This window comes from Janthinobacterium sp. SUN118, assembly GCF_030397695.1.
Taxonomy (GTDB): Bacteria; Pseudomonadota; Gammaproteobacteria; order Burkholderiales; family Burkholderiaceae_D; genus Janthinobacterium.
Window position 1 is genome coordinate 228,309 of record NZ_JAPUBV010000005.1, and the last position, 169,558, is coordinate 397,866.

The 169,558-nt window shown below is 65.4% G+C and carries 119 protein-coding genes, 4 tRNA genes, 1 other RNA gene and 1 riboswitch (1 of these 125 running past the window's edge); of the genes, 64 read left to right on the top strand and 60 right to left on the bottom strand.

Annotation, left to right across the window (positions count from 1 at the left end):
* From O0880_RS25015 to O0880_RS25030, 4 genes are all read left to right on the top strand, one after another.
* Positions 1 to 292, top strand: the final stretch of a protein-coding gene (locus O0880_RS25015; protein ID WP_071324685.1) for a carbon starvation CstA family protein. 1,769 nt of this gene lie to the left of the window's left edge; the window shows 292 of its 2,061 coding nt (coding positions 1,770–2,061); its start codon lies beyond the left edge, outside the window; its stop codon occupies positions 290 to 292.
* Positions 292 to 492 (top strand): YbdD/YjiX family protein, encoded by a 201-nt coding sequence (locus O0880_RS25020; RefSeq protein WP_071326614.1) that lies wholly within the window; start codon positions 292 to 294, stop codon positions 490 to 492. The genes O0880_RS25015 and O0880_RS25020 overlap by 1 nt, the downstream gene beginning before the upstream one ends.
* A 302-nt stretch (positions 493 to 794) precedes the next feature.
* Positions 795 to 3,668 carry a response regulator gene (locus tag O0880_RS25025; RefSeq protein WP_289889270.1) on the top strand — a complete coding sequence of 958 codons (2,874 nt, stop codon included), beginning with the start codon at positions 795 to 797 and terminating at the stop codon, positions 3,666 to 3,668.
* 1 nt (position 3,669) lies between these two features.
* Positions 3,670 to 5,829, top strand: coding sequence for an EAL domain-containing protein (locus tag O0880_RS25030; RefSeq protein ID WP_071324687.1), 2,160 nt, complete (start codon positions 3,670 to 3,672; stop codon positions 5,827 to 5,829).
* On the opposite strand, the gene O0880_RS25035 is transcribed toward O0880_RS25030, so the two are convergent.
* The 7 genes from O0880_RS25035 to ubiD all read right to left on the bottom strand — a co-directional run bounded on the left by O0880_RS25035 (position 5,798) and on the right by ubiD (position 13,705).
* Positions 5,798 to 6,940, bottom strand: a complete 1,143-nt coding sequence (locus O0880_RS25035) for an esterase-like activity of phytase family protein (RefSeq protein WP_289889271.1) — start codon at positions 6,938 to 6,940, stop codon at positions 5,798 to 5,800. The two genes, O0880_RS25030 and O0880_RS25035, sit on opposite strands and share 32 nt — an antisense overlap.
* A 162-nt stretch (positions 6,941 to 7,102) precedes the next feature.
* Positions 7,103 to 8,323: a CaiB/BaiF CoA-transferase family protein gene (locus O0880_RS25040; RefSeq protein WP_289889272.1), complete on the bottom strand. Its 1,221-nt coding sequence runs from the start codon at positions 8,321 to 8,323 to the stop codon at positions 7,103 to 7,105.
* Positions 8,324 to 8,330: 7 nt separating this feature from the next.
* On the bottom strand, positions 8,331 to 8,921 hold the full coding sequence (recR, locus tag O0880_RS25045) for a recombination mediator RecR (RefSeq protein WP_034786598.1): 591 nt from the start codon (positions 8,919 to 8,921) through the stop codon (positions 8,331 to 8,333).
* A 47-nt stretch (positions 8,922 to 8,968) separates the two neighbouring features.
* Complete coding sequence (locus O0880_RS25050; protein WP_034759121.1) at positions 8,969 to 9,295, bottom strand: YbaB/EbfC family nucleoid-associated protein; 327 nt, start codon at positions 9,293 to 9,295, stop codon at positions 8,969 to 8,971.
* 41 nt (positions 9,296 to 9,336) lie between these two features.
* The gene (gene dnaX / locus O0880_RS25055) at positions 9,337 to 11,667 is read right to left on the bottom strand and encodes a DNA polymerase III subunit gamma/tau (protein WP_289889275.1); all 2,331 of its coding nucleotides are present in this window, start codon (positions 11,665 to 11,667) and stop codon (positions 9,337 to 9,339) included.
* Between the two features lie 238 nt (positions 11,668 to 11,905).
* An RNA gene (gene ffs, locus O0880_RS25060) (signal recognition particle sRNA small type) lies at positions 11,906 to 12,004 on the bottom strand.
* Positions 12,005 to 12,220: 216 nt separating this feature from the next.
* Entirely contained in the window at positions 12,221 to 13,705 is a 1,485-nt protein-coding gene (gene ubiD, locus O0880_RS25065; RefSeq protein ID WP_083411947.1) for a 4-hydroxy-3-polyprenylbenzoate decarboxylase, read from the bottom strand.
* 477 nt (positions 13,706 to 14,182) lie between these two features.
* Between ubiD and O0880_RS25070 the strand changes: the two genes are divergently transcribed.
* Positions 14,183 to 15,109: a lytic transglycosylase domain-containing protein gene (locus O0880_RS25070; protein ID WP_071324692.1), complete on the top strand. Its 927-nt coding sequence runs from the start codon at positions 14,183 to 14,185 to the stop codon at positions 15,107 to 15,109.
* Positions 15,110 to 15,468: 359 nt separating this feature from the next.
* On the opposite strand, the gene nusB is transcribed toward O0880_RS25070, so the two are convergent.
* The 3 genes from nusB to ribBA all read right to left on the bottom strand — a co-directional run bounded on the left by nusB (position 15,469) and on the right by ribBA (position 17,906).
* Positions 15,469 to 15,939: a transcription antitermination factor NusB gene (gene nusB, locus O0880_RS25075; protein WP_071324693.1), complete on the bottom strand. Its 471-nt coding sequence runs from the start codon at positions 15,937 to 15,939 to the stop codon at positions 15,469 to 15,471.
* 188 nt (positions 15,940 to 16,127) lie between these two features.
* Positions 16,128 to 16,610, bottom strand: coding sequence for a 6,7-dimethyl-8-ribityllumazine synthase (gene ribH, locus O0880_RS25080; RefSeq protein WP_071326615.1), 483 nt, complete (start codon positions 16,608 to 16,610; stop codon positions 16,128 to 16,130).
* Between the two features lie 177 nt (positions 16,611 to 16,787).
* The gene (gene ribBA / locus O0880_RS25085) at positions 16,788 to 17,906 is read right to left on the bottom strand and encodes a bifunctional 3,4-dihydroxy-2-butanone-4-phosphate synthase/GTP cyclohydrolase II (RefSeq protein WP_071324694.1); all 1,119 of its coding nucleotides are present in this window, start codon (positions 17,904 to 17,906) and stop codon (positions 16,788 to 16,790) included.
* A 485-nt stretch (positions 17,907 to 18,391) separates the two neighbouring features.
* Here ribBA and O0880_RS25090 point away from each other — a divergent pair, with 485 nt between their 5' ends.
* Positions 18,392 to 18,817: an OsmC family protein gene (locus tag O0880_RS25090; protein ID WP_289889276.1), complete on the top strand. Its 426-nt coding sequence runs from the start codon at positions 18,392 to 18,394 to the stop codon at positions 18,815 to 18,817.
* An 86-nt stretch (positions 18,818 to 18,903) separates the two neighbouring features.
* Here O0880_RS25090 and O0880_RS25095 read toward each other — a convergent pair whose 3' ends face one another.
* The 11 genes from O0880_RS25095 to glyA all read right to left on the bottom strand — a co-directional run bounded on the left by O0880_RS25095 (position 18,904) and on the right by glyA (position 32,527).
* Positions 18,904 to 20,442, bottom strand: a complete 1,539-nt coding sequence (locus O0880_RS25095) for a hypothetical protein (RefSeq protein ID WP_289889277.1) — start codon at positions 20,440 to 20,442, stop codon at positions 18,904 to 18,906.
* A gap of 277 nt (positions 20,443 to 20,719) precedes the next feature.
* Complete coding sequence (locus O0880_RS25100) at positions 20,720 to 21,352, bottom strand: riboflavin synthase (protein WP_289889278.1); 633 nt, start codon at positions 21,350 to 21,352, stop codon at positions 20,720 to 20,722.
* A gap of 143 nt (positions 21,353 to 21,495) precedes the next feature.
* Positions 21,496 to 22,596 (bottom strand): bifunctional diaminohydroxyphosphoribosylaminopyrimidine deaminase/5-amino-6-(5-phosphoribosylamino)uracil reductase RibD, encoded by a 1,101-nt coding sequence (ribD, locus tag O0880_RS25105; RefSeq protein ID WP_289889279.1) that lies wholly within the window; start codon positions 22,594 to 22,596, stop codon positions 21,496 to 21,498.
* A 161-nt stretch (positions 22,597 to 22,757) separates the two neighbouring features.
* Positions 22,758 to 23,366 carry a GspH/FimT family protein gene (locus tag O0880_RS25110; protein WP_354669907.1) on the bottom strand — a complete coding sequence of 203 codons (609 nt, stop codon included), beginning with the start codon at positions 23,364 to 23,366 and terminating at the stop codon, positions 22,758 to 22,760.
* A 41-nt stretch (positions 23,367 to 23,407) separates the two neighbouring features.
* Positions 23,408 to 23,860, bottom strand: a complete 453-nt coding sequence (locus tag O0880_RS25115; protein ID WP_289889281.1) for a type IV pilin protein — start codon at positions 23,858 to 23,860, stop codon at positions 23,408 to 23,410.
* 291 nt (positions 23,861 to 24,151) lie between these two features.
* Positions 24,152 to 28,081, bottom strand: coding sequence for a PilC/PilY family type IV pilus protein (locus O0880_RS25120; RefSeq protein ID WP_289889282.1), 3,930 nt, complete (start codon positions 28,079 to 28,081; stop codon positions 24,152 to 24,154).
* Complete coding sequence (locus O0880_RS25125; RefSeq protein ID WP_289889283.1) at positions 28,078 to 28,737, bottom strand: PilX N-terminal domain-containing pilus assembly protein; 660 nt, start codon at positions 28,735 to 28,737, stop codon at positions 28,078 to 28,080. The genes O0880_RS25120 and O0880_RS25125 overlap by 4 nt, the downstream gene beginning before the upstream one ends.
* 8 nt (positions 28,738 to 28,745) lie before the next feature.
* Complete coding sequence (locus tag O0880_RS25130; RefSeq protein WP_289889284.1) at positions 28,746 to 29,705, bottom strand: PilW family protein; 960 nt, start codon at positions 29,703 to 29,705, stop codon at positions 28,746 to 28,748.
* Positions 29,702 to 30,295, bottom strand: a complete 594-nt coding sequence (gene pilV / locus O0880_RS25135; protein WP_289889286.1) for a type IV pilus modification protein PilV — start codon at positions 30,293 to 30,295, stop codon at positions 29,702 to 29,704. Before pilV ends, O0880_RS25130 begins: the two co-directional genes overlap by 4 nt.
* A gap of 377 nt (positions 30,296 to 30,672) precedes the next feature.
* Positions 30,673 to 31,134: a transcriptional regulator NrdR gene (gene nrdR, locus O0880_RS25140; RefSeq protein ID WP_289889288.1), complete on the bottom strand. Its 462-nt coding sequence runs from the start codon at positions 31,132 to 31,134 to the stop codon at positions 30,673 to 30,675.
* Between the two features lie 145 nt (positions 31,135 to 31,279).
* Positions 31,280 to 32,527 carry a serine hydroxymethyltransferase gene (gene glyA / locus O0880_RS25145; protein ID WP_071324705.1) on the bottom strand — a complete coding sequence of 416 codons (1,248 nt, stop codon included), beginning with the start codon at positions 32,525 to 32,527 and terminating at the stop codon, positions 31,280 to 31,282.
* 111 nt (positions 32,528 to 32,638) lie between these two features.
* Positions 32,639 to 32,765, bottom strand: a riboswitch (ZMP/ZTP riboswitch).
* Between the two features lie 314 nt (positions 32,766 to 33,079).
* Between glyA and ybgC the strand changes: the two genes are divergently transcribed.
* The 9 genes from ybgC (at position 33,080) to O0880_RS25190 (ending at position 38,773) form a co-directional block, all read left to right on the top strand.
* Positions 33,080 to 33,481 carry a tol-pal system-associated acyl-CoA thioesterase gene (ybgC, locus tag O0880_RS25150; RefSeq protein ID WP_289889363.1) on the top strand — a complete coding sequence of 134 codons (402 nt, stop codon included), beginning with the start codon at positions 33,080 to 33,082 and terminating at the stop codon, positions 33,479 to 33,481.
* A gap of 46 nt (positions 33,482 to 33,527) precedes the next feature.
* Positions 33,528 to 34,217 (top strand): protein TolQ, encoded by a 690-nt coding sequence (gene tolQ, locus O0880_RS25155; RefSeq protein WP_071324706.1) that lies wholly within the window; start codon positions 33,528 to 33,530, stop codon positions 34,215 to 34,217.
* Between the two features lie 15 nt (positions 34,218 to 34,232).
* Positions 34,233 to 34,673: an ExbD/TolR family protein gene (locus O0880_RS25160; RefSeq protein ID WP_083411949.1), complete on the top strand. Its 441-nt coding sequence runs from the start codon at positions 34,233 to 34,235 to the stop codon at positions 34,671 to 34,673.
* 48 nt (positions 34,674 to 34,721) lie between these two features.
* The gene (tolA, locus tag O0880_RS25165) at positions 34,722 to 35,738 is read left to right on the top strand and encodes a cell envelope integrity protein TolA (protein WP_289889290.1); all 1,017 of its coding nucleotides are present in this window, start codon (positions 34,722 to 34,724) and stop codon (positions 35,736 to 35,738) included.
* Positions 35,735 to 37,012: a Tol-Pal system beta propeller repeat protein TolB gene (tolB, locus tag O0880_RS25170; protein ID WP_083411951.1), complete on the top strand. Its 1,278-nt coding sequence runs from the start codon at positions 35,735 to 35,737 to the stop codon at positions 37,010 to 37,012. The genes tolA and tolB overlap by 4 nt, the downstream gene beginning before the upstream one ends.
* A gap of 40 nt (positions 37,013 to 37,052) precedes the next feature.
* Complete coding sequence (gene pal, locus O0880_RS25175) at positions 37,053 to 37,574, top strand: peptidoglycan-associated lipoprotein Pal (protein ID WP_071324708.1); 522 nt, start codon at positions 37,053 to 37,055, stop codon at positions 37,572 to 37,574.
* 133 nt (positions 37,575 to 37,707) lie between these two features.
* Positions 37,708 to 38,466 carry a tol-pal system protein YbgF gene (ybgF, locus tag O0880_RS25180; RefSeq protein WP_071324709.1) on the top strand — a complete coding sequence of 253 codons (759 nt, stop codon included), beginning with the start codon at positions 37,708 to 37,710 and terminating at the stop codon, positions 38,464 to 38,466.
* Between the two features lie 67 nt (positions 38,467 to 38,533).
* A tRNA-Lys gene (locus O0880_RS25185) sits at positions 38,534 to 38,609 on the top strand.
* Between the two features lie 88 nt (positions 38,610 to 38,697).
* A tRNA-Lys gene (locus O0880_RS25190) sits at positions 38,698 to 38,773 on the top strand.
* 112 nt (positions 38,774 to 38,885) lie between these two features.
* Here O0880_RS25190 and O0880_RS25195 read toward each other — a convergent pair.
* On the bottom strand, positions 38,886 to 40,007 hold the full coding sequence (locus O0880_RS25195; RefSeq protein WP_289889293.1) for an acyltransferase: 1,122 nt from the start codon (positions 40,005 to 40,007) through the stop codon (positions 38,886 to 38,888).
* A 142-nt stretch (positions 40,008 to 40,149) separates the two neighbouring features.
* Positions 40,150 to 40,485 (bottom strand): helix-turn-helix domain-containing protein, encoded by a 336-nt coding sequence (locus O0880_RS25200; RefSeq protein WP_071326620.1) that lies wholly within the window; start codon positions 40,483 to 40,485, stop codon positions 40,150 to 40,152.
* A gap of 107 nt (positions 40,486 to 40,592) precedes the next feature.
* On the opposite strand from O0880_RS25200, the gene O0880_RS25205 reads away from it, so the two are divergent.
* The gene (locus tag O0880_RS25205) at positions 40,593 to 41,681 is read left to right on the top strand and encodes an NADH:flavin oxidoreductase/NADH oxidase (RefSeq protein WP_289889294.1); all 1,089 of its coding nucleotides are present in this window, start codon (positions 40,593 to 40,595) and stop codon (positions 41,679 to 41,681) included.
* Here the strand turns inward: O0880_RS25205 and O0880_RS25210 are convergent.
* Together O0880_RS25210 and O0880_RS25215 are read right to left on the bottom strand one after the other, a co-directional pair.
* Positions 41,675 to 43,168, bottom strand: coding sequence for an MDR family MFS transporter (locus O0880_RS25210; protein ID WP_289889295.1), 1,494 nt, complete (start codon positions 43,166 to 43,168; stop codon positions 41,675 to 41,677). The genes O0880_RS25205 and O0880_RS25210 overlap by 7 nt on opposite strands.
* Positions 43,165 to 43,623 carry a MarR family transcriptional regulator gene (locus tag O0880_RS25215; protein ID WP_071324712.1) on the bottom strand — a complete coding sequence of 153 codons (459 nt, stop codon included), beginning with the start codon at positions 43,621 to 43,623 and terminating at the stop codon, positions 43,165 to 43,167. Before O0880_RS25215 ends, O0880_RS25210 begins: the two co-directional genes overlap by 4 nt.
* Before the next feature lie 130 nt (positions 43,624 to 43,753).
* Between O0880_RS25215 and O0880_RS25220 the strand changes: the two genes are divergently transcribed.
* Together O0880_RS25220 and O0880_RS25225 are read left to right on the top strand one after the other, a co-directional pair.
* Positions 43,754 to 43,829, top strand: a tRNA-Lys gene (locus O0880_RS25220).
* Positions 43,830 to 43,907: 78 nt separating this feature from the next.
* A tRNA-Lys gene (locus O0880_RS25225) sits at positions 43,908 to 43,983 on the top strand.
* A gap of 91 nt (positions 43,984 to 44,074) precedes the next feature.
* On the opposite strand, the gene O0880_RS28145 is transcribed toward O0880_RS25225, so the two are convergent.
* The 4 genes from O0880_RS28145 to O0880_RS25240 form a co-directional block, all read right to left on the bottom strand.
* Positions 44,075 to 44,605, bottom strand: a complete 531-nt coding sequence (locus O0880_RS28145) for an ATP-binding protein (RefSeq protein ID WP_354669906.1) — start codon at positions 44,603 to 44,605, stop codon at positions 44,075 to 44,077.
* Positions 44,602 to 45,066, bottom strand: coding sequence for an ASCH domain-containing protein (locus O0880_RS25230; RefSeq protein ID WP_289889296.1), 465 nt, complete (start codon positions 45,064 to 45,066; stop codon positions 44,602 to 44,604). Before O0880_RS25230 ends, O0880_RS28145 begins: the two co-directional genes overlap by 4 nt.
* On the bottom strand, positions 45,026 to 46,501 hold the full coding sequence (locus tag O0880_RS25235) for a GNAT family N-acetyltransferase (protein ID WP_289889297.1): 1,476 nt from the start codon (positions 46,499 to 46,501) through the stop codon (positions 45,026 to 45,028). The genes O0880_RS25230 and O0880_RS25235 overlap by 41 nt, the downstream gene beginning before the upstream one ends.
* A 754-nt stretch (positions 46,502 to 47,255) precedes the next feature.
* Entirely contained in the window at positions 47,256 to 47,996 is a 741-nt protein-coding gene (locus tag O0880_RS25240; protein ID WP_289889364.1) for a helix-turn-helix transcriptional regulator, read from the bottom strand.
* A 105-nt stretch (positions 47,997 to 48,101) separates the two neighbouring features.
* On the opposite strand from O0880_RS25240, the gene O0880_RS25245 reads away from it, so the two are divergent.
* Together O0880_RS25245 and O0880_RS25250 are read left to right on the top strand one after the other, a co-directional pair.
* Positions 48,102 to 48,359, top strand: a complete 258-nt coding sequence (locus O0880_RS25245; protein WP_289889298.1) for a hypothetical protein — start codon at positions 48,102 to 48,104, stop codon at positions 48,357 to 48,359.
* A 67-nt stretch (positions 48,360 to 48,426) separates the two neighbouring features.
* Positions 48,427 to 49,035, top strand: a complete 609-nt coding sequence (locus O0880_RS25250; protein ID WP_289889299.1) for a YigZ family protein — start codon at positions 48,427 to 48,429, stop codon at positions 49,033 to 49,035.
* Between the two features lie 68 nt (positions 49,036 to 49,103).
* Here O0880_RS25250 and O0880_RS25255 read toward each other — a convergent pair whose 3' ends face one another.
* From O0880_RS25255 to O0880_RS25270, 4 genes are all read right to left on the bottom strand, one after another.
* Complete coding sequence (locus O0880_RS25255) at positions 49,104 to 49,697, bottom strand: hypothetical protein (protein WP_289889300.1); 594 nt, start codon at positions 49,695 to 49,697, stop codon at positions 49,104 to 49,106.
* Between the two features lie 25 nt (positions 49,698 to 49,722).
* The gene (locus O0880_RS25260; RefSeq protein ID WP_289889301.1) at positions 49,723 to 50,265 is read right to left on the bottom strand and encodes a hypothetical protein; all 543 of its coding nucleotides are present in this window, start codon (positions 50,263 to 50,265) and stop codon (positions 49,723 to 49,725) included.
* A 96-nt stretch (positions 50,266 to 50,361) separates the two neighbouring features.
* Positions 50,362 to 50,751 carry a hypothetical protein gene (locus O0880_RS25265; protein ID WP_071324718.1) on the bottom strand — a complete coding sequence of 130 codons (390 nt, stop codon included), beginning with the start codon at positions 50,749 to 50,751 and terminating at the stop codon, positions 50,362 to 50,364.
* Positions 50,752 to 50,760: 9 nt separating this feature from the next.
* A complete protein-coding gene (locus O0880_RS25270) occupies positions 50,761 to 51,138 on the bottom strand; it encodes a nuclear transport factor 2 family protein (protein WP_289889303.1) in 378 nt (125 codons plus the stop codon).
* 281 nt (positions 51,139 to 51,419) lie between these two features.
* On the opposite strand from O0880_RS25270, the gene O0880_RS25275 reads away from it, so the two are divergent.
* The 5 genes from O0880_RS25275 (at position 51,420) to O0880_RS25295 (ending at position 57,890) form a co-directional block, all read left to right on the top strand.
* Positions 51,420 to 52,820: a cation:dicarboxylase symporter family transporter gene (locus tag O0880_RS25275; RefSeq protein WP_289889305.1), complete on the top strand. Its 1,401-nt coding sequence runs from the start codon at positions 51,420 to 51,422 to the stop codon at positions 52,818 to 52,820.
* An 80-nt stretch (positions 52,821 to 52,900) separates the two neighbouring features.
* Positions 52,901 to 53,665, top strand: a complete 765-nt coding sequence (locus O0880_RS25280) for a histidine phosphatase family protein (RefSeq protein ID WP_289889306.1) — start codon at positions 52,901 to 52,903, stop codon at positions 53,663 to 53,665.
* A 145-nt stretch (positions 53,666 to 53,810) separates the two neighbouring features.
* Complete coding sequence (locus tag O0880_RS25285) at positions 53,811 to 56,333, top strand: TonB-dependent receptor (RefSeq protein WP_289889308.1); 2,523 nt, start codon at positions 53,811 to 53,813, stop codon at positions 56,331 to 56,333.
* Positions 56,334 to 56,349: 16 nt separating this feature from the next.
* A complete protein-coding gene (locus O0880_RS25290) occupies positions 56,350 to 57,270 on the top strand; it encodes an S-adenosyl-l-methionine hydroxide adenosyltransferase family protein (protein ID WP_289889310.1) in 921 nt (306 codons plus the stop codon).
* A 260-nt stretch (positions 57,271 to 57,530) separates the two neighbouring features.
* Complete coding sequence (locus O0880_RS25295; RefSeq protein WP_289889311.1) at positions 57,531 to 57,890, top strand: hypothetical protein; 360 nt, start codon at positions 57,531 to 57,533, stop codon at positions 57,888 to 57,890.
* Between the two features lie 137 nt (positions 57,891 to 58,027).
* On the opposite strand, the gene O0880_RS25300 is transcribed toward O0880_RS25295, so the two are convergent.
* The 3 genes from O0880_RS25300 to O0880_RS25310 all read right to left on the bottom strand — a co-directional run bounded on the left by O0880_RS25300 (position 58,028) and on the right by O0880_RS25310 (position 63,113).
* Positions 58,028 to 61,249 (bottom strand): efflux RND transporter permease subunit, encoded by a 3,222-nt coding sequence (locus O0880_RS25300; protein WP_071324724.1) that lies wholly within the window; start codon positions 61,247 to 61,249, stop codon positions 58,028 to 58,030.
* Between the two features lie 3 nt (positions 61,250 to 61,252).
* The gene (locus O0880_RS25305) at positions 61,253 to 62,428 is read right to left on the bottom strand and encodes an efflux RND transporter periplasmic adaptor subunit (RefSeq protein ID WP_071324725.1); all 1,176 of its coding nucleotides are present in this window, start codon (positions 62,426 to 62,428) and stop codon (positions 61,253 to 61,255) included.
* A gap of 259 nt (positions 62,429 to 62,687) precedes the next feature.
* The gene (locus O0880_RS25310) at positions 62,688 to 63,113 is read right to left on the bottom strand and encodes a divergent PAP2 family protein (RefSeq protein ID WP_071324726.1); all 426 of its coding nucleotides are present in this window, start codon (positions 63,111 to 63,113) and stop codon (positions 62,688 to 62,690) included.
* A gap of 246 nt (positions 63,114 to 63,359) precedes the next feature.
* Between O0880_RS25310 and O0880_RS25315 the strand changes: the two genes are divergently transcribed.
* The 11 genes from O0880_RS25315 (at position 63,360) to O0880_RS25365 (ending at position 74,196) form a co-directional block, all read left to right on the top strand.
* The gene (locus tag O0880_RS25315; protein ID WP_071324727.1) at positions 63,360 to 64,445 is read left to right on the top strand and encodes a DUF475 domain-containing protein; all 1,086 of its coding nucleotides are present in this window, start codon (positions 63,360 to 63,362) and stop codon (positions 64,443 to 64,445) included.
* A gap of 228 nt (positions 64,446 to 64,673) precedes the next feature.
* Positions 64,674 to 65,249, top strand: coding sequence for a TerD family protein (locus O0880_RS25320; RefSeq protein WP_070290657.1), 576 nt, complete (start codon positions 64,674 to 64,676; stop codon positions 65,247 to 65,249).
* Positions 65,250 to 65,383: 134 nt separating this feature from the next.
* The gene (locus O0880_RS25325) at positions 65,384 to 66,100 is read left to right on the top strand and encodes a TIGR00266 family protein (protein ID WP_071078756.1); all 717 of its coding nucleotides are present in this window, start codon (positions 65,384 to 65,386) and stop codon (positions 66,098 to 66,100) included.
* Positions 66,101 to 66,312: 212 nt separating this feature from the next.
* Entirely contained in the window at positions 66,313 to 67,350 is a 1,038-nt protein-coding gene (locus O0880_RS25330) for an ATP-grasp domain-containing protein (RefSeq protein WP_289889316.1), read from the top strand.
* Positions 67,347 to 68,504, top strand: a complete 1,158-nt coding sequence (locus O0880_RS25335) for a phosphoribosyltransferase domain-containing protein (protein ID WP_071324729.1) — start codon at positions 67,347 to 67,349, stop codon at positions 68,502 to 68,504. The genes O0880_RS25330 and O0880_RS25335 overlap by 4 nt, the downstream gene beginning before the upstream one ends.
* Positions 68,482 to 69,234, top strand: a complete 753-nt coding sequence (locus O0880_RS25340; RefSeq protein ID WP_071324730.1) for an HAD family hydrolase — start codon at positions 68,482 to 68,484, stop codon at positions 69,232 to 69,234. Before O0880_RS25335 ends, O0880_RS25340 begins: the two co-directional genes overlap by 23 nt.
* Positions 69,231 to 70,337 carry a cysteine protease StiP family protein gene (locus tag O0880_RS25345; RefSeq protein WP_071324731.1) on the top strand — a complete coding sequence of 369 codons (1,107 nt, stop codon included), beginning with the start codon at positions 69,231 to 69,233 and terminating at the stop codon, positions 70,335 to 70,337. The genes O0880_RS25340 and O0880_RS25345 overlap by 4 nt, the downstream gene beginning before the upstream one ends.
* Entirely contained in the window at positions 70,330 to 71,334 is a 1,005-nt protein-coding gene (locus O0880_RS25350) for an HpcH/HpaI aldolase/citrate lyase family protein (protein WP_289889317.1), read from the top strand. Before O0880_RS25345 ends, O0880_RS25350 begins: the two co-directional genes overlap by 8 nt.
* Positions 71,331 to 72,578: a TerD family protein gene (locus tag O0880_RS25355; RefSeq protein WP_071324733.1), complete on the top strand. Its 1,248-nt coding sequence runs from the start codon at positions 71,331 to 71,333 to the stop codon at positions 72,576 to 72,578. Before O0880_RS25350 ends, O0880_RS25355 begins: the two co-directional genes overlap by 4 nt.
* Before the next feature lie 24 nt (positions 72,579 to 72,602).
* Complete coding sequence (locus O0880_RS25360) at positions 72,603 to 72,977, top strand: hypothetical protein (protein ID WP_071324734.1); 375 nt, start codon at positions 72,603 to 72,605, stop codon at positions 72,975 to 72,977.
* 265 nt (positions 72,978 to 73,242) lie between these two features.
* Complete coding sequence (locus O0880_RS25365; protein ID WP_083411953.1) at positions 73,243 to 74,196, top strand: hypothetical protein; 954 nt, start codon at positions 73,243 to 73,245, stop codon at positions 74,194 to 74,196.
* Positions 74,197 to 74,236: 40 nt separating this feature from the next.
* Here the strand turns inward: O0880_RS25365 and O0880_RS25370 are convergent, their stop codons facing one another.
* Positions 74,237 to 76,660, bottom strand: a complete 2,424-nt coding sequence (locus O0880_RS25370) for a hypothetical protein (protein WP_289889320.1) — start codon at positions 76,658 to 76,660, stop codon at positions 74,237 to 74,239.
* Between the two features lie 231 nt (positions 76,661 to 76,891).
* Positions 76,892 to 77,905, bottom strand: coding sequence for a serine/threonine protein kinase (locus tag O0880_RS25375; RefSeq protein WP_071324736.1), 1,014 nt, complete (start codon positions 77,903 to 77,905; stop codon positions 76,892 to 76,894).
* A gap of 103 nt (positions 77,906 to 78,008) precedes the next feature.
* Here O0880_RS25375 and O0880_RS25380 point away from each other — a divergent pair, with 103 nt between their 5' ends.
* From O0880_RS25380 to O0880_RS25405, 6 genes are all read left to right on the top strand, one after another.
* On the top strand, positions 78,009 to 78,707 hold the full coding sequence (locus tag O0880_RS25380) for a UPF0149 family protein (RefSeq protein WP_071326624.1): 699 nt from the start codon (positions 78,009 to 78,011) through the stop codon (positions 78,705 to 78,707).
* A 95-nt stretch (positions 78,708 to 78,802) separates the two neighbouring features.
* A complete protein-coding gene (locus tag O0880_RS25385) occupies positions 78,803 to 79,711 on the top strand; it encodes a LysR family transcriptional regulator (protein WP_289889321.1) in 909 nt (302 codons plus the stop codon).
* 112 nt (positions 79,712 to 79,823) lie between these two features.
* Positions 79,824 to 81,380 carry an MFS transporter gene (locus O0880_RS25390; protein ID WP_289889323.1) on the top strand — a complete coding sequence of 519 codons (1,557 nt, stop codon included), beginning with the start codon at positions 79,824 to 79,826 and terminating at the stop codon, positions 81,378 to 81,380.
* Between the two features lie 38 nt (positions 81,381 to 81,418).
* Complete coding sequence (locus O0880_RS25395) at positions 81,419 to 82,498, top strand: HlyD family secretion protein (protein WP_289889324.1); 1,080 nt, start codon at positions 81,419 to 81,421, stop codon at positions 82,496 to 82,498.
* A complete protein-coding gene (locus O0880_RS25400) occupies positions 82,495 to 83,937 on the top strand; it encodes an efflux transporter outer membrane subunit (RefSeq protein WP_289889326.1) in 1,443 nt (480 codons plus the stop codon). Before O0880_RS25395 ends, O0880_RS25400 begins: the two co-directional genes overlap by 4 nt.
* Entirely contained in the window at positions 83,934 to 84,374 is a 441-nt protein-coding gene (locus O0880_RS25405; protein WP_289889328.1) for a hypothetical protein, read from the top strand. Before O0880_RS25400 ends, O0880_RS25405 begins: the two co-directional genes overlap by 4 nt.
* A 4-nt stretch (positions 84,375 to 84,378) precedes the next feature.
* On the opposite strand, the gene O0880_RS25410 is transcribed toward O0880_RS25405, so the two are convergent.
* The 5 genes from O0880_RS25410 to O0880_RS25430 form a co-directional block, all read right to left on the bottom strand.
* Positions 84,379 to 85,176 carry an ATP-binding cassette domain-containing protein gene (locus O0880_RS25410; protein ID WP_071324742.1) on the bottom strand — a complete coding sequence of 266 codons (798 nt, stop codon included), beginning with the start codon at positions 85,174 to 85,176 and terminating at the stop codon, positions 84,379 to 84,381.
* Positions 85,177 to 85,186: 10 nt separating this feature from the next.
* A complete protein-coding gene (locus tag O0880_RS25415) occupies positions 85,187 to 86,251 on the bottom strand; it encodes an iron ABC transporter permease (RefSeq protein WP_289889329.1) in 1,065 nt (354 codons plus the stop codon).
* Positions 86,248 to 87,174 carry a helical backbone metal receptor gene (locus tag O0880_RS25420; RefSeq protein ID WP_289889330.1) on the bottom strand — a complete coding sequence of 309 codons (927 nt, stop codon included), beginning with the start codon at positions 87,172 to 87,174 and terminating at the stop codon, positions 86,248 to 86,250. Before O0880_RS25420 ends, O0880_RS25415 begins: the two co-directional genes overlap by 4 nt.
* A complete protein-coding gene (locus tag O0880_RS25425) occupies positions 87,162 to 88,247 on the bottom strand; it encodes a ChuX/HutX family heme-like substrate-binding protein (RefSeq protein ID WP_071324745.1) in 1,086 nt (361 codons plus the stop codon). Before O0880_RS25425 ends, O0880_RS25420 begins: the two co-directional genes overlap by 13 nt.
* A 240-nt stretch (positions 88,248 to 88,487) precedes the next feature.
* Complete coding sequence (locus O0880_RS25430) at positions 88,488 to 89,387, bottom strand: DMT family transporter (RefSeq protein ID WP_071324746.1); 900 nt, start codon at positions 89,385 to 89,387, stop codon at positions 88,488 to 88,490.
* Positions 89,388 to 89,706: 319 nt separating this feature from the next.
* Here O0880_RS25430 and gcvA point away from each other — a divergent pair, with 319 nt between their 5' ends.
* Positions 89,707 to 90,651: a transcriptional regulator GcvA gene (gcvA, locus tag O0880_RS25435; protein WP_071324747.1), complete on the top strand. Its 945-nt coding sequence runs from the start codon at positions 89,707 to 89,709 to the stop codon at positions 90,649 to 90,651.
* Entirely contained in the window at positions 90,648 to 91,013 is a 366-nt protein-coding gene (locus tag O0880_RS25440; RefSeq protein WP_289889333.1) for a hypothetical protein, read from the top strand. Before gcvA ends, O0880_RS25440 begins: the two co-directional genes overlap by 4 nt.
* 81 nt (positions 91,014 to 91,094) lie before the next feature.
* On the opposite strand, the gene orn is transcribed toward O0880_RS25440, so the two are convergent.
* Positions 91,095 to 91,691: an oligoribonuclease gene (gene orn, locus O0880_RS25445; RefSeq protein ID WP_198043763.1), complete on the bottom strand. Its 597-nt coding sequence runs from the start codon at positions 91,689 to 91,691 to the stop codon at positions 91,095 to 91,097.
* A 56-nt stretch (positions 91,692 to 91,747) separates the two neighbouring features.
* On the opposite strand from orn, the gene O0880_RS25450 reads away from it, so the two are divergent.
* From O0880_RS25450 to O0880_RS25520, 15 genes are all read left to right on the top strand, one after another.
* Positions 91,748 to 93,028 carry a M48 family metallopeptidase gene (locus tag O0880_RS25450; protein WP_289889334.1) on the top strand — a complete coding sequence of 427 codons (1,281 nt, stop codon included), beginning with the start codon at positions 91,748 to 91,750 and terminating at the stop codon, positions 93,026 to 93,028.
* Positions 93,025 to 93,390: a 4a-hydroxytetrahydrobiopterin dehydratase gene (locus tag O0880_RS25455; protein WP_071324750.1), complete on the top strand. Its 366-nt coding sequence runs from the start codon at positions 93,025 to 93,027 to the stop codon at positions 93,388 to 93,390. The genes O0880_RS25450 and O0880_RS25455 overlap by 4 nt, the downstream gene beginning before the upstream one ends.
* Positions 93,387 to 94,304, top strand: a complete 918-nt coding sequence (rsgA, locus tag O0880_RS25460; RefSeq protein WP_071324751.1) for a ribosome small subunit-dependent GTPase A — start codon at positions 93,387 to 93,389, stop codon at positions 94,302 to 94,304. The genes O0880_RS25455 and rsgA overlap by 4 nt, the downstream gene beginning before the upstream one ends.
* A gap of 282 nt (positions 94,305 to 94,586) precedes the next feature.
* Complete coding sequence (locus O0880_RS25465) at positions 94,587 to 95,003, top strand: hypothetical protein (RefSeq protein WP_289889335.1); 417 nt, start codon at positions 94,587 to 94,589, stop codon at positions 95,001 to 95,003.
* 211 nt (positions 95,004 to 95,214) lie between these two features.
* Positions 95,215 to 98,070 (top strand): ATP-binding protein, encoded by a 2,856-nt coding sequence (locus O0880_RS25470; RefSeq protein ID WP_289889336.1) that lies wholly within the window; start codon positions 95,215 to 95,217, stop codon positions 98,068 to 98,070.
* A 280-nt stretch (positions 98,071 to 98,350) separates the two neighbouring features.
* Positions 98,351 to 99,271 (top strand): ornithine carbamoyltransferase, encoded by a 921-nt coding sequence (gene argF / locus O0880_RS25475; protein ID WP_071324754.1) that lies wholly within the window; start codon positions 98,351 to 98,353, stop codon positions 99,269 to 99,271.
* 70 nt (positions 99,272 to 99,341) lie between these two features.
* Complete coding sequence (locus O0880_RS25480) at positions 99,342 to 100,577, top strand: argininosuccinate synthase (RefSeq protein ID WP_034759383.1); 1,236 nt, start codon at positions 99,342 to 99,344, stop codon at positions 100,575 to 100,577.
* A gap of 187 nt (positions 100,578 to 100,764) precedes the next feature.
* The gene (locus tag O0880_RS25485) at positions 100,765 to 102,576 is read left to right on the top strand and encodes a methyl-accepting chemotaxis protein (RefSeq protein ID WP_289889337.1); all 1,812 of its coding nucleotides are present in this window, start codon (positions 100,765 to 100,767) and stop codon (positions 102,574 to 102,576) included.
* 5 nt (positions 102,577 to 102,581) lie between these two features.
* Positions 102,582 to 103,037: a chemotaxis protein CheW gene (locus O0880_RS25490; RefSeq protein ID WP_289889338.1), complete on the top strand. Its 456-nt coding sequence runs from the start codon at positions 102,582 to 102,584 to the stop codon at positions 103,035 to 103,037.
* Complete coding sequence (locus tag O0880_RS25495) at positions 103,034 to 104,278, top strand: protein-glutamate O-methyltransferase CheR (RefSeq protein ID WP_289889339.1); 1,245 nt, start codon at positions 103,034 to 103,036, stop codon at positions 104,276 to 104,278. The genes O0880_RS25490 and O0880_RS25495 overlap by 4 nt, the downstream gene beginning before the upstream one ends.
* A gap of 12 nt (positions 104,279 to 104,290) precedes the next feature.
* Positions 104,291 to 104,977 (top strand): chemotaxis protein CheW, encoded by a 687-nt coding sequence (locus tag O0880_RS25500; RefSeq protein ID WP_071324758.1) that lies wholly within the window; start codon positions 104,291 to 104,293, stop codon positions 104,975 to 104,977.
* Positions 104,974 to 107,289 carry a hybrid sensor histidine kinase/response regulator gene (locus O0880_RS25505; protein ID WP_289889340.1) on the top strand — a complete coding sequence of 772 codons (2,316 nt, stop codon included), beginning with the start codon at positions 104,974 to 104,976 and terminating at the stop codon, positions 107,287 to 107,289. The genes O0880_RS25500 and O0880_RS25505 overlap by 4 nt, the downstream gene beginning before the upstream one ends.
* A gap of 10 nt (positions 107,290 to 107,299) precedes the next feature.
* Complete coding sequence (gene cheB, locus O0880_RS25510; protein WP_071326625.1) at positions 107,300 to 108,352, top strand: chemotaxis-specific protein-glutamate methyltransferase CheB; 1,053 nt, start codon at positions 107,300 to 107,302, stop codon at positions 108,350 to 108,352.
* A 10-nt stretch (positions 108,353 to 108,362) separates the two neighbouring features.
* A complete protein-coding gene (locus O0880_RS25515; protein ID WP_071324760.1) occupies positions 108,363 to 109,388 on the top strand; it encodes a diguanylate cyclase in 1,026 nt (341 codons plus the stop codon).
* 28 nt (positions 109,389 to 109,416) lie between these two features.
* Entirely contained in the window at positions 109,417 to 109,731 is a 315-nt protein-coding gene (locus O0880_RS25520) for a pyrimidine/purine nucleoside phosphorylase (RefSeq protein WP_071324761.1), read from the top strand.
* 66 nt (positions 109,732 to 109,797) lie between these two features.
* Here the strand turns inward: O0880_RS25520 and murB are convergent, their stop codons facing one another.
* Positions 109,798 to 110,826, bottom strand: coding sequence for a UDP-N-acetylmuramate dehydrogenase (gene murB / locus O0880_RS25525; RefSeq protein WP_289889341.1), 1,029 nt, complete (start codon positions 110,824 to 110,826; stop codon positions 109,798 to 109,800).
* A 182-nt stretch (positions 110,827 to 111,008) separates the two neighbouring features.
* Here murB and O0880_RS25530 point away from each other — a divergent pair, with 182 nt between their 5' ends.
* Together O0880_RS25530 and O0880_RS25535 are read left to right on the top strand one after the other, a co-directional pair.
* Positions 111,009 to 111,494 (top strand): YajQ family cyclic di-GMP-binding protein, encoded by a 486-nt coding sequence (locus O0880_RS25530; RefSeq protein ID WP_034759416.1) that lies wholly within the window; start codon positions 111,009 to 111,011, stop codon positions 111,492 to 111,494.
* A gap of 190 nt (positions 111,495 to 111,684) precedes the next feature.
* Positions 111,685 to 112,950, top strand: a complete 1,266-nt coding sequence (locus O0880_RS25535; protein WP_071324763.1) for a nitronate monooxygenase — start codon at positions 111,685 to 111,687, stop codon at positions 112,948 to 112,950.
* Positions 112,951 to 113,034: 84 nt separating this feature from the next.
* On the opposite strand, the gene O0880_RS25540 is transcribed toward O0880_RS25535, so the two are convergent.
* From O0880_RS25540 to O0880_RS25610, 15 genes are all read right to left on the bottom strand, one after another.
* The gene (locus O0880_RS25540; protein ID WP_289889342.1) at positions 113,035 to 113,751 is read right to left on the bottom strand and encodes a 4'-phosphopantetheinyl transferase superfamily protein; all 717 of its coding nucleotides are present in this window, start codon (positions 113,749 to 113,751) and stop codon (positions 113,035 to 113,037) included.
* Positions 113,748 to 114,533 carry an alpha/beta fold hydrolase gene (locus O0880_RS25545; protein ID WP_289889343.1) on the bottom strand — a complete coding sequence of 262 codons (786 nt, stop codon included), beginning with the start codon at positions 114,531 to 114,533 and terminating at the stop codon, positions 113,748 to 113,750. Before O0880_RS25545 ends, O0880_RS25540 begins: the two co-directional genes overlap by 4 nt.
* A gap of 25 nt (positions 114,534 to 114,558) precedes the next feature.
* Positions 114,559 to 116,199, bottom strand: a complete 1,641-nt coding sequence (locus O0880_RS25550; RefSeq protein ID WP_071324766.1) for an MBL fold metallo-hydrolase — start codon at positions 116,197 to 116,199, stop codon at positions 114,559 to 114,561.
* A 78-nt stretch (positions 116,200 to 116,277) separates the two neighbouring features.
* Positions 116,278 to 118,680 (bottom strand): FtsX-like permease family protein, encoded by a 2,403-nt coding sequence (locus tag O0880_RS25555; protein WP_289889344.1) that lies wholly within the window; start codon positions 118,678 to 118,680, stop codon positions 116,278 to 116,280.
* Positions 118,677 to 119,366: an ABC transporter ATP-binding protein gene (locus O0880_RS25560; RefSeq protein ID WP_071324768.1), complete on the bottom strand. Its 690-nt coding sequence runs from the start codon at positions 119,364 to 119,366 to the stop codon at positions 118,677 to 118,679. Before O0880_RS25560 ends, O0880_RS25555 begins: the two co-directional genes overlap by 4 nt.
* A 57-nt stretch (positions 119,367 to 119,423) precedes the next feature.
* On the bottom strand, positions 119,424 to 120,728 hold the full coding sequence (locus O0880_RS25565) for an efflux RND transporter periplasmic adaptor subunit (protein WP_289889345.1): 1,305 nt from the start codon (positions 120,726 to 120,728) through the stop codon (positions 119,424 to 119,426).
* Between the two features lie 28 nt (positions 120,729 to 120,756).
* Positions 120,757 to 121,107 carry a nuclear transport factor 2 family protein gene (locus O0880_RS25570; RefSeq protein ID WP_071324769.1) on the bottom strand — a complete coding sequence of 117 codons (351 nt, stop codon included), beginning with the start codon at positions 121,105 to 121,107 and terminating at the stop codon, positions 120,757 to 120,759.
* A gap of 37 nt (positions 121,108 to 121,144) precedes the next feature.
* The gene (locus O0880_RS25575) at positions 121,145 to 122,854 is read right to left on the bottom strand and encodes a cyclic peptide export ABC transporter (RefSeq protein ID WP_071324770.1); all 1,710 of its coding nucleotides are present in this window, start codon (positions 122,852 to 122,854) and stop codon (positions 121,145 to 121,147) included.
* Positions 122,851 to 125,313, bottom strand: coding sequence for a penicillin acylase family protein (locus O0880_RS25580; protein WP_289889346.1), 2,463 nt, complete (start codon positions 125,311 to 125,313; stop codon positions 122,851 to 122,853). The genes O0880_RS25575 and O0880_RS25580 overlap by 4 nt, the downstream gene beginning before the upstream one ends.
* An 85-nt stretch (positions 125,314 to 125,398) precedes the next feature.
* The gene (locus O0880_RS25585; protein ID WP_289889347.1) at positions 125,399 to 146,344 is read right to left on the bottom strand and encodes a non-ribosomal peptide synthetase; all 20,946 of its coding nucleotides are present in this window, start codon (positions 146,342 to 146,344) and stop codon (positions 125,399 to 125,401) included.
* A gap of 64 nt (positions 146,345 to 146,408) precedes the next feature.
* On the bottom strand, positions 146,409 to 164,045 hold the full coding sequence (locus tag O0880_RS25590) for a non-ribosomal peptide synthetase (protein ID WP_289889348.1): 17,637 nt from the start codon (positions 164,043 to 164,045) through the stop codon (positions 146,409 to 146,411).
* Positions 164,042 to 164,293 carry an acyl carrier protein gene (locus tag O0880_RS25595; RefSeq protein WP_289889349.1) on the bottom strand — a complete coding sequence of 84 codons (252 nt, stop codon included), beginning with the start codon at positions 164,291 to 164,293 and terminating at the stop codon, positions 164,042 to 164,044. The genes O0880_RS25590 and O0880_RS25595 overlap by 4 nt, the downstream gene beginning before the upstream one ends.
* 66 nt (positions 164,294 to 164,359) lie before the next feature.
* Entirely contained in the window at positions 164,360 to 166,018 is a 1,659-nt protein-coding gene (locus O0880_RS25600) for a fatty acyl-AMP ligase (protein ID WP_289889350.1), read from the bottom strand.
* 404 nt (positions 166,019 to 166,422) lie between these two features.
* Positions 166,423 to 167,142, bottom strand: coding sequence for a LuxR family transcriptional regulator (locus O0880_RS25605; protein WP_289889351.1), 720 nt, complete (start codon positions 167,140 to 167,142; stop codon positions 166,423 to 166,425).
* Positions 167,143 to 167,260: 118 nt separating this feature from the next.
* The gene (locus tag O0880_RS25610) at positions 167,261 to 167,569 is read right to left on the bottom strand and encodes a hypothetical protein (protein ID WP_289889352.1); all 309 of its coding nucleotides are present in this window, start codon (positions 167,567 to 167,569) and stop codon (positions 167,261 to 167,263) included.
* Positions 167,570 to 167,605: 36 nt separating this feature from the next.
* Here O0880_RS25610 and O0880_RS25615 point away from each other — a divergent pair, with 36 nt between their 5' ends.
* The 3 genes from O0880_RS25615 (at position 167,606) to O0880_RS25625 (ending at position 169,197) form a co-directional block, all read left to right on the top strand.
* A complete protein-coding gene (locus O0880_RS25615) occupies positions 167,606 to 168,160 on the top strand; it encodes an acyl-homoserine-lactone synthase (RefSeq protein WP_071324776.1) in 555 nt (184 codons plus the stop codon).
* Between the two features lie 89 nt (positions 168,161 to 168,249).
* Complete coding sequence (locus tag O0880_RS25620) at positions 168,250 to 168,651, top strand: DUF4902 domain-containing protein (protein WP_289889353.1); 402 nt, start codon at positions 168,250 to 168,252, stop codon at positions 168,649 to 168,651.
* 156 nt (positions 168,652 to 168,807) lie between these two features.
* Positions 168,808 to 169,197, top strand: a complete 390-nt coding sequence (locus tag O0880_RS25625; protein ID WP_071324777.1) for a DUF4902 domain-containing protein — start codon at positions 168,808 to 168,810, stop codon at positions 169,195 to 169,197.
* Positions 169,198 to 169,558 lie beyond the last annotated feature (361 nt).

Sequence of the window (169,558 nt, forward strand, 5' to 3'; positions counted from 1 at the left end):
GGCGGGCTGGCAAAAGATTTTCGACGCCAATCCGCGCGTCGGCTTCCTCGCGCATGCCAAGAAATACTCGGCGGCATTGGATGAAGGCACCCTGCTGGCGCCAGCCAAGTCGGTGGCGCAGATGCAGCAGATCATCTTCAACGATTACCTGGACGCCGGCCTGGCCGCCTTCTTCGTCATCGTCGTCGTCAGCGTGCTGTTCTTCGGCATCCGCACGATTCTGAAGGCGCGCGCCGACAGCAAGCCGAGCACCAAGGAAACGCCGTTCCAGGCCATGCCCACGGTGCAATGATGATCGACGAAATCATCAAGGCTGGACGTTACCTGGGACAAAGCATGCGGCTGATGTGCGGCTTGCCCGAGTACGACACCTATGTGGCGCACCGGGAAGTAAGCCATCCCGGCGAGCCGATGATGACGTATGAAGAGTTCTTCCGCGAACGCCAGGAAGCCCGCTATGGCGGGGCTGGCAAGCGCGGCGGCTGCTGCTAAGACACCGGACCCAGCCTGCTGCGCGTCGGTATAGGCGGCTTGCGATGCTCACCGTACTTGAGTACGGTTGCGCTTCTCGGCCACCTCTCCCTTCCGCTCGCGACGGCTGGTTCAGGTGTTGTTACTCAGCAATAATTTGAGGGCGGTCTTGTGAGACCGCCCTATCCATTCTCTCTCGTATAAGTTCCCCTCCCCCTTTCTTCCATTAGACCCACATCAACATCGGGGTGTGTCTTCGCGTCTATATTTTTCCAATAGGAATTAAAAAACAGTCAACGGATCGAACGGAGAGCGCCGCAGCCATGTTCAATTTCCAACGCTCCAGCATCAGCCAGAAGCTGACCATGATCTCGGTGCTGTCGTCGGGCTGCGCGCTGCTGCTGGTATTCGTCGCGTTTGCCCTGACGTCCGTGCTCAGCCACAAAGACGATGAAGGCAAGCAATTGTTGTCGCTGGCGGGCGTCATCGGCGCGGCCGGGGCGGCGCCCTTGCTGGCGGGCAGGCCGGCGCAGGCGGAGCAAGTGCTGGCGGCGCTGGCGGCGCGCGACGAGATCGCCCAGGCGGCCCTGTTCGACGCCGGCGGCCGCCTGCTGGCCCAGTACCGCGCGCCCCAGCATGCGCAGGGATTGGCGCCGCTGCAGAACCTGGAGCCGGCCCTGCTGGCCGGCCTGGCCACGGAAAGCATGGCGCAAGCGACAGGTCGCACCCTGGCGCCCGCCATGCGCCTGTACCGCCCCATCTATTGGACACAGGACAAGGCGCCCAAGTTCATCGGCGTCGTGCTGATCGAGGCTGACCTGAACCACATGTGGCGCGACATCGGCCGCCACGTGGGCGCCATCGGCGGCGCCACCGTGCTGTCCTTCCTGATCGCCGTGTTCCTGGCGCGGCGCTTCAAGAGCGTGATCGCCGAACCGATCACCAAGCTCATTGATACAGCGCAAAAAGTCTCGAGCAGCCAGACCTATAGCCACCGCATCGCCCACCAGCGCAGCGACGAGCTGGGCGTGCTGATCGACAGCTTCAACGACATGCTGGCGCAGATCGACAGCCGCGACAGCACCCTGGCCAATTACCGCGACCAGCTCGAACGCCAGGTGGGCGTGCGCACGGCGCAGCTGGAGAAGGCCAAGGATGCGGCCGAGGCGGCCAGCCAGGCGAAAAGCGCCTTCCTCGCCACCATGAGCCATGAAATCCGCACGCCCATGAACGGCGTGCTGGGCATGACGGAGCTGCTGCTGGCCAGCCCGCTGACGGCGCAGCAGCGCCACTACACGAGCATGGTGCAGCGTTCGGGGCAGAATTTGCTGGTGATCATCAACGACATCCTCGACTTTTCCAAGATCGAGGCGGGCAAGCTCAGCGTCGAATACATCCGCTTCAATTTCCGCGAACTGCTCGACGATATCGAGCACGTGTTCGCGCCGCAGGCGGAAGCGAAGAATATCTGCCTGGAATTCGACATCGCCAACGATATCCCGATCGCCATCTGCGGCGACCCGAACCGCCTGCGCCAGATCATCGTCAATCTGCTGGGCAACGCCATCAAGTTCACGGAAACGGGCAAGGTCACGGTGAAGGTGGAAGTGTGCTGCGAGGACGCGCCCAGCGTGGGCTTGCGCTTCGAGGTGCACGACACGGGCATCGGCGTGTCGAACGAAGCGCAGAGCCGCATCTTCGAATCGTTCTCGCAGGCCGACGGCTCGACCACGCGCAAGCATGGCGGCACGGGCCTGGGCCTGACGATCTCGAAACAGCTGGTGGAGCTGATGGGCGGAAAAATCGGCGTCGACAATGCTTTAACGCAAGGCTCGATCTTCTGGTTCGAAGTAAATTTCGATAAGCGCCGGGTCGACAGCGATGACCCGTCCTTCAATCTGAAAACCACGCGAGGGTTACGCGCCTTGATCGTCGACCACACACCCGCCACGCGCGCCGTGCTGGAGCGGCAACTGGCCAGCTGGCACATCGTCAGCGACAGCGCCGGCACGGCCAGCGACTGCCTGGCGCGCCTGCGTGCGGCCGCGCAGGCCGGCACGCCATATGCCGTGGCCCTGCTCGACATGGAATTGCCGCGCACCAGCGGCCTGGCCCTGGCCGCCACCATCAAGAGCGACCCGCTGCTGGCCGACCTGAAACTCTTGTTGCTGAGCACGGAACAGGGTGCGGCCGACCCCGTCCAGCGGCGCGAGGCGGGCGTGGCCTTCCAGCTGATCAAGCCGGCCCGCGAATGCGACCTGTTCGACTGCATCGTCACGCCGCCGCGCGCCAGCGACAGCCTGCGCATCCATCCGCCGCACGCTTCGCGCCAGGTGGGCCGGCGCCAGCGCCGCCGCGTGCTGCTGGCCGAGGACAATGCCGTCAATGTGGAAGTGGCGCTGGCCATGCTCGACAGCCTGGGCCTGGACGTGGTGTGCGCGCACAACGGCGAAGAAGCGCTGCAGGCGGCACAGGCCGAGGATTTCGACCTGATCCTGATGGATTGCCAGATGCCCGTGATGGACGGTTTTGCCGCCACGGCGGAAATCCGCCGCCACGAACAGCAGTGCGGCCACGCGCGCGTGCTGCCCATCGTCGCCATCACGGCCAACGCGCTGCAGGGCGACCGCGAAGCGTGCCTGGCGGCCGGCATGGACGACTACCTGAGCAAGCCGTTCACGCAGCAAGACCTCGGCCACACGATCGCGCGCTGGATCACCCTGCCGCGCGCGGCCACCGTGCACCACAGCGAGACGCCAGAGCCGGCGATGCAGGTGCAGCCCCAGGCACAGCAGGCGCCGCCACCGATGCCGGCGCCCACGGCCGCGGCCCAGCCGGCGGGCCAGCCGCTGAACCGGCAGGCGCTGGAAAACATCCGCGCCCTGTCCGGCACGGATGGCGACGCGCTGCTCGAGCGCGTCATCCTCGCCTTCACGGGCGAGACGCCGCGCCAGCTGGCCGCCATGCGCGACGCCATCGCCGGCACCGATGCGGAAGCGCTGCGCAAGGTGGCGCACAGCCTGAAGTCCGGCAGCGCCAACGTGGGCGCCGACGGCCTGGCGCAACTGTGCAAGGAGATGGAGAAACTGGGCCGCGCCGGCAGCACGGAAGGCGCGGCCAGCCTGCTGCAGCAGATGCAGCAGGCATTCCTGGCGGTGCGCGAATCGCTGAGCGCCATCCTCGTGAAGGAACACTGACATGACAGCGCCCCTCTCCCCTCCCCGCGGCCTGGTGCTGGTGGCCGACGACGATCCCGTGATGCGCTTGCTGATGCGGCAGATGCTCACGCAGGTGGGCCTGGACGTGATCGAGGCCGAGGATGGCGTGCAGGCGCTGGCCAGCTACAAGCACAGCGGGCCGGACCTGGTCATGCTCGACGTCGACATGCCGGCCCTGGACGGCTTTGCCGTGTGCCGCGAAATCCGCCGCCAGGAAGTGGGCGGCACGGTGCCCATCATCATGGTCACGGGCGGCGACGAACTGGAAGCCGTCACGCGCGCCTACGAGGTAGGCGCCACCGACTTCATTTCCAAGCCCATCAACTGGCCCATCCTCGGCCACCGCGTGCTGTACGTGCTGCGCGCCAGCGACGCCATCGCCCGCCTGCGCATCGCCGACGCGCACAACCGCGCCGTGCTGGCCGCCATCCCCGACACCTTCTTTCGCCTGAACCGCGAGGGCTATTATCTCGACTACGAACAGGGCCACGACGCCAGCGCCGGCTTTTCCATCGAAAACTGCGTGGGCAGCCATATCCGCGACGTGCTGCCGCCGGAGATCGCCGCGCGCCTGCTGGACCAGGCGCACGCCGTGCTGGCCACGCAGCACATCCGCTCGGTCGACTACACGCTCACGCACGGCGACAGCACGCGCCACTTCGAGGCGCGCCTGGTGGCGACGGGCGCCGACGAGGTGCTGGGCCTCGTGCGCGACATCAGCGAACGCAAGCGCACCGAGGAACAGATCCGCCGCCTCGCCTATTGCGACAGCCTGACGGGCATCCCGAACCGCCAAGCCTTCCTGGAAACGCTGGAGCGCGAACTGTCCCGCTCGAAGGAGCACGACAAGAAATTCGCCGTGCTGTTCATGGACCTCGACGCCTTCAAGCGCATCAACGACACCTTGGGCCACGACGTGGGCGACCACTTGCTCAAGGTGGTGTCCGAGCGCCTGCGCGAAACCATCCGTCCCAGCGACCTGGTGCTGCGCGCCGAACACGAGTTTGAGCCCACCTCCGGCGGCAGCAACCTGGCGCGCCTGGGCGGCGATGAATTCACCATATTGATACCCGACCTGGAGCGGGTGGAAGACGCGCTGAACGTGGCGCACCGCGTCAAGGAAGCCATGCGCCGGCCCTTCATGATCGAATCGCACGAGATTTTCGTCACGGCCAGCATCGGCATCTCGCTGTATCCGGAAGATGGCGAGGATTGCAACTCGCTGCTCAAATATGCGGACACGGCCATGTACCACGCGAAGAACTGCGGCAAGAACAACGCCAAGCTGTACAGTTCCTCGCTGACGATGGAAATCATGAGCCACGTCAAGATGGAAGTGGGTTTGCGCAAGGCCTTGCAGAACAACGAGCTGTATCTGCTGTACCAGCCGCAGATCGACGTGCCCAGCACGCAGATCGTCGGCGTCGAAGCGCTCGTGCGCTGGCGCCATCCGGAACGGGGCATCATTTCGCCCACGGAATTCATCCCGCTGGCCGAAGAGACGGGTCTCATCGTGCCGATCGGCGAATGGGTGCTGCGCACGGCCTGCAACCAGGCCAAGGCGTGGCAAAGCGATGGCGGGCGCGCCATCCGCATGGCCGTCAACCTGTCGGCCAAGCAGTTCAAGGATGAAAACCTGATGCAGATCGTGCTCTCGGTGCTGGCCGACACGGGCCTGGACGCGCGCCTGCTGGAGCTGGAATTGACGGAAGGCACCTTGATGGACGACGCGCGCGCCACCATGGTGACCTTGGAGCAGTTGCGCGGCATCGGCGTGTACCTGTCCATCGACGACTTCGGCACGGGATATTCGTCGATGAATTACTTAAAACGCTTCGACGTGCGGGCCTTGAAGATCGACAAGAGCTTTATCGCCGGCCTGCCGCAGGACGCGGAAAACGCGGCCATCACGCGCGCCATCATCGCCATGGCGCATGGCTTGAAGATGGTGGTGGTGGCCGAGGGCGTGGAGACGGACGAGCAATTGCTGATGCTGGAAGAATATGGCTGCGACATGGCCCAGGGCTATTTCCTCGGCCACCCGTCGCCGCACGACGCCATCACAGCCATGCTGCTCAAGCAGGCGGGCCAGATGGCCAGCCTTGAAGCTAGAGCACTTCGAAGGCAAGGATTTGCGTGACTTGCTGCGCGTTGAAGTTATCGTCGGAAATCATCACCAGGCTGCGCCGGCCGTTCGCCAGGCGCGGTCCCCAGCTGATGCCTTCGATATTGTCGACCCGCGGCAGGCCAGTCTTTTCCAGGTCCAGCAGCAGGCGCTTGCGCGCCGGCACGTAGGCCGCGCCCGCCAGCGCCGGGATGGACTGGATGTCGGTGGCGCCCTGCGTATCCATTTCGTACACGCGCACGTGGTTGGCGTAGACGCCGTCCGCGTTTTCCACGCCGGCCCGCTCCACCACCAGCAATTGATGGTCGTTGACGGCGAGGATTTCCGACACGCCATTGTCCGCTTCGCGTCCCGGCGCCGGCCGCGACGCCACCGGCTCGATAGCATACGCATACTGGCCCAGCACGGCGCCGGCGCGGTCCAGCCGCGTGATGCGCACGACGGAACCGCGATCGGGCGTGGCCAGCGGGCCATCCTGATACAGGGCCGCTTCCATGCCCAGCCACAGGCTCTTGCCATCGCTGGCAAACGACAGCGCCTCAAAGCTCATGTTGTTGCGCGAGCCGGTTTCGTCCTTCGACACGCGGAACATGGCGGGAGTCGGCAAGGTGGCCAGGTAACGCCCGTCGCGGTCCGCGTGGCGCACGAACGGGTGCAAGCCCACCTTGCGGTTGCCTTCGCTGCCATACCACAGGCTGCCGTCGCGGGGATCGACGCGGATGGTTTCGATGTCGGCCACCGCGTCACCCTGCTCCAGCCTGGCATGCGCCAGGTTCGGATAGCGGCTGCCGTCGGGCTGCGTGAAGAAATGCACGCTGTTGAACGTCACGCCGGTGAATGTCGCGCTGTCGTAGGCGAGCGTGGCGCGGTAGAAACGGGCCGGATTGATTTCCGAGCGGTCATCGCTTTCCATCACCCAGGTGCCACTGGCCGCATCGTAGTCGATGCCGGACAGGCCGCCCACCGTGGTGCCCTGGAACGGCTGCTTCAAGGCGATGCGCTGCTCGCCGATCAGGCGCAGGCCCGCAATCGGCGCATCGTGGGGAAAGCTGGCGCAGGCGGACAGGAGGATGGCGGCACTGGCCAGGGCAAGCGCGGCGGGCACGCGGTGAAAAAATCGATGCATGATAAGTATCAGGTAATTTGCGTAGGTCGGACTAGCGGGGCAAAGCCCCGTGTAATCCGACAACATGGTTGGCCCGGTTGGTGTGTGGACGGACGATACAGGCGCGGCCTGTGGCGATGGCGGATTACGCGGCGTACCGCCGCTAATCCGACCGACACCTTATTACAACACGCCGTCGGCCTTCAGGCGCGCGATGGCGGCGGCGTCATAACCGAGCGACGCCAGCACCTCGTCGTTATGCTGGCCCAGGGTCGGTCCCAGCCACTGCGTCCTGCCCGGCGTGGCCGACAGTTTCGGGCTGATGGCCGGCAATTTGACGGGCGTGCCGTCGGCGAAATGGTGCTGTTCAAACATGTCGCGGGCAAGAAACTGCGGATCGCTCAGCATGTCGCGCACCGAGTAGATCTTGCCGGCGGGCACGTCGGCCGCCTGCAGCACGTCCAGCGCGCTGTCTATCGTGTGCGTGGCGCACCAGGCGCCGATGGCGTCGTCGATCTCCTGCGTGCGCGCCACCCTGCCGTCGTTGCGCGCCAGTTGCGGGTCGCCCGCCATGTCGATGCGGCCCATGGCCAGCATCAGGCGCTTGAAGATGGCGTCGCCATTGCCGGCGATGACGATGTTTTCGCCATCGCCCGTCGTATAGGTATTCGAGGGCACGATGCCGGGCAGCGAGCCGCCCGTGCGCTCGCGCACGACGCCCGCCTGGTCGTATTCGGGCACCAGCGATTCCATCAGGTTGAACACGGATTCGTACAGGGCCACGTCGACCATCTGCCCTTCGCCGTGCTCGCGCCCGCCCGTCACGTCGCGGTGGCGCAGCGCCATCATGGCGCCGATCACGCCGTGCAGGGCCGCCACCGAGTCGCCGATGGACACGCCCACGCGCACGGGCGGACGGTCGGCAAAGCCGGATACATAGCGCAGGCCGCCCATGGCTTCGCCGATGGCGCCGAAACCGGGCAAGTCCTTCATGGGACCCGTCTGGCCAAAGCCGGACAGGCGCACCATGATGAGGGACGGTTTGATCTGCTTGAGCTGCGCATAGCCGAGATCCCACTTCTCCAGCACGCCGGGGCGGTAATTCTCGATGATGATGTCCGCTTCCAGCGCCAGCTGGCGCGCGATGGCGCGGCCTTCCGGCGACTTCAGGTTCAGCGTGAGACTTTTCTTGTTGCGCGCCTGCACCGACCACCACAGCGAAGTGCCATCCTTCAGCACGCGCCAGGTACGGATGGGGTCGCCGCCATCGGGCGACTCGATCTTGATCACGTCGGCGCCGAATTCGGCCAGCATGCGGGCACAGAACGGTCCCGCGATCAGGGTGCCCAGTTCCAGGACTTTGATGCCTTTGAGGGGGCCGGAAGATGCGGAAGCGTCTGTCATGTCGTGTTCAGGTTGCCCTGCGGTCGAGCATCGCGCGGGCGATGGTGCCCGCGTCGACGTATTCCAGTTCGCCCCCCACGGGCACGCCGCGGGCCAGGCGGCTCACGCGCAAGCCCCGCGCCTTCAGCATTTCGCTGATGTAATGGGCCGTCGCTTCGCCTTCATTCGTGAAGTTGGTGGCCAGCACCACTTCGCCGACCACGCCATCGTTGGCGCGGTTCAGCAATTTTTCGAGGTGGATATCTTTCGGGCCGATGCCGTCGAGCGGAGACAATCGCCCCATGAGCACGAAATACAGGCCCTTGTAGGTGAGCGTCTGCTCGATCATCAGCTGGTCGGCCGGCGTTTCCACCACGCACAGCAAGCGCTTGTCGCGCTCTTCGTCGAGACAGGTCTCGCACACTTCATGTTCGGTAAAGGTATTGCACAGGCCGCAGTGATGCACGGCATCGACGGCCTGGAACAGGGCGCGCGACAGCATGGCCGCGCCTTCCCTATCGTGCTGCAACAAATGAAATGCCATCCGCTGCGCCGACTTGGGGCCGACGCCGGGCAGGCGCCGCAGCGCCTCGGTCAAAAATTCAAGCGACTTGGACATGGATCAACCTTGCCCCGTGCCGCAGATCGAGCGCATGCGGTGTGTCATCAGAATGGCATTTTGAAGCCGGCTGGCAAGTTCATGCCGCCGGTCAAGCCTGCCATTTTTTCAGCGGACGTCGCTTCCGCCTTGCGCACGGCGTCGTTGAAGGCGGCGGCGACCAGGTCTTCCAGCATGTCCTTGTCGTCAGCCAGCAGCGACGGGTCGATCGATACGCGCTTGACGTCGTTCTTGCAGGTCATGACGATTTTCACGAGGCCGGCGCCCGACTGGCCTTCCACTTCCACCAGCGCCAGTTGTTCCTGGGCCTTTTTCATGTTGTCTTGCATTGCTTGCGCCTGCTTCATCAGGCCAGCCAGTTGATTTTTCATCATGAGAATGCTCCGTTCAATTCAGTTTGTGAGTGTGTTAATCATCAATGCAGGGTCGGCGCGGCGGAGCCGGCCGGTGCAGGGGTAATCGTTCCCGGCACGACAAAAGCGTCGAATGCACGCTTCATGTCGAGCACGAAGGGGTCGCTGGCGATGGTTGCTTCCGCTTGCAGCTGGCACGCCTCGCGGTGCGCCTGCGCTTCCGCGCTGGCCGTGTACCAGACGGCGCCCAGTTCCGTATCGACATTCACCTTGCGCCCGAAGCGCTCGGTCAGCGCGGCCGCCAGTTTTTCCACGTTGGCGGGACTGCGCCACGTGTCGATCGGCACGCGCAGGCGGAACGTCGTGCTGTGGCCGTCGTGCAGGCATTCGATCAGCTCGGCCTGCACGGCCAGCTGCTGGGCCACGCCGCGCAAGGGCAGCACGGCGGCGACGGCCGGCCAGTTGCCGTCCCAGTCCAGGCCGGGCACGGGCGTGATCACATACGGTGCGCTGGGCGCGGCTTGCTTGGCGGCACGCTGCGGCATGATGACGGCCGGCTGCTCGTTGCCTTGCATGGCTGGCGCGCCAGCCGGCGCCGAGACGGCGGCCGAGGCGCTGTCGTCGGAGAATTCGGTGACCCATGGCGGCAAGTCGTCGTCGGCCGGCGCCTGCTGTGGCGCCGCCGCAGGACGCGCCTGCTGCACGGGCGCGGGCGCGACCACCGGCGCGTCCATCACGGCCACCGGTGGCGCGTCGTCCCACGGCGCCGGCGCTTTCGCGGCGGCAGGCGGTGGCGGCGCAGCCTGGACAGGCGCGGCCGGCGCGGTGGCTGGCGCGGCAACGGCTACGGCGGCGGCCGGTGCCGGCGCGGCGGGCTTGGGCGCCGAGGAAGGCGCCGACGGCGCGCTGCCGGGACGGCCTTTCGAGGCGGCGCGGGCCGCTTCCAGCGCCGCATTGATGGCGGCGCGGGCGGAACTGAGCGGTGCAGCGGGCGCTGCCGGCGCAGCTGCGGCTGGCGCGGCGGCGGCGGGCGGCGGCGCCGCTGGTGCTGATGCTGGCGCCGATACGGCTGCCGGCGCGCGCGGCGGCGGCGCTTCGCTGCGCGCCATGCTGGCGGCGGCAGCGGCCACGACGGCAGGCGGCGTCACGGCAGCATGGCTGGCCACGCTGTTCGTGGCGGCGCGGGCGGCCGGTGCGGACGCGCCTGCTGCCGCGCGCGCGGCGGCCACGGCAGCGGGACGATTGCCCGGAGCCGACGCAGGTGCGGCAGCCGGCACGCCATCGGCGCCGCCTATGCCGGGCCGAAAGGCCAGCATGCGCAGCAAGGTCATGGTAAAGCCCGCATATTCGTCGGGCGCCAGGCCCAGTTCATTGCGGCCATGCACGGCGATCTGGTAAAACAGCTGCACTTCTTCCGCATCGAAGGCGGCGGCCAGGCGCACGATGTCCGCGTATTCGGGCAGATCCTGCGGCAAGGCGGCCGGCACGCTTTGCGCCAGCGCAATGCGGTGCAATAAAGTACCGAGATCCTGCAGCGCGCCGTTGTACGACAGGCTGCGCGAGGCCATCTCGTCGGCCACGGCCAGGAGATCGGCGCCATCCTGCTGCGCCAGCGCGTCGAGCAGACGCACCAGGTAGGACTGGTCGAGCGCGCCCAGCATGCCTTGCACGGCATCGAGGGTCACTTCGCCGGCCGCATACGCGATGGCCTGGTCCGTCAGCGACAGCGCATCGCGCATGGAACCGTGGGCGCCCTGGGCCAGCAGGCGCAAGGCCGGCTGTTCGAAGGCGATGCCCTCCTGCCCCAGGATATTGTCCAGGTGGCTGATGATGTGGCCGGGCGGCATCTGCTTGAGGTTGAACTGCAGGCAGCGCGACAGCACGGTGACGGGTATCTTTTGCGGGTCCGTCGTGGCCAGGATGAATTTGACATGCTCGGGCGGCTCTTCCAGCGTCTTCAGCATGGAATTGAACGCGTGGTTCGTCAGCATGTGCACCTCATCGATCATATAGACCTTGAAGCGCGCATTGCTTGGCGCATATACGGCTTGCTCGAGCAGCTGCGCCATTTCATCGACGCCGCGGTTCGACGCCGCATCCATCTCTATATAGTCGACAAAGCGTCCCGCGTCGATCGCCGTGCACGCTTCGCACTGGCCGCACGGCTGGGCCGTGATGCCGCCCGTGCCGTCAGGGCCGATGCAATTGAGCGATTTGGCCAGGATGCGCGACAGGGTCGTCTTGCCGACGCCGCGCGTGCCCGTGAACAGGTAGGCGTGATGCAATCGGCCACTGTGCAAGGCATGCGTGAGCGCGCGCACGACGTGCTCCTGGCCGACGAGCGTCTCGAAATTCTTGGGGCGGTATTTACGGGCGAGGACTTGATAGGACATGCTGAGATTTTACCATGCGATTTTGCGGGTGATCCTGCGCGGCGGGCGCAAGCCTCATGGCCGGGCCATTCAAATCTGGCAGACGCGGCAAAGCAGCAATTGTATAACATGCCCCGCGACTATTTATGCAAAAAGGGACAAGCCCGGCAATGCCGCGGCCTGGCAAGAAAAAGAGGCCATAAAACAAAAAAGCCGCCCATGGCAGCTTGATTGTCGATCCTGATAAAACATTCCCGAAGGAGGCGAGCCTGATCTGCGGCACTCATGGTTAATAGCCGTGGCTGCTTCGTTCCCGACCTGACCAGGTTAGCCATGCCACGATGCGCAGGGGCCCGCCGGAGACAATTATAACCGACCTGCGCAAGATTGGGGAAGTTGCCGTATCGGGCGCAATCATTTCCTGCGCAGGCCGGCGTAGGTCGGCTTAGGCCGCAGGCCGTAAGCCGACACTGCTGAGTATGCCCACCATGAGCATGCAAGCCATGCTCACCATGCGCATGCAAGCGCCGCAACGTCGGCTTACGCGCAAGCGCTAACCCGACCTACGTAGTCCCTACAAGCCCAGCTCCTGCCAGATGCCATCCACCTTCGCCTTCACTTCCGGCGTCATGGCGATCGTCGTGCCCCACTCGCGCGTCGTTTCGCCCGGCCACTTATTCGTCGCGTCGATGCCCATCTTGCTGCCCAGGCCGCTGATCGGCGAGGCGAAGTCCAGGTAGTCGATCGGCGTATTGTCGACCAGGGTCGTGTCGCGGATCGGGTCGACGCGCGTGGTGATGGCCCAGATGACCTCTTTCCAGTCGCGGATATCGACGTCTTCGTCGACGACGACGATGAACTTGGTATACATGAACTGGCGCAAGAAGCTCCACACGCCGAACATCACGCGCTTGGCGTGACCCGCATACTGTTTCTTGATCTGCACCACGGCCATGCGGTAGCTGCAGCCTTCGGGCGGCAGGTAAAAGTCGGTGATCTCGCTGAACTGCTTTTGCAGCAGCGGCACGAACACTTCGTTCAGCGCCAGGCCCAGCACGGCCGGCTCGTCCGGCGGCTTGCCCGTATACGTGGAGTGGTAAATCGGGTCACGGCGCATGGTGATGCGGTCGATGGTAAACACGGGGAAACTGTCCTGCTCATTATAGTAGCCCGTGTGGTCGCCATACGGCCCTTCCAGCGCATGCTCGTAGCCGCTCGGATGGTTTTCATCGGGATAGATATGGCCTTCCAGCACGATCTCGGCCGACGCGGGCACGCGCAGCTCGCTGCCGATGGCCTTCACCAGCTCGGTGCGGCTGCCGCGCAGCAAGCCGGCGAACTGGTATTCGGACAGGCTGTCCGGCACCGGCGTCACGGCGCCTAATATAGTAGCGGGATCGGCGCCCAGCGCGACGGCGATCGGATATGGCTTGCCCTTGCTCTGGATGGCGTGCTCGCGGAAGTCCAGCGCGCCGCCCCGGTGCGCCAGCCAGCGCATGATGACCTTATTGCGCCCCAGCACTTGCTGGCGGTAAATACCCAGGTTCTGGCGCTTCTTGTTCGGGCCCTTGGTGATCACCAGGCCCCACGTGATCAGGGGGGCGATGTCGCCGGGCCAGCAATGCTGGATCGGCAGGCGCGCCAGGTCGACGTCATTGCCTTCCCAGACGATTTCCTGGCATTTCGCGCCGCGCAACTCTTTCGGCGACATGTCCCACACGGATTTCACCAGCGAGCCCAGACCCAGCAAATCCTTGAAATCCTTCGGCGGCTCCGGTTCCTTCAGGCGCGCCAGCACATGGCCAATCTTGCGCAGTTCGCTGACATCCTCGGCGCCCATGCCCAGCGCCACCCTGCGCGGCGTGCCGAACAGGTTGCCCAGCACCGGCATCGTGTGCCCCGTCGGATGGTTGAACAGCAAGGCCGGTCCGCCCGCGCGCAGGGTGCGGTCGCAAACCTCCGTCATCTCCAAAATCGGTGAAATGGGCGTTGAAATGGGCTTAAGTTCACCCATTTGTTGCAGTTGAGAAATAAAATCTCGCAAATCTGAATATTTCATGTGTTTTTAATTTTTTTTGACGTCGGACGCCGTTGCTGAAGGATCTATGCCAAGTAATTGATTTTATTGGCTTTTGGCACAATGCAAGTCAAAAAGTAAGACATAAAAGTAATAAAGAAACGATTCGTTAGTATTGACTTGATATAAAACGGCTTCTACAATTCGCCCAACTTGAAAGAGGACGCCGGCCCAGAGCTTGATTTTAGCGTCTCTCCTTCATTCACGGAGTCGGGGCTCCACATGACATTTTAAGGAGTGTTTTCAAAAGGCGTCTGCCTTACCCCCGGTAAAAGTTGTATTGCGACTGATCCAATACCAAAAGGGACCGATCAGCTCAGGCAAGCAATGACGGCGTTTCTCGCACGCATCCATACGCGGCGGAAACGATGATATTTCTGATGCACGGCATTGGCAGTACCCACAACACCGCGAGACCGCGGAGGGACTGCCTGTTGACGCGACATTTCGGGGAACTCTATGACTCATCGTAGCACTGAAGCAGCTTTGCCTGCTTCAACCGTGGCTGGCCAGCCAGCGTTGGCGCGTTTGCGCGCCCGCGCAACGGCCATTTCAGCACGTGGCGTTTTGACCACGGCGCAACACACACTGACAGTCTTTGGCATTTCCGCACTTGCACTGATAGCCCTGCTGATGTTCCGCCCGGACCTGGGCAAGCAGCTGACGCACAGCCTGTTCCCGCTGCCGATGGCAGAAGCACAAGCCGTGGAAGCACCAGCCCTGTCGGCACTGATGGAAGCGCCTGCTTCCGTGCAAACGGCCGCCGTCAACGATGCACCGCTGACGAAGGAAGAAAAAGCCCTGCTGGGCACGCAAAAGCAGCAGCAATGGGTCACCAACTGGCTCTCCAAGCGCTACCGCGTGGCCAACGACGCGACCAATATGCTCGTCTCGACGGCCTACCTGACGGCGCGTGAAATCAAGCTCGACCCGCTGCTGATCCTGGCCGTGATGGCCATCGAATCGGGCCTGAACCCGTTCGCCGAAAGCCCCGTGGGCGCGCAGGGCTTGATGCAGGTCATGTCGAAGATCCACCACGAGCGCTTCCAGGAAATGGGCGGCGTGCAAGCAGCCTTGAATCCGGTGGCCAACATCCGTGTCGGCTCGCTGATCCTGAAAGACTACGTCACGCGTGGCGGTTCCGTCGAAGCGGGCTTGAAAACCTATGTCGGCGCCGCCAACTTCGCCACCGACTCGGGCTACGGCTCGCGCGTGCTGGCCGAATACCGCCGCCTGAAGCAAGTGTCCGCCGGCCAGCGCGTGCCGACGACGACGCCGGTGATGGCATCGAACACGCCGGCGCCAGCCCAGGCGCCTGCCCTGCCGAAGGAAAGCGGCAGCATTACCATCAAGATTGCACCGCATAACGAGATCGCCGGCCTGTGACCCTTTAAAAGCCCTCACAGGGGCATCCAGCAAAAAAGCCACCGCACGCAAGTGCCGGTGGCTTTTTTCTTGCCTTGCGGCGTACGGCTTGCTGGGCGCACGCTCTTCGGACCAGCTGCGCGGCCCGCTCACTAGCGATGGCGGGCGCAGTACACACACCAACTTCGCCGTACCGACAGAGCCGGTGTCTGGCTTCTCCCCACGGTCGAAAGAGGCCGCCAAGGCCCGCGAAGAGGCCACCAAGGCCCGCGAAGAGGCGCGAGGCCATATGTTGACAGCGCTTCACAAATAAAAAGGGCAGACTTTGCAGTCTGCCCTTTTTGCATCCGTGCGGCCCAGCCGCAGGATGTATACATATATTACTTGCGCTTGTTGGCGTTGACTTCTTCCTCGCGGAATTTCACTGCCAGCTTGTCCAGCACGCCGTTCACATACTTGTGGCCGTCGATACCGCCAAACGACTTGGCCAGCTCGACCGCTTCGTTGATGACGACGCGGTACGGGATTTCCATGTTGTTCTTCAGCTCGAACGCGCCGATCAGCAGGATGCCGTGTTCGATTGGCGACAGTTCCGCGATATTGCGGTCGATCAATGGGGCCATGCTGTCGCGCAGCGCCAGCGAATCCTTGATCGTGCCGTACAGCAGCACCGTGAAGTGATCGCCGTCCGCCTTGTCGAAGCCATGCGCGGCGCGAATATTGTTCACGACGGTGGTCGCGTCTTCATTATTCAACAGCCACTGGTACAAGCCCTGCAGCGCAAACTCGCGCGCGCGGTGACGCGGCGTGCGGTTTTTGCTGGGATTGGCGAGCAAATTTTTCTCAGTCATGATTGTTACCTGTTCTTAAGTACTTGTTCACTACAAATTCCGGCGAGACACTATGGTGCGCCTTTAGGCAGCGCAGCCACAGCTCAAGCGTGCGTGAGAAGGATGTCAGGGCAAGGCGCGAGGCCGAAGCCAGTACGAAAGTACGGCTAGGCCTCGCAACGCCGCCATGGCATTCTTGTCACACGCGCTCAGTCTTCGTCGGCGTCCTGCAACTCTTCCAGCGCTTGCGCCAGATTAGCCATTTCCACTGCCACGCGTGCCGCTTCCGCTCCCTTGACCAGCATGCGCACTTCCGCCTGCTCGTCGTTTTCGGTCGTCAACACTGCGTTGGCGATGGGGATGCCGTAATCGAGACCGACGCGCGTGATGCCCGCGCCCGATTCGTTCGATACCAGCTCGAAGTGGTAGGTTTCACCGCGAATCACGGCGCCCAGTGCGATCAGGGCGTCGAATTGCTCGGTTTCTGCCATTTTTTGCAGAATCAGTGGGATTTCCAGGGCGCCCGGCACGGTCACGTGCAGGATATCTTCATCGGCCACGCCCAGCTTGCTCAACTCTTCCAGGCATGCCGACAGCAAGCCACCACCGACGATTTCATTGAATCGTGCCTGGACGATACCGACGCGCAAACCTTCGCCGGCAAAATTGGTTTCATATGTTCCTACGGTCATCATAAGCCTCTTTAATCTGGTGGTTCAGGGCGACACGCACATGTCGCCTTCATTTACTATCACATCGACGCCTGACAAAATCGTAGCGAGCGGCAGTGATTGGTGGCCGAGAAGCGCAACTGTACGGCAGTACAGGGCGCATCGCAGGCCGCAAATCGCGACGCGCAGTAGATTTGCTTAGGCATCCTGGCCAGGATGGCACTGAAAACCCGTTACTTCCAGGTCGAAACCGACCATCGACGGCATCTTGCGCGGGCTGGCCAGCAATTGCATCTTGCTCACACCCAAGTCGCGCAGGATTTGCGCACCGATGCCATAGCTGCGCAGATCCATGCTGGCGGCGCGGCCTTTCGGCTTGGCTTGCGGCGTATCGAGCGCGGCAAACTGGGCAAACAGCTCGCCCGACGTCTCGCCGCAGTTCAGCAAGACCATCACGCCCCGCTCGGACCGCTTGATGGCGGCCATCGAGGCGGCCACCGTCCACGAATGGGTGGTCGCTTCGCTTTCCAGCACATCGAGCAGGGAAACGGGCTGGTGCACGCGCACCAGCGCTTCCAGGCCTGGGGCCAGGTCGCCGTGCACGAGGGCCAAGTGGGCCGATGCGCTCGGCTTGTCACGGAAGGCGATCAGGCGGAATTCGCCATGCGCCGTGTGCAGGGTGCGCTCGGCAACGCGCTCGACCAGCGACTCCGTCTGGCTGCGGTAATGGATCAGGTCGGCAATCGTGCCGATCTTCAGGCCATGTTGCTCGGCAAACACCAGCAAGTCCGGCAAGCGCGCCATGGTGCCGTCGTCCTTCATGATTTCGCAAATCACGGAGGCGGGCGTCAGGCCGGCCATGGCCGTCAAGTCGCAGCCGGCTTCCGTATGGCCAGCGCGCATCAGCACGCCGCCTTTTTGCGCTTTCAGCGGGAAGATATGGCCAGGCTGGACGATATCGCTGGGCTGCGTGCCCTTGGCCACGGCTACCTGGATGGTCTTGGCGCGGTCGGCGGCGGAAATGCCCGTGGTCACGCCTTCTGCCGCCTCGATGGAAACGGTGAAGTTGGTGCCGTAGGCCGTGCCGTTGCGCGAGGTCATCATCGACAGGTTCAGCTCGTCGCAACGCTCTTCCGTCAAGGTCAGGCAAACGAGGCCACGCGCATGCGTGATCATGAAATTGATTGCTTCAGGCGTCACGAAATCGGCGGCAAGCACCAGATCGCCTTCATTTTCCCGGTCTTCTTCATCGACCAGTATCACCATGCGGCCGGCGCGCAATTCAGCGACGATCTCTTCGGTGCTGGATATAGACATTATTCATCCTCGTATGACGTCTGGCATAACCTGCTGCGCGTCGGTCCAGGCGGCCTGCGATGCGCACCGTACCTTCGTACGGTTGCGCTTCTCAGCCACCTGTCCCTTCCGCTCGCTACGGTTTTGCCGGGCGTTGTTAATGTAACTAAAAACTGAACCTGAACCTGAAACATCAAGCGCAAAAATTCCGCGGATTTCCGGGAATTTTCTTATAACCTGCTATTTTAAAGGATTTAGCGTCGACAGACCTGAAATAAGACAGTGTAGCCACAGCAACACCGCAGCCGCAGCCCGGCCTGCCCGGCAAAGCGCCGATTCTTCGATCCAGCGCAAACGGCGCGGCCAAAACGCGCGCCGCCAGCCTTGCAAAGAGCATAAGATCAGCCAGTCATCGCCACGGCGCTGATTCCCCTTGCGCCCGGCCGCGCCAGCCGCCGCCGGCGCTTTCCCGTCATTGCAGGTACACCCCATACAGGAGCGGCAGCATGAAAACCAACGGATCGGCCATCTGGTCAGGCGGCATCAAGGATGGCAAGGGCGCCATCAGCACCCGCAGCGGCGCGCTGCAGGAATATCCCTACGGCTTTGCCAGCCGCTTCGAAGGCAAGCCCGGCACCAACCCGGAAGAACTGATCGGCGCCGCCCACGCGGGCTGCTTCACCATGGCCCTGTCGCTGATACTCGGCGAAGCAGGCTTGACGGCGGAAAAGATGGAAACGACAGCCGACGTGACCCTGGACAAGGTCGATGACGGTTTTGCCATCACGGCCGTGCACCTGGTGCTGAAAGCGAAGATACCGGGCGCCGACCAGGCCAGGTTCGAGGAATTGACGGGCAAGGCCAAGGCTGGCTGCCCCGTGTCGAAGTTACTTAAGGCCAACATTACCCTGGATGCCACGCTATTGCCTTGAGTCGTGGCATTGACTGCTGCACAAGCCGCATCCTGGGCTGAAATCTTGCTGTATCAAACCTTGCTTGACATTCGATCTGGCTGATATCAAACCTTGTTCACTGGTTTGACCGGTTCCACGGGGGCAACCGGCGCCACCAGCGGCAGACGCGAGTCGCTGGCAGGCAACGGCCGGTTCATCAGGCCGGGATTCAGGGCGGCGTTATTCAAATTGTAAGCGGCAATGGCCGCCGCCACGGACGGGTCTTGCGACGACGGCGGCGGCACGGCCTGGCCCGCGTTTTGCGCGGCCAGCTGCTGCGCCTGTGCATTTTGCTGCGCCAGCTGGGCTTGCGCCGTCGCCGCCGCCAGGCCCGCATCGGTATCGGCCTGCGCCTCGCGCGCCAGCGACTGCGCCCGCTCGCCGGCCGCCCGCGCCGCCATCTGCGCGTCGTCGGCCGCCAGCTGTGTGCGTACCGCCTCGTCGGCGGCCAGGCGCACCTGTTCCTGGCGCTGGTCTTGTTGCAACTGCGTCTGCTGGACTTGCTCCTGGCGCAACTGTTCCACTCCCGCCGAGACTTGCTGGCGCACCTGGCGCTCCCCGTCGATACGCTGGGCATCGATGCGCTCGCTATCGGTCCGCTGCGTCTGCAAGCGCTCCTGCACGCCATCGCTCTGCAACGCTTGCTGCCGCTGCACATCGGCGCTGCGTTGTTGTGCTTGTTGGGCTGGCAACTCGCCTGCCTGCGCCAGCTGGGCGCGGGCGGCCGTGGCGGACGGCAATTGCGCGGCATCTGGCGCCGACTGCTGTTGCACCTCTTGCAAGTCCTGCTGCAACTCCTCCGTTTCCATCTGTTGCCGCACTTCCAGCTGCCGCTGCCCCAAGGCATCCAGCGGAGCCATGGCCGGTTCGTCCCCGGGGGTCTGGGCCAGCACGGCAGCCTGTGCCGCCGGCGTTTGGCCCGCAACAGCACTGGCCGCCACCCCTTCACCATTCAGATCGGCTTCCACGGCAGTAGCAACGAGGGCGCCCTGCCGCTGGGCCAGTACGGCCCCCACCTGCGCCAGCACGTCCGTTCCCTGCTGCAAGGCGTTCAGAGTGGCATTGCTGTCGGCCGCATACGCTGCCTGCAGGGTGGCCGCATCCACCTCTTCATTGCGCAAGTCGATGCCGATGCGGGCCAGCCCCGCCTGCGTGAGCAGGCTGCCGTCCTGCGCCAGCGCAGCCGCGGCGCCCGTCGTGCCATCGCCCGACAGCAAATCGTAGCGCTGCGCCAGGCTGCCCGGCGTATCGCCTGCCGTCGCCAGCTGGCTGGCATCGATGCCGCTCGTTTGCAGCTGGGCGAACGATTCCGTCAACTGGCGCGCCAGCGCCAGCAAGTCGTCGTCGACATGCACGGGCGTATTTGCCGCCCGGGCCTCGTCCGTGGCGCCCTGCAAGGCCAGCAATTGGCGGCGCGACAAGGCCACGCCGGACAAAAACTGGCCCAGCGGGGAAATGTCGACCTGGGTCGACGACAGGATGGAGATGGCTGCCGCCGCGCCTGCAGCGGGCATGGGCACGGCCGGCGCCAGCGGCGCCGTTTCGCCGACACGGGGTGTTGCCGGTATGATATTGGGCAAGGTGGCGCGCGAGATCGGATCCATGACTGGCCTCCACAGGGGAAAGCCCTATTATGCGCGCCTGCAGGAAAAGCAACACACGCTTGGCGGCCAAGCGCCTATCCCGGCAGCTGAATGCATCCCCCGCTGGCGCCGCCCCGAAGCGGGAAGTCGCCGCGTGGCTCGCCATGCGTCTCCCTCACGCCTCGTCCGCGCTTCCGATGCGCAACCGGCACGGGATGCGCCCGACGGGCATAGGCCCCAGGCGGCTGCCAGGCCAGGAGCACCCTCCCTGCGCGGTGCATGCGGAGGGGCAAGCTGCTTATGCTTGTTTATCCAGCGACAACATGCGCTCGACATAGCGGGCGATCAGGTCGATTTCCAGGTTGACCTTGCCATCGACTTGCAGGTGCTTCAGGGTCGTCATGGCGATCGTGTGCGGGATCAGGTTGATCGAGAAGCGGCAGCCGTTGACGGCGCCCGCGCCCAGGTCTTCCACGCGGTTGACGGTCAGCGACACGCCATTGACGACGACGGAGCCCTTGAAGGCCAGGTATTTCGCCAGCTCATGCGGCGCTTCGATGACCAGTTCCCACGACTCGCCCACGGCTTCGAACTTGCGCACGATGCCTAGGCCGTCGACGTGGCCGGAAACCAGGTGACCACCGAGGCGTTCGGCCAGGGTCAGGGCTTTTTCCAGGTTCACTTCCGTGGTGGTATCGAGGCCCACCGTGCAATTGAGGCTTTCGCGCGAGACATCGACGGCAAAGCCCGTGTCCGATTTTTGCACCACCGTCATGCAGGCACCATTGATGGCGATCGAATCGCCGAGGGCCACGTCGGCCAGCGGCAAGCCGCCCGCGTGGATGTTCAGGCGCACGCCTGCGTCGAGGCCGCCTTCGAGCGGCTGCACGGTTTCAATCTTGCCAATGGCTGCAACAATTCCTGTAAACATGGTCAACCTATATTGAAGTAATTAAAGGGTAATAAAAGGTAATAAATAAGGTGGCGGGAACATCTGTACAACGTGCAGAGCCGGCGCCTTGCCGAAGAGCGTGGATAGGACGCCATGGCAGGCAGCCCCTTGCCCCACCTTGATCAGGTGCTCGCGCCGAACCTGGCAAGGATACGCACATCTGCGCCGACTTGCTGAACCTGGTGAAACTGCAAGCGGTATTGACCGTCGAGGTCGCTGAGAGCGGGCAAGGAAAACATGCCTTGCGCATCGCCCAGCAAGGTGGGCGCCAGGTACACGAGCAGCTCGTCGACGCAGCCTTCGCGTATCAGCGAGCCGTTCAGCTTGGAGCCGGCCTCGACGTGGACTTCATTGATTTGCCGGCGTCCCAGTTCCAGCATCAGGGCGGCCAGGTCGACCTTGCCGGCCGCGTTCGGCAGCACGATGACTTCCGCGCCCAGCGCCCGCAGCTGCGCTTCCTTGGCCGGATCGGCGACGGCGGCCACGATCCACGTACCGCCCCCTTGCAGGATGCGCGCGTCGAGGCTGATGTCGAGGCGGCTGTCGACGACGATGCGGCGCGGCTGGCGCGGCGTCGCGACGGCGCGCACGTTCAGCTGCGGATCGTCGGCCTTGACCGTGCCGATGCCCGTCAGGATGGCGCAGGCGCGCGCGCGCCAGGCGTGGCCGTCGGCGCGCGCTTCCGGCCCCGTGATCCATTGGCTCTTGCCATTGTGCAAAGCCGTCATGCCGTCCAGGCTGGCCGCCGTTTTCATGCGCACCCACGGCTTGCCGCGCTGCATGCGCGAAAAGAAGCCGATATTCATCTCATACGCCTCGTCCGCCAGCACGCCCGTGGTGACGGCGATGCCGGCCGCCTCCAGCTTGGCCAGCCCCTGGCCCGCCACCAGCGGATTCGGGTCCGTCATGGCGGCCACGACACGCCCCAATCCGGCGCGCACCAGCGCATCGGAGCATGGCGGCGTGCGGCCATGGTGGTTGCACGGCTCCAGGGTGACATAGGCCGTGGCGCCGCGCACATCGTTGCCGCGCGCGCTGGCATTGGCCAAGGCTTGCACCTCGGCATGATCCTGCCCGGCCGCCTGCGTCACGCCGGCGCCGATCACCTGGCCATCCTTGACGATCACGCAGCCGATGCGGGGGTTCGGCGAAGTCGTGTACAAACCGCGCGCCGCCCATTCCAGCGCCAGGCGCATGCCATCTATATCGTTGAGTATTTCCACAGGCTTCTTTGTTTGACGGTGAGTGTAAAGGTAATCAAGGGACGCAACTATATGCTGCAGCTATGGCGCAACTCAAGGGGGCAACTCAGGGATGCCAGCAATAGAGTGTCCATCAAAAGTAGCGCAACTGCTGCTGCGGTTTGATCATCATCAATATCGAGCTACTGGCTGTCGGCCACGCCGCTGCAATTGACCGCCTGCTGCTGCGGATCGCACACTCGTACCCTGCCCAGCATATTGATTTTAATATGGCGCACCTGTTTTCCCAAAATCAGGGACAAGGTGCCCCAGCGTGCCGCCAGGCTATTGGTGGCGCTGCAACTACGTCCCGCACCATTGTAGGCGATATAAAACGGCGGCGTGGCCGATGAAAACGCGAACTGGGCGCTGATGCCGGCCGCCAGCGGCCCCTGGCGGAACAGCAGCTCGTCGCCGCCATCGAAGGCCAGGTTGCTATTGCTGTCAACAAATACCAGCCAGCCCGTGCGCCAATCCATGCCGCCGGACCCGGCGGGCATCAGCAGCACGCGCTGGCCGCGCGCCATCGCTTGCGCTCGCGTCAATTCGATGGCGGAAAACAGGTCCGTGGCGGCCACGCGCACCTGCTGGCGTTCCAGCAAGTGCCGCAGGCTGGGCAAGGCCGCTGCCGCCAGCAGCGCCGCGATCGACAACACGGCCAGCAATTCCAGCAAGGTATGTCCTGCCCTGCGTGGCTGGCCGCACGCACGGAAAGATAAAGCGCTTCCACATAACTGCCATGCGTACCTCAGCCGTGTATCCATGAGCGGTGCCCTCTCCGGCGCGGCCATGGCTAGGGCCAGCACTGGCTGGCGGGGCCGCTGCTGCCGCGCTGCCCCATGCTATTCAAGGACAATACGCCGCACTCGGTATCATGAAACTGCGGATCCACCTTCGCCGTGCCCGGCAGGGCGCGCAGCAGCACGCATTGGCCGATGCTCATGTCCGGACAGGCGACCGCCTCGATTTCATACGCGCTGCCGCCCGCGCTGCCCACCGGCCCCTCGCCGGACCACCACTGGAATTGCTGCGCCTGCGGCGCCAGCGATGCCGAACTAAAGGCCAGATACTGATTGTTCTGCGTGTAATAACGTTCCTGCTGCTGCATCAGCCGCAACAGGGCCGATTGTCCCTGCACGCGCTTGGCCCGCACGACATGAGCATGATAGGCAGGCAAGGCCAGCGTCAGCAGCATGGCGACGATCGCCAGCACGGCCAGCAACTCGATCAGGCTGAAACCGGGCACAGCGGCACGGCAACGGGAACGCGGCGCACACACCGGATGCCAGGTCCGATCCTCGCGGCAAGCGCCACTGCCTGCGCCGGTCATCGGCGCACGCGTTCCGCCTTGCCGCCTTGTCCATCTCCATGCCCCGGCCCCGGCCATTTCCCGCCCTCCTTCTCGCTGCGCCCACGCGTGCGCCGCCACCGCGCCAGCTGCGCACTGACTTCGCCAACGGCCCTTGCCTTATCAATGTTCGCCAACGCTCCTCATTGCACCTTTGGCAATTTCATATTCTTTACAGCGCTCGCCACGCTATTTCTTTTTTGCCGCCTCGTGCAATTCACGCCAGTTCGCCACCTCGCGCCAGCTGATGCGCCCAGCGGGCAGCGGCGCACTGACCACCTTGAGCGCCTTGAGCCCGGCCGCGCCAGACAAGCCCGGCTGCAGCACGGCGAGTTCCTTGCGCCCCTCGGCACGCCCCGTCGCGTTGGCGGCAGCCACCGTACTGTTGAGCTCCATCACCAGCGGCGGCCCGCGCGCCAGGCCATCGTGCAACTGCCCCGTCTGCGCACCCGCCTGTACCACGCCGGCGGCGTCGGCGGCAAAACCGCTGAGCACGTCGAGCACGTACACGCGCGTAGCCGGCCGCGCACACGGGTCGCGCCCCGGCAAGACGGTATTGAACACCACCTTGCCTGCCGCCAGTACCGGGTTGTGGATGCTGCGCTCGCCCGTCTGCGCGGCATCGAGAAAATCGAGATACCAGCCGCGCATGGCATCGCTGCCCGTGTAGCGCAACTCAGCGCCATCGACGCGCACGCCGCCCGCCGCCTCGCCCAGGCTGCGCCGCTCCAGCTCGGCACGGGTGGGCGTGGGAGACTGCTCGCGCAAGTCGTCATGGACGGCATAAAACGCTTGCGACAGGAAGGCCGCCGGCCAGGTGTCGGCCGCCTCGACCAGCTTGCCCGTGCCAAACAGCAGCAGATAGCCGCCGCCGGTCGCATACGCCACTTTCAGCTGCTGCGTCACGGGCTGGCGCCGGCCCTGCGCATCGCGTGCGACAAAGATGCGTTTGCGCCCCACGCCATCCTTCCACGGCGGCCCCATGGACAGGTCGAGGCGCCAGATATTGCCCTGCAAATCGCCCGCATACAGATAGGCCAGCGCCCCGTCGCTGCCCGGCACCAGGGCGGGCGGCCCCAGCGCGTGGGCGGTGGCGGTGGCTGCCGCGCCAAGGCCGGCACCGGCACCAGCGACCGGGTCCTCCTCTCCATCGCCATCGCTGGCCATCGGTACTTTCAGCCGGTAGTAATTGCTTCCCAACAGCCACGGCGTGCCGGGCGGCTTGTCCAGCGCCAGCAGGAAGATGGCGGCCGCAGAGGCTGGCGCCGTCGTATCCTTGCCATCGTCCACGCTATTGTTGTAGCCGCTGGCCACCACGGCAAAATCGCGGTAGGCCGGCGCGCCATCCTTGCCGCCCATGTTGACGCGGGCAAAGCCCGGCGGTGCGCGCACGTTGCCCATGAGCTTATCGTCGCGGTCCGTAAATTCCCACAACGCCCCGTCTTGCGCGAAGCGCGCGGGGTCGGTGATGTCGAGCGCAAACACGCCCTGCGCGCCGCCCCCCATGCCGGACACCAGCACTGTCTTCCAATGTCCCAGCACCAGCACTTCCGCCGTGGCCGCGGCGCCGTCCAGCATGGGGCCTGGACTGTAGTGAGTGCTCGCCATGGCCGCGGCGGGGCGCAGTAGCGCACGCGGCAGGTAAGCGTACAGCTCGCTGCCGGTGCGCGCGTCGAACGCATGCAGCAAGCCATCGTTTGCGCCCAGGTACAGCATCCTTTTCCGCTGCAGCAGCAGCTTGCGATGCAAGGCGTAATCCGCGCCCGGCATGCCCGGCGCCGGCGCGCCCACGTACGCGAGGTTGCCATAAGGCGCCGTACCCAGGCTGCCTGATCGCCGGCGCAGGAAGCCGCCCGGCCGCCCCACCTCGTGCAGCATTCCGCCCAGCAGATAGGCTAGCCGCGCCTCTCCCTGGCCATCGTCCTGCCCATCAGCGCCACCGCCGCCAGCGAAGGCGGCGCGCTGCTGCGCGTCGAGCTTGTTCCAGGTCAAGGGCATCAGGGCGCCCTGTCCATCGAGCGTGTAGACGGGGCGCAAGGTCGCTGGCGTAGCATCCGCCATGGCCTTGTCGCGCTCGCCGGTGCGCCACACTGGCTTGCCAGCAAGCATGCCGCCATCGGCGTCCACGCCAAACGCGGTGCGCGACAAGGTCATGCCGCCATCGGCCAGGCGCATCCGCGTGTGAAACCAGTACGCCTCCTCCGTGCCGCTGGCCAGCGCCATCAGCGAGGGGCCGGCCAGTGCCGCCGTGCCTGTCCCCTTGTCGGCGGCCACGAAGGCGGCGCGCACGCCGGCGATCAGGGCCGCAGGGTCGCTGCCCGCCAGGTAATGGCTGGGCCAGCGGCCATCCACGCTCCACTCATCCATCGCCTTGCCCACCGCGCTGTGGAAGGGATTGGCGTCGCCATCCTCGTCAAGAAAGCCGCCATACTTGGCCGCCAGCAACAAGGGAGTGACGGGCGGCGCGCCGGCCGGGTCGCCCGGACGCAAGTCGCCCGCATGGTGTTCGACCGCGCTGCCGCCCTTGCCCCCTGCGCCGGGTCGCAGCGCCTGCACATGCGACCAGTACGCCAAGCCGGCCGCATGGTAGCTGGCGCCATCGGCCTCATCGGCCAGCAACTCCAGTCCGGCCAGTTCAGGCCGTGGCGCCGGATTGCCTTGTCCGCCCTCGCCTTCCAGCTTGCCCACCGCGCGCGTCCACGCCATGACATCGAGCGCGGGCGGCGCATAGCCATCGGCCGCGCGGGCGCGGTCGCTGGCATGCATGGGCGGACTGGCCGTCGGCACGTTGCCCGGCACGTAACGATCGCCCGCCATGCCCGCGTCGCCCAGGCTGACGACGACCTGGCGCTGGCAACTGGCCGCCAGCGGGTCGCTCCACTGGGTGATGACAGGCAAACCTTCATCGACGGCAGGCGGCGCCGTGGCGGGCGGCACCACGGCGCTCGCTTGCCGCCCCTGCAGGTAGCGCAGCGATTCGTACAGCAGTTCGGCCGTCGGTGCCGCCCTGGCGTAGGCGCCGGGATGCAGGACATGACTGCGGCCCAGGCCGTTGATGTAAGCGGTCACCCCGCCGCCATGGCCCGCGCCCTGGGGAACATACACGCCATTGGCGGCACTCCACTCGGACTCGGGATTGTCTTGCGGTAAAAAATCGGGCGCCGCCCAGCGCTGGCTGCCCGCATGGGCCAGCGGCGCGCGCAATACGCCACCGTAGACATAGCCAGCGCCGGGCGGCGCGGCGTTCAGGTGCCCGAACACGCCCACGCGCACCCTGCCGCCATGGCGCTGCACGGCGCCCACCGGCTTGTAGTACTTGCCATACGCGAGGCACAGGTCAGCGCGCAGCGGCCCTTCGGTAACATCGCACACCTGCACCCGCGCCAGGAACACGCCGTGAGTGCCCGCTACGCCGGGAACGTCGCAATTGCCGCCCGCCGGCAGCGTAGCGTCGCCAAACAGCAGGCGGTTGCGACAGGAAACGATGGCCAGTTGCGCCAGCGCAAACGGTGTCGCGGCCGCCACGCCCTCGCGCAAGACCTTGCGTGGGAAAAAGGCGGGATGGGCGAAAAAGTCGATGGCATCGTTGCCGTTCTGGCTGTCAGGCAGATAAGCGCGCTGCAGCACCGTCTTGCGCGCCTCGTCGATGACGCGGTCGCCGCCCGTCAGGGCATAGCGGACAATATCGAGCATGCTGGCGCTAGCCCAGTTGAGGAAGTTGCCGCTGAAACTATCGCCGCCACAGCCATGCTGCGCGTCGGCCGGCTTCAGGACAGAGAAGTAAGCGGTCGCTACGCGCAAGTCCGGCACGCTCACGCCATCCTTGCTGCGATACGGATAGCGGTAGCACATGCGCGCATGGAAGTAGCCGGCGTAGTCGCGCTGTGGCGCGTAGTCGCCTGCATGCGCGGCAGCGGCGGCAGCGTGCGTGAACGACAGGTTGAGCAGCAGATTCGGCGGCACGCGAGCGCCGTGCACGCCAACGTCGGCACGCTCCAGCGCCACCGTGGGCGTGGTGGCGCCAACGGCAACGCTGCAACATAGCCAGCACAGTGCCGCCAGCCAGGTCCGGCCAGCGCGCCGCAGCGCCAGCCAATGCCGATGCCGATGCGCGATCATGGCCCCGCTCCGGCTACCTGCTTGCGGTAATAGCTTTGCAGCACCACCTGCGTGCTGTCCTGCGCGCCAAAACCGATGGCCGTCACGCGGTACAGATAATTTCCGGTGGCGAGGCTGCCGATCACGGCCCCCGCCTCTTCGCCGGGCAGGTGAAACGGCAGCAACTCGATGATGTAGCGGGGCCGGCGAAATGGCAAAAAGCCCTGTCCCGTCTGCATGGCCGCGCCCGTAAACCGGCCATAGGGTACGGTGCGGTTCCCGTCGCTCCCGCTGGCCGCCTCGGCACCGCCCAGCGCCATGCTCAGCCACAGCGCCGGCGCGCCCTTTTCCGCCGGCAAGCACAAGCCCAGCTCGCCACCATCGCCGCAGCCGACAGTGAATCCCGCCGCGCTGCCCGGCGCGAACAGGCTGCTGCGTCCTGGCGCGCCGGGCAAGCCTTCGATATCGTTCTGCGCATCCATCAATGCCTCCTCCGCGGCCTGGAACGCGATATACCGGTCGCGCTCGCCGCGAGCCGCCTTTTCGCCCAGCAATGCCATCTGCGCCGCCGATATGCCCAGCAACAGGATCACGACCAGCAGGCACAGCACGTACACCAGGGTCGCCCCCCGCTGGAGGCAAACCGGTGAGCCGCAGCTGGCGCCAGCGCTGGCCATCGTGCCGCCTATGCCGGCCCGTTGCGCAGCAGGATGCTGGTCTGCAGCATGTGCCGCAGCCGGCCCCGCAAGGCGTCAGGCAGGGCTGAACGTGCGATGCGCACGCCCGTGTCGCTGGCGCCATGCGCCTCCGCATACGCGGCACCAAACAGGTCGAACTGCGCTGGCCCGGTCTTTTCCGCTTCGCCCGCCTCGCCATGCAGCAGCAGCGCCACGCGCACGCTGGCCACGCGCTTCCAGTGCGTGCGGCGGGCAAAGTCGCGCTGGCGTTCTGCCGCGCTGGCGCCCACCAGCAGCAGCGCCGCATCGTAAGCGTCGAGCGCGCTGGCCTTGACGAACTGGTTCGCCACGCCATCGGGCGGCGTATCCGTATCGAGGCCATACAGGACCTGGAAGGTGTCGACGCCACGGATGATGGCGTCGGCGCCCCAGCCGTTCGCGCCGCGGTACTTGCAGCGCAATTCTCCCTCGCCGTCGGCGCCCTGCGCCACATAAAAAATGCTCCAGCCCCGCTGCGCCTCCGTCTGCGCGGCGCCGACGCCAAAGCCGGCGCAATTGAGGACGGAGCCATCGCCGTTCTCTCCCATGCCGGCGCCGTAATAGCGCAAGGCCAGCACGTCGCTGCCATGCACGGCGGCCGGCAGCGGCTGGCTGATGCCCTCGCTGTTCTTGTCCAGGCTGTGCGCGTCGAGCCCGGCGATATTGGCGCTGTCATGCGCCGCGTGGGCGACCGGCGCGGCGCTGCTGTCCCAATTCACGTACGCCGTCTGGCGCACGGCCCTGGCGATGGCATCGAGCGCATAGCGGCCGTTGTCATCCAGGCGCGCGCTGGCGGACTGGTCGAAGTAACTGCCGCTGGCCGCCAGCAGCACGGTGCTGGCGGCCAGCATCAGCAAGGCACCCAGGGACAGGGCCACCAGCAATTCAACCAGGCTCATGCCGGCACGCCAGCGTCGTGCGGCATTCATGCGCCGCCTCCGCCCAGTTGCAATGCCAGCTTGGGCAGCGACTCGCCGGCCCCATTCACGGCAGGCTTGCCGTCGGGACGGCGGCCACGCCAGCCCAGCTTGATGACGATGGGCGCGCCCTTGCCGCCGCTGCAAGCCCAGTGCAAGCCTTGCGCGGCGCTGTCCCATGCCTGGGCGTCGCGGCAGATCAGCAGGCGCGCGCCGGGCAAGGCGACATGCAGCTGCTGTTTCCACTCGGCGATGTCGAATTGCGCCAGCTGTGCCGCGCCGCAGGCGGAGGCGCCAAAGCAGTCGGGCGCGCCGCCAGGCGGTTCGTCACCATCCGGCGCCGCTTCGTAAGCCAGGTTCAAATAGGGATTGTTGGCGTCGGGACCATGCAGGAGGCCGCCATTGGCGCGCATGCGCTCGGCCATGCCAGAAGCCAGCTGGGCGCCGGCCGACAGCAGCGCCGACTCATGGCGCGCGCGCAGGGAAGTCAGCTGCAATATGCTGGCGCCGAGCAAGCCCAGCGCCAGTAGCAGCAGCGACACCAGCACCTCGACCAGGCTGCTGCCGACCATCGTCGCCCTGCGGCGGCCTCCGTTGTCCATGAAGTGCTCCCTCGCGCAAAACGGACCGCAGGAACGGGCGGCCCAGCTACACGATAGGCGCGGTCAAAGACTCTGGTATGCGGCAGCGCAAACGATGTGGCAAAAAGGCGCGGCGCGAAGAAAAAAAGCTGCTGGAATTGATCAGACCGCTTGCCGGAAACGCCAGGCAAGCAGCAGCATCGCGCGCGGCATGGCCAGGTGGCGCCTACACGCGGCCGTGACGATGCGGCCATAGGGCGGCCAGCCCTGCAGGGTGCATCGAGTCTGGACGATGGACGAATGAGATGGTGCGACAGTGAGGCGACGAATCGCCGGACGGCAAGGCGCCGAAACGTCCGCCGCACGCCAGCCGCCAGCGCGCCGCGATCAGAGGCAAATCAGGGCTTGCGCGCCTGTCCCACTTCGGCGATCGCATCCTGGAACTCGGCCAGGTCTTCGAAATTCTTGTAGACGGAAGCGAAGCGGATGTAGGCGATCTTGTCGAGGCGCTTCAATTCCTGCATGACGAGTTCGCCGATATAGCCGGAATCGACTTCGCGCAAGCCGCTGGTCAGCAGTTTTTCCTGGATGGACGCGATGGCCGTGTCCACTGAGGCGGCCGCGACGGGGCGCTTGCGCAAGGCCAGCATCAAACTGCCGCGCAACTTATCCGCAGCGAACTCCGTCCGGCTGCCATTCTTTTTGACGACGGCCGGCATGATAAGTTCAATGCGCTCATAGGTGGTGAAGCGCTTGTCGCATTTGCTGCAGCGGCGGCGGCGCCGTATGGCATCCCATTCCTCCGATACGCGCGTATCGAGAACCTGGGTGTCGCCGTGCTGGCAAAATGGACATTTCATGTGGCGGATACAACTTTATAGTAGTGAATGACGGAAAATCGCCGCTCTTAAATTAAAGGGCGCCCGAATCACTCCGGGCGCCCATGGGCACAACGGAATGTGTCAGACAGAATCTTACTCTGTATGACACATTCTGGACAAATAATTATGCGGCGTAGACCGGGTGCGCGTCGGCCAGCACTTTCACGGCCGCTTTCACGCGCTCGATGGTGGCGGCGTCATGCGGATTGTCCAGCACGTCGGCGATCAGGTTGCCCACTTCTTCCGCTTGCGCTTCCTTGAAACCGCGCGTCGTCATCGCCGGGCTGCCCAGGCGGATGCCCGAGGTGACGAATGGCTTTTGCGGGTCGTTCGGGATGCCGTTCTTGTTGCAGGTGATGTGCGCGGAACCGAGGATGGCTTCGGCTTCCTTGCCCGTCAGGTTCTTGGCGCGCAGGTCGACCAGCATGACGTGCGATTCGGTGCCGCCGGAAACGATGCGCAGGCCGCGCTTGATCAGAGTTTTCGCCAGCACGTCGGCGTTCTTGATCACTTGCTTCTGGTAGTCGACGAATTCAGGGCTCAGCGCTTCCTTGAAGGCGACGGCCTTGCCGGCGATCACGTGCATCAGCGGGCCGCCCTGGATGCCGGGGAAGATGGCCGAGTTGATGGCTTTTTCGTGCTCGGCCTTCATCAGGATGATGCCGCCGCGCGGGCCGCGCAGCGATTTGTGCGTGGTCGAGGTGACGAAGTCGGCGAATGGCACCGGGTTCGGGTACAGGCCGGCGGCGATCAGGCCGGCGTAGTGGGCCATGTCGACCATGAAGTAGGCGCCCACTTCCTTGGCGATCTTGCTGAAACGCTCGAAGTCGATCTTTTTCGAGAATGCGGACGCGCCGGCGATGATCAGCTTGGGCTTGCGTTCGCGCGCCAGGCGTTCCATGGCCTCGTAGTCGATGTCTTCTTCCGCCGTCAAGCCGTAGGACACGACGTCGAACCATTTGCCGGACATGTTCAGCGGCATGCCGTGCGTCAGGTGGCCGCCTTCGGCCAGCGACATACCCATGATCAGGTCGCCTGGTTTCAGCATGGCGAAGAACACGCCCTGGTTCGCTTGCGAGCCCGAGTTCGGCTGCACGTTCGCGCATTCGGCGCCGAACAGCTGTTTCACGCGGTCGATCGCCAGTTGCTCGGCCACGTCGACGTATTCGCAGCCGCCGTAGTAGCGCTTGCCTGGATAGCCTTCGGCATACTTGTTCGTCAGTTGCGAACCTTGCGCTTCCATCACGGCTGGCGAGGTGTAGTTTTCCGACGCGATCAACTCGATGTGATCGTGCTGGCGCACGTTTTCTTTTTGAATGACGGCGAACAATTCAGGATCGACGTTGGCGAGGGTGTGATCTTTTGCAAACATGTAAAAACTCCAAGTATGAGGGTGCTTGTACTGGCAGGTTGGATCGAATGAGGGGAGCCGGCGTTAAGTGAATAACAACATTGGACAGGCAGCCTCTTCGTGCTTTTCCATAGTGGCTACCCAGGCGAACGGCTGATGAAAAATCTCACGTTTCCCGGTGGGTGTCCACCTTTCGCCGGTAAGCGGACCGCCACACTGTGGAGATCGCTTCGACTTTTCGCCAGTCACGTGAGACGTAATGGAAATCAAATTGTAAGTTAAGTGCTCAAATTGAGCAAGGAATGCAACGGTGCGGCTATAATCGCCGCGCGCCATGCAAGCCCGGGCACGCCGCAGCATCAACCGGGCCGCTACGCCAGTTCTTAAGCTGAACTTAAACCTGGCTGCGGCATGTAAGCGTATGTTACGAAGCTTGCCATTGGACACCCCAGACTTACAATGCTGCGGTGCAACTTGCATGCTGCTTTTGCATGGCATTCAGGCAAGCGCCTCAAGTCACAAGAAGAAAAATCGCGTAAAATGTTGCTCAATCTCACTACTGGCGCAATAAACATGCCTTCAGTCTTTACCTGGAACGTACGTGTCTACTATGAAGACACCGACGCCGGTGGCATCGTTTACTACGCAAACTACCTGAAGTTCTTTGAGCGCGCGCGCACAGAATGGCTGCGCGCCATCGAGGTAGGCCAGCAGGAACTGCTGCAACAGCATGACGCGATGTTCGTTGTCAAAAGCGTCAACGCCGACTATCATGCGCCGGCCAGACTCGATGACACGATAAGATTAACCTTAAGCATAGAGAAAATGGGGCGCGCCTCCATCGTTTTCCTGCAACAAGCCTGGTGCGGCGACAGCCTGCTCAATACGGCCCGCGTCAAGATCGGCTGCGTCGACTCGGCACTGCGCCCGCGCGCCGTGCCTGATGCAGTGGCGGTCCGCATGCGCGCCGCCTGAGCCCTACCCGCCACCCCCGGACAATTCACCAACAGACTGCCAGCCAATGAACGTTACACAAGATCTTTCTTTCCTCGCGCTCATCTCCAATGCCCACCTGATCGTGCAATTGATCATGGCCCTGCTGTTGCTGATCTCCCTCACCAGCTGGACCTACATTTTCCGCAAGATGTTTGCGGTACGTCAGGCCCGCAAGCAAACCATCGAATTTGAACGCAGCTTCTGGGCCGGCGGCAACCTGCATGCGCTGCACCAGAGCGCCAACGGCAACCGCGACCAGAGCGGCGCGCTGGCCCGCATCTTCGATGCCGGCATGGGCGAATTCATCAAGGGCAAGGCATCGTACGGTTCGCGCGAAGCGCTCGACGTCGGCGCCGTGCTCGACGGCGCCCGCCGCGCCATGCGCGCCGCCTTCCAGCGCGAAATGGACGTGCTCGAATCGCACCTGGCCTTCCTCGCGTCCGTCGGCTCCGTCTCGCCGTACATCGGCCTGCTCGGCACCGTGTGGGGCATCATGAACGCCTTCCGCGGCCTGGCCAACGTGCAGCAAGCCACGCTGGCCGCCGTCGCGCCCGGCATTGCCGAAGCGCTGATTGCCACCGCCATCGGCCTGTTCGCGGCCATTCCCGCCGTCGTGGCCTACAACCGTTTCTCGCATGACATCGACCGCCTGGCGATCCGCTTCGAAAGCTTCGTCGAGGAATTCTCCAACATCCTGCAGCGCCAGTCGCGCTAAGAGGGAGCAGCGTCCATGGGCTCTTCATTCAATAGCGGCGGCATGCGCGGCGGCCGAGGCCGCAAGTTCAAGTCGGAAATCAACGTCGTGCCATATATCGACGTGATGCTGGTACTGCTGATCATTTTCATGGTGATGCCGTCGTCGAACAATCCCAGCGTGGTGAACCTGCCCAACGCGGAAAAGACGGCGAAACCGCCCGATGACTATATCCAGATCGTGCTCAAGCCGAACGGCTCGCTGTCGATCGGCGTGATCGGCAAGGAACAGCTGGCGCCGGAAACGGAACCGAACCGCGACGCCCTGCTGCGCAAGCTGCGTGGCTTGCACGAGACCAATCCCGACTATCCCGTGCTGATCGCGGGCGACAAGGAAAGCAAGTACGACGATGTGATCCAGCTGATTTCGGAAGCGAAAAAGATGGGCATCACCCGGGTTGGCCTGGCCACCAAGTAAGCGCACTCTCACGTATCCAGACTTGACTGTTTTTAGATAGACTTGACTTTGCAGACCAAACAAATCGACCATGTACTCGGCAAGCCCTACAGCGTGCCGCGCGAACGCAGCCGCTGGCCCTCACTGGGCCTGGCGCTGGCGATGCATCTTGGCCTGCTGTTTTTCCTGTGGGTGGGCGTACACTGGCAAAATACGGAACCTGTGGCCGTGGAAGCGGAAGTGTGGGACCTGAAGGTGCAGACGGCCGCGCCGCCGCCCGAGGTGGCGACGGAACCGGAGCCGACGCCTGCCCCGCCGCTGGAACCGGAAGTCGAACGGCCCGCCCCGCCGCCACCGCCGCCGGTGGCAGCGCCCGAGCCGAAGGTCGACCTGCGCGAGGCGGAAATCGCCCTCGAGCGCAAGAAGGCCAAGCTGAAGGAAGAAAAGGACAAAGCGGCCGCGGAAGAGCGCCGCAAGCAGGAACAGAAGGAACGCGAAGAAGAAAAACGCGAGCTGGAAAAACAGAAGCAGAAGGAAAAAGACAAGGCTGAGAAGCTCGAGAAGGAAAAGGCCGACAAGCTGGAGAAGGCCAAGCTCGAGAAAGAGAAAGAGAAAGCCCAGGAAAAAGCCGAGAAGGAATTGGCGGACAAGAAAGCCGCGGCGGAAAAAGCCGCCAAGGCCAAGAAAGCGGCAGAAGAGAAAAAAGCCGCCGACAAGGCACGTGCCGCCGAAATGAGCCGCATCACGGGCGCGGCAGGTGCCGGCACGACGGGCACGGCCGAGAAATCGACCGCGCCACGCAAGGACAGCGGCTATGTCGCTGCCCTGACGAGCAAGATCAAGAGCAATATCGCGTACAGCGGTAGTACGGACGTGCCGGGCAACCCGCGCGCCGTGTTCAAGATCGAGCAACTGCCAACTGGGGAAATTATTTCGGTCCGGAAGATCAAAAGTAGCGGCCTGCCGGCGTATGACAGCTCGGTGGAAAACGCCATTAATAAATCGTCGCCACTGCCGAAGAAAAAAGACGGCACGGTGGAACGCGAGATTGAACTCATATTCGAGATGAAGGATTTGCCTAAATGATGATCATGAAAAAAATGAGCTATGTCGTGCTCTGCGCCAGCCTGGTGCTGGGCGCCACGGCTGCCCAGGCGCAACTGCGCGTGGAAATTACCGGGATCGGCAGCAACCAGATCCCCGTTACCATCGCCCCGTTCGTCAATGAAGCGGCGGCGCCGCAATCGCTGTCGGGCATCATCAAGGCCGACCTGGCGCGCAGCGGCGTGTTCAAGCTGATCGACACCGATGCGCCGATCGCCGAAACGGCCCCCGTCAGCTACGATCAGTGGAAGTCGCGCGGCGCCGATGCGCTGGCGGCCGGCAGCGTGCAAAGCATGGCCGATGGCCGCCTGGACGTGCGTTACAAACTGTTCGACACCATCAAGGGCGCCCAGCTGTCGAGCATGAACAATGCGGCCGCGCCGCAGTTCAACCGCTTGTTGGCGCACAAGATCGCCGATGACATCTATGAAAAGCTGACGGGCACCAAGGGCGCGTTCGCCACGCGCATCGCCTATGTCACGCAGTCGGGCCGCGAATACCGCCTGGAAATCGCCGACGCCGACGGCGAAGGCATCCAGGTCGCCCTGCGCTCGCACGAGCCGATCATTTCGCCGGCCTGGTCGCCGGACGGCACCAAGGTGGCGTATGTCTCGTTTGAAAAACGCAAGCCCATCGTCTACGTGCAAAACCTGGTGACGCGCCAGCGCACCATCGTGTCGAACGAAAAAGGCAGCAATTCGGCGCCGAGCTGGAGCCCGGACGGCTCGCGCCTGGCCGTGGCCCTGTCGCGCGACGGACATACCCAGGTCTACATCATGAACGCCGATGGCGGTGGCTTGCGCCGCCTGACCACCAGCAGCGGCATCGATACGGAACCCCAATTCTCGGCCGATGGCCAAAGCATCTACTTCACCAGTGATCGCAGCGGCGGACCACAAATCTACCGCATGCCCGTCAGTGGCGGCGAAGCCAAGCGCGTGACGTTTGGCGGCTCCTACAACACCAGCCCGCGGATTTCGTCCGACGGGAAGACACTCGCTTATATTTCCCGTCGCGACGGCAATTTCCAGCTCTACGCGCTTGACCTGGCTAGTGGCCAGGACTTGCGCCTGTCGGACACCGCCAACGACGAATCACCGAGCTTTTCGCCCAACGGGAAATATATTATGTACGCGACCGAATCCGGGCGACGCAAGTCGCTGGCGGTAGTTTCGGTGGATGGCCGCGTCAAGCAGCGTCTGACCACGCAAGCTGGCAATATCAAGGAGCCCACCTGGGGTCCTTTCATGAAGTAATGCAGTACGTTTTACCTTAACCACGACCCGGAGAATAAAAATGAGTAACTTTAAAAGTTTAGCTTTCATCGCAGCTACTGCAGCCCTGTTGTCGGCTTGCAGCACCCCTGTCAAACTGGCAGAAACCCCAGTCGTCGAGCGCGCTCCTGAAAAAACCGCGCCACCAGCAGACGTACGCGAAGTCAACACCGTTGTTGCTGAAACCGTTGACCCGCTGAACGATCCAAAAGGCGTGCTGGCTAACCGCAGCGTGTACTTCGACTTCGACAAATACGTCGTGCGTGAATCGGAAACGCCAGTGGTGCAAAACCACGCCGCTTACCTGGTGAAGACCCCAGCACGCAAAGTCATCATCCAAGGCAACACCGATGATCGCGGCGGCGCCGAGTACAACCTGGCCCTGGGTCAGAAACGTGCCGAAGCAGTGCGCAAGTCGATGGCCGCCCTGGGCGTGTCCGACAGCCAGATGGAAGCAGTGTCCTTCGGCAAAGAAAAGCCTAAGGCTCAAGGTAACAACGAAGCAGCATGGGCAGAAAACCGCCGCGCTGACATCGCTTATTGATATCCCGGGTGAGCGCGGCAGGATTGGCGCTTACCTAACTGGCCAGTCATAGGCATAATAATGGGGCGCTGTGCGGATTTTCACCGCCCAGCGCCCCGTTTGCATGTTTGCGTAACTTTTGAAAGCCCGACTCATGATGACATTCTCGAAAGCCGGCGTCGCCGCCGCCCTGCTGGCCGCCTTTGCCGCCCTGCCCCTGCACGCCAACGCGGCCCTGTTCGACGACGACGAAGCACGCAAGGCCATCCTGGAGCTGCGCTCCAAGGTCGACGCGCTGGCGCGGGACATGAATAGCCGCATCGACACGAAAGCGGACAAGACCAGCACCTTGAGCCTGATCAACCAGCACGACCAGACCATGCAGGAGATCGCCCGCCTGCGCGGCCAGATCGAAGTGCTGGGCAATGACCTGGCCAACGCGCAAAAGCGCCAGAAGGATTTCTACACCGACCTCGACGCGCGCCTGCGCAAGCTCGAACCGCGCCAGGTCACCATCGACGGCCAGGAAGCGGCCGTGGGCGTCTCCGAGCAAGGCGCGTATGACGCCGCCCTGGGCCTGTTCAAGTCGGGCGACTACAAGGCGGCCGCTACTTCGCTGGACGCCTTCGTCAAGCGCTACCCGGAGTCCGCCTACGCGGCCAACGCGCAATACTGGCTGGGCAACGCCCACTACGCCCAGCGCGACTGCAAGAGCGCCATCAGCGCCCAGCAAGTGGTCGTGAAGAACTACCCGGACAGCCCGAAGGCGGCCGACGCCATGCTCAACATCGCCAGCTGCTACACGGAACTGAAAGACAAGGCCAACGCCACCAAGACTTACAACGCGCTGATCTCGCGCTATCCGGACTCCAGCGCCGCCCAGACGGCCAAGGAACGCGCAGGTAAAAAGTAAAACCGGGGAAAAAGTTGCCCGTTAGGTTTGACAGAATCCCGGGCACCCCCTATAATCTTCCTTCTTCGGGTCGTTAGCTCAGCTGGTAGAGCAGCGGACTTTTAATCCGTTGGTCGCAGGTTCGAATCCCGCACGGCCTACCACGAATACGCAGTACTGATCTGCTTGCGAGTTGTTATAGCAAGCATTTTTTTACCGCACAGTGTTACCGAAGTTGTTGTAAAAGTTTTTGGGTCGTTAGCTCAGCTGGTAGAGCAGCGGACTTTTAATCCGTTGGTCGCAGGTTCGAATCCCGCACGGCCTACCAAATACTATGAAGAAGCCAACCGTTCGCGGTTGGCTTTTTTGTTTTGCGCGCGCACTTCCCGGCAATGCAAAAAAACTCTGGCGCCCACATCCCTGCAGGCGCATGCCACCCCTCAGGCCGACACCGTCCGCACGCCGGCCTTCGCCATCCAGGCCTGCACCACGCGCCCCAGCGGCACCTCCACCCAACGATAGAACGCGGCACCGGCCGCCAGGCTGGCGCCCCAGGCCGTCAGCATGCCCAGCGCCTGCCATTCCGGCTCGAGCGGGACGTAGCTGGTGAATAATGCATTGACGAGCAGGCTGACGGGAAAGTGCACGAGGAAGACGGCGTACGAGATGCGGCCCAGGGCGTTGATGACGTTCCAGGCGCGTCCACGGGAAGGCGTGCGGGCGCGGCCGAACAGGAACAGCGCGCAGGCGACGATCAGGGCCAGCGCGATGCGGCTGCGATAGTCGATGGCCAGGGCCAGCAGGACGGGCACGGCAGCCAGGGCCATGAGCACGGTCATGGCGCCGGGCTGGCGTTTAGGGTCGCTGGCCCACCAGGCCAGCATGCCCAGGCCATAGCTGCCGAAGAAGTACGGCGCCCAGTTATCCCAGCCGGCATCGAGATTGAAGTACAGCAGGGAAAGAATGATGCCCACGGTGACGGTCAGCGGCATCAGCCAGCCCGGCCGCCGCTGACCCGCCAGGCGGCCGCCCAGCCACAGCAGCAACACCGTCAGCAGGTATAGCTGGAAATCGATGGCCACATACCAGGCGCCAGCCGACAGCGATTCATAGCCGAGCACGCCATGCAGCAGCAAGGCATGGGCGCTGAGCTGGCCCAGGGTGACGGCGGCCGACATGGAATCGTGCATCATCCAGATGCCGGCCACGGGGGTAGCGACGGCGGCAAGCAGGGTGGCGGCCAGGAATGGCGGCGCCAGCTTGGCATAGCGGCGCCAGATGGCTTGCAAGGGAGAATCGATGCCAGGAAGAGCCGCAGGAGCAAGGGACTTGGCGACGAGAAAGCCGCCGATGACGAGGAACACTTGCACGGCGATGCGCGCGCTGCCGCCCAGCCAGTCCAGCAAGTCGGGCCACAGCGGTTGCACGTAATCGGACATGGGGCCGTAAAACGCCAGATGGTGCAGCACGATCAATTGCGCCGCGCCCGCCTTCAACAGATTAATCCAGCCAAACTGCGCGCGCAGCACCTTGTCCGCGTCGATTCCTGCCACTGCCTTCATCCACAACCCTTGCCATACAGCCACTTTTCAACAACACAATCCCAGACAAGCGCGTTGCCGATGATTTTGCCGACCGGCCGACATCATAGCCGAGGTTGACAGGTTGCGTCGCCGCGCATCGCCGTACGGCAAGCCGCAGGTGCTACGCGCCGCCCTGCCCGCCAAACTCCTGCAGCAGCGGCTGCTGTGCGAGGATGGCATCGAGCAAGCCGGGAAAGCGGCTCTCGATATCGGCGCGGCGCAGGGTGTTCATATGCGTGGTGCCCGCGTTTTCCGTGTAGACGAGGCCCGCTTCGCGCAAGACCTTGAAGTGGTGGGAAACGGTCGATTTCGGCCGTCCGCCGTCCAGGTCGCCGCACGCGGCCGCGTCGACGCGGGCCAGGTGGCGCACGATGTCGAGGCGAATCGAGTCGCTCAAGGCGTAGAGCACGCGCTCGAGGACGAATTCGCTGGCGGGGGGATGTTTGTGTGGACGCATGAGCAGAATCATACAGCATCGGCTATACTAATTCCATTATTCGAATATTTACGAACTACCGAATCAGCATTTTCCAAACATTTCCACCAACAAACACAAAGGCCACCATGTCCGCCCTCTTCCAGCCCTACACCCTCAAAGACATCACCGTGCGCAACCGCATCGCCGTGCCACCCATGTGCCAATACATGGCCGTCGATGGCCAGGCCAACGACTGGCACCTGTCGCATTACGCCGGCATGGCGCGCGGCGGCGCCGGCCTGGTGATCGTCGAAGCAACCGCCGTGGCGCCGGAAGGCCGCATCACGCCCGGCTGCACCGGCATCTGGAACGATGATCTGGCGCAAGCCTTTGTCCCCGTCGTGAAAGCCATCAAGGCGGCCGGTGCCGTGCCCGGCATCCAGATCGCCCACGCGGGCCGCAAGGCCAGCGCCAACCGCCCATGGGAAGGCGACGACCATATTGTTGACGGCGACGCGCGCGGCTGGCAAACCATCGCCCCTTCCGCCATCGCCTTTGGCGGCGGCCTGCCGAAGGTGCCGCGCGCCATGGACCTCGACGATATCGCCCGCGTGCGCCAGAATTTCGTCGACGCCGCCGTGCGGGCCCGTGAAGTGGGCTTCGAATGGCTGGAACTGCACTTCGCCCACGGTTACCTGGCGCAAAGCTTCTTTTCCGCCCACTCGAACCAGCGCTACGATATCTACGGCGGCAGCCTGGAAAACCGCAGCCGCTTCTTGCTGGAAACATTGAAAGCCGTGCGTGAAGTGTGGCCTGAGCACCTGCCGCTGACGATCCGCTTCGGCGTGCTGGAATTCGACGGCCGCGACGAGCAAACCCTGCTCGAATCGATCGGCCTGGTACGCCAGTTCAAGGATGCCGGCATGGACATGATCAGCGTCAGCATGGGCTTTACCATTCCCGACGTGACCATCCCGTGGGGCCCGGCCTTCATGGGCCCGATCGCCGAGCGCGTGCGCCGCGAAGCGGGCGTACCCGTCTCGTCGGCCTGGGGCTTCGGCACGCCGGCCATTGCCGAACGCGTCGTCAAGGAAGAGCAGCTGGACCTGGTGATGGTCGGCAAGGCACACCTGGCCAATCCGCACTGGGCCTACTTTGCCGCCAAGGAATTGAAAGTCGAGCGCGCCTCGTGGACCCTGCCGGCGCCCTACGCGCACTGGCTGGAACGCTATTGATCGCCCTTCGCCTTCACGTTTGCCGGATGCCCTTCCAGGGGCAGTTCCGGCAAGAACAGCAAGGCGACCAGCCCCACTAGCAGCAGCACGGCGCCGGCGCCAAACACGCTGGCGATCGCATGGCGGTAGACTTCCACCGTCTGTGCCGCCGCGTGCGCGCCCAGCGCCGAGACGGCTTCCACGCCGTGCCGGTGCAGCTGGTGCGCAAGGATGGCGCCCGACGCCGTCACGCCCAGCAAGCCGCCCAGCGAGCGGAAGAAGGCCAGCATGGCCGTGCCCACGCCGCGCCGCGCCAATGGCAGGGCATTCTGCACGGCGACCGTCATGTTCGGCATCACCAAGCCCAGGCCCGTGCCGAGGAAGAAGATGGCCGGCTCGATGACCCAGTAACCGCGCGACGTTTCCATGGCCCAGGCCAGCACGGCAAACGCCACGACCGCCACGCCCAGCCCCATCACCTGCACCATCTTGTACCTGCCCGAGCGCGACAGTACCCGGCCGTTGAACATCGACGATGCCACCAGCCCCACCATCATGGCCACCGTCATCACGCCGGACTCCGCCGGACTCGTCCCCATCACCAGCTGGAAGAACAGGGGAAAGAAGACGCTGGCGCCCATCAGGCCCATGAACGTCACGGCCATCACCAGGCTGGCGATATTGAAGGTGCGGTTCTCGAACAGGTCGGGCGGCAGCACGGGTTCATCCACCCTGCCCACGTGGAACGCCAGCCAGATCCCCAGCAGCACGGCGACACCGCCGCACACCTTGATGGCCTGCGCATCCCACGGCCACTCGGTGCCGCCCAGCGCCAGCACCAGCAGCGCCGCCGTGACGGCACCCGTCAGCAAGGCAGAACCCAGGTAGTCGATCCGGTGCGCATGCGCGGGCGCGGGTTTGCGCATGGCGCGCGCGATGATGACAAAGGCGACCGCGCCCACGGGCAGGTTCACGAAGAAAATCCAGTGCCACGACAGCGCGTCCGTGATGACGCCGCCCAGCACGGGGCCCAGCACGCTGGTGACGGCAAACACGATGGGCACCATGCCCTGCCGCTTGCCCCGCTCGGCCGGCGGCACGATATCGCCGATGATGATTTGCGCCAGCGGCATGAAGCCGCCCGCGCCGAGGCCCTGGATGGCGCGGAAGACGATCAGTTCCGTCATGTTCTGCGCCAGCCCGCACAGCACGGAACCGAGCAGGAAGGTCAGCAAGGCCGTGAAGATCATGGGACGGCGGCCATACTGGTCGGCCAGCTTGCCGTACAGCGGCATGGTGGCCGTCGAGGCCAGCACATACGCCGTCACCACCCACGACAGGTGCGCCATGCCGCCCAGGTCGTCGACGATGCGCGGCAGGGCCGTGGCGACGATGCTCTGGTCCAGCGCGCCCAGGCCCAGCACGGCCATCAGGCCCAGGTAGGTGGCGCGCACTTCGCGCTCCGTCAGCGGCGCCTCTGCGCCTGCGGGTTTGGCGGGGCTGCTCATGCCTGGCCAATCTCGAGCAGCGGCTGCATGGCGGCGGCCAGCGCCTCCATCTGCTGCGGCGTCAGGCGGGCGATGCGCCGCGCCAGCGCATCGCGGCGGCGCGCGCGCAGGGTCTCGAGGATGGCCTCGCCTTGCGCCGACACATGCAGGCCGGAACGGCGCCGGTCCTGCGGATCGGGCGCGCTGCGCTCGACGAGTCCCGCCTCGGCCAAAGACTTGATCTGCGCGCTGACGGTGGGCCCGCGCACATTCTGCAGGCGCGCCAGCGCGGCCACGCCGATGCCGGGCTGCTCGTGGATCAGGGCCAGCAGCATGTATTGCATCATCGACACGCCGCTCTCCAGCTCGCCCCCTTCGCGCTGCATCGAGCGCAGCAGGCGCTTGAACGCCGTGCGCAATTCATCGGACAGCGCCAGCGCGCGTTCGGGGATGGGAAGATCTTCAGTATCAGGCATGGGATGATATAAATAGGTAGGCTATCTATCCATATTAGGCCGCATGTGAACGCCACGCAAGGCTTTTTTGCACCCATGCCCCGCCTGGCCCTTCCCAAAACCACCTTTGGCCGTCATAATAGCCGCCCTTGGGTCGTTAGCTCAGCTGGTAGAGCAGCGGACTTTTAATCCGTTGGTCGCAGGTTCGAATCCCGCACGGCCTACCAAGAATTTGCAGTCCGTTTGCATGCCGCCATGGCAAGCACGCACAGCACAGCGTTACCGCAGCAAGCAGTCAAAGTTTTGGGTCGTTAGCTCAGCTGGTAGAGCAGCGGACTTTTAATCCGTTGGTCGCAGGTTCGAATCCCGCACGGCCTACCAAATACTTCAGAGAAGCCCACGAATTCCGGTTCGTGGGCTTTTTTCTGGTCGCTCTCTGGTCACGCCCTCGCTTCTCGCAAGCATCGATTTGTCACCAGCTAACTAGCCTTCGAATTGTGTCAGTCAGGCTAGTTTCCGTAGGCGACGTAAATACTGCAAGAGGTATGCTTAATGCCCCACAAACCTCGCGAGCATGCGCCTCTTCTTCCGCTGCAAGCGCCCGAATAGAATCTGGCGTCGTGTGGACTCCGTCGCGCTGCAGGAGGCGTGCCGCAATTCTGTCGGCCTCCTCACATAGCAAAATAACCCCAGACAATTTCAAGGCGGAGAAGACTCCCGCCTCCAAGCGTATGAAGTCGCCATTAGGCGCGCGAAGGACAAAGTGCCCATCCAGCAATAAAGCCTGCCCAGAATCACGCAACCGTTCGACAGCTTGAATTAGTGCGCGCTGATTATCATCAACATCTGTGACGACTTTATCCGCCCCCCATGACTCGCGCCCCTTCTCCTCTCGAATAAGTTGGCTAGCGGTCAAATGAAGCACACCGAGCCCAGTAGACACCAGCGCACCTAGGTGCCCCTTTCCAACTCCGTGAACTCCTGCAAGAAATATTACCGTCATGACTTCCTCCTTTTGACTAGCAATTTCTCTAACTTCTTCAATTCATCAGGCGTCAAGTATCGGAATGATTGTGGCGGAGTGAATTTAGAAAAAATAATGCGGGGCTCAATCCGGCTGTTAAATTGACGAACTTTTCCCAGCATAAATGCGAAACCTGTTTTCTTTCCACTGTAATAATTCCTTAATTCACTGCGAGTAAGACCACCGCCGTTATCTCTAGCTATTTCCCATAGGCGAGATACACTTGCTTCGATTACCTCGACGATTTCGACCAATGCAACAATGGCCTGAATAGGCGAAGACGAATAGATCGCCATAGCTTTAATAGCCTGAGTCGGTGCGGCACGGCGCAACTCCACGCGCTTGCTTCCCGCAAGAATAAGATCAGCATATCGAGGTTTAATCGAAATGAGTATTGAACTACCAGTTGGAGATTGAGAACAATTTTGAGAAGGAATCATCTGAGATTTTTGTAATAGACTGAGGAGGAGCAGAGACAATGCCCTCGCTTATTAACGATCTAAGCGCCACTGGCTCGGGGAAGTGACCGACCAACCGGAAAAGAATAACTTTGGTGGGGGTATGCGCCATTAGTTCGATATCTTTTTGACTGTAGACCGTTCTACGCCGCACGACCTGCATGATCTTTGCCGCATCTTTGTGAACCACATAGCATTCGACAACGCCAATTGATGTTGCTGCCATTTCGTCGACAGTCCGGTAAAAGATCACCACATCGCCGGCCTTCACTTGGTTGGTGGGTGCTTTGCATAGGTATGCCTGCTTGATAGCATTTCCAGCTGTCGAACCGGAGGAAAATAGTTGGGCCTGCCTCGCTAGATCAGGAAAAAGAATCTGATGGAACTGCGGCTGAATAGGGATCAAAAACTTCTGCACAGATTCATCGCGACGAAAGTGGGGGAAATACAGACGTACGTAATCGAGCGCCGGCAGTGTGGACTCCGGCGGCTTAACTGGATGTTCCTTAACTAGCACTATATCTGCGCCATACATCCCATTCTTCTGAAATCCGAAGTCCTCAAGCAACGCTAGTAAATAGATTTGCCCAGAACCAGTATGAACAAATATATTCTCACATCGATTTTCCGTCGCAAAGCGAAAAGCCGCCTTAAGGAACAACTCGCCGATCTTTCTTCCCCGAATTTTCTCGCCTACCTTGAATGTACAGAGCTTAAGCGACGATCCATTCAGTTGCGTATGAGAGTCATTAATGACCTCATCCGTTTGAATCGCGTAAATACAGATTGCCTCAAGTTGCCCACCATCAGAACGGGCGACCCACGCTTTCCTTCCCATCTGCGCTTTTTCACGAAACCACGCGTTAAAACTCCGGGAAGGCGTATCATAACTCTCCCGAAGACTATCAAATAGCGCAGAGTCTAGATGATTAGTGAGTTCATACAGGTGCACATCATCAATATTGGGGAGTTGAACCTCCGAGGGCTCGTGGAGCCGTCGAAGCCAGTCCTCGGCAGTTTGAATATTATAGACCCGGCTACCCAGCCCTGATTGCCGTGCTTTATTGTGAATCTCACGATCCTCAGTAACTAGCGCGTGAACAGCAGAGCACTCAAGCGAATAAAGAATGTCGTTATCACAGGCATCGTTGGCTGAAGTCTCGTTCGTATTGCAAGGGCTTAACGGAACACCATCAAGCCGGGCGTACTGAGCTAACCGTGCAAGCGTTCGATCTCGTCTTTCTTTATCTTTGTCGCGCTTGATATCGATTTCGGAGGCAGGATGATAAAGAAGCTGATGCCCACCTGCATTCGCCAAACGGGCAAAATTGGCGAGACTAGGCTCAAGCACCACCATCGAATCCTGAAGTGGTATCAAAATATTAGTATCAAGCAAGAAACGCAAGCGCTGATTCAAGATTTATCTCTCAGTATTTACTCTGCATCTTAATATTTATCGATTATATCCACGGAGCGCTGTAGATAACTTCGCGTAACAACTTGACTGAATTAATCGCCACTCTCTCCAATTCAGTTTCATAAACTTCTGGGTTTTCGATAATTTTTTTATCATTCCAAGGATCGTCTACGTGCACCCAAGAATTTCTATACTTTCTCAAAGAATGCAAATCATTTCTAAGTCTTGACGTCCCGGGGAGGCGATCTATTAAATCTACAAGACGCTCCTTCCCGCTAACCGAGTGCTCGGCACGTAAATAAGTCTCTATTGCCGAGACGGTAGTAAGGATCGAGGCCAAATGAGCGCCGTTTACGAAAGCAATATCGGCCTACTGGATAATAAATGAGCACCATTCCGGCAAGACAACCCCACCTTTGAGCAGATCGTCATCCAAAGCTACCAGATAGTCCCAACGTTCGTTTGGTTCCATAAGCAAGTTCAGGTGGCAGCGATTGAGAGGGTATTTAACGAGAATATTAGTAGTGTATCTCAGGCAACCTCCAAAAACGACGCTTGCACAAATATTATTTCAGCAAAAGTTAATCAGTGATAAAAGTCGGCCTGCCGATTCCATCATTTAACCCATCCCAAGGCAGGATCGCTAGGGCTACCGATTGAGATACAAAATCCATTCGCTCATCACCCGCACGGCCTACCAAATACTTCAGAGAAGCCAACCGTTCGCGGTTGGCTTTTTTGTTTTGCGCGCCAGCTACTCCACCCCTTCCCCATACCTGCCCGGCGTCACGCCCATCACGCGCCGGAACATGGCGATGAAGGCGCTGACGTTGTCGTAGCCCAGGTCCAGCGCAATCGTCGTCACGGGCTGGCCCGCAGCCAGCAGTTCCAGGGCGCGCAGGATGCGGGCGCGCTGGCGCCAGGCTGTTGGCGTAAAACCCGTCTCGGCCAGGAAGCGGCGCGCCAGGGTGCGCGGCGAGACGCCGGCCCAGGCGGCCAGCGCATCCACGCCCCGCTCGTCGGCCAGGTCATCGAGCACGGCGCGCGCCACGCGCAACAGGCGCGGGTCCGTGGGTAGCGACAAACCGAAGGGCTCGTGCGGCGCGGCGGCGATCTCGTCGAGTATCACGTCCGCCACGCGGGCTTGCCGCGCATCGAGCGCGCCATCTTCCCAGCTGCTGGCGCGGCCCGCCGCCTCGCGCAGCAGGCCCGAGACGCGCATCACGCAAGGCGCGGCGGGCAAGCTGCGGCAACTGGCCTCGTCCACATACACGCTCCAGCCCGCAAACGGGCCATGCGAACGCAGCGCATGGACGTGATGGGGCGGCACCCACACGCAGTGGCTGGCGGGCACCACCCATTGCCCGCGGTCGGCAGCCACGGAGAGCAGGCCACGCTCGGCGCCGAACAACTGGCCGCTGGCATGGCGGTGCGGCGGCGTCACCCGCTCCTGTGGCTGAGACATGCGCAGGGCGCGCAGCGGCGCCAGCAGCATCGGCGGCAAGATTGGCGGATTTGACGTATCGATAGTCATAAACAACGCAGGCAAGACAATCCCGCCATCATACAGTGGAGTCTTTCCATTACTCAGGAGTACATCATGCGTGCCGAAGACGTGTTACCGGATCAACAAAACCAGGGCCAGTTCAACGGCGTCACCGTGCGCAAGGGCACGGTAGGCGCTTTTCTCGCCAATGCCCGCCTGTGGCTGGACGAGGCCAGCGGCGATGCGGAACGGGCCGTCGCCGAGCGCGACATGCTCGACGCCCTGCCCGCCCTGCACGCGCTGGGACTGTTCGACATCGTGCAAGTGCGCGATGCTGCGCTGCGCGAACTGGTATCGCCATCGGCCAGATAGGCGGCATTGGCTCGTCGCGGGCGCGCATTTCCTCTATCATGCTGCTTTGCCTGACCTTGCTCCCGCCATGCCCTTCACCATCGCCGCCCCCGTCCACAGCGAACTGATCATCAAGAAAAGCCGCTTCATCGGCTGCGTGCAGCCGATGACGGACCGCGCCAGCGCGCAGCAGGTGGTCAACGATTTGAAGGAGCAGCATCCGGGCGCCTGCCATGTGTGCTGGGCGCTGCTGGCGGGCGGACAGTCGGCGGCCGTCGACGATGGCGAACCGAGCGGCACGGCCGGGCGGCCCATGCTCGACGTGCTGCGCCACCAGGATCTCGAAGGCGTGCTGGCCACCGTCGTGCGCTACTTTGGCGGCGTGAAGCTGGGCGCGGGCGGCCTCGTGCGCGCCTACACGGATAGCGTGGCGCAAGCGCTCTTGCTGGCGGAAAAGACGGCCATCGTGCGCCAGAGAAACCTGCGCTGCACGCTGCCGTATGCGATGGAAGGCATGCTGCGCCGCGAACTCGATGCCGCCGGCGCCACCCTGCTCAAGGTGGAACATGGCGAAAACGTGCTGTTCGACTTCAGCCTGGCGGAAGCGGCCGCCACCGCCCTGCTCGCCCACCTGGAGGAAGCGGGCAATGGACGGATCAACTGGCTGGACGCGCAGGATAGCGACGGCCAGCCATAGTCGGCAAGAGCGCTGCCGCTGGCAGTCACCAGTCACAAACCGGGTCTTTATCCGCGCCCGAGGCACGCCTAACGGATTTCTATCTTTTCAACTCTGACATTTTTCAATTGAGTATCACGCAGGGGCTGCATTATGTCGTCAGAAATTAACATTCCGCCAAACTCCGTCCAGGAAATTTCATGGATCACGTTGACGCTGGTGTCGGCATGCCTGCTCCCTCGCCCAAAGCCGAATTTCACGCCGCAGGCAGGGCAAGCCGCAATTTTTGCATCCGCGACTACTGCACCATCCATCATTGCGGGCTGATCGCCAAAGAGCAAAACCCACGGCGCTCCGCCAACAAATGCGCAGTGGCTCTCCATCTTCCTCGAAGAGTCACCGAGATAGACATCGCCGAACCTGAAAAATTCGTTTATGCGCTCCGGCAGCAATTTCCGCAGCCTGGCGGACATGATGGAAGGCGATAGCCGTCCCATTGAAAACATATCTGCTTTTGCAGGAATGCGCTGCTCCACGACCACGGCAAAGTCACCTTCATTCCCGGGCACATAATTTCCGCAGTCTTGACAGATACCCGCACCGACATGCCCGCTCGCCCACGCTTCACTGGCGTCCACCACATCCGTTCCAGAATAATACAGATGCCACATGTATTTTTTCATGGCCTCGCCCTCAAAACCACCAACGTCATGGATAGCGCTGCTCCTGATATCCATTCGTAAACATGTGGAAAATATTGTCCATCTTTCCATCCACATAGCCGAAAAGAATCTGGTATCCGCTAGGGCTTTCCTGACCATGCTCTCGCTGCCGGACCATGATGGACTGGAGGCGATCCCCTTCATACAGGTAATCGTAACGACCTACGCCAAATTTTCCGAAATTAATGTCCTGCGTGATGCGTGCCCCATCGAGAAAACTGAGCATGACATTCCTCAAGCTCCCTCCTGCATTGAAGTGCACGCTTTTCAGCTTGTCCGGTTCATGAAAATAGAAGTTCCTGTTGATGACAGTAGCGGAGCCGCCATGGCTTTCCACCAGGAGTATCCTGTCCTCCCCATCGAAATAGTACACATGAGTATCTTTTAACTTCGCGGGCAGCGCCTTTAGCTCTTTTCCCGGCGTAAAGCCGGCCCGTTGGGCGTCGAATGGCCTGACATTAAACAGCGGTCCTTTGCTGATCTGCGTTCGCGCCACGCGCAGCTTGACGGCCTCTAAATAGGTCGCCATGAAAAAGTCGGATTGCGACGCTATCGCGTGGAATTGCTCGCCCAGTTTTTTGATTTCAGTAATGATATATCGCTCCCGCTACGGCACTTCCAGCAATCAAGCCTGGCGCGGGCGCTTGATCTGCAACAAGATGAAATGAATCCACGCCAGCGCCGGCAGCACCAGCAAGACCAGCATCAGTCCGGCAGCCATGTCCGGCACGAAACGCACGAAGCAGGCGAGGAAGCCGGCGATGGCCAGCCAGAAGCGCCAGTTGAACGCATAGGCCTTGCGCGCCACGGTCGCCAGCGCGATGCGCCAGAATTCCAGCAAGGCCCACAGGCCGCCCGTCAGCAGCAGCGCCGCCAGCGCATTGGCGCCGGGCGCGTCCGCATACGTGCGCACCAGGTTGTACAGCAGCACGGGATAGCCGGCCGTGATGGCCAGGGTGGCGGGGCCGGCGGCGATGACAGCTTCGACCAGCTGCCCTTTGGAACGATGATCCACTGCGACTCCTTAAGCGACCACGCCGGAATGGGCGGCGATCACTTGCAGCGCGCCGGCGGCATTGCGCGCCCACACGCGCGTAAAGCGGAAGTCGCCATGCGTCTCCACATCGTGATAGCTGCCCGTCAACTGCATGCGCACGGATACCACGGCCACGTCGCCGCCGAGGCGCACATGGCGCTCGGACGCGCGCAAGTCCGTGATGGTCAGCAGGCGCTGCTCGTGCGCGGCCAGGTCGGCATGCTTGCTCAGCAAGTGCCCCAGGTGATTCGTAAACAGCAAGTCGTCGCCCAGCAAGTCGTTCAGCACGGCCACGTCCGAGGCCATCATGGCCTGGCGCAGGCGCTCTTCCACATCCAGCACCTGTACTTCCGTCAAAGCATTCATTGTTTTCCTTATCAAGATAACGCGCGCCATAGTAGCAAACGGGGAAAGCATGCTGGCACGAAATAGCCAATTACACAATCATCCGGACGACTTATGCCTGTGGAGCATATTTATATAGCGTAATATTCGCAGCGGTATGGCGCAAAACGTCCCCATAGTACTGTACAGTGCCTGCCCTTCCGCCCTGGACCGGGCCAGGACCGGGCGGATGTTACTTGCAGCAAAGTTCTATAAAATGCCCTCTGCAGCATAAAACCAAGAAAACCAAGATAAGGCCCACTATGGCAATCAACATCATTCTGAACCTGCTCGTTGCACTGATCGTCTTCGCTTTCATGTTCCGCCAGCAAAGCCGCCACGCGACCTTTACCGTGCGCGTCTTCACGGGCCTGGGCCTGGGCGTGCTGCTGGGCGCGGCCGCGCAAGCCATCTATGGCGCCGGCTCGCCCATCATCGCCGGCACCAATGAATACATCGATATCGTCGGCAGCGGCTATGTGAAACTGCTGCAGATGATCATCATGCCGCTGATCATGGTCTCCATCATTTCCGCCATCCTGAAACTCAAGGATGCGAGTTCGCTGGGCAAGATCAGCGCGCTGACCATCGGCACCCTGCTCATCACCACCACCATCGCCGCCGCGCTGGGCATCCTGATGGCCAAGCTGTTCGGCCTGACTGCCGTCGGCCTGACGTCGAGCGCCGCCGAAGTGGCGCGCGGCGTACAGCTGCAAGGTTCGCTGGAAACGGCGAAGGCGCTGTCGCTGCCGAAACTGCTGGTCAGCTTCGTGCCGACCAACCCCTTCCTCGACATGACGGGCGCGCGCAAGACCTCCACCATCGCCGTGGTCGTGTTCTCCATCTTCATCGGCATCTCGGCCACCGGCATCGCCGCGAAGAAGCCGGAAATCTTCGCCTCGTTCGAAAGCTTCATGAAAGTGGCGCACGCCATCGTCATGCGCATGGTCACCCTGGTGCTGCGCCTGACGCCATACGGCGTATTCGCACTGATGTTCGAAGTGGTGGCCTCGTCGAGCTACACGGACATCTTGAAACTGATCAACTTCGTCGTCGCCTCGTACAGCGCGCTGATCTTGATGTTCCTCGTGCACCTGGCCATCATCGCCGGCACGGGCCTGAACCCGCTGCGCTTCCTGAAGAAAGTCTTCCCCGTGCTGGCCTTCGCCTTCACCTCGCGCACCAGCGCCGGCTCGATCCCGATGAGCGTGCAGACGCAGACCCAGCGCCTGGGCACGCCGGAAGGCATCGCCAACTTCGCCGCCTCGTTCGGCTCGACCATCGGCCAGAACGGCTGCGCCGGCATCTATCCTGCCATGCTGGCCGTCATGATCGCGCCCACCGTCGGCGTCGATCCATTTACGATCAGCTTCCTGCTGCCATTGCTGGCCATCATCACCATCGGTTCCGTCGGCGTGGCCGGCGTGGGCGGTGGCGCCACGTTTGCCGCCCTGATCGTGCTGTCGGCGATGGACTTGCCCGTCGCCCTGGCCGGCTTGCTGATCTCCGTCGAGCCGCTGATCGACATGGGCCGCACGGCCCTGAACGTGAGCGGCTCCATCACGGCCGGCACCGTCACCAGCCGCGTCATGGGCCAGACCGACCTGGCCGTCTACAACAGCGACGACGCGCCCGACCTGGACGAAGCGGAACACGCCGCCTAAGCACGAGTCCAGCGGCGCGCCGCGCCTTGCCGCTTTCCTCTATATTTATTCACAACAAATACAGAGGAAGGCGCCAGGCGATGGAACAAAAGTGGCCGCAGCAACTGTGGATCGTGCGTCACGGCCAAAGCGCCGGCAACGTGGCGCGCGATGCCGCCGAAGCGGAAAAACAGCTGTTGATCGCCATCGCCGAGCGCGATGTCGACGTCCCCCTCTCCGACCTGGGCGCGCGCCAGGCGCAAGCGCTCGGCGACTGGTTCGCCGCCCTCCCCCCTGAACAACAACCGACCGTCGTGCTGTATTCGCCGTACGTGCGCGCCCATCAGACGGCGCAAGCCGTGCTGGCGCGGCTGGAGGCGAACAGCCTGAGTTCCGTGGTGGCCGACGAGCGCCTGCGCGAAAAGGAATTCGGCATCCTCGACCGCCTGACCGCGCGCGGCATCGCCAGCAAGTATCCGGAACTGCACGAACAGCGCCAGCACGTGGGCAAGTTCTACTTCCGGCCGCCGGGCGGCGAAAGCTGGTGCGACGTCATTCTGCGCCTGCGCAGCGTGCTCGACACCATCACGCGCGAGTACCGGGGCGAACGGGTGCTGGTCGTCGGCCACCAGGTGATCGTCAATTGCTTCCGCTACCTGCTGGAACGCTGCGACGAGCAAGCCATCCTGGCCATCGACAAGGCCGCCGACGTGCCCAACTGCGGCATCACCTCGTACGCATTCAATCCCGCCCTCGGCAAACAGGGCAAACTGCAACTGGACCTGTGCAACTTCGTCGCGCCGCTGGAAGCGGCCGGCACGCCCGTCACAGCCCAGCCAGACATGCCGGCCGCGCCCAAATCCTGAGCCGCCCCCAGAAGTCACACGAAAATCACTCAGAAACAACAGCCATAAGCATATCCATAAAGAATCGTTCGCCATGGCAACGGCCTGCCGTAAGCTCAATCAAAAGTTTTCATAAATACATTGACCGAGCCCAAAGGACACCGCCTTGCACCCGCGCCATTCACACGTATCGCCCTCCCTTCCCTCCACGTCGCTGCGCGCCATCGTGCTGGCCTGCGCCATGCTGGGCGCCGCACCCGCCTGGGCCGATGCCGAAACCGCTAACACAGCCGGCGATGCCGCAACGCAAGCGGGCGCCAGCATCGACCAGGTCACCGTCGTCGGTTCGCGCGCGCGCAACCGCACCGTCTTCGACAGCAGCGTGCCCATCGACCGCTTCGGCGCGCGCGAAGTCAGCAATGCGCTGGCCACGGGCGAAGTGGGCGCGGCCCTGCAGGCATTGTCGCCCTCAATCAACTTCCCCCGCATCGAGTCGAGCGGCGCATCCGACTCCGTGCGCGGCATCCAGTTGCGCGGACTGGCGCCCGACCAGGTGCTGGTGCTGATCAATGGCAAGCGCCGCCACACGAGCGCCGTGCTCGACACGGAAAGCAGCTTTGCCGGCACGGTGCCGGTCGACATCAACGCCATTCCACCGGGCGCCATCGACCATATCGAAATCCTGCGCGATGGCGCCGGCGCCCAGTACGGCAGCGACGCCGTCGCGGGCGTGATCAACATCGTGCTGAAAAAAGCCCGCACGGGCGGCTCGGCGGCCGTCAGCTATGGCGCCAACCACACGCATTTCGACCCGACCGATCAAACCCTGACGGATGGCCAGACCGTCATCGTCAACGCCGACTATGGCGTGCCGCTGGGCGAAGCCGGCTATTTCCGCTTCGGCGCAGAAGCGCGGCGCCGTTCGCCCACGGAGCGGGCCGGCCCCAGCGACGCGGGCTGGACCTCGTACAACGCCACGCCAGCCGACCTGGCCCTCGACGGCAAGGTGCTGTTCAAGTCCGGCGACTCGCGCCAGCGCAATCACTACCTGTTCTACAACGCGCAGCTCACCCTAGCTAGCGGCCTGGACTTGTACTCGTTTGCCACCTTGAACGAGCGCAAGTCCGACGGCAGCGCCTACTTCCGCTATCCGGGCGATCCGTCGAACGTACTCGCCCTGTATCCGAACGGCTACCGTCCCGTCACGAATGGCGACAAGCGCGACCTCGGCGTCGTGGCCGGCGTGCGCGGCACGGCAGCCGACTGGAACTGGGACGCCAGCGTCCGCCACGGCAGCGACCGCTTTGACTACGGCGTGAACCAGTCCGTCAACGCCTCGCTGGGCGCGACCAGCCCCACGCGTTTCCACCTGGCCGGTTTCGACTTCCGCCAGGATGCCCTGAACCTCGACGCCACGCGCAACCTCGACATCGGCCTGCCCGCAGCCCTGAACGTGGCCGTGGGCGCGGAATGGATGCGCGAAAGCTACCAGAGCTCCGCCGGCGACGCCGCATCATATGCGGCCGGCACCTTCACGGATGCGCAGGCTATTGCACCACCGGGCGCGCAGGCTGGCCCCGGCCTGCGTCCGTCGGACACCTACGACGGCAGCCGCCACATCCGCTCCGTGTATGCGGACGTGGAAAGCGACCTCACGCCGCGCCTGCTGGTGGGCGCCGCCGCCCGCTATTCGCGCTACAGCGATTTCGGCAGCGCCAGTACGGGCAAGCTGTCGAGCCGCTACAAGGTGACGGACGCCTTCCTCGTGCGCGGCTCGCTGTCGAACAGCTTCCGCGCGCCGGCCCTCGTGCAGACGGGCTTCCGCTTCGCCACCCTGAACTTCAACGCCGATGGCACGGCCCTGCAGACGTCGGCCCTGCTGCCGGCCAGCGACGCGCTGGCACGCAGCTTCGGCGCACAGGCCCTGAAGCCGGAAAAATCGACCAACGTGTCGCTGGGCCTGGCCTGGAAACCGGCCAGCGCCACCAGCCTGACGGTGGACGCCTACGTGATCCGCATCCGCGACCGCATCACGCGCTCGAGCGACTTGCAAAGCGACGCCGTCACCGCCTACCTCGCTGGCGTGGGGCGTAGCGACATCCAGTCCGTCGCCTACCTGGCCAACCTGCTCGACACGCGCACCAAGGGCCTGGACGTGGTGCTGAACCACGATCTCGCCTACGCCAACGGCAAGCTGAACCTCAACGCGGCGCTGAACCTGAACACGACCACGCTCGACAAGGTCCGCTTAAGCTCCGACGCCTTGAACGCCATCGATCCCAGCTTGACCCTGTTGACGCAAACGAGTTTGTTCCGCATCAAACATGCGTCACCCAAGAGCAAATTGATACTGGGCGCCGACTGGCAGACGGCAGGCTGGGGCGTGCAGGCGCGTGCCACGCGCTTTGGCGAGCTGAAAGATTTCTCATACGACAGCGAGGCGCCCCTGATCGACGGCATACCCGCGCAGCGCTTCGGCGCCGTCTGGTCGCTGGACCTGGAAGGCCAATTGAAACTGAGCAAGCAGCTGACGGTGAGCGTGGGCGGCAACAATATCCTCGACCGCTATCCGCAGCGCGTGCGCCAGACGAATAACGCCACCTATGGCGGCGCCCTGCCCTACAATTTCATCAACCCCATCGGCGTCAACGGCGCGTATTTCTACGCCAAGCTGAACTACACCTTCTAACGCACGGAAAGACCATATGATCACCCAGAAAATCTCCCGCTTCGTCACCGGCGCCTGCCTGGGCGCCCTCCTGTTCTCCAGCGCCCAGGCCGCCTCGCCGCTGGTGCTGATGACGGACTTCGGCACGGCCGACGGCGCCGTCTCGGCCATGCATGGCGTGGCGTACGGCGTCGACCCCACGCTGACCGTTTCGGACCTGACGCACCAGATTCCCGACTACGACATCTGGCTGGGCGCTTATCGCCTGTACCAGACGGCCAATTACTGGCCGCAAGGCACGGTGTTTGTTTCCGTCATCGATCCGGGCGTGGGGACGGCGCGCAAGTCTGTTGTTTTGAAGACAAAAAATGGCCGCTATTTCGTGGGCCCCGATAACGGCCTGTTCACCCTGATCGCCGAGCGCGACGGCGTGGCCGAACTGCGCGAGATTGATGAAAAGGTCAACCGCCTGGCCGGTTCCGCCGAGTCGTACACCTTCCATGGCCGCGACGTGTACGCGTATGTGGGCGCGCGCCTGGCCTCGGGCGCCATCAGCTATGAACAGGTGGGACCACAATTAGCGAGCGAATCCGTGGTGAAGATCGCCTATCAAAAACCTGTACGTGACGGCAATACCATCCGCGGCATCGTGCCCGTGCTCGATGTGAAATATGGCAATGTCTGGACGAATATCCCGAAAACCCTGCTCGATGAATTGCAGGTAAAACTGCACGATCCGCTGCAAGTGCGCATCTTGCATAAAGGCAAGCAGGTCGCCAGGGTCACGGCGCCGTTCGAACATACGTTTGGCGGCGTTGCCAAGGGCAAGCCCCTCGTCTACCTGAACAGTCTGCTCGACGTGGCCGTTGCCATCAGTCAGGGCGACTTTGCCGCCAAACACCATATCGAATCGGGCGTGGACTGGGAAGTGGAAGTCAGCAAGGTCCCTGCAAAATAAGCCGTTCCCTGCGGCCAGGATAGGCGGTCCTGGCCCATCTTGCCGCCCTCCGGCGAGAGATGGGTATCGCGCCCTTGCGCCACATCAAACCTGACCATATCCGCTCCGCCCCAGCGCCCCTCATTTGTAACTGCGGTGAACCTGCGCCCGGCTGCCTACTCTAATTTCTGCAAGCGATGCCAGCCATGCTCCAGTTGCCAGTCAGGCAGTCTGGCAAGGCATGCGCTCCCACGACAGCCTTCCACCGAAAAGGAACAATCATGACGGCTCCACTCCTGACTACCAGCAAGCTCGTCCTCGCTAGCACCATCGTCTGCGCGCTGCTGGGCGGCTGCAACAAGCGCAGCGACACCAGCACGACGACGACCACCACGCCAGCGGCCACGGAGCCGGCAACGGCGCCAGGCACCAGCGGCACCTCGGGCACCACGGGCACGACCGCCCCCGCCACGCCGGACGCCACCATGCCTGCCACGCCAGGGGTGGCGCCAGGCACCACCACGAATCCGGACGGTACCACGACGCCGCCGCCGAGCGTGCCGCCCGCCAATGGCACCACGCCGGGCACGGGTACCGGGACCGGGACCGGCACGACCACGCCGCCACCGCGCAACAGCTAGGCAAGCCGCAAGCGCCAATGGTGAATTTCCGAGCATGAGGTAGCGCGCCTGGCCGCGGCAACAGGCAAAAAAAAGGAGCCTTCCGTGGAAGGCTCCTTGAAAACCACGGCGCAGCGCAAGCTGGCCTTGGCCCGGTATTACTTTTGCAGGCTGACCGACGCCGCTTTCGGCGTGCGGCGTCCCATCGCGAACAGGATGCCCTTCTTCAGCATGCGGTAGACGAAGCGCAGCAGCAGCAAGGTCAGCACGCACTCGACCAGGGTCAGGATCATGGCCACGGCCACCGGCATGCGCGCGGCGCGGCGGTGGAACTTGGCCACGGCGCCATCGCGGGCGATCTCGATGCTGTCATAGAAGGTCGGCACCACGAGCAGGGTCAGAATCGTCGACGTGATGGTGCCGCCGATGATGGCGATCGCCAGTGGGCGGTAGAACTCGCCACCTTCGCCCAGGCCCAGCGCCACGGGGAACATGCCGGCGATCAGCGCGAACGTCGTCATCAGGATGGGGCGCAGACGCATGCGGCCCGCATACATCAGCGCGTCTTCGCGGCCATAGCCCTCTTCCTCGCGCTTGCGCGCCGCGTCCAGCAGCAGGATGGCGTTCTTTGCCACCAGCCCCATCAGCATGATGATGCCGATAAAACTCATCAGGTTGAGGGTGTTGTTCGTGATCACCAGCGCCACCACCACCCCGATCAAACTCAGCGGCAAGGACATCATGACGGCCACGGGCGCCGTGAACGAACCAAACTGCATGACGAGGATCAAATACATCAAGCCGATACCCATCACCAGCGCGATCAGCATTTCCGTGAACAGCTCTTGCTGGTCCTGGCCGGCACCGCCCAGCGCCAGGCCGTAGCCGGGAGGGAAATCGATCGACTTGGCCAGCTTCATGGCGTCGGTCGTCACTTCGCCATTCGAGCGGCCCTGCGCATTGGCCGACACGGTGATCGTGCGCTTGCCATCCTTGTGCTCGATACCGGACGGGCCCTTGCCCATGGTAATGGTGGCAATCTGGTCGAGCGGCACCATTTGCGACGTCCCCGTCACGCTGATCGGCAGGCGCTCGATATTCTCGGACGCCACGCGGTCGTCGGGATGCAGGCGCACGGCCACGTCGCGCGTTTCGCCCGTCGGATCGACCCAGTCGCCCACTTCCACGCCGGCAAACGCCACGCGCAACGATTGCGCCGCATCGTTGACGGAAATGCCCATCGAGTTGGCCAGGCCACGGTTCAATTCAATCTGCAACTCGTTCTTCGGATCCTGCTCCGACAGGCCCACGTCGACGGCGCCCGGAATCAGGCGCATCTTGTCCATATAGGCGTTCGTGATTTCCATCAACTTGCGCGAATCGGGACCCGTGAATTCCACCTGGATCGGTTTTTGTGAACCATTGCTCAGATCGTCCTGCACCACGTATTCGGCGCCCACGAGGCGCGACATCTTCTCGCGCAGCTCGACCGCGATTTCCTTGGCGGAACGCTTGCGGGTATTGCGCTTGCCGATATCGACATACACGCGCCCGCCACCGGCATTGATGGAGCTGTTGGTATCCTTGGTTTCAGGCAAGGTACGCGCCAGCACGGCCGCCGCTTCCAGTTTCAGGCGCGAATACTCGATGCTGCTCGACGACGGCGTGCGCACATTGATCATCAAATTGCCGGAATCGGATGCTGGCAGGAAACTCGTGCCGCCATGCGTGCTATGCAGAACGATGGCGCCGACCAGGCTGCCGAAGGCGATGATGGCCATCCAGCGGCGATGATGCAGGGCCCAGGCGATGACGCGGCCATAGCGGTCGGCCTGGTGGTCGAACCAGTGGTTGAATTTCTCCAGCACGCGGCCGATGCCTTTCTTCGGCGCCGCGTGTTCCTCGATCGGGTCGCCCCAGAAGGCCGACAGCATGGGATCGAGCGTAAACGAGATGCCCAGGCTGACCAGCACCGAGCACGTCACCGTCAAGGCGAACGGACGGAACCATTCACCAGAGATACCAGGCATGAAGGCCACGGGGATGAAGACGGCGATGATCGAGAAGGTCGTGGCGGCCACGGCCATGCCGATCTCGGCCGTGCCTTCCAGCGCCGCCGTGCGGCGGTCCTTGCCCATTTGCATGTGGCGCACGATATTCTCACGCACCACGATGGCATCGTCGATCAGCACGCCAATGGCCAGCGACAGACCCAGCAGGGTCATGAAGTTCAGGGTAAAGCCGCACAGCCACACGGCGATGAAGGCGGCAATCACGGACGTCGGCAGGCTCAGCGCCGTGATCAGCGTCGAACGCCACGAGTTCAGGAAGGCGTAGACGACGAAAATCGTCAGCACGGCGCCCAGCACCAGCGATTCGATCACATTGTTCAAGCTATGCTGGGCGTTTTCGCCGCCGTCGCGCGTCACTTGCAACAAGGTGCCCTTCGGCAAGGTCTTGTTGATTTCCGCCACCATGTCGCGGATCTTGTTGGCCACGCTGACGGTGGAGGCGTCGCGCACGCGGGTAATCGATATCCCCACGTTCGGCTTGCCGCTGCGCACGCTCATGCTGTTGACTTCGGCAAAGCCATCCTGAATGGTGGCCACCTGCGCCAGGCGCACGATTTCCTCGCCGCGGCGCTTGATCACCACTTGCTCGAATTCGGCAGGCGATTCGATGCGCCCCACCAGGCGGATGCTTTTCTCGTCCAGCGTGCCGCGCACCTTGCCCACCGGCGCATTGGTGTTCTGGTTGCGCAAGGCCGTGACGACGTCACTGACGGAAACATTATATTCACGCAACTTTTCCGCACGCAACAGCACGGACAGTTCGCGTTTCAACGAGCCGCCCACATTCACCAGCGCCACGCCATCGACGGCGCGGAAGCGGTCCGACAGCACGTCCTCGGCCAGGCGCGAGATTTCCGCATGGCTTTGTGAGCTCGACGACAAGGCCAGTTGCATGATGGGCTCGGCCGACGGGTCGATGCGCTGCAGGATCGGTTCGCGCATCTCCAGCGGCAGCTTGTAGCGCACGGAGGCGATGGCGTTGCGGATATCGTCGGACGCTTCGATCAGATTGGTCTTGAACGAGAACTTCAAGAACAGGGTGGCCGAACCTTCGTTCGAATCGCTATTGACCTCGGTCACGCCGGAAATGCTTTGCAGCGACTTTTCCAGGCGGTTCACCACTTCACGCTCGACCGTATCGGGCGATGCGCCAGGGTAAGGAATGCTGACGACGATAAACGGCACTTCGACGTCCGGATTCTGGTTGACGCGCAGTTTCTTGAGCGCCAGCAAGCCGACGCACATCATCGCCAGGATCAGGACGATGGTGGCGGTAGGCCGCTTGATACTGAAATCGGAAAGGAACATGGCTTAGTTTCCTTTACCGGCAACGGCGGTGCTGCTGCTGGCCACGGCGGCGGCTGGCACGGCCTTGGCCGCCGTCAGCTCCACTTTCTGGCCATCCTTGAAGGTCGAGCCCGGCGTGCGCAGCACGGTGTCGCCGCTGGCCAGCCCGCTTTGCACTTCCCACTGGCCCGTGCGCACGTCGCGCGCGCCGATGCGCAAGCTGGTCTTTTGCAAGGCCTTGTCCTTGACTTTCCACGTGTACGTCACGTCGCCCGCCTTCACCAGGGCCGAATCGGGGATCATCAGGGCGCTGACGGTATCCGTTTCGATGCGGCCTTCCGCATACAGGCCGGCCACGCGCGGCTGTTCCTTGTCATTGAAATCGACGAGCACGGCCACCTGGCGCGTGATGGCGTTGGCGGCTGGATCGACGCGGCGCACCTTGCCCGAGAAATCCTGGCCCGGATAACCATTGATGCGGAACAACACCGGCTGGCCCACCTTGACGACGCCGATCTTGTCGGCCGATACCAGGCCCTCCAGGCGCATGCTGGTCGGATCGATGACGCGGATCAATTCCTTGCCGATTTGCGCCGTATCGCCGTTCGATACCTTGCGCTCGCTCACGATGCCGTCGAACGGCGCGCGCACGAGCGTGCGCTGCAGCTGCTGGCGGGCCTGGGCGGCGCGGCTCTTCGCGGCCGACAGGTCGCTCTGCGCATTGTTGCGACGGATTTCCGCATCTTCCAGCGCCTGCGTCGACGTCATGCCCGAGGCGCGCAGGGTCTTCATGCGCTGGAACATGCGTTCGGACTGCTCCAGCACCTGGCTCGAGGCGCGGCTCGCTTCCTCGGCCGAATTGAGGCTGTCGCGGATGGCCGTTTCGTCCAGGCGTACCAGCACGTCGCCGCGTTTCACGGCTTCGCCATTTTCCTTCATGACCTGGATCACCACGGCCGACACTTCGGCGCGCAGGTCGGCATTGCGCTCAGGCTGCACGGAACCGGTGATCACGGGCCCCGATGCCAGCGCATTGCTCTGGATGGTCAACATGTCTTCCGGGGAAATCAGCAAATTGACGGCGGCGCTGGCCTGTTCCTTGCCGTCCTTGCCAACGCCCTTGCCAGGATCTTTGGATTCTTTGCCACAGGCGGTCAGGGCAGAAGCGATTGCCAGAACAAACAGGGTTTTGCGCAACATGGGTAATTCTCCGGATAGATAGCACCGTTACCGTACCGGCAGCCCGGATAGGGCGGCAGGCGATAGCAGGCATTTATTTTTATTAAAACCACAAGCGCCAAAGTATCCATGAGCGTGTCTGGGCATGTCAATCGGCGGTTTCCTGTAATGCTTTAATCTATGGATGAAACGTAGTTTTTACGCCCTGAAACGCAAAACCCCGCCTTGAAGCGGGGTTTCATGTCGATAGGCGGCGATGCTGCGCCACTCTAAAAAGATGTTATTTGGCAAATACGGCATTGATCAGGAAACCGATCGCCACGCCCGTGCACAGGCCGCCGGCAATTTCCACCAGCGTATGGCCCATGCGCTCGCGCAAGGTCTTGTGTGCGGCGCTGGCCGCTTCCCCGGCCAAGCGGTTGATGGCCGCCGCCTGCTTGCCCACGTGCTGGCGCAGGCTGTTGGCGTCGATGATGACGATGAAGGCCAGGGTGACGGCCACGCCGAAGGCCGGATGGCCTATGCCTTCGCGCAAGGCGATCAGGGTCGCCATGCTGGAAACGACGGCGCTATGGTTGCTGGGAAAGCCGCCATTGCCGACCAGGCCGAATGCCCACTGCCGGGTACGGGCGCTGTTGATCAGGAATTTGATCGGTCCCACCAGGATCCAGGTGATCAGGGGCGTGACGAGGTAAGCGATATCCACGGGGTATTCCTTCTTATATGTCTAAAAGTATGTCAGGGGCTACGGTGGCCAAAAGGGGCGCGCCGCAATTATCGCAGATCAACCGCGCCAGCAGAACTGTCTGTCCGCGGCCTATAAAACGCCGCCAGCGGCGGTGATAATATAAAATCATGGCATATACAACAATTGACGTATATCAACACTGGCAGTGGCGCGCAGCGCGGCGCTGATAATCAAACGTCTTTCCACACTTGCAACGGGGTCTCCATGCGGCATTTCAGAATCTCTTTTTTAGTTACCTTCATCCTGATGGCGGTGGCCGGCTGGTGGGGCTACAGCCACGGCGGCGTGCCAGGCATGATCCAGGCCCTGTGGATCACGGGCGTGCTGGGCATCATGGAAGTGTCGCTGTCCTTCGACAATGCGGTGGTGAATGCCTCGGTCTTGCGCCACTGGAATGAATTCTGGCAAAAACTGTTTTTGACCGTGGGTATCCTCGTCGCCGTCTTCGGCATGCGGCTGCTGTTCCCGCTGGTCATCGTTTCCGTCGCCACGGGCCTGGGCCTGGTCGACGTGTGGACCATGGCCACCACCACGCCGGAAGTGTATGCCAAGCACCTGACGGACAACCATGCCCAGGTGGCGGCCTTCGGCGGCGCCTTCCTGCTGCTGGTATTCCTGAATTTCATGTTCGACGATGAAAAGGAATTGCACTGGCTGGGCTGGGCCGAGGAAAAAGTCAACGCGCTGGGCACCGAAAGCCTGGCCGTGCTCATCACCATGGGCGCCGTGGCCGCCTGCGTGGCCATGGGCCCCGTCGATGAAAAATACAGCGTGCTCGCTTCGGGCATCGTCGGCATCGCCGTCTACATCGGCGTGAACTGGATCAGCGGCTTGCTGGAAGAAGGCGAGCCGGACCTGCAGGACGACGATGAAGAGGCCGGCGCAGCGCCCGCGAAAAACGGCAATGGCGAGCTGGTAAAAACAGTGGCGCGCGGCAGCATCGGCGGCTTCCTGTACCTGGAAGTGCTGGATGCCTCGTTCAGCTTTGACGGCGTGATCGGCGCCTTTGCCATCACCAACGACGTCGTCATCATCATGCTGGGCCTGGCCATCGGCGCCATGTTCGTGCGCTCGATGACGGTTTTCCTCGTGCACAAGGGCACCCTGGACGAATTCGTCTACCTCGAGCACGGCGCCCATTATGCGATCGGCATCCTGGCCTTGATCATGCTGGCGTCCGTCAAGTACCATATTCCCGAGTGGTTCACGGGCCTGTCCGGCGTGGCCTTCATCCTGGTCTCGCTGTGGTCGTCGCTGCGCTATCGCAAGCGGCACGCGGCACAAGCTTGAAATCGGGGGTTTCGCCCCCAATTGAGAGAGTAATGGCACGAGCGCCCTGGCGCGCTCATGCCATGAAGGCTGGATTAACAACGCCTTGCAAGACCGTAGCGAGCGGAAGGAAGTTGTGGTCGGGAAGCGCACCTGTACGAAGGCACAGTGAGCATCGCCGGCCGCAAATTACGACGCGCAGCAGGTTTTGACAGGCGTTCTAAGTTTAATTACTAAAAGGAGCACCACATGGCAATCAGTTTGCAAAAAGGCGGCAACGTCAACCTGAGCAAGGAAGCACCGAACCTGAAGAAGATCATCGTCGGCCTCGGCTGGGATCCTCGTTCGACAGACGGCGCCACCTTCGACCTTGACGGCAGCGCTTTCCTTCTGAAAAACGACGGCAAAGTCCGTGGCGACTCTGACTTTATCTTCTACAACAACCTGAAGTCGACCGACGGTTCCGTCGTCCACACGGGCGACAACACGACCGGCGAAGGCGAAGGCGACGATGAGCGCATCGAAATCGACCTGACCCGCGTGCCGGCCGACATCGACCGCATCAGCATCACCGTGACGATTCACGACGCCGACGCGCGCCGCCAGAACTTCGGCATGGTCTCGAAAGCCTTCATCCGCTGCCTGAACGCGGAAGGCGAGAAGGAAATCGCCCGCTACGACCTGTCCGAAGACAGCTCGACGGAAACGGCGATGATCTTTGGCGAAATCTACCGCTACAACGGCGAATGGAAGTTCAAGGCCATCGGCCAGGGCTTCAACGGCGGCCTGGGTCCCCTCGCCCGCTCGTTCGGCGTGAACGCCTAAGATTCACGCTCGTAAAACCGGCTGCGCCGCTCGCCTTCGGGCTCGCGCGCGACGGTTTTCCGCGGTGACTTGGGTTAATGTCATATCATTACTGCCGCCTGCACAGTTCAGGCGGCTTTTTTTTGGAGATTACCATGCCAGTATTTAGTGTCACCGGCGACGTCGATCCATTCCTCCACGTCAGCATGAAACAGGGCGAAACCATCTATTGCGAATCCGATGCGATGGTAATGATGGAAACGGCGCTGGACTTGAAGGGCAAGATGACGGGTGGCCTGGGCAGCGCCATCATGCGCCGCTTCGCGAATGGCGAATCGTTCTTCCAGCAGCATATCGAAGCGGTGCGCGGCAGCGGCGATTGCCTGCTGTCGCCCACCCTGCCCGGCGCCATCGAAGTGGTCGACGTCGGCGCGCGCCAGTACCTGCTCAATGACGGCGCCTTTGTCGCCGCCACTTCGGGCACGGAAATGAAGGTGCGCACTCAGAGTCTGGGCAACGCATTGTTCGCCCAGTCCGGCGGCTTCTTCGTCATGGAAACGGCCGGCACGGGCCAGGTGGTGGTGTCGGGCTTCGGCTCCATGTTCCAGCTCGACGTCGAGCCGGGCAAGGATGTCGTGATCGACAATTCCCACGTCGTGTGCTGGGACAATAGCCTGAAATACGAGATTTCCGTGACCACGGGCGGCGGCTCGGGCGGCGGCGGCATCGGCGGCTTCCTCGGCAATATCGTCAACAGCGTGACCAGCGGCGAAGGCATCGTGCTGCGCTTTTCCGGTTCCGGCAAGGTCTTCATCTGCTCGCGCAACCGCGACGCGTTCTTAAAATGGACAGCCTCCGGCAAGGCTGGCTGATCCTCAAACGCCCGCCAGAACCGTCGCCAGCGGAAGGGGACGTGGCCGAGAAGCGCAGCTGTGCGTATGCACAGTGAGCATCGCAGGCCGCGGCCACGACGCGCAGCAGGTTCGGGCTGGCGTTTTTCTAAGGCCAGGTTAAGTCTGGTCAATTAGAATCCCCGCGCGCGCACCTGCGCGCGGCTTTCCCTTTCTTTACCCGGTCCCCGTACATGCAAAGAGTCTGGTTCAACAAAACATTTTCCTCGGTCGGCACGGCCATGCGCCTGATCCGTGAGGCGGACAGCGCCGCCACCGGCGGCAAGCCCCGCTACCACATCGTGTGCAGCAATACGAACGCGCATGCGGCGGCCTTTTTGTCGGCCCACGAATACGCGGTCGAGCCATCGGGCCTGACAGGCCATAACTATGTGGAATGGTGCCTGGAATTCTGCCGCGAGCGGGGCATCACGATATTCTGGCCCGGCAAGGAAGCGGGCCTGATCGGCAGCGCCAGCGCGCGCTTTGCCGCCATCGGCACGCGCGTGCTCAGCGTGGCCAGCGAAGAGACGCTGACCCTGATGCATGACAAGGCGCGCTTCTGCGACGGCCTCGACCTGCCCATGGCGCGTCCGGCCGACTACCGCGCCGTGACCAGCATCGAGGAATACGACGCCGCCTACGCCGAACTGCGCCCGCTGCACCGCAAGCTGTGCATCAAGCCGTCCGAATCTGTGTATGCCCTGGGCTTTGCCATTCTCGATGAAGAGCGCACCAGCGCCCAGCTGCTGCTGGCCGGCGCCGCCTACCAGATCAATGCGCAGGAATTGCGCGACGGCCTGGCGCAGATGGGCACTTTCAAGACCCTGCTGCTGATGGAATACCTCGATGGCCACGAATACAGCGCCGACTGCGTCGCCGACCAGGGTGCCCTCGTGTGCGCCGTGCCGCGCAAGAAGCTGCAGGGCGGCGGCAGCGGCCAGCTGATCGAACTGCGCGCCGACCTGCTGGCGGCCTGCGAAAAACTGGCGCGCGACTACCGTCTGAACGGCGTGTTCAACATCCAGTTCCGCGAAGGCGCCAACGGCCTGGCGCTGCTGGAAATCAACCCGCGCATGTCGGGCGGCATCGGCATGGCGTGCGCGGCCGGTCCGAACCTGCCCTACCTGGCGCTGGCCGGTTTCGACCAGGGCTACGACAAGCTCGCCGTGCCGGTCATACGCGAAGGCATGCGCGTGGGCGAATCCGCCTACGCCGTGGAGCTGCCATGAACATCGTCAAGCAGCAGATGCCGACGGGCGAACTGACCCTCAAAGTGGACGAGGCGCGCTTTCCGCTGGACTGGCTGATCGGCTTTGCCGCGCGCGCCAACGCCAAGCGCGGTTTCTTGTTCCTCTCCAAGGTGCTGGGCAAGCACTGGCCCGTCACGCCGCGCGCCATGGAAGCCATCCACGACGACCTGGCCGCGCAGATCCCCCCCAGCCTGCCCGGCCCCGTGGTCTTCATCGCCATGGCGGAAACGGCCGTCGGCCTGGGCCAGGGCGTGTTCGAGGCGTGGCTGCGCGCCAACCCGGACGGCAAGGCCCTGTTCCTGCACAGTTCGCGCTACCGCGTCGGCAGCGTGCCCTTCTTCGAATTCGAGGAATCGCACAGCCACGCGCCGCGCCAGTTCCTGCACCTGTCGGATGCGGCCAGCGCGCTGTTTTCCACCGCGCGCAGCCTGGTGCTGATCGACGATGAAGCGTCGACCGGCAATACCTTCGCCAACCTGGTGCAAGTGTGCCGCGCGCGCTATCCGCAGCTGGAAAAGCTGCACCTGGGCGTGATCACCAATTTCATGGGCCAGGCCGCCAACGCGGGCCTGAGCCAGCGCTTCGGCCTGCCCACCAGCATCGGCGCGGCGCTCTCCGGCCAGTACGCCTTCCAGGCCGGCGCGGCGCCGGCGCCCGTGGCGGGCAGCGCGCAGCGCTTCGAGGCGAACGAGGAACGCGGTGCCAGCCCGGCGTTCGGCCGCATCGGCGTGGGCCGCGCCCTGACGCCGCCGCAAGGCCTGGCGGTGCAGCTGGCGCAGGAAATCGGCGCCGGCGATTCCGTGCTGGTGCTGGGCACGGGCGAATTCATGCACCCGTCCTTCCTGCTGGCGCGCGAACTGGAAACCCTGGGCAAGAGCGTGGTGGTGCAGTCGACCACGCGTTCGCCCATCCTGTCATGGGGTTCCGTCGGGCATATCGTCTGCTGCGACGACAATTACGGCGAAGGCATCGCCAACTACCTGTACAACGTGGCGCCTGGCCAGTACCAGCACGTCTTCATCTGCCATGAAACCCCGGCCAGTCCGGCCCTCATGCAACTCGCCGGCCAGTTGAACGGCCGCCTGTTCCACTTTCAGTCAGAGACCAAAATTGAAGAAATTCCTGTTTGTTGACCTGGACGACACACTGTTCCAGACCCCGAAAAAATGCGTCGGCGAGACCGACCTGCAGCCGGCCGCCTATTTGAAAAATGGCGAGGCCTGCTCGTTTACGACGGCGCGCCAGCGTGCCTTCTTCGAATTCGCGCAAAGCGGCATGACCCTGATCCCCGCCACGGCCAGGAATGGCGACGCATTCCGCCGCGTCGACCTGCCGTTCACCAGCTACAGCGTGCTCGATTACGGCGGCATCGTGCTGCAGCCGGGCGGCGCGCTCGACGCGGGCTGGCTGGCGCTGATGCAGAACGACATGCAGACGGCGCTGCCCGGCCTGCGGGACGCCATGCGCATCATCGACGACTTCCAGGTCAAGGCGGGCATGCCTTCGCGCGCGCGCCTGATCGAGGACTACGACACGCCGTTCTACGTCGTCGTCAAGGACCATGAGGCACGCGGCGAACGCCTGGCCGATATCGAGGAACAGGTGCTGCAGGACTGGATCGCGACGGAAGGCTCCGACTACTTCATCCACCGCAACGGCAACAACCTGGCCGTGCTGCCCAAGACCTTGAACAAGGCGCGCGCCGTGGCCTACCTGCGCGCGGAGCTGGAAGCCGAACATGGCCCCATCCTCAGCTTCGGCATGGGCGACAGCCGCTCGGACGCGCGCTTCATGGCGGCCTGCGACTACGCCATCGTCCCCAACGGCACGCAGCTGGCGGCGCTCACCGTGGCGGCCCTATGACGGCAGTCGAACAGCATTTCAGCGGCAGCTACCGCCAGGACGACGTGGAGTTTCTGCTCACGCCGATGGCGCTCGAGCCGATCCTGGACCTGGCCGAGAAAGAGCGCCTGATCCAGTCCGGCCAGCGCCACTACAGCGAAATGCTGTCGCCCGAATCCCTGCCCTCGCCCGCCTACCTGGCGCTGTTCCAGAGCGCGTTTGCCGCCAACCGCCTGCAGATGGCGCGCGACTGCCTGCGCCTGGCAGCCCTGATCGCGGCCCGCCGCGCGGGTCCGATCGCCCTGGTCTCGCTGGCGCGCGCCGGCACGCCCGTGGGCGTCATCCTGGGCCACGTGCTGCGCCAGGTCTTCCAGCGCGAGTGCAGCCATTATTCCGTCTCCATCATCCGCGACCGCGGCATCGATGCGAACGCCCTGAAACACATCCTGGCGCAAGGCATTGCTGCCGAGTCCATCGTCTTCGTCGACGGCTGGACCGGCAAGGGCGTGATCTCGCGCGAACTGCGCCAGACGGTCAACGACTTCAATGCCGCGCATGGCACGGCCATCGACGGCGGCCTGTTCGTGCTGTCCGACCTGGCCGGCACGGCCGCCTGCGCCGCCTCGGCCAGCGACTACCTGATCCCGTCGAGCATCCTCAACGCCACCGTCTCGGGCCTGGTCAGCCGCTCCGTGCTCAATGAAGCCATCGGCCCGGACGACTTCCACGGCTGCGTGTACTACGCGCAGTTCGCGGCGCACGACCAGTCGCGCGATTTCGCCGACGGCCTGGTGGCCGATGCCGTGGCGCTGGCCGCCAGCAGCGGCGTGCCGCTGGCCGAAGCGACGGACGCGCCAGCCATGGCGGCCCGCTCGCAGGCTTACATGGCCAGGGCGCAGCAGGAGTACGGCATCAGCGACATCAACCTGATCAAGCCGGGCATCGGCGAAGCGACGCGCGTACTGCTGCGCCGCGTGCCCGAGCGCCTGATCGTGCGCGACACGAATGCACCGGACGTGGCACATTTGCTGCTTCTGGCGCAGGAAAAATCCATACCCGTCACAGTAGAACCGGCGCTGCCTTACCAGGCGGTCGCCCTCATCAGGAGCGCAGTCGATGGATAACTCCATACACCCACAAAGCGAACACAAGGCGGCGCTAGGCGCCTCCATGTATGTGCCCACCACGCACAAGGATTTGCTGGCCATCGCCAACGGCGACAAATTCAGCCACCTGCGTTCGGTGATCTTTTGCACCGAAGACGCCATCGCCGAGCGCGATCTCAGCTACGCGCTGTTCAACCTGTCGCTGGCGCTGCAAAACATGCGCGACGAATCGGACACCTTGCGCTTCGTGCGCGTGCGCAATGTCGACGTGCTGGCGCGCGTGCTGGGCATGCCAGGCTCCGACAAATTGAGCGGCTTCGTGCTGCCCAAGTCCACGCGCCACAATTTTTCCGCGTATTTCGACCTCGTGCGCCACACGCATCACCTGCTGATGCCGACGTTGGAGACGGCGGACGTCTTCGACGACGAGGAAATGAAGCAGTTCCGCATCGCCCTGTCGGCGCCGGAAGTGCGGCGCCGCATCCTGGCCCTGCGCATCGGCGGCAACGACTTGCTGGCGCTGCTGGGCTTGCGCCGTCCCACCAGCGGCACCATTTACCAGACGCCGCTGGGCCAGGTCATCGGCCGCCTGGTGACGATCTTCAAGCCGCACGGCTTCCAGCTGACGGCGCCCGTCTTCGAGCACCTGTCGCAGGGCAGCTGGCTCGATGCGGAAGTGGCGCAGGACATGGCGCACGGCATGATCGCCAAGACCGCCATCCACCCTGACCAGGTGCCGCAGATCGAGCGCCACTACCAGGTGGCGCAGTCGGACATCGAACTGGCGCTGCGCATCATCGACCCGGACAGCCCGGCCGTGTTCCGCATGCAGGAATCGATGTGCGAAGTGGCGACCCACTCGAGCTGGGCGCAGCGCATCATCGAGCAGGCGCGCCTGTTCGGCATCCGCCATGCGGACGGCGCCGCCCTGCCGGCCACGCCTGCTATTTCGCATCACGCACCGAATCACTCATTGACTCAACTCTCCAGCGACGAAGGGACTGCACGACCATGACCAATTTCACACGCGGACAAAAAGGCAAACTGGCGGACCTGGGCTTGAATGGCCCGTTTGCCGTCACGCTCGATATCGTTTCGGGCTCGATGGAAGTGGACGTCAGCTGCTTCGGCGTCGATGCGGCCGGCAAGCTGTCGGACGACCGCTACATGGTGTTCTTCAACCAGAAAAGCGCGCCGGACAACGCCATCACGGTGGACTTGAACGGCCCCCGTTCCGTCTTCCAGGTGGACCTTTCCCGCCTGCCCGCCTCGATCGACAAGCTGGTGTTTACGGCGGCGACGGAACAGGGCAGCATGCGCGCGCTGGGCGCTTCGAGCATGACGCTGGGCCAGGCCGCCACGTTTGCCTTCACGGGCAATGACTTCCAGGACGAGAAAGCCGTCATCATCGGCGAGCTGTATCGCCGCGACGGCAGCTGGCGCTTCGGCGCCGTGGGCCAGGGTTTCGCCGGCGGCCTGGCCGCATTGCTGAAACACTTCGGCGGCAGCGAGGCGGGGGCATCGTCTCCCGCGCCATCGCCGGCACCGGTTCCCGCGCCCACGCCGGCGGCGCCGCCAGCAAACAAAATCTCGCTGTCGAAGATCCGCCTGGAAAAGCGCGGCGACAAGATTTCGCTCGACAAGCGCGACAGCGGCGGCTATGGCCGCATCCGCGTCAACCTGAACTGGAACCAGAATGCGTCGCAGGGCCAGGCGCCCGCCTCGAAGCTGGACACGGGCTTCCTGGGCAAGCTGTTCAACAAGCCGGCCGGCCGCGCGGGCGGTATCGACCTCGATATCGGCTGCCTGTTCGAAATGAGCAATGGCGCCAAGAGCGCCGTGCAGGCGCTGGGCAACAGCTGGGGCGCATATGACCGCCCGCCCTACATCCACCTGGAAGGCGACGACCGCACGGGCAGCATCAGCAGCGGCGAAAACATCTTCATCAACGGCACCCATTTCGACCAGATCAAGCGCGTGCTCGTGTATGCCTTCATCTACGAAGGCGTGCCGAACTGGGCCGCCACGGATGGCGTGGTGACGATCGAGATACCGGGCCAGCCGACGGTGGAAGTGCGCCTCGACAGCGACAGCCAGCACGCCATGTGCGCCATCGCCATGCTGGAAAACCACGGCGGCAACCTGCAGGTGACGAAATTGGTGGAATACTTCGGCGGCCAAGGTAAAATCACGGCGCACCAGGCCATGGACGAACGCTACAATTTCGGCCTCAATTGGAAAGCTGGCCGCAAGGATTAATCCTTTCACCTTTAAAACCCTACCATGACCCCTACGACCAAAAAAGTCACCTTCGCCTTCGTCATCTTCCTCGTGGCCGGCTTCCTGCTGCTGGCAGCCTACACGTGGATGGCCCTCAGTTTCTCGTACTCGGAAGGCGAACGGGCGGGCTACCTGCAAAAGTTCTCCAAGCGGGGCTGGATTTGCAAGACATGGGAGGGCGAACTGCTACTGACGGCGCTGCCGGGCACCATCCCGGAAAAATTCCAGTTCAGCGTGCGCGATGAGGAAGTGGCCAAACAGCTGTCGGCCGCGGCCGGCAAGCGCATCCTCGTCACCTACAGCCAGCACAAGGGCGTGCCGACGCAGTGCTTCGGCGAGACCGAATACTATGCCGACAAGGTCGTCCTGAGCCAGTAACAACAGCGTTTCCGCAACAAGCGCCGGCCGGCCATGCACGCGCCGGCGCCATTCCGCCGCCCCCTTCCCGTCCCGCCTTTCCCTTCATTGAATTCCTGACAAGAATTCTTGCGCGCCTCACACATTCTCACTTTCTTATACACTATTACAATTAGTTCTGACTGGAACTGTTCATTGGTGTAATAAAAACACAAGATGCTTGCGTCAGCGCAGCACGCCCAGCCAGCCCACCGTTAGCGTGTCCATCTCTCTCCTCGGAAACCTCATGCGCAGCCGATTCCGCATCCTGGCCCTGCTGGCCGCCTCGCTCCCCCTGTGCGCCCAGGCACAGGACATTTCCGGCATGGCCGGCTCGCTGAAAGTCAACAGCACTAGCGAGCGCACCTTTGTCGCCGCCGTCAGCTACACGCAGCCGGTCGGCGATTACAATGCCGTCAGCCTGTCGTACATCAATGAGGGCCATCCAGAAGACCACCACCGCGACGGCATGGCGGGCCAGGCCTGGCTGCGCACGAAAAAGGTGGACCGGGGCCTGACCCTGGGCGCCGGCGTGGGCCGCTACTTCTTCTTCGACACGGCCAAGACGGACGACGCACCGCATAATTTCGACAATGACCACGGCTGGGGCACCATCTTCAGCCTGCAGGCGCGCTGGCAATTCGACAACCGCTGGTATGCGCAAGCCCAGGTGAACCGCATCCTGCCCAGCGGCAAGGACGCCACCACGCACCTGCTGATCGGCGCCGGCTACCGCTATGACGGCGTGCCTGGCGCCAAGCTGCATCTGCAGAACTGGGCGCATGACGACACCCTGACCGTGTCGACGGGCCATACCATCGTCAACAGCTTCCGCTCCGAAACTGCGCGCCCGTTCACGCTGGAATACCGGCGCGCGGCGGGAAAATACGTGGACTGGACGGTCACCGCCCTCGATGAAGGCAGCACCGACCTGGCGCACCGGCGCGGCGTGGCCGCCCAGCTGTGGCTGATCCGCTCGCTCAATGAAAAGGTGGAATTCGGCATGGGCGGCGGCCCCTACCTGGCCTGGGATGGCCGCGACACGCAGGGTCACGGCACGCGCCTGACGGGATTGCTGTCAGCCGCGGCGCGCTACCACTTCGATCGCCGCTGGGTGGCGCAAGTGGCGTGGAACCGCGTCGTCACGGACTACCACCGCGACGCGGACGTGATACTGGTGGGGGTGGGACGGAAGTTCTGATGCCTGGGGCCAGTCCCGACGGGACGGCCCCCACAGCCAGTTAGCGCGAACGCCAGACGGCGCCAGCCTCGTTCGGCTGCGTCAGGCGCTCGATCACTTCGCGCGCCAGGCTGGCCGAGCTCACCTGTTCAGCCTTGGCGCGGGCCGCGGCCAGGGAGCTGGAAAAGGCGCACTGCTGCTGTTCCAGGCTGGCGCGCAGGGCGGCCAGTTCGCGTTCCTGCTGCTGCGCATTGGCCGTTTCCAGCTCCAGCAGTTGCTGCCTGGCGGCAGCCATGGCGCGCGTCGTGTCGGCCGCCTTGCGCTGCAATGCGGCGTGGGCCTGCGCGCTGGCCAGCAAGGCTTGCTGCGCGTCGAGTTTCTCATCGGCGGCCTGCTGCGCGGCCAGTTCCAGCCGTTCGCGCTGGCGCATGGCGTCCAGCGCTTCCTGTTCCAGCGCGGCGCGCGCCTCGGCCGCCTGCGTCGCCTGCTTTTCCGCTTCCAGGCGGCCGGCGATGGCTTGCGACGCCCGCTCCTCGGCTGCCGTCGTCTGGCGCTGCTGCACCAGTTTTTGCGCGATCAGCGCCAGCGATTCGCGTTCGGCGGCGACGAAATCGCGCTCGGACGCCAGCAGCGCATCGGCTGCCCGGGCTTTTTCTTCTTCCACGCGGGCGCGCTCGCTATGCACCTGGCCCAATTCCACGGCCAGGCGCGCCTGCGCCTGCACGGCTTGCGCGGCGGCCGCCTTCTGTTCGCCTTCGACCAGCGCCTGGTCCATCAGGATGCGGATGGCGTTCGCTTCCTTTTCCGATGCCTGCTGCAAGGCCTGTTCGGCGGCCTGCTGGCCGCGCAGCAGCTCTGCCTGCGCCTGTTCGGCGGCGATGCGTTCCTGCGCTGCGGCGAATGCCTGCGCTTCCGCTTCCAGCTTGTCTTTCAGGGCGGCGATGGCCGCTTGTTCCGCGGCCAGGCGCTCCTGCTCTGCCTGCAGCAGGCTGGCCGCCTGTTCTGCCTTCTGCTGCGCCAGCTGCAGCGTTTCCGCCTGCATGGCCAGTTGCGCCGCGCCGGCCGCCACTTCCGCCTGTTCCGCTTCATTCCGGCTGGCGGCCAGCTGCGCCGCCTGGCGCGCCAGTTCGGCGCGTTCGTGCGCCAGGCCGGCGGCGCGCTGCTGTTCTTCCAGTTCACGGGCCGCCGCCACGGCCGCGGCCTGCTCGGCCGCTTCGCGGGCCTTGGTTTCTTCGAGGGCCGCCGTTTCCGCCTCCAGCTTGGCGTGGCCGGCGATTTCCGCATCCTGTTCGGCGGCGACGCGGGCCAGCGCCACGGCGCGCAACTGGCGATCCACTTCGATGCGCGCTTCGGTGGCGGCCAGGATGCGCACGTCCGCATCGCGGCGCGCCTGCGCGCTGGCCACTGCCACCATTTCCAGGCGTTCGCGGTGGATGGCCGCATCGCGCAATTCCTTTTCCGTTTGCAGGCGCAAGCGCAGGGACTGCGCCGCATGGCGCTCCGATTCGGCCTGCGCCAGGGCGATGGCTTCGCGTTCCTGCTCCAGGTGCGCCAGCGCGCGCGCCTCTTCCAGCGCGCGCACTTCGGCGGCGGCGCGGTTGAAGGCCGATTCCAGCGCGATCTGGTCGGCGCGCTCGCGCTGCACCGTCAATTCCAGCGCCTCGCTTTCCGCTTCGGCCAGCATCTGCGCCGTCTGGCGCGCACCGTGGGCATGGCGCTCGCGCTCGCGGGCCAGCACGGCCACGCGCGCATCGGCAGAGGCGATGCCCACCATTTCCTCCTTGGCCGCCTGCACGGCAGCGACGCGCTCGACGGCCTGCAGGCGCGCCTGCTCCGTCTGCACCTGCAATTCCTCGGCGGCGCGGGCGGCCAGCTCGGCCAGTTCCGACTGCACGGCCACCTGTTCGCTGGCGCGCAAGCGGCTTTCCTGCTCGGCGCGGGCGCGCTGTTCCGCGGCCAGGCGGATTTCATTGTCCGATTCCACGCGGGCGCGCAGTTCGGCCGTTTCCTGCTTGACCGCTTCCAGGCGCGCCACGCTTGCTTGCGCGGCGGCGCGCATGGTGTCGAGGCGCTCGCGGTTGGCGGCGATCGCCTCTTCGGCCGCTTGCGCGTTCTGCTGCGCGGCGGCGGCGGCGGCGGCGTCGATGGCGGCGCGGTCCTCGGCCAGAGAGCGCACGCGCGCCTCGGCCAGGGCACGGCTTTCGGCGGCGCAGGTGGCTTTCGCTTCCGCTTCCACGCGGGCGATCGCTTCGTGGATGGCCTTCAATTCCATTTGCTGGCGGCCGGCGGCCGGCGCCTTGACCTCGCCATCCGGCTCTTGCTCGGCCTGCGGCGCGGACATGGCGGCGGGGGCAGGCGCCTCGGCCTTGCTCTCCAGGTCCTTGAAATCATGCAGCGAGACGATGCTGTCCTGGTCGAACTCGTCATCGGCCGAGTAGGCGACGGTGAGGGAGGCGGCCTGGCGCTGATTTTGCTGTGCTTGCATGATTTCTCGCTTATTCGGGTGAATTCCGTTGCTTATGGGAATTTATTAGCACCATTATCGAGCAGGCATGCACAAATCAGCGCGGCAAGAAGAGGCGGTTTTACCGCTCTTTTCAGGATTTGATGCGGACGTAGGCGTCCGAGAACATGCTCAGGGCAAGGCGCATTGCCGAAGGCAGCACGAAGGGTACGCCCAGACAATGCAACGCCGCCATGGGCGTGTAGCGCGCGCCTAAATTGGCCAGAGCGGCGCTTCATCCATCAACGCCACCTGTTCACGCAATTCCAGGATGCGGTCCTGCCAGTAGCGCTGCGTGTTAAACCACGGGAAGGCGACGGGGAAGGCCGGATCGTCCCAGCGGCGCGCCAGCCAGGCCGAATAGTGGATCAGGCGCAGCGTGCGCAGCGCTTCGACCAGGTACAGCTGGCGCGGATCGAAATCGCAGAAGTCCTCATAGCCGGCCAGGATGTCGCTCATCTGGCGTACCATGTCGCCCCGCTCGCCCGACAGCATCATCCACAGGTCCTGGATGGCCGGTCCCATGCGGCTGTCGTCGAAGTCGACGAAATGCGGGCCGGCGTCCGTCCACAGCACGTTACCGCCATGGCAATCGCCATGCAGGCGCAGCACGGCGACGTCGCCGGCACGGTCGTAGCAGCGCCTGACGCCGTCGAGCGCCTGCTGCGCCACGCTGGCATACGCGGCCAGCAGCTCGGGTGGAATAAAGTCGTTCGCCAGCAGGAAGTCGCGCGGCTCGACGCCGAAGGTGGCCGGATCGAGCGCCGGACGCTCCTTGTACGCGGACAGGCCGCCGACGGCATGGATGCGGCCGATGAAACGCCCTATCCATTCCAGCGTCAGCGGGTCATCGAGTTCGGGCGCCCGTCCGCCATGGCGGGGGAAGACGGCAAAGCGGAAGCCCTGGAACTGGTGCAGGGTGCGGCCGTCGATGGCCAGCGCGGGCACGACGGGAATTTCGCGCTCGACCAGTTCGGACACGAACGCGTGTTCTTCCAGGATGGCGGCGTCGCTCCAGCGCTCGGGGCGGTAAAACTTCGCCACCAGCGGCGCGCTGTCCTCGATGCCCACCTGGTAGACGCGGTTTTCATAGCTATTGAGCGCCAGCAGGCGGCCATCGCCGCGCAGGCCCACGCTATCGAGGGCGTCGAGCACGCAGTCGGGGCTCAGTGCGGAGAAAGGATGGACGGGCCGGGCGTCCTCGTGCGGCTGGTTTTCATTGTGCATAAGCGACATTGTAAGGCGCGCGCGGGCCGCGGGTGCAAACACTTCGGTGATGAAGCGCCGCAAGGCGTATACTGGCAGCTTACATTCAATCAAAGAGCAAGCCATGCAACTCGAACAGCCATTATCAGAAAAAGAATTTGACGAATTAGACCAATTCCTGTTGTCGGACCGGTGCTCCGAAGACGCCATGACCATGGATATGCTGCACGGCTATCTGACGGCCGTGGCCATCGGCCCGGAACCGATCATGCCGGCCGAGTGGTTGCCGCGCGTGTGGGGCGAAGATGCCGAAGATGCACCGAAATTCAAGAACAGCAAGGAAGAAGAGCGCATCGTCAACCTGATCATGCGCTTCATGAACGAAGTGCTGGTGACGTTTGAAGTGGCGCCGAAGGAATTCGAGGCCCTGTTCGTCGAGCACGACTACGAAGGCCAGACCCTGATCGATGCCGAAGCCTGGTGCTGGGGCTTCTGGGACGGCATGGAACTGCGTCCTGGCTCGTGGAACGAGATCTGGGATTCCGAAGTGGCCGAACTGATGCAGCCGATCTACCTGCTGGGCGCCGACGAAATCAAGGAAGAAGAACTGAAACTGGTGGAAGACCCGGTCAAGGCGCACAAGCTGGCCCAGGAACTGGAAGCGAACCTGCCTGCCATCCACCGTTTCTGGGTGCCGCGCCGCAAGGCTCCCGTGCAAACCCTGAAACGCGACGAGCCGAAAGTGGGCCGCAACGACGAATGCCCTTGCGGCAGCGGCAAGAAGTTCAAGAAATGCTGCGGCGCCGACGGCGCTGCGGAATGATCGCGCCCTGATGCAATCGTGATGCGCCGGCGCCCTGCCGGCGCATGCCTGCCGTGCCGGCCCGCCGTCACCGATGCCGGCGCTATAATCGCCGCATGAAACTCCCCGACCTGAATCTGCTCGTCGCCCTCGACATCCTGCTCGAGGAAGGCAGCGCCGTGGCCGCCGCGCGGCGCATGAACCTGAGCGCGCCGGCCATGAGCCGCACCCTGGCGCGCATCCGCGACGCCATCGGCGACCCCGTCCTCGTGCGCTCCGGCCGCGGCCTGACGCCCACCCCGCGCGCGCTGGAATTGCGCGAACAGGTGCGCGGCGTAGTGGAACAGGCGCACGCCGTCTTCACCTCGGGCCGCGAAATCGACCTGCGCACGCTGGAGCGCACCTTCAGCCTGCGCGCCAACGACGTGTTTGTCGGCGCCTATGGCGGCAAGCTGCGCGACCTGCTGGCCCGCCATGCGCCCAACACGGTGCTGCGCTTCGTGCCCGAAGGCGATGGCGAAACGGATGGCGACGCCCTGCAGGCGGGCCGCATCGACCTGTACATCAGCTCCATGCGCAATTTCGCGCCCGACATCAAGCTGCAGCACCTGTTTACCACCTCGTTCGTCGGCATCGCGCGCGCCGGCCATCCCGTGTTTGACGGCCCCGTCGACCTGGCCCGCTTCACGGCCTACGACCATATCAGCGTCTCGCGCCGGGGCCTGGCGCGCGGCCCCTTCGACACGGCGCTGGCCGAGCGGGGGCACGCGCGCCGCGTCTCGCTGATCACCGCCAATTTTCACTCGGCCATCTTCGCCGTCGCCGATTCCAACCTGATCCTGCCGCTGATGCCGCGCCACATGCTGCCCATCGTCGAACGCCTGGGCCTGAAACTGCGCCCGTTCGAACTGCCGCTGCCCGTCGACAGCGTGGAAATCGTGCAAGCCTGGCACCCGCGCCTGGACAACGACCACGCGCACAAATGGCTGCGGCGCATGCTGAAGGACGTCTGCGGCGAGGAGTGAGGCTGGCCGAATAGTTGCGCCAGACGCAATCGAGCATTCCTCAATGATCAATTTTCACAATATTAAGCGCTGCCTATACTGCGTGGACTGATTCTCGTCCACGGAGTTCCCTGTGTCTGCTGTACCGCTATCCGGCGCCGTCCCTGCGGCCGCGCCGCCCCCTCCCTCCCCTGCCGCGCCAGCGGCGCCGCCCGCAGCGGCCGTCTTTGGCCTGCGCCTGGCGACCGGCCTGGCCGGCGTGCTGCTGGCCGTGCTGGTCTCCGGCCTGAATGAAAACATCACCAAGATCGCGCTGGCCGACATCCGCGGCGCGATGGGCATTGCGCGCGACGATGCCAGCTGGCTCGTCGCCCTGTATGCGGCCGCCTCGGTCTCCGCCATGGCCTTCGCGCCATGGTGCTCCGTCACCTTCTCGCTGCGGCGCATCACCCTGGCCGCCATCGTCACCTGCATGGCCGCCGGCGTGCTATGCCCGTTCGCGCCCAACCTGTCCGTGCTGATCGTGCTGCGCGTGGTGCAGGGCGCGGCCGGCGGCGCGCTGCCGCCCATGCTGATGACGGTGGCGCTGCGCTTCCTGCCGCCCAACATCAAGCTGTATGGCCTGGGCGGCTACGCCCTGAGCGCCACCTTCGGCCCCAGCCTGGGCACGCCGCTGGCCGCCTTCTGGACCGAATACCTGGGCTGGCAATGGGCGTTCTGGCAAATCGTCCCGGGCAGCATCGCCGCCCTGCTGATGGTGTCCTGGGGCTTGCCGCAAGACCCGCTGCGCCTGGAGCGCCTGCGCCAGTTCGACTGGCGCGGCCTGCTGCTTGGCCTGCCCGCCATCAGCATGCTGGTGGTCGGCCTGCTGCAGGGCGAACGCCTGGACTGGTTCCATTCGCCGCTGATCTGCGTGCTGCTGGGCGGCGGCGTCGCCCTGCTGGTCCTGTTCTTCATCAACGAATGGTCGCATCCGCTGCCCTTCTTCAAGCTGCAACTGCTGTCGCGGCGCAACCTCAGCCACGCCCTGCTGACCCTGGGCGGCGTGCTGTTCGTGCTGCTGGCCGTGATCCTGATTCCCTCGTCCTACCTGGCGCAGGTCCACGGCTACCGCCCCTTGCAGACGGCGCCCGTGATGCTGATGGTGGCGCTGCCGCAATTGATCGCCCTGCCGCTGGTGGCCGCCCTGTGCAATATCCGCGCCGTCGACTGCCGCTGGGTGCTGGCCATCGGCCTGGGCCTGCTGGCGCTGGCGTGCGTGCTAGGCGCGCGCATGTCGCCGGACTGGATACGCACGCACTTTTACCTGCTGCAGGCGATGCAGATCTTCGCCCAGCCCATGGCCGTGATTCCCTTGCTGCTGCTGGCCACCACGGGCCTGGCGCCGCAGGACGGGCCGTTCGCCTCGGCCTGGTTCAACACCATCAAGGGCATGTCGGCCGTCGTCGCCGGCGCCGTGCTCGACGCGCTGATCACGCGCCGCAACCACTTTCACTCGACGGTGCTGAGCGAACGCCTGGGCAACCTGCCCGAGGGCGTCGACATGGCCGGCCTGGGTGCGCGCATGCATGCACAGGTGGTCACCCTGACCTCGTCCGACCTGTACCTCACGGTGGCCGCCATCGCGCTGGCCATGATCGTGATCATTCCCATCATGCCGACGCGCGTCCATCCGCCGCGCGCCGCCTGAATCTTCACCCCCGTTTTACTCCACGAAAGAGCATCACCATGAATATCCCCATCCTGCGCTCGCGCGCATTCCTCCTCGGCCTGGCCTTGCTGGCCTGCGCCCTCGCGTATGGCGCCTGGCAGCTGCTGTTTGTCCGCAGCGAAGAACAGATGACCGACGACGCCTTTGTCAGCGCCGACTACACCGTCCTCTCCCCCAAGGTGGGCGGCATCGTGCAACAGGTGCTGGTGGAAGACAACCAGGCTGTCAAGGCGGGCCAGCTGCTGGTGCGCATCGACGACCGCGACTACCAGGCGGCCGTCGCCTCGGCCCACGCCGACGTGGCCGGCGCCGAAGCGCAGCTGGGCAATGCCCGCGGCACCCTGCAGCGCCAGCAATCGGTGATCGAACAGGCCACCACCCTCGTCGAGGCCAACCTGGCCGAGCAAAAGCTGGCGAAACAGGAACTGGAACGCTCGCAGCACCTGGCCGGCCAGGGCGCGGGCAGCGTGCAGAACGCGCAGCAGGCGCAATCGCGCTTCGACGTGAGCCAGGCCCGCGTGGCGCAAAACCGCGCCGCCCTCGTCTCCGCGCACAAGCAGACGGAGATTCTGCAGGCGCAGCAAGGCGCCGCCGAAGCGGCCCTGCTGCGCACCCGCGCCGGCCTGCAGCGGGCCGAGCTCGACCTGTCGCACACGCAGCTGCTGGCCCCCATCGACGGCGTCGTCGGCCGCCGCGCCGTGCGCGTGGGCGCCCTCGTCAACCCGGGCGCCAGCCTGATGGCCGTGGTGCCGTTGAACCGCACCTTCGTCGTCGCCAACCTGCAGGAAACCCAGCTGACCCACGTGCGCCGCGGCCAGAGCGCCAGCATCACGGTCGACGCCTATCCGGGCGCCCCCCTGCGCGGCACCGTGCACAGCATCGCACCGGCCACCGGCGTCACGTTTGCCGCCATCGCGCCGGAAAACGCCACCGGCAATTTCACCAAGGTGGTGCAGCGCATCCCCGTCAGGATCGCGCTCGATCCCGGCCAGGACGGCGACAGCCGCCTGCGCGTGGGCATGTCGGCCGAAGTGCGCATCGATACGGCCATCCGCTATCAAAATCCGCAACAGGTCAGCCAGGTGAGCGCGCGATGAAGACACTGGTATTCATGACCGCCCTCGGCCTGGCCGGCTGCGGCACGGTGGGCAGCGACTTCCAGCGCCCGCAAGCGCCGCTGGGCCAACAATGGCGCCAGGCGGACGACGCCCGTTTCGCCGCGCAGCAGGATGCCGACATCGAACGGCGCTGGTGGGATGCGTTCGGCGACGCGACCCTGTCGTCGCTGGTGCAGCGCGCCGCCAGCAGCAACCTCGACGTGCTGGCGGCAGCCAGCCGGCTGGAGCAAAGCCGCGCCGCGCGCGGCGTGGCCGGCGCCGCGCAAGGCCCGTCGCTGGGCGCGAATGGCAGCTACGGCCGCGCGCGCAACAGCGCGCAAGGCTTGAGCGACCCGTCGCGCCACAATGGGCAGTCCGCCTACAACCTGTGGCAAAGCAACCTCGACGCGGCCTGGGAACTGGACCTGTGGGGCCGCGTGCGGCGCGAAGTGGAAGCGGCCGACGCCCGCGTCGACGTGGCCGTGGAAGCCGGGCGCGGCGTGCTGCTGGCCGTGCTGGCCGAAACGGCGCGCGACTACATCGAACTGCGCGGCGCGCAGCAAACGCTGGCCATCACGGAAAAACTGCTGGCCATCGCGCGCCACACGCTGGAATTGACGCGCATCCGCCTGCGCGAAGGCGTGACGACGGAACTCGACGTGGCCGAAGCGGCCGCCCATGTGGCCACCATCGAGGCGCGCCTGCCGCCGCTGCAGCAGCGCGAAGCGCGCCTGGCCAATGCCCTCAGCCTGCTGCTGGCGCTGCCGCCGCAAGCCTTGCAGGCCGAACTGGCCGCCAGCGGTGACATTCCCGCCATGGCGGCGCAAGTGCAGCTGGGCGTGCCGAGCGGCCTGGCCGAGCGCCGCCCCGATATCCGCCGCGCCGAAGCGCAGCTGCATGCGGCCACCGCCGCCACCGGCGTGGCGCACGGCGACTTTTATCCGCGCATCACGCTGTCGGGCAGCGTCGGCCTGCAAGCCATGCAGCTGGGCGACATCGGCTGGGACGCCAAACGCTTTGCCATCGGCCCCGGCTTCAGCGTGCCCCTGTTTGATGGCGGCCGCCTGCGCGGCAACCTGCAATTGCGCGAGGCGCAGCAGCAGGAAGCGGCCATCGCCTACCGCCAGACGGTGCTGGCCGCCTGGCACGAGGTGGAAGACGCGCTGTCCGGCTACCAGGCCAATGCGCGCCGCCAGGCCAGTCTCGACGAGGCGGTGCGCCAGGGCCGGCGCGCCTTGTCCAGCGCGGAACTGCAATACCGCCAGGGCGGCACGGACCTGATCAACGTGCTGCACGTGCAAAACACCCTGATCAACAACGAGGCGGCGCTGGTCGACAGCCGCGCCACCGCATCGCTGTCGCTGGTCCAGGTCTACAAGGCGCTGGGCGGCGGCTGGCAGGCATTCCCACTCACTAGCGCACAAGGAAACACACCATGAAACCCGACACCGCCCTCTTTGCCATCCACGACGTCAGCGATTTTCCCATCGTGCGCTTTCGTCCCGAAACGGCCATCACCGGCTATGCGCCGCTGTGGGAAAACGACATGGACGCCCTGCTGCGCCATGGCGTACCGTTCGTCATGCTGTTCGAGACAGAACGCAGCGACGAAGCGCACGTCGACCGCAAGCGGCGCGGCCTGTGGCTCAAGCATAACAAGGTGGCGCTGGCCGCCATTTGCCGGGGCCTGGTCTCGGTCGAAGCCGATGCGCAGGAGCGCGCGCGCCTGCAGGCGATGGCGGCCGGCGCCATGAAAGCCTTCGGCATCGTGCAGGAAGTGGCGGCCACGCGCGAAGAAGCGGACGCGCTGATGGTCTGGCTGCTGGGCAGCGGCAGGATGGCGCGGCCGCGCGCGGCGCCAGAAGCTGAAAGTTGATGCTTCAGGCGCGCAGGCGGCGCACGGCGCTGGCGCGCCTCGCCGGTATCACGCAGACGTCGCCTTCGCTGTTGGTGGCCGTCGTCAGCGCGATGCCGTACAGCGCCGCCAGCGCGGGAACCGCCGCCGCATCGCTGGCGATATCGGCGGTCAGCTGGCCCGAACGCACCAGCAGCAGCCGCTCAAAGCCCAGCAAGGCGTGATTGATATCGTGCAGGATGGCGATGACGGCGTGGCCGCGCGCCGCGCAAAACTGCTGCAGGCTTTCCAGCAAGTCGAACTGCAGGCCGGGATCGAGGGCCGCCAGCGGCTCGTCGACCAGTATCAGCCCGTTTTCCACGTCCCACATCTGCGCGAAGATGCGCGCCAGCTGCACCCTGGCCTGCTCGCCGCCGGACATGGTGTCCATGCTCCGGCCCAGCAGATGCGAGGCGTGCGCCAGGGCGGCAGCGTCCCGCACGATGCGCTCCAGCTGCGGGTCGGCCAGGCGCGCCACCCGTCCCAGGCCGATCACCAGGTCCGACAACAAGCCGAAGGCCACGTGCGAGCCTTGCGGCAGCACGGCGCGGCGCAAAGCCAGTTCGGCCAGCGGCCACTGCGCCAGCGCACGGCCGGCAAACGCCACCTGCCCCGCCTGCGGCCGCAATTCGCGCGCCATCAGTTTGAGCAGGGTCGACTTGCCCGCGCCGCTGGGGCCGAGGATGGCGACCCGTTCGCCGGCATGGACCTGCACATTGAAGGGGCCAAAATACTGCTGGCCCAGTTTCGTGGTGGCGAACGTCAATTCCAGTAACGGCGTCATGCGCGTCCTTTCAGGCGGTGCCGTGGCGAAAACGCCGCAACAGCAGCAGGAAGAAGGGCCCGCCCAGCAGGGCCGTGAAGATGCCGACGGGGACTTCCGCCGGGATGGCGACGGTGCGCGCCAGGGTATCGGCCAACAGCAGCAGCAAGCCGCCCGCCAGCATCGACAGCGGCAGCACGCGGCGCTGGTCGGCGCCCAGCCAGGTGCGCACCAGGTGCGGCGCGATCAGGCCGATGAAACCGATGCCGCCGCACCAGGCGACGGCAAACCCCGTCAGCACGGCCACCAGCACGATCACCTGCGTGCGCAGCCTGCCGACGTCGATGCCCACGTGCAGGGCCGCCGCTTCGCCCAGCGCCAGCGCGTTGAGTGCGCGCATGAGGAAGCGCGTGGCCCACAGCGCGCCGGCCAGCACCAGCAGCAGGGCCGCCACCTGGCGCCAGCTGCCGGCCGACAGCGAGCCGAGGGTCCAGAAGGTCAGGGTGCGCAACTGGTCGTCGCTGGCCAGGTAGATGCACAGGCCCATGACGGCCACCGTGATGGCGTTCAGCGCCACGCCCGTCAGCAGCAGGCCGACGATGGAACCGGGCGTGGCCCAGCGGGCGACGCGGTCGAGCAGCACGCATATGAGCATGGCGCCCGCGAATGCGGCGGCCGGCAGCAGCCACACGCGCAGCTCGGGCGCCACGTGCAGGCTGGCCGCGAAAACGATGGTGGCCGCGCCCGCGCAGGCGGCGCCGCTGCTGATGCCCAGCAGGCCCGGATCGGCCAGCGGATTGCGGAACAGTCCCTGCGTCAGGCCGCCGGCCAGCGCCAGCGCGGCGCCGATCAGCATGGCGAACAGGGCGCGCGGCAAACGGATATGCCACAGCACATAGGCGCCGCCGGACAGCCCCTCGTCGCCGGCCTGAAAAGGCGCCAGCCAGTCGGCCAGCACCACCGGCACGGCGCCGGCCTGCACGGCGACGATCAGGCCGATGGCCAGCGCCACGGCCAGCAGCCCGGGGGCGCCCCAGCGCTGGAAACGCCAGAACACGCGCCAGGACAGTGCCGGCGGCATCGCGCGCACGGTCATGCGGCCATGGCTTGCGCAAAGGCGGCGTCGAGTTCGGCCAGCGCCTGCGGCATGCGCGGGCCAAAGCCCAGCAGCAGCATGGCTTCCAGCGACACGATGCGGTGCCTGCGCCCGGCCGGCGTCTGCGCCAGGCCCGGCAGCTTGAGGATGCCGTCCACGCCGCCCGAGGCCTTCAGTCCCTGGTCGGTGACGAGCACGATGTCGGGCCGCGCGGCGATCACGGCTTCCGGCGTGAGCGGCTTGTAGCCGGCGAAACCACCGTGCCCGCCCATCACGTTGACGGCGCCCGCATACGCCAGCATGGCGTCGGCGCCCGTCTCGCGCCCGCCCACCATCACCTGGTTCGGCGCGTGGGCCAGGATGAACAGCACGCGCACGGGCGCATGCTGGCGCTGCTGCACCCTGGCCACGGCGCCATCCCACTGCTGCCGCAGGCTGTGCGCCAGGCGCGCGGCGGGTTCGATGCGACCGGTGATCTGGCCCACCTGCTTCACGCGCTCGAGCAAGCCTTCAAACCTGTTATTCGCGTTCAGCACCGCCACCGGCACGCCGGCGTCGCGCACCTGGCGCAGCACCGTCTGCGGCCCCGCTTCCTCGGTGGCGATCAGCTGCGTCGGCGCCAGCGACAGCACGCCTTCGCTCGACAGGGTGCGCGCATAACCGACCTGCGGCAGCTTTTGCGCCGAGGCCGGGTACAGCGAGGTCGTATCGACGCCCACCAGCTCGGCCTGCGCATCGAGCGCATAGACGATTTCCGTCAGGGCGCCGCCGACGCTGACGATGCGCCGCGGCTTCGGATTCGGCTTGCCGGCGTCGGCGACGGCGGCCAGCACCTGCATCGGCGCAGCCAGCGTCAGCGCACCCGCCCCAATTTTTTTCAGCGCGATGCGGCGCGCCACGCTGGCGGCGATCATGCGGCGCATAATTCGCCCTCCTGCAGCACGCGCTCGACGACATTGCGCCACTCGCACAATTCATGCACGCCCGGCTTGCGCTCGCCGAAGAACATGACGATGGTGTCGCCCTTGGCGTCGAACAGTTCGACGGACGTCACCAGGCCGTCGACGGTGGGCTTTTTCACCACCCAGGCACTGGCGATATGGTCTTCGCGCAGATGCAGGTTGAAGCGCGCATCGAGGACATTGATCCACGGCCCCATCACGGCGATCTTGTGCACGGGACCCGAATGGATCTGGATCATGCCGGCATTGCCGACGAAGGCCATGATGGCGACCTTTTCGCGGGCGGCGTCGTTGAGCAGGTCGAGCACGCAGGATTTGTCGAGCTGCTGCACGAAGCGCGGCTCGGCCAGGCGCAGGCCCTGCAGGCGCGAGACCGCATATTTTTTCAGCAGGGTGAAAAATTCATGCGTGTCGCGCAAATCGGCCCAGGCGGCGCGAAAGCCCGCCACGTCGATCTGCGCATCGGGCAATTCGGCCGGCGGCGGCGCCAGCGGAGCCACGGCGATGCCCGCCTCCTGCCCGGCATCGGCAAAGCGCGCCACCAGCGCATCGTAGGCGGCCAGGTCGCTGTGCGGCTTCATGAAAATCTTGTGCACGGCATTGCCGGCAGCATCAAAGAATTGCAGGCTGCGCTGCACCTCGGTCTCGCCCAGCTCGCGCACGGCAAAGCCATGCGCCCACTGGCGGTAGAACACGCGCAGGTCGATCTCGCCGCCCAGCACCAGGCCCACATGGTTGTTGTGGCTGGCATGTCGATAGACGCCCGTCTTTTCATGCACGCACGACGCGTTGCGCGTCAGGGCCATGACTTCGCCCAGCGGTTCCAGCGCGGCAATGATGGCGGGCCAGTCCGCCTGCAGGCGCTCGGCGCCCAGCAAGGCGCCATCGGCCAGCGACAGGCCGGCATGGGCGGCGATCAGTTCGCCCTCGGAAATGGCCAGTTGCTCGGCGATGTCGCGGTGGCGGGCCTTGCTTTCGCGGCGCAGGCGGGCAAATTCGCTGGTGATCAGATCGGTACTGCAAATAGGGGGCATGCTCGTCACGGTGTCTCCTTTCAAGGCGAACACTGGCTGGCATCGGCTGGCTGGTGGTGGGGAATCTTGAAATCAATTATAAATGAGAATCATTCGCAATCAAGAGTTATTTGCGTGCGTGCGCCAGGAAAGGAAAAAGAAGCGGACGAAAAAAAAGCGCCGCAACGGGAAACCCGTCGCAGCGCCAAAGGAGACTGATCGGGACTAATGATCAGTGTTTAGAAAATGTCAGCGTTGAACTCAGGCGCTGGCCTGTACTGCCGGCATGGAGGCCGGTTTCGCCGTGGGGCGCTGCGCCAGCAACACCACGGCCGCCAGGACCATGGCGCCACCGAGCAATTGCGTGCCGCTGACCGATTCCTTCAGCAGGGTCACGCCAAACGCCATCGTGATGACGGGCTCGAAGGTGGAAATGATCGAGGCCTTGGCCGCGCCGATCTGCGCCACGCCGGCGAAGAAGGCGGCGATCGCGATGGCCGTCGAGAACAGGGCGATGGCGCTGACGGCCAGCCAGCCCGTCGCCGTGGCCGGCAGGGACACGCCCTGCCACAGGGCGATGGCGCTGTTCGACAGGCCGGCCGTGCCCAGGATCACCACGCACGCCGCCAATGGGTGAATATTCTCGCGGCTTTTCGACAGGCTGTTGCCGAACAGGATATACACGGCGTAGACGCCGGCGGCCATCAGCGCCAGCGCGATGCCGATCGGCTGGCCCTGCAGCTTGCCGCCAAGGGTGATGGCCATGCCGGCGATGGCCAGCGCCATCAGCACCAGCATGCGCCGGTCCAGCTTTTCCCAGCCCAGGGCCAGCGCCAGGATGGTGACCAGCACGGGATACACATACAGCAACATGCCGCACAGGCCGCTGCTGGCGTACATGAGGGCATTGAAATAGCCCTGCGACTGGGCCGTGTACATCAAGCCCATCAGCATGTAGCCGGCCAGCAGGCGGCCACGCGGCAAACGCCAGCCGCCCAGCCACACGAGCGGCAGCAACAGCATGGCGGCGATGACGAAACGCAAAGCCAGCATGGTCGACGGGTTGACCCCGGACGCATACGCCGCCTTGGCAAACACTGCGGAACTGCCGAAACCGGCGGCCGACAGCAACACCAGCGCAACTGCGCGGCGATCAGACATGACTAAACCTCTTTCAGTAACACCTGGGCAAACCTGCTGCGCGTCGCGCTTTGCGGCCGGCGATGCTCACCAGCTCGGCACCCCCGTACCGGCGTACGGTTGCGCTTCTCAGCCACAAATCACTGCCGCTCGCGACGGTTTTCCCAGGCGTTGTAACTATAAATGCCAAGCAAGGCCGGGAGATGATTCATGCGTGAATCCTATTGCGGGTCACTTCACGCAGTGACGGCATCATATTCGCTTGCGCAAAATGAAACAAACCAATATTCTTCACGGATAGGCCGAAAAATACTGAGGCTCAATTTTCCAGAAGACTGCCATGTCACGTCCCTTGCCACCGCTCGCCGCCCTGCACGCCTTCGAGGCGGCCGCCCGCCATGAAGGATTCCAGCGCGCGGGCGAGGAATTGCACGTCTCGGCCGGCGCCATCGGCCACCACGTCAAGCAGCTGGAAGCGTGGCTGGGCATCGTGCTGTTCCAGCGCCTGCCGCGCGGCGTCGTGCTCACCAATGCAGGCCAGCGCTATGCGGCGTCGCTGGGACCGATCCTGAACCAGCTGGCGGACATCTCCGAGCAGGCGCGGCGCCAGGGCGACGACAAGGTGGTGACGGTGACGGCCACCAGCTCGCTCGTCTCGCGCTGGCTGATGCCGCGCCTGGGCCGCCTGCGCGACCGCTACCCGCAGATCGAGCTGCGCGTGCTGGCGTCCATGCACCCGGTCGACCTGGCGCGCGATGGCGTCGACGTCGCCATCCGCCTGGGACCGGGCCGCTATCCCGGGCTGAAAGTGGATTTATTGATGGAAGAGTGGTTTTCCGCCGTCTGCAGCCCCGGCTTCCGCGCCAACGCCGCCAGCCTGCGCCAGCCCGCCGACCTGCTGCGCTATCCGCTGCTGCACGACGAACCGGAAGTGCACCTGCCCGGCGAAATCGACTGGACGCGCTGGCTGCACAGCTGCGGCGTGCATTACAGCGGCAATAGCGGCAACAGCGGCGCGCGCTTCTCGCACACCTACCTGTGCCTGGATGCGGCCGCCAGCGGCCAGGGCGTGGCCATCGCCGCCAGCCCCCTGATCGGCGACGACCTGCGTTCGGGCCGCCTGGTGCGCGTGTTCGAGCACGCCGTGCGCGGCCCCCACTGCTATTACCTGCTGCGTTCGCCCCAGGCGGAAACGCGGCCGCTCGTGCACGCCTTCTGCGAATGGCTGATCGCCGAGGCGCGCGCCGACCAGGAAACCGTCTGGCCCACCGTGGAGACCGCATGACAAGCAAGGAATTGGCGCGCAGCGCGCATCACGTCGTCACGCACGACTACGAATATGCCAGGGTGACGGCGGCCGATGGCCGGCAAGCCGGCGTGGGCGAATTCTATGGCGACCCGGCCGTGGCCCTGATCGATGCGCAAGAAAAATGGTGCGCCGTGGCGGGCGAGGGATTGGTGGTGTGCGGACTGGGGCAAGCATTCGGGCAGTGCGCGGCATATTTTCGCGCCCCCGGAGCAACCGTCTGGGTCACGGACTTGCGGCAAACGGGACCGTTTGCGCTGCAGTGGCAAGGCGAGGATGGCACTTGGTCCACCCTTGTCTTCGCCCCGGCCGATGTGTCGGCTTACGCGCCGGGACGCTAAGCCGACCTACGCCAGCGGCGAAGAATGGCATCCATGGCTCGCAGGTCGGCTTAGCGCATGGCGCGCAAGCCGACAACACCATTACAGCTTGATGAAGTGCTCGCGGTAGTACTTCAGTTCTTCGATCGATTCCAGGATGTCGGCCAGGGCCGTGTGCTTCTGGTGCTTCTTGAAACCGGTGGCGATTTCCGGCTTCCAGCGCTTGCACAGCTCCTTCAGTGTCGATACATCAACATTGCGATAGTGGAAGAACGCTTCCAGCTTCGGCATGCCGCGCACCATGAAGCGGCGGTCCTGGCCGATGGTGTTGCCGCACATGGGCGACTTGCCAGCTGGCACGTATTTCTTCAGGAAGGCGATCAGTTCCGCCTCCGCCTGCGCTTCCGTCACGGTCGACGCCTTGACCTTGTCGATCAGCCCCGAGCGGCCGTGCGTGCCCTTGTTCCAGGCATCCATCTTGTTCAGGGTTTCATCCGATTGATGGATCACGAACACGGGGCCTTCGGCCAGCAGGTTCAAATGCATGTCCGTCACTACCACCGCCACCTCGATGATGCGGTCGGTATCGGGCTCCAGGCCCGTCATTTCCATGTCGACCCAGACCAGGTTCATCTCATTTGGACGTGCCGGGACGACGGGTGCGGGGGCGGATGCGGTTAAGTCGGTCGCTTGTGACATAATTCTCTCTTGGCCTAATCAAACTAAATAATCAGCCATTTTCTCACAGGCACAGAATGTATTCACTCGCGTTTTCGATTTTGTTTGTATCCGTCCTCGTTTTGACGCTCGCCGTGCGCTTCTGGCTCGCCTCGAGGCAGATCCGCCACGTGCTCGCGCACCGCGCCTTTGTGCCGCCCGAATTCGCGGAAAAGATCCCGCTGGCCGCGCACCAGAAGGCGGCCGACTACACGGTGGCGAAGACCAAGTTCGGCCTGCTGACCCTGCTGGTCAACTATGCCGTGCTGATCGGCTTTACCCTGCTCGGCGGCCTGCAGTGGCTGGCGCTGTATCTGCATGCATTGACGGGACCGGGCTCGCCCATGCTGTACCAGATCGGCCTGATCGTCGCCTTTGCCGCCATTTCCGGCCTGATCGACCTGCCCTTCGATTATTACCGCCAGTTTGTGCTGGAACAACGTTTCGGCTTCAACACCATGCCGCGCAAGCTGTTCTTTACCGATATGCTCAAGGGCGTGGGCCTGGGCGCTGCCATCGGCCTGCCCCTGATCTGGGTCGTGCTGACGCTGATGGCCAAGTCGGGCGACCTGTGGTGGCTGTACGCCTGGTTCGTCTGGAGCGGCTTCCAGCTGCTGATGATGGTGCTGTTCCCGACCGTCATCGCCCCGCTGTTCAACAAATTCACGCCGCTGGCCGACGACGCGCTGAAAAGCCGCATCGAAGGCTTGATGCAGCGCGTGGGCTTCGCCTCGAAAGGCCTGTTCGTCATGGACGGCTCGAAACGCAGCGCCCACGGCAACGCGTATTTCTCGGGTTTCGGCGCCAACAAGCGCATCGTCTTCTTCGATACGCTGCTGTCGCGCCTGGCGCCGCAGGAAATCGAAGCGGTGCTGGCGCATGAACTGGGCCACTTCAAGCTCAAGCACATCGTCAAGCGCATCGCCATGATGTTCGTCATTTCGCTGGGCTTCCTGGCCCTGCTTGGCTACCTGAAGACGCAGCCGTGGTTTTATGCGGGCCTGGGCGTCGATCCTGTCGCGCTGGCGCTCACTGGCCAGCCGACGGATGCGCTGGCCCTGCTGCTGTTCATGCTGGCCCTGCCCGTCTTCACCTTCCTGCTGGGACCGCTGACCTCGCTCAGCTCGCGCAAACACGAATTCGAGGCCGATGCCTTTGCCGCCACGCACACGCAGGCGGACGACCTGGTGTCGGCGCTCGTGAAAATGTACGAAGACAATGCGTCGACCCTGACGCCCGACCCGCTGCACTCGGCCTTCTACGACTCGCATCCGCCGGCCAGCGTGCGCATCCGCCACCTGAAAGGGGCTGCCGCATGAATACGCCATCGACTACGCAAGACCTGGCCCAGCTATCGTGCGCGCCGCGCCAGCAGGCGCTGGGCGACACCGACATCGCCACGCTGGGCGCCCTGCTGCCGCAGTGGCGCGTGCAAAACGGCAAGCTGTGCCGCGACTTCGGCTTCAAGAATTATTACCAGACCCTGGCGTTCGTGAACGCCCTGGCCTATATGACCCATACACAAGATCACCATCCGGAGCTCATCATTACTTACAAAACCTGCGCCGTGCGCTACGACACGCATTCGGTCAACCAGGGCGCCGGCGGCCTGTCGGAAAACGACTTCATCTGCGCCGCCAAGGCTGACCTCATTTACTACAGCGGCGCGACGACACCATGAGCGACGCAAAGCTGGAAACCAAGCTGACCGGCGTCATCATCGCCGCCCACGGCCGCCACTACCTGGCCGACGTGGATGGCGCCAAGCTGCAATGCGTGACGCGCGGCAAGAAAACCAATGTGGCCGTGGGCGATATCGTGCACGTGACGCGCACCTCCAACGACCAGGCCGTCATCGACCGCATCGAGGAACGCAAGACCCTGCTGTACCGCTCGGACCAGTACAAATCGAAATTGCTGGCCGCCAACCTGACGCAGCTGTTCATCGTCGTGGCGACGGAACCGGGCTTTGCCGACGACCTGATCTCGCGCTCGCTGGTGGCGGCCGACGCGGCCGGCATCGAGGCGCGCATCATCCTCAACAAGACGGACGTGACGGCCTCGCTGGACAAGACCCGCGAACGCCTGCTGCCGTATTCTTCGCTCGGCTATCCCGTGCATGAAGTCTCGGCACGCGCCGAACCCGAACACGCGGTGGCCACCCTGGCACCGCTGCTGGCGGGCCAGTCGTCCATCCTCATCGGCCAGTCGGGCATGGGCAAGTCGTCGCTGATCAACCTGCTGGTGCCGGACGCCGACATCGCCGTGCGCGAAATCTCGGCCGCGCTCGACACGGGCAAGCACACGACGACGTTTACGCGCCTGTACAAGCTTGACGAGCTGGGCGCGAACAGTTCCATCATCGATTCGCCCGGCTTCCAGGAATTCGGCCTGTACCACCTGTCCGAAGGCATGCTGGAGCGGGCCTTCCGCGAATTCCAGCCCTACCTGGGCGGCTGCAAGTTTTATAACTGCCGCCACCTGATCGAGCCGCAGTGTGCGATCCTGCAAGCCATGGCTGAAGGAAAAATCGCCAAGATGCGCCATACCCTGTATGGCCAGCTGCTGCACGAATCGGCGCAAACGCTGTACTGATCTGCCATGGCGCCCGCTATCGCAACGGGCGCCAAACCGATAAAAACACTATCATTTCCATAAAGACAGAATTAAATTCTGTTGTATAGCCAACTTTCCGGCATTCCTACCAAAACCGTCCGTCGCCCGATTTCGCGCTTCAGCGCCGGATTCCGGCGTTTCATCGCTTTGCGCTGGCACGTCGCCACAGCGCTTGCTACCTTGGCATTGTCCCCGCCAGCGAACCTGCTGGAGACAACACTGGTCTAACTCCAACTAGCATCTCGATCACAAGGTGAAATCATGAAAGCATCGTTCTCGCGCACCCTCGCCCTCGGCAGCGCCGCCCTCGTCCTCGGCCTGTCCAGCCTCAGCGCCAGCGCGCTGGAAATCGGCGAACAGGACAAAGTCCAGATCTCCGGCAAGGCCTACAAGCTGGCGCCCCAGGAATTCAGCCAGTACGGCAATCGCTACCAGCTCGACACGGGCGACACCCTGTTGCTGCGCCAGCAAGTGAACCGCTATTTCACGCAGCTCAAGGGCCAGCCGGAAGTGGAACTGTTCGGCCGCGCGCCGGGCGTCTTTGAAACGGCCAGCGGCACCCGCCTGGAATTTCGCAGCGATGCCGACGTCATCGCCATTACCGGACTGAGCCAAATTCCGGGGGCGGTCGCCAAGGCCGGCGAGACCGCCAGCACCGTGCATTTCGCCGCGCGCTAGGCAAGCGGCAAGGCCGCCATCCCTAGCCCGTCAACGGGGCGCACGCCAGCCGGCAGGGATTGGCGCGCGCCCCGCTTGCTTTACGCCGGGGAATTTCGCAGAAAAAACTGTTCCGTCCGCCAAACAACTGCATCCGAATGCAGCTTACAATGCGATCCAATAAGGTGTCACTGGCCGCTGGCCAACACCATCGCCTTGCGGGAGATTTCGGATGGAAATGTTCGCCCTCGAACATGACATTGCACAGTGGGAAGACTCACTGCAGCCATTACGCGCAGTGGAGCGCCTGCCTTTGCTGATGCTGCTGGCATGGCATCTGCGCCAGCGCAACTGTGCACAAGCACAACAGTATGCGGCCGAAGCGAGCATTTTGTTACCGCTGGCACAGCTGCCGGCGCACGCCCTGGCCATCGCGCAGGCACGCCTGCAGCTGGTGCGTGCGGAAGTTGCATGGTTACAAGGTTCGCTCGATGCGGCCGAAAGCCTGGCCATGGCGGCGCACGCCATCCTGTGCGCGCACGGCGACGGTGCCGGCTGCGCCGATGTGCACTGGCTGCTCTCGTCGATCGCCGTCGACCGCGGCGACCATGCGCGCTGCGATGCCGAGTTGCTGGCGGCGGGCGAACAGGCGCGCAGCGCCGGCGACGCCATGCGCGCCAGTCTGGCCGACGCGGCCACGGCGCGCTGGGCCGTGCTGCGCGATGCGCCTGCCGCGCTGGCCCGCTGGGGCGGCCACTTCCTGGCCGACGGCGCCAGCGGCAAGCTCGACGCGCCGCTGGCCACCTGGATACACGACTTCCGTGGCTTGCTGGCGCACACCTCGCGCGACCTGGGCACGGCCGCCGGTCACTATATGCAAAGCTACGAGGCGGCGCTGGAAAGCGGCCAGCTGCGCGGCGCCATCACGGCCGCCATCAATATCGGCGACTGCTTCGCCAGCCTGAACGACCATGAATCGGCGCTGGAATGGATGCAATGCGCGCTCGACCTGGCGCGCCCGACAGGCTGGCCGCGCAGCATCGGCGCTTGCCAGACGCATGCGGCGGAAACCATGCGCAAGCTGGGACGCCTGGCGGCCGCCGAGGACTTGCTGCGCGAAGCGCTGCTCATCCTGGCGCCCGTGTCCGGCGCACGCACCTACGCCAACGCCCTCTTCCACCTTGGCGAACTGAGCCTGGACAAGGGCGACTACGACACCGCGCTCGACGCCTTCAGCCGCCTGGCGCAGCGTGCCGAGGCGCTGGGCCAGGCCGATTTCCGCAGCATGGCCCAGCGCGGCAGCGCGCATGCACTGTCCTACCTGGACCGTCCCGACGAGGCGCACCAGGCGGCAGAGCGGGCGCGCCAGCTGGCCACGGTACAGGGCGACGCCATGCACCAGGTGGCGGCATTGCGCGTGCTGGCCATGCTGCATGCGCGCCACGACCTGCCGCCACCGCCCGGCATGCAGGAGCGCAACCCCGCCCTGCACTATCTGCACCAGGCATTGCAGGTCGCCGCCTCGATCGACGGCTATGTGCCGCCCGGCGAGCTGCTCGATGCGCTGGCGCGCGAATACGCGCATGCGGGCGACTATGCGCGCGCCTACGATATCGCGCTCGACGCGGGCGTGGCGCGCGAAAAAAGCCACACCCAGCAGGCGAGCAACCGCGCCACCGCCATGCAGGTCTACCACCAGACGGAACATGCGCGCTCGGAAGGCTATCATCACCGCGAACTGGCCGCGTCCGAGGCGCGCCGCGCCGAAGTGCTGCAGCAGACCAGCGATACCCTGGAGCGGCTGTCGGCCATCGGCCAGGAAATCACCACCCACCTCGACGCCAGCGCCGTGTTCCAGGTGCTGGACCGCCATGTGCATGCCTTGCTGCCCGTCAACACCTTTGCCGTCTACATGCTCGACGCGGCGGGCACGGCCCTGCGCCGCGCGCACGGCATGGAGGCGGGCCGCCCGCTGCCCGACAATGCCATTCCCCTGAGTAATCCACGCGCCTATTCCGTGCGCTGCCTGCTTGGACGGCGCGAGGTGTATATCGCGCAAGTTCCGCCGCGGCGCCATGCCTACACCGTGCCCGGCACCCTGCATAACCAGAGCGTGCTGTATGTGCCGCTGATGGTGGGCGAACGCGTGCTCGGCGTGATGACGGTGCAGGCTTGCCATGCGAATGCCTACGGCGAGCGCGAGCGGCTGATTTTCCGCACCCTGTGCGCGTACGGCGCCATCGCGCTCGACAATGCCAGCGCCTACCGCCAGCTGCAAGATGCTCAGGCGCAACTGGTGTCGCAGGAAAAGCTGGCCGCCCTCGGTTCGCTGATGGCGGGCGTGGCGCATGAGCTGAACACGCCGATCGGCAACAGCTTATTGATTGCCAGCACCATGCAGCAAAAGACGGACGACGTGGCGCGCCTGATGAACGGCGCCGGCCTGCGCCGCTCGGATCTGGCCGCCTACATCGACGATGCGGGCAAGGCGGCCGAACTGGTGATGCGCGGCCTGCACAGCGCGGCCGACCTGGTCAACAGTTTCAAGCAGGTGGCCGTCGACCGCACCACCGAGCAGCGGCGCCAGTTCGACTTGCAGCAGGTCAGCACGGAAATCATCGCCACCGTCATGAACCGCATCCGCAGCTCGGGCCACCGCATCGAGACGGACATCGAGTTCGGCATCGCCATGGACAGCTATCCGGGCCCGTTCGGCCAGGTGATCACCAATTTGATCAACAATGCCCTGCTGCACGCCTTCGACCAGGCGGCCAACGACGGCAGCGCCAGCACGGGCTGCATGCGCCTGTCGGCCACGACCGACGCCGCGCGCGTGCGGATCGTCTTTGCCGACAATGGCGGCGGCATCGCCGAACAGTATCTGTCGCGTATCTTCGACCCCTTCTTTACCACCAAGCTGGGCCAGGGCGGCAGCGGTCTGGGGCTGTCGATCAGCTACAACATCGTCACGGCCCTGCTGGGCGGCACCATCCAGGTAGCCAGCAGCCCTGCCGGCACGCACTTCACGCTGGACCTGCCGCTGGTGGCGCCCCAGCTGGACGGCGCGGCCCCGGCCAGCATCTATTGATGCCTGCCGTACACGGGCGCGCGCTTGCCTATACAAGTACGCGCCCGGACGGTCTTTCCAATCTAAAAGCAAAACCCTTATAATTGAACGGCTGACGTACCTGCCATTGCATTATTTTCAACTTGGCAAACCGCATCGTATCGCCCGATTGGCATCCACGGGCGACGGTCAACACAGCAGCGCGCCGGGCAAGGCAGCCATCAGCACGACATTTTTCGGCTGATGCAACCCGGCGGGAAAGGCACGCCGCCGGCGGCCTGCGCATCTTCAAGTGGTCATTATGTCTACAAAAAAACCGATCAAGCACTACCTCCAGTTCTCCGATTTCACGTTGGAAGAGTACGAATATGTGATCGAACGCGCCCATCTGATCAAGCGCAAGTTCAAGAATTACGAAATCTACCATCCACTGATCGACCGCACCCTGGTGATGGTCTTTGAAAAGAATTCCACCCGCACGCGCCTGTCGTTCGAGGCCGGCATGCACCAGCTGGGCGGCGCCGCCATCTACCTGAACACGCGCGACTCGCAGCTGGGCCGCGGCGAACCGGTGGAAGACGCGGGCCAGGTCATGTCGCGCATGTGCGACATCATCATGGTGCGCACCTTCGGCCAGGAAATCATCGAGCGTTTCGCCGCCAACTCGCGCGTGCCCGTGATCAATGGCCTGACCAATGAACACCACCCGTGCCAGGTATTTGCCGACATCTTCACGTATATCGAGCACCGCGGTTCGATCGCCGGCAAGGTCGTCGCCTGGATCGGCGACGCCAACAACATGCTGTACTCGTGGCTGCAGGCGGCCGAAGTGTTCGGTTTCCACGTCAACGTGTCGACGCCGAAGGGCTACGATATCGACCTGTCGCAGGTCAAGACGCAGCGCTACACCTTCTTCGCCAACCCGTCCGACGCCTGCGAAGGCGCGCACCTGGTCAACACGGACGTGTGGACCAGCATGGGCTACGAAGCGGAGAACGCGGCCCGCATCGCCGCCTTCGACGGCTGGATCGTCGATGGCGCGAAGATGGCCCGCGCCGCGCCCGACGCGCTGTTCATGCACTGCCTGCCCGCCCACCGCGGCGAGGAAGTGGCCGCCGAAGTGATCGACGGCCCGCAATCGGTGGTGTGGGACGAGGCGGAAAACCGCCTGCACGTGCAAAAAGCTTTAATCGAGTACCTGTTACTCGGTAAAATCAGTTAATTCGCCAGGAAATGGCCGATCATCTGGCAGCATCGCACTACATACATAGACAACGACAACTGGAAGCAATATGAGCGACATTAAAAAAGTAGTTCTCGCCTATTCGGGCGGACTCGACACCTCCGTCATCCTGAAATGGCTGCAAGATAACTACCAGTGCGAAATCGTCACCTTCACGGCCGACCTGGGCCAGGGCGAAGAACTGGAACCGGCACGCGCCAAGGCCATCAAATTCGGCATCAAGCCGGAAAACATCCATATCGAAGACGTGCGCGAGGAATTCGTGCGCGATTTCGTCTTCCCGATGTTCCGCGCCAATACCGTGTATGAAGGCGAATACCTGCTGGGCACCTCGATCGCCCGCCCGCTGATCGCCAAGCGCCTGATCGAAATCGCCAACGCCACCGGCGCCGACGCCATTTCGCACGGCGCCACCGGCAAGGGCAACGACCAGGTGCGCTTCGAACTGGGCGCCTACGCGCTGAAGCCAGGCGTGAAGATCATCGCCCCATGGCGCGAGTGGGATCTGCTGTCGCGCGAAAAACTGCTGAAGTACGCGGAAGACGCCGGCATCGAAATCGACATGAAGCACAAGAACGGCGGCGCGCCGTACTCGATGGACGCCAACTTGCTGCACATCAGCTTTGAAGGCCGCCACCTGGAAAACCCGAGCGCCGAAGCGGAAGAAACCATGTGGCGCTGGACCGTCAGCCCTGAAAAGGCGCCGGACGAAGCGGAATACCTGGACATCGAATACGAAAAAGGCGACATCGTCGCCATCAACGGCGTGCGCATGTCGCCCGCCACCGTGCTGGCCGAACTGAACAAAGTTGGCGGCAAGCATGGCGTGGGACGCCTGGACCTGGTGGAAAACCGCTATGTCGGCATGAAATCGCGCGGCTGCTATGAAACCCCGGGCGGCACCATCATGCTGAAAGCCCACCGCGCCATCGAATCGATCACCCTGGACCGCGAAGTTGCCCATCTGAAAGACGACCTGATGCCGCGCTACGCCTCGATGATCTACAACGGCTACTGGTGGGCGCCCGAGCGCGTCGCCCTGCAAACCCTGATCGACCACACGCAGGAAACCGTGAACGGCTGGGTACGCATCAAGTTGTACAAGGGCAATGTGATCGTCGTCTCGCGCGACTCGAAGACCGATTCGCTGTTCGACATGAACATCGCCACCTTCGACGAAGACGGCGGCGCCTACAACCAGGCCGACGCCGGCGGCTTCATCAAGCTGAACGCCTTGCGCATGCGCATCGCCGCCATCGCCCGCGAAAAGCGCGGCCAGAAGTAAGTAGTTGCCGGGAGGCACCGCCTCCCGCGCCCGCCAAAAGCCGCCCATGGGCGGCTTTTTTACGTCTGGAGCGCACTCGGCCGTGATTTACGGCCGTGCGCGCGCCCAGATCGCCCCCATTTTGCTGTCCGCATGGCAAAATGCTACAGTGCAATTGTGCTGACCTTCCCGCTTCCGGAGCCCTCCCATGTTCAAAGACCTGAGTATCAAGAATAAACTGTACCTGGGCTTCGGCTCGATCGTGGTCATCATCCTGATCCTGCTGGGCGTCGCCTACAACAGCTTTTCGCGCCTGTCCGACGCCAATGCCTGGGACCGGCATACGATGGAAGTGCTGGTGGAGATCGACAAGATCCACAATTCCATCCTGCAGATCCAGGTGGAAACACGGGGCTACATCCTGAGCGGCAATGAAGTGTCGCTCAATTCGGAGACCGACGAGATGGCGGTGCTGAGCCAGCACACGCAAAAGGCCATGACCATGACGGCCGATAACAAGACGCAGACGGAACGCTTCCGCAAGATTGACGCGCTGACCACGGCCTGGGTCAAGGAGTGGATCACCCCCTTGATCGAAAAACGCCGCACGCTGGGCAATGCACCGGGCGCGACCGAAGCGGTGGCGCGCCTCGTGCCTGCGGCCGGCTCGCCCGGCATCCTGCAAGCCAACAGGCTGCTCGACGAGGCGGCTGCCGAAGAAACCCGCCTGCTGACCGAACGCACGGCCACCACCGCCAGGCTGCAGGAAACCATGCTGCTGACGCTGGCGCTGGGCGGCGTGCTGTGCATCGTGCTGGCGCTGGGCATTTCCTACGTGCTGGGCCGCGCCATCCTCGGTCCGCTGAACAACCTGACGGACGCCGTCGGCCGCATCGCCGGCGGCGAGCAGGGCGCGCGCGCCGCCATCATCTCGCGCGACGAACTGGGCAAGGTGACGGAAGAATTCAACCGCATGGCGCAAACCATCCAGGACAACCAGGCCAATGAACTGGCCGCCACGAATAGCTTGCGCGCCAAGGTCGATTCGCTGCTGGAAGTGGTGTCGAAGGCCGCCTCGGGCGACTTGACGGGCAAGGTCAGCATCACCGGCAGCGACGCCATCGGCCAGCTGGGCAACGGCCTGGCGAAGATGTTCGAAAACCTGCGCAGCCTGCTCAACAATGTGCAAAAGGCGGGCATCCAGGTGACGACCTCGGCCACGGAAATCGCCGCTTCGGCGCGCCAGCAGGAAGCCACGGGCATTGAACAGGCGCAAACCAGCGTGGAAATTCTCAGCACCACCAAGGAAATATCGGCCAATACGAGCCAGCTGCTGAAAACCATGGAAGACGCCACCGCCGTGGCCGACTACACGACGAATGCCACGGCCGAAGCGCAGAATAACCTCAAGCGCATGGATTCGACCATGCAGCACATGGTCTCGGCCACCGACTCCATCAACGCCAAGCTGGCCGCCCTGTCGGAAAAAGCCAGCAACATCAACAGCGTGCTGATCACCATCACCAAGGTGGCCGACCAGACCAACATCCTGTCGCTGAACGCCGCCATCGAGGCGGAAAAAGCGGGCGAAGCGGGCCGCGGCTTCTCCGTCGTGGCCACCGAAATCCGCCGCCTGGCGGACCAGACCTCCGTGTCCACCTGGGATATCGAGCAAATGCTGAAGGAAATGCAATCGGCCGTGTCCGCCAGCGTGATGGGCATGGACAAATTTTCGGAGGAAATCCGCCGCAGCGTGGGCGAAGTCCGGCAAGTGGCCGAACAGCTGTCGTCCGTGATGGACCAGGTGCAGAAACTCACGCCGCAGTTTGACGCCGTGCTGCAAGGCATGCAGTCGCAGGCGATCGGCGCCTCGCAGATTTCCGACACCATGATGCAGCTCAACGACGCCACGCAGCAGACGGTGGAATCGCTGAAAGCCACCAGCGAGGCGGTGCACCAGCTGCAGTACGCGGCCGGCGACCTGCAGTCGAGCGTGTCGACCTTCGCCGTCACCATCTGAGCCCCATGAAAGTACTGCTCTTTCACATCGGACGCGACCGCTACGGCCTGCCGCTGGCCGGCATCGTGCGCGTGCTGCCGCTGCTGGAGCTCAAGCAGTTGCCGCTCACGCCCGACTATGTGGCCGGGCTGATGGACTTGCACGGCGCGCCCGTGCCCGTGATCGACCTGTCGCGCCTGGCCGGGCTGCCGGCAGCGGCCGCGCAATTCGACACGCGCATCGTCATCGTCGACTACCGCGCGCCTGACGGCGCCGCGCATGCGCTGGGGCTGATGGCCTCGCAGGTGCGCGGCATCGCCGACATCGATCCGCAAAAACTCGACGACAGCGGCGTGGCGACGGCGCCCTTCCTGGGCCAGGTGGCCAGCGACGCCGACGGCATCGTGCAACTGGTGGAACTCGAACACCTGCTGCCGCCCGACGTGCGCGCGCTGCTGTTTCCGGCCGGGAGCGCGGCATGACGGCGCAAACGCTGCTGCGCCGCGCGACCGGGCTGTCCGTCTCGAAAGCCGTGGCCGAGCGGGCCGTCAGCCAGCGCATGGAGCAAACGGGCTTTGCCGACAGCGAGGCCTACCTGCAGGCGCTCACGCCGGCCGAAATGACGCAATTGATCGAACTGGTGGTGGTGCCCGAATCGTGGCTGTTCCGCGACCCGCAGGCATTTTACGCCACCGTCGAACTGGTGCAGGAACGCTGGGCGCGGGGCCGCGCCACGCGCATCCTGTCGATTCCCTGCGCCGGCGGCGAGGAACCGTATTCGATGGCCATGGCGCTGCGCGACGGCGCCGTGCCGAAACAGGCGTTCAGCATCGACGCCTATGACCTGAGCCCCGGCTGCATCGAACGGGCGCAGGCCGGCATCTATGGCCGCAACGCCTTCCGCGCCCAGGACGTGGCCTTCCGCGAACGCTATTTCACGCATGTGGCCGACGATTCCTACCGCATCATCGACGCCTTGCGCGAACAGGTCACGTTCAGGCAGGGCAACCTGCTGCAGTTCGATACGGCCACATACAGCCGCCATTACGACGTCATCTTCTGCCGCAACCTGCTGATTTACTTCGACAAGCCGACCACGCGCGCGGCCATTCACAACCTCTCCGCCCTGCTGGCCGATGACGGCATGCTGCTGGCCGGCTATGCGGAGGTGCCGTCGTTCTGCCAGAACGGCTTCGCGCCGCTGCAGTTCCGCCAGGCCTTCGCCCTGAAAAAGGACAGCACGCCGCCGGCGGCCGTCATCCAGGTCGCCGCGCTGCCGCCCGTACGCGCGCTGCGCAGCGTGCCGCCGACGCGGCGGCCCGCGCCTGCCCGTGCCGCCGCGCCGGCCGCGCCGCCAGCAGCGGCGCGGCCGCGCCCGGTACCGGTGCAAACGGCGCCGGCACCAGCCGACCTGCTGGCCGAGGCGCGCGTGCTGGCCGACCGCGGCCTGCTGCGCGAAGCGGGCGAGAAATGCCACGCCCACCTGGCCAGGGTGCCCGAGGCGGCGGAAGCGTATTTCATGCTGGGCATCATCAATGAACTGGCCGGCAAGATGGACCTGGCCGACGACTACTGGCGCCGCTGCATCTACCTGCAACCCGACCATTATGAAGCGCTGTGCCATCTGTCGCTGCTGGCCGAACGCAATGGCAACCATACGGCCGCCGCCACCCTGAAGGCGCGCGCGGCACGCATCTACCAGCGCCGCCAGGCCAGCAACTAAGGGGAACGCAGCATGACAACCATCACCGGCAGCGAGACCACCGAAGCGATCCAGGACTGCTGGAACCATATCGGCGTGGTCGGCGACCAAAGCTGCAGCAAGCTGCCGGCCAACGTCCATTGCCGCAACTGCGACGTGTATGCGGATGCCGCCCAGCGCAACCTGCAGCGTCCCGTCGACGCACACTACCAGCAGGACTGGGCCAGTCACTTCCGCCAGATCGATGCGGGCGGCGAGGTGCGCGACAGTTCGGCGCTGGTGTTTCGCATCGGCCGCGAATGGCTGGCGCTGCCCACGTGCGTGTTCGACTCGGTGGCGCCGCAGGCGAAGCCGCATGCGCTGCCGCACCGCAGCGGGCGCGGCCTGTCGGGCATCGTCAACATCGGCGGCAAGCTGTATCCGTGCATGTCGCTGGCGTCGCTGCTGGGCATCGACGAACAGGGCGCGCCGCCGACCAAGGGCCGCCATACATTCGCGCGCCTGCTGCTGATGCGCTGGGAAGACCAGGCCTATGCCCTGCCCGTGGCCGACCTGCACGGCATCGTGCGCTACGCGTCGGGCACCGTGCAGGCGCCGGCCGCCACCATCAACAAGGGCCTGTCGCGCTTCCTGTCCGGCGTCATCACCGAGGGCGAGCTGCGCATCGGCTGCCTCGACACGGCGCTGATCGGCTTTCAACTTGCGAGACTATTACGATGAGCCAGGACCAGCACGGCGACCTGAGTGCCTTTTCCATGCTGGACCTGTTCCGCATGGAAGCGGACAGCCAGACCCAGATTCTGACCGATGGCCTGCTGGCCATGGAGCGCCATGCGGGCGACGCCGCCGCCGTCGAGGCGATGATGCGCGCAGCCCATTCGATCAAGGGCGCCGCCGCCATCGTCGGCCTGCAGGTGGTGGTGCAGCTGGCGCACGGCATGGAAGACAGCTTTGTTGCCGCCCAGCATGGGCGATTAAAACTCACGCCGGAACGGGTCGATGTGCTGCTGTCGGGCGTCGACCTGATCGTGCAGCTGTCGCGCCTGGACGACGCGGGCGCCGAGGCGTGGCTCGCCGCCAACGCGGCACAGATCGACCAGACCCTGAACGCCATCGCCGGCATCGCCGAGCTGCCCGAATTGCCGGCCCTGCCGTCGGCACCGGCGGCGCCCCCCGCACCGGCGCCTGCACCAGCGCCAGCACAGCCCGACATCGCCGAGCTGCAAGCGCCGCTGTCGAGCGGCCTGGCGGACGAGGAAGCGGCTGCGGCCGCCCCGGCGCCGCGCGGCGGCACGACGCCGGCCAAGGCGCCGGCGCAGAATTTCGACAAGCTGCTGTCGCTGGCCAGCGAATCGCGCATCAACGCGCACCAGATGCACCCGTTCATCGGCGCCCTGCAGCGCTTCAAGCGCAACCAGAGCAGCCTGTTTTCCGCCATCGAGCACCTGCACGAAGCCATTGCCCGTTCGGGCGACGCGGGCCTGATGGAAAAATCGCTGCTGGCGCTGCAAAAGACGCAGCCCATGAAGCAGTTCATGCTCGAGCACATCGCCGACATCGAAACCTATGAGCGGCGCCTGCTGGCCGTCTCGCAAGGCATGGTCGACGAAGTGCTGGCCCTGCGCATGCGCCCTTTCCGCGACGGCATCCACGCGTTTCCGCGCATGGTGCGCGACCTGGCGCGCAGCCTGGGCAAGGAAGTGCAGCTCGAGATCGAGGGCGAGGACACGCTGGTCGACCGCGACATCCTGGCGAAGATCGAAAGCCCGCTGAACCACATGCTGCGCAACGCCATCGACCATGGCATGGAAGGTCCGTACGAGCGCATCGATGCGGGCAAGGAGGCGCTGGGCACGATACGCATGGAGGCGCGCCACCGCGCCGGCATGCTGAGCATCGAGATCAGCGACGACGGGCGCGGCGTCGACCTGGAGAAGATCCGCCAGTCCGTCATCGAGCGCAAGATGGCCAGCCCCGCCATGGCCGCCGCGCTGTCGCCGGGCGAGCTGCTGGAATTCCTGTTCCTGCCCGCCTTCAGCCTGAAGGCCACGGCCAATCAATTGTCCGGACGCGGCGTGGGCCTCGATATCGTGCACGAGACGATACGCCAGCAAAACGGCACGGTGCGCCTGGAATCGGAGCCGGGACGCGGCTTCCGCGCCCTCATCACCCTGCCGCTGACGCAATCGATCGTGCGCGCGCTGGTGATCGACATCCAGGGCGAAGCCTACGCCATCCCCATCGTCAAGGTGGAAAGCGTGGTGCGCGTGCCGCAGGCGGCCATCCACACGCTGGAAAACAAGCAGTTCTTTGAACTCAAGGGCGAGCACCTGGGCCTGGTCTCGGCGGCGCAGGTGCTCGAGCTGGGCGAGACGGCCAGCAGCGCCGACGACCTGCCGGTGGTGGTGATCGGGCGCGGCAAGCAAAGCTACGCGCTGGTGGTCGACGCCATCCGCGGCGAGCAAAGCCTGGCGGTACAGGCGATCGACCCGATTTTCGGCAAGATGCGCGACATTTCCGCCGCCGCCCTGCTCGACGATGGCGAGCCGGTGCTGATCCTCGACGTGCCCGACCTGCTGCTGTCGATCGACAAGCTGCTGCACGAGGGCGGCCTGCACCAGCTGGCGCAGACGGGGCACGCCGAGCGGCGCCGCGCCAAGCGCATCCTGGTGGTCGACGATTCGCTGACCGTGCGCGAGATGGAGCGCAAGCTGCTGCTGGCGCGCGGCTTCGACGTCGACGTGGCCATCGACGGCATCGACGGCTGGAACGTCGTGCGCAGCGGCGAATACGACCTGGTGATCACCGACGTCGACATGCCGCGCATGGACGGCATCGAACTGGTCTCGCTGATCAAGAAGGACCTGCACCTGCACAAGCTGCCGGTGATGATCGTCTCGTACAAGGACCGCCCGGAAGACCGCGCACGCGGCCTGTCCGCCGGGGCCGACTATTATCTGACCAAAGGCAGCTTCCACGACGAGACATTGCTCGACGCCGTGGCCGACCTGATAGGAGATGCCCGCTTATGAGTTGTACTTCATGAAAATTGCCATTGCCAACGATGTCGCCATGGCCGCCGAGGCCTTGCGCCGCGTGGTGGCCAGCACGCAGGAACACCAGGTGCTGTGGATCGCCCGCACGGGCCTCGAAGCGGTGCGCATGTGCGAGGGCAACCGCCCCGACCTGATCCTGATGGACCTGAACATGCCTGAGATGGACGGCGTCGAGGCGACGCGCCTGATCATGGAGCAAAGCCCGTGCGCCATCCTCGTCGTCACGGGCCGGCCGCAGGACAATGTCAACCAGGTTTTTCGCGCCCTGGGCGCGGGGGCGCTCGACGTCACCGCCACGCCCATGCTGCAAGGCAAGGCCGGCGGCGACAGCGAACTGCTGGCCAAGATCAAGACCATCGGCAAGCTGATACGCCACAGCGCCGAGACGCCGCCGCCGCGCCAGGCGCCAGCCAATGGCGGCGAACGCGGCGACGGCCAGGTCAGCACGCTGGTGGCCATCGGCGCCTCGACGGGCGGCCCGTCGGCCGTGGCCAGGGTGCTGTCCGGCTGGACGGCGCCGCCCGGCTGCGCCATCGTGGTGGTCCAGCATATCGATGAAACCTTCGCCTCGCACTTCGCCAAATGGCTGGACGACCAGCTCAGCATGCCGGTGCGCGTGATCGCCGAGGGCGACGAGCTGGTGTCCGGCACGGTGCTGATCGCCAAGACCAATGACCACCTGCTGCTAGATCAAAATTATCGTTTGGGGTACGATGCAGCACCGCGCGAGTATGTTTACCGCCCCTCCGTCGATGTATTCTTCAATTGCGTGGCGCAGCACTGGCGCGGCGACGCCATCGGCGTATTGCTCACAGGCATGGGACGCGACGGCGGCGACGGCTTGCTGGCCATGCGCCGCGCCGGCAAGACGACCATCGCGCAAGACCAGGCCAGCAGTGCCGTGTACGGCATGCCGCGCGCGGCGGCCGAACTCGATGCAGCACAACAAATTTTGCCTCTGGACAAAATCGGCGCCAGCCTGCGCAGCCGCCTGGGCGCCAAACTCAACAATGGGTGGGAGCCCTCCCCTAACATCTGAAAAGAATGCAATGCCAGAATTTTCCTCCAGTTTCATCCAGCACGAACCTGCCCTGACCGAATTCAAGGTCAGCGTTCTGCTGGTGGACGACCAGTTGATCATTGCTGAGGCAATCCGGCGCATGCTGAGCGACCAGCAGGATATCGAGTTTCACTATGTCACCGATGCCACCCAGGCCCTGGAGACGGCACTGCGCCTGCAACCCACCGTCATCCTGCAGGACCTGGTGCTGCCAGGCATTGACGGCTTCGCCTTGATCAAGCTGTACCGCGAGCACGAGGCGCTGGCGCACGTGCCCGTCATCGTGCTGTCGGCCAAGGATGATCCGAAACTGAAGGCGCACAGCTTTGCCGTCGGCGCCAATGATTACGTGGTGAAACTGCCGGACCGCCTGGAATTGCTGGCGCGCATACGCTATCACTCGGCGGCGCACATCAGCCGCCTGCAGCGCGACCAGGCTTTTCGTTTCCTGCGAGAAAGCCAGAAAAACCTGGCCGACGCCAATATCGAACTGCAGAAACTGGCTGCGCTCGATGGCTTGACGGGCATCGCCAACCGCCGCCGCTTCGATGAAACCCTGCAATTCGAATGGCAGCGGGGCCAGCGCGACAAAGCACCGCTCAGCCTGCTGTTCTGCGATATCGATCATTTCAAGAGCTATAACGACCATTTCGGCCACCTGCCGGGCGACCTGTGCCTGAAAAAGGTCGCCGCCGTGCTGACGGAACATCTGAAACGCCCGGCCGACCTGGCGGCCCGCTACGGTGGCGAAGAGTTCGCCCTGATCCTGCCGGAAACGGAAGCGGCCGGCGCCCTGCTGATCGCCGAAGCGTGCCGGCGCCACCTGGAAGGCTTGCAGATCGAGAACCCGGCGGCAGACACCGGCATCGTCACCATCTCGATCGGCGTGGCCACCGTGGTGCCCTCGCCCAACTCGACCATCGAGCAGCTGATCAACCGCGCCGACCAGGCCCTGTACGCGGCCAAGCGCGGCGGACGCAACAGCGTGCTGGGCGCCGATGACGTCAATGACTGATTTTTTTCAACCGCAAGGAAAGTGAAGCATGAGCACACAACTGGACAATGTCAGCGTCGTCAAGAAGTCGAATATTTACTTTGATGGCAAGTGCGTGTCGCACAACGTCATCCTGGCCGACGGCACGAAAAAAAGCGTGGGCGTGATTTTCGCGTCTTCGCTGCGCTTCAACACGGGCGCGCCGGAAACGATGGAAATCGTCAGCGGCCTGTGCAAGGTGCGCCTGGCCGACGCGTCGGAATGGAACAGCTATGGCGCCGGCACGGCATTCAAGGTGCCGGGCAATAGCTATTTTGATATTGAAACCACGGAGACCGTGGATTACGTCTGCCATTTCGGCTGATCCACGCAGAAAAACGTCGATGGCTGTACTGCCCTCAACATTTTTCAAGCATGGATTTGATGCACATCACACAAACACAGGCTCGGGCGACAGGCGCACGCCATATTTCGCCTCTACATCATCCTGTATCGCTGCCGCCAGCCGGGTAATGTCCGCGCCACGAGCGCCGCCATTATTCACGAGAACCAGCGCCTGCTTGGGATACACTCCCGCGGGCCCCAGGTTCCTCCCCTTCCAGCCGCACTGGTCGATCAGCCATCCGGCCGCCAGCTTTTCCGTGCCATCGGGCTGCGCATGGTGCACCAAGGCAGGAAAACGTTCCAGTAAAGCAAGACATTGCTCGCGTGACACCACCGGATTCTTGAAGAAACTGCCCGCATTGCCGATCACGGCCGGATCGGGCAGCTTGCGCCGGCGGATCGCCATCACCGTCTCGGCCACCTGCTGCGGCGTCGGTTCGGCGATGCCGCGCTCGGCCAGCGCCTGCGCCAGCTCCGCATAGCGCAAATTCGGCTGCCACCGGGCCGGCAAGGCAAACGTCACTTCCAGCACGATCAGCTCGCGCCCGTCTTCCTGCTTGAAGATGCTGTCGCGGTAGGCGAAGCGGCAGGCGTCGCGGTCCATGTCGAAAACGATGCCGCTGGCGCTGTGCATGACGCTCACGCTATGCAGATAATCCTTGATTTCGACGCCATACGCGCCGATATTCTGGATAGGGGCCGCGCCCACCGTGCCGGGGATCAGCGACAGGTTTTCCAGCCCTCCCACGCCCTGGACCAGGGTCCATTGCACGAAATCGTGCCAGTTTTCGCCGGCCGCGGCCGTGACGAGGATGGTGTCGAAGTCAGCCTGTGCCAGGCGCATGCCGCGCGTGGCCATGTGCAATACGGCGCCGGGAAAGTCGCCCGTCAGGACGATATTGCTGCCGCCGCCCAGTATCAGGCGCGGCATGGCGGACAAGGCGGGATCCTGCAGCGCCGCTTGCAACTGGGCCTGGGAAGTGATGCGCACGTAGGCGGCCGCATTGGCCGTGATGCCGAAGGTATTCAGGCGCTGGAGGGGGTAATTGTGTTCGATGGTGAGCTCGGCAGACATGGAATAGCGATTATTTTGCTCGATTATAGAGTGAAACCGACAAAAAACCAGCGCAAGACAAGGGCAGGCCGTCCGTTGTCCGTTAAAATGTCGCATCTTTAACGGGGCTGTGCCATTTTGCAAAGAATGCGCGCGCCCGGCGCGCTACGAGCGCGTTCGCTCTAATACGAAAGGAACAGACCATGCCGTCATTTGATGTAGTCTCCGAAGCCGATATGATCGAAGTCAAGAATGCTGTCGAGCAATCCAACAAGGAAATCACGACCCGTTTCGACTTCAAGGGCAGCGATGCCCGCGTCGAGCACAAGGAAAACGAATTGACCGCGTTCGCGGATTCCGAGTTCCAGCTCAGCCAGGTGCGCGACGTGCTGACGAACAAATTGACCAAACGCAAGGTCGATGTGCGCTTCCTCGACGAAGGTGACATCAAGAAGATCGGCGGCGACAAGGTCAAGCAGATCATCAAGATCAAGAATGGCATCGAGTCGGACGATGCGAAGAAAATCGTGCGCGTCATCAAGGACAGCAAGATGAAGGTGCAGGCGAGCATCCAGGGCGAAGCCGTGCGCGTCACGGGCGCCAAGCGCGACGACCTGCAGGCGGCCATGGCCATGCTGCGCAAGGACGTGCCCGACATGCCGCTGGAATTTAACAATTTCCGCGATTAAACGCGGCCCGGCCTGCGTTTGCCGCCCATGGGCGGCAAGCGAAAGAACGGCGCAATGCCTCGGTGAGCCACCCCGCTTGGGGTAGAATTGGGGCTGTGCACAGCTACATGCGCGCGCCCGCACGCCGACACGGCGGCGGGCATGACCGTACATCTGGCTCAGTGATAACCACGGTAGTCTAAGGATAGCAATGAAACGTGTTGATGATTTCCGCCTGCGATTTGGCAAAAAAGAGTATGTGCCCATCATGATAGGCGGAATGGGTGTGGATATTTCCACGTCGGAGCTGGCGCTGGAAGCAGCCCGGCTGAACGGTATCGGCCATATCTCCGATGCCATGGTGGAAGACGTGTCGGATCGCCGCTTCGACACCACCTTCGTCAAAGACAAGACGAAACTGTACAAGTTCAACATCAATAACAGCGACAAGGCCGTGGTGCAGTTCGACCTGGGCCGCCTGGCGGAAGCGCAGCGCCTGCATATCGGCCGTACCATGGAAGCAAAAAAAGGCGATGGCTTGATCTTCGTCAATTGCATGGAAAAGCTGACCATGAATGGCCCGCGCGAAACCTTGCGCGTGCGCCTGAATGCGGCGCTCGACGCCGGCATCGACGGCATCACCCTGTCGGCCGGCCTGCACTTCGGTTCGTTCGCCCTGATGGCCGACCATCCACGTTTCCGCGATGCCAAGCTGGGCATCATCGTCTCGTCCGTGCGCGCCCTGCAGATTTTCCTGCGCAAGAACGCCAAGCTGGACCGCCTGCCCGACTTCATCATCGTCGAGGGACCATTGGCCGGCGGCCACCTGGGCTTCGGCATGGACTGGGCCAATTACGACCTGCACACGATCACGGCGGAACTGCTGGCTTACCTGAAGGCCGAACAGCTGGACATCCCGCTGATCGCCGCCGGCGGCATCTTCACGGGCAGCGATGCCGTTTCCTTCCTGGAAGCGGGCGCGGCCGGCGTACAGGTGGCGACGCGCTTCACGGTCACCAAGGAATGCGGCCTGCCGCACAAGGTCAAGCAGGAATACTACAAGGCCTCGGAAGAAGACATCATCGTCAACGGCGTCTCGCCGACCGGCTACCCGATGCGCATGCTGAAAAACACGCCCGCCATCGGCGCCGGCATCCGCCCGGGCTGCGAATCGTATGGCTACCTGCTTGATGCGACGGGCAACTGTGCCTACATCAACTCGTACAACCGCGAAGTGGCTGCCCATCCGGAGCAAAAAACCGTCGTCGTGATGGACAAGACCTGTCTGTGCACGCACATGCGCAACTTCAACTGCTGGACCTGTGGCCATTACACCTACCGCCTGAAGGACACCACGCATAAGCTCGACAATGGTGAATACCAGATCCTGACGGCCGAACACGTCTTCAAGGATTACCAGTTCAGCGTCGACAACCAGATCGCCCTGCCGGAAAAAGAAATCCTCGTGGCAGGCTGAATCTTTCCGGCCTGACCTGAACATGGCGCAGCCTGCGAAGGCTGCGCCATTTTTTTGCCTGCCGCCGATGCCAGCCGCCATGCGTCACCAGATGAATGCCGTGCAGACGGTCCTTTCATCGATGATCGCATAGGCAATCTGGCAGTGCTCGCTCCCCTGCAGCTGCGCGCACAGGGGATCGGCGATGCGGAACGACAGGGTGCGCTGCCGCGTGTCGATATCGGTCAGCACGATGGTATTGAAGTCCAGGAAGCGCTTGACCGTGCTGAACATCGCCTTGTAAAAACTTTCCTTGGCAGAAAATACCAGCGCCATCAGCACGCTGAACGGCGCCGCATGCGCCATCGCCCGCATGCGGACGATTTCCGCGTCCGACAGCACGATATCGATCATGCCCCGCCATGACTCGGCCGTCATGACGCTTTCGATATCGATGCCGGCGCCCCGGTAGGGGCCCAACGGCAGCACCGTCGCCGCCGCCAGCACCTGGTTATGCGTGATGCTGCCGATGATGCCCGGCGGCCAGAGCGGTTCGCGCGAGCGCCCGATCGGCACGTCGCCGCAGCTCAGGCCATGCTGCAGCAGGGCGGCGCGGGCGCACAGGCGGCCGTGGAAGAATTCCGCCTGCCGCCGCGGCACGCTGGCGGCGATCTGCGGCGGGCAGTCGAGCGCCTCGCTGGCGAACCACGACGCATCGAACAAACCCTGCTCGACACGGGTGAGAAAAACGGACAAGGCGCCATGGCCGTGCACGGCCATGCTCCAGCGCCTGACGCGAACATCCTGTGCGTGTGAAATCACGATGCCATCCTTTCGGTGCCACGTTCAAGGGTAAAAACCGGCAATTGCCGCAGCGTCGACGCCACGCATTCCAGCACGGCCGCACGCTGTTCATTGACAAAAAAATGGCCGCCGTCAAACCAGGCGATGCGGCTGTCCCTGGCCGTCTCGCGGTCCCATTCCGCCAGCCGGGCGCCGGCCACATGCTCGTCGTCGCGGCCCGCCAGCACGGTCAGCGGCACCGGCAGGCGCAGCCACGGCTGGTAGGCATACGTTTCGACCAGGCCGAAATCGGCGCGGATCGCCGGCAGCACCAGCGCCATCAGCTCGCGGTGCTCGAGCAGCTCGGCCGGCGTGCCGTTGTACTGGCGCAGCGCATCGATCAGCTGGGCATCCGGCAGCAAATGCAGCTGGCGCAGCCCGCTGCGCGCCGCCGGCGCATCGGAACCGGAGACGAACAGGTGCAGCGGCAGGGGCAGGCGCAGGCGGTGGCTGCAGCGCGCCACCTCGAACGCCAGCAAGGCCCCCAGGCTGTGGCCGAAGCAGGCATACGGCAGCGGCCCCTGGCGCGCGATCACGTCGGCCACGGCCGACGCCACCTGCGCCAGCGAGGTCAGCGGTGTTTCGCCCATGCGCGCGCCGCGCCCCGGCAGCTGCACGGCGCACACCTCCACATGCGGCCCCAGCTGCTGCTGCCACTGGGCATATGCGCCGGCGCTGCCGCCGGCGTAGGAAAAGCAGAACAGCCGCAGCCGCGGTGCCGCACAGGGCGACCGCACCAGCCAGGAAGTTGCCATCATCATCTTGCCTCGTATCGTCGGTGACAGGTCAGAACGGCTCCGGAACGGCATCGCCAACGAGCTTGATGCGGCCATGGGAGATGAGGATTTCCCGCTTGCCGAACAGGCGCGCCGAATAAATGTCCTCGTTGCGCAGCTTTTCCACCAGCAAGTTGCTTTCGATGATGGGTTCCGATTCATCGTCATACGAAATCGAGGAAATGAAGCGCAGCGCCGGCTCGGCCCCCATCGCATACACGAAGACGGAATGGGGCGTGAAGCAGCTCACCAGTTCATAGGCGCGCTCGCAGTCGGAACCGTTCAGGCGGCGCGACTGGTCCTGGCTGCGCGTCAGCGACTTGGTCAGGAAGCTGCCGTACAGCCAGGACATCGGCGCGCCGCGGCATTCCATGCCGATGAAGATCGTGTCGATCTTGCCCAGCTTCCTGGCGATCAGACGGTACATCTCGGTATCGAGATTGTTCGAATCGGCGAGGAACATGGTCGAGGCGCCGTTGTCGCGGATGGCGTAGCCAAGCTTGCCGATGATATTCATGTCGCCGTGCTCGCCCAGGAAAGGCAGGCCCGTGATGGCGCCCTCGGGCAGGTCGATCGACTCCAGTTCGCCCAGCTCGATGACGTTGGGGAAGCCGCAATGGTTGAGGATCATCTTCAGCGACGGGTCCGTGATGCCGTTGCCGCTCGTCTTGGGCACGACGATGGCGCCGATGCGGCTGCGGATCTGCAACAGCGTTTCAAACAGCACATGGTCCGAATGGTTGTGCGTGAGCAGCACGTAATCTATGCGTGCCGGCAAGTCCAGGTCGCTGAACGAGGGAATCCCGTTCGCATCGGCCGAGGCGATGAAGGGGTCGACCATGATGGACACGTTGCGGCTCTGGATCAGCGCCGACGCATGCGCGAAATAGCGCACGCGCAAGCCATCGCCCGCATACTCGTTGCCGCTGTTGGCCACCACGGGCGTATCCGTGACGAGCTGCTCGAGCTGCGCGGCGCTGCAGGCGCCGTTGCTGAGTTTTTCGACCAGTGCCAGCAGGGTATCGAATTCCACGCCCTGGTACTTGGCCGACATCAGCACGTCGACGTCGCTGCTGGCGAACGGCACGTTGAGGACGATGCCGTCATCGCCCTGGAAGCACGGGGTCGACAGCGCGAACGGGCGGTTGTCCATGTCCGACTTGATCAGGCGCAGGCTCTGGAAACGGTCGGTGCTGTACTTTTCATACACCAGCGCCTCGATCAGGCGCAGCGACGGCCGGCTGCGGATGTCGTAGGTCAGCTCGGTAATGCCCCGCAGTTCGGCCGGCAGCTCGTCGTACAGGGGTTCGACTGAATTGCCGTCAAGCACATTCAAGCGTTCATGGAATTCGAACACCTTGTTCGCCAGCGAACTCAGCTCGGCCAGCGAGGTGCGCGTCTGCGCGGCGAACTGCTCCACATTGGCGACGTCGCCCTGGTAATTGATGAACGGTCCGCCGATCAGGGCAGGATCGCGGGCCGCATTGATGTGCACCTGCGGCGACTTGACATAGGACTCGAGCAATTTCAGGTGGTTGCTGTTGGTGATCATCCCCAGGGTCGGCGGATAGATCAGGAACGGCCAGGCGTACCAGGAATTGACGCGTGGTTCAAATGCGATATCGGCTCTGAAAAAGACTTTGCGGGACATGTATTTCTCCTGTTATTTATTATTCATCAATGTTCATTAGAGGGCATGCACGGCGTGCATGCCCCGTATTGCATTTCCTCAGCCGCGCAGCGCCTGCACGGGGCGCAGGCCCAGCGCCGCCAGCGTATGGCGCAAGGCCGCCAGGGTGGCCATCAGCGCCGTCGCCAGCACGGCCGCCAGCAGCGGCCAGCCGCCGACGGGCGCCCGTTCCACATAGCCGGCCAGGTATTGCGCGCCCGCCAGCCACGCCAGCGGCAGGCCCAGCACCAGTCCCAGGACCAGCAAGGTGCCGAATTCGCGCACCAGCAGGCCCGCGATGGCGCCGGCGCCCGCGCCGTGCAGCTTGCGGATGACGATTTCGCGCGTCTTGATGCGCACCGTGTAGGCGGCCAGCGAATACACGCCCAGGCTGGCCAGCAGCAGCGCCATGACGCTGGCGGCGGCGATCAGGCCGCCCACCATGCGGTCTTGCTTGTAGTGCTCGGCAAGGTAGGCATCGACCGTATCCATCGTCACCACGTCGTCGGGGAACAGGCGCTGCCAGGCCGCCTGCACGGCCTTGCGCGCCTGCGGCAGGTCGCTCGTGTGCAGGGTCAGCACGGCGCCCGCGCCGAAGTTGCCGTCGTTCAGGTAGAACAGCTGGGCCGCCGCTTCCGCATGCGCCGTTTCCTGGCGCACGCGGTCGATCACGGCCACCACGCGGGCGAACTTGCCGTCGGCCGACTTGATGTTGGCGCCCAGCGCCTGTTCCGCCTGCGCAAAGCCGAGCAGCTTCGCGGCGGTGCGGTCCAGCACGACGGACTTGTCGGCATTGGCGTCGACGGTGGTGCCGCCCGAGGTGATCTTGCCAGCCAGCAAACCGATCTTGTAGACATCGAAGAAGGCCGCGTCGACCGCATTCATGCGGATCAGCACGGGCGCCGGATTGTTGCCCGTGGTGAATGCCTCGTTCTGGCCCGCGGGATTGCGGCCAGGCACCTCGTCGCTCCAGGCGGCCCCATCAATGCCGGGCGAACGCGCCAGCACGTCGCGCAGCGCGGCGGCGGACTGCGGCGTGGCCGTGGCCGGCAGGGTCACCGCCAGCAGGCCCGCGCTGCGGAAGCCCAGGTCGAGCGTGCGCACGAAATGGCTTTGCCACATGATCGTCGCGGCGACGGCCGACAGCGTGATGGCGGCGGCAAACTGCAGCGCCGTCATGGCGCGGCGCACCCAGCGTCCGCCCGCATTCTCGCTATGGCTGCGGCCCGACAGCGATTCGGCGCAATTGATCTTCAGGGCGATGCGGGCCGGATACAGGCCCGTCACCACGCCCAGCGCGACACAGCCCAGCAGCAGCGACAGCAGCATGGACGGCGTGAACAGCCGGTTGTCGAAGCGGTAGTTGAGCAGTTCGCCGAACGCGGGCGCCACCAGCCAGGCCAGCAGCACGCCCAGCGCGCCGGCCAGCAGGGCCACCAGCATCGATTCGCCGATCAGCTGCCCCGCCAGCCGCGCCGGACTGGCGCCGAGCGACTTGCGCACGCCGATCTCGCGCTGGCGCGCCAGCGTGCGCACGGTGGTCAGGTTGACGTAATTGACGCTGGCCAGCGCCAGCATGGCCAGCGCGGCGGCGGCCAGGGCGCCGTACAGCAGGCGCTTGGCGCCGCTGCCGGCGCCGCTGAAGGCCAGCTGGTCCATCGGCACGGCGCGCAGGAAGGCGGCCTTGCGGCCATTCTCGATCCAGCCCGGCGGCACTTCGCGGATCACGGGCGAGTGGTCGAAAATGCTTTGCGCGATCTCGCCCAGCTGCGCCGCGCTGGCGCCCGGCGCGAGGGTGGCGTAGACGCGGCCCGACAGCGCATACCAGCCTTCGCGGTCTTCCGGCGGCAAGCCGTTGAGGATGGAATTGAACGGCGCCAACGCCTCGAACTGCAGCTGGCTGTTGCCGGGCTGGCGCGGCAGCAGCGCCGCGACGGTGACGGTCTTGCCGTTGACGGCCAGCTGGCGGCCCAGCACGTCGCGCTGGCCGAACAGGCGTTCGGCCGCCTCGAAGGTCAGCGCCACGCTGTCAGGACGCGTCAGGCTGGCCTGCAGGTCGCCGGCCGCGCTGGCCAGGCCGAACATGGGAGCCACCTCGGCATCGGCGAACACCATGTCGATCCTGGCCACCTGCTCGCCCACCCTGGCCGAGATATCGGTCTTCAGGGCGCGCGCCGACGCCGCCACGGGCGCCTTGGCCGCATGCAGCGCGTCGCGCAGCACGAACGGCGCGGCGCCGGTCCAGTCGATCTTGCGGTCGGGGATGTTCGGCTTGAAGTCGAGCGCCACCACGCGCGAGGGCTGCGCCATCTTCGACTCGGGGAACATGGCGTCGGCCACCAGTCCCAGGATCAAATAGCTGCTGGCCACGGCGATGGACAGGCCCAGGATGACGATGGCCGAATACACGGGGTCGGCCAGCAGCTGGCGCCAGCCGGTGCGGAAATCGCTGAACTTGATCATCCGACCCTCCGCAGCATGGCGCCGTCGTTGACCACGCGGCCGTCGAGCAGGTCGATCACGCGCGTCGCCTGTTTCGCATGCGCGGGCGAGTGGGTCACCATCACCAGCGTCGTGCCCTCGTCATTGAGTTCCTGCAGGATGCGCATGACTTCATCACCATGGCTGCTGTCGAGGTTACCGGTCGGTTCATCGGCCAGCAGCAGGGCTGGCCGGGTGACGATGGCGCGCGCGATGGCCACGCGCTGCTGCTGCCCGCCCGACAGCTGCGACGGCTTGTGGCCGGCGCGGTGGCTCACGCCCAGGCGGTCCATGGCGGCCGCCACGCGCTGCTTGCGCTCGGCCGCGGACAGGTCGCCGTATTCCAGCGCCAGCGCGATGTTTTCCTGCACGCTCAGCTCATCGATCAGATTGAAGTTCTGGAAGATGAAGCCGATGCGGCCGCGCCGCAGCTGGTTCAGCTGGCGTTCGCTGGAACCGGCCACGTCCTCGCCCTGGAAGCGCATTTCGCCGCTGTCGGGCGCGTCGAGCAAGCCGAGGATGGACAACAGGGTCGACTTGCCGCAGCCGGACGGGCCCGTGATGGCCACGTATTCGCCCGCCTCGATCGTCAGGTTGATCTGGTTGAGCGCCGCCGTTTCGATGTCTCCCACGCGGTGCAGCTTGCTGACGTTATGTAGTTTTAGCATTATGTTTTCCTTCAAGTTAAAAAAAGATCCGGCCCGACGGCGCCGGCGATTCACTGGTCAGCGCGTCAGGCGCAGCCCTTCTGCTTCACCGAAACGGCGGTAGCCGGAAACGATCACCCTGTCTCCCGCTGCCAGCCCTCCCAAGACTTCCACCTTGCCGGCCGCGCGGCGGCCCAGCTTGACGTTGCGCCGCGCCGCGTAATCGCCGCCCGCGTCGAGCACGAACACCCAGGCGCCGCCCGTGTCGGCATAAAAGGCGCCGTCCGGCAGCAGCAGCGCGCGCGCCGACTGGCCCAGGGTGACGTGGGTGTCGAGGCTCTTGCCCGGCTGCAGGCCCGATGGCGCGGCGCCGTCGAAATGCAGGAACATCGTGAAGCGGCCATCCTTGATCTGCGGATTGAGCTGCGACACCGTCAGCGCATACGCCTGCCCTCCCTGCTCGACCTTGCCCTTCAGGCCCGTGGCGATGCGGTTCAAATAAAACTCGTCGACCGAGGCCGACAGCTTGTAGCGGTCGGAACTGTCGATGCGGCCGATGCGGTCCGTCGTCTTCACGGATTCGCCCACCTGCAGCTGGAAGCTGGTCAGGCGGCCGTCGACGGGGGCGCGCACGGCCAGCTGTTCGGCGCTGGCGCGCACCAGGCGCAAGCCGTTGTTCAAGCCCGAGATGGCGGCGTCAAACTCCGTGATCGACTGTTCGCGGATGCGGTATTCGGCCCCCGCGTCGGCGCGCGTCTGCGCCAGCAAACGCCGCTGCTGCTCCAGCTTGTCGGCCGCCTCTTCCAGCGTGGCCGCCGAAATGAAGCCCTTGGCCGCCAGGTCGGCCTGGCGCGCATATTCCTTGGCCGCGCGCGTCACGTTGTATTCATAGCCGGACAGGTCGCGCTGGTAGCCGGCCTTGGTCGCGGCCAGGGCGGCGCGCATGGTCGACAGGTTGGCCAGCTGCTGCGCCACATCGGCCGAACGCGCCAGCGCTTCCTGGTCGCGCTGCGGGTTCGACAGGCGGAACAGCAGGTCGCCCTGCTTCACCGTGGCGCCGTCGCGCACCAGCACCTCTTCCACGCGCCCGCCCTCGGTCGCATCGAGATACACGGACGACAGCGGCACGACCGTGCTGCGCACGGCCAGCGCATCCTGGAACACGCCCTGGGCCACGGTGCCGATATCGAGCTCGCCCGCCTCGACGGCATAGCCGCGCGGCATGGCCAGCCAGACGGCGCCGGCCAGCCCCGCCACGGCCGCCGCGCACGCGCCCATCCTGATCCAGCGCTTGCGCGGATCGCGCGCCACCACGCGGTCCATGCCGGCGCCGCTGCTGGCCTGCGGCAGCGCCGATACTCTTGCAGTGTTCGCTTCATTCATATGCATGTCCTTGTCAATGCCGTCGCGCTCACACCGCCGGGGTGTAGAAATAGCTGCGGCGGTAGGCGATCTTGTCGTCCTTGAAGCGGTAGATTTCCGCGTAGTGGATATCGACTTCCGTATCGTCCTTCTTGCGCCCGAGGAAATGGCCGCAAGCCATGGCGCTGTCGCCGCCGCAGACGAAATCGACGATGGCGTGGTTGCCGTCGCGGATCACGCGCGCATTCCGGTAAAAGTCGAGGATTTCATCGATGCCGGAAAAAGCCGAGTAGCCGGGCCGCTCGTACACGGCGTCCTCATGCATCAGCTCCTTGAGCGCCTCGAAACGGCAGCCATCGATGGCCATGAACATCTTGCGCACTACGTCTTCGTTAACCATATCGCCTCCTGAAAGTGAGAAAAATGATGTGCCGGCCTCAGGCGCGGCGCATGAACATGGAGCTGTTGACACTCTCGCGTTCCCGCGCATGCGGCAGCTCGATCCGCGTGACTTCGCCGTCCGCCATGACGATCACCTTGTCGGCGATGTCGAAATAGCGGTCGTCATGGGTAATCGCCACCACGGCCTTGCCGCGCGCCTTCAGCGACGGCAGCACTTCGTGGTAGAACACTTCCTTGAAGATGGGGTCCTGGTCGGCCGCCCATTCGTCGAACAGATACAGTTCCTTGTCCTCGATGAAGGCGGCCAGCAGCGCCATGCGGCGGCGCTGGCCGTCCGACAGCGCCAGCGTGGAGAACTTGCCATCCTTGTACGTGACCTTTTCATCGAGGCGCAGGGCCACCAGGAAGTGCTGCACCTGCGCCGCGTCCACTTCCACGCCCAGCAGGCGGTCGAACAGGTAGTAATCCGAATAGATGGCCGAGACGCTCTGGCGGCAGATGCCGATCGTGTCGCGGTCGATGGCCGTGTCGCCGAAGTAGATCGTGCCCGCCACCGGCTGGTAGTGCAGCGTCAGCAGCTTGCACAGGGTCGACTTGCCGGAGCCGTTGCCGCCGACGACCATGGTGATTTCGCCCTTGGCGAATTCGAGGTCGATCGGGCCGACGCGAAAGCCGCTCGCATCGTCGGCCAACTGGTGCTGGTAGCACACCTGCTCGAAGCGGATCACGTCCCACTGCACGGGCGTCGCCGCCGTCTCGGCGATGTCTTCGTCGGAGAGGCGCTCGAGCAGCGACGTGACGCGCTGCAGCGCGATCTTCGAGCGCGAAATTTCGGGCAGCAGGCGCAGGATGCCGGCCACCGGGCCCGTGATATACAGCAGCACCATGATCGCGCCCAGCAGTTCCTCCGTGTTGATGGCGTGGTAGTTGACGAGGATGAAGGTGACGGCGCCGATAATGAAAAAGCTCAGCATCTCGCCATAGTTGGCCGAGACGCGCACCACCGTGTTGGCGCCTTGCTGGGCGCCGAACAGGTCGCGCTCGTAGCGCAGCAGCATGGTGTCGAAGAAGGCGCGGCGCTTGTCGTCATTGAGCTTGAGCTCCTTGACGCCGCGCACCAGGCCCTGGATCGCTTCCTGCAGCGAATCGGAGCTCTTGCCGCCCTCGATGAAGTAGCGCTGGCCCAGCAGCATCGGCAGCTGGTAGGTGATCACGCCGAAGATGATGGCGCCGAAGACGAACCAGAAGATGGTCACGTCCAGGTACAGCAGGAAGCCCAGCATGCCGGCCACGGTGACGCAGGCCACCAGCAGGTCGGGCAGCAGCTGGGTGCCCGACACCACCGTCGGCAAGTCCGAGGTCATGGCGGCGATCAGCTTGGGCACGCCGATATGTTCGAGCGACGGCAGCGGGGCGCGGGCGATGCGCTCGTACATGTTGACGCGCAGGTCGGAAGCCAGCTTCATCGACACGCGCGACAGCGTCACCTGCGAAAAGGTGCGCGCCACCACGATGAACAGGCAGATGGCGGCAAACAGGGCCGCCACCGGCGCGTTGGCCACCTCCAGCCAGGCCACCGTCACGGGGCCGCTGTCGACGGTGGTGAAGCGGGCGTCGGCAGGACGCAGCGCATTGATCATCAGCGGGATCAGCAGCGCGTAGGTGGCGCCGGACAGCACGCCCAGGAGCATCGAACCGAATACGCGGTTCGGGGCTTTTTTGGACAACATGGAAAACAGGCTCATTTTGCCTCTCCGGATTGGACTGCGGGATTGAGTGGAACGAATTGAACCTTGGCAAACGGCTCGACCATGTCGTCGTAGTGCCGGCTCAGCAGATTGCCGGACTGGCCGGTGGAATTCATGTACATGTTCAGCACGCCGTCCGGCTGCAGGCGGATCACCTGGCGGAAGCCCGCGCCCAGGTGCTGCTTGTAGCCCTTCTTGGTCTCGAACGAGGAAGCGGCCACGTTGATGGTGTTTTCCGAGCCGCCGCTGCCGACGCGCCGTTCAAAGAAGCCGTCGAGCGGCTTGGTCTGGCTGAATGGCGTGTGGCCGTACAGCGCCGTCTGCAGCTTGCCCCAATGCCAGGAATCCATCGAATGGTCGCCCTTGAGTTCATAGATTTCATCGATGGCCGCCTGCAACGAGGTGCGCAGCACGTCCTGGCACGCCTTCACGCCGGCCGTCGCCGCCGGCGCGCACCAGCCGCCCTGCTGCTGCGCCAGGATGCGGCGCAGGGTGTCGACGCGGATTTCCTCGCTCAGGCCGCGGATCACGCCGCCCTGCTCGGCCTTGTTCCAGTAGCCCTTGAACTGCGCCGAGAACAGCTGTTCGCGCAGGTGGCGCATCCAGACGTGGAAGATGGCCGCGGCCTGGCTGTCCGCCTGCATGTCGCCATTCCATTGGCGCAGCCACGTCATGGCCTGGCGCTGCGCGTCGTTGGCGGGCGCCAGCTTGAGCAGCTCGGGCAGGATTTCCTGCGCTTCCAGGTCCAGCGTGTCGCCCTGCATCTGCTGCATGTCCGCCATCGTCAGCGGCTTGTTGGCGGCCAGTTTCTGCCGCAGCAGCTGCTCGATGCGGCGCGCCCGCGCCGGCGAGGCCCAGTCCTGCGAAATGAAGTACGGGTAGCCTTCGCCGACGATGCTGTTGTTGGCGCTGACGATAAAGCCCGAGGGCGGGTTGTATATCTGCGGCAGCTTGTCGGCGGGGATGAAGCCGCTCCAGGCGTAGTCGTCGTTCCAGCCCGGCGACGGCACGCTGCCGTTGCCCTTGCCGCGCAGCGGCACCCTGCCCGCGCCCAGGTAGCCGATATTGCCCTGGCGGTCCGCGTACACCATGTTCATGGCCGGCGCCACGTGCAGCTGCATGGCCTGCTTGAAGGCGCCCCAGTCGGCCGCGTGGTTCAGGCGGAAGAAGGCTTCGTAGCTGGTATCGCCCGCGTCGAGGGCCGTCCAGCGCAGCGCCACCGGCTGGTCGAACACCTTGAACATGTCCGAGACGATGGGACCGTGGCGGCTGGCGCGCACCTGCACCGTCACCGGCTCGTATTTCGGATGCAGGAAGTCGGGAAACTCCGAGCGCACCGACACCGAGACGCTGCGCGTGGTGTAGGCCTGCCAGTCGCCGTTGACGGCGTAGCGGCCCGGGTTGGCGGGATCGCTGCGCTCGAAATACAGGTCCTGGGCATCGGCCATCATGTTGGTGCCGCCCCAGGCGATGTCCTTGTTGTGGCCGAAGATCACGGCCGGCAGGCCGACCAGGCTCATGCCGCCCACGTCCAGGGTCTTGCCCTTGGCGCTGACGACGTACCAGATCGACGGGATCTGCAGGTTCAGGTGGGGATCGTTGGCCAGCAGCGCGGCGCCGCCGGCGCTGTGCTTGCCCGACACCACCCAGGCATTGCTACCCACGCCCCGGCCGCCCAGGCCCAGGCCCTGCGTCAGTTCCTTGTGCTGGAACGCCAGCATGCTGGCCAGCTGGCCGCTGGCGGCCGTGCCGCCGGCCTTGCCGTTCTCGCCGCCGGCCAGCAGGGTGCTGTCGATGCTGTTATCCGGGAACAGCACCGCCATGTGCTCGGCGTCGAGGCTCTGGCCCGCCAGGTAGCGGCCCATCTCGCGGTTGAAGTTGCCGCCGAGATTGAGCGCGAACATCTTGATCCACGCCAGCGAATCGTAGACGGTCCACGGCTCGGGCTGGACGCTGAGCATGCGGAACTCGGGCGGCAGCGTCTCGAGCGAGGCGCGGCCCGCGTTCACGCCCGCCGTATAGGCGGTCAGCGAGGCCTGCGCCTCCTTGCTCAGCGCCGGCCAGGCCGAGCGGGCCGCGTCGTACAGGCCCAGGGTGCGGAACCAGATGTCGCGCTGCACGCTGGAGCGGCCAAACACTTCGCTCAGGCGGCCCTGGGCGATGCGGCGCTGGATTTCCAGCTGCCACAGGCGGTCCTGGGCATGCACATAGCCGATCGCATAGTAGGCGTCGTTGTCGGCGCGCGCCTCGATATGCGGCACGCCGTGGGCATCGCGGCGGATCGACACGGGCGCCGTCACGCCCTGCGTCAGCTGCAGCGCGCCATCGGTGGGCAGGCTGTGGCGGAACTTGGCCAGCAGCAGGCCGCCGGCCACCAGCAGCGGCAGCAGCACCACGACGACCAGGCGCGTCAGGAGCGGCGAGCCTTGCGTCAGTTTCGTGTAACGTTTAAACATGGAAGACCTTTAGTATCTGCACAACATTTATCGGATGCCGGGAAGGGGTCGCCTTCGGCCGGCCTTGCATCAGGTGCGCCATGGATCACACATCGCCCTCCCGCATGACATCGTTGAGCCACGCGCCCAGCTCCTGCACGTGCGGCGCGGACAGCAGGGTCATGTGGTTGCCCGCCGCCTGCCGGTAGCCCAGTTGCGGCACCTGCCCGCGCCAGCGCGCCAGCATCTGCGCGTCGTCGATGTCGCGTCCTGCATTCGCGGCCAGGACCAGGTGCGCCCTGCCCAGATATGGCGCGGCGGGCTGGTAGTCCGTGTTCAGGTTGGCCTCGAAGACGCGCACGATGCCGCGCATCGCCTGCAGGCTGGTACGCGCCGGCATCAGCCTGGCCTTGACGACGCGTTCGAGCAGCAAGGCGATCTGCTGCTCGCAGGCCAGCGGCGCAAAATCCGCCTCGGCCAGGCGCAGCGATTTGCCCAGGGTCATTTCAAACAGCGTTACCAGGCGCAGCAGCGCCTCGATGCGCGGGTAATGGCGGCGCGCCTGGCCAGATGCGGAAGGCACCCGGCTGTCGAGCACCACCAGGCTGGCCACGCGCTCGCCTGCCGCCTCGAGCTGGCGCGCCATTTCCAGCGCCACCCAGCCTCCGTAGGAATGGCCGAGCAGGCGGTACGGCCCGCGCGGCGCCACTTCGCGCATCGCCCGGATATACGCGCGCGCCGCGCTCTCGACGTCGATGTGCGGTGCCAGGCGGCCGCACAGGCCGCGCGGCTGCAAGCCATGCACGGGCAGGCGCGCATCGAGCGACTGCGCCAGCGCATGGAAGACCGTCACGCTGGCGCCCGCGCCCGGCACGCAGAACAGCGGCGCCTGGCCCTCCTCGCCGCGCTGGATGGTGAAACGCGGCGCATAGCGCACTTCCGGCGTGGCGTCGCGCTGCAGCCTGGCGGCGCTGCGCAGGGCCTTGTTCATGGCCGTACCCAGCTTGCCGATGGCCTGGCCCTGGACGATCGCGTAATGGTCGCCCGTCAGCGGATAGGCGTGCATGCCGCCCAGCGCCAGCTGTTCCCAGTCACGGGCGTTCTTTTCCGGATCGCCGCCCACGCTGGCCGTAAACAAGGACAGCGGCGCGGAAAGCGGGCACATCGGATAGGCGTGCAGGGCCAGCAGCATGCTCCGGCGCACGTCGAAGTAGCGGCGCAGGGCATCCTGGCCCAGCTCCGGCGGCAGCATGCCGATCTGCTGGCACTCGAGCAGCATGGCATCGAGGTCCTGCGCCCGGGCCAGCTGGCGCAGGCGGGCCAGCGCGGCGCCCGGCGTGCCGGCCGGCACCATGCTCAGCAAGGCGCCGCACTCGTCGAATTCCGCCTTCGCGCGCAGCAGCAGCTTGTCGCCCACCGTGCGTTTTTGCAGCGTGCCGTAATCGGGCACCGTGTCGATCAGGCCGAGGAATTCGACGCTCTCGTCGGCGCCGGCCAGCTGGGCCGCCATCTCCCAGGCGATCGTGCCGCCGGCAGACCAGCCGGCCAGGCGGTACGGTCCGTGCGGCTGCACGTGGCGCAAGCCCTGCAGGTACAAGGCCGCCATTTCCGGCACCGAACGCAGCGCCGTTTCGCCTGCCTGGAAACCGCTGGCGGCAAAGCCATACACGGGCATGCCCGGTTCCAGGTATGGCGCCAGGGCCAGCGCGTAGCCCACCTCGCCCTCATACGGATGCACGAGGAACAGCGGACGCGCCGTGCCGGCCGTGCGGATCGGCACCAGGTTCGGATAAGGATTGGCCTGCGCCTGGCCGCCCAGCATGGCCGCCAGGCCAGCCAGGGTCGGCTGGCTGAACACGTCGCGCAGGGCGATGACGATGCCGAAGCGCTGCTCCAGCATCGCTTGCATCTTGATCACCAGCAGCGAGTGGCCGCCCAGCGCGAAGAAGTTGGCGTCGCGGCCGATATGCTCCATGCCCAGCAACTCCGACCAGATGGCGGCCAGGGCCTGCTCCATGCCCTCCAGCGGCGCGCCGTCCGCGCCGGAATCGGCTTGCTGCGCCACGTCCGGCAGCGCGCGGCGTTCCAGCTTGCCGTTCGGGCTGAGCGGGAAGGCGTCGAGGCGCACGAAGGCCGACGGCAGCATGTAGGCCGGCAGCACGGCGGCCAGCGCCGCGCGCAGGGCACCGGCCTCCATCTCGTCCGCATCGGCGGCGGCGATCCAGTACGCCACCAGCCGCTGCGCCTCGCCTTCGCCACGCGCCACCACCACGGCTTCCTTCACGCCGTCCAGCTGGCACAGGCGCGCCTCGATCTCGCCCAGTTCGATGCGGAAACCGCGCACCTTCACCTGGAAGTCGTTGCGGCCCAGGTACTCGATGTTGCCGTCAGGCAGCCAGCGTCCCAGGTCGCCCGTCCTGTACATGCGTCCGCCCTGGAAGGGATCGGCGATGAAACGCTGCGCCGTCAGTTCAGGCTGCTTCAGATAGCCCAGCGCCACGCCCGCGCCGGCGATGTGGATCTCGCCCGGCACGCCCAGCGGCACCGGCTGGCCATGGCTGTCGAGCAGGTAAAAGCGCGTGTTGTTGATCGGCTTGCCGATCGTCATGGCGCCCGTCAAGGGTGCGTCGAAGCTGGCCCACGACGAATACGTCGTGTCTTCCGACGGACCGTACAGATTGCACACGCGCGCCACGCCACCCTGCGCCAGCAGGGCGTTCACCAGCGCCACCGGCAGCGCTTCGCCGGCCAGGTTGACCACCTGCACGCTGGCCGGCACGGCCTGCGCATCGACGAGGGCGCGGCAGGCCGACGGCACCGTGTTGAGCAGGGTGATGTCGAGCGGACCTTGCAGCAGCGCCAGCGCATCGTCGACCACCACCGTGGCGCCGCCCAAGGACAGCGGCACGAAGATCTCGAACACCGACAGGTCGAAGTTCAACGACGTCGAAGCCAGCACGCGCGCCAGTTCGGCCGGCGCGTACGCCGTCTGCGCCCACTGCACCAGCGCCGCCACGTTGCGGTGGCAGATCTGCACGGCCTTCGGCCGCCCCGTCGAACCCGAGGTATAGATCAGGTAAGCCGTGTCTTCCGCCAGCGCGCGCGGCGCAGGATTGCCGTGCGGCTGAAGCGCCACGGCCGCCGTCACGGCTGCCGCGTCGAGCGCCAGCAAACGCGTGCCCGCCGCCTGCAGCGCCGCTTGCAGCTCGCCTTGCTGCTGCAGCTGCGCCAGCAAGTCTTCCTGCGTCAGCAGCCAGGCCATGCCGCTGTCCTCGACGATATGCGCCTGGCGCTGGGCCGGGTACATCGGGTCCAGCGGCACGTAGGCGGCGCCCGCCTTCAGGATGGCCAGCAGCGCCACCACCATCTGTTCCGAGCGGCGCAGGCACACGCCCACCAGGCTGCCCGCCGCCACGCCCTGCGCAAGCAGGTGATGCGCGAGGCGGTTGGCGCGGGCATTCACCTCGCCGTACGACAAAGCCGTGGCGCCATGCACGAGCGCCAATGCCAGCGGATCGCGCGCCGCCTGCGCCTCGAAGGCCGCATGCATCAGGCGCGCCGCGTCGTAGGGCTGGGCGTTGTCGTTGAAGCCGGACAGCAGCTGCTGCAGCTGCGCAGGCGACTGCAGCGGCAAGCTGGCCACGGGCAGCGTCTCGTCGGCCACCATGGCGGCAAACAGGGTCTGCAAATGTCCGGCCCAGCGCGCAATCGTCGTGGCGTCGAACAGGTCGGTCGCATACTCGATGCTGAAGGCGATGCCGTCCGCATTGTCAAAGCACGACAGCGACAGGTCGAAGTGCGTGGTCTGGCGCGCCTGCTCCAGCACGTCCAGGGTCAGGCCGGGCATGCTGAGGGCATGCGGCAAGCCCGCCTCCGTCAGGGTCAATGAGCTCTGGAACAGCGGTGCATGGCTCATCGAACGGGCCGGATTGATGGCCTCGACCACCTGTTCGAACGGCACGTCCTGGTTGGCATAGGCGTCGAGGGCGTCGGTCCGCACGCGGGCCAGCAGCGCGGCCACGCTGGGGTTGTCGCCCAGCTTGACGCGCATGGCCAGGGTGTTGACGAAAAAGCCGATCAGCGATTCGATCTCGCTGCGGCCCCGGTTGGCCACCGGCGCGCCGATCACCACCTCGTCCTGGCCCGACAGGCGGGCCAGCAGGACGGCCCAGCCCGTCAGCAACGTCATGAACAGGGTGCTGCCATGGCGCTGGCTCAGCTGGCGCAAGCCGTCGCTCAGTGCCGGCGGCAAGGTGGCGGCAAACAGGCTGCCGGCATAGCTTTGCTGCGCCGGACGGGCACGGTCCAGCGGCAGTTCCAGCAGGGCCGGCGCGCCGTCCAGGTGCGTGCGCCAGAAGTCGAGCTGCGCCTGCAGCGCGTCGCCCTGCAGCCAGCCACGCTGCCAGGCGGCGAAGTCGGCATATTGCAGCGCCAGCGGCGGCAACGGGTCGGCGCCGCCCTGGCTCAGTGCCGCATACAGCGTTGCCACTTCGCGCACCATGACATTGATCGACCAGCCATCGGTGACGATGTGGTGCTGGGTGATCAGCAGGATGTGCTCTTCCGGCGACAGGCGCAGCAAGCGGCCGCGGATCAGCGGACCGCGCGCCAGGTCGAACGGCTTGGCCGCCTCGTCCTGCGCCAGGCGCATGACGTCGTCCACGGCGCCGCCAGCAAGGTCCTGCAGCTGCAGGTCGAACGGCGCGGCGGCGTCGATCACCTGCCGCACCTCCTGCTCCTGCGCCACGAAACGCGTGCGCAGGATTTCATGGCGCTGCACCAGGCGGTCGAGCGTGGCTTGCAGCGCCGGCAAGTCCAGCCGTCCCTGCAGGCGCAAGGCCATCGGGATGTGATAGGCGGCACCGGCCGCATCGTCGAGCTGGTCGAGGAACCACAGCCGTTGCTGGGCCCACGACAGCGGCAGCACCGCGTTGCGGTCGGCCCGCTCGATGCGCGCCAGATTGCTGCGGCGGGCGCCGGCCACCAGGACCGACAAGCCGGCCAGCGTGGGCTGCGCAAACAGTTCGCGCAGCGACATTTCCACGCCAAACACCTGACGCAAACGCGACACGAGGCGGATCGCCAGCAGCGAATGGCCGCCCAGCTCGAAGAACTGGTCATGGCGGCCCACTTGCGGCAAGCCCAGCAAGTCTTGCCAGATCTGCGCCATGCCCTCTTCCACGGCGCCCTGCGGCGCCGCATACTGCGCCGTTGCCAGCAATTCCTGTTCCACCTCGGGCAGCGCGCGGCGTTCCAGCTTGCCGTTCGGGCTGAGCGGGAAGGCGTCGAGGCGCACGAAGGCCGACGGCAGCATGTAGGCCGGCAGAACGGCGGCCAGCGCCGCGCGCAGGGCACCGGGCTCCATCTCGTCCGCATCGGCGGCGGCGATCCAGTACGCCACCAGCCGCTGCGCCTCGCCTTCGCCACGCGCCACCACCACGGCTTCCTTCACGCCGTCCAGCTGGCACAGGCGCGCCTCGATCTCGCCCAGTTCGATGCGGAAACCGCGCACCTTCACCTGGAAGTCGTTGCGGCCCAGGTACTCGATGTTGCCGTCAGGCAGCCAGCGTCCCAGGTCGCCCGTCCTGTACATGCGTCCGCCCTGGAAGGGATCGGCGATGAAACGCTGCGCCGTCAGTTCAGGCTGCTTCAGATAGCCCAGCGCCACGCCCGCGCCGGCGATGTGGATCTCGCCCGGCACGCCCAGCGGCACCGGCTGGCCATGGCTGTCGAGCAGGTAAAAGCGCGTGTTGTTGATCGGCTTGCCGATCGTCATGGCGCCCGTCAAGGGTGCGTCGAAGCTGGCCCACGACGAATACGTCGTGTCTTCCGACGGACCGTACAGATTGCACACGCGCGCCACGCCACCCTGCGCCAGCAGGGCGTTCACCAGCGCCACCGGCAGCGCTTCGCCGGCCAGGTTGACCACCTGCACGCTGGCCGGCACGGCCTGCGCATCGACGAGGGCGCGGCAGGCCGACGGCACCGTGTTGAGCAGGGTGATGTCGAGCGGACCTTGCAGCAGCGCCAGCGCATCGTCGACCACCACCGTGGCGCCGCCCAAGGACAGCGGCACGAAGATCTCGAACACCGACAGGTCGAAGTTCAACGACGTCGAAGCCAGCACGCGCGCCAGTTCGGCCGGCGCGTACGCCGTCTGCGCCCACTGCACCAGCGCCGCCACGTTGCGGTGGCAGATCTGCACGGCCTTCGGCCGCCCCGTCGAACCCGAGGTATAGATCAGGTAAGCCGTGTCTTCCGCCAGCGCGCGCGGCGCAGGATTGCCGTGCGGCTGAAGCGCCACGGCCGCCGTCACGGCTGCCGCGTCGAGCGCCAGCAAACGCGTGCCCGCCGCCTGCAGCGCCGCTTGCAGCTCGCCTTGCTGCTGCAGCTGCGCCAGCAAGTCTTCCTGCGTCAGCAGCCAGGCCATGCCGCTGTCCTCGACGATATGCGCCTGGCGCTGGGCCGGGTACATCGGGTCCAGCGGCACGTAGGCGGCGCCCGCCTTCAGGATGGCCAGCAGCGCCACCACCATCTGTTCCGAGCGGCGCAGGCACACGCCCACCAGGCTGCCCGCCGCCACGCCCTGCGCAAGCAGGTGATGCGCGAGGCGGTTGGCGCGGGCATTCACCTCGCCGTACGACAAAGCCGTGGCGCCATGCACGAGCGCCAATGCCAGCGGATCGCGCGCCGCCTGCGCCTCGAAGGCCGCATGCATCAGGCGCGCCGCGTCGTAGGGCTGGGCGTTGTCGTTGAAGCCCGACAGCAGCTGCGCGCGCTCGGCCGGCGCCAGGATGGCGATGTCGCCCACCGGCAGGTCGGGCTGCTGGCGCAGCGCCTCTGCCACGGCCAGGACGGCCGTGTGCAGATACGCCGCCACGCGCTGCGGTTCGACACCGCTGCACTTGGCCGTCAGGACGAATTCGTCCTTGAAGTCGTCGACCGAGATATCGAACGGATAATTCGTGCGTTCGACCGCGCTCAGCAAGCGGGTGCCTTCCCAGATTTCCAGCGCATCGCCATCGCCCGAAGGCGTGACCACGTTCGGATGGCGGTAGTTCAGCAAGGCGCTGAACAGGGGCAGCGGCGCGCGCACGCCGCTGCAGCGCTGCGCCAGCGCCAGCGACGCCTGCTCGTGGCCGAGCAGCTGCGCCATGCCGGCATACGTTTCGCGCACGGCGTCCTCGACGCTGCGTCCGGCGAGCGAGATGCGCAGCGGCAGGGTATTGATGAACATGCCCAGCACCTGGTCGGCGCCGGCGGAGCCTTGCAGGCGGCCCGACAGCACGCTGCCGAAGACCACGTCCTCGCGTCCGCTGCAACGGGCCAGCACCTGCGCCATGGCGACGTGGAACAGCACCGCCGGCGGCACGCCGCGGCCGCGCGCCGTGTCACGGATGGCTTGCGCGGCATCGCCCTCGATCACCAGGCTCGCTTCGGCGGCGACGGCACCGCTGGACTGCACGTCGAGCAGGCCGAAAGGCGCGGTCGGCTCGTCGATATCGCCCAGCTGGGCGCGGAAATACGCTTCGTGCACGGCGTCGGGCACGGAGCGGGCTTGCGCGATGAAGTTACGGTAAGGGACGGGCGGCGTCAGCTGCGCCTCCTGGCCCGAGATCAGGTAGCCGATCTCCGCCAGCACCAGCTGCAAGGTGAAGTTGTCGCTGATGATGTGGTGTTCGTGCAGGCCCAGCAGATAGCCGGAGCCGTCCGGCTTGGCCGCCACGAAGGCGGCCAGTTGCGGCGCCAGGCGCAGGTCCATCAGCGGATAGTCGCGCGCCACCTGGGCCAGCAGGTCGGCGACCGGCTCGGCGCCGTCATCGAGCCGCAGCTCCGTGACGGGCAGGCTGGCGCGGCGCGCCACCACTTGCACCGGCTGCGCCAGACCTTCCCAGAAGAAGGCCGTGCGCAGGATGTCGTGGCGGTCGATGACGGTCTGCAGCGCCTGCAGGAAGCTGTCGAGACGTCCGCGGCTGTCGAATTCGACCACCGAGCAGGACAGGTAGGCATCGCTGCCGTTGCCCAGCATGTGATGGAACAGGATGCCTTCCTGCAGCGGCGCCAGTGCATACATGTCCTGCACGTTGGCGATCCCGCCCGGCATGGCGGCGACCACGAGGTCGATTTCCGCCTGCGACATCTCGGCCAGCGGCAGCATGGCGGGCGTGATTTCGCGCGCATCGGCGGCGATCAGGTTGACCGGCGCTTCCTGCGGTGCCGGCCGGTCCGCGCGCTGGGCGATGACGGCCGCCATCGCCTGCAGGGTCGGCGCATTGAAGACATCGCGCACGTCCATGGCCAGGCCGCGCTGGCGCAGCCGTTCGATAAGGGTCACCACCAGCAGCGAATGGCCGCCCAGCTCGAAGAAGTGGTCGTGGCGTCCCACGCGCTCGATGCCCAGCACCTCCTGCAGCACGGCGGCCACGGCCAGTTCCACCTCGCCTTCCGGCGCCACGTAGGCCTGCGTCACGACGGCTTCCTGGTCCGGCGCGGGCAGCGCCTTGCGGTCCAGCTTGCCGTTCGGGCTGAGCGGGAAGGCGTCGAGTGCCACGAAGGCGCTCGGCACCATGTGCGCCGGCAGCACGCCAGCCAGGTAGTCGCGCAGGACCGCCGGCGACAGCTCGGCGCCGTCTTCCAGCAGCAGATAGGCCACCAGACGCTTGTCGCCGGCGGACGCACCCTGGGCGTCGTCGCGCGCGGCGACCACCGCTTCGCGCACGCCGGGAGCGGCCGCCAGGCGTGCCTCGATCTCGCCCAGCTCGATGCGGAAACCGCGGATCTTCACCTGGAAGTCGTTGCGGCCCAGGTATTCGATATTGCCGTCGGCCAGCCAGCGCCCCAGGTCGCCCGTCTTGTACAGGCGCGCGTCCGCCTCGCCGCCGAACGGGTCGGCGATGAAGCGCTCGGCCGACAGTTCGGGGCGGAACAGATAGCCGCGCGCCACGGCCGTGCCGCCGATGTGGATCTCGCCGCTCACGCCCAGCGGCACGGGCTGGCCCTGCGCATCGAGGATGTACAGCTGCGTGTTGGCGATCGGTTTGCCGATCGGCACCGAGCCTTGCAGGTCCGGCGTGCAGCGGAACACGCTGGCGCACACCGTCGTTTCCGTCGGGCCGTAGGCATTGAACAGGCGGTGGCGCGCCGCCAGCTGGCGCGCGGCGGCCGGCGGGAAGGCGTCGCCGGCGACGATCAGGGTCATGCCATCGGCCAGGGCGTCGGCATCCCAGGCCGCCACCACGGCACCCGGCAGGGTCGCATGGGTGATGCGCTGGCTGGCCAGCGTGTCGAGCAGCGGCTGACCCGGCAGCAGCGCGTCGCTGCTGGCCAGGTGCAGGCTGGCGCCGCTGGTCAGCGCCATCACGCATTCCCAGATGCTGGCGTCAAAGCTGAACGAGGCGAACTGCAGCACGCGGCTGCCCGCTCCCGCCTCGAACAGCTCGGCCTGGGCGCGGGCCAGGTTGCACAGGCCGCGATGGTGGTTCATCACGCCTTTCGGCATGCCGGTCGAACCGGAGGTGTAGATCACGTAGGCCAGGTGGCCGGCGTGCAAGCCATCGACCTGGGGATTGTGCTGCGGCCGGCGCGCCAGCTTGGCCGCGTCCTCGTCGAGCACCACCACGGGCGCCGCCAGCCATGGCAGGCGGTCCAGCTGGGCCGACTGGCTGACCAGCACCGACGGCGCGCAGTCTTCCAGCATGTAGGCCAGGCGGTCGAGCGGATATTGCGGGTCGAGCGGCACGTAGGCGCCGCCCGCCTTGAGGATGCCCAGCATGCCGATGACCATCTGCGGTCCGCGCTCGACGCACAGCGCGACGCGCTGGTCGGGACCGATGCCCAGCGCGATCAGGTGGTGCGCGAGCTGGTTGGCGCGGCGGTTCAACTCTTCGTAGCTGAGCGTCTGCTCGCCGAACACGAGGGCAGGCGCCTGCGCATCGGCAGCGGCGCGCGCCTCGATCATGTGATGGATCAGCTCGCCGTGCGGATAGTCGCGCTGCGAGGCATTGAAGGCGTGCAGCAGCTGCGCGCGTTCGCCATCCGACAGCAGGGCCACTTCGTTCACGCGGCGCTGGTCATCCTCCACCATGGCCGCCAGCACGCACTGCAGGTGGCCGGACCAGCGTTCGATGGTGCTGGCCGCGAACAGGTCGCTGGCATACACGAGCGAGCCTTCGATATGCTCGCCCGACTCGGCCAGCAGCAGCGAGACGTCGACCTTGGCCGTATGGTGGCTGCTCTCGACCTGCTCCAGCCGCAGGCCCGGCAGGCTGGTGGCGCCGCCATTGGGCATGTTGTTGAGCGTGAGCGAGACCTGGAACACGGGTGGGTGGCTCATCGAACGCACCGGATTGACGGCTTCGACCACCTGTTCGAACGGCAGGTCCTGGTGCGCATAGGCGTCCAGGGTGTCGGCCTTGATGCGTTCGAGCAGTTGCGCCAGCGTGGGATTGTCGTGCAGGCGCACGCGCAGCGCCAGCGTGTTGACGAAGAAGCCGATCAGGTTTTCCACTTCGTCGCGCTGGCGGTTGGCGATCGGCGCGCCGATCACCATGTCCTGCTGCCCCGTCAGGCGCGACAGCACCGTGGCCCAGGCGGCCATCAGGATCATGAACAGCGTGCTGCCCGAGCGCCGGGCCAGCGCGCGCAGGTCGGCCGTCAGCTGCGCCGGGAACGTCACCGGCACCAGCGCGCCGGCATAGCTTTGCACGGCGGGACGGGGGAAGTCGAGCGGCAGCTCGAGCAGCGACGGCGCGCCGGACAGGTGGCCGCGCCAGAAGTCGAGCTGCGCCTGCAGCACCTCGCCCTGCAGCCAGCCGCGCTGCCAGGCCGCATAGTCGGCGTACTGGATGGCCAGCGGCGGCAGCGGGTCGGCTTCGCCCTGGGTGAAGGCGGCATACAGCGCCATGACTTCCTGCACCATGACGCCCACCGACCAGCCGTCGGTGACGATGTGATGCTGCGTGATGAGCAGGATATGCTCGTCGTCCGCCGTGCGCAGCAGCTGGCCGCGGATCAGCGGACCCGTGGCCAGGTCGAACGGCGCCAGCGCCTCGGCGCCGGCGATCCGCTGCAGCGCCGCTTCGCGGGCGCCGGCCTCCAGGCCGCGCAGGTCGTGCATGGCCAGGGCAAAGCCGGTAGCGGCATCGCCGATGGCCTGGCGCGGCTGGCCTTCGTGCACGACGAAGGCCGTGCGCAGCACTTCATGGCGCGCGACGATGCGGTCCAGCGTCGCCTGCAGCGCTGCCAGGTCCAGCTGCCCGCTCAGGCGCAAGCCGGCCGGCAGGTGATACGCCGCGCCGGCCGCATGGTCGAGCTGGTCGAGGAACCACAGGCGCTGCTGCGCCCACGACAGCGGCAGGGGCAGGCTGCGGTCGGCCGCGGCGATGCGCTCCAGGTTGGCGCGGCGGGCGCCGCCGGCCACGGCCGCCAGTCCGGCCAGGCTCGGTTCGGCAAACAGTTCGCGCAGGCTCACTTCCACGCCGAGGGTCTGGCGCATGCGCGAGAGCAGCTGCACCGCCAGCAGGGAATGGCCGCCCAGTTCAAAGAACTGGTCATGCCGTCCCACCTGCTGCTGGCCCAGCAACTCCTGCCAGATGGCCGCGATGGCCGTTTCCAGCGGACCGACGGGCGCCTCGAAGGCGCGCGCCAGCACGGCGCCCTGCTCCGGCGCCGGCAGCGCGGCGCGATCGAGCTTGCCATTGATGGTCAGCGGCAGCGCCGCGAGCACGACGAAGGCCGACGGCACCATATAGTGCGGCAGGTGGGCCGCCAGGGCGGCACGCAGGGACGCCACCTCGAGCTGCGCGCCGTCGTGCGGCACCAGGTAAGCCACCAGGCGCTTGTCGCCGGCCGCTTCGTCGCGGGCCACGACGGCGGCATCGCGTACCCCGTCGAGCTCGGCCAGGCGCGATTCGATCTCGCCCAGTTCCACGCGGAAGCCGCGGATCTTCACCTGGAAGTCGTTACGGCCCAAAAATTCGATGCTGCCGTCGGGCAGCCAGCGCCCCAGGTCGCCCGTCCTGTACAGGCGCGCGTCCTCTTCCGCGCTGAACGAATCGGCGATGAAGCGCTGCGCCGTCAACTGCGGCTGGTTCAGGTAGCCGCGCGCCACGCCGGGACCGCCGACATGGATTTCGCCGGGCACGCCCAGCGGCAGCACCTTGCCTTGCGCATCGAGGATATAGATGCGCGCGCCGGCGATGGGACGGCCGATCGGCACCGTGCCCTGTCCCTCAGGCAGGCAGGCGTGCACGCTGGCGCACACCGTGATTTCCGTCGGGCCGTAGGCGTTGAACAGGCGGCAATGGGCGGCCCAATGGCGCGCCACGGCAGGCGGACACACGTCGCCGGCCATGATCAGGGTCAGCGGCTGCGCCGGGACGGCGTCGCCCCAGATCGCCACGACCGAACCGGGCAAGGTGACATGGCTGATGCGTTCCTGCTGCAAGGTCTGCCACAGCGCGTCGCCGGCCTGCAGGCGCGCCGGGCTGGCCAGCACCAGGGTGGCGCCGCCGCACAGGGCCATCACGCATTCCCACACGCTGGCGTCGAAACTGAACGAGGCGAACTGCAGCACGCGGCTGCCGGCGCCGGCGCCGAACAGCGTGCGCTGCGCGCGCGCCAGCCTGCACAGGCCGCGGTGATGGTTCATCACGCCCTTCGGCAAGCCGGTCGAACCGGAGGTGTAGATGACATACGCCAGATGCTCGCCGCGCAGGCCCAGCGCAAGCGGATCGGGATTGGCGGGCGCCTCGTCCTGCGGCGCCAGCAGCGCGGCGATGTCGAGCGCCGGCACGGCCAGCGGCGGCAAGCCGTCCGCCAGCGATGCCTGGGTCAGCAGCACCACCGGCGCGCTATCGGCCAGCATGTAGGCCAGGCGCTCCTGCGGATACTGCGGGTCGAGCGGCACATAGGCGCCGCCCGCCTTCATGATGCCCAGCAGGGCGGCCACCATGTGCGGACCGCGCTCCAGGCACAGCGCGACGCGCTGGTCGGGCACGACGCCGAGCGCGATCAGCTGCCGCGCCACGCGGTTGGCCATGTCGTTCAGCTGCGCGTAGCTGATCTCCTCGCCGTCATGCGACAGGGCGACGGCCCCGGGGCACGCCGCCACCTGTTCTTCGAACAGCTGCTGGATCAGCGCGTGGCCGTCGTCGGCATCGGCGGCCGCGTTCAGGTTGAAGTCCTGCACGAGGTGGCGCTCCTGCGCCGGCGACAGCAGCGGCAGGTCGCGCACGGCCAGCTGGTCGTCGGCGGCCATCGCGGCCAGCACCGTCTGCAGGTGGCCGATCCAGCGCGTCACGGTGGCCGGTTCGAACAGGTCGCTCGCATATTCGAGCGCGCCGGCGATGCCGGCCGCGTCCTCCGAGAACGTCAGCGACAGGTCGAAATGGCTGGTCACGTGCGACGGCTCCAGCGACGACAAGCTCAGGCCCGGCATCTCGAGGGCCGCGCCGGACGGCGTATTGTTCAATGCCAGCATGGCCTGGAACAGCGGCGCATGGGCCAGCGAGCGCACGGGACGGACCGCCTCGACGACCTGCTCGAACGGCAGGTCCTGGTGCGCGTACACGTCGAGCGTGTCGCCGCGCACGCGGCCCAGCAATTCAGCCACGCTGGGATTGTCGCCCAGGCGCACGCGCAGCGCCAGGGTGTTGACGAAGAAGCCGATCAGGTTTTCCAGCTCGCCGCGCTGGCGGTTGGCGATGGGCGCGCCGATCACCACCTCATCCTGTCCCGACAGGCGCGACAGGACAATCGCCCAGCCGGCCAGCAAGGTCATGAACATGGTGCAGCCATGGCGCTGCGACAGCTGGCGCAGCGCGCCGCACAGGTCGGCCGGCAGCATCACCGGCAGCATGCCGCCGGCATGGCTTTGCACGGGCGGACGGGCGTGGTCGAGCGGCAGTTCGAGCAGCGCGGGCGCGCCCTCGAGGTGGCCGCGCCAGAAATCGAGCTGCTCCTGCAGGGCCTCGCCCTGCAGCCAGCCGCGCTGCCAGACGGCGAAGTCCGCATACTGCAGTTCCAGCGGCGGCAGCGGGTCGGCCCTTCCCTGGCGGAAGGCGCCATACAGGGCCGCCACTTCCTGCACCAGGATGCCGATCGACCAGCCGTCGGTGACGATATGGTGCTGCGTGACGAGCAGGATGTGCTGCTCGTCGCCGAGGCGCAGCAGCTGGCCGCGAATCAGCGGTCCCTGCGCCAGGTCGAACGCTGCGCACGCCTCGGCCTGGCCCAGGCGCCGCACGGCGGCCTGCTGCTGTTCCGGCGTCAGGCCGGACAGGTCCTGTTCGCGCAACTGGAAGGCGGCGCCGGCCGCGTGGATGACCTGGCGCGGCTGGCCGTCGTCTTCGACGAAGGTGGTGCGCAGCACTTCATGGCGCGCCACGATGCGCTCCAGCGTCGCCTGCAGGGCGGCGCGGTCGAGCTTCCCCGTCAGCAGCAGCGCGGCCGGGATATGGTAGGCGGCGCCGGCCGCATGGTCGAACTGGTCGATGAACCACAGGCGCTGCTGCGCCCAGGACAGGGGCAGCGGCAGGCTGCGGTCGGCCCGCTCGATGCGCGACAGGTCGGCGCGCCTGGCGCTGTCGGCCACGCTGGCCAGGCCCGCCAAGGTGGGCTGCGCGAACAGCTGGCGCAATTCCAGCTCCACGCCGCGCAACTGGCGCAGGCGCGACACGAGCTGCACGGCCAGCAGCGAATGGCCGCCCAGCTCGAAGAACTGGTCATGCCGGCCGACCCGTTCCACGCCCAGCAGCTCTTGCCACAGTGTGGCCAGCGCGATTTCCGTCTCGCCCACGGGCGCCTCGTATTCGCGCGCGGCCAGCGACTGCTGGTCCGGCGCCGGCAGGGCCTTGCGATCGAGCTTGCCGTTCGGCGTCAGCGGGAAGCTGTCCATGCAGACAAACGCGGACGGCACCATATACGGCGGCAAGACCTGCGCCAGCTGCGCGCGCAGGACGGCCGCCGACAGCGCGGCGCCCTCCTCTGGCAGCACATACGCCACCAGCCGCTTGTCGGCCGGCACGCCGGCCTCAGGTTGCGCCTCGCGCGCCAGCACCACCGCTTCGCGCACGCCGGCGCAGGCGGCCAGGCGCGCCTCGATCTCGCCCAGCTCGATGCGGAAACCGCGGATCTTCACCTGGAAATCGTTGCGTCCCAGGTATTCGATATTGCCGTCGGCCAGGTAGCGGCCCACGTCGCCCGTCTTGTACAGGCGCGCGCCCTCCTCGTCGCCATACGGATCGGCGATGAAGCGCTGCGCGCTCAGTTCGGGACGGAACAGGTAGCCGCGCGCCACGCCGGGGCCGCCGATGTGGATTTCGCCCGCCACGCCCAGCGGCACGGGCTGGCCGTGCGCGTCGAGGATGTAGATGCGGGTGTTGCCGATCGGCTTGCCGATCGGGATGGAGCGGGCATCGGCCGCCACGGCAGTGATGTCGTAGGTAGCGGCAAACGTCGTCGTTTCGGTCGGGCCATAGCCGTTGATCACGTGGCGCGGCGGCACGGTGCTGGCCAGCAGGCGCGCCATGGCGCGCGGATCGAGGGCATCGCCGCCCACCAACAGGTAGCGCAGCTGGCTGAACGCCGTCTCCAGCAAGGGCGCATATTCGTTGAACAGGCCCACCGTCATCCACAGGGCCGTCACATGCTCCTCGATCAGGGCGTTGGAAAAACTGATCGGATCGAGCAGCACCGGCTGCGGCACCAGCAGCAGGCGCGCACCGTTCAGCAGGGCCGCCCAGATTTCCCAGGTCGAAGCGTCAAAGGCGGGATTGGCGCAATGCGCGATGCAATCCTCGGCATCGATGCGGGCGTACGGATTGTTCATGACCAGGCGCAGCACGCTGCGCTGTTCGACCATCACGCCTTTCGGCTCGCCGGTCGAGCCCGAGGTATAGATCACATACGCGAGGTGGCGCGGCTGCGCCTCGCCGCGCTGCGGATTGGCCTCGCTGCATGGCGCCAGCTGCGCCGCGGCCGCGTCCAGCGCGATCACGGGGCAAGCCAGCGACGGCAGGCCTGCCAGCAGCGGCGTGCTGCCGACCAGGGCGGCCGGGGCGCAGTCGGCCAGCATCCATGCCAGGCGCTCGGGCGGATAGCTGGTGTCGAGCGGCACATAGGCGGCGCCCGCCTTGAGGATGGCCAGCATGGCGACGATCATGTCGGGGCTGCGCTCGAGACAGACGGCGACGCGGTCCTCGGCCGCCACGCCCAGCGCCGTCAGGTGGTGCGCCAGGCGGTTGGCGCGGCCATTCAGCTGTCCATACGAGACGCTCGCGCCTTCATGCACGAGCGCGACGGCGTCCGGCTGCTGCGCGGCGCGCGCCTCGAATACCCGCGCGATATCCATGTCATGCGGATACTCGCGCGCCGTGGCGTTCAGGCCTGTGACGATCTGTTCGCGCTCGGCCGCCGTCAGCAGCGGCAAGGTGCCGGCCTGCTGCTGGTCGTCGGCCACCATGGCCGCCAGCACCGTGTGCAAATGCCCGATCCAGCGCTGCACGGTGGCCGCGTCGAACAGGTCGCTGGCATAGGTCAGCACGCCCTGCACCGACTGGCCCACTTCCATCAGCTCCAGCGACAGGTCGACCTGGCTGGACGTGTCGTGGGAAGCAATGCGCGACAGCGACAGGCCGGCCAGTTCCAGCTCCGTGTTGATCGGCATGTTATTCAAGGTCATCGACACCTGGAACAGCGGCGCGTGGCTCATCGCGCGCAGCGGCTGCACGGCTTCGACCACCTGCTCGAACGGCAGGTCCTGGTTGGCATAGGCGTCGAGCGCATCGGCCTTCACGCGCGCCAGCAGCGCGGCGACGCTGGGGTTGTCGTCCAGGCGCACGCGCATCGACAGCATGTTGACGAAAAAGCCGATCAACGACTCGATTTCGGCATGCGGACGGTTCGCCACCGGCGTGCCGATGACGATATCGTCCTGGCCGGACAGGCGCGACAGCACGATGGACCAGCCCGTGAGCAGGGTCATGAACAAGGTGCTGCCATGACGCTGGCTCAGGTGGCGCAGGCCGTTGCACAGCTCCGCCGGCAAGGCCAGCGCCAGGGTCGCGCCGGCGTAGCTCTGGATGGCGGGACGGGCGCGGTCGAGCGGCAGCTCGAGCAGCGTCGGCGCGCCCTGCAGGCGGCTGCGCCAGAAGGCGCGCTGGCCGTCAAGCACACTGTCGTGCAGCCATGCGCGCTGCCAGCTGGCGTAGTCGGCATACTGCAGGGCGAGCGGCGGCAGCGGGTCAGGCTGCGCCAGCAGGAAGGCGGAATACAGCGCCGCCAGTTCCTGCACCATCACGCCCACGGACCAGCCGTCGGTGACGATGTGGTGCTGGGTGATCACCAGTGCGTGCTGGTCGTCGGCCAGGCGCAGCAGGCGGCCGCGCACCAGCGGGCCGCGCGCCAGGTCGAACGGTTCGCGCTCCTCGCTGCGGCACAGGCGCTGCACCGTCTCCTGCTGCGCCAGTTCCGTCATGTCGCGCAAGTCTTCGCGCAGCAGGCAGAAGCCCGCGCCGGCCGGCGCCACCAGCTGCATCGGCTGGCCGTCGACGGCGACAAAGCTGGTGCGCAGGATGTCGTGGCGGGCGACTATGCGGTCGAGCGCCGCCTGCAGCGCCGCCGTATCGAGTTCGCCCTGCAGCAGCAAGGCCGTGGGGATATGGTAGGCAACGCTGGCTGCGTGGTCCAGCTGGTCGAGGAACCACAGGCGCTGCTGCGCCCACGACAGGGGCACCGGCACGCTGCTGTCGATGCGTTCGATGCGCGCCAGGCTGGCGCGCCGGGCCTGGGCCGCCAGGCGCGACAGGCCGGCCAGCGAAGGCTCGTCGAACAGGTCGCGCAAGGTCAGTTCCACGTCGAGCGCCTGGCGCAGGCGCGAAATCAGCTGCACCGCCAGCAGCGAATGGCCGCCCAGCTCGAAGAACTGGTCGTGCCGGCCGACGCGCGCGGCGCCCAGCAAATCCTGCCAGACCTGCGCCATCGCCGCTTCGATGCCCTCGTGCGGCGCTTCATACACGCGCGTGGCCAGGGCCGCCGCATCCGGCGCCGGCAAGGCGCGGCGATCCAGCTTGCCATTCGCCGTCAGCGGCAAGGCATCGAGCACCACGAAGGCGCCCGGCACCATGTAGGCCGGCAGCACCACTGCCAGGCGCGCGCGCAGGTCGGCCGCCTCCAGCACGGCGCCATCGCGCGCCGTCACATAGGCCACCAGGCGCTGGCCCGCATCGCCGGGGAAGTCGTCGCGCACGATCACGGCGGCGTCCAGCACGTCGGGACAGGCGGACAGGCGCGCCGCGATTTCACCGAGCTCGATGCGGAAACCGCGCAGTTTGACCTGGTCGTCGGCACGTCCGACAAACTCCAGGTTGCCATCGGGCAGCCAACGCACGAGGTCGCCGCTGCGGTACATGCGCGCGCCGGCGACGAAGGGGTCGGCCAGGAAGCGCTGCGCCGTCAACTCGGGCAGGTTGATATAGGCGAGCGCCAGGCTGTCGCCGGCCACATGCAGTTCGCCCACCACACCCACCGGCACCGGGCCGCCGGCCGCATCGAGCACATACACGCGGCGGTCGCCGATCGGACGCCCGATCGGCAGCTTGTGCGCGTCGGCCGCCGGCGCAGCGGGCAGCACGTGGCAGCAGCTGAATACCGTGCACTCGGACGGGCCATAGCCGTTGACGACGCGCGTTGCGGGCTGGGCCAGCATCAGCTTGCGCACATGCGGCGCCGAGACCTGCTCGCCGCCCACCATCAGCTGCGCCACGCCGGCGAGCAGCGAGACATCCTCGTCGACGATCAGGTTGAAGAAGCTGGACGTGATCCACAGCTGGTTGACGCCATGCGTGCGGATATGCCGGCCCAGTTCCTGCGGCGTCACGCTGGCGCCGCTGAACAGCACCGAGCGGCCGCCGTGCGCCAGCACGGGCCACAGTTCCAGCGTCAGGGCATCCCACGATGCCGACGAATACTGCAGCATGACGCTGGCCGGCGTCCACGCCACATAGTCGACGTCGAGCATGAACCCGAGCACGCTGCGGTGCGGAATCGCCACGCCTTTCGGCTGCCCCGTCGAACCGGAGGTGTACATGCAGTAGGCCAGGTCGCCCGGCTGGCTGAGGGCCGGCGGATTGCTGTCAGGGTGGCCGTCGATGACGGCCGCGTCGCGGTCGAGCAGCAGCAGGTGCTGTCCGGCGAGCGGCAGCGCACTGGCCACCTCGCCATGGGAAATGACCACGCCGGCGGCCGTATCGGCCAGCATGAAGGCCAGCCGGTCGGCCGGCAGCGCGGGATCGAGCGTGACGTAGGCGCCGCCCGCCTTCAGGATCGCCAGCAGGCCGACCACCATGTCCACGCCGCGTGGCACGCAGATGGCCACCGGCTGGTTCGGCGCCACGCCGAGCGCGCGCAGGTGGTGCGCCAGGCGGTTGGCGCGGCCGTTCAGCTGCCCATACGACAGCTGCTGCGCGCCGCATTCGAGCGCGATGGCGTCGGCATTCCCGGCGGCACGGTCTTCGAACAGCTGGTGCACCAGGCGCTCCTGTGCACAGGCGCGGGTGCCGGCGTTCAAGCCGTGCAGCATCTGGTGACGGCCCGCGGCGTCGAGCAGTGGCAGCGCACTGACGCGCTGCGCATCGTTGCCGGTCATGGCTTCCAGGATGGCCCGCAGGTGGCCGGCCCAGCGCGCGATGGTGGCGTGCTCGAACAGGTCGCTCGCGTATTCGATATCGCCTTCGATGCGTCCGCCGCTATCGGTCAGCGACAGCGACAGGTCGAAGTGGGTGGTGCGGTGGTCGCGCGCCAGCGGCGCCAGGGTCAGGCCCGGCGTGACGAGCGCCCCGCCCTGCGGCGTATTGTTCAGCGTCAGCGATACCTGGAACAGCGGCGAGTGGGCCATCGAGCGCACCGGGTTGAGCATCTCGACCACCTGCTCGAACGGCAGGTCCTGGTGCGCGAAGGCGCCCAGGGTGCCACTCTTGACGCGCGCCAGCAGCTCGGCCACGCTGGGATCGTCGTCGAGGCGCACGCGCAGCGCCAGCGTATTGACGAAAAAGCCGATCAGCTCCTCGACCTCGCGCCGCTGGCGGTTGGCGATGGGCGCGCCGATCACCACGTCCTGCTGTCCCGACAGGCGCGACAGCAAAATCGCCCAGCCCGTCAACAGGGCCATGAACAGCGTGCAGCCGTGACGCTGGCTCCACACGCGCAGCTGCGCGGACAAGGCATCGTCCAGCACCAGCGGCACGCTGCCGCCGGCATGGCTTTGCCGGGCCGGGCGCGCATGGTCGAGCGGCAGTTCCAGCAGCGCGGGCGCGCCCTGCAGGTGATGGCGCCAGAAATCGAGCTGCGATTGCAGCACCTCGCCCTTGAGCCAGTCGCGCTGCCAGGCCGCATAGTCGGCGTACTGGATCGCCAGCGGCGCCAGCGGGTCGGCCTCGCCGCGGCTGAAGGCCTGGTACAGGGTGACCAGCTCCTGCACCAGCAAGCCATTGGACCAGCCGTCCGTGACGATATGGTGCTGCGTGATCTGCAGGATGTGTTCTTCGTCGTCCAGGCGCAGCAGCTGCGCGCGGATCAGCGGACCGCTGGCCAGGTCGAAATGCTGCTGCTCGTGCGCCGCGCACAGGCGGCTGATGGCCACCTCGCGTTCCGCGCCGTCCAGCGCCGCCAGGTCGTGCTCGTGCAGGCTGAAGCCGTGGGCCGGGGCGATCACCTGCACCGGGTGGCCGTCGATCTCGGCAAACGTGGTGCGCAGCACTTCATGGCGCGCGATGATGCGGTCCAGCGCCGCCTTCAGGGCGGAACGATCCAGCTTGCCGGACAGGCGCAGGCCGGCGGCCAGGTGGTAGGCCGCGCCGGCGGCGCTGTCGAGCTGTTCCAGGAACCACAGCCGCTGCTGCGCCCAGGACAGCGGCACCGGCAGGCTGCGGTCGGCCTTGCCGATGGCGGCCGGCTGCCGCGCGGCGCCACCGGCGCCCTTGGCCAGGCGGCGCAGCATCAGTTCGCGTTTCAGTATCTCGACGGCGCTCGTCGCGCCCGTGCTCAATTCACTCATTGCATATCTCCAGTGTCATTCGATGTCGTTCGGCGGCATGGCGACGCCAGCGCCCGTGCCAGTCCTATTGATCTTCTTGCGCCAGCAATGCCAGCAGCTGCTCCTCCGTCAAGTCGTCGATGCCGGCGCCGGCCCTGGCGATGTCATCCGATGCGAAGCGCGCCATCTGCTCCTGCGCCACCAGTTCGCCCAGGAAGGCGATGGTCGGCGTCTGGAACACCCTGGCCAGCGGCACCTCGACGCCAAACTCTTCGCGGATGCGCACCAGCAGGCGCATCGCCAGCAGCGAATGGCCGCCCAGTTCGAAGAAATGGTCCTGGCGCCCGATGCGCTCGATGCCCAGCAACTGCTGCCAGATGCCGGCCAGCGCGCCTTCCACCTCGCCGATCGGCGCTTCCCAGTCGCGCTTGACGACGGCCTGCGCACCGGGCGCCGGCAGCGCCTGGCGGTCGATCTTGCCGTTCGGCGTGAGCGGGAAGGCATCGAGTTCGACGAAGGCGCCCGGCACCATGTAGGCCGGCAGGCGCGCCGACAGCTGCTCGCGCAGCGCGGCAACGGCCAGCGCCGCGCCGTCGCGGGCCAGCACATACGCCACCAGGCGCTTGTCGCCGCCCGCCTCGTCGTCGCGCGCCACCACCAGCGCTTCGCGCACGCCATCGCACTCGGCCAGCCGCGCTTCCACCTCGCCCAGCTCGATGCGGTAGCCGCGGACCTTCACCTGGAAGTCATTGCGTCCCAGGTACTCGAGCTGGCCGTCCGGCAGCCAGCGTCCCAGGTCGCCGGTGCGGTACAGGCGCGCGCCGGGCGCCGCCGAGAACGGATCGTTGCCGAAGCGCTGCGCCGTCAGGTCCGGCCGCAGCAGGTAGCCGCGCGCCACGCCGGCGCCGCCGATGCAGATCTCGCCGACGGCCTGCGGCGGCACGAGGCGGCCTTCGCCATCGAGCAGGTAGATCGCCGTGTTGTCCAGCGGACGCCCGATCGGGATATCGCCGGACGGCAGCGCCTGGGCGCCATCGAACATCGAACCGGTGACATACACGGTGGCCTCGGTGGGGCCATAGGTATTGAGCCAGCTGCAATGGGCCATGCCGTCGGCCGCCATCCATGTCGCCAGGTGGCGCCGTTCGGCCTTCTCGCCGCCCACCACCACCAGCCGCAATTGCGGGCAGCGCGGCACGCCAGGGTCGCGCGCCTGCTGCGCCCACTGGTGCCAGAACGCGGTCGGCAGTTCCGCCACGGTGATGGCGCTGTCCTGCACGAAGTCGAGGAAGGCGCGGTCGGGCACCAGCATGCCCACGGGGCACAGCACCAGCGCGGCGCCGGCCGCCAGCGGCGTGAAGATTTCTTCCACGGCGCTGTCGAAGCTGACGGACGAGAACTGCAGCATGCGGTCGCGCGGCGTCAGGCGGCTGTTGCGCAGCGCCGCGTGGATCATGTTGACCACGTTGCGGTGCTCGACCATCACGCCCTTCGGCTGCCCCGTCGATCCCGACGTATAGATCACATACGCCAGGTGGCGTTCGAGCAGGCCGGCCGCCTGCGGCGACGGATTGTCGTCGCGACCGTCCTGCGGCCCAGAGGCCGGCAGCACCGGCACGGCCACGTCCAGCGCGCTGTCGGACAGCACCAGCTTCGGCGCGCAATCGGCCAGCATGTAGGCCAGGCGCGCCGACGGATAGGCCGGGTCCAGCGGCACATAGGCGGCGCCGGCCTTGAGCACGGCCAGCAGCGCCACGATCATTTCCACGCTGCGCGGCAGGTGCACGGCGATGCGGTCGTCCGGCGCCACGCCGCGGGCCAGCAAGTCGTGCGCGAGGCGGTTGGCGCGACGGTTCAACTCGCCGTAGCTGAGCTGCTGGCCCGCATGTTCGAGCGCCAGCGCGTCGGGCTGCGCCGCCGCCTGCGCCTCGAACAGCTGGTGCACCAGCATGCCCGGCGTATGCACCCGCGGCGGCGGATTGACGCCATGCAGCAGATGCGCGCGCTCGGCGGCAGGCAGGCGGTCCAGGGCCGCGAAAGGCTGCTGCGCATCGCCTTCCAGCGCCGCCACCAGTTGCCCGATGGCGTGCAGCAGGTAGCCGAACACGCGCTCGGGGCCATGTTCGCGGTAGCACTGGACGGTCAGCGCGAAGCCCTCGCCCATGTCGTCCACCGTCAGCTCGCACGGATAATTGCCGCGCTCCTCGGCCGCCAGCACGCGCATGCCGTCCCATTCCATCAGCGCTTCCACCGTGCCGTCCGGGCTGTGCACGAGCTGGCTGTGGCGGTAGTTGAACAGGGCGTTGAGCAGCGGCGTGCCGGCAGGCAGGCCGCTGGCGCGCTGGGCCAGGGCCAGCGGCGCCTGTTCATGGCTGAGCAGTTCCGTCAGGCGGCCGTACGCTTCGTCCAGTACCCGGGCGACGCTGCGCCCGCCACCGAGCGAAATGCGGATCGGCAGCGTGTTGATGAACATGCCCAGCACCTGGTCGGCGCCGCTGGAACCCTGCAGGCGGCCCGACAGCACCGTGCCGAAGACGACATCGTCGCTGCCCGCATGGCTGGCCAGCACCTGCGCCCAGGCCACATGGAACAGGGCCGCCAGGGTGGTCTTGTGCTGGCGCGCCGCTTCGCGCATGCGCACCGCCAGCGCCGGCGCCAGGTGCTGCTGGAAGGCGCCCATGCGCTCCTCGTCGTGCGCCGGACCGAACAGGCCAAACGGCGCCGTCGCCTCCTCCACGTCGCCCAGCTGGGCGCGGAACCAGGCCGCATGCTCGTCCTCGCTGACGGAATGGGTCAGCGCGATGAAGTTGCGGTACGGTAGCGCCTCCGGCAAGTCGCCATGGCGCTCCTGCAGGATCAGGCGGATCTCGGCCAGGATGAATTCCATCGTCACGTGGTCGCAGATCAGGTGATGGTCGAGCAGCACCAGCAGCCACTTCGACGATTGCGGATCGGCGGCGATGGTGGCCGACATCAGCGGCGCGCGCGTCAGGTCCAGCCGCACGTAGCGCGGATCGACGCGTTGCAGCAGCTGCGCCAGCGCGCCGCCCTCGCCGTCCAGCGCCAGCTCGGCCAGCGGCAGCGGCGCATGGCGCAGCACCACTTGCACGGGCTGCGGCAAGCCGTCCCAGAAGACGGCCGTGCGCAGGATGTCATGGCGGTCGATCACCGTCTGCAGCGCCGACAAAAAGGCGTCGAGGCGGTCGCGGCTGTCGAATTCGATCGCCACCCGCGCCAGGTAGGAATCGCCCTCGCTTTCCAGCAGATGCTGGAACAGGATGCCTTCTTGCAGGGGACCGAGCGGATAGATGTCCTGGATGTTGCGCATGCCGTCCGGCACGCCGGCGGCGATGCCGTCGATGGCTTCCTGGCTCAGCGCCACCAGCGGCAGCATGGCCGGCACGATGGCGTCGCAGCCGGCCGCGATCAGGTTCGGCGGCGCCTCGAAGGCGGCCGCGCCGCTCTGCTCCAGCGCGCTCGCCAGTTCGGCCAGGGTCGGCGCGTTGAAGACCATGCGCACGTCCGCCGCATGGCCGTGCGGACGCAGGCGCTCGATCAGCGACACCACCATCAGCGAATGGCCGCCCAGCTCGAAGAAGTGGTCGTGGCGGCCGACGCGCTCGATTCCCAGCAAGTCCTGCCAGATCTGCGCGATCGCCTCTTCCACCGCGCCCTGCGGCGCGGCATAGCGGCGCGCCGCCATCGCTTCCTGGTCCGGCGCGGGCAGCGCCTTGCGATCCAGCTTGCCATTCGGCGTGAGCGGGAAAGCCTGCATCACGACGATGGCCGACGGTACCATATAGGCCGGCAGCACGGCGGCCAGCTGCTCGCGCAGCGCGGCCACGGGCACGGCCGCGCCCTCGTCGGCCAGCAGATAGGCCACCAGGCGCTTGTCGCCACCCTGGTCGTCGCGCGCCAGCACCACCGCTTCGCGCACGCCGGCGCACTCGCCCAGGCGCGCCTCGATTTCACCGAGTTCGATGCGGAAGCCGCGGATCTTCACCTGGAAGTCATTGCGGCCCAGGTACTCGATGCTGCCGTCGGGCAGCCAGCGTCCCAGGTCGCCCGTGCGGTACATGCGCGCGCCCGCTTGACCTGGCGCGGCGAACGGATCGGCAATGAAACGCTCCTGCGTCAGTTCCGGCCGGAACAGGTAGCCGCGCGCCACGCCGGCGCCGCCGATGTGCAGCTCGCCCGTCACGCCCAGGCCAACCGGCTGGCCGTGGGCATCGAGGATGTAGATGCGGGTATGCGCAATCGGGCGCCCGATCGGCACCGGTCCCGTGTCCGCCGCGCCGCACAGCCAGTAGCTGGCCCACACGGTGCACTCGGTCGGGCCGTATTCGTTGTACAGCGCCAGTCCCGGCACGCGCGCCGCCTGCGCGCGCAGCACCGGCGGACAGGCTTCGCCAGCCACGATCAGCGCCTGCAGCGCATGCTGCTGCGGCAGGTGGTCGAGGATCAGGCGCGCCAGCGAGGGCACGCACAGCAGGCTGGTGATGCCTTCGGCGGCGATGTACTGCGCCAGCAGCTGGGGATCCTGCGCCACGGCCTGGCTGCCGATGTGCAAGGTGCCTTGCGACACCAGCGTGCCGAAGATGCCGGCGATCGAGCTGTCGAAGCCGATCGACGACAGCAGCAGGAAACGCTGGCCTGGCGCATACACGGCGCTGCGGGCCCGGGTCGACGCCATCAGGTTGTGGTGCTCGATCATCACGCCCTTCGGCATGCCGGTCGAACCGGAGGTGTAGATGACATACGCCAGGTGCCGCGGCAGCAGGGCCTCGAGCACCGGATTGGTCGCCGGGCGGCGCGCGATTTTCTTCGCGTCCTCGTCCAGCGCCACCACCGGCGCGGCGATCCACGGCAGCAGGTCGAGCTGGGCCGACTGGCTCACCAGCGCGGCCGGCGCGCAGTCTTCCAGCATGTAGGCCAGGCGGTCGGCCGGATAGGAAGGGTCGAGCGGCACATAGCCGCCGCCGGCCTTCATCACGCCCAGCAAGGCGACGGCCATGGCCACGCCCCGCTCGAGGCAGATGGCGACGCGGTCGTCGGGCGCGATGCCCAGCGCCAGCAGGTGATGGGCGAGCTGGTTGGCGCGGCGGTTCAATTCAGCATAGCTGAGCGACTCGCCCGCATACACGACGGCCGGCGCATCGGGGCTGGCGGCGGCCTGGTGCTCGAACCACTGGTGCGCCAGCCACTGCTGCTGCGGCGGCGCCAGCACTGCACCGTTGAACCCGTCGAGCAGCAGTTGGCGCTCGGCTGCCGGCAGCACCGACAGCTGCGCCACCGGCGTGGCGGGAGCGCTTTCCAGCGCCTCCACCAGGCCCAGCAAGGCCGTCTGCAGGTAGGACACGATGCGACGCGAGTCGATGCCCTGGCTGCATTGCGCCGTCACGGCAAAGCCGTGCGGCATGTCGTCGACGCGCATGGTCAGCGGATAGTTGGTCAGGTCTTCCGTACGCAGCACGCGCATGCCATCGAGGATCTGGTCGGCATCGTCGCCGCCGTCGTGGGCCGTGGCGACCTGGCTGTGGCGGTAGTTCAGCAGGGCGCTAAACAGCGGCAACGGCGCCGCCACGCCGCTGGCGCGCTGGGCCAGCGCCAGCGGCGCCTGCTCGTGCGCCAGCAGTTCGCTCATGCGCTGGTAGGTCTGCAGGACGACGTCGCGCACGCTGCGGCCCGTCAGCGAGACGCGCAGCGGCAAGGTGTTGATGAACATGCCCAGGGCGCGGTCGGCGCCCTCCGAACCTTGCAGGCGGCCCAGCAGGACGGAGCCGAACACCACTTCTTCGCGGCCGCTGCAATGGCCAAGCACCTGCGCCACGGCGACATGGAACAGCACCGCGGCATTGATGCCATGCGTGCGTGCGGCGGCACGCAGGCGCGCGGCCAGCGCCGGCGACAGGTTCTCGCGCACTTCGTCGACGGGACCGCCGTCGCCCTGGATGTCGAGCAGGCCGTACGGCGCCGTCGGCTCGTCGATGTCGGCCAGCTGGGCGCGGAAATACGCTTCATGCGCGCTGGCCGGCACGGCGTGGGTGTGCGCGATGAAGTTACGGTACGGCAGCACCGGCGGCAAGACCGGCTGCGTCCCGCATTCCTGCGCCGCCAGGATGGCGCGGATTTCATCGACGATGAATTCCAGGGTCACGTGGTCGCACACCATATGATGGCTGAGCAGCACCAGGAACCAGCGCGAAGACTCCGGGTCGGCCGCCACATGGCAGGCCAGCAGCGGCGCGCGGCGCAGGTCCAGGCGCAGCTTGCGCGTGTCGGTGCGCTCGAGCAGCTCGGCCAGCGCATCGCCGCCGGCGGCCAGCTGCAGGGTTTCCACGGGCAGCGGCGCGTGGCGGTACACCACCTGCACCGGTTGCGGCAAGCCTTCCCAGCGCACGGCGCTGCGCAGGATGTCGTGGCGCGCGATCACCACCTGCATCGCTTCCAGGTAGCGCTCCAGGCGCGTTTGCGAATCGAAGGAAAACACGGAACGCAGCAGGTAGGCGTCGCGCCCTGACTCCAGCAGGTGATGGAACAGGATGCCTTCCTGCAGCGGAGCGAGCGGATAGATGTCGGCGATATTGGCCGCGCCCTGCGGCACGCTGGCGGCGACCAGGTCGATCTCGGCCTGGCTCAGGGCGACCAGCGGCAGCATCTCCGGCGTGATGGCGGCACAATCGGCGGGAATCTGCGGCGGCGGCACGACGAAGGCCGGTGCCGCCTGCCGCGTGGCGGCGGCCGCCATGGCGCACAGGGTCGGCGCGCTGAAGATGCTGCGCACGTCGAGCTGCATGCCTTCCTTGCGCACGCGCTCGATCAGCGCCACCACCAGCAGCGAATGGCCGCCCAGCTCGAAGAACTGGTCCTGGCGTCCCACGCGGGCCACGCCCAGCAGGTCTTGCCAGATGGCGGCCATGGCCGTTTCGGCGGCGTCCAGCGGCGCCTCGTATTCGCGCATGGCCAGCGCAGCCTGGTCGGGCTGCGGCAGCGCCTTGCGATCCAGCTTGCCGTTCGACGTGCGCGGCAGCTCATCGAGCAGGACGAAGGCGGCCGGCACCATGTACGACGGCAGCTGGGCAGCCAGCGGTTCGCGCAGCTGCGCCGGTTGCAGCACGGCCTGCGACTGCGCCAGCACATACGCCACCAGGCGCTTGTTGCCCGGCGTGTCTTCACGCACCAGCACCACCGCCTCGCGCACGCCGTCCAGCAGCTTCAGGCGCGCTTCGATCTCGCCCAGCTCGATGCGGAAACCGCGCAGCTTGACCTGGTGGTCGACGCGGCCGACGAATTCCAGGTTGCCGTCGGCGCGCCAGCGCGCCAGGTCGCCGCTGCGGTAGCAACGGCTGCCGGCCGGGCCGAACGGATCGGCGATGAAGCGCTCGGCCGTCAGCTCCGGCAGGTTCAGGTAGCCCTGCGCCACGCTGTCGCCGGCCACGTGCAGCTCGCCGGCCACGCCCAGCGGCACGGGCTGGCCATCGCGGTCGAGCAGGTAAATGCGGCGGTCGCCGATGGGGCGGCCGATCGGCAGCAGTTCCACGTCGTCGGCCAGGCCGGCCGGCACCACGTAGCAGCTGCTGAAAACCGTGCACTCGGACGGACCGTAGCCATTGACCAGGCGGATGTCGGGACAGGCGCGCTGCAGCTTGCGCACATGCGCCGCCGAGACCTGCTCGCCGCCCACCATCAGCTGGCGCACGCCGCGCAGCAGCGCCACGTCGGCATCGACCATGGCGTTGAAGAAGGTCGAAGTGATCCACATCAGGTTCACGCCGTGCGCCTGCACCGCCGCGCCGATTTCCTGCGGCGTCGGATTGGCGCCCGCATACAGCACGGCGCAGCCGCCATGGGCCAGCACGGGCCACAGTTCCAGGGTCAGCGCATCCCACGAGGCGGACGAGTACTGCAGCGAAACACAATCGGCCGCGTAATCGACATAGTCGACGCCCAGCATGAAGCCGAGGATGCTCTTGTGCGGAATCGCCACGCCCTTCGGACGGCCGGCGGAGCCGGACGTGTACATGCAGTAGGCCAGGTCGTCGGCCGTGGCGCGCGGCGCCGGATCGCTGTCCGGCTGCAGCACCAGCAGCGCATCGATCTCGTCCACGCACAGCAGCACGCGGCCGTCCAGCGGCAGGGCCGGCGCCAGCGCGCTGTGGCTGAGCACCACCGTGCACGCCGTATCGTCGAGCATGAACGCCAGGCGCTCGGCAGGATAGGCCGGATCGAGCGGCACATAGGCGGCGCCCGCCTTGAGGATGCCCAGCAGGCCGGCCACCATGTCGGCGCCGCGCTCGATGCAGATGGCCACGCGGTCGCCGGCAGCGACGCCGAGTCCGATCAAATGATGCGCAAGGCGGTTGGCGCGGCGGTTCAATTCCCCGTACGAGATGAACTGCCCGTCGTGGCGCAGCGCCACGGCCAGCGGCTGGGCAGCGGCGCGGTCGGCAAACAGTTCGTGCACCAGCCGGTCGTGCGGGCATGGCCGCACGCCGGCATTGAAGCCGTCGAGCAGCATGGCGCGTTCGGCCGCGGGCAGCAGCGGCAGCGTACCGATGGCCACCGGCGCATCCGCCTCCAGCGCGGCCACCAGGCCCTGCACGGCTTGCTGCACATACTGCGCCACGCGCAGCGGATCGATGCCCGCGGCGCACAGCGCATGGATGGCAAAGCCTGCGCCCAGGTCATCGATCGAGACGGTCAGCGGGTAGTTGGTGCGCTCTTCGCTGCCCAGCAGCGTGATGCCGGACAAGCCCATGCCGGCGCTGCCGTCGGCGCTGTCGAGGGCATTGCCGTGGCGGTAGTTCAGCAAGGCGGAGAACAGCGGCAGCGGGCTGGCCACGCCGCTGCAGCGCTGCGCCAGCGCCAGCGAAGCTTGCTCGTGGCTCAGCATCTGCGACAGGCGCGCATAGGTTTCCGTCACCACCTGCCGCACGTCGCGCTGCGCCAGCGAGACGCGCAGCGGCAGCGTGTTGATGAACATGCCCAGCACGCGGTCCGCGCCGCTGGAGCCCTGCAGGCGGCCGGACAGCACGGTGCCGAACACCACGTCGTCGCGGCCGCTGCACTTGCCCAGCACCTGCGCCATGGCCACGTGGAACAGCACCGCCGCCGTCACGCCGTGGGCCCGCGCCGCGGCGCGGATGGCGTGCGCCAGCTCGGCCGGCAAGGCCAGTTCGGCGGCGGCTACATCGCTGCCGTCGCCGCGCACGTCGAGCAGGCCGAATGGCGCCGTAGGTTCATCGATATCACCCAGCTGTTCACGGAACCAGGCTTCATGCGCGCTGGCCGGCTGCGCCAGTCCCTCGGCCACGAAATTGCGGTATGGCAGCGGCACCGGCAATGCGGCGCCCTGGCCGGCCAGGATCAAGCGGATTTCGCCGATGATCAATTCCAGCGTGACGTGGTCGCACACCAGGTGGTGATTCTGCAGCGCCATCAGCCAGGCGCCCGTCGCGGCGTCGTGCGCCACGTAGGCGGCCAGCAGGGGGCCGGCACGCAAATCCATGCGCATGGCGCGCGGATCCGTCTGCGCGCACAACTGCGCCAGCGCATCGGCGCCCGGCGCCACGGCGATCTCGTGCACGGCCAGCTGGGCGTCGCGCTGCACCACCTGCACGGCCTGCGGCAAGCCTGCCCAGTGCACGCTGCTGCGCAGGATATCGTGGCGGTCGATCACTTCCTGCAAGGCCGACAGGAACGCATCCATCGTGCCGCGCTGCTCGAACGACAGCATCGAGCGCAGCAGGTAGGCATCGCCCTCGCCGCCCAGCAGGTGATGGAACAGGATGCCGTCCTGCAGCGCCGTCAGCGGATAGATATCGGCGATGTTGGCCGCACCCTGCGCCACGTTGGCGCACAGGGCGTCGATGTGTTCCTGCTCCAGCGCCACCAGCGGCAGCATGGCCGGCGTGATGGCCTGGCAGCCGGCGGGAATCGCGTTGGCCGGCACCGTCGCGGCGGCGTCGCCCTGCCTCGCGCGGCCGACGGCTTGCGCCATGGCCGACAAGGTCGGCGCGGTAAACACATGCTTGACGTCGAGCGCCATGCCTTGCTGGCGCAGCCGCTCGATCAGGGTGATGACGGTCAGGGAATGGCCGCCGAGTTCGAAGAACTGGTCGTTGCGGCCCACGCGGGCGACGCCCAGCAGCTCCTGCCAGATGGCGGCAATCGCGCACTCCACCGCGCCTTGCGGCGCTTCGTACTGGCGCGCCACGAGCGCCGACTGGTCCGGCGCCGGCAAGGCCTTGCGATCGAGCTTGCCGTTCGCCGTCAGCGGGAAGCGCGCCAGCGTCACATATGCCGACGGCACCATGTAGTCGGTCAGCACGGCCGACAGCTGCTGGCGCAGCGCGGCGGCCGACGGTTCGGCGCCCTGCTCCGCGATCAGGTAGGCGACCAGGCGCTTGTCGCCCGGCGCATCCTCGCGCACCATCACGACGGCTTCCTGCACGCCATCGCAGGCGGCCAGGCGCACTTCGATCTCGCCCAGTTCGATGCGGAAGCCGCGCAGCTGCACCTGTTCGTCGATGCGGCCCAGATGGGCCATCTCGCCGTTTTCCAGCAGCTTGCCCAGGTCGCCCGAGCGGTACAGGCGCTGCCCTGGCTGCCATGGATGGGCGATAAAGCGTTCCGCCGTCAGCTGCTCGCGGTTCAGGTAGCCGCGTCCCAGGCCATCGCCGCCGACATAGATTTCGCCGACCACGCCGACCGGCAGCAATTGCTGCTGCGGCCCGAGGATCAGGGTGCTGGTGGTGGGGATCGGCGTGCCGATATTGTTCGAATTGGAGGCGATATCGGCGGCCGTGATGCGCTTGAACGTCACGTGCACGCACGTCTCGGTGATGCCGTACATGTTGATCAGGGCGACGTGCGGGTAGCGGGCGGCAAAATCCTGCAGGTTGACGGGATCCAGTCCCTCGCCGCCGAAGATCACGTAGCGCAGGGCGGGCAGCATCAGGCCGGGCTGACGCTTGGCTTCGGCGATCAGGTTATAGAAGGCAGTCGGCGTCTGGTTCAGCACCGTCACGCCTTCGGCCGCCAGCAGGGCCAGCACGGCGGCAGGGTCGCGCCGCACTTCTTCCGGCACGATGGCCACGCGGCCGCCGTGCAGCAGCGCGCCATAGATCTCCCACACGGAGAAATCGAAGGCGCAGGAATGGAACAGGCTCCAGACATCGGCGGCGCCGAAATTGAATTGCAGGCGGTCGTTGACCAGCAGGCGCACCACGTTGCGGTGCTCGAGCATGGTGCCCTTCGGCATGCCGGTCGAACCCGAGGTATAGATCACGTAGGCGAGGCTCGACGCGCCGGCCAGCGGCGCAGGGTTCTCTTCCGGGAAGGCCTGCGCGGCAGCCACCGCCAGGACCGGCAATCCGGCCGGGAACAGCGCCGGACTGACGTCGTCGCCGGCGATCACGCACACGGCGCGGCAATCGTCCATGACATAGGCGATGCGTTCGGCGGGATAGGCCGGGTCGACGGGCACATAGGCGCCGCCCGCCTTCAGCACGGCCAGCATCGCCACCAGCAGGTCCGCCGAGCGGCCCAGGCACAGCGCCACCATGGCGTCGGCGCCCACGCCCATCGCGCGCAGCTGGTGCGCCAGACGGTTGGCGCGGCGGTTCAGGTCGCCGTAGCTGAGGCGGGTCTCGCCGCAGCTGACGGCGATGCTGTCCGGCGTGCGCTCCACCTGAGCCTCGATCAGCTGGTGGATGGTGGCCTCGCGCGGCCACGCGGCGGCGCTCTGGTTCCACGTCGCCAGCTGCTGCCGCTCTTCGTCCGCGTCCAGCAGGGGCACGCTGTCGATGACGGCGCCGTCGTTGTCCGCCAGCGCCTGCAGCAGCACCTGGTAATGGCGCATCATCTGCCGCATCAGCCAGGCATCGAAGAAGTCGGCGTTGTACACCAGCTTGCCCGCCCACTGGCCGCCGGCGTCATGCAGGTACAGGTGCAGGTCGTTCTTGCCGTAGCCAAGGTTGGTTTCGATGATCGCGGCCGACAGCCCGCCCGCCTGCAGCTGCTGCGGCGCGGCCTCGTCGAACTGGAACAGCACGTCGAACAGGGCCGTGCGGCTCATGTCCTTCTCGGGCTTGAGCGCCAGCACGAGCTGGTCGAACTGCATTTCCTGGCTGTGCAGGCCGTCGCGCAGCTGGCACTCGACCTCCGTCAGCAGCGACGCCAGGGTGGCGCCGGCAGGACAGGCATTGCGCATCACCAGCAGGTTGGCCAGCGGTCCGACCATGTGTTCCAGTCCAGGCGCGTTGCGGCAGGCGACGCTGGTGCCCACCACCAGCTCGTCATGTCCGGCATAGCGGCGCAGCAGGGCATTGAACGCGGCCAGCAGCACGGCAGCATGGCTCACGCCGTGGCGGCGCGCCACGGCCTTCAGCCGCGCCGTCAGGCCGGGCGCCAGCTCGAAGGCATGGCGCGCGGCCGTGAAGGTATGCACGAGCGGACGCGGGCGGTTCAGCGGCAGCTCCATGGCCTGCAGCTGGCCGCGCAGCTGGTAGCGCCAGTAGAACAGCAGCTCGTCGCGGTGCTGCGCGAGGAAATCGCGCTGCCACGCGGCATGGTCGGCGTACTGCAGCGCCAGCGCAGGCAGCTGCGGCGCGCGGCCCTCTTCCTGGGCGGCGCACAATTCCAGCAATTCCTGTCCGATCAGCTGCATCGAACGGCGGTCGGCCACCGCGTGGTGGGCGCAGACGGCCAGCACGCTGCTGCCGTCCGTGCCTTCGACCAGCACGGCGCGCAGCAGGGCGCCGCCGATGAAGTCGAATGGCTGCTGGCTCGCCTCGATGGCGCGCGCATGCACGTCGCCCGCCTCGCAGCGGATATGTTCGAGCCCGATGGACAGTTGCGGATCGAGGCTGGCGACCACCGTCTCGCCGGCCATGCCGATGCGGCTGCGCAGCACGTCATGGCGAGCGACGATGGCGTCGAGCGCCGCTTGCAGCACGTCCGGCGCCGGCGCACGGTGCCAGGCGAGCAGCAGCGGAATATTATGGTAGACGGGGCTGGCGGGATACAGGCTGCCGGCTTCGAAGGTGTCGATGAACCACATGCGATTCTGGTGGGCCGACAAGGCTTGCGGCGACGGGCCGCGCAGCGCGGCCGGCACGTCGGCCATGGCGGCCGGCGTCACGCCGACGTGGCGCAGCGGCTGCAGCGGCGCGCTCTCGAGCGCCTCGACCAGCTGCGCCAGCGCGGCGGCCGTGTAATGCGCCAGCTGCAGCGGCGCGATGCCGCCGACGCACTGTGCCGTCAGGACGAAGTCGTCGCGGGCATCGTCCACGTTCAGGGTGAACGGATAGTTGGTGCGCTCTTCGGCGGTAAGAAAACGCATGCCCTCGCCGGCCGCGACGCTGGCGCCATCGATGCTCGACGGCGCGCTGTGGCGGTAGTTCAGCAAGGCTGTAAACAGCGGCGTATTTGCCGCCACGCCGCTGCAGCGCTGGGCCAGCGCCAGCGATGCCTGCTCATGTTCGAGCAGGCTGCTCAGGCTACCCCAGGTGGCGTCGAGCACCTGGCGCACGCTGCGCCGTCCCAGCTGTACGCGCACCGGCAGGGTATTGACGAACATGCCGACCGGGTTGCCCTGCACCTCGACATCCTGCAGGCGGCCGGACAGCACGGTGCCAAACACCACGTCGTCGCTGCCGGACAGCTGGGCCAGGACCTGGGCCCACGCCACGTGGAACAGCGCGGCGGCCGTGGTGCGGTTGCCGCTGGCGGCGCGGCGCACGCGCGCGCTCAGCGCGGCGCCCAGCAGATGGCGCGCCTCGGCCGCCTGCGAGCCGTCGGCCTGCACGTTGGACAGGCCCAGCGGCATGGTGGGACGGGTCACGTCGCCCAGCTGGCGGCGGAAATACGCCTCGTGCAGCGCCGCCGGCACCGCCCTGGCGCGCGCCACGAAATCGCGGTACGGCAAGGCCGGCGGCAGCTTGCCGCCTTCGCCGCGCAGGATGGCCTGCACTTCGGCCAGCAGGATGTCGAGCGTGATGTGGTCGCAAGCCAGGTGATGGATCAGGATGGCGAGGTAGCAAGCGCCGGAGCGCGGGTCCTGTGCGGCATAGGCCAGCATCAGCGGCGCGGTGCGCAAGTCCAGGCGCACGTGGCGCGGATCGGACAATTGCAGGAACTGCTGTTCGCAATCGCCGTCCGCATCGAGTTCCACGCTACGCGTTTCCATCTGCGCATGGCGCTGCACCACCTGCAGCGGCTGCGCCAATCCTTCCCAGCGCAAGCTGGTACGCAGCATGTCGTGGCGCTCCACCAGCTGCTGCAGCGCGGCCAGGTAGGCATCCAGGCGGGCGCGCGTATCGAGCGCAAACGCGGCGCGCAGCAGATAGGCGTCGCCTTCGCTCTCGAGCAGATGGTGGAACAGGATGCCTTCCTGCGGCGGCGCCAGCGGATACATGTCCTGCACGTTGGCCGCGCCGCCCGGCACGCCGGCGACGATCTGGTCGATGTCGGCCTGGCTCAGCGCCACAAGCGGCAGCATCTGCGGCGTGATCGCCTCGCAGCCGGCGGGAATCGCGTTGGCCGGCACGCCGGCGGAGGCCGGCGCGGCGGAGGCTGCAATCACGGCGGCCAGCGCCTGCAGGCTGTTGGCGCCAAACACCGCGCGCACGTCGCATGCCACGCCGAGCGCCGCCAGCCGTTCGATCATCTCCAGCACCATCAGCGAATGGCCGCCCAGTTCAAAGAAGTGGTCATGGCGGCCCACGCGCTGCAAGCCCAGCAGCTCTTGCCAGACCTGGGCGATGGCGCCTTCCAGCGCGCCCTGCGGCGCTTCGTACTCGCGTGCCACGGCGGCGCCGGCATCGGGCGCCGGCAAGGCCCGGCGGTCCAGCTTGCCATTCGGCATCAGCGGGAAAGCATCCAGCACCACGAAGGCGGCCGGCACCATGTAGGCGGGAACGGCCTGCGCCAGTTGTGCGCGCACGCGTTCCGGCGCCAGCACGGCGCCGGCAGCCGGCACGAGATAGGCCACCAGGCGCTTCGCGCCCGGCACGTCTTCGCGCGCCACGACCAGCGCCTCGCGCACGCCTTCGCATTCCTGCAGCCGCGCGCCCACTTCGCCCAGCTCGATGCGGAAGCCGCGGATCTTGACCTGGAAGTCATTGCGGCCCAGGTAGGCGATATTGCCGTCGGCGAGCCAGCAAGCCAGGTCACCGGTGCGGTACAGGCGAGCGCCAGCGACGAAGGGGTCGGCGAGGAAGCGCTCGGCGTTCAACTGCGGACGCTCCAGGTAGCCACGCGCCACGCCGGCGCCGCCCACGTAGATTTCACCAGCCACGCCGGGCGGCACCGGCTGCATGGCGCCGTCGAGAATGTAGATGCGCGCATTGGCGACGGGACGCCCGATCGGCAGCTGGTCGGGACAATCGGACGCGTACTCATACACGGTGCTGCACACCGTCGCTTCGGTGGGGCCATACGCATTGAAGAAGCGCCGGCCGACGGACCAGTGGCGCGCCAGGGCGGCCGGGCAGGCATCGCCGCCGACGATCAGCGACTGCACCGTCGCCAGGTCGGCATCGGGCGGCAGCGCGGCCAGGGCCGCCGGCGGCAGGAACAAATGGGTCAGGGCGCCACGCTGCACGGCGTCGACCAGCGGCGCGCCAGGCAGCAGCGCTTCGCGCGTGGCCAGGTGCAGGCTGGCGCCGGCGCTGAGGGTCAGGGCAATCTCCCAGATGCAGGCATCGAAGCTGCACGAGGCAAATTGCAGCACGCGGCTGGCCGGCGTGATGCCGAACAGCGCCACCTGGTCATGCACGAGGTTCCACAGGCCCGCATGGTGATTCATGACGCCCTTGGGCTGGCCGGTCGAACCGGAGGTATAGATCACGTAGGCCAGGTGCCGCGCGTCGAGGCCCAGCTGCGCCGGATCGGGATTGCCATCGGGCGCGCTGCCGTCCTGCGCATCGAGCATCAGGGTCGGCAAGGCAGTTGGCGGCAAGGCGGCGGACGCCAGCGCCGTGCTCACCAGCGCGCGCGCGCCGCAATCGACCAGCATGTAGGCGAGCCGCTCGGCAGGATAGTCCGGGTCGAGCGGCACGAAGGCGGCGCCCGCCTTCATGATGCCCAGCATGCCGGCCACCATGTCCATGCCGCGCTCGACGCACAGGGCGATCCTGTCGTCAGGCTGCACGCCCATCTGGATCAAACGGTGCGCCAGCTGGTTGGCCTGGCCATTCAATTGCGCGTAGCTGAGCGTACGCCCGTCCATCGCGAGCGCGATGGCGTCGGGCTTGCTGGCGGCGTGGGCTTCGAACAATTGCTGGATGGGGCGGGCGGCGGGGAAATCGCGCGCGCCGCCGGCAAAGGTGCCCAGCAACTGCTGGCGTTGTGCCGCGGACAGGGGCGACAGCGCGGCATGCGCCTGCTGATCGTCGGCAGCCATCTGCGCCAGCAGCGACTCCAGGTAGCCGGCCCAGCGCTCGACGCTGGCACGCGCCAGCACGTCCGCATCGAACTTCAGTTCGCAGCGGATGCCCTGTTCCAGTTCGAGCACTTCCAGCACCAGCGGGAAGTGCGCGTGGCCGCCGCTTTGCAGCAGCGGGAAGGACTGCAGGCGCACGCCGCCCCACTCGGCAACCGCGTCGGCGCCGCTCCACAAGGCCAGCAAGTCGCTGGCGTGGCGCGCTTTCTGGAAGACGAAAGCCGTCTGGAAAATCGGATGCTCGTGGTTTTCGCGCGCCGGCTGCAGGCGTTCGACCAGGTCGGCAAACGGCAAGTCCTGCTGCGCCATGGCGCGCAGGGTGGCGCCGCGCACGCTGCGCAGCAGCTGGGCCACGCTCTGCTCCGCCTCATGCGCGATGCGCACGGCGACCGGATTGACGAAGTCGCCCACGACCTGGTCGAACTGCTGGCTGGTGCGGCCTGGCATCGGCGTGCCGATCACGACATCGTCCTGGCCCGTCAAGGTGCGCAGCAGCAGGCCGTAAGCCGCCAGCATGGTGGTAAACAAGGTCGAGGCATTCCGGCGCGCCAGCGCATGCAGCTCGGCGGCGAACTGTGCCGGCAGCGAAAAGCCGACGCTGTCGCGGCGCCCGCTGACGCGGCCCGAACGGGGGACATCGCTGCGCAACTGCAGCACCGGCAGCTCGCCCCCCAGGTTCCGCTCCCAGTACTGGCGCTGCGCTTCGGCAGCCGGGCTGTCCAGCCAGGCACGCTGTTGCGCGACATAGGCGGCGTAATCGGCCTCCGGCGGCAAGGCAGGCAAGTCCTGGCCCCGCATCAGCTGGCCCAGTTCGTCCAGCAACTGCCAGTAAGACCAGCCATCGCAGGCGATATGGTCGAACACCAGCAGCAGCACGCCATCCTGCGCGCCCTGCGCGTACCAGTGCGCACGCATCAGCGGCGGCGCCGCCAGGTCGAAGGCGATGCCGCAATCGGCCTGCACCTGCCGCGCCAGATCGGCGTCTGCGCTGCCCCGGACATCACGGCAGATCAGCTGCACCGGCGCGCTGCCGGCGATGCTTTGCTGCGGCGTGCCGGCCGACTGGCGGAAGCGGCTGCGCAACATCGGATGGCGCGCGGCCAGCGTCTGCAACGACGCGTCGAGCACATCCAGGTCCAGCGCGCCCTGCACGCGCGCCGCAAAGCCATTGTTGTGCGTGCCCTGGGTGGCCGGGTCCAGCTGGTACAGGAACCAGCGGCTGCTTTGCGCGGCGGACAGGGGGAACCACGATTGGGTCAGGTCGAGCGCGCTCATACGGCACCTGCCGTCTGCGCGGCGCGCGCTTGCAGGTGCTGCGCCAGCTGGTGCACCGATGGGTAATCGAACAGCGTCTCGAGCTCGAGCTCGATGCCGGTGCGGTCATGGATGGCGCGCGCCAGGCGCAGGGCGACGAAGGAATCGACGCCTTGCTGGTCCAGGGTGGTGGTGAGGGAAATGGCGCCGCGTTCGGCATTGGTCAGGTCCGCCAGGAGGTCGACCAGGCATTGTTCAAACAGGTTCATAGAGTTCTCTTCGCAAAAGTCAGGCAATGGCTATCGCGCCGCAGGCGGCGCATGGAATGGTGGAAATCAGGGAGCTTCGGCACGCGCCAGCGCGCCATCGAGATAATCGAGCCGGCACTGGTTGCGCCGGACCTTGCCGCTCGAAGTCCGGGGCAGCGCGCCCGGCTTGATGAACAGCACCTCGTCGAGCGTCAGGCCCAGGTTCGCCGTCACGGCGGAGCGCACGCTGGCGGCAACCTCCGGCCACTCGGCATGGCGGCGCAGCCACTCGCGCTTCAGTTCGAACACCAGCACGGTGCGCTGCTTGTCGCCATCGACGATGCTGAAGGCGCCGCCGCCGGATTCGCGCAAGGCGATGTGATTGCGTTCGGCTTCGTTCTCGATGTCTTGCGGCAGGTATTTTTTGCCATAGTGGATGATCAAGTCCTTCAGGCGGCCGCTGACGAAGAGCTGGCCGTTGCTGACATAGCCCAGGTCGCCGGTGCGCAGGTAGCGCTGCGTGCCCTCGCCCGCGATGGTGGCGTGGAAATACTGTTCGCTCAGTTCGGCGCGCCGCCAGTAGCCCAGCGCGACGCTCGATCCCTGCACCCAGATCTCGCCCACCAGGCCATCGGCCAGGCGCTGGCGGCTATCGGGGTCGACGATGGCGATGTGCGTGTCGTGGCGCGGATGGCCGCAGCCCACGATGGCGCTCTCGTCGCGCTGCTGCACTTCCAGCCCGGCGCCGCGTTGCGCTCCCGTGATGAACAGGGTGGACTCGGCCATGCCGTAGCAGGCATAGAAGGCCTCGGGGCGGAAGCCCACGGAGGCGAACCTGCGGATGAAGGCGTCGATGGCCTCGGGACGGATCGGCTCGGCGCCGCAGAATGCCACGGACCAGGCCGACAAATCCAGGCCGGCCATATCTTCGTCGCGGATGCTTTGCGCGGCTAGCTGGTACATGAAATTGGGGCCGCCGCTGGTCGTCATGCCAAAACGCGAAATGATCTGCAGCCAGCGCTCCGGATACTGGACGAATTCGGCCGGCAGCATGCAGCTGGCGCTGCAACCGGTGTACATCGATTGCAGGATGCCGCCGATCAAGCCCATATCGTGGAACAGGGGCAGCGCCGTAAACACGCTGGAGCCGGCATCGAGCTGCATGCCCTGGCCGATGGCCAGGCAGTTGTTGACCAGATTGCCATGGCTGACCATCACGCCCTTGGGGTCGCCCGTCGAGCCGGACGTGTATTGCAGGAAAGCCAGGTCATTGCAGGACAGCGCAGGCAATGTCCAGCTGGCGGCCATGGTAGCCAAGTCGTCACGCGCGGACCAGGTGCGCATGTCGATGCAGTCGCTGACCGCCTGGGCATCGTGGAAATGCGCCGGCGTCACTTCGTCGCTGTCGCAGATCAGGGCGCGGAAGGCGGCGTCGCGTGACAACACCTGCAGCCGCTCGAGCAAGGCATGGCGGCGCGGCAAGGCCGTCGGTACGGCGACGGCGCCCGCCATCAGGCAGGCGAAGAAGGCGATCACAAAATGCCGCTGCGACTTGCAGGTCAGCAGCACGCGCTCGCCGGCCAGTCCCCGCGATTGCAGCAGGGCCGCCAATGCCGCGGACTCTTCCCACACGCGCTGGAATGTCAGGACATCGGGGACCAGGCTGGCGCCCTGGAAGAAGCGGTATGCCGTGCCGTCGGGCGAGGACTGCGCACGCTGCAGCAGGATTTCCGGAAAGGTTTTCATGGCGGCCTATCCCGCGATGCGCAGATTGGACAGCGCGCCGGCAGCGGGCCGGAGACGGTCGGGGGAAATGGCTGGTCTGGCGAAATGCATAGTCGTCACTCACACGAAAAAGGGGTCGGAATGTGTGATGTGGCAGACAGGAAAACCGTAAAAAGCCGTCCATCGCAGGCGAATCAACATCGTTCACCTTGCTTCTCCACACCATGCACAGCGGTGTTTATAGGAGCCCATTAAACGTGAATGCGCAGGCGGAGATAACTGTCAGATTTGACAGTGAAGGTCAGGAAAGGGAAAAATGAGGAGGAAAAACGCGGGCCGACAACGTGGCGCGCCGCAGTGGGCAGAGAGGAAAAACGGCAGACAGGGGCTGGACGCGGAAGGCGCCCGCCGAGGCGAAAAAAAAATTACAGCAGGCGCAACATCGCGGCCTTGACGACGCCCGCGGTTTTATTGACGACGCCCAGTTTGACGAGGGAATTGGTGATGTGGAAGTTGACGGTACGCTCGGAAATATCCATGATCTGGGCCACCTCGCCCGACGTCTTGCCATCCGCCGTCCAGCGCAGCACTTCCACTTCGCGCGCCGTCAGCGTGATGGCCGGTTCGGCATCGCGCTTCATGCTGGCCAGCCGTACCCCGCCCTCGTGAACCGCCTGGGCCAGCCAAGACAGCTGTACGGAATTTTCCCGCAACTCCGTCAGCGTAATCTCCTCTTGCGAGCGCGCCAGCGTCAGCATGCCGACATTGCTTTTGGCATCAAACGACGATTGCGCCCAGCCATGCTTCAAGCCATGCCCGCTGGCATCGGTCCAGAAGTCGGGACAGCTGGCGAACAATTGCGGCGACCACACGACGGGAATGGCGGACTGGATACCGTGGGCAACGGTGGGATCGACCGCCAGGTAGTTCTCGCTCGCGTAGCGCTGTTGCCATTCGGTGGAATAATTGCTTAAAAGTAACATCTTGGGATTGGAGACGGGCAACGGCATGCGCAAGCCATAGGCGCAGTACTCGAAGCCCAGGTCGCGCGCCGCCTTCGCGATGGCGGCGAAAAACGTCTCTTCCGTGGTGGCATTCGTTAACGCTTCGCTTTGCTCTTCTCGCCAGACAATTTCACGTTTCACAGAATCATCCTCACACTGGAATGCCGGGCAATATGGCCGGCAAAAAAAGCAACTGTCAGATCTTACAGTGTCCCAAACACCATTTTTGCCTCAGGATAGGCTGCACCCTTGTTTCTTTCTATCCTGACAAATGAAAAAATGGGGTCAAGCCGGGCATGACAGTCATCGCATTTACAAGGGCTCCTTTTGAGAACCCAGCAAAATATTCTTGCTGGCCAAATTTTGGCGATGCGGCATGGACATCAGCAAATCCATTGCCGAATAGCAGCAAACCTCGAATATAAGCATCTCTTTTTATCATTGCAAGAAAAATATTGATTATTTGATATAGGTGGTGGCGATACAGCACCAGCCGTGCTGAAAATGGGGGGAGCTGTAAAAGATGACAGTTATGCGGGTTCGTTGAAAAAGGTTTAATGGCAACCATTGGGAATCTTGATGTACCACCACTTGGAGCGCGCAGATGAACGTAATCACAGGCAAAACCGGAGCACTTCCCGAAGAACTTCTGACCAGTCTCGCGCACTATCGCCACAAGGTGTTCGTGGAAACACTCGGGTGGGATTTGAAAACCAAGAATGGCGAGGAACTCGATCAATTCGACCGCCCCGATACCCTGTATGTGGTGGCAAAGGATGAGCAAGGGCAAATCAATGGCTGCGCCCGGCTTTTGCCGACAAGCCAGCCCTATCTGCTCGGTGAAGTCTTTCCCGAACTGATGCAAGGACAGCCCATTCCCTGTTCATCCGATATCTGGGAACTTTCCCGTTTCGCCTCGGTGGATTTCAATGGCGGCAAGACGTCCGCCCTGGCGCAGTTTTCCTCGGGCGTGGCGGCGCAACTGCTGCGCGAATCGATCGCCATTGCCAAGGCACATGGCGCGAAGCGTCTGATCACGGTCTCGCCGATCGGCATCGAGCGCCTGTTGCGCCATACGGGCGTCCATGCCCACCGCGCGGGTCCGCCGATGATCATCGGTGGCCATCCGATTTTTGCATGCTGGATTGAAATCGACTAAGCAATATCCCGCCATCGCCCGTGTTGACGGCGCAGGCAAGGACGGGACTCGCCCACCAATGACCTCGCGGTCTGATATTCGGAGGTTCCATGGACAAAAACAGATTGCTCGTGTCGGAGTCTGGCTATATACACCTTTCCTTCGCGGAGCTGCAGGATATCAGCCTGATCCACCTGATTTCCGGTCTCGACGAAGACATGGCCGGCATGCCGGCAGAAGGCGCGATCCCCACCGCCATCACCGGCTATACGGAGTGGATTGCCGATGGCAACCAGGGGGTCTCGATTGGCTGGGACTGGCAAATGCAGGGTGATAGCCGCCATGTCCAGCTGACGCGCGTAGGCGACGCCAGCAGCAACGTCATGCTGCAAAGCGAAGCGCGCATGGATCTGGGAACGGCCAAGACGGCGCTGCTGCTTGAAGTGCTCATCGATGGCCTCAACTGGCAACCGACCACCTTGAATTATGTGAACGAACGTTACAGTAATTAAAAAAAGAAACCGATGAATTTAACAAATATATTAACAAAAAACATGAATAGCGACGGCAGGGCCTTATACTATGAGACTTGCTGGTAGCGCCCCCGAAAATCCGTCCTTAGTGCGCGATTGCGCATCACTTGTTTATCCCTGTTCTGTTTCACATCCATGCTAACGATCTCTCCGGACGGTTATATCCGTCTTTCGCTTACCCAGCTTGGCGCCGTCAAGCTGATTCACCTGACATCGGGTCTGGATGAAGATATGCCGGCGTGTACCGCCGAATCGGCGGCGGCCACCGTCATCACTGGTTATACGGAATGGGTCAGCGATACGACTCCTGCCATTTCAATCGGCTGGGACTGGATCATGAAGGTAACGGATGGCGCCGTGCGCCTGACACGCCTGGGTGAACCACGCAGCAATTGCATGCTGAAAAACGAAAATGACGATGACCTGGGACCGGCACGCAGCAACGCCGCCCTGGCCGGCTTTGTCGATACCCTGGCCTGGCAAGGCGAAGCCGAACACCATATCGCCTCGCGTTATCACCACTAGCGCCTGTTAGTATCCTGAAAATACAAAGGCACCGCATGGCGGTGCCTTTTTTACGCCTGTCGATCCCCAACTGGGCGCGATAACGCCAGCTAACGCCAGCGCATCGCCCACCCAGCCGTGAAAACCGCATCCGGGATGCCCCCCAAGATGAGCCAATTCTGCCGCCATTCCGGCTTTTTCATCATGGGTTCAGGCCAGCAAACATAAAAACAAAAGCGTCAGACGAAAAAAAACCCCGCCATTGCTGGCGGGGTTTTTCTCTACTGCGTATAACAAGCCTGACGATAACCTACTTTCACACTGGTTGCAGCACTATCATCGGCGCAAAGTTGTTTCACGGTCCTGTTCGGGATGGGAAGGG

What these genes read in the sequence shown, in the direction of transcription:
- O0880_RS25020 (WP_071326614.1), top strand. Translation starts at nt 292, where the DNA reads ATGATCGACGAAATCATCAAGGCTGGACGTTACCTGGGACAAAGCATG.
- O0880_RS25025 (WP_289889270.1), top strand. Translation starts at nt 795, where the DNA reads ATGTTCAATTTCCAACGCTCCAGCATCAGCCAGAAGCTGACCATGATC.
- O0880_RS25030 (WP_071324687.1), top strand. Translation starts at nt 3,670, where the DNA reads ATGACAGCGCCCCTCTCCCCTCCCCGCGGCCTGGTGCTGGTGGCCGAC.
- O0880_RS25035 (WP_289889271.1), bottom strand. Translation starts at nt 6,940, where the DNA reads ATGCATCGATTTTTTCACCGCGTGCCCGCCGCGCTTGCCCTGGCCAGT.
- O0880_RS25040 (WP_289889272.1), bottom strand. Translation starts at nt 8,323, where the DNA reads ATGACAGACGCTTCCGCATCTTCCGGCCCCCTCAAAGGCATCAAAGTC.
- recR (WP_034786598.1), bottom strand. Translation starts at nt 8,921, where the DNA reads ATGTCCAAGTCGCTTGAATTTTTGACCGAGGCGCTGCGGCGCCTGCCC.
- O0880_RS25050 (WP_034759121.1), bottom strand. Translation starts at nt 9,295, where the DNA reads ATGATGAAAAATCAACTGGCTGGCCTGATGAAGCAGGCGCAAGCAATG.
- dnaX (WP_289889275.1), bottom strand. Translation starts at nt 11,667, where the DNA reads ATGTCCTATCAAGTCCTCGCCCGTAAATACCGCCCCAAGAATTTCGAG.
- ubiD (WP_083411947.1), bottom strand. Translation starts at nt 13,705, where the DNA reads ATGAAATATTCAGATTTGCGAGATTTTATTTCTCAACTGCAACAAATG.
- O0880_RS25070 (WP_071324692.1), top strand. Translation starts at nt 14,183, where the DNA reads ATGACTCATCGTAGCACTGAAGCAGCTTTGCCTGCTTCAACCGTGGCT.
- nusB (WP_071324693.1), bottom strand. Translation starts at nt 15,939, where the DNA reads ATGACTGAGAAAAATTTGCTCGCCAATCCCAGCAAAAACCGCACGCCG.
- ribH (WP_071326615.1), bottom strand. Translation starts at nt 16,610, where the DNA reads ATGACCGTAGGAACATATGAAACCAATTTTGCCGGCGAAGGTTTGCGC.
- ribBA (WP_071324694.1), bottom strand. Translation starts at nt 17,906, where the DNA reads ATGTCTATATCCAGCACCGAAGAGATCGTCGCTGAATTGCGCGCCGGC.
- O0880_RS25090 (WP_289889276.1), top strand. Translation starts at nt 18,392, where the DNA reads ATGAAAACCAACGGATCGGCCATCTGGTCAGGCGGCATCAAGGATGGC.
- O0880_RS25095 (WP_289889277.1), bottom strand. Translation starts at nt 20,442, where the DNA reads ATGGATCCGATCTCGCGCGCCACCTTGCCCAATATCATACCGGCAACA.
- O0880_RS25100 (WP_289889278.1), bottom strand. Translation starts at nt 21,352, where the DNA reads ATGTTTACAGGAATTGTTGCAGCCATTGGCAAGATTGAAACCGTGCAG.
- O0880_RS25120 (WP_289889282.1), bottom strand. Translation starts at nt 28,081, where the DNA reads ATGATCGCGCATCGGCATCGGCATTGGCTGGCGCTGCGGCGCGCTGGC.
- O0880_RS25125 (WP_289889283.1), bottom strand. Translation starts at nt 28,737, where the DNA reads ATGGCCAGCGCTGGCGCCAGCTGCGGCTCACCGGTTTGCCTCCAGCGG.
- O0880_RS25130 (WP_289889284.1), bottom strand. Translation starts at nt 29,705, where the DNA reads ATGAATGCCGCACGACGCTGGCGTGCCGGCATGAGCCTGGTTGAATTG.
- pilV (WP_289889286.1), bottom strand. Translation starts at nt 30,295, where the DNA reads ATGGACAACGGAGGCCGCCGCAGGGCGACGATGGTCGGCAGCAGCCTG.
- nrdR (WP_289889288.1), bottom strand. Translation starts at nt 31,134, where the DNA reads ATGAAATGTCCATTTTGCCAGCACGGCGACACCCAGGTTCTCGATACG.
- glyA (WP_071324705.1), bottom strand. Translation starts at nt 32,527, where the DNA reads ATGTTTGCAAAAGATCACACCCTCGCCAACGTCGATCCTGAATTGTTC.
- ybgC (WP_289889363.1), top strand. Translation starts at nt 33,080, where the DNA reads ATGCCTTCAGTCTTTACCTGGAACGTACGTGTCTACTATGAAGACACC.
- tolQ (WP_071324706.1), top strand. Translation starts at nt 33,528, where the DNA reads ATGAACGTTACACAAGATCTTTCTTTCCTCGCGCTCATCTCCAATGCC.
- O0880_RS25160 (WP_083411949.1), top strand. Translation starts at nt 34,233, where the DNA reads ATGGGCTCTTCATTCAATAGCGGCGGCATGCGCGGCGGCCGAGGCCGC.
- tolB (WP_083411951.1), top strand. Translation starts at nt 35,735, where the DNA reads ATGATGATCATGAAAAAAATGAGCTATGTCGTGCTCTGCGCCAGCCTG.
- pal (WP_071324708.1), top strand. Translation starts at nt 37,053, where the DNA reads ATGAGTAACTTTAAAAGTTTAGCTTTCATCGCAGCTACTGCAGCCCTG.
- ybgF (WP_071324709.1), top strand. Translation starts at nt 37,708, where the DNA reads ATGATGACATTCTCGAAAGCCGGCGTCGCCGCCGCCCTGCTGGCCGCC.
- O0880_RS25195 (WP_289889293.1), bottom strand. Translation starts at nt 40,007, where the DNA reads ATGAAGGCAGTGGCAGGAATCGACGCGGACAAGGTGCTGCGCGCGCAG.
- O0880_RS25200 (WP_071326620.1), bottom strand. Translation starts at nt 40,485, where the DNA reads ATGCGTCCACACAAACATCCCCCCGCCAGCGAATTCGTCCTCGAGCGC.
- O0880_RS25205 (WP_289889294.1), top strand. Translation starts at nt 40,593, where the DNA reads ATGTCCGCCCTCTTCCAGCCCTACACCCTCAAAGACATCACCGTGCGC.
- O0880_RS25210 (WP_289889295.1), bottom strand. Translation starts at nt 43,168, where the DNA reads ATGAGCAGCCCCGCCAAACCCGCAGGCGCAGAGGCGCCGCTGACGGAG.
- O0880_RS25215 (WP_071324712.1), bottom strand. Translation starts at nt 43,623, where the DNA reads ATGCCTGATACTGAAGATCTTCCCATCCCCGAACGCGCGCTGGCGCTG.
- O0880_RS28145 (WP_354669906.1), bottom strand. Translation starts at nt 44,605, where the DNA reads ATGACGGTAATATTTCTTGCAGGAGTTCACGGAGTTGGAAAGGGGCAC.
- O0880_RS25230 (WP_289889296.1), bottom strand. Translation starts at nt 45,066, where the DNA reads ATGATTCCTTCTCAAAATTGTTCTCAATCTCCAACTGGTAGTTCAATA.
- O0880_RS25240 (WP_289889364.1), bottom strand. Translation starts at nt 47,996, where the DNA reads ATGCTGCTGGCGCCGCTGCGCGCCCTGCGCATGTCTCAGCCACAGGAG.
- O0880_RS25245 (WP_289889298.1), top strand. Translation starts at nt 48,102, where the DNA reads ATGCGTGCCGAAGACGTGTTACCGGATCAACAAAACCAGGGCCAGTTC.
- O0880_RS25250 (WP_289889299.1), top strand. Translation starts at nt 48,427, where the DNA reads ATGCCCTTCACCATCGCCGCCCCCGTCCACAGCGAACTGATCATCAAG.
- O0880_RS25255 (WP_289889300.1), bottom strand. Translation starts at nt 49,697, where the DNA reads ATGAAAAAATACATGTGGCATCTGTATTATTCTGGAACGGATGTGGTG.
- O0880_RS25260 (WP_289889301.1), bottom strand. Translation starts at nt 50,265, where the DNA reads ATGGCGACCTATTTAGAGGCCGTCAAGCTGCGCGTGGCGCGAACGCAG.
- O0880_RS25270 (WP_289889303.1), bottom strand. Translation starts at nt 51,138, where the DNA reads ATGAATGCTTTGACGGAAGTACAGGTGCTGGATGTGGAAGAGCGCCTG.
- O0880_RS25275 (WP_289889305.1), top strand. Translation starts at nt 51,420, where the DNA reads ATGGCAATCAACATCATTCTGAACCTGCTCGTTGCACTGATCGTCTTC.
- O0880_RS25280 (WP_289889306.1), top strand. Translation starts at nt 52,901, where the DNA reads ATGGAACAAAAGTGGCCGCAGCAACTGTGGATCGTGCGTCACGGCCAA.
- O0880_RS25290 (WP_289889310.1), top strand. Translation starts at nt 56,350, where the DNA reads ATGATCACCCAGAAAATCTCCCGCTTCGTCACCGGCGCCTGCCTGGGC.
- O0880_RS25295 (WP_289889311.1), top strand. Translation starts at nt 57,531, where the DNA reads ATGACGGCTCCACTCCTGACTACCAGCAAGCTCGTCCTCGCTAGCACC.
- O0880_RS25300 (WP_071324724.1), bottom strand. Translation starts at nt 61,249, where the DNA reads ATGTTCCTTTCCGATTTCAGTATCAAGCGGCCTACCGCCACCATCGTC.
- O0880_RS25305 (WP_071324725.1), bottom strand. Translation starts at nt 62,428, where the DNA reads ATGTTGCGCAAAACCCTGTTTGTTCTGGCAATCGCTTCTGCCCTGACC.
- O0880_RS25315 (WP_071324727.1), top strand. Translation starts at nt 63,360, where the DNA reads ATGCGGCATTTCAGAATCTCTTTTTTAGTTACCTTCATCCTGATGGCG.
- O0880_RS25320 (WP_070290657.1), top strand. Translation starts at nt 64,674, where the DNA reads ATGGCAATCAGTTTGCAAAAAGGCGGCAACGTCAACCTGAGCAAGGAA.
- O0880_RS25325 (WP_071078756.1), top strand. Translation starts at nt 65,384, where the DNA reads ATGCCAGTATTTAGTGTCACCGGCGACGTCGATCCATTCCTCCACGTC.
- O0880_RS25330 (WP_289889316.1), top strand. Translation starts at nt 66,313, where the DNA reads ATGCAAAGAGTCTGGTTCAACAAAACATTTTCCTCGGTCGGCACGGCC.
- O0880_RS25335 (WP_071324729.1), top strand. Translation starts at nt 67,347, where the DNA reads ATGAACATCGTCAAGCAGCAGATGCCGACGGGCGAACTGACCCTCAAA.
- O0880_RS25345 (WP_071324731.1), top strand. Translation starts at nt 69,231, where the DNA reads ATGACGGCAGTCGAACAGCATTTCAGCGGCAGCTACCGCCAGGACGAC.
- O0880_RS25350 (WP_289889317.1), top strand. Translation starts at nt 70,330, where the DNA reads ATGGATAACTCCATACACCCACAAAGCGAACACAAGGCGGCGCTAGGC.
- O0880_RS25355 (WP_071324733.1), top strand. Translation starts at nt 71,331, where the DNA reads ATGACCAATTTCACACGCGGACAAAAAGGCAAACTGGCGGACCTGGGC.
- O0880_RS25360 (WP_071324734.1), top strand. Translation starts at nt 72,603, where the DNA reads ATGACCCCTACGACCAAAAAAGTCACCTTCGCCTTCGTCATCTTCCTC.
- O0880_RS25365 (WP_083411953.1), top strand. Translation starts at nt 73,243, where the DNA reads ATGCGCAGCCGATTCCGCATCCTGGCCCTGCTGGCCGCCTCGCTCCCC.
- O0880_RS25370 (WP_289889320.1), bottom strand. Translation starts at nt 76,660, where the DNA reads ATGCAAGCACAGCAAAATCAGCGCCAGGCCGCCTCCCTCACCGTCGCC.
- O0880_RS25375 (WP_071324736.1), bottom strand. Translation starts at nt 77,905, where the DNA reads ATGCACAATGAAAACCAGCCGCACGAGGACGCCCGGCCCGTCCATCCT.
- O0880_RS25380 (WP_071326624.1), top strand. Translation starts at nt 78,009, where the DNA reads ATGCAACTCGAACAGCCATTATCAGAAAAAGAATTTGACGAATTAGAC.
- O0880_RS25385 (WP_289889321.1), top strand. Translation starts at nt 78,803, where the DNA reads ATGAAACTCCCCGACCTGAATCTGCTCGTCGCCCTCGACATCCTGCTC.
- O0880_RS25395 (WP_289889324.1), top strand. Translation starts at nt 81,419, where the DNA reads ATGAATATCCCCATCCTGCGCTCGCGCGCATTCCTCCTCGGCCTGGCC.
- O0880_RS25400 (WP_289889326.1), top strand. Translation starts at nt 82,495, where the DNA reads ATGAAGACACTGGTATTCATGACCGCCCTCGGCCTGGCCGGCTGCGGC.
- O0880_RS25405 (WP_289889328.1), top strand. Translation starts at nt 83,934, where the DNA reads ATGAAACCCGACACCGCCCTCTTTGCCATCCACGACGTCAGCGATTTT.
- O0880_RS25410 (WP_071324742.1), bottom strand. Translation starts at nt 85,176, where the DNA reads ATGACGCCGTTACTGGAATTGACGTTCGCCACCACGAAACTGGGCCAG.
- O0880_RS25415 (WP_289889329.1), bottom strand. Translation starts at nt 86,251, where the DNA reads ATGACCGTGCGCGCGATGCCGCCGGCACTGTCCTGGCGCGTGTTCTGG.
- O0880_RS25420 (WP_289889330.1), bottom strand. Translation starts at nt 87,174, where the DNA reads ATGCGCCGCATGATCGCCGCCAGCGTGGCGCGCCGCATCGCGCTGAAA.
- O0880_RS25425 (WP_071324745.1), bottom strand. Translation starts at nt 88,247, where the DNA reads ATGCCCCCTATTTGCAGTACCGATCTGATCACCAGCGAATTTGCCCGC.
- O0880_RS25430 (WP_071324746.1), bottom strand. Translation starts at nt 89,387, where the DNA reads ATGTCTGATCGCCGCGCAGTTGCGCTGGTGTTGCTGTCGGCCGCCGGT.
- gcvA (WP_071324747.1), top strand. Translation starts at nt 89,707, where the DNA reads ATGTCACGTCCCTTGCCACCGCTCGCCGCCCTGCACGCCTTCGAGGCG.
- O0880_RS25440 (WP_289889333.1), top strand. Translation starts at nt 90,648, where the DNA reads ATGACAAGCAAGGAATTGGCGCGCAGCGCGCATCACGTCGTCACGCAC.
- orn (WP_198043763.1), bottom strand. Translation starts at nt 91,691, where the DNA reads ATGTCACAAGCGACCGACTTAACCGCATCCGCCCCCGCACCCGTCGTC.
- O0880_RS25450 (WP_289889334.1), top strand. Translation starts at nt 91,748, where the DNA reads ATGTATTCACTCGCGTTTTCGATTTTGTTTGTATCCGTCCTCGTTTTG.
- O0880_RS25455 (WP_071324750.1), top strand. Translation starts at nt 93,025, where the DNA reads ATGAATACGCCATCGACTACGCAAGACCTGGCCCAGCTATCGTGCGCG.
- rsgA (WP_071324751.1), top strand. Translation starts at nt 93,387, where the DNA reads ATGAGCGACGCAAAGCTGGAAACCAAGCTGACCGGCGTCATCATCGCC.
- O0880_RS25465 (WP_289889335.1), top strand. Translation starts at nt 94,587, where the DNA reads ATGAAAGCATCGTTCTCGCGCACCCTCGCCCTCGGCAGCGCCGCCCTC.
- O0880_RS25470 (WP_289889336.1), top strand. Translation starts at nt 95,215, where the DNA reads ATGGAAATGTTCGCCCTCGAACATGACATTGCACAGTGGGAAGACTCA.
- argF (WP_071324754.1), top strand. Translation starts at nt 98,351, where the DNA reads ATGTCTACAAAAAAACCGATCAAGCACTACCTCCAGTTCTCCGATTTC.
- O0880_RS25480 (WP_034759383.1), top strand. Translation starts at nt 99,342, where the DNA reads ATGAGCGACATTAAAAAAGTAGTTCTCGCCTATTCGGGCGGACTCGAC.
- O0880_RS25485 (WP_289889337.1), top strand. Translation starts at nt 100,765, where the DNA reads ATGTTCAAAGACCTGAGTATCAAGAATAAACTGTACCTGGGCTTCGGC.
- O0880_RS25490 (WP_289889338.1), top strand. Translation starts at nt 102,582, where the DNA reads ATGAAAGTACTGCTCTTTCACATCGGACGCGACCGCTACGGCCTGCCG.
- O0880_RS25495 (WP_289889339.1), top strand. Translation starts at nt 103,034, where the DNA reads ATGACGGCGCAAACGCTGCTGCGCCGCGCGACCGGGCTGTCCGTCTCG.
- O0880_RS25500 (WP_071324758.1), top strand. Translation starts at nt 104,291, where the DNA reads ATGACAACCATCACCGGCAGCGAGACCACCGAAGCGATCCAGGACTGC.
- O0880_RS25505 (WP_289889340.1), top strand. Translation starts at nt 104,974, where the DNA reads ATGAGCCAGGACCAGCACGGCGACCTGAGTGCCTTTTCCATGCTGGAC.
- cheB (WP_071326625.1), top strand. Translation starts at nt 107,300, where the DNA reads ATGAAAATTGCCATTGCCAACGATGTCGCCATGGCCGCCGAGGCCTTG.
- O0880_RS25515 (WP_071324760.1), top strand. Translation starts at nt 108,363, where the DNA reads ATGCCAGAATTTTCCTCCAGTTTCATCCAGCACGAACCTGCCCTGACC.
- O0880_RS25520 (WP_071324761.1), top strand. Translation starts at nt 109,417, where the DNA reads ATGAGCACACAACTGGACAATGTCAGCGTCGTCAAGAAGTCGAATATT.
- murB (WP_289889341.1), bottom strand. Translation starts at nt 110,826, where the DNA reads ATGTCTGCCGAGCTCACCATCGAACACAATTACCCCCTCCAGCGCCTG.
- O0880_RS25530 (WP_034759416.1), top strand. Translation starts at nt 111,009, where the DNA reads ATGCCGTCATTTGATGTAGTCTCCGAAGCCGATATGATCGAAGTCAAG.
- O0880_RS25535 (WP_071324763.1), top strand. Translation starts at nt 111,685, where the DNA reads ATGAAACGTGTTGATGATTTCCGCCTGCGATTTGGCAAAAAAGAGTAT.
- O0880_RS25545 (WP_289889343.1), bottom strand. Translation starts at nt 114,533, where the DNA reads ATGATGATGGCAACTTCCTGGCTGGTGCGGTCGCCCTGTGCGGCACCG.
- O0880_RS25550 (WP_071324766.1), bottom strand. Translation starts at nt 116,199, where the DNA reads ATGTCCCGCAAAGTCTTTTTCAGAGCCGATATCGCATTTGAACCACGC.
- O0880_RS25555 (WP_289889344.1), bottom strand. Translation starts at nt 118,680, where the DNA reads ATGATCAAGTTCAGCGATTTCCGCACCGGCTGGCGCCAGCTGCTGGCC.
- O0880_RS25560 (WP_071324768.1), bottom strand. Translation starts at nt 119,366, where the DNA reads ATGCTAAAACTACATAACGTCAGCAAGCTGCACCGCGTGGGAGACATC.
- O0880_RS25565 (WP_289889345.1), bottom strand. Translation starts at nt 120,728, where the DNA reads ATGAATGAAGCGAACACTGCAAGAGTATCGGCGCTGCCGCAGGCCAGC.
- O0880_RS25570 (WP_071324769.1), bottom strand. Translation starts at nt 121,107, where the DNA reads ATGGTTAACGAAGACGTAGTGCGCAAGATGTTCATGGCCATCGATGGC.
- O0880_RS25575 (WP_071324770.1), bottom strand. Translation starts at nt 122,854, where the DNA reads ATGAGCCTGTTTTCCATGTTGTCCAAAAAAGCCCCGAACCGCGTATTC.
- O0880_RS25580 (WP_289889346.1), bottom strand. Translation starts at nt 125,313, where the DNA reads ATGTTTAAACGTTACACGAAACTGACGCAAGGCTCGCCGCTCCTGACG.
- O0880_RS25585 (WP_289889347.1), bottom strand. Translation starts at nt 146,344, where the DNA reads ATGAGTGAATTGAGCACGGGCGCGACGAGCGCCGTCGAGATACTGAAA.
- O0880_RS25590 (WP_289889348.1), bottom strand. Translation starts at nt 164,045, where the DNA reads ATGAGCGCGCTCGACCTGACCCAATCGTGGTTCCCCCTGTCCGCCGCG.
- O0880_RS25595 (WP_289889349.1), bottom strand. Translation starts at nt 164,293, where the DNA reads ATGAACCTGTTTGAACAATGCCTGGTCGACCTCCTGGCGGACCTGACC.
- O0880_RS25600 (WP_289889350.1), bottom strand. Translation starts at nt 166,018, where the DNA reads ATGAAAACCTTTCCGGAAATCCTGCTGCAGCGTGCGCAGTCCTCGCCC.
- O0880_RS25610 (WP_289889352.1), bottom strand. Translation starts at nt 167,569, where the DNA reads ATGGTTGCCATTAAACCTTTTTCAACGAACCCGCATAACTGTCATCTT.
- O0880_RS25615 (WP_071324776.1), top strand. Translation starts at nt 167,606, where the DNA reads ATGAACGTAATCACAGGCAAAACCGGAGCACTTCCCGAAGAACTTCTG.
- O0880_RS25620 (WP_289889353.1), top strand. Translation starts at nt 168,250, where the DNA reads ATGGACAAAAACAGATTGCTCGTGTCGGAGTCTGGCTATATACACCTT.
- O0880_RS25625 (WP_071324777.1), top strand. Translation starts at nt 168,808, where the DNA reads ATGCTAACGATCTCTCCGGACGGTTATATCCGTCTTTCGCTTACCCAG.